At 71.8% G+C, this 229,908-nt stretch carries 210 protein-coding genes, 6 tRNA genes, 1 other RNA gene and 2 pseudogenes (2 of these 219 cut by a window edge); 88 read left to right on the top strand and 131 right to left on the bottom strand.

Annotated elements, in window-relative coordinates; translation table 11 throughout:
* A protein-coding gene (locus WHN02_RS10585; RefSeq protein ID WP_350896016.1) for an IclR family transcriptional regulator crosses the window boundary here: on the top strand, window positions 1-466 show its 3' portion. It extends 221 nt beyond the left edge of the window; the window shows 466 of its 687 coding nt (coding positions 222-687); the start codon falls outside the window, past its left edge; the stop codon is at window positions 464-466.
* A 201-nt stretch (window positions 467-667) separates the two neighbouring features.
* Here the strand turns inward: WHN02_RS10585 and WHN02_RS10580 are convergent.
* The 3 genes from WHN02_RS10580 to WHN02_RS10570 all read right to left on the bottom strand — a co-directional run bounded on the left by WHN02_RS10580 (window position 668) and on the right by WHN02_RS10570 (window position 1,862).
* A tRNA-Glu gene (locus WHN02_RS10580) sits at window positions 668-740 on the bottom strand.
* 139 nt (window positions 741-879) lie between these two features.
* Window positions 880-951 (bottom strand) — tRNA-Gln (locus tag WHN02_RS10575).
* Between the two features lie 107 nt (window positions 952-1,058).
* A complete protein-coding gene (locus WHN02_RS10570) occupies window positions 1,059-1,862 on the bottom strand; it encodes a fumarylacetoacetate hydrolase family protein (protein ID WP_434743171.1) in 804 nt (267 codons plus the stop codon).
* A gap of 157 nt (window positions 1,863-2,019) precedes the next feature.
* Between WHN02_RS10570 and WHN02_RS10565 the strand changes: the two genes are divergently transcribed.
* Together WHN02_RS10565 and WHN02_RS10560 are read left to right on the top strand one after the other, a co-directional pair.
* Window positions 2,020-3,510 carry a hypothetical protein gene (locus WHN02_RS10565; RefSeq protein WP_434743170.1) on the top strand — a complete coding sequence of 497 codons (1,491 nt, stop codon included), beginning with the start codon at window positions 2,020-2,022 and terminating at the stop codon, window positions 3,508-3,510.
* A 36-nt stretch (window positions 3,511-3,546) separates the two neighbouring features.
* On the top strand, window positions 3,547-4,419 hold the full coding sequence (locus WHN02_RS10560) for a 3-methyladenine DNA glycosylase (protein ID WP_434743169.1): 873 nt from the start codon (window positions 3,547-3,549) through the stop codon (window positions 4,417-4,419).
* Between the two features lie 105 nt (window positions 4,420-4,524).
* Here WHN02_RS10560 and WHN02_RS10555 read toward each other — a convergent pair whose 3' ends face one another.
* The 7 genes from WHN02_RS10555 to WHN02_RS10525 form a co-directional block, all read right to left on the bottom strand.
* Entirely contained in the window at window positions 4,525-5,643 is a 1,119-nt protein-coding gene (locus WHN02_RS10555; RefSeq protein WP_434743168.1) for a cellulose binding domain-containing protein, read from the bottom strand.
* A 147-nt stretch (window positions 5,644-5,790) separates the two neighbouring features.
* Window positions 5,791-6,216 (bottom strand): alternative ribosome rescue aminoacyl-tRNA hydrolase ArfB, encoded by a 426-nt coding sequence (gene arfB, locus WHN02_RS10550; protein WP_434743167.1) that lies wholly within the window; start codon window positions 6,214-6,216, stop codon window positions 5,791-5,793.
* Window positions 6,217-6,225: 9 nt separating this feature from the next.
* Complete coding sequence (locus WHN02_RS10545) at window positions 6,226-6,543, bottom strand: hypothetical protein (RefSeq protein ID WP_434743166.1); 318 nt, start codon at window positions 6,541-6,543, stop codon at window positions 6,226-6,228.
* 109 nt (window positions 6,544-6,652) lie between these two features.
* Window positions 6,653-7,510 carry a S1C family serine protease gene (locus WHN02_RS10540; protein ID WP_434743165.1) on the bottom strand — a complete coding sequence of 286 codons (858 nt, stop codon included), beginning with the start codon at window positions 7,508-7,510 and terminating at the stop codon, window positions 6,653-6,655.
* Between the two features lie 73 nt (window positions 7,511-7,583).
* Window positions 7,584-8,543, bottom strand: coding sequence for a VWA domain-containing protein (locus tag WHN02_RS10535; RefSeq protein WP_434743164.1), 960 nt, complete (start codon window positions 8,541-8,543; stop codon window positions 7,584-7,586).
* A complete protein-coding gene (locus WHN02_RS10530; protein ID WP_434743163.1) occupies window positions 8,540-9,739 on the bottom strand; it encodes a DUF58 domain-containing protein in 1,200 nt (399 codons plus the stop codon). The genes WHN02_RS10535 and WHN02_RS10530 overlap by 4 nt, the downstream gene beginning before the upstream one ends.
* The gene (locus WHN02_RS10525) at window positions 9,736-10,815 is read right to left on the bottom strand and encodes an AAA family ATPase (protein ID WP_434743162.1); all 1,080 of its coding nucleotides are present in this window, start codon (window positions 10,813-10,815) and stop codon (window positions 9,736-9,738) included. Before WHN02_RS10525 ends, WHN02_RS10530 begins: the two co-directional genes overlap by 4 nt.
* A 62-nt stretch (window positions 10,816-10,877) precedes the next feature.
* On the opposite strand from WHN02_RS10525, the gene WHN02_RS10520 reads away from it, so the two are divergent.
* Entirely contained in the window at window positions 10,878-11,009 is a 132-nt protein-coding gene (locus tag WHN02_RS10520; RefSeq protein ID WP_434743161.1) for a hypothetical protein, read from the top strand.
* Here WHN02_RS10520 and WHN02_RS10515 read toward each other — a convergent pair.
* Both WHN02_RS10515 and cimA read right to left on the bottom strand, forming a co-directional pair.
* Window positions 10,999-11,532, bottom strand: a complete 534-nt coding sequence (locus WHN02_RS10515) for a hypothetical protein (protein WP_434743160.1) — start codon at window positions 11,530-11,532, stop codon at window positions 10,999-11,001. The genes WHN02_RS10520 and WHN02_RS10515 overlap by 11 nt on opposite strands.
* A gap of 484 nt (window positions 11,533-12,016) precedes the next feature.
* Entirely contained in the window at window positions 12,017-13,600 is a 1,584-nt protein-coding gene (gene cimA, locus WHN02_RS10510; protein ID WP_434743159.1) for a citramalate synthase, read from the bottom strand.
* 346 nt (window positions 13,601-13,946) lie between these two features.
* On the opposite strand from cimA, the gene WHN02_RS10505 reads away from it, so the two are divergent.
* The 3 genes from WHN02_RS10505 to WHN02_RS10495 all read left to right on the top strand — a co-directional run bounded on the left by WHN02_RS10505 (window position 13,947) and on the right by WHN02_RS10495 (window position 15,824).
* The gene (locus WHN02_RS10505) at window positions 13,947-14,507 is read left to right on the top strand and encodes a peroxiredoxin (RefSeq protein WP_350896027.1); all 561 of its coding nucleotides are present in this window, start codon (window positions 13,947-13,949) and stop codon (window positions 14,505-14,507) included.
* Window position 14,508: 1 nt separating this feature from the next.
* Window positions 14,509-15,039, top strand: a complete 531-nt coding sequence (locus WHN02_RS10500) for a carboxymuconolactone decarboxylase family protein (protein ID WP_434743158.1) — start codon at window positions 14,509-14,511, stop codon at window positions 15,037-15,039.
* Between the two features lie 200 nt (window positions 15,040-15,239).
* The gene (locus WHN02_RS10495; protein ID WP_434743157.1) at window positions 15,240-15,824 is read left to right on the top strand and encodes a PRC-barrel domain-containing protein; all 585 of its coding nucleotides are present in this window, start codon (window positions 15,240-15,242) and stop codon (window positions 15,822-15,824) included.
* 131 nt (window positions 15,825-15,955) lie between these two features.
* On the opposite strand, the gene WHN02_RS10490 is transcribed toward WHN02_RS10495, so the two are convergent.
* Together WHN02_RS10490 and WHN02_RS10485 are read right to left on the bottom strand one after the other, a co-directional pair.
* The gene (locus tag WHN02_RS10490) at window positions 15,956-17,053 is read right to left on the bottom strand and encodes a branched-chain amino acid aminotransferase (RefSeq protein ID WP_434743156.1); all 1,098 of its coding nucleotides are present in this window, start codon (window positions 17,051-17,053) and stop codon (window positions 15,956-15,958) included.
* 264 nt (window positions 17,054-17,317) lie between these two features.
* On the bottom strand, window positions 17,318-18,349 hold the full coding sequence (locus WHN02_RS10485; protein ID WP_434743155.1) for a 3-isopropylmalate dehydrogenase: 1,032 nt from the start codon (window positions 18,347-18,349) through the stop codon (window positions 17,318-17,320).
* 214 nt (window positions 18,350-18,563) lie between these two features.
* Here WHN02_RS10485 and WHN02_RS10480 point away from each other — a divergent pair, with 214 nt between their 5' ends.
* Together WHN02_RS10480 and WHN02_RS10475 are read left to right on the top strand one after the other, a co-directional pair.
* The gene (locus WHN02_RS10480) at window positions 18,564-19,403 is read left to right on the top strand and encodes an FAD:protein FMN transferase (RefSeq protein ID WP_434743154.1); all 840 of its coding nucleotides are present in this window, start codon (window positions 18,564-18,566) and stop codon (window positions 19,401-19,403) included.
* A 332-nt stretch (window positions 19,404-19,735) separates the two neighbouring features.
* Entirely contained in the window at window positions 19,736-20,092 is a 357-nt protein-coding gene (locus WHN02_RS10475; RefSeq protein ID WP_350895279.1) for a hypothetical protein, read from the top strand.
* Window positions 20,093-20,208: 116 nt separating this feature from the next.
* Here the strand turns inward: WHN02_RS10475 and serA are convergent, their stop codons facing one another.
* The 5 genes from serA to WHN02_RS10450 form a co-directional block, all read right to left on the bottom strand.
* A complete protein-coding gene (gene serA, locus WHN02_RS10470) occupies window positions 20,209-21,807 on the bottom strand; it encodes a phosphoglycerate dehydrogenase (protein WP_434743153.1) in 1,599 nt (532 codons plus the stop codon).
* A 335-nt stretch (window positions 21,808-22,142) separates the two neighbouring features.
* A complete protein-coding gene (ilvC, locus tag WHN02_RS10465) occupies window positions 22,143-23,156 on the bottom strand; it encodes a ketol-acid reductoisomerase (RefSeq protein WP_350895277.1) in 1,014 nt (337 codons plus the stop codon).
* A gap of 146 nt (window positions 23,157-23,302) precedes the next feature.
* A complete protein-coding gene (gene ilvN, locus WHN02_RS10460; RefSeq protein WP_434743152.1) occupies window positions 23,303-23,818 on the bottom strand; it encodes an acetolactate synthase small subunit in 516 nt (171 codons plus the stop codon).
* A 61-nt stretch (window positions 23,819-23,879) separates the two neighbouring features.
* A complete protein-coding gene (locus tag WHN02_RS10455; RefSeq protein ID WP_434743151.1) occupies window positions 23,880-25,763 on the bottom strand; it encodes an acetolactate synthase large subunit in 1,884 nt (627 codons plus the stop codon).
* Window positions 25,764-25,951: 188 nt separating this feature from the next.
* Window positions 25,952-28,345, bottom strand: coding sequence for a putative bifunctional diguanylate cyclase/phosphodiesterase (locus WHN02_RS10450; RefSeq protein WP_434743150.1), 2,394 nt, complete (start codon window positions 28,343-28,345; stop codon window positions 25,952-25,954).
* Between the two features lie 110 nt (window positions 28,346-28,455).
* Here WHN02_RS10450 and ilvD point away from each other — a divergent pair, with 110 nt between their 5' ends.
* The 3 genes from ilvD to WHN02_RS10435 all read left to right on the top strand — a co-directional run bounded on the left by ilvD (window position 28,456) and on the right by WHN02_RS10435 (window position 32,477).
* Window positions 28,456-30,303 (top strand): dihydroxy-acid dehydratase, encoded by a 1,848-nt coding sequence (gene ilvD, locus WHN02_RS10445; RefSeq protein WP_434743149.1) that lies wholly within the window; start codon window positions 28,456-28,458, stop codon window positions 30,301-30,303.
* 247 nt (window positions 30,304-30,550) lie between these two features.
* Entirely contained in the window at window positions 30,551-31,885 is a 1,335-nt protein-coding gene (locus tag WHN02_RS10440) for an AAA family ATPase (RefSeq protein WP_434743148.1), read from the top strand.
* Window positions 31,866-32,477, top strand: coding sequence for an RloB family protein (locus WHN02_RS10435; RefSeq protein WP_434743147.1), 612 nt, complete (start codon window positions 31,866-31,868; stop codon window positions 32,475-32,477). The genes WHN02_RS10440 and WHN02_RS10435 overlap by 20 nt, the downstream gene beginning before the upstream one ends.
* A 212-nt stretch (window positions 32,478-32,689) precedes the next feature.
* On the opposite strand, the gene WHN02_RS10430 is transcribed toward WHN02_RS10435, so the two are convergent.
* Window positions 32,690-34,699: an FAD-dependent oxidoreductase gene (locus tag WHN02_RS10430; RefSeq protein WP_434743146.1), complete on the bottom strand. Its 2,010-nt coding sequence runs from the start codon at window positions 34,697-34,699 to the stop codon at window positions 32,690-32,692.
* 180 nt (window positions 34,700-34,879) lie between these two features.
* On the opposite strand from WHN02_RS10430, the gene WHN02_RS10425 reads away from it, so the two are divergent.
* A complete protein-coding gene (locus WHN02_RS10425; protein ID WP_434743901.1) occupies window positions 34,880-35,554 on the top strand; it encodes a formylglycine-generating enzyme family protein in 675 nt (224 codons plus the stop codon).
* Here WHN02_RS10425 and WHN02_RS10420 read toward each other — a convergent pair.
* Genes WHN02_RS10420 through WHN02_RS10405 form a run of 4 tightly spaced genes read right to left on the bottom strand, consistent with a single transcriptional unit; the run spans window position 35,547 to window position 41,153 of the window.
* The gene (locus WHN02_RS10420; protein WP_434743145.1) at window positions 35,547-38,045 is read right to left on the bottom strand and encodes a glycosyl hydrolase 2 galactose-binding domain-containing protein; all 2,499 of its coding nucleotides are present in this window, start codon (window positions 38,043-38,045) and stop codon (window positions 35,547-35,549) included. The two genes, WHN02_RS10425 and WHN02_RS10420, sit on opposite strands and share 8 nt — an antisense overlap.
* Entirely contained in the window at window positions 38,042-38,941 is a 900-nt protein-coding gene (locus WHN02_RS10415; RefSeq protein WP_434743144.1) for a carbohydrate ABC transporter permease, read from the bottom strand. The genes WHN02_RS10420 and WHN02_RS10415 overlap by 4 nt, the downstream gene beginning before the upstream one ends.
* Entirely contained in the window at window positions 38,938-39,867 is a 930-nt protein-coding gene (locus WHN02_RS10410; RefSeq protein WP_434743143.1) for a carbohydrate ABC transporter permease, read from the bottom strand. The genes WHN02_RS10415 and WHN02_RS10410 overlap by 4 nt, the downstream gene beginning before the upstream one ends.
* Window positions 39,864-41,153 carry an ABC transporter substrate-binding protein gene (locus WHN02_RS10405; protein WP_434743142.1) on the bottom strand — a complete coding sequence of 430 codons (1,290 nt, stop codon included), beginning with the start codon at window positions 41,151-41,153 and terminating at the stop codon, window positions 39,864-39,866. The genes WHN02_RS10410 and WHN02_RS10405 overlap by 4 nt, the downstream gene beginning before the upstream one ends.
* Before the next feature lie 203 nt (window positions 41,154-41,356).
* Between WHN02_RS10405 and WHN02_RS10400 the strand changes: the two genes are divergently transcribed.
* Window positions 41,357-42,376: a LacI family DNA-binding transcriptional regulator gene (locus WHN02_RS10400; protein WP_434743141.1), complete on the top strand. Its 1,020-nt coding sequence runs from the start codon at window positions 41,357-41,359 to the stop codon at window positions 42,374-42,376.
* Between the two features lie 6 nt (window positions 42,377-42,382).
* On the opposite strand, the gene WHN02_RS10395 is transcribed toward WHN02_RS10400, so the two are convergent.
* Window positions 42,383-45,076: a putative bifunctional diguanylate cyclase/phosphodiesterase gene (locus WHN02_RS10395; protein WP_434743140.1), complete on the bottom strand. Its 2,694-nt coding sequence runs from the start codon at window positions 45,074-45,076 to the stop codon at window positions 42,383-42,385.
* A gap of 191 nt (window positions 45,077-45,267) precedes the next feature.
* Between WHN02_RS10395 and WHN02_RS10390 the strand changes: the two genes are divergently transcribed.
* Complete coding sequence (locus WHN02_RS10390; RefSeq protein WP_434743139.1) at window positions 45,268-45,708, top strand: PH domain-containing protein; 441 nt, start codon at window positions 45,268-45,270, stop codon at window positions 45,706-45,708.
* On the opposite strand, the gene WHN02_RS10385 is transcribed toward WHN02_RS10390, so the two are convergent.
* Entirely contained in the window at window positions 45,702-46,628 is a 927-nt protein-coding gene (locus WHN02_RS10385; protein WP_434743138.1) for a 2-hydroxyacid dehydrogenase, read from the bottom strand. The genes WHN02_RS10390 and WHN02_RS10385 overlap by 7 nt on opposite strands.
* A 70-nt stretch (window positions 46,629-46,698) precedes the next feature.
* Between WHN02_RS10385 and WHN02_RS10380 the strand changes: the two genes are divergently transcribed.
* Together WHN02_RS10380 and WHN02_RS10375 are read left to right on the top strand one after the other, a co-directional pair.
* Window positions 46,699-47,868, top strand: coding sequence for a PQQ-dependent sugar dehydrogenase (locus WHN02_RS10380; RefSeq protein ID WP_434743900.1), 1,170 nt, complete (start codon window positions 46,699-46,701; stop codon window positions 47,866-47,868).
* Between the two features lie 152 nt (window positions 47,869-48,020).
* Window positions 48,021-49,709, top strand: coding sequence for a metallophosphoesterase (locus WHN02_RS10375; RefSeq protein WP_434743137.1), 1,689 nt, complete (start codon window positions 48,021-48,023; stop codon window positions 49,707-49,709).
* A gap of 204 nt (window positions 49,710-49,913) precedes the next feature.
* On the opposite strand, the gene gatB is transcribed toward WHN02_RS10375, so the two are convergent.
* Window positions 49,914-51,410: an Asp-tRNA(Asn)/Glu-tRNA(Gln) amidotransferase subunit GatB gene (gatB, locus tag WHN02_RS10370; protein WP_434743136.1), complete on the bottom strand. Its 1,497-nt coding sequence runs from the start codon at window positions 51,408-51,410 to the stop codon at window positions 49,914-49,916.
* 159 nt (window positions 51,411-51,569) lie between these two features.
* Between gatB and WHN02_RS10365 the strand changes: the two genes are divergently transcribed.
* Window positions 51,570-51,776: a hypothetical protein gene (locus WHN02_RS10365; protein ID WP_434743135.1), complete on the top strand. Its 207-nt coding sequence runs from the start codon at window positions 51,570-51,572 to the stop codon at window positions 51,774-51,776.
* Window positions 51,777-51,973: 197 nt separating this feature from the next.
* On the opposite strand, the gene WHN02_RS10360 is transcribed toward WHN02_RS10365, so the two are convergent.
* The 9 genes from WHN02_RS10360 to ligA all read right to left on the bottom strand — a co-directional run bounded on the left by WHN02_RS10360 (window position 51,974) and on the right by ligA (window position 63,303).
* Entirely contained in the window at window positions 51,974-52,570 is a 597-nt protein-coding gene (locus tag WHN02_RS10360) for a hypothetical protein (protein WP_434743134.1), read from the bottom strand.
* Complete coding sequence (locus WHN02_RS10355; RefSeq protein ID WP_434743133.1) at window positions 52,567-53,826, bottom strand: DUF7224 domain-containing protein; 1,260 nt, start codon at window positions 53,824-53,826, stop codon at window positions 52,567-52,569. The genes WHN02_RS10360 and WHN02_RS10355 overlap by 4 nt, the downstream gene beginning before the upstream one ends.
* 3 nt (window positions 53,827-53,829) lie before the next feature.
* Window positions 53,830-54,573 carry an ABC transporter ATP-binding protein gene (locus WHN02_RS10350; RefSeq protein WP_434743132.1) on the bottom strand — a complete coding sequence of 248 codons (744 nt, stop codon included), beginning with the start codon at window positions 54,571-54,573 and terminating at the stop codon, window positions 53,830-53,832.
* A 799-nt stretch (window positions 54,574-55,372) separates the two neighbouring features.
* The gene (locus tag WHN02_RS10345; protein WP_434743131.1) at window positions 55,373-55,558 is read right to left on the bottom strand and encodes a DUF397 domain-containing protein; all 186 of its coding nucleotides are present in this window, start codon (window positions 55,556-55,558) and stop codon (window positions 55,373-55,375) included.
* Window positions 55,549-56,346 carry a helix-turn-helix domain-containing protein gene (locus WHN02_RS10340; RefSeq protein WP_434743130.1) on the bottom strand — a complete coding sequence of 266 codons (798 nt, stop codon included), beginning with the start codon at window positions 56,344-56,346 and terminating at the stop codon, window positions 55,549-55,551. The genes WHN02_RS10345 and WHN02_RS10340 overlap by 10 nt, the downstream gene beginning before the upstream one ends.
* 323 nt (window positions 56,347-56,669) lie before the next feature.
* The gene (gene gatA / locus WHN02_RS10335) at window positions 56,670-58,145 is read right to left on the bottom strand and encodes an Asp-tRNA(Asn)/Glu-tRNA(Gln) amidotransferase subunit GatA (RefSeq protein WP_434743129.1); all 1,476 of its coding nucleotides are present in this window, start codon (window positions 58,143-58,145) and stop codon (window positions 56,670-56,672) included.
* The gene (gene gatC / locus WHN02_RS10330; protein WP_350895257.1) at window positions 58,142-58,447 is read right to left on the bottom strand and encodes an Asp-tRNA(Asn)/Glu-tRNA(Gln) amidotransferase subunit GatC; all 306 of its coding nucleotides are present in this window, start codon (window positions 58,445-58,447) and stop codon (window positions 58,142-58,144) included. Before gatC ends, gatA begins: the two co-directional genes overlap by 4 nt.
* Window positions 58,448-58,646: 199 nt before the next feature.
* Window positions 58,647-61,016, bottom strand: coding sequence for a putative bifunctional diguanylate cyclase/phosphodiesterase (locus WHN02_RS10325; RefSeq protein ID WP_434743128.1), 2,370 nt, complete (start codon window positions 61,014-61,016; stop codon window positions 58,647-58,649).
* A gap of 151 nt (window positions 61,017-61,167) precedes the next feature.
* On the bottom strand, window positions 61,168-63,303 hold the full coding sequence (gene ligA, locus WHN02_RS10320) for an NAD-dependent DNA ligase LigA (RefSeq protein WP_434743899.1): 2,136 nt from the start codon (window positions 63,301-63,303) through the stop codon (window positions 61,168-61,170).
* 179 nt (window positions 63,304-63,482) lie between these two features.
* On the opposite strand from ligA, the gene WHN02_RS10315 reads away from it, so the two are divergent.
* Window positions 63,483-64,022: a type II toxin-antitoxin system PemK/MazF family toxin gene (locus tag WHN02_RS10315; protein ID WP_434743127.1), complete on the top strand. Its 540-nt coding sequence runs from the start codon at window positions 63,483-63,485 to the stop codon at window positions 64,020-64,022.
* Between the two features lie 143 nt (window positions 64,023-64,165).
* Here WHN02_RS10315 and WHN02_RS10310 read toward each other — a convergent pair whose 3' ends face one another.
* From WHN02_RS10310 to WHN02_RS10290, 5 genes are all read right to left on the bottom strand, one after another.
* Entirely contained in the window at window positions 64,166-65,167 is a 1,002-nt protein-coding gene (locus WHN02_RS10310) for an ADP-ribosylglycohydrolase family protein (protein WP_434743126.1), read from the bottom strand.
* 43 nt (window positions 65,168-65,210) lie between these two features.
* Window positions 65,211-65,576, bottom strand: a complete 366-nt coding sequence (locus tag WHN02_RS10305) for a VOC family protein (RefSeq protein WP_434743125.1) — start codon at window positions 65,574-65,576, stop codon at window positions 65,211-65,213.
* Window positions 65,577-65,626: 50 nt separating this feature from the next.
* On the bottom strand, window positions 65,627-66,631 hold the full coding sequence (locus WHN02_RS10300; protein WP_434743124.1) for a methionine synthase: 1,005 nt from the start codon (window positions 66,629-66,631) through the stop codon (window positions 65,627-65,629).
* A 78-nt stretch (window positions 66,632-66,709) separates the two neighbouring features.
* Complete coding sequence (mnmA, locus tag WHN02_RS10295) at window positions 66,710-67,783, bottom strand: tRNA 2-thiouridine(34) synthase MnmA (RefSeq protein WP_434743123.1); 1,074 nt, start codon at window positions 67,781-67,783, stop codon at window positions 66,710-66,712.
* Between the two features lie 47 nt (window positions 67,784-67,830).
* Window positions 67,831-68,997: a cysteine desulfurase family protein gene (locus WHN02_RS10290; RefSeq protein WP_434743122.1), complete on the bottom strand. Its 1,167-nt coding sequence runs from the start codon at window positions 68,995-68,997 to the stop codon at window positions 67,831-67,833.
* Window positions 68,998-69,107: 110 nt separating this feature from the next.
* Between WHN02_RS10290 and WHN02_RS10285 the strand changes: the two genes are divergently transcribed.
* Together WHN02_RS10285 and WHN02_RS10280 are read left to right on the top strand one after the other, a co-directional pair.
* Window positions 69,108-69,710: an RNA polymerase sigma factor gene (locus tag WHN02_RS10285; protein WP_434743121.1), complete on the top strand. Its 603-nt coding sequence runs from the start codon at window positions 69,108-69,110 to the stop codon at window positions 69,708-69,710.
* Entirely contained in the window at window positions 69,664-70,443 is a 780-nt protein-coding gene (locus tag WHN02_RS10280; protein WP_434743120.1) for an anti-sigma factor, read from the top strand. Before WHN02_RS10285 ends, WHN02_RS10280 begins: the two co-directional genes overlap by 47 nt.
* A gap of 51 nt (window positions 70,444-70,494) precedes the next feature.
* On the opposite strand, the gene WHN02_RS10275 is transcribed toward WHN02_RS10280, so the two are convergent.
* The 4 genes from WHN02_RS10275 to WHN02_RS10260 all read right to left on the bottom strand — a co-directional run bounded on the left by WHN02_RS10275 (window position 70,495) and on the right by WHN02_RS10260 (window position 73,704).
* Window positions 70,495-71,454 carry an electron transfer flavoprotein subunit alpha/FixB family protein gene (locus WHN02_RS10275; protein ID WP_434743119.1) on the bottom strand — a complete coding sequence of 320 codons (960 nt, stop codon included), beginning with the start codon at window positions 71,452-71,454 and terminating at the stop codon, window positions 70,495-70,497.
* A gap of 11 nt (window positions 71,455-71,465) precedes the next feature.
* Window positions 71,466-72,245 (bottom strand): electron transfer flavoprotein subunit beta/FixA family protein, encoded by a 780-nt coding sequence (locus WHN02_RS10270; protein WP_434743898.1) that lies wholly within the window; start codon window positions 72,243-72,245, stop codon window positions 71,466-71,468.
* Between the two features lie 236 nt (window positions 72,246-72,481).
* Window positions 72,482-72,904, bottom strand: a complete 423-nt coding sequence (locus tag WHN02_RS10265) for a hypothetical protein (RefSeq protein ID WP_434743118.1) — start codon at window positions 72,902-72,904, stop codon at window positions 72,482-72,484.
* 2 nt (window positions 72,905-72,906) lie between these two features.
* Window positions 72,907-73,704 carry a GNAT family N-acetyltransferase gene (locus WHN02_RS10260; protein WP_434743117.1) on the bottom strand — a complete coding sequence of 266 codons (798 nt, stop codon included), beginning with the start codon at window positions 73,702-73,704 and terminating at the stop codon, window positions 72,907-72,909.
* Window positions 73,705-73,746: 42 nt separating this feature from the next.
* Between WHN02_RS10260 and WHN02_RS10255 the strand changes: the two genes are divergently transcribed.
* The 3 genes and pseudogenes from WHN02_RS10255 to WHN02_RS10245 form a co-directional block, all read left to right on the top strand.
* A complete protein-coding gene (locus tag WHN02_RS10255; protein ID WP_350895245.1) occupies window positions 73,747-74,139 on the top strand; it encodes a YidH family protein in 393 nt (130 codons plus the stop codon).
* The gene (locus WHN02_RS10250; protein WP_434743116.1) at window positions 74,136-74,453 is read left to right on the top strand and encodes a DUF202 domain-containing protein; all 318 of its coding nucleotides are present in this window, start codon (window positions 74,136-74,138) and stop codon (window positions 74,451-74,453) included. Before WHN02_RS10255 ends, WHN02_RS10250 begins: the two co-directional genes overlap by 4 nt.
* Before the next feature lie 30 nt (window positions 74,454-74,483).
* Window positions 74,484-74,813, top strand: a pseudogene (locus WHN02_RS10245) (PLD nuclease N-terminal domain-containing protein); the annotation flags it as partial.
* A gap of 192 nt (window positions 74,814-75,005) precedes the next feature.
* On the opposite strand, the gene WHN02_RS10240 reads toward WHN02_RS10245, so the two are convergent.
* The 4 genes from WHN02_RS10240 to WHN02_RS10225 all read right to left on the bottom strand — a co-directional run bounded on the left by WHN02_RS10240 (window position 75,006) and on the right by WHN02_RS10225 (window position 79,474).
* Window positions 75,006-75,827: an ABC transporter permease gene (locus WHN02_RS10240; RefSeq protein WP_434743115.1), complete on the bottom strand. Its 822-nt coding sequence runs from the start codon at window positions 75,825-75,827 to the stop codon at window positions 75,006-75,008.
* Window positions 75,824-76,798: an ATP-binding cassette domain-containing protein gene (locus tag WHN02_RS10235; RefSeq protein ID WP_434743114.1), complete on the bottom strand. Its 975-nt coding sequence runs from the start codon at window positions 76,796-76,798 to the stop codon at window positions 75,824-75,826. Before WHN02_RS10235 ends, WHN02_RS10240 begins: the two co-directional genes overlap by 4 nt.
* A 183-nt stretch (window positions 76,799-76,981) precedes the next feature.
* On the bottom strand, window positions 76,982-78,604 hold the full coding sequence (locus WHN02_RS10230; RefSeq protein ID WP_434743113.1) for an acetolactate synthase: 1,623 nt from the start codon (window positions 78,602-78,604) through the stop codon (window positions 76,982-76,984).
* Between the two features lie 96 nt (window positions 78,605-78,700).
* Complete coding sequence (locus WHN02_RS10225) at window positions 78,701-79,474, bottom strand: enoyl-CoA hydratase-related protein (RefSeq protein ID WP_434743112.1); 774 nt, start codon at window positions 79,472-79,474, stop codon at window positions 78,701-78,703.
* Between the two features lie 98 nt (window positions 79,475-79,572).
* On the opposite strand from WHN02_RS10225, the gene WHN02_RS10220 reads away from it, so the two are divergent.
* From WHN02_RS10220 to WHN02_RS10210, 3 genes are all read left to right on the top strand, one after another.
* The gene (locus WHN02_RS10220; protein ID WP_434743111.1) at window positions 79,573-80,043 is read left to right on the top strand and encodes a DUF6232 family protein; all 471 of its coding nucleotides are present in this window, start codon (window positions 79,573-79,575) and stop codon (window positions 80,041-80,043) included.
* Between the two features lie 126 nt (window positions 80,044-80,169).
* Entirely contained in the window at window positions 80,170-80,652 is a 483-nt protein-coding gene (locus WHN02_RS10215) for a DUF6232 family protein (protein WP_434743110.1), read from the top strand.
* Window positions 80,653-80,680: 28 nt separating this feature from the next.
* A complete protein-coding gene (locus WHN02_RS10210; RefSeq protein WP_434743109.1) occupies window positions 80,681-81,532 on the top strand; it encodes a hypothetical protein in 852 nt (283 codons plus the stop codon).
* A gap of 99 nt (window positions 81,533-81,631) precedes the next feature.
* Here the strand turns inward: WHN02_RS10210 and WHN02_RS10205 are convergent, their stop codons facing one another.
* Both WHN02_RS10205 and WHN02_RS10200 read right to left on the bottom strand, forming a co-directional pair.
* Window positions 81,632-82,039, bottom strand: a complete 408-nt coding sequence (locus WHN02_RS10205; RefSeq protein ID WP_350895236.1) for a YccF domain-containing protein — start codon at window positions 82,037-82,039, stop codon at window positions 81,632-81,634.
* 138 nt (window positions 82,040-82,177) lie between these two features.
* Window positions 82,178-83,020 (bottom strand): ABC transporter ATP-binding protein, encoded by an 843-nt coding sequence (locus WHN02_RS10200; protein WP_434743108.1) that lies wholly within the window; start codon window positions 83,018-83,020, stop codon window positions 82,178-82,180.
* Window positions 83,021-83,163: 143 nt separating this feature from the next.
* On the opposite strand from WHN02_RS10200, the gene WHN02_RS10195 reads away from it, so the two are divergent.
* Both WHN02_RS10195 and WHN02_RS10190 read left to right on the top strand, forming a co-directional pair.
* On the top strand, window positions 83,164-84,174 hold the full coding sequence (locus tag WHN02_RS10195; protein WP_434743897.1) for an ATP-binding cassette domain-containing protein: 1,011 nt from the start codon (window positions 83,164-83,166) through the stop codon (window positions 84,172-84,174).
* Window positions 84,171-85,178, top strand: coding sequence for an ABC transporter permease subunit (locus WHN02_RS10190; protein ID WP_434743107.1), 1,008 nt, complete (start codon window positions 84,171-84,173; stop codon window positions 85,176-85,178). Before WHN02_RS10195 ends, WHN02_RS10190 begins: the two co-directional genes overlap by 4 nt.
* A 68-nt stretch (window positions 85,179-85,246) precedes the next feature.
* Here WHN02_RS10190 and WHN02_RS10185 read toward each other — a convergent pair whose 3' ends face one another.
* Window positions 85,247-86,422: an ROK family transcriptional regulator gene (locus WHN02_RS10185; protein WP_434743106.1), complete on the bottom strand. Its 1,176-nt coding sequence runs from the start codon at window positions 86,420-86,422 to the stop codon at window positions 85,247-85,249.
* Between the two features lie 144 nt (window positions 86,423-86,566).
* Here WHN02_RS10185 and WHN02_RS10180 point away from each other — a divergent pair, with 144 nt between their 5' ends.
* From WHN02_RS10180 to WHN02_RS10160, 5 genes are all read left to right on the top strand, one after another.
* Window positions 86,567-88,051 carry a glycoside hydrolase family 3 N-terminal domain-containing protein gene (locus WHN02_RS10180; protein ID WP_434743105.1) on the top strand — a complete coding sequence of 495 codons (1,485 nt, stop codon included), beginning with the start codon at window positions 86,567-86,569 and terminating at the stop codon, window positions 88,049-88,051.
* A 340-nt stretch (window positions 88,052-88,391) separates the two neighbouring features.
* Window positions 88,392-88,583, top strand: a complete 192-nt coding sequence (locus WHN02_RS10175) for a hypothetical protein (RefSeq protein ID WP_434743104.1) — start codon at window positions 88,392-88,394, stop codon at window positions 88,581-88,583.
* 99 nt (window positions 88,584-88,682) lie between these two features.
* Window positions 88,683-89,201, top strand: coding sequence for a hypothetical protein (locus WHN02_RS10170; RefSeq protein ID WP_434743103.1), 519 nt, complete (start codon window positions 88,683-88,685; stop codon window positions 89,199-89,201).
* Window positions 89,202-89,444: 243 nt separating this feature from the next.
* Entirely contained in the window at window positions 89,445-91,058 is a 1,614-nt protein-coding gene (locus tag WHN02_RS10165) for an RICIN domain-containing protein (protein ID WP_434743102.1), read from the top strand.
* Between the two features lie 109 nt (window positions 91,059-91,167).
* Window positions 91,168-91,998 (top strand): DUF72 domain-containing protein, encoded by an 831-nt coding sequence (locus WHN02_RS10160; RefSeq protein WP_434743896.1) that lies wholly within the window; start codon window positions 91,168-91,170, stop codon window positions 91,996-91,998.
* Between the two features lie 69 nt (window positions 91,999-92,067).
* Here WHN02_RS10160 and WHN02_RS10155 read toward each other — a convergent pair whose 3' ends face one another.
* Entirely contained in the window at window positions 92,068-92,961 is an 894-nt protein-coding gene (locus tag WHN02_RS10155) for a hypothetical protein (RefSeq protein WP_434743101.1), read from the bottom strand.
* A 261-nt stretch (window positions 92,962-93,222) separates the two neighbouring features.
* Here WHN02_RS10155 and WHN02_RS10150 point away from each other — a divergent pair, with 261 nt between their 5' ends.
* A complete protein-coding gene (locus WHN02_RS10150; RefSeq protein WP_434743100.1) occupies window positions 93,223-95,376 on the top strand; it encodes a HelD family protein in 2,154 nt (717 codons plus the stop codon).
* On the opposite strand, the gene WHN02_RS10145 is transcribed toward WHN02_RS10150, so the two are convergent.
* The 4 genes and pseudogenes from WHN02_RS10145 to WHN02_RS10130 all read right to left on the bottom strand — a co-directional run bounded on the left by WHN02_RS10145 (window position 95,348) and on the right by WHN02_RS10130 (window position 97,757).
* Complete coding sequence (locus tag WHN02_RS10145) at window positions 95,348-95,758, bottom strand: Rho termination factor N-terminal domain-containing protein (RefSeq protein ID WP_434743099.1); 411 nt, start codon at window positions 95,756-95,758, stop codon at window positions 95,348-95,350. The two genes, WHN02_RS10150 and WHN02_RS10145, sit on opposite strands and share 29 nt — an antisense overlap.
* 260 nt (window positions 95,759-96,018) lie before the next feature.
* Window positions 96,019-96,654 (bottom strand): annotated as a pseudogene (locus tag WHN02_RS10140) (ParA family protein); the annotation flags it as partial.
* Window positions 96,655-96,823: 169 nt separating this feature from the next.
* The gene (locus WHN02_RS10135; protein ID WP_434743098.1) at window positions 96,824-97,486 is read right to left on the bottom strand and encodes a pentapeptide repeat-containing protein; all 663 of its coding nucleotides are present in this window, start codon (window positions 97,484-97,486) and stop codon (window positions 96,824-96,826) included.
* A 195-nt stretch (window positions 97,487-97,681) separates the two neighbouring features.
* Window positions 97,682-97,757, bottom strand: a tRNA-Lys gene (locus WHN02_RS10130).
* A 185-nt stretch (window positions 97,758-97,942) separates the two neighbouring features.
* On the opposite strand from WHN02_RS10130, the gene WHN02_RS10125 reads away from it, so the two are divergent.
* On the top strand, window positions 97,943-99,211 hold the full coding sequence (locus WHN02_RS10125; RefSeq protein WP_434743097.1) for an Ig-like domain-containing protein: 1,269 nt from the start codon (window positions 97,943-97,945) through the stop codon (window positions 99,209-99,211).
* Between the two features lie 314 nt (window positions 99,212-99,525).
* Window positions 99,526-100,788 (top strand): Ig-like domain-containing protein, encoded by a 1,263-nt coding sequence (locus WHN02_RS10120; protein WP_434743096.1) that lies wholly within the window; start codon window positions 99,526-99,528, stop codon window positions 100,786-100,788.
* Window positions 100,789-101,030: 242 nt separating this feature from the next.
* Here WHN02_RS10120 and WHN02_RS10115 read toward each other — a convergent pair.
* Both WHN02_RS10115 and orn read right to left on the bottom strand, forming a co-directional pair.
* A tRNA-His gene (locus WHN02_RS10115) sits at window positions 101,031-101,103 on the bottom strand.
* A 155-nt stretch (window positions 101,104-101,258) separates the two neighbouring features.
* Entirely contained in the window at window positions 101,259-101,855 is a 597-nt protein-coding gene (gene orn, locus WHN02_RS10110; RefSeq protein ID WP_434743095.1) for an oligoribonuclease, read from the bottom strand.
* Window positions 101,856-101,922: 67 nt separating this feature from the next.
* Here orn and WHN02_RS10105 point away from each other — a divergent pair, with 67 nt between their 5' ends.
* On the top strand, window positions 101,923-103,215 hold the full coding sequence (locus tag WHN02_RS10105) for a glycosyltransferase family 87 protein (protein ID WP_434743094.1): 1,293 nt from the start codon (window positions 101,923-101,925) through the stop codon (window positions 103,213-103,215).
* 264 nt (window positions 103,216-103,479) lie between these two features.
* On the opposite strand, the gene WHN02_RS10100 is transcribed toward WHN02_RS10105, so the two are convergent.
* The 3 genes from WHN02_RS10100 to WHN02_RS10090 all read right to left on the bottom strand — a co-directional run bounded on the left by WHN02_RS10100 (window position 103,480) and on the right by WHN02_RS10090 (window position 107,061).
* The gene (locus WHN02_RS10100) at window positions 103,480-104,445 is read right to left on the bottom strand and encodes a hypothetical protein (protein WP_434743093.1); all 966 of its coding nucleotides are present in this window, start codon (window positions 104,443-104,445) and stop codon (window positions 103,480-103,482) included.
* A 137-nt stretch (window positions 104,446-104,582) separates the two neighbouring features.
* The gene (locus WHN02_RS10095) at window positions 104,583-105,335 is read right to left on the bottom strand and encodes a YcnI family copper-binding membrane protein (RefSeq protein ID WP_434743092.1); all 753 of its coding nucleotides are present in this window, start codon (window positions 105,333-105,335) and stop codon (window positions 104,583-104,585) included.
* 34 nt (window positions 105,336-105,369) lie between these two features.
* Window positions 105,370-107,061, bottom strand: coding sequence for a copper resistance CopC/CopD family protein (locus WHN02_RS10090; protein WP_434743091.1), 1,692 nt, complete (start codon window positions 107,059-107,061; stop codon window positions 105,370-105,372).
* Window positions 107,062-107,262: 201 nt separating this feature from the next.
* Here WHN02_RS10090 and WHN02_RS10085 point away from each other — a divergent pair, with 201 nt between their 5' ends.
* From WHN02_RS10085 to WHN02_RS10070, 4 genes are read left to right on the top strand one after another with little or no spacing between them, the layout of a single operon-like run.
* Complete coding sequence (locus WHN02_RS10085) at window positions 107,263-107,874, top strand: sigma-70 family RNA polymerase sigma factor (RefSeq protein WP_434743090.1); 612 nt, start codon at window positions 107,263-107,265, stop codon at window positions 107,872-107,874.
* Between the two features lie 34 nt (window positions 107,875-107,908).
* Window positions 107,909-108,433: a MauE/DoxX family redox-associated membrane protein gene (locus tag WHN02_RS10080; protein ID WP_434743089.1), complete on the top strand. Its 525-nt coding sequence runs from the start codon at window positions 107,909-107,911 to the stop codon at window positions 108,431-108,433.
* Window positions 108,426-109,142: a DsbA family protein gene (locus tag WHN02_RS10075; RefSeq protein WP_434743088.1), complete on the top strand. Its 717-nt coding sequence runs from the start codon at window positions 108,426-108,428 to the stop codon at window positions 109,140-109,142. The genes WHN02_RS10080 and WHN02_RS10075 overlap by 8 nt, the downstream gene beginning before the upstream one ends.
* Window positions 109,139-110,368 (top strand): hypothetical protein, encoded by a 1,230-nt coding sequence (locus tag WHN02_RS10070; protein ID WP_434743087.1) that lies wholly within the window; start codon window positions 109,139-109,141, stop codon window positions 110,366-110,368. The genes WHN02_RS10075 and WHN02_RS10070 overlap by 4 nt, the downstream gene beginning before the upstream one ends.
* Here WHN02_RS10070 and WHN02_RS10065 read toward each other — a convergent pair.
* From WHN02_RS10065 to WHN02_RS10050, 4 genes are read right to left on the bottom strand one after another with little or no spacing between them, the layout of a single operon-like run.
* Window positions 110,352-111,101, bottom strand: coding sequence for an energy-coupling factor ABC transporter ATP-binding protein (locus WHN02_RS10065; RefSeq protein WP_434743086.1), 750 nt, complete (start codon window positions 111,099-111,101; stop codon window positions 110,352-110,354). The two genes, WHN02_RS10070 and WHN02_RS10065, sit on opposite strands and share 17 nt — an antisense overlap.
* Complete coding sequence (cbiQ, locus tag WHN02_RS10060; RefSeq protein WP_434743085.1) at window positions 111,098-111,868, bottom strand: cobalt ECF transporter T component CbiQ; 771 nt, start codon at window positions 111,866-111,868, stop codon at window positions 111,098-111,100. The genes WHN02_RS10065 and cbiQ overlap by 4 nt, the downstream gene beginning before the upstream one ends.
* Before the next feature lie 3 nt (window positions 111,869-111,871).
* A complete protein-coding gene (locus WHN02_RS10055; RefSeq protein WP_434743084.1) occupies window positions 111,872-112,237 on the bottom strand; it encodes a PDGLE domain-containing protein in 366 nt (121 codons plus the stop codon).
* Window positions 112,234-112,956 (bottom strand): energy-coupling factor ABC transporter permease, encoded by a 723-nt coding sequence (locus tag WHN02_RS10050; RefSeq protein WP_434743083.1) that lies wholly within the window; start codon window positions 112,954-112,956, stop codon window positions 112,234-112,236. The genes WHN02_RS10055 and WHN02_RS10050 overlap by 4 nt, the downstream gene beginning before the upstream one ends.
* A 220-nt stretch (window positions 112,957-113,176) precedes the next feature.
* On the opposite strand from WHN02_RS10050, the gene bcp reads away from it, so the two are divergent.
* From bcp to WHN02_RS10035, 3 genes are all read left to right on the top strand, one after another.
* Window positions 113,177-113,647: a thioredoxin-dependent thiol peroxidase gene (gene bcp / locus WHN02_RS10045; RefSeq protein WP_434743082.1), complete on the top strand. Its 471-nt coding sequence runs from the start codon at window positions 113,177-113,179 to the stop codon at window positions 113,645-113,647.
* 72 nt (window positions 113,648-113,719) lie between these two features.
* Window positions 113,720-113,797, top strand: a tRNA-Leu gene (locus WHN02_RS10040).
* A gap of 87 nt (window positions 113,798-113,884) precedes the next feature.
* Window positions 113,885-114,406 carry a GNAT family N-acetyltransferase gene (locus tag WHN02_RS10035; protein ID WP_434743081.1) on the top strand — a complete coding sequence of 174 codons (522 nt, stop codon included), beginning with the start codon at window positions 113,885-113,887 and terminating at the stop codon, window positions 114,404-114,406.
* Window positions 114,407-114,475: 69 nt separating this feature from the next.
* Here the strand turns inward: WHN02_RS10035 and WHN02_RS10030 are convergent, their stop codons facing one another.
* Window positions 114,476-115,543: an expansin EXLX1 family cellulose-binding protein gene (locus WHN02_RS10030; protein WP_434743080.1), complete on the bottom strand. Its 1,068-nt coding sequence runs from the start codon at window positions 115,541-115,543 to the stop codon at window positions 114,476-114,478.
* 99 nt (window positions 115,544-115,642) lie between these two features.
* Complete coding sequence (locus WHN02_RS10025) at window positions 115,643-116,476, bottom strand: class I SAM-dependent methyltransferase (protein WP_434743079.1); 834 nt, start codon at window positions 116,474-116,476, stop codon at window positions 115,643-115,645.
* 114 nt (window positions 116,477-116,590) lie between these two features.
* On the opposite strand from WHN02_RS10025, the gene WHN02_RS10020 reads away from it, so the two are divergent.
* Window positions 116,591-117,643 (top strand): LCP family protein, encoded by a 1,053-nt coding sequence (locus WHN02_RS10020; protein WP_434743078.1) that lies wholly within the window; start codon window positions 116,591-116,593, stop codon window positions 117,641-117,643.
* Window positions 117,644-117,843: 200 nt separating this feature from the next.
* The gene (locus WHN02_RS10015; protein ID WP_434743895.1) at window positions 117,844-119,145 is read left to right on the top strand and encodes a sugar transferase; all 1,302 of its coding nucleotides are present in this window, start codon (window positions 117,844-117,846) and stop codon (window positions 119,143-119,145) included.
* A gap of 99 nt (window positions 119,146-119,244) precedes the next feature.
* Here the strand turns inward: WHN02_RS10015 and WHN02_RS10010 are convergent, their stop codons facing one another.
* The 4 genes from WHN02_RS10010 to WHN02_RS09995 are packed head-to-tail and all read right to left on the bottom strand — an operon-like array spanning window position 119,245 to window position 125,050.
* Window positions 119,245-120,501 carry a DUF1501 domain-containing protein gene (locus tag WHN02_RS10010; protein WP_434743077.1) on the bottom strand — a complete coding sequence of 419 codons (1,257 nt, stop codon included), beginning with the start codon at window positions 120,499-120,501 and terminating at the stop codon, window positions 119,245-119,247.
* 2 nt (window positions 120,502-120,503) lie between these two features.
* Window positions 120,504-121,772, bottom strand: coding sequence for a DUF1800 domain-containing protein (locus WHN02_RS10005; protein ID WP_434743076.1), 1,269 nt, complete (start codon window positions 121,770-121,772; stop codon window positions 120,504-120,506).
* A gap of 27 nt (window positions 121,773-121,799) precedes the next feature.
* On the bottom strand, window positions 121,800-123,047 hold the full coding sequence (locus tag WHN02_RS10000; RefSeq protein ID WP_434743075.1) for a hypothetical protein: 1,248 nt from the start codon (window positions 123,045-123,047) through the stop codon (window positions 121,800-121,802).
* Entirely contained in the window at window positions 123,044-125,050 is a 2,007-nt protein-coding gene (locus WHN02_RS09995) for a glycosyltransferase (protein WP_434743074.1), read from the bottom strand. The genes WHN02_RS10000 and WHN02_RS09995 overlap by 4 nt, the downstream gene beginning before the upstream one ends.
* A 69-nt stretch (window positions 125,051-125,119) precedes the next feature.
* Between WHN02_RS09995 and WHN02_RS09990 the strand changes: the two genes are divergently transcribed.
* Window positions 125,120-125,650, top strand: a complete 531-nt coding sequence (locus tag WHN02_RS09990; RefSeq protein ID WP_434743073.1) for a hypothetical protein — start codon at window positions 125,120-125,122, stop codon at window positions 125,648-125,650.
* 159 nt (window positions 125,651-125,809) lie between these two features.
* On the opposite strand, the gene WHN02_RS09985 is transcribed toward WHN02_RS09990, so the two are convergent.
* The 3 genes from WHN02_RS09985 to WHN02_RS09975 are packed head-to-tail and all read right to left on the bottom strand — an operon-like array spanning window position 125,810 to window position 131,575.
* Window positions 125,810-126,982: a glycosyltransferase gene (locus tag WHN02_RS09985; protein ID WP_434743072.1), complete on the bottom strand. Its 1,173-nt coding sequence runs from the start codon at window positions 126,980-126,982 to the stop codon at window positions 125,810-125,812.
* Window positions 126,979-130,398 carry an SGNH hydrolase domain-containing protein gene (locus tag WHN02_RS09980; protein WP_434743071.1) on the bottom strand — a complete coding sequence of 1,140 codons (3,420 nt, stop codon included), beginning with the start codon at window positions 130,396-130,398 and terminating at the stop codon, window positions 126,979-126,981. Before WHN02_RS09980 ends, WHN02_RS09985 begins: the two co-directional genes overlap by 4 nt.
* 34 nt (window positions 130,399-130,432) lie before the next feature.
* Window positions 130,433-131,575, bottom strand: a complete 1,143-nt coding sequence (locus tag WHN02_RS09975) for a hypothetical protein (RefSeq protein WP_434743070.1) — start codon at window positions 131,573-131,575, stop codon at window positions 130,433-130,435.
* A 148-nt stretch (window positions 131,576-131,723) separates the two neighbouring features.
* Here WHN02_RS09975 and WHN02_RS09970 point away from each other — a divergent pair, with 148 nt between their 5' ends.
* The 7 genes from WHN02_RS09970 to WHN02_RS09940 all read left to right on the top strand — a co-directional run bounded on the left by WHN02_RS09970 (window position 131,724) and on the right by WHN02_RS09940 (window position 140,631).
* On the top strand, window positions 131,724-132,575 hold the full coding sequence (locus WHN02_RS09970; protein ID WP_434743069.1) for a MurR/RpiR family transcriptional regulator: 852 nt from the start codon (window positions 131,724-131,726) through the stop codon (window positions 132,573-132,575).
* A gap of 12 nt (window positions 132,576-132,587) precedes the next feature.
* Entirely contained in the window at window positions 132,588-134,234 is a 1,647-nt protein-coding gene (gene hutU / locus WHN02_RS09965; protein ID WP_434743068.1) for a urocanate hydratase, read from the top strand.
* Window positions 134,235-134,248: 14 nt separating this feature from the next.
* Complete coding sequence (locus tag WHN02_RS09960; RefSeq protein ID WP_434743067.1) at window positions 134,249-135,469, top strand: allantoate amidohydrolase; 1,221 nt, start codon at window positions 134,249-134,251, stop codon at window positions 135,467-135,469.
* Between the two features lie 34 nt (window positions 135,470-135,503).
* Window positions 135,504-136,889, top strand: coding sequence for a formimidoylglutamate deiminase (locus tag WHN02_RS09955; protein ID WP_434743066.1), 1,386 nt, complete (start codon window positions 135,504-135,506; stop codon window positions 136,887-136,889).
* On the top strand, window positions 136,886-138,070 hold the full coding sequence (gene hutI / locus WHN02_RS09950) for an imidazolonepropionase (protein WP_434743065.1): 1,185 nt from the start codon (window positions 136,886-136,888) through the stop codon (window positions 138,068-138,070). Before WHN02_RS09955 ends, hutI begins: the two co-directional genes overlap by 4 nt.
* Window positions 138,067-139,602 (top strand): histidine ammonia-lyase, encoded by a 1,536-nt coding sequence (gene hutH / locus WHN02_RS09945; RefSeq protein WP_434743064.1) that lies wholly within the window; start codon window positions 138,067-138,069, stop codon window positions 139,600-139,602. Before hutI ends, hutH begins: the two co-directional genes overlap by 4 nt.
* 225 nt (window positions 139,603-139,827) lie before the next feature.
* Window positions 139,828-140,631, top strand: coding sequence for a hypothetical protein (locus WHN02_RS09940; RefSeq protein ID WP_434743063.1), 804 nt, complete (start codon window positions 139,828-139,830; stop codon window positions 140,629-140,631).
* 47 nt (window positions 140,632-140,678) lie between these two features.
* On the opposite strand, the gene rdgB is transcribed toward WHN02_RS09940, so the two are convergent.
* From rdgB to WHN02_RS09910, 6 genes are all read right to left on the bottom strand, one after another.
* Window positions 140,679-141,296 (bottom strand): RdgB/HAM1 family non-canonical purine NTP pyrophosphatase, encoded by a 618-nt coding sequence (rdgB, locus tag WHN02_RS09935; RefSeq protein ID WP_434743062.1) that lies wholly within the window; start codon window positions 141,294-141,296, stop codon window positions 140,679-140,681.
* Between the two features lie 104 nt (window positions 141,297-141,400).
* Complete coding sequence (gene rph / locus WHN02_RS09930) at window positions 141,401-142,129, bottom strand: ribonuclease PH (RefSeq protein WP_434743061.1); 729 nt, start codon at window positions 142,127-142,129, stop codon at window positions 141,401-141,403.
* A 121-nt stretch (window positions 142,130-142,250) separates the two neighbouring features.
* Window positions 142,251-142,997 (bottom strand): MBL fold metallo-hydrolase, encoded by a 747-nt coding sequence (locus WHN02_RS09925; RefSeq protein ID WP_434743060.1) that lies wholly within the window; start codon window positions 142,995-142,997, stop codon window positions 142,251-142,253.
* 255 nt (window positions 142,998-143,252) lie between these two features.
* Window positions 143,253-144,218, bottom strand: coding sequence for a PLP-dependent cysteine synthase family protein (locus WHN02_RS09920; RefSeq protein WP_350895321.1), 966 nt, complete (start codon window positions 144,216-144,218; stop codon window positions 143,253-143,255).
* A 9-nt stretch (window positions 144,219-144,227) separates the two neighbouring features.
* Window positions 144,228-144,590 carry a MoaD family protein gene (locus WHN02_RS09915; RefSeq protein ID WP_350895322.1) on the bottom strand — a complete coding sequence of 121 codons (363 nt, stop codon included), beginning with the start codon at window positions 144,588-144,590 and terminating at the stop codon, window positions 144,228-144,230.
* A 65-nt stretch (window positions 144,591-144,655) separates the two neighbouring features.
* A complete protein-coding gene (locus WHN02_RS09910) occupies window positions 144,656-145,144 on the bottom strand; it encodes a Mov34/MPN/PAD-1 family protein (protein WP_434743059.1) in 489 nt (162 codons plus the stop codon).
* Between the two features lie 165 nt (window positions 145,145-145,309).
* Here WHN02_RS09910 and WHN02_RS09905 point away from each other — a divergent pair, with 165 nt between their 5' ends.
* Complete coding sequence (locus WHN02_RS09905; RefSeq protein WP_434743058.1) at window positions 145,310-146,170, top strand: aldo/keto reductase; 861 nt, start codon at window positions 145,310-145,312, stop codon at window positions 146,168-146,170.
* 147 nt (window positions 146,171-146,317) lie between these two features.
* On the opposite strand, the gene WHN02_RS09900 is transcribed toward WHN02_RS09905, so the two are convergent.
* Together WHN02_RS09900 and clpS are read right to left on the bottom strand one after the other, a co-directional pair.
* Window positions 146,318-146,815: a DUF2017 domain-containing protein gene (locus tag WHN02_RS09900; protein ID WP_434743894.1), complete on the bottom strand. Its 498-nt coding sequence runs from the start codon at window positions 146,813-146,815 to the stop codon at window positions 146,318-146,320.
* Between the two features lie 2 nt (window positions 146,816-146,817).
* On the bottom strand, window positions 146,818-147,108 hold the full coding sequence (clpS, locus tag WHN02_RS09895; protein ID WP_434743057.1) for an ATP-dependent Clp protease adapter ClpS: 291 nt from the start codon (window positions 147,106-147,108) through the stop codon (window positions 146,818-146,820).
* A 126-nt stretch (window positions 147,109-147,234) separates the two neighbouring features.
* Between clpS and WHN02_RS09890 the strand changes: the two genes are divergently transcribed.
* The 4 genes from WHN02_RS09890 (at window position 147,235) to WHN02_RS09875 (ending at window position 152,134) form a co-directional block, all read left to right on the top strand.
* Window positions 147,235-148,521, top strand: a complete 1,287-nt coding sequence (locus tag WHN02_RS09890) for a nicotinate phosphoribosyltransferase (protein WP_434743056.1) — start codon at window positions 147,235-147,237, stop codon at window positions 148,519-148,521.
* Between the two features lie 85 nt (window positions 148,522-148,606).
* Entirely contained in the window at window positions 148,607-149,188 is a 582-nt protein-coding gene (locus WHN02_RS09885; RefSeq protein WP_434743055.1) for a nicotinamidase, read from the top strand.
* 64 nt (window positions 149,189-149,252) lie between these two features.
* The gene (locus WHN02_RS09880) at window positions 149,253-150,479 is read left to right on the top strand and encodes an MFS transporter (RefSeq protein ID WP_434743054.1); all 1,227 of its coding nucleotides are present in this window, start codon (window positions 149,253-149,255) and stop codon (window positions 150,477-150,479) included.
* Window positions 150,480-150,604: 125 nt separating this feature from the next.
* A complete protein-coding gene (locus WHN02_RS09875; protein WP_434743053.1) occupies window positions 150,605-152,134 on the top strand; it encodes a hypothetical protein in 1,530 nt (509 codons plus the stop codon).
* Between the two features lie 174 nt (window positions 152,135-152,308).
* Here the strand turns inward: WHN02_RS09875 and ctaD are convergent, their stop codons facing one another.
* The 7 genes from ctaD to WHN02_RS09840 all read right to left on the bottom strand — a co-directional run bounded on the left by ctaD (window position 152,309) and on the right by WHN02_RS09840 (window position 160,621).
* Window positions 152,309-154,066, bottom strand: a complete 1,758-nt coding sequence (gene ctaD / locus WHN02_RS09870) for an aa3-type cytochrome oxidase subunit I (protein ID WP_350895330.1) — start codon at window positions 154,064-154,066, stop codon at window positions 152,309-152,311.
* Between the two features lie 141 nt (window positions 154,067-154,207).
* Window positions 154,208-155,320, bottom strand: a complete 1,113-nt coding sequence (locus WHN02_RS09865) for an FAD-dependent monooxygenase (RefSeq protein ID WP_434743052.1) — start codon at window positions 155,318-155,320, stop codon at window positions 154,208-154,210.
* Between the two features lie 112 nt (window positions 155,321-155,432).
* On the bottom strand, window positions 155,433-156,218 hold the full coding sequence (locus WHN02_RS09860; protein WP_434743051.1) for an aldo/keto reductase: 786 nt from the start codon (window positions 156,216-156,218) through the stop codon (window positions 155,433-155,435).
* A gap of 431 nt (window positions 156,219-156,649) precedes the next feature.
* The gene (locus WHN02_RS09855) at window positions 156,650-158,431 is read right to left on the bottom strand and encodes a glycoside hydrolase family 15 protein (protein WP_434743050.1); all 1,782 of its coding nucleotides are present in this window, start codon (window positions 158,429-158,431) and stop codon (window positions 156,650-156,652) included.
* Between the two features lie 39 nt (window positions 158,432-158,470).
* A complete protein-coding gene (locus WHN02_RS09850) occupies window positions 158,471-158,863 on the bottom strand; it encodes a cupin domain-containing protein (protein ID WP_350895335.1) in 393 nt (130 codons plus the stop codon).
* 197 nt (window positions 158,864-159,060) lie between these two features.
* Window positions 159,061-159,987, bottom strand: a complete 927-nt coding sequence (locus WHN02_RS09845) for a hypothetical protein (protein ID WP_434743049.1) — start codon at window positions 159,985-159,987, stop codon at window positions 159,061-159,063.
* A 100-nt stretch (window positions 159,988-160,087) separates the two neighbouring features.
* The gene (locus tag WHN02_RS09840) at window positions 160,088-160,621 is read right to left on the bottom strand and encodes a septum formation initiator (protein WP_434743048.1); all 534 of its coding nucleotides are present in this window, start codon (window positions 160,619-160,621) and stop codon (window positions 160,088-160,090) included.
* A gap of 103 nt (window positions 160,622-160,724) precedes the next feature.
* Here WHN02_RS09840 and WHN02_RS09835 point away from each other — a divergent pair, with 103 nt between their 5' ends.
* From WHN02_RS09835 to WHN02_RS09825, 3 genes are all read left to right on the top strand, one after another.
* Window positions 160,725-161,420, top strand: coding sequence for a response regulator transcription factor (locus tag WHN02_RS09835; protein WP_434743047.1), 696 nt, complete (start codon window positions 160,725-160,727; stop codon window positions 161,418-161,420).
* Window positions 161,417-162,721 carry a sensor histidine kinase gene (locus WHN02_RS09830; RefSeq protein WP_434743046.1) on the top strand — a complete coding sequence of 435 codons (1,305 nt, stop codon included), beginning with the start codon at window positions 161,417-161,419 and terminating at the stop codon, window positions 162,719-162,721. Before WHN02_RS09835 ends, WHN02_RS09830 begins: the two co-directional genes overlap by 4 nt.
* A gap of 120 nt (window positions 162,722-162,841) precedes the next feature.
* A complete protein-coding gene (locus WHN02_RS09825) occupies window positions 162,842-163,381 on the top strand; it encodes a PepSY domain-containing protein (protein ID WP_434743045.1) in 540 nt (179 codons plus the stop codon).
* A gap of 101 nt (window positions 163,382-163,482) precedes the next feature.
* Here WHN02_RS09825 and WHN02_RS09820 read toward each other — a convergent pair whose 3' ends face one another.
* Together WHN02_RS09820 and WHN02_RS09815 are read right to left on the bottom strand one after the other, a co-directional pair.
* On the bottom strand, window positions 163,483-164,367 hold the full coding sequence (locus tag WHN02_RS09820) for a sulfotransferase domain-containing protein (RefSeq protein ID WP_434743044.1): 885 nt from the start codon (window positions 164,365-164,367) through the stop codon (window positions 163,483-163,485).
* 118 nt (window positions 164,368-164,485) lie between these two features.
* Window positions 164,486-164,773, bottom strand: a complete 288-nt coding sequence (locus WHN02_RS09815) for an adhesin (RefSeq protein ID WP_434743043.1) — start codon at window positions 164,771-164,773, stop codon at window positions 164,486-164,488.
* 163 nt (window positions 164,774-164,936) lie between these two features.
* Here WHN02_RS09815 and WHN02_RS09810 point away from each other — a divergent pair, with 163 nt between their 5' ends.
* Window positions 164,937-165,656: an MIP/aquaporin family protein gene (locus WHN02_RS09810; RefSeq protein ID WP_350895342.1), complete on the top strand. Its 720-nt coding sequence runs from the start codon at window positions 164,937-164,939 to the stop codon at window positions 165,654-165,656.
* Here the strand turns inward: WHN02_RS09810 and WHN02_RS09805 are convergent.
* From WHN02_RS09805 to WHN02_RS09795, 3 genes are all read right to left on the bottom strand, one after another.
* A complete protein-coding gene (locus WHN02_RS09805; protein WP_434743042.1) occupies window positions 165,611-165,991 on the bottom strand; it encodes a hypothetical protein in 381 nt (126 codons plus the stop codon). The genes WHN02_RS09810 and WHN02_RS09805 overlap by 46 nt on opposite strands.
* 103 nt (window positions 165,992-166,094) lie before the next feature.
* Complete coding sequence (locus WHN02_RS09800) at window positions 166,095-167,051, bottom strand: hypothetical protein (protein ID WP_434743041.1); 957 nt, start codon at window positions 167,049-167,051, stop codon at window positions 166,095-166,097.
* 181 nt (window positions 167,052-167,232) lie between these two features.
* A complete protein-coding gene (locus WHN02_RS09795; RefSeq protein WP_434743040.1) occupies window positions 167,233-167,682 on the bottom strand; it encodes a pyridoxamine 5'-phosphate oxidase family protein in 450 nt (149 codons plus the stop codon).
* A gap of 101 nt (window positions 167,683-167,783) precedes the next feature.
* On the opposite strand from WHN02_RS09795, the gene WHN02_RS09790 reads away from it, so the two are divergent.
* The 3 genes from WHN02_RS09790 (at window position 167,784) to WHN02_RS09780 (ending at window position 171,300) form a co-directional block, all read left to right on the top strand.
* Entirely contained in the window at window positions 167,784-169,016 is a 1,233-nt protein-coding gene (locus WHN02_RS09790) for a serine hydrolase domain-containing protein (RefSeq protein ID WP_434743039.1), read from the top strand.
* 88 nt (window positions 169,017-169,104) lie between these two features.
* On the top strand, window positions 169,105-169,749 hold the full coding sequence (locus tag WHN02_RS09785; protein WP_434743038.1) for an NAD(P)-dependent oxidoreductase: 645 nt from the start codon (window positions 169,105-169,107) through the stop codon (window positions 169,747-169,749).
* A gap of 126 nt (window positions 169,750-169,875) precedes the next feature.
* Window positions 169,876-171,300 carry a M20/M25/M40 family metallo-hydrolase gene (locus WHN02_RS09780; protein WP_434743037.1) on the top strand — a complete coding sequence of 475 codons (1,425 nt, stop codon included), beginning with the start codon at window positions 169,876-169,878 and terminating at the stop codon, window positions 171,298-171,300.
* 122 nt (window positions 171,301-171,422) lie between these two features.
* Here WHN02_RS09780 and WHN02_RS09775 read toward each other — a convergent pair whose 3' ends face one another.
* From WHN02_RS09775 to WHN02_RS09755, 5 genes are all read right to left on the bottom strand, one after another.
* On the bottom strand, window positions 171,423-171,887 hold the full coding sequence (locus WHN02_RS09775) for a PPOX class F420-dependent oxidoreductase (protein WP_350895348.1): 465 nt from the start codon (window positions 171,885-171,887) through the stop codon (window positions 171,423-171,425).
* 88 nt (window positions 171,888-171,975) lie between these two features.
* A complete protein-coding gene (locus WHN02_RS09770; protein ID WP_434743036.1) occupies window positions 171,976-172,626 on the bottom strand; it encodes a DUF6642 family protein in 651 nt (216 codons plus the stop codon).
* A gap of 224 nt (window positions 172,627-172,850) precedes the next feature.
* Window positions 172,851-173,411 carry a hypothetical protein gene (locus WHN02_RS09765; protein WP_434743035.1) on the bottom strand — a complete coding sequence of 187 codons (561 nt, stop codon included), beginning with the start codon at window positions 173,409-173,411 and terminating at the stop codon, window positions 172,851-172,853.
* A 257-nt stretch (window positions 173,412-173,668) separates the two neighbouring features.
* A complete protein-coding gene (locus WHN02_RS09760; RefSeq protein ID WP_434743893.1) occupies window positions 173,669-174,415 on the bottom strand; it encodes a response regulator in 747 nt (248 codons plus the stop codon).
* Entirely contained in the window at window positions 174,394-175,644 is a 1,251-nt protein-coding gene (locus tag WHN02_RS09755; protein WP_434743034.1) for a sensor histidine kinase, read from the bottom strand. The genes WHN02_RS09760 and WHN02_RS09755 overlap by 22 nt, the downstream gene beginning before the upstream one ends.
* 131 nt (window positions 175,645-175,775) lie before the next feature.
* Here WHN02_RS09755 and WHN02_RS09750 point away from each other — a divergent pair, with 131 nt between their 5' ends.
* The 3 genes from WHN02_RS09750 to WHN02_RS09740 all read left to right on the top strand — a co-directional run bounded on the left by WHN02_RS09750 (window position 175,776) and on the right by WHN02_RS09740 (window position 178,583).
* The gene (locus tag WHN02_RS09750) at window positions 175,776-176,675 is read left to right on the top strand and encodes an ABC transporter ATP-binding protein (protein ID WP_434743033.1); all 900 of its coding nucleotides are present in this window, start codon (window positions 175,776-175,778) and stop codon (window positions 176,673-176,675) included.
* Window positions 176,672-177,439: an ABC transporter permease gene (locus WHN02_RS09745; RefSeq protein WP_434743032.1), complete on the top strand. Its 768-nt coding sequence runs from the start codon at window positions 176,672-176,674 to the stop codon at window positions 177,437-177,439. The genes WHN02_RS09750 and WHN02_RS09745 overlap by 4 nt, the downstream gene beginning before the upstream one ends.
* A gap of 448 nt (window positions 177,440-177,887) precedes the next feature.
* The gene (locus WHN02_RS09740; RefSeq protein WP_434743031.1) at window positions 177,888-178,583 is read left to right on the top strand and encodes an SMI1/KNR4 family protein; all 696 of its coding nucleotides are present in this window, start codon (window positions 177,888-177,890) and stop codon (window positions 178,581-178,583) included.
* Here the strand turns inward: WHN02_RS09740 and WHN02_RS09735 are convergent.
* From WHN02_RS09735 to WHN02_RS09715, 5 genes are all read right to left on the bottom strand, one after another.
* Window positions 178,567-178,971, bottom strand: coding sequence for a hypothetical protein (locus WHN02_RS09735; RefSeq protein ID WP_434743030.1), 405 nt, complete (start codon window positions 178,969-178,971; stop codon window positions 178,567-178,569). The genes WHN02_RS09740 and WHN02_RS09735 overlap by 17 nt on opposite strands.
* Window positions 178,968-179,228 carry a hypothetical protein gene (locus WHN02_RS09730; RefSeq protein ID WP_434743029.1) on the bottom strand — a complete coding sequence of 87 codons (261 nt, stop codon included), beginning with the start codon at window positions 179,226-179,228 and terminating at the stop codon, window positions 178,968-178,970. The genes WHN02_RS09735 and WHN02_RS09730 overlap by 4 nt, the downstream gene beginning before the upstream one ends.
* 11 nt (window positions 179,229-179,239) lie before the next feature.
* Window positions 179,240-179,971, bottom strand: a complete 732-nt coding sequence (locus WHN02_RS09725; protein ID WP_434743028.1) for a hypothetical protein — start codon at window positions 179,969-179,971, stop codon at window positions 179,240-179,242.
* A 237-nt stretch (window positions 179,972-180,208) separates the two neighbouring features.
* Window positions 180,209-181,525 (bottom strand): AAA family ATPase, encoded by a 1,317-nt coding sequence (locus tag WHN02_RS09720; protein WP_434743027.1) that lies wholly within the window; start codon window positions 181,523-181,525, stop codon window positions 180,209-180,211.
* A gap of 96 nt (window positions 181,526-181,621) precedes the next feature.
* Window positions 181,622-182,401 (bottom strand): SDR family NAD(P)-dependent oxidoreductase, encoded by a 780-nt coding sequence (locus WHN02_RS09715; RefSeq protein ID WP_434743026.1) that lies wholly within the window; start codon window positions 182,399-182,401, stop codon window positions 181,622-181,624.
* Between the two features lie 255 nt (window positions 182,402-182,656).
* Between WHN02_RS09715 and WHN02_RS09710 the strand changes: the two genes are divergently transcribed.
* Window positions 182,657-183,352, top strand: coding sequence for a hypothetical protein (locus WHN02_RS09710; RefSeq protein WP_434743025.1), 696 nt, complete (start codon window positions 182,657-182,659; stop codon window positions 183,350-183,352).
* 100 nt (window positions 183,353-183,452) lie between these two features.
* On the opposite strand, the gene WHN02_RS09705 is transcribed toward WHN02_RS09710, so the two are convergent.
* The 3 genes from WHN02_RS09705 to WHN02_RS09695 form a co-directional block, all read right to left on the bottom strand.
* Window positions 183,453-183,935, bottom strand: a complete 483-nt coding sequence (locus tag WHN02_RS09705) for a hypothetical protein (RefSeq protein WP_434743024.1) — start codon at window positions 183,933-183,935, stop codon at window positions 183,453-183,455.
* A gap of 125 nt (window positions 183,936-184,060) precedes the next feature.
* Window positions 184,061-185,284: a beta-1,3-glucanase family protein gene (locus WHN02_RS09700; protein WP_434743023.1), complete on the bottom strand. Its 1,224-nt coding sequence runs from the start codon at window positions 185,282-185,284 to the stop codon at window positions 184,061-184,063.
* A 338-nt stretch (window positions 185,285-185,622) separates the two neighbouring features.
* Entirely contained in the window at window positions 185,623-185,919 is a 297-nt protein-coding gene (locus WHN02_RS09695; protein WP_434743022.1) for an FAD-binding oxidoreductase, read from the bottom strand.
* A gap of 472 nt (window positions 185,920-186,391) precedes the next feature.
* Here WHN02_RS09695 and WHN02_RS09690 point away from each other — a divergent pair, with 472 nt between their 5' ends.
* From WHN02_RS09690 to WHN02_RS09680, 3 genes are all read left to right on the top strand, one after another.
* The gene (locus tag WHN02_RS09690; RefSeq protein WP_434743021.1) at window positions 186,392-187,882 is read left to right on the top strand and encodes a helix-turn-helix domain-containing protein; all 1,491 of its coding nucleotides are present in this window, start codon (window positions 186,392-186,394) and stop codon (window positions 187,880-187,882) included.
* Window positions 187,879-188,424 carry a GNAT family N-acetyltransferase gene (locus WHN02_RS09685; RefSeq protein ID WP_434743020.1) on the top strand — a complete coding sequence of 182 codons (546 nt, stop codon included), beginning with the start codon at window positions 187,879-187,881 and terminating at the stop codon, window positions 188,422-188,424. The genes WHN02_RS09690 and WHN02_RS09685 overlap by 4 nt, the downstream gene beginning before the upstream one ends.
* Window positions 188,425-188,499: 75 nt before the next feature.
* Window positions 188,500-188,967 carry a macro domain-containing protein gene (locus tag WHN02_RS09680; RefSeq protein WP_434743019.1) on the top strand — a complete coding sequence of 156 codons (468 nt, stop codon included), beginning with the start codon at window positions 188,500-188,502 and terminating at the stop codon, window positions 188,965-188,967.
* 187 nt (window positions 188,968-189,154) lie between these two features.
* On the opposite strand, the gene WHN02_RS09675 is transcribed toward WHN02_RS09680, so the two are convergent.
* Together WHN02_RS09675 and WHN02_RS09670 are read right to left on the bottom strand one after the other, a co-directional pair.
* Window positions 189,155-190,327, bottom strand: a complete 1,173-nt coding sequence (locus WHN02_RS09675) for an IS701 family transposase (RefSeq protein ID WP_434743892.1) — start codon at window positions 190,325-190,327, stop codon at window positions 189,155-189,157.
* 205 nt (window positions 190,328-190,532) lie between these two features.
* Window positions 190,533-192,245, bottom strand: a complete 1,713-nt coding sequence (locus tag WHN02_RS09670; protein ID WP_434743018.1) for an AIPR family protein — start codon at window positions 192,243-192,245, stop codon at window positions 190,533-190,535.
* A 714-nt stretch (window positions 192,246-192,959) separates the two neighbouring features.
* On the opposite strand from WHN02_RS09670, the gene WHN02_RS09665 reads away from it, so the two are divergent.
* The 5 genes from WHN02_RS09665 to WHN02_RS09645 all read left to right on the top strand — a co-directional run bounded on the left by WHN02_RS09665 (window position 192,960) and on the right by WHN02_RS09645 (window position 200,243).
* Window positions 192,960-196,049: a DUF3427 domain-containing protein gene (locus tag WHN02_RS09665; protein WP_434743017.1), complete on the top strand. Its 3,090-nt coding sequence runs from the start codon at window positions 192,960-192,962 to the stop codon at window positions 196,047-196,049.
* Between the two features lie 538 nt (window positions 196,050-196,587).
* Window positions 196,588-197,910 carry a quaternary amine ABC transporter ATP-binding protein gene (locus tag WHN02_RS09660; RefSeq protein ID WP_434743016.1) on the top strand — a complete coding sequence of 441 codons (1,323 nt, stop codon included), beginning with the start codon at window positions 196,588-196,590 and terminating at the stop codon, window positions 197,908-197,910.
* A complete protein-coding gene (locus WHN02_RS09655; RefSeq protein ID WP_434743015.1) occupies window positions 197,907-198,800 on the top strand; it encodes an ABC transporter permease in 894 nt (297 codons plus the stop codon). Before WHN02_RS09660 ends, WHN02_RS09655 begins: the two co-directional genes overlap by 4 nt.
* Window positions 198,801-198,888: 88 nt before the next feature.
* Complete coding sequence (locus tag WHN02_RS09650) at window positions 198,889-199,770, top strand: glycine betaine ABC transporter substrate-binding protein (RefSeq protein WP_434743891.1); 882 nt, start codon at window positions 198,889-198,891, stop codon at window positions 199,768-199,770.
* A 104-nt stretch (window positions 199,771-199,874) separates the two neighbouring features.
* Window positions 199,875-200,243, top strand: coding sequence for a VOC family protein (locus tag WHN02_RS09645; protein ID WP_434743014.1), 369 nt, complete (start codon window positions 199,875-199,877; stop codon window positions 200,241-200,243).
* Window positions 200,244-200,263: 20 nt separating this feature from the next.
* Here the strand turns inward: WHN02_RS09645 and yidD are convergent, their stop codons facing one another.
* Window positions 200,264-200,617 carry a membrane protein insertion efficiency factor YidD gene (gene yidD / locus WHN02_RS09640; protein ID WP_434743013.1) on the bottom strand — a complete coding sequence of 118 codons (354 nt, stop codon included), beginning with the start codon at window positions 200,615-200,617 and terminating at the stop codon, window positions 200,264-200,266.
* A gap of 79 nt (window positions 200,618-200,696) precedes the next feature.
* Window positions 200,697-201,926, bottom strand: coding sequence for a multidrug effflux MFS transporter (locus WHN02_RS09635; protein WP_434743890.1), 1,230 nt, complete (start codon window positions 201,924-201,926; stop codon window positions 200,697-200,699).
* 79 nt (window positions 201,927-202,005) lie between these two features.
* On the opposite strand from WHN02_RS09635, the gene WHN02_RS09630 reads away from it, so the two are divergent.
* Entirely contained in the window at window positions 202,006-202,470 is a 465-nt protein-coding gene (locus tag WHN02_RS09630; RefSeq protein WP_434743012.1) for a MarR family transcriptional regulator, read from the top strand.
* A gap of 10 nt (window positions 202,471-202,480) precedes the next feature.
* Here WHN02_RS09630 and WHN02_RS09625 read toward each other — a convergent pair whose 3' ends face one another.
* Window positions 202,481-203,617 (bottom strand): hypothetical protein, encoded by a 1,137-nt coding sequence (locus WHN02_RS09625; protein WP_434743011.1) that lies wholly within the window; start codon window positions 203,615-203,617, stop codon window positions 202,481-202,483.
* 278 nt (window positions 203,618-203,895) lie between these two features.
* On the opposite strand from WHN02_RS09625, the gene WHN02_RS09620 reads away from it, so the two are divergent.
* Entirely contained in the window at window positions 203,896-205,497 is a 1,602-nt protein-coding gene (locus WHN02_RS09620) for a gluconokinase (RefSeq protein WP_434743010.1), read from the top strand.
* On the opposite strand, the gene WHN02_RS09615 is transcribed toward WHN02_RS09620, so the two are convergent.
* The 6 genes from WHN02_RS09615 to WHN02_RS09590 all read right to left on the bottom strand — a co-directional run bounded on the left by WHN02_RS09615 (window position 205,430) and on the right by WHN02_RS09590 (window position 212,863).
* Window positions 205,430-206,950 carry a hypothetical protein gene (locus WHN02_RS09615; RefSeq protein WP_434743009.1) on the bottom strand — a complete coding sequence of 507 codons (1,521 nt, stop codon included), beginning with the start codon at window positions 206,948-206,950 and terminating at the stop codon, window positions 205,430-205,432. The genes WHN02_RS09620 and WHN02_RS09615 overlap by 68 nt on opposite strands.
* Window positions 206,947-208,050: a hypothetical protein gene (locus WHN02_RS09610; protein ID WP_434743008.1), complete on the bottom strand. Its 1,104-nt coding sequence runs from the start codon at window positions 208,048-208,050 to the stop codon at window positions 206,947-206,949. The genes WHN02_RS09615 and WHN02_RS09610 overlap by 4 nt, the downstream gene beginning before the upstream one ends.
* Before the next feature lie 58 nt (window positions 208,051-208,108).
* A complete protein-coding gene (locus WHN02_RS09605; protein ID WP_434743007.1) occupies window positions 208,109-209,512 on the bottom strand; it encodes an MFS transporter in 1,404 nt (467 codons plus the stop codon).
* A 273-nt stretch (window positions 209,513-209,785) separates the two neighbouring features.
* Window positions 209,786-210,106 carry a hypothetical protein gene (locus WHN02_RS09600; protein WP_434743006.1) on the bottom strand — a complete coding sequence of 107 codons (321 nt, stop codon included), beginning with the start codon at window positions 210,104-210,106 and terminating at the stop codon, window positions 209,786-209,788.
* A 19-nt stretch (window positions 210,107-210,125) separates the two neighbouring features.
* On the bottom strand, window positions 210,126-211,469 hold the full coding sequence (locus WHN02_RS09595) for a class I SAM-dependent methyltransferase (RefSeq protein WP_434743005.1): 1,344 nt from the start codon (window positions 211,467-211,469) through the stop codon (window positions 210,126-210,128).
* Window positions 211,466-212,863 carry an FAD-binding oxidoreductase gene (locus WHN02_RS09590; RefSeq protein ID WP_434743004.1) on the bottom strand — a complete coding sequence of 466 codons (1,398 nt, stop codon included), beginning with the start codon at window positions 212,861-212,863 and terminating at the stop codon, window positions 211,466-211,468. The genes WHN02_RS09595 and WHN02_RS09590 overlap by 4 nt, the downstream gene beginning before the upstream one ends.
* 148 nt (window positions 212,864-213,011) lie before the next feature.
* Here WHN02_RS09590 and WHN02_RS09585 point away from each other — a divergent pair, with 148 nt between their 5' ends.
* From WHN02_RS09585 to WHN02_RS09575, 3 genes are all read left to right on the top strand, one after another.
* Entirely contained in the window at window positions 213,012-213,749 is a 738-nt protein-coding gene (locus tag WHN02_RS09585; protein WP_434743889.1) for a carbon-nitrogen hydrolase family protein, read from the top strand.
* Window positions 213,750-213,753: 4 nt separating this feature from the next.
* Window positions 213,754-214,038 carry a DUF427 domain-containing protein gene (locus WHN02_RS09580; protein WP_434743003.1) on the top strand — a complete coding sequence of 95 codons (285 nt, stop codon included), beginning with the start codon at window positions 213,754-213,756 and terminating at the stop codon, window positions 214,036-214,038.
* A 65-nt stretch (window positions 214,039-214,103) separates the two neighbouring features.
* On the top strand, window positions 214,104-214,826 hold the full coding sequence (locus WHN02_RS09575; protein WP_434743002.1) for an RICIN domain-containing protein: 723 nt from the start codon (window positions 214,104-214,106) through the stop codon (window positions 214,824-214,826).
* 66 nt (window positions 214,827-214,892) lie between these two features.
* Here the strand turns inward: WHN02_RS09575 and WHN02_RS09570 are convergent, their stop codons facing one another.
* The 3 genes from WHN02_RS09570 to WHN02_RS09560 form a co-directional block, all read right to left on the bottom strand.
* On the bottom strand, window positions 214,893-215,414 hold the full coding sequence (locus WHN02_RS09570) for a hypothetical protein (protein WP_434743001.1): 522 nt from the start codon (window positions 215,412-215,414) through the stop codon (window positions 214,893-214,895).
* Between the two features lie 143 nt (window positions 215,415-215,557).
* Window positions 215,558-216,526, bottom strand: coding sequence for an aldo/keto reductase (locus tag WHN02_RS09565; protein WP_434743000.1), 969 nt, complete (start codon window positions 216,524-216,526; stop codon window positions 215,558-215,560).
* Between the two features lie 102 nt (window positions 216,527-216,628).
* Window positions 216,629-217,450, bottom strand: coding sequence for an RNA methyltransferase (locus WHN02_RS09560; RefSeq protein ID WP_434742999.1), 822 nt, complete (start codon window positions 217,448-217,450; stop codon window positions 216,629-216,631).
* 201 nt (window positions 217,451-217,651) lie between these two features.
* On the opposite strand from WHN02_RS09560, the gene WHN02_RS09555 reads away from it, so the two are divergent.
* Entirely contained in the window at window positions 217,652-218,863 is a 1,212-nt protein-coding gene (locus tag WHN02_RS09555; RefSeq protein ID WP_434742998.1) for a hypothetical protein, read from the top strand.
* Window positions 218,860-219,435, top strand: coding sequence for a hemerythrin domain-containing protein (locus tag WHN02_RS09550; RefSeq protein ID WP_434742997.1), 576 nt, complete (start codon window positions 218,860-218,862; stop codon window positions 219,433-219,435). The genes WHN02_RS09555 and WHN02_RS09550 overlap by 4 nt, the downstream gene beginning before the upstream one ends.
* A gap of 136 nt (window positions 219,436-219,571) precedes the next feature.
* On the opposite strand, the gene WHN02_RS09545 is transcribed toward WHN02_RS09550, so the two are convergent.
* Window positions 219,572-219,644, bottom strand: a tRNA-Ala gene (locus WHN02_RS09545).
* Window positions 219,645-219,762: 118 nt separating this feature from the next.
* Window positions 219,763-220,353 (bottom strand): YqgE/AlgH family protein, encoded by a 591-nt coding sequence (locus WHN02_RS09540; protein WP_434742996.1) that lies wholly within the window; start codon window positions 220,351-220,353, stop codon window positions 219,763-219,765.
* 354 nt (window positions 220,354-220,707) lie between these two features.
* Between WHN02_RS09540 and mdlC the strand changes: the two genes are divergently transcribed.
* Window positions 220,708-222,303, top strand: coding sequence for a benzoylformate decarboxylase (gene mdlC, locus WHN02_RS09535; protein WP_434743888.1), 1,596 nt, complete (start codon window positions 220,708-220,710; stop codon window positions 222,301-222,303).
* A 227-nt stretch (window positions 222,304-222,530) separates the two neighbouring features.
* Here the strand turns inward: mdlC and ssrA are convergent.
* The 7 genes from ssrA to pruA form a co-directional block, all read right to left on the bottom strand.
* Window positions 222,531-222,905, bottom strand: a transfer-messenger RNA (tmRNA) gene (gene ssrA / locus WHN02_RS09530).
* Window positions 222,906-223,030: 125 nt separating this feature from the next.
* Window positions 223,031-223,510: an SsrA-binding protein SmpB gene (smpB, locus tag WHN02_RS09525; RefSeq protein ID WP_350895932.1), complete on the bottom strand. Its 480-nt coding sequence runs from the start codon at window positions 223,508-223,510 to the stop codon at window positions 223,031-223,033.
* 148 nt (window positions 223,511-223,658) lie between these two features.
* Window positions 223,659-224,534, bottom strand: a complete 876-nt coding sequence (gene ftsX / locus WHN02_RS09520; RefSeq protein ID WP_434742995.1) for a permease-like cell division protein FtsX — start codon at window positions 224,532-224,534, stop codon at window positions 223,659-223,661.
* Window positions 224,535-224,604: 70 nt separating this feature from the next.
* On the bottom strand, window positions 224,605-225,285 hold the full coding sequence (gene ftsE, locus WHN02_RS09515; RefSeq protein ID WP_350895930.1) for a cell division ATP-binding protein FtsE: 681 nt from the start codon (window positions 225,283-225,285) through the stop codon (window positions 224,605-224,607).
* 118 nt (window positions 225,286-225,403) lie between these two features.
* Entirely contained in the window at window positions 225,404-226,525 is a 1,122-nt protein-coding gene (gene prfB / locus WHN02_RS09510; RefSeq protein WP_434742994.1) for a peptide chain release factor 2, read from the bottom strand.
* 158 nt (window positions 226,526-226,683) lie between these two features.
* Entirely contained in the window at window positions 226,684-227,202 is a 519-nt protein-coding gene (locus WHN02_RS09505) for a PadR family transcriptional regulator (RefSeq protein ID WP_350895928.1), read from the bottom strand.
* Between the two features lie 237 nt (window positions 227,203-227,439).
* The gene (pruA, locus tag WHN02_RS09500) at window positions 227,440-229,068 is read right to left on the bottom strand and encodes an L-glutamate gamma-semialdehyde dehydrogenase (RefSeq protein ID WP_434742993.1); all 1,629 of its coding nucleotides are present in this window, start codon (window positions 229,066-229,068) and stop codon (window positions 227,440-227,442) included.
* A 291-nt stretch (window positions 229,069-229,359) separates the two neighbouring features.
* Between pruA and WHN02_RS09495 the strand changes: the two genes are divergently transcribed.
* On the top strand, window positions 229,360-229,908 hold the 5' end (the start) of the coding sequence (locus tag WHN02_RS09495) for a hypothetical protein (RefSeq protein WP_434742992.1). It continues 624 nt past the right edge of the window; the window shows 549 of its 1,173 coding nt (coding positions 1-549); the start codon lies at window positions 229,360-229,362; its stop codon lies off the right edge, out of view.

Genomic DNA, 229,908 nt, shown 5'->3' with positions numbered 1-229,908 from the left:
CCTGCTGACCGCAGCCGAGCCGCTACTGGCCGCACTCCGGGACGCCACCGGCGAAAGCGCCCAGCTCTATCTGCGCCGCGCCGACGAACGCATCTGCGTGGCCGCCGCCGAACGGGCCAGCGGCCTGCGGGACACGGTGCCGGTCGGCTCGGTGCTGCCGATGACCGCCGGCTCGGCCGCGCAGATCCTGCTCGCCTGGGAGCCACCCGAGGCGGTGATGCCGCTGCTCCCCCGCGCCAAGTTCACCGGCCGCACCCTCGCCGAGGTACGCCGCCGGGGCTGGGCGCAGAGCATCGCCGAACGGGAGCCCGGTGTGGCCAGCGTCTCCGCCCCCATCCGGGACCGGACCGGCCGCGTGATCGCCTCGATCAGCATCTCCGGCCCGATCGAACGCCTCGGCCGCCGCCCCGGCGAACGCCACGCCATGGCAGTCGTCCGCGCCGGCCAACGCCTCTCCGGCCTCTAACCCCCTGCCCCCTGCCCCCTGCCCTCACCCTCCGCTCCCCCGCAGTGCCCCGTTGATCAAGGGGTTTGCGTCACCGTTGGAGATCATCCAGACGCAAACCCCTTGATCAACGGGGCGATCCCGGGCCGGGAGGGGGATCGGTGGGGTGGGGTGGGAAACAGGAGAAGGCCCGCCTCGCTGAAGCGAGACGGGCCTGTGCTGTAGCCCCGACCGGATTCGAACCGGCGCTACCGCCTTGAGAGGGCGGCGTCCTGGGCCGCTAGACGACGGGGCCAGAACTTTCTTCTTTCTCACCGCCCTTCCGGGCGGCTCCGCTGTACTCTATCAGAGATCTTTTTCCGCCTCCCTCGCGGGGGCCGGAGTGGGAACTCCGTCAGAAGCCAGCGACCGACGTTCGCTGGGAACGTCGGTTGCTGGGGTACCAGGACTCGAACCTAGACTAACTGAACCAGAATCAGTTGGGCTGCCAATTACCCCATACCCCATCGGCACCATCTGGCACCGGGGAGAAACTTTACCCTCCCCGGGCCGAGTGGCCAAATCCGACCCCCCAAACCGCCCTTGAGCTGCGGTTTCGCCCGTCGGGCCACTGTCAGACCGGGACCACCGGATTCGTCAGGTCACCGATGCCCTCGATCCGTACGGTGACCGTATCCCCGTCCGTGAGGGGACTAACCCCCGCCGGGGTGCCGGTCAGCACCACGTCTCCGGGAAGCAGCGTCATCACGTGTGAGATGTAGGACACCAGCGCCGGGACGTCGAAGACCATGTCCCGGGTCCGGCCGAGCTGACGTACCTCCATGGTCTCGTCGGAGTCGCGCCCCACCTCGCACCGGATCTCCAGGTCCCGGACGTCAAGCCCGGTGGTGATCCACGGACCGATCGGGCAGAACGAGTCGAAGCCCTTGGCCCGGGTCCACTGGCTGTCGGTGTTCTGCAGGTCCCGCGCCGTGACGTCGTTGGCACAGGTATAGCCGAAGATGGCCTTCTCCGCCGCAGCCCGGTCCGCCCGCCGGGCCCCGGGCGCCCCGATCACCACTGCCAGTTCCGCCTCGTGCTCGACCTGCTTGGAGAAGATCGGCAGGCGGATCGCGTCCCGGGGGCCGATCACCGAGGTGGAGGGCTTGAGGAACAGCAGCGGCTCGGTCGGCACCTCGTTGCCCAACTCGCTCGCGTGTTCGGCGTAGTTGCGCCCCACGCAGACCACCTTGCTGGGCAGGATCGGCGAGAGCAGCCGGACGTCCGACAGCGCCCAGCGGGCCCCGGTGAAAGTCAACTCACCGAACGGGTGCCCCTGGATCTCGGCGACGGTCAGCCCCTGGGGGCCGGCCTCCGGCTCGCCCTCGACGGCTCCGAACGACATTCCCTTGGCATGAGCAAAACGAGCGATACGCACCCCGCCAATCTAGCCGCCCGACCAGGAGAAGGTGCTGCCCGCGCACCACTGCGGCGCGGCAGCGTACGTCACGGGCCGGTCGGCGGGGCGGAATTCGGCGCTTCGTACCCGCACGACGTCACCGCGCCCCTACCGTCGGCGGCGGAGGTTCGTTGGTATGCCTGCATCGAGACGACACCACAAGGCCATCGCGGTGCTCGCGCACTGCCTCGGCGCCCTCGCCGCTCTTCCGGCTCTGGCCCCGCAGCCGGGGGCGCCGCCGCCGACCACACCACCGGCACCGGCCCCGTCGCCGGTGACGACCACGCCGACACCGGCGGCGGTCGCACCGACACCGGCAGGGGTCACACCGACACCGGCGGCGGCCGCACCGGCGCTCGGGGCCCGTCACGCCCGGCCGGTGGCGGCGGCCACCGTCGGGCCGAGCGTCACGTCCACCACCATGCCGTCGGCCCCACCGGCGGTACCGACCCCGGACCGGGCGCCGCTACGGGCGTCGACCCCGACCGTCACGGTGGCCGTGACCTCGGCCGGCACCCCGGCACCGGGCTACCGGATCCAGGTACGCAACGCCGGTGACCGGCCGGTCGACACCACTGTCCGGCAGGAACTGCCCGCCGGGGCGTCGGTCAGCAACGTCACCGGCGGTGGCCGGTCGAGTCACGCGGCCGGGCGGCCCGACGAGGTGACCTGGCAGCTCAAGCTACCGCCGAAGGGCACCACCACGGTGCAGACCACGCTGCACACCGACAACCCGAACCGGCCCCTTGCCGCACCCGCCTGCGCGTACCGCGACGACGGGCGACGACCGTACGACTGCTCCACGGCGATCTGGAGCAACGTCGCGCAGACTGCCGACGAACCGGCCGGGGGCGGCTGGCTGCGCCTGCCGATCCTCCTCGGGGCGCTGGCGCTGCTGCTCGTCCTGGGCGGGTTCGGCCTGTGGTGGTGGCAGCGTCGTCGCCGGACCCGGGCGTACGCGGCCGCCTCGGCGGGGCCACCGACCGACCCGCAACGGCCCGCGTCGACGGGGGGTGCCCCGGAGTACGCCGCCATGGGGCGTCGGTCCGGCGCACCCGGGACCGTCTACCCGAAGCCGGGGGCTCCACGGGCACCACAGCGCCGCCGCACCCCACCGGTCTGGCTCCTGGTGAGCGCCGCCGTCCTCGTCCTGGTGGGCGTGGTGGGGGTGGCGGGGTGGACCGGGACCCGTCAGGTCACCGCCATGAACGCCGGCCAGCAGCCGACGAGTGGGGCCTGGGTGGGGCGAGGCGTGTCCGGCCCGGTCGGCGTGCCGCTGCGGGAGACGGCGTTCGAGTTCACCGTCTACCGGGTCGACTGCGGCGCCGCCGACACCGACGGTCGCCGGTGCGACGCCACGGTGGGGGTACGCAACGTCACCCCGGACCAGCAGGCCTGGCACGGTCAGCTCCAGCGGGCGTACCTGCCGGCCGGGCGCTGGGTGGGCGTCGACGAGTCGGCCACCCGGGCGATGAACCAGGGGCGGGACGTCTTCGCCGACCCGGTGGCCGCCGGGACCCGGCTGGTCCTGCCGCTGGTGTTCACCGTCGCCGACGGGGAGACGCCCGAGGAGCTGGAACTGCGCAGCGGGGTCTTCTCCGCCGGGGTACGGGTGGACGTTCCCTGAGCGGGACGGGCGGGGTGGCGGTCGTACCCTTCTCTGGTGACCGCCGCCCCCGACTCCCTCGTCGTGCTCGCCCCGACCGACTGGCGGGCGCGGCGGCAGGCCCACGAGGAGCGGGTGGACGCCTGGCTCGCGCCGCACCTGGCCCGACGACACCGGGGTGAGAAGCATCCCGTCGAGGACTTCCTCTTCACCTACTACTCGCACCGTCCGGCCCAGCTGCGCCGGTGGCATCCCGGTGCCGGGGTGGTCCTGGCCGACGCGGACCCGGACGAGTTCGGGCGCGACTACCGCGCCACCGCCGCCGGGGTCACCCTCGACACCCCGGGGGTACGCGACCGGCGGGCCGAGTCGGTCGAGTGGATCGGCACCCTGCTCGCCGCCACCGCCGGGCGCCCGGCCCACCTGGGCTGCTTCGGGATGCACGAGTGGGCGATGGTCTACCGGCAGACCCAGGAGGAGGTACGCCACAACGCGTGGCCGTTGCGGTTGTCCCCGGAGCGGACCGCCGCCGTGGTCGAGGAGCGGGGGGTCCGGTGCTCCCACTTCGACGCGTACCGGTTCTTCACCGCCCCGGCCCGCCCGTTGAACGTGCTCACCCCCCGTCGGGACACCCAGCACGCCAACGAACAGCCGGGTTGTCTGCACGCCAACATGGATCTGTACAAGTGGGCGTACAAGTTGTCGCCGCTGGTGCCGAGCGAACTGGTCGCCGACGCCTTCGCCCTGGCCCGGGAGATCCGGACGCTGGACATGCGGGCCAGCCCGTACGACCTGGCCGCCCTGGGACATCCCCCGGTCCTGGTGGAGACCGCCGAGGGTAGGGCCGAGTACGCGGCCGCCCAGCGGGCCTTCGCCGACCGGGCCGCCGCCCTGCGGCACCGCCTCCTCTGCGCCCTCGCCACGGGGTGAGGAGGAACCCCTGTCGACGGCGGGGGTGGAGAAGGGCTCGGTTCCCCCACTCACCCACCGCGGCAGGTGGAGCAGCGGTGGGTGAGGTGGGAAGGGGAGGTCCGGTCAGCCGGGCGTGCAGGTGAGGGTGGGGGTGCCCGGGGTACCGCTGCCGAGGAACCCGAAGCTCGTCTCGGCCCCGGGGTTCAGCGCGCCGTTCCAGCCGACGTTACGGGCGGTGGACGTGCCGCCGGAGCCGGTCAGCTCGGCGTTCCAGACCTGGGTGATCCGGGTCCCGGCGGGCTGGGTGATCGTGACGGTCCAGGAGGTGGTCCGGGTGGTCCCGGTGTTACGGACCGTCACCTCGCCCTGGAAGCCGCCCTGCCACTGCCCCACCACCCGGTGGGTCGCCGCGCAGGTGGCGCCGTTCGTCGGCGGGGTGGTCGGGGGGCGGGTCGGGGTGGCGGTCGGCGTCGGGGTGACGGTGGGGGTGGGGGCGACGCCGGAGAGGGCCGCCACCAGGGCCGGATACCAGCGGTCGGCGATCTTCTGGTCGCCTGCGGCGTTGGGGTGCACCCCGTCGTAGGTGTCGGCGGCGGTGCTGAACCCGGTCCACTGGTCGACCACGACGATCGGCGAGGCGGCGGTGCTCTTGCCGGCCGCCCAGGCGTCCACGGCGCTGTTGAGGGCCACCACCCGCTGACCACACTCGCCGCAGGTGGGTGGCGCCATCGGGATGATCTTGGCGACGATCACCTTCATCGCCGGGTTCGCGGCCCGCATCTGGTCCACCAGCCTGCCGTACGCGGCGAGGATGGTCGCCGGTGCGATGTTGCTCCAGACGTCGTTGGTGCCGAAGTGCATCAGGACGATGTCGGGGTCTGTGGCGGCGAGCCAACCCGGCAACAGGTTCTGGTTGGCCACAGTGGTCGCCAGGTAACCGCCGTGTCCCTCGTTGTCGCCGTCGTACGGCTGTCCGCAGCCCTGCGGGCCGAGGGTGCCGACGAAGTCGACGTCGGTGTGTCCGGTGGACTGCAACCGGTTCCACAGGATCGCCCGCCAGCAGCCGGGTGAACCGGTGATCGAGTCACCCAGCGGCATGACCCGTACCGGGGCGGTCGCTGCGACCGGAAGCACCTCCGGAGCGGGGGCGGGGGTGCCGACGGCGACCAGGGCGGCGGCGAGGGCGAGCGGCACCGCCGTCAGCGCGGTGAGCAGGGTCCGGGTGAAGGATGGTCGGAGCATGGTGGGGCAACTCCCGTCACGGGGGTACGACGATGCGGATCGACGCCGGGGCCGGAGGCCGGCGGCGGCCACCCAGTGCCCTTGCTCCCGACGGAATTCAACCAGGAACAGTGAGCCATATCAATGCATCGGGTCCCCGCAGGACGGTCAGTCGTCGTCGGCCCGACGGTCCCGCTTCCGTTGTGACCGACGCTTCTTGTCGGCCAGCCGGCGCTCCTTGGCGCCCCGGGAGGGGCGGGTGGGCCGACGGGGCGGCGGTGGCGGGGCGACCGCCTCCCGCAGCAGCGCGGCCATCCGGTCCCGGGCCGCCGCCCGGTTGGCCAGCTGCGCCCGGTGTTCGCTGGCCACGACGGTCAGCACCCCGTCGACGAGCCGACCCGCGAGCCGGTTCAGCGCCCGGGCCCGCAGCGACTCGGGCAGGCTCGGCGAACCGGCCAGGTCGAAGCTCAACTCGACCCGTGAGTCGGTGGTGTTCACCCCCTGGCCACCGGGGCCGGACGAACGGGAGAACCGCTCCCGCAGCTCGGCACCGGGCACCGAGAACCGGTCGGTGACCCGCAGTCCGTCGTCCATGCCCCGAGGCTAACGGTCCCCGGGTTCGTCCTGGGTCTTCGGGCTGGAGGTCGAGGCCGGGGTCGGCTGTGGTGCAGCCGGGTCGGAGTCGGCCTCCGGGGCGACGGCGGCGTACGCGACGGCGCCGACGAGCAGCAGGGCGACGACCCCGACCTTCGTGGTGACCGCGCGGATCAGCAACCAGGCGGCGCGACGGGTGACGGGCACCGCCCGGCGGGCTGTCTGGTAGTCCGCCCAGCCTCGCCTCGCCCGGGTGTACGCGGCTCCTGCGGCGGCCCCGACGAGCAGGCCGAGCAGCAACAACGCGGCGAGCAGAGATCCTTCCATCCGGCTGAGTATGCCGATCGACGGCGTCGACGCCAGGGGTCGATCCGGATACGGCCGGAAAAGGAGATTTCGCAGAATCCTCCGTGGTGGATCATGCACTCTCCGCAGCTCAGCCACCCTTTCCGATGATCGTGTCGGCGCTCTGTTGAACCTGTTCGATGGGGATGGCGAAACCGATCCCGATCGACCCGTTGCCGTCGATGGTGGCGATCGCCGTGTTCACCCCGACGACCTCACCCCGGGCGTTGACGAGGGGTCCCCCCGAGTTGCCGGGGTTGATGGAGGCGTCGGTCTGCACCGCCGTGTGCCGGTTCGACCCGAGGCGTACCTGCCGGTCCAGGGCGCTGACGATGCCGGCGGTGACGGTACCGGCGAGTCCGAGCGGCGAACCGACGGCGAGCACCGGCTCTCCGACCCGGGTCGCGCCCGGCTTGGCCAGTGGCAGCGGGGTCAGCCCGGCGTCCGGCGGCACCCGCAGCACCGCCAGGTCGCTGCCGGGCTCCCGACCGACCACCTCGGCCGGGTACCGCCGACCGTTCGGCGTCTCGACCGTCACTCCCCCGCCGACGCCCCTGGCGAGGATGTGGTCGTTGGTGACGATGTGCTGCTCGCCGTCGATGGCGAACCCGGATCCGGTGGCGGACCGGCCTCCCGCCCCGGCCACCAGCACCGACACCACCCCGGGGACGGTCTTCCCGGCGGCGGTCACCAGTTCCGCCGGGACCGCCGCCGCCGTCGCGGCCGCCTCCGGGTCGCCGGCCTGGCCGGCGACCCAGCCACCGGCCGCCGCCCCGGAGAGGGTGGAGAGGGCCACCACGGTCAGCCCGGCCAGCAACCGGCCCGGTCGCCGCCGTCCCGGGTCCAGACCCGTTCCCGGTACGCCCCACCCGCCGTGCCCGTCCGGGCCGAGGTCCGGGGAGACGAACCACGGGCCACGGGGCTCACCCAGTCCGGTCTGTGTTGCCATACGTCGCTCCTCGAAGGTCGGGGCGGGCGGGTCAGGGGCAGGTCGCTGAAGCGGTCCCCGGGGCGGGCGCGGGTCAGGGCAGGCGGGAGAACCACCGGAGGGAACCGGCCGCCGCCGCCATGGCGAAGACCAGACCGAATCCGATGAACCGGGCCGAGATGTCCTGCCGCTGGGTGCGGTAGCCGACCGAGGTGCCGATGTCCTCGTAGACAGCGCGCAGTTCCTCGGTGGTGGTGGCCTCGTGGAAACCCCCGCCGGTGGCCTCGGCGACCGCCCGCAGCGTCTGCCCGTCCACTGGCACCTGGATCGGGCGGCCGCCCCGGTCGACGAACCCGGACGGGGTGCCGAACGAGATGGCGTGCACCGGCACCTCGACCGCCACCGCCTCCGCCGCCGACTCCATCGGGTCCATCCCGGAGGTGTTGGCCCCGTCGGAGAGCAGGATGATCCGGGCCGGTGGGGGTTTCGTCGCCGCCTCGTGGTCCAGGGCCCGGATCGTGCCGAGCGACGCGCTGATCGCCTCCCCGATCGCTGTGCCCTGAACCCCGGTGATGCCTTCGGCGAGCCGGTCGATGCCGTCGTGCAGCGCCTCCCGGTCGGTGTCCGGCGGCACCATCACCGCCGCACTCCCGGCGAACGCCACCAGACCGACGTTGAACTCCTGCGGCAGTCCGTCGACGAACCGGCGGGCAGCCGACTTGGCCGCGTCGAGCCGGTCCGGGTCGACGTCGGTGGCGAGCATCGAGGTGGAGACGTCCACGGCGACCACCACTGTGGCCCGTTCCCGGGGCACCCGGACCTCGGCGGCGGGCCGGGCGAACCCGGTCACCAGCAGCGCCAACATGGTCAGGAACAACCCCGCCGGTACGTGTCGCCGCCAGGCCGGACGCTCCGGTGCCACCCGGTCCAGCAGCCGCAGGTTCGTGAAGCGGACGGCGTACCGGCTCTGTCGACGCTGCACCAGCAGATAGCCGACGGCGAGCGCGGCGACCCCGAGCAGCAGCCAGAGCCGTACCGGTGACTGCCAGATCATGCGGCACCTCGCCGGGTCGAGGCGGGGACGGCGGCCAGTCGGCGCTGGGTGTGGACGTGCCGGACGACGTCGAGGGTCCAGTCCCGGTCGGTCCGCAGTGGCAGGTGGGTCGCCGCGCACCGGCGGATCGCCTGACGCACCTGGTCGCGCTGGGCGGCGGCGGCGAGCGCGTACCGGCGGCGCAGTCCGGGGTCGGAGGTGCAGACCTCCCGGCGGCGACCGGTCTCCGGGTCGACCAGGGTGATCAGGCCGACGTCCGGCAGTTCCAGTTCCCGGGGGTCGGTGATCTCGACGGCGAGGACCTGGTGTCGGATGGCGAGCCGGCGCAGCACCGGCTCCCAGGGTGCGGGACGGTCCGGGTCGTCGGGGAGGCCGTCGAGGAAGTCGGAGACGACGACGACGAGGCCCCGCCGGGTGGCGACCCGGTGTGCGGCGGCCACCGCGTCGACGAGGGTGGGTGGGTTCGGGGTCGCCGGGACCCCGGACCGGCGGGGGTCGCCGGACCGTCCGGTGACCCCGGCGTCGGGTCCACCCGTCCGGGGCGCGGTCAGCAGGGTCCGGAGCAGACCGAGCAGGTGGGTACGCCCGGACCGGGCCGGGAACCGGCGGACGGCCGTGGCGTCGAGGACGTGGGCGCCGAGGCGGTTGCCCGCCCCGGCGGTGAGGAACCCGACGGCGGCCACCGCTGCGACGGAGAGTTCCCGTTTGTCCAGCTCGGCGGTGCCGAACTCCATGCTGGGGCTGGCGTCCACCACCAGCCAGGTGGTCAGCTCCCGGTCGGCGTCGACCTCCCGGACGTGCGCGACGGCGGTGCGGGCGGTCACCGCCCAGTCCATCCGCCGCACCTCGTCCTCACCGGGGCGGTACTCCCGGCTCCCGGCGGCCTCGCTGCCGGGACCGCGCAGCAGGCCCCGGTACTGCCCGTGCAGCAGGCCGTCGAGGCGACGGGTGACAGTGAGTTCCAGCCGCCGCAGCCGTCGGTGCCCGGTGAGATCGTTCAGGTCCGGGTCCGACGACCCGGACCACCGCCCGCCACCGGTGGGTCGCCCGTCCCCGGATGCCCCAGTGGCGACCGCCACCGACCCGGCCCGGGTCGGGGCGGCCGGGGAGGGGGCGGCCGAGGAGGAGGCGGGTGGGGCCATCCCGAGCCAATGGGCGGCGGGCCGGACGGCGGCGAACAGGTCACGCGGGCTCATGCCACGGTCCGGTCGATGCCGGCGGGCACGTCGACGCCGAAGGCCACCGGCCGTTCGTCGCGGCCGGGGGCGATCCTCGGCGGGGGCACCACCTCCAGGAGTCGCCGGACCACCGACCCGGCGTCCACCCCGTCGGCGACCGCGTCGAACGAGAGCACCAGCCGGTGGGCCAGGACGTCCACCGCCAACTCCCGGACGTCCTCGGGCAGCACGTACTCCCGGCCCCGCAGCAGCGCCCGGGCGCGGGCCGCGGCGACCAGGCCGAGGGTGGCCCGGGGGCTGGCCCCGTACGCCAGCATCGGGGCGATCTCCGGCACCCCGAACCGGGCCGGGTCGCGGGTGGCGAGGACGAGCCGGACGACGTACTCGGCCAGGGCGTGGTGGACGAAGACCCGACCGGCCCGGCGTTGCAGTTCGCGCAGCCGGAGTGGGTCGAGGCATTGCCGGGGTCGGGGCCGGTCGCTGCTCATCCGGTAGAGGATGGCCAGTTCGTCGGCGTCGCCGGGGTAGTCGACGACGATCCGCATCAGGAACCGGTCCCGTTGGGCCTCCGGCAGCTGGTAGACCCCCTCGGACTCGATGGGGTTCTGGGTGGCCAGCACCAGGAACGGTTCCGGTACGGGGTAGGTCCGGCCACCGATCGACACCTGCCGTTCGGCCATCGCCTCCAGCAGTGCGGACTGCACCTTGGCCGGAGCCCGGTTGATCTCGTCGGCGAGGAGCAGGTTCGCCATCACCGGACCGAGTTCGACGTCGAAGTCCTCGGTCGAGGCCCGGTAGATGCGGGTACCGACGATGTCGGAGGGGACCAGGTCGGGGGTGAACTGGATGCGGGAGAACCGGCCGCCGACGACTGTGGCGAGGGTCTGGGCGGCCAACGTCTTGGCCACTCCGGGTACGCCCTCCAGCAGGCAGTGTCCGTCGGCGACCAGTGCGGTGAGGAGGCGGTCGACGAGCCGGTCCTGCCCGACGATCACCCGTTTGACCTCGAAGAGGGTCTGTTCCAGCTCGGAGCCGCTCGCATCGGGATCGACCGTGGTGGGCAGGCTGGCCAGGGTGTCCGAGATGTCCGTCACGGTGCTTGCTTCCCGAGCGGGTGCCCCGACAAACGTCGGACTTGGTGGGCCAAGCACCACCGATGACCCCTCAACCGGGCAATCCCGACACCTTCCCCGACCCCCGCCGGTCGGGACGGATCACCTTCGACACCGACGGTGCCGGCCACCCCGTCGGGGCGACCGGCACCGGTTCGGCACGGATCAGCGGGTGAAGACCGCCAGGTGGAACGGCCGGTCACTGGGGACCCCGGCCAGGTCGTACGTCTGCACGAAGACCGCGTTGGGCGTGGACAGCCGCGGTGCCACCGAGATCTCCCCGGCCGGCGGGATGCAGCAGTCGTCGTCGTCACCGACGGTCGCCACGTAGGCCCCCCTGCTCAGGTTGCGGTTGAACAGCACCTGGTACTGCCCGGGACCCCACTTGGTGGCGGACACCGCGTCGTTGCCCCGGACGAAGACCCCGGCGGCGGTCACCACCGCGTAGGAGGTCGAGCCGGGAACGGCGGCGGTGCCCACCCCGCCCGCCAGGGCGGCCTTGGCCGCCTTGGCCTCCTGCGCCGTGACCACGGGCTGCCCACCGGGGGCGGCCAACCGGGGGCCGGGCTGGGGAGAGTCGAGGGGGGACTTGGCGACGGTGGTGGGCTGGGCGGCAGCGGCGATGCCGCCACCGGCCAGGGTCAGCGCCAGCACGCTGAACGCCACCGCCGCCGACCTGCGCGAGAAGAACTTGGCCATGACAGTTTTCTCCCTTGATTGACCGGAGGTAATACGGGCCGACTCGCCACAGACGAGCCGAAAACTGCTGTGCGCAACAAACCGGAGGGAGCTCGACGCTCCACTTCAGACGATGGTCGACCAGCTGTTCGGGACCCAGTTTCAGCGAGCCCCTTCACCCACCCTGAGCAGGTAATACTGCCAGAAACTCCGACGTCGAAACCAAGTGGAAACTAGCATCGACAAATCACTTGAGTCAACATTCGATCATGGCGTGTCGCATCCTTGTCAGGCAATTGAATAATTGCGAAACGCGAACCCTTCCATTCTCACGAAAGGATTGTCCGGCAATCGAGGGCGAATTCCCGTACGCCCGGTGCCCGGCAGCGACCACCGGGCCGCCCCGGCCGAGCCGACCCTCCGGCCGACCGACGAAGGGGGCGGTGGGGCCGCCCCCACCGCCCCCTTCGCGGATCGTCCCGGACCGGAGCCGGCAGCGGTGGGCCTACTCGGTCGTCCGGGCGAGACCGAAGGTGAGGGAGTCGACCAGGGCGTGCCAGCTCGCCTCCACCACGTTCGGGTGCACACCGACGGTGGTCCAGTCCCCGCCCGCCCCGTCGGCGGTCTCCACCAGCACCCGGGTCACCGCACCGGTGCCGACGGTGCCCTCCAGGATCCGGACCTTGTAGTCGGCCAGCTCGAACTGGCGCAGCTGCGGGTAGTGCCGGGTCAGGCCGACCCGCAGCGCCTCGTCGAGGGCGTTGACCGGGCCGTTGCCCTCGGCGGTGGCGATCACCCGCTCACCGCCCACCCGGATCTTGACGGTGGCTTCGGAGACCACCGCCCCGTCCTCGCGGTGCTCGACGAGCACCCGGTACGACTCCAGGGCGAACGGACGGGGTGGGGCGGCGTCCGGCAGCTCCGAGCGGACCAGCAGCTCGAACGAGGCGTCGGCGGCCTCGAACGACCAGCCACCCGCCTCCAGTTCCTTGACCCGCTTCGTGACCCGGGTAAGGGTCTCCGGATGGCCGGCCAGGTCCAGACCGAGTTCACGACTCTTGAGCTCGATGCTGGCCCGACCGGCCATCTCGGTGACCAGGATCCGCATGTCGTTGCCGACCACGGCCGGGTCGACGTGGTTGTAGAGCAGCGGATCCACCTTGATCGCGCTCGCGTGCAGCCCCGCCTTGTGGGCGAAGGCAGCGGCCCCGACGTAGGCCTGGTGGGTGTCGGGGGCGATGTTGGCGATCTCACTGATGGCGTGCGAGACGCGCACCATCTGTTCCAGGCAGCCCTCCGGTAGGACGGGCAGCCCGAGCTTGAGTTGGAGGTTGGCGACCAGGGCGAAGATGTCGGCGTTGCCGGGACGCTCGCCGTACCCGTTGGCGGTGCCCTGGAAGTGCTTCACCCCGGCCTCGACGGCGGCGATGGTGTTGGCCACCGCGCAGGAGGTGTCGTTCTGGCAGTGGATGCCGAGCAGTTCGGGGGCGACCCCGGTCCGCGTGGTCAGGTCGACGATGGCGGCGGTCACCTGGGAGGGGAGCATCCCCCCGTTGGTGTCGCAGAGGACGAACCGCTCGGCCCCCGCCGCCAGCGCGGTCTGCACCACCGAGGCGGTGTACTCCGGGTCGTACCGGTAGCCGTCGAAGAAGTGCTCACCGTCGACGAAGACCCGCCGCCCCTGGGCGACCAGGTGTGTCACGGTGTCCCGGATCATCGCCAGGTTCTCCTCGCCGGTGGTGCGCAGCGCCCGCTCCACGTGCCGGATGTCGGCCTTGGCGACGAGTGCCACGGCGGGGGTCTCGGCGTCGAGCAGGCCCTGGACCTGGGGGTCGTCGGCGACCGCGACACCGGCCTTGCGGGTGGCACCGAAGGCGACCAGGACGGCGTGCTTGAGGTCGAGTTCGGTACGGGCCCGGCGGAAGAACTCGGTGTCCTTGGGGACAGCACCCGGCCAGCCGCCCTCGATGAAACCGACGCCCAGTTCGTCGAGGAGGCGGGCCACCGCGAGCTTGTCGACGACCGAGTACGTGAGCCCTTCGCGCTGGGCACCGTCGCGCAACGTCGTGTCGTACACCTGGAACGTCATCGGGGGCCTTTCTGGGAGCTTCCGGGAGCAACAAAAAGACCCCCCGCGGATGCGGGAGGTCTGCGCGTCGGCGAAGGGAGGCCGGCGCGCTAGGTGGCAATAATCAGGACGGACCTGGTCACGTTCCGTACTCTGCCACCCGCGAGGCGGTTCCGGGGCGCGAAACCCACATGTCGGGACGGTGACGGTGGGTGGCGATACCCCATTCCTGCCCAGTGTCGGGTGCGACCGACCGCCGGTGATCGACTTCACAAGTAGCCCGGCCGCCACCAGCAGGAAACACCACTACGGCAGTATCTGGAACCGATCCAGTTACCGGCCTCGCGCCGTAGTCAAGGAGGACCCCGTGCTCACTGTCGGTGACCAGTTCCCCGAGTACGAACTGACCGCCTGCGTCTCGCTCGACGCGGAGAAGGCGTTCGACACGATCAACCACAAGACCCACCAGGGTCAGTGGCGCGTGGTGTTCTTCTGGCCGAAGGACTTCACCTTCATCTGTCCCACCGAGATCGCCGAGTTCGGTCGGCTCAACGGCGACTTCGCCGACCGTGACGCCCAGGTCCTCGGGGTGTCGGTGGACAACGAGTTCGTCCACTACGCCTGGCGCAAGGACCACCCGGACCTGCGCGACCTGCCGTTCCCCATGCTCAGCGACATCAAGCGGGAGCTGACCGAGGCCTGCGGGATCCTCGGCTCCGACGGCGTGGCCCAGCGGGCGACCTTCATCGTCGACCCGGACAACGAGATCCAGTTCGCCATGGTCACCGCCGGCTCGGTCGGCCGGAACGTCTCCGAGGTGCTGCGGGTGCTCGACGCCCTCCAGACCGACGAGCTGTGCCCGTGCAACTGGAACAAGGGCGGCGACACCCTGGACGCCACCCAGCTGCTCGCCGGCGCCGGAGCCTGACATGGGGCTCGACGCGGTCAAGGCGGTCCTGCCGGAGTACGCCAAGGACATCCGGCTCAACCTCGGCTCCACCATCGGCACCTCCACCCTCAAGCCGGAGCAGGCCTGGGGTACCGCCCTGGCCTGTGCGGTGGCCGGGCGCAACGCGGTGCTGCTCAAGGAGGTCGCCGAGGAGGCGTCGAACCACCTGACCCCGGAGGCGGTCGAGGCGGCCAAGGGCGCCGCCACGATCATGGCGATGAACAACGTCTACTACCGGGCCAAGCACCTCATCGGCGACGACCAGTACGCCTCGATCCCGGCCCGGCTGCGGATGCAGATCATCGCCCGGCCGGGGGTGGACAAGGGCGACTTCGAGCTGTGGTGCCTCGCCGTCTCGGCGATCACCGGCTGCGGGGTCTGCCTAGAGTCGCACGAGAAGACCCTCCGCGCCTCCGGCTTCTCCCGGGAGCAGATCCACGAGGGACTGCGTATCGCCGCCGTGGTGCACGCCGCCGCCGTGGCGCTGGACGCTCACGCCGCGCTCGCCTGAGTACGCACTCAGCTCGCAGGTCGAGGGCCGGCACTCTCCGAGAGGATTTCTCGGGGGTGCCGGCCCTCGCGCGTCACCAGGTTCGGGGTGGAAAACACCCGGCAGATCGGGCGTTTTCCCGCGGACCGCGCGGGTAGGAGTTTCGGGGACAGCACATGTTCACCCAGGCGGCCGACACGGCCGGGTCAGGAGTATCCCTCATGGAGCGCACCGGCACGCACACGCCGATGGACACCCACACCCCCGAGGCCACCGGGCAGAGCTTCGGCTCCACGCCCACGCCGGGCCACACCACGCCGGCCCACGCGACTCCAGGCCACGGAACCGGGGCGGGGCTTCCTGCCGACGGGCAGGCCACCGCACCGATCGACCCGCAGGGCGCCGTCGCCGGTGGCGCCCCGGCCGGCGGCTTCGACCCGTGGCGCTACCGGGACGAGTCCGGCGTCACCGACGCGGACCTGACCGGCTACAAGGTCGAGGCGATCGACGGCAGCATCGGCAAGATCGACAAGGCGAGCCACTCCGTGGACGACAGCTACCTCGTGGTGGACACCGGCCCGTGGATCTTCGGCAAGAAGGTCATGCTGCCCGCCGGGACCGTCGACCGGGTGGACCACGACGACCAGAAGGTCTACGTCGACCGGGACAAGGACCAGATCAAGGCGGCCCCGGAGTACGACGAGAGCAGCCACTCCGACCCGACGTACCGGGAGCAGCTCGGCGGCTACTACGGCGAGCGGCACTCCGCGACCCCGCCGAACAGCGCGGGCGGTGCGATCCTCTGACCGAACGGCGACGACGGCCGGTGAGACCACGTCTCACCGGCCGTCGTCGTCTCGTTGCTTCTTGCGGGACGGCACCGACCGGACTCGGTCCGGCCCCGCCGACCGGTGTCAGAGACCCGGTCGACCCGGTGTCAGAGGACCCGGTGGACCCAACCGTGCGGGTCGGCGGCCTTGCCGCGCTGGATGTCGACGAGCTGCTGACGCAGACCCATCGTCACCTCGCCGGGCTCGCCGCCCCCGATGGTGAACTCCCCGTCGGGGAAGCGGACCTGCCCGATCGGGGTGACCACCGCCGCCGTACCGCAGGCGAAGACCTCACGGAGGCGACCACCGGCGGCGTCGGACTGCCAGTCGGCGAAGCTCACCGGCCGCTCCTCGACCCGGTGCCCGGCCTCGGCGGCCAGGGTGAGGATCGCGTCCCGGGTGATGCCCGGCAGGATCGTGCCGGTCAGCGGGGGCGTCACCACGGTGCCGTCGTCGTAGACGAAGAAGACGTTCATCCCGCCCAGCTCGTCGACGTACCGCTGCTCCACGGCGTCGAGGAAGACCACCTGGTCGCAGCCGGCCTCGATCGCCTCGGCCTGGGCCGCCAGCGAGGCGGCGTAGTTGCCGCCGCACTTGGCCGCGCCGGTGCCGCCCGGGGCGGCCCGGGTGTAGTTCGGCGACACCCAGACCGTCACCGGCTTGACCCCGCCGGAGAAGTACGCCCCGACCGGGGAGGCGATCACGCAGTAGAGGTACTCGTTCGCCGGGCGGACACCGAGGAAGACCTCGCTGGCGAACATGAACGGCCGCAGGTAGAGGCTGCCGTCCTCACCCTCGGGGATCCACTCCCTGTCGATCTCGACGAGCCGGTGCAGGGAGTCGAGGAACACCGGGGCGGGCAGCGACGGCATGGCCAGGCGCTGGGCGGAGGTGTTGAGCCGGGCGGCGTTCGCCCCCGGGCGGAACAGCGTCACGCCGCCGTCGACGCTGCGGTACGCCTTCATCCCCTCGAAGACCTCCTGCGCGTAGTGCAGCACCGCGCTGGCCGGGTCCATCGGGATCGGTGCCCGCGCCTCGACGCGGGGGTCGTACCAGCCCTTGCCGTCGGCGTACCGGATGGTGACCATGTGGTCGGTGAAGACCCGACCGAATCCCGGGTCGGCCAGCAGGGTGGCCCGGTCCGCGACGGATACCGGCGCGGGATTCGGACGGATCTCGAAGTCGAGCTTGTCACCACCGCTCATCGGGCTGACCTCCCTGGGGTTCCGGCGTGCCGGTAGGACACGCCGACGGCATTGCTGAGAAACCTACCCCGAACGGTCGTTCAGCGAAAAGCGCAGTTCGGGGCAGACGACACCTGCGGTGCTGTCGACAATCGGTCGACGAGCCCCGCGCAGACGAGGGTACGGGGGCCGGGGACGGCACTCGGTCACGGCCCGGGGATCGGCGCACCGGCCGGGTCGAGGCGCAGACCCCGGCGCACCGGCCGGGTCACGCCTCGACGCGGGTCAGGAGGTCGCGTAACCGGCGAGCCGGTCGCCCACCTCGTCGGTGTTCAGCGGTACGCCCGCCCGCCGACCGGCCAGCTCCGTGGCGACCGCGTCGGTGACCCGCGCGGCGGCCTCCGGGTGTCCCAGCTGGTCGAGCAGGAGCGCGGCGGAGAGGACCGCCGCGACCGGGTCGGCCAGCCCCTTGCCGGCGATGTCCGGGGCCGAGCCGTGGACCGGCTCGAACATCGACGGATAGGTGCCGTCGGGGTTGATGCAGCCGCTGGCGGCGAGCCCGATCCCGCCGGTGACGGCGGCGGCGATGTCGGTGAGGATGTCACCGAAGAGGTTGTCGGTGACCACCACGTCGTACCGCTGGGGCTGGGTCACCAGGAACATCGCGGCGGCGTCCACGTGCTGGTACTCGGTGGTCACGTCCGGGTGCTCGGCGGCGACCGCCTCGAAGGCGCGCGACCACAGCGACCCGGCGTGGGTCAGGACGTTGGTCTTGTGCACCAGGGTGACCTTGCGCCGCTCCCGGCGGGAGGCCCGGGCGAACGCGTCCCGGATCACCCGCTCCACACCGTGGCGGGTGTTCAGGCTCTCCTCGGTGGCCACCTCGGCCGGGGTGCCCCGGTGCAGGGAGCCACCGGCACCGGCGTAGAGGCCCTCGGTGCCCTCCCGGACCACGACGAGGTCCACCTCGCCGGGCTTGACGTTGGCCAGCGGGCCGGTGGTGCCCGGCCAGAGCCGCGACGGGCGGAGGTTGACGTACTGGTCGAAGGCGAACCGGAGCTTGAGCAGCAGACCCCGCTCCAACACCCCCGGCGGGACCGTCGGGTCGCCGACAGCGCCGAGCAGGATGGCGTCGTGGTCGGCCAGCTCGGTCAGGACCGAGTCGGGCAGCACCTCACCGGTCCGGTGCCAGCGCGCCGCGCCCAGGTCGTACTCGGTGGCCTCGACCCCGGGAAGGACGGCGTCGATGACCTTACGGGCCTGCGCGACCACCTCGGGTCCGATCCCGTCTCCGGCCACCACCGCGATCCGTGCCACCATCGACTCCTCAACCTCGTCACCTGGGCGCAACGGTACGACGCCATCCCGCCTCCCGGTACACATCTTCCGGATCGTGGGATAGTCGGATGCACAGACCCTTTACAGGCGGCATTCATGACCCGGTCAACTTCGCTGCCTACCGTGTGACCAGGGGTGCCGGACGGGTCCCCACGACCACGACGACGCGGCGCCGCCGGTGAGGGAGCACGTGATGCGGATCGACCAGCCACCACCGACCCACCGGGTGGACCAGCCGGTCCGCCGCCCGGACCTGCGGCTCGGGCCGTCCAGGCCGGTCCCGGCGGGCTCGGGCGCCCCGGACACCGGGCGGCTCAGCGCCACCCACACCGTACGGACCAGCACCGCCGAGTACACCCTGATCCTCAACGCCCCGTACGAGTTGGGTCGGCGGGCCGTCGGCGAGGCGCTCCGCGACGCGGTGGCCGAACTGCGGGCGGTCGACCTCACGTACGGGCCGAACCAGCCCCACAGCCTCGTATCCCAGCTGCGCCGGGAGGAGATCAGCCCCGAGTCGTACCCACCCCTGGCCGACCTGGTGGACCGGTGCGCCGCGATGCGGGCGGCCACCGACGGGTGGTTCGACGCCTGGGCGGTGCCGGGCGGTTTCGACCCGGGCGGTCTGCTCGGCGGGTGGGCGGTGGAGCGGGCCGCCGCCCGGCTGCGGGCCGCCGGAATCGAGGACTACGCCGTGCTCACCGGGGCGGACCTGGTGGTACGCGGCACCGCCGAGCACGGCGGACCGTGGCGGGTCGCGGTGCACCACCCGACCGACTCCCGGCGGCCGCCCCTGGTGCTGGAGCTGACCTCGGGCGCGGTGGGGACCTCGGGGGTGACCGGACGGCAGGGACACGTGGTGGACCCGCACACCGGTGAACCGGCCGACCGGCTCGTCGCGGCCACAGTCGTCGGCCCCGACCTGGCCGTCGCGGACGCGTACGCCACGGCGCTCTACGCCGCCGGCCCCGCCGGGCTGGCCTGGTTCCGTGGGGACTCGCCCTACCGGGCGCTGTTCGCCCACCGTCGGGGCTGACCGGTCCGGGCAGGACTGTCGACGGACTCCGGCCCTCGCGGGCCGCACCCCGATCGGCCCGCACGGTCTCGGCAACGACCGTGCGGGCCGGCCAGCGACGAGTGCGCGTGGTTCGCGCAGCCGAGGGGTACGGGCCGGTCGACCGGGACGCCGAACCACGCCACCCGAAGGCGGGTCGACGTCACGAGTCCAGCCGGTAGCCGCAGGCCAACGCTAGCCAATCGACGCAACTCTACGCAAGCATCTCCACACCGGACCGTCGAGACGGGATGTGGTCGGTGCGACGCGGGGCCGTTGCGCTGTGGTGACCGACGGATGGCACGCTGTCCGCCGTGAGTTTCGATCTGAGCGTGTGGGCACTGTGGGACGGGGCGACCCCCGCCGACGTGCGGACGGCGGTACAACGGTGCCGGCAGGGACAGCATGTGGACCGTTACCCCGATCCACGGGTGGTGGCGTTCTACCGGGCGGTCACCGCCATCTACCCCGACCGCCCCGCCGGGCCGGGTACGCCGTGGGAGGTGGCCCCGCTGCACGCCGCCAGCGACCACGTGGAGATGAACCTGGTCCCGACCTGCGCGGACCAGGTGCTACTCGACATCGAGCGGCTCGCCGGGGAGCACCGGTTGATGCTCTTCGACGTCCAGGACGGTTCGGTCTACCCGCCGCCCAGCCACGTAGGCCGCTGAACCGGATGGCCGGGTGGGCAGGGGAACCCTCTCCACCACGGACGTCCCGCAGGGGTCCTTCCCCAAACGACAGTGGGGGCCTGGTCGCGTCGCGACCAGGCCCCCACTGTCGATGATCACTCGTCGCGCAGGTCCGCCGCGCTCGCCGAGGTCGCGCCGATCGAGTCGGCCGCCGAGGTCAGCAGGTCGGCGCCGAGCGCCTGGTCGACGGTGAGGGTCATCAGCGTCTCGCCGCCGGCCTCCCGACGGGCCACCTGCATGGCGGCGATGTTGACGCCGGCTTCACCGAGCAGGGAGCCGACGGTGCCGACCACACCCGGCCGGTCGACGTAGCGCAGGAAGAGCAGGATGCCCTCCGCACCGATCTCCACGTCGAAACCGTCCACCTCGGTCAGCTTGAGCACGTCCCGGGTGCCGGTGTGCGCCACGGTGCCGGAGACGCTCACCGTACGACCGTCGGGCAGCGCGCCCCGGACGGTGACCAGGTTCGGGTGCTCAAGGGTCTCGACCTGGGTGGTCAGGGTCACCTCGACGCCCCGCTCGGCGGCCAGGTGCGGCGCGTTGACGTAGGTCACCTGCTCCTCGACCACCGAGCTGAACAGCCCCTTGGTGGCGGCGAGCTTGAGCACCGAGACGTCGTGGTCGACGATCTCACCGCGTACCTCGACGGTGACGCTCGCGGCGACCACACCGGCGACGGCGGTGAAGGCCCGACCGAGCTTCTCGGCCAGCGGCAGCAGCGGCCGGACGTCCTCGGCGACGACCCCACCGGCCTGGACGTTCACCGCGTCCGGCACGAACTCGCCCTGGAGCGCGAGCTTGACGCTCCTGGCCACCGCGAGACCGGCCTTGTCCTGCGCCTCGGCGGTGGAGGCGCCCAGGTGCGGGGTGGCGACCACGTTGTCGAAGGCGAACAGCGGCGAGGAGGTGCAGGGCTCCTTGGAGTAGACGTCGACGCCGGCGCCGGCGACCCGCCCCTCGGCGATCGCGTCGGCCAGGGCCTGCTCGTCGACGAGGCCGCCCCGGGCAGCGTTGACGATCCGCACCCCGGGCTTGACGACGGCGAGTTCCTTCTCGCCGATCAGCCCGACCGTCTCAGGGGTCTTGGGCAGGTGGATCGAGATGAAGTCGCTCTCCCGCAGCAGTTCCTCCAGGCCCACCAGGCGCACCCCGAGCTGGGCGGCGCGGGCCGGCTGGATGTAGGGGTCGTACGCGATCAGCCGGGTGCCGAAGGCGGCGATCCGCTGCGCGAAGAGCACACCGATGCGGCCGAGACCGACCACGCCCACGGTCTTGCCCTGGATCTCCACGCCGGTGTACTTGGACCGCTTCCACTCCCCCGCCTTCAGCGCGGCGCTGGCGCTGGCGGTGTTGCGGGCCACGGCGAGCAGCAGCGCGACGGCCTGCTCCGCGGCGGAGACGATGTTCGAGGTGGGGGCGTTGACGACCATCACGCCCCGGGCGGTGGCCGCCGGCACCTCGACGTTGTCCAGACCGACGCCCGCCCGGGCGACCACCTTCAGCCGCGGGGCGGCGGCGATCGCCTCGGCGTCGATCTGGGTGGCGCTGCGGACGATCACCGCGTCCGCCTCGGCGAGCGCGGAGAGCAGCGCAGGACGGTCGGTGCCGTCGACGTGACGGACGTCGAAGTCGTGCGCGAGCACCTCGATGGCGGCGGGAGCGAGTTCTTCGGCGATCAGTACGACAGGAGTCATCGGTCCTCGTAGATGTCGGATGCGTGGTGTGATGTGCTACGCCGACGCTGCGATGCGCCCTGCGCCGACCGACCCATTGGCCGTGGTGCCGCTTGCGCACCTAGGCCCGATCGTAGGGCTCAAGCTGCGCGGCTCGCCCCGACGACCGGCGTGAGTGCCCTCACAGGCCCCTGCCGGACCCGATGTCACCTGCGCCGATCGCGGTCTGCGCAGGACCTGTGGAGGGCCGTTGCGTGACGCAGATCCCCTGCCTCGGCACACCCTCGGTGAGACGCGGACGGTCCGCCGACGCCCCGCGAGGGGGTGTCGGCGGACCGTTGCGGTAACGACTGTGATCAGGCCGTCTCGGTGATCGGCCGGTCCACCCAGCTCATCATGTTGCGCAGCTTCTGGCCGGTCTCCTCGATCGGGTGGACCGCGCCCTCGGCCCGCCACTTGGCGAAGTTCGGCCGGCCCGCCTCGTCCTCGGCGACCCACTCGCGGGCGAACTCGCCCGACTGGACCTCGGAGAGGATCTTGCGCATCTCCTCCTTGACCCGGGAGTCGATGACGCGCGGCCCCCGGGACAGGTCGCCGTACTCGGCGGTGTCGGAGACGCTGTAGCGCATCCGGGCGATACCGCCCTCGTACATCAGGTCGACGATCAGCTTCAGCTCGTGCAGGCACTCGAAGTAGGCGATCTCCGGGGCGTACCCGGCCTCGGTCAGCACCTCGAAGCCGGTCTGCACCAGCGCCGCCGCACCGCCGCAGAGGACCGCCTGCTCACCGAAGAGGTCGGTCTCGGTCTCCTCGGTGAAGGTGGTCTTGATCGCACCGGCGCGGGTGCCGCCGATCCCCTTGGCGTAGGAGAGCGCGAGCTGGAACGCGGTGCCGCTGGCGTCCTGCTCGACGGCGACCAGACAGGGCACGCCCTTGCCGTCGACGTACTGCCGACGGACCAGGTGACCCGGGCCCTTCGGGGCCACCATCGCGACGTCCACGTCGGCCGGGGGCTTGATCAGGTCGTACCGGATGTTGAACCCGTGACCGAAGAAGATGGCCTTGCCCGGCGCCAGGTTCGGGGCGATCGCCTCGGTGTACAGGGACCGCTGGGCGGTGTCCGGAGCCAGGATCATGATCACGTCGGCCTCGGCCGCCGCCTCCGCCGGGGTCAGTACCCGCAGACCCTGCTCCTCGGCCTTGGGCCGGCTCTTCGACCCGGCCGGCAGACCGATCACCACGTCGACCCCGGAGTCGCGCAGCGACAGCGCGTGGGCGTGGCCCTGGCTGCCGTACCCGATCACGGCGACCTTCTTGGCCTGGATCAGGCCGAGGTCGGCGTCGTCGTCGTAGAACACCTCAACGCTCATGGAACTTCCCTTTCGTACGGCGGCCCGGTCGGCCCGTCGTGGACTGTGTGGCTCAGTCGGCCGTGGAGCCGGACCGATGTCGTGGTGACGGCCCGCAGGTCGGGCCGTCCGGTGCCCGAACCAGCGGGTTCGGGCCGGGTGTGCGGTCAGGCGGCCCGCAGGGTCGGGCCGGCGGTGATCGACCGCGACCCCCGCCCGATGGCGACCAGGCCCGACTGGACCATCTCCTTGATGCCGAAGGGCTCCAGGTCGCGCAGGAGCGCGTCGAGCTTGTCCGGGGTGCCGGTCGCCTCGACGGTGAGTGTGTCGGGTGCCACGTCGACCACCCGGGCCCGGAACAGGTTCACCGTCTCCAGCACCTGCGCCCGGGCCGCACGGTCCGCCCGCACCTTGACCAGGAGCAGCTCCCGGGCGACGGAGACCTGGGCGTCCAGCTCGACGATCTTGAGCACGTTGACGAGCTTGTTGAGCTGCTTGGTGACCTGCTCCAGCGGCGAACGCTCGGCGTTGACGACGATGGTGATCCGGGAGACGTGCGGGTTCTCCGTCTCTCCGACGGCGAGGCTGCTGATGTTGAACCCCCGCCGGGAGAACAGCCCGGAGACCCGGGCCAGGACGCCCGGCTTGTTCTCCACGAGCACCGACAGTGTGTGCATGGTCATCGCAGTGCCTCTCCCGTCACGCCCTCATGGCCCTCGCTGCGCTCGGTGCAATCGGTCATGACTAGACGTCGTCCTCGTCGAAGGCGGGGCGGACGCCCCGAGCGAACATGATCTCGTCGTTGCTGGTGCCGGCGGGGACCATCGGCCACACCATGGCGTCCTTGCCGACCACGAAGTCCACCACGACGGGGGCGTCGTTGATCGCCATCGCGGCCTCGATGGTGGCGTCCACGTCCTCGGCGTTCTCGCAGCGCAGCCCGACACAGCCCAGCGCCTCGGCGAGCTTCACGAAGTCGGGGATCCGGTGCTTGTGGGTGCCCAGCTCGGTGTTGGAGTAGCGCTCCCCGTAGAACAGGGTCTGCCACTGCCGGACCATCCCGAGGTTACCGTTGTTGATCAGGGCGATCTTGACCGGGATGCCCTCCAGGGCGCAGGTGGCCAGCTCCTGGTTGGTCATCTGGAAGCAGCCGTCGCCGTCCACCCCCCAGACCACCGTGTCCGGCTTGCCGACCTTGGCGCCCATCGCCGCCGGGACCGCGTAGCCCATCGTCCCGGCACCACCGGAATTCAACCAGGTGTACGGCTTCTCGTAGGAGATGAACTGCGAGGCCCACATCTGGTGCTGGCCGACACCCGCCACGAAGATCGTGTCCGGGCCGGCGATCTCGCCCAGCCGCTTGATGACGTACTGCGGGGAGAGGGTCCCGTCGGACGGCTCCTCGTACCCCAGCGCGTAGCGCTTGCGCAGGTCGTCGAGCTGCACCCACCAGTCGGCGTGGTCGACCACCCGGTCGGCGGCCCGCTCGACGGTGACGGCCGCGATCAGCTCGTCGATCACGTGCCGGGCGTCACCCACGATCGGCACGTCGGCGTGGCGGTTCTTGCCGATCTCGGCAGGGTCGATGTCGGCGTGCACCACTGTGGCGTCCGGGGCGAACGAGTCGAGCTTCCCGGTGACCCGGTCGTCGAACCGGGCACCCAGGGCGACGATCAGGTCGGCCTTCTGGAGCCCGTAGACGGCGGCCACGGTCCCGTGCATGCCGGGCATCCCCAGGTGCTGCGGGTGCGAGTCGGGGAACGCACCCAGCGCCATCAGGGTGGTGACCACCGGGATCCCGGTCAGCTCGGCGAGCTTGCGCAGCCCCTCGGTGGCACCGGCCTTGAGGACACCGCCGCCGACGTACAGGACGGGGCGGCGGGCGTTGCTCATCAGCCGGGCCGCCTCCCGGATCTGCTTGCCGTGCGGGTGCAGGGTCGGGCGGTACCCGGGCAGGTCGAGGGTCGGCGGCCAGGTGAAGCTGGTCTGCGCCTGGAGGACGTCCTTGGGGATGTCCACCAGGACCGGGCCGGGACGGCCGGAGGCGGCCAGGTGGAACGCCTCGGCGAGGACCTGCGGGATCTCCTCGGGGGTCTGCACCAGGAAGTTGTGCTTGGTGATCGGCAGGGTGATCCCCTGGATGTCCGCCTCCTGGAAGGCGTCCGTGCCGATCGCCGGGCGCGCCACCTGCCCGGTGATCGCGACGATCGGCACCGAGTCCATGTACGCGTCGGCGATCGGGGTGACCAGGTTCGTCGCGCCCGGACCGGAGGTGGCGATGCACACACCGACCCGTCCGGTGGCCTGGGCGTAGCCGGTGGCGGCGTGACCGGCACCCTGCTCGTGCCGGACCAGGATGTGCCGCACGGTGGAGTCGTAGAGCGGGTCGTACGCCGGCAGGATGGCCCCACCCGGGATGCCGAAGACGACGTCGACGCCGAGCGCCTCCAGGGACCGCACCAGCGAACCGGCGCCGGAGAGCACGGCCGGCTCGGGGGTCGCGACGGCGGCGGCCTGGACTGCGGCGCCACGGGTGGTGGAGGTGTGGTCGACGTCGCTCGCCGGCTCGGTGGCCGCACGGGCCCGGCGGGCGGAGTTCGCGAGGGTCTCGGGCGTGGGTCTCGTCATGGCGGTTCTGGCCTTCGGCTGGAGTGGAGGCACTGGTCTTGGTAGTGCAGCACGGGCGGGGCCCGTTTCGATTGACGTTTCGACGGCAACAAAAAAGCCCTCGTGCAGATGCACGGGGCCAGCGCACTCTCAGGTAGGGAGAGTGCGCTCAGATAAGTACTCGCAGCGACCGGTTAGACGACATGGGGCTAAGCCTGACGCATCTCACGCGATGAGTCAACTGATCCCACATGTTGGTTAACGGATCCCGGCGTGCCGCCCTCCGACGCGCCGCCCGAGGGACGTACGGGCTGTTCAGGGTCGGTATCACCGGGCCGCTGCGGGGGCGGACCGGCCGACGACGGGCGGGCCCCCGGGCTCGTCGCCGCGTCCAACATCGCCTCCAGGTGCTCGGCCGGGACGCCCCAGCCGAACAGCGCGCCCTGACCGAACCGGCACCCGGCGGCGACCACAGCGGCCAACTCCGTGCGATTGGTCACCCCCTCGGCGATCACCTCCAACCCGAGCTGGTGACCGAGGCGCATCACGATGTCCACCATCGGGGCGAAGGCCGGCCCGTCCCGGTCCACCGGACGCACCGGCTCGTGCTCCGCCACCAGACTGTGATCGATCTTGAGGATGTCGATCGGGAGCCGACGCAGCTGGCCCAACGACGAGTACCCCGCGCCGAAGTCGTCCAGGGCGATCCGTACGCCGGTCCGGCGCAGGGCGGTCAGCCGTCGGATCAGCTCGTCCAGATCGGTGGCGACAGCGTGTTCGGTGACCTCCAGGACCAGCCGCTGCGGCGGCACCCGGTGGGCGCGCAGCGCCTCGGCGACCTGCCTGACGTACTCCGGGGCGTGCAGTTCCCGGGGCGAGACGTTCACCGACACCCAGACGTCGTGACCGTCGGCCAGCCAGCGGGACAGCTGCCCACACGCCTGGTCCAGCACCCAGGCCCCCAGGCTGGCGATCATCCCGGACTCCTCGGCCAGCGGGATGAACTCGTCCGGCCCGACCCTGCCCAACTCCGGATGACGCCACCGCAGCAGCGCCTCGGCACCGACCGGGCGTACCGACGGCAGCGAGGCCACCGGCTGGAACGCCAGACTCAGCTCGCCCCGTCCGATCGCCCCCCGCAGCTCGTGCTCGACAGTGGTCCGCCGACGCAGCAGCTGGTCGTAGGCGACGTCGTAGCGTTCGATCCGGTTCTTGCCGCGCTGCTTGGCGTAGCGCAGGGCCAGGTCGGCGTGGCGCAGCATCAACTGCATGTCGGTCGGAGCGGTCGCCTCGGGCCCCTGGTCGCCCTGGCCGGCCACGCCGATGCTGACCGACAGGAAGACCGGACCGCCCGGCTGCTCGTACGGCTCACCGAGCACGTCCAGCAGCCGCTGGGCGATCGGGGCGGCGACCTCCGGCCCGCCGTGGATCAGCACCGCGAACTCGTCCCCGCCGAGCCGGGCCGTCACGTCCTCGGGGCGTACGTTGGCCCGTAGTCGCCGACCCACCTCGGCCAGCACCGCGTCACCCACGTCGTGCCCGCGCATGTCGTTGACGATCTTGAACCCGTCCAGGTCCAGGCTGATCAACACGTGCGGGGTCCCGGCCCGGGCGCACGAGGACAACTCCCCCAGCAACCCCCGCCGGTTGGCCAGCCCGGTGAGCGCGTCGGTGTGCGCCAACTCCCGGAAGTGCTGCTCCCGCTCGGCCAGCAGCCCGGCGTACCCGCGCAGGTCGTGCAGGGTGAGGTACTGCCGGGCCACCAGCGCGAACCCCTCCACGCTGCCGGCCACGATGCCGAGGGCGTCGAACCGCCCGTCCTGGAGGAGGTGGTACATCGCCGAGGTCGCCATGGCGACCATCGGGACCACCGCGTACCCGCTGTCCCGACCGATCCGGTCGACGTCCACCTGGCCGGGCACCTCAGGCCGGGTCGCCACCACTGCCACCACCAGCAGCCCCACGGCGAGCAGGACGCCCCCCAGCAGCGCCGGCAGGCCACCGCCCTGGGCGACCCCGGCGCAGATGCCGAGCCCGCCGACGGTGACCCCGGTGACCCCGGCTGCGAAGACCGCCAACCGGGACCGTGGTGTCGCCCGGAGGACCACGATCAGGCCCAGCCCCACCGTCAGTGCCGTGCTGACGGTGGCCAGGAGGATCGCCGGACCAACGGCCGGGGTGGCCGCCCCCAGCAGCCGGGTCGGCTCGGAGAAGAGCACCCACCCGACGAACCAGACGGCGGTGGCGACGATCAGACCGTCCAACGCCAGCCGACCGGCGGCGGCGTCGAAGGTCCTGGCCCCGGGCAGCCGGAGCAGCCACAGACAGAAGATCAGGCCGCTGGACACGGTGCCGGCGGCCACCAGCCACACCAGGACGCCACGCCCACCCGGGACCGAACCGGAGTGGTCGAGATCACCGACCCCGACGGTCGACCCCACCGCCAGGCCGGCCGTCGCCGTCACCGCGGCCAGCACCAACAGGAGCTGACCGACCCGGCAGCGACCGGAGCGGGGTCGGACGGCGACGATCAGCAGGACGGTGGCGGTGGCGGCGACGAGCCCGCTCAACGCCGCGACGGCGACGCCAGAGGGGAAAGGCACGCGCACAACTCTGCCCGATGCGTCCCCGTGGCGGGGTACCGGGTGTGCATCTGTTGGGACACAGCGCACACACCTGGGGCGTACGCCGTCGACGGTGACAGACTGGAGTCATGCCTGAGCTGCGGTCGAGGACCTCCACGCACGGTCGGACGATGGCGGGCGCCCGAGCCCTCTGGCGGGCCACCGGGATGACCGACGACGACTTCGGCAAGCCGATCGTCGCCATCGCCAACAGTTTCACCCAGTTCGTCCCCGGCCACGTCCATCTCAAGGACATGGGCGGCCTGGTCGCCGACGCGGTGGCCGAGGCCGGCGGGGTGGGCCGGGAGTTCAACACGATCGCCGTCGACGACGGCATCGCGATGGGACACGGCGGGATGCTCTACTCCCTGCCCAGTCGGGAGCTGATCGCCGACGCCGTGGAGTACATGGTCAACGCCCACTGCGCCGACGCCCTGGTCTGCATCTCGAACTGCGACAAGATCACCCCGGGGATGCTGCTGGCCGCGCTGCGGCTGAACATCCCCACCGTCTTCGTCTCCGGCGGCCCGATGGAGGCCGGCAAGACGGTGGCGATCGAGGGGATCGTGCACTCGAAGATCGACCTGATCGACGCGATGATCGCCTCCTCGAACGAGGCCGTCACCGACGACCAGCTCGGCGAGATCGAGCGCTCCGCCTGCCCCACCTGCGGCTCCTGCTCCGGGATGTTCACCGCCAACTCGATGAACTGCCTCACCGAGGCGATCGGGCTGGCCCTCCCGGGCAACGGGTCGACACTGGCCACCCACGCCGCCCGCAAGTCGCTGTTCGTCGAGGCCGGCCGGACCGTCGTGGAAATCGCCAAGCGGTGGTACGACGCCGACGACGCCACCGTGCTGCCCCGTACGATCGCCGACCGGTCGGCCTTCGAGAACGCCGTAGCCCTCGACGTGGCGATGGGCGGGTCGACGAACACGATCCTGCACCTGCTCGCCGCCGCCCGCGAGGCGGAACTGGACTTCGACGTCGCCGACATCGACGCCGTCTCCCGCCGGGTCCCCTGCCTGGCCAAGGTCGCCCCCAACTCGCCGAACTACCACATGGAGGACGTCCACCGGGCCGGTGGCATCCCCGCCATCCTCGGCGAGCTCAACCGGGCCGGGCTGCTCCACCGGGACGTGCACTCGGTGCACTCCCCCACCCTCCAGGGCTGGCTGGACGACTGGGACGTGCGCGGCGGCAAGGCCACCGAGGAGGCGAAGGAGCTGTTCCACGCCGCCCCCGGCGGGGTCCGCACCACCGAGCCCTTCTCCACCACCAACCGCTGGTCGTCGCTGGACACCGACGCCGCCGACGGCTGCATCCGCTCCGCCGAGCACGCGTACACCGCCGACGGTGGGCTGGCCATCCTGCACGGCAACCTCGCCCCCGAGGGGTGCGTCGTCAAGACCGCCGGGGTGCCCGAGGAGTGCCTGACCTTCCGGGGCCCGGCCAAGGTGTACGAGTCGCAGGACGACGCGGTCACCGCCATCCTCGCCAAGGAGATCGTCGCCGGGGACGTCGTGGTCATCAGGTACGAGGGCCCCAAGGGCGGCCCCGGGATGCAGGAGATGCTCTACCCCACCTCCTTCCTGAAGGGCCGGGGGCTGGGCCGCTCCTGCGCCCTGCTCACCGACGGCCGGTTCTCCGGCGGCACCTCCGGACTCTCCATCGGACACGCCTCCCCCGAGGCCGCCTCCGGTGGACTGATCGCCCTGGTCGAGCCCGGGGACGAGATCGTCATCGACATCCCGAACCGGTCCATCGAGCTGAACGTCCCGGCCGACGTGCTGGAGGCCCGCCGGATCGCCCAGGAGAAGCGCGACAAGCCGTACACCCCGATCGACCGGGTCCGTCCGGTCACCGCAGCCCTGCGGGCGTACGCCTCGATGGCCACCTCCGCCAGCGACGGCGCCTACCGCCGCGTCCCCGAGTGAGCTGAAAGGAGGGGCCCCTTCTTAACGCCTACGGTTAAGAAGGGGCCCCTCCTTTCAGCGATCACCTTCCGGCCGCCGACGCGATGCATGCCCTCCGCACGACCACCCATCCACCTCAGTGCCCTTCCGGCTCCGCAGCCTGCGGGCACGAGGATCGCGAAGCACCGGCAGGATGACTGCTCCGGGCCCTCCTGCGTGGTTTACTCGCAGGGAACGGCCGGAGAGCCTGAGATCAGAGGGCACAGTCATGCTGTTGAGTTTCCGCTTCGCCAACCACCGTTCGTTCCGGGACGAGCAGCAACTCAACCTGACCCCCGCCTACCGCGACGACGAGGACGCCCGGGCGGTCCGGGTGGTGGGCGTCTTCGGGGCCAACGCCTCCGGCAAGTCCAACTGCCTGCACGCCCTGTCCTTCATGCGTCGCTTCGTGATCTTTTCCGACCGTGAGGTCGAGCCGGGTCTCGGGGTGCCTCGCGAGCCTTACCGGATGACCCCCGACTCTCTCGACGCTTCCTCTCACTACGTCGTCGACATCGAGTTGGGGGGCGTCAGGCACACCTACGGTTTCACCCTCGACAACGACGGCGTACTGAACGAGTGGCTCTACCACTATCCACTCAGACGAAAGCGTCGGGTCTTCGAACGCACCGGCGATTCCTACGCGTGGGGCGAGGAGTCCAGCCAACGGGTCATGCTGGAACGGATCGCCGAGGTCACCGCCCCGACGGCACTCTTCCTCAGCACCGTCTCCCGCTTCGACAACCGCCCCGCCGGCCCTGACGAAGCCAGCCCGGAGCCCCTACGGGACACGTACCGGTGGTTTCAGAAGATGTCCAGTCGTCATCAACCACACTCCGTCAATCGAATCCCCCTGAACGGATCCGGCTGGCCGGAGAGCGGGGCAAGTAGAAGCACCTTGATCGAACTGCTACGGGCAGCCGATGTCGGGATCGTCGATGTCGTCGAGGTGACGACTACGGTGACCGAAGAAGCAGCCTTTTCGTTCGCACCGAGCAAACCCAACAGGGACGGGAAGGTGGGAATGCCAAGAAACGCGCGTAACAGGGGAAGCGCCCGAGGGAAGCGGTTGAAGTTCGCCCATCAGGGGCCGGTGGGTGAGGTGCTGTTCGAGCTGGCGGAGGAGTCGACCGGTACCCAACAGCTCCTCGGACTTGCCATCGAAGCCGCGACGGTGCTCGACGGCGGGGGCACGATGTGTGTGGACGAGATCGACGCGAGCCTGCACCCGTTGCTCACCGCGAAACTCATCGGGCTTTTTCAGTCCTCCGTCTCGAACCCCCGGCACAGTCAGCTGATCTTCACCAGCCACGACGCTGCCCTTCTGGGCACAATCGACACCGAGGAGATCCTCCACCGGGACGAGATCTGGTTCGCCGAGAAGGACTCCGAGGGTGCCTCCACCCTTTACCCGCTGACGGACTTCAAGCCCCGCAAGGAGGGCGAGAACCGCCAGCGCCGGTACCTGAACGGTAACTACGGTGCGGTACCGGACCTGTCGGCGTACCTGTTCGAGCAGGCGATCGCGGCGCGAGGACAGGCGGATGACGAAGCGACGGAGTGAGCGGCAGACCACGAGCCGGACGAAGAGCGGCACCATCCGCGAGACCGACCTCCAGCGCAGAGTCGGATTCCGCGAGCAGCGGCGGACGATCCTCGCCGTCACCAACGGTGAATCCACCGAGCGCGCCTACCTCGAAGGGCTCGGGCGGGAACCGTGGGTGCGCCACCGCCTCGTGGTCGTGGTCGAGAAGGGCTCTCCGCTCGGCACCGTGCGGGACGCAGCCCGTCGACGCGACGACAACGACTTCGACCAGACGTACGTCGTCTGCGACGTCGACCAGTTCCTTACGGGCGAGGCTACGAAGGAGGCACAGCGCCTCCGGGTGGGCCTGCTTTGGTCGAACCCCTGCTTCGAGGTGTGGCTGATCCTGCACCACGAGAACTGCACCCGGTATCTGGAGAACGCCAAGAAGGCACGCGACCACCTCCGCAGGCTTGTCGAGGGCTGGGACAAGACCAAGCTCGCCTTCGTCGGCTTTCGGGACGGGGTCGACACCGCCACCGCGCACGCCCGAGCGCTCGGTGAACCACCTGACGCCAACCCCTCGACGGCGGTCTGGCGACTGGTCGAGGAGCTGCGCGACCCCCGGTGACCGCGGCACGGCCGGCCTGGCTTCGGCGTCAGGGCCGGGACATGCCTGGGTGCGGTCCCATGGACGGGGCAGCTCCACAGGAGGCAGTTCGGGTATCACCCGCCCCGCCACGGCCACGGCCACGGCCACGGCCACCGCGTCCCGCAGGCGCGGGACGCTCACGGGCCGCAGAGCGGACCTCGACCGCCGCCCGTTCGCCACCACTGCGGTGGTCAGGCGGGGTCGAAGCGGACTCCGTCGGCGACGACGTACCCGGTGGTGCCGTCGGTGCGGATCAGCACGCTGCCGGCCGTGCCGGCGGTGAAGGGGTAGGTGCCCAGGGCGACCCACTGGCTGCCGGAGGAGCGCTGGTCGACGGTACGAGTGGTGACCCCGTCTGCGTGGGCGATGTCGACGGGGACGTTCGCCGCCCGGTTGGCGTTGGCGGTCCAGCGCAGGTAGACCGTCCAGGTGCCGGAGTTGGGCAGGGTGGGGGTGAACCGCATCCAGGTCTCCCCCTTGCCGGTGTTGTCGTCGTGCTCGTAGTTCGCCCCGAGGTAGCCCCCGATGGCGGTGCTGGCCAGCCAGGTGCCGCCCCGGGTGACCCCGAGTCCGGCGTTGTCCAGGGTGACTGCCCCCTCGCCGCCGGGGGGCCAGGTCAGGATCTGCCCGTCCTGACGCAGCCGGGTCTGGAGGGCCGCCGGGTCCACCTGCTGGACCGACTGCCCGGACTCGATGGCCAGGACGGCGGCCGTGGCGGCGGACTGGGCCAGGATCATGAAGACCGGTTCCAACCGGATGCTGCCGTAGGCGATGTGGCTGGCCGAGAGGCAGACCGGCACCAGCAGGTTGGCGCACTGGGACTCGGTGGGGACGATCGACCGGTACGCCACCGGGTAGGGGCCGGGGACTCCGACCTGGACGTCCCCCTCGTTGCGGACCACCCCGTTCACCACGACCCGTTGGCAGTTGTGCGAGTCCATCGTGTAGCTGGCCAGTCCCACCGGGTCGGACACCTGCCCGGAGCCCCGACAGTCCCGTTCGGTCATCACGTACCCGGAGATCATTCGGCGGGCCTCCCGGACGTACACCTGGGGGGACCAGCCACCGGTGGCGGTGAACTCGTCGGGGGCCAGGCCCCAGGCGGCGGTCGCGGTCCGGATGCTCGCCGGTAGCCGGGGGTCGGTGGCCAGGAACCACATCAACCCCTGCTGGTACCGCAGGTGTTCGGCGACGATGGTCTCCCGCTGGGCCCATCCGGCGGTGGGATACCCGTGGTTGGCCGCGATGAAGTCGGTGGAGAAGGCCCCGTGGTTGTTGGAGTCGGTCTTGCCGCCCCCGACGTTGTGGGTGGTGAAGAAGGGTCCGGCGAAACCGGCCTGGACGTAGCGGTGCAGCAGCTCGTAGTCGGCCGGGTCGTACCCCGCCGGTGGGGTGAAGGGGATCCGGTCGGCCGCCCTGGTCAGGCACATCCGGAAGTTGTACGCCTGGATCAGGTCGTCCCCGGTGCCGTTGGGGGCGACCGGGGTACCGGAGATCCCGGGCAGCAGGCCGCTGACCGCGCTGCCGGGGGTGCGGTACGGGTCGACGGGCAGCGTGAACTGGTGCCCGGTACGGAGTTGGGTGCCGTTGACTGTCTCCCCGTACACCGAGTTGGCCTCCCGGCCGACGGTGTGGCTCACCCCGGCCAGCGCCAGCAGGTCCCCCTCGTAGGAGGCGTCGAGGAACATCGGGCCGGTGAAGTGCTGCCCATTCGACCCGGTCAGCCCGGTGATCCGGTTACCGGACCGGTCCACGCCGGAGAGCCGGACCCCCAGGTACACCGGGATGGCGTACTCGGTGAGGAGGTCGTCGAAGACCTCGGCGGCGACGTGCGGTTCGAAGCTGAGCCGCAGCGGGGTGGCGGGGGTGACCGGTCCCGGAACGTACTTGACCTGCACCCGGCGGTAGAACTCTGCGGCCAGACCCCCGATGGAGGCGCTGGTCCCGCTGTCGGTGGCCCCCAACCCGCCGGTGGTGAGCCCTCCGACGTGCTGACCGGGGTCGAGGATCACCGCGGTCCGGCCCATCCGGCGCATCTGTACGGCGGCGACGATCCCGGCGGAGGTGGCCCCGTAGACGACCAGGTCGGCGCTGACCGTGGTGGCGGCCAGGGCGGGGAGGCTCCACCCGGAGGTGCCCGCTACCAGGAAGGTCGCGCCACCGAGGCGCAGCAGGTGACGACGGGTGAGGGCAGGCGACATCGGGGGTGCCTCCCGGGCGACAGGGGTGCGGCCCGGGAGGGGCTCCGAGCCCACCATCGACCCTTGTGGATAGCCACGGATGTGTCAAGACCGCCTGTCCACGCCGACCGCGCCCGCCGTGGCGGCCCCCGGGGCTCTTCGACCTATCGTGTCCCGGTGCAGACCAACGGGGGACGACAGATGATCACCGTACCGGCGGGGACTGTGACGTTGTCGGATCGGCGTACGCAGACGAGCTGGTCGGTCGAGGTCGCGGCGTTCGCCCTCGCCGCAGTGCCCACCACCCAGGCCCAGTACGCGGCGGTGACCGGCACCCACCCGAGTGGGGCGCAGGGTGAGCACCTGCCTGTGGAGGGTGTGTCGTGGCCGGACGCCGTCCACTACTGCAACCTGCTCTCCGAGATCGAGGGGCTGACGCCGGCGTACCGGATCGAGGGCGGGACCGACGACGACGGCTCGGGAGTGGCGTGGGATCCGGCGGCCGACGGGTACCGGCTGCCGACGGAGGCCGAATGGGAGCACGCCTGCCGGGCCGGCACCACCGGACCCCGGTACGGGCCTCTCGACGAGATCGCCTGGTACCGGGGGAACTCCGGCGAGCGCAGCCACGAGGTGGGTGGCCTCCGCCCCAACTCGTGGGGCCTGTTCGACCTGCTCGGCAACGTCTGGGAGTGGTGCTGGGACGTCTACGACGCCGAGGTGTACGGCACGTACCGGGTGCTGCGTGGCGGCGGTTGGTTCGACGAGCACTGGAGCTGCCGCGCCTCGGTGCGGCGGCGCAGTCATCCGACGCTCCGGATCGACGACCTCGGCTTCCGGGTGGCCCGGTCGGTCCCCCTTCCTCACGTCAGTTGACGGTGTTGAAAGTGGGGCGGATGGTGAGGGCGGCGCCGTCCAGGGGGACCGGAGCGTGCACCGTGAACGTCGCCGTCTCACCGGGCAGGAGGGTCACCAGGGCCTCGTCGACCTCGGCGTCCGGGTGGAGACGGTCCGGGTAGAGGGTCAAGTCACGCAGGACGGTCCGGGCGGTGACCCGGACCCGTACGCCGCCGTGGACGCGTTCGACGGTGCTGTCGAAGTCCGCCGTCGGCCAGGTCACGTCCCGGTCCTCGGCGAAGAACCACAGTGCCCGGTCGACGCCCTCCCCCGCCTCGGCGACGAGGAGTTCCGCGGTGGCCCTGTCGGGTCGGGTCAGCTCCGCCGGGAGCGGCACCGTCACCACCGAGTACGCCGGCACGTCCACCTCGGTCGTCGTCTTCGCCCGGATCTCGCCGTCCAGGGTGACCCGGGTGACCGTCGCGGCACCCCGCCACGGCTGCCCGGTGTCGTTGACAGCCACCACTGCCGGCGCACCGTCACGGGGCTGGACCGTCAACAGCCGGTCGGCGTACGCGCGGCGCAGGGCGTACCACAGGGGTTTGCGGCGGCCGTCGCCGTCGATCGCCGACCAGGAGGTCACCGGCCAGCAGTCGTTGAGCTGCCAGACGATGGTGCCCATGCAGACGCCCCGGTGTGAGCGGAAGTGCTCCACCCCCAGTTGGATGGCGCGGGCCTGGTTGAGCTGGGTGAGGTAGTGCCACCTGTCGAAGTCGGTCGGGGCGGGCAGGTGGGCGTCGAGCCCGCGCTGGAGTTTCCGGTCCCCGTCGGCCGCCTTCTGGTGGTGGGCCATGCCGGGCGAGTCGGGGGCGAGCGGCTGGTCGGTGAGGGCGCGGCGCAGCGTCGCGTACGCCGGGGGTGCCTGGTAGCCGAACTCGGCGAGGAACCGGGGGACGTACTCCCGGTATCTGGTGTAGTCGTCGGTGTTCCAGACGTCCCAGATGTGCATGGTGCCGTGGGCCGGGTCGTTGGGGTGCAGGTCCTCCCGCCCGGACCAGGGGCTCCCCGGCCAGTAGGGGCGGGTCGGATCCAGTTCCCCGACGATCCGGGGCAGCAGGTCCAGGTAGTACCCCAGGCCCCAGGTCCGCCCGGCGAGCTGCTCCTGCCAGCCCCAGTCGTGCCAGCCCCAGATGTTCTCGTTGTTGCCGGTCCAGAGCACCAGTGACGGATGCGTCGACAGCCGGGTGACCTGCTCGGCCGCCTCGGCGGCGACCTCCGTGGCGAAGGGTTCCTCCTCCGGGTAGGCGGCGCAGGCGAAGAGGAAGTCCTGCTGCACCAGGAGGCCGAGGGAGTCGGCGAGGTCGTAGAAGTCCTCGGATTCGTACCTGCCGCCGCCCCAGACCCGCAGGAGGTTGATGTTCGCCCCGATCGCCTGGTCGAACCGGTGGGCGAGCCGGTCCGGGGTGACCCGGTCGGCGAACGCGTCGGCGGGGATCCAGTTCACCCCCCTGACGAAGATCGGCAGGTCGTTGACGACGAGGGTGAACGGGGTCCCGTGGGCGTCGGGGGTGGTGTCCAGGGTGACGGTCCGGAACCCGACCCGGCGGGACCACTCGTCGAGGACCGTCCCGGCCGGGTCGTGGAGGGTGACAGTCAACGGGTACCGGTGCGGCTCGCCGTACCCCCGGGGCCACCACCGCCTGACGTCGGGGACCGTCACGGCCACTACCGCGGTGTCCTGCCCGGCGGGGACGGTGACCTCGGCGGTGACGTCGGCGATCGTCGCCCGGACGGTCAGCGGGACGTCGGCGGCGCGTTCGACGGCGACGTGCAGTTCCACCCGCCCGACGTCGGCACCGGCACCCCGGGCACCCTCGACACCCGCATCCCCGTCCCCGTCACCGGCACCGGCACCGGTGACGGTCACCAGGGGCCGGACCGTCGCCAGCCGGGCCGTGGACCAGCGGTGCAGCCCGATGGGCTGCCAGATGCCGGCGGTGACCACAGTCGGTCCCCAGTCCCAGCCGAAGTTGCAGGCCGTCTTCCTGATGAAGTTGAACGGCTCCGGGTACGCGTTCGGCAGGTCACCGAGACGGTCCCGGTGCCCCTCGGCGTACCGGTAGGCGGAGTCGAGGCGTACCGCGACGGTGTTCTCGCCCGGTCGCAGCACCGAACCGACGTCGAACCGGTAGCTCCGGTGCTGGTTCTCGGCCCGGCCGACCTCGACGTCGTTGACGGTCACGGTGGCCACCGTGTCGAGCCCGGCGCAGACCAGGTCGACCCGGTCGTCGTCACCCGGTCGCCAGTCGACGGTGGTGGTGTACGTCCAGTCGGTGCGCCCGATCCAACCCAGCCGGACCTCGTTGTCGTCGAGGTACGGGTCGTCGATCAGCCCGGCGGCGAGCAGGTCGGTGTGCACGCACCCGGGGACGCCGGCCGGGAGGCTCCGGTCGACGATCTCGGCGGGGACCGGTTCGGTGCCGGGTACGGCCCGCACCGTCCACCCGTCGTGCAGGTTCTGCTGGATCATGACTTGACGGCACCTTCCATGATTCCGCGGACGATCTGCCGGCCCCCGACCACCAACATGATCAGCAGGGGGATGGTGGCCACGAACGCCCCGGCGAGCACCCGACGGTAGACCACGTAGTTCCCGGCGGCGAGGTCGGAGACGGCGACCATCGAGGTCGGGAAGTCGGTCCCACCCAACGTGATCAACGGCCACTGGTAGTCGTTCCAGGTGGCCACGAAGGTCAGCAGGCCGAGCACTGCCAACGCCGGGCGGAGTGTCGGCAGGACGATGCTCGCATAGACCCGCAGGGTGGAGGCCCCGTCCATCCGGGCGGACTCGATCAGCTCGTCGGGGACCGAGCCGACGATGACCTGTCGCATGTAGAACACGCCGAACGCGCTGACCAGGCCGGGGACGATGACCGCGAGCAGGGTCCCGTTCCAGCCCAGCTCCCCCATCACGATGTAGAGGGCGACCACGCCGAGCTGGCTGGGCACGGTGAGGGTGAGGATCACGAAGAGCATCAGGACCCGGCTGCCCCGGAACCGCAGCTTGGCGAAGGCGAAGCCGGCCAGTGAGCAGAAGAACAGCACCGAGGCGGTCACGACGGTGGAGACGACGAAGCTGTTGACCAGGCCGGCGGCGAAGAAGACGTCCTGGGAGGAGAAGACCTCCTCAATGTTGGTGAGGAACCGGCTGCCGGGCACCACCGTCGGCGGGACCTGGGCGAGCGCCTCGTCGGTGCTGGTGGCGATGACGAACATCCAGTACAGCGGGAACGCGGCGAAGATCATCGAGGTGGCCAGGAGCAGGTACGTGCCGATGCCGGCCGGGGTGTCCTGGGGAGCCCGCCCCACTGCGGCGTACCGCCCCCGACGGGTCCGCTCCGGGGCGTCGGTGTTCGGGGCGGTCATCGTCGACCTCCGGAGAGTCGGCCGGTCAGCCAGGCGTTGAAGCCCGCCACCACCAGGACGATCAGGAACAGGGCCCAGGACATCGCCCCCGCGTAGCCCAGGTTGAGGTCCTTCCAACCGACCTTGTAGATGAGCTGGGCGACGGTCTGCCACTCCCCGTTCGCGCCACCGGTGGCGGCCTGGGAGTTCAGCTCGAACAGCATCGGCTCGGTGAAGAGCTGGAACCCGCCGATGGTGGAGAGGACCACGGTGAACAGGACCACCGGTTGGATCATCGGTACGGTGATGCGCCACAGCTGCCGCCAGGCCCCCGCGCCGTCGAGCGCGGAGGCCTCGTACACGTCGCGGGGGATGGACTGCATGGCCGCCAGGTAGAGCAGGGCGTTGTAGCCGATCCACTTCCAGTTGACCATGGTGGCGATGGCCGTCCAGGAGGCGAGTTTGGTGGCCCGCCAGTCGATCGGGGCGGCCGGGTCGCCGAGGCCGAGGGTCTGCAACGCCCAGTTGGCCAACCCGAAGTCGCGGGAGAAGAAGACCCCGAAGACCAGGGTGGAGGCGACCAGCGGGGTGACGTACGGGACCAGGAAACCCACCCGCCACCAGGTCTGCGCCCGCAGTCTGCGGTTGAGCAGCGAGGCGAGGACCAGCGCCAGGAACAGCTGCGGCACTGTGGAGAGCAGGAAGATCCCGAGGGTGTTGTAGAGCGCGTTCCAGAAGTCCGAGTCGGTGAAGAGCCGGGCGAAGTTGTCGGATCCGGCCCAGCCGGTCAGCGTCGGGTCGTCGAGCCGGTAGTGCCGCAGCGCCACCACCCCGTTGTAGAGCAGCGGGAACATGCCGAAGACCAGGAAGATCAGGAAGAACGGGGCGACCAGCAGGTACGGCACGTACCTCAGGTCGAACCGGTGGAGGCGGTCCCGCCAGCTCATCCGTTGGCGGCCTTCTCGGCTGCCTTGACCGCCTCGGCCCAGGCGGCGTCGCCCTTGAGGGTGTCGTTCTGCACCCGGCGGATCACGTCTTCGACCGCCACCGACGTCGGGCCGTTGCGTCGGCCCAGGTACTGCGGGGTGAGGCCCTGGGCCATCTTCGGGAAGATCTGCCCGACGGGGGCGTCGCTGAAGAACGGGTTCTTGAACTCGGTGATCGCCGGGTCGGTGTAGAGCGCCGGCTGGGAGGGGAGGTTGCCGACCTCCTTGAAGATCTCGATCTGCTGCTCCGGCTGGATCAGCCATTCCAGCAGCTTGTACGCCTCGTCGACGTGCTTGCTCTGCTTGGGGATGGTCAGGAACGAGCCACCCCAGTTGCCGCCGCCCCCGGGCACCGCGGCGATGTCCCACTTGCCCTCGGTGTCGGGCGCGGTCTCCTTGATGTGGCCGAGCATCCAGGCGGGGCAGGCGAGCACGGCGAAGGCCCCACTGGCGAAGCCCCGGTTCCAGTCGGTCTGGAAGCTGGTCAGGTTGGCCGAGATGTCGGCCTGGAGGGCCTTGATGGTGTAGTCGAAGGCGACCTTCGGGCCGCCGTCCATCCGGAGTCGGTCCTGCTCGTCGTAGAAGCCCGCCTGCTGCTGGCCGAGGATCGGGTTGAACAGGTTGGTGCCGGAGTCGATGAACTTCTTGCCGGACTTCGCGGTGTAGCCCTTGCCGACCTCGATGAACTCGTCCCAGGTGGGCCAGAGGGCGGAGACCTGGTCCCGGTCGGTGGGGAGCCCGGCGGCGGCGAACAGGTCGGTGCGGTAGCACATGGCCAGCCCACCGACGTCGGTGCCGAGGCCGATCTGGGTCTTGCCGTCGGCCGACAGCGACTGCTTCCACTTCCAGGGCAGGTAACGGCTCTCGTACGAGGAGGCGCCCTTGTCGAGGAGGTTGACGAACTTGTCCGCCTGGCTGCGGAACTGGACGACGAAGCCCTGGTCGACAGCGGCGATGTCGGCCGCCCCGGAGCCGGCCACCAGCTTCTTCTGCAGGTCCTCGTGCTGGGCGTTGAACTCGCCGGAGTTGAGCACGATCCGCACGTTCGGGTTGGCGGCCTCGTACCTGCCCTTGAGCTGGTCCAGACCGAAGTCACCCCAGAAGTTGACCCTCAGGGTGACCCGACCGTCGGCACCGTCACCGGTGCTGCTGCCGCTGCACCCGGCGACCAGGGTGAGGCTGACCGCACCCACAGCGACCGCGCGGGTCCAGCGAATCCAGGACGACTTCGTACTTCCTCGGCGCATGCGGAACGCTCCCGATATCGATGAACGTTGACTGAACCGGATAAGTCAGGCCACCGTACGGGCACCCCTGTGGAGTGTCAACGCCGCCGGAGATCACCCACCGGACCGGCCCACCGACAGCACCACCCCATGGGTGATCATCAAAGGGTCCGGGTGAAGTAGCGTGAGTGGTCGAGCACCGAAGCACGGGAGGAGGCCCCTGGGTGAAGCGGCCGACGATCGCCGACGTCGCCCGGCGGGCCGGGGTGTCCAAGGGCGCCGTCTCGTACGCCCTCAACGGCCAGCCCGGTGTCTCCGAGGCGACCCGTCGACGGATCATGGACATCGCCGCCGAGATCGGGTTCAGCCCCAGCAGCGCCGCACGGGCCCTCTCCGGGGCCACCGCCAACGCCGTCGGCCTGGCCCTGTGCCGCCCGGCCCGGACCCTCGGCATCGAACCGTTCTTCATGGAGCTGATCAGCGGGGTGGAGGCCGAACTCTCCGCCCGGTCGTACGCGCTGACCCTCCAGGTGGTGGCCGACCCGGACGCCGAGATCGCCGTGTACCGACGGTGGTGGGCCGAGCGGCGGGTCGACGGGGTCCTCGTCTGCGACCTGCGCATCGACGACCGCCGGGTGCCCGCCCTGCGGGACCTGCAACTTCCGGCGGTGGTGATCGGCGGACCCGCCCGGACCGGGGGCCTGGCCCACGTCTGGTCCGACGACGCGGCGGCCCTCGTCGAGGCGGTGGAGTACCTGGTGGCCCTCGGGCACCGACGGATCGCCAGGGTCGCCGGGCTGGCGTCGCTGCTGCACACCCGGGTCCGCACCGAGGCCTTCGACGAGGTGTGTCGCCGGTCGGACCTGACCGCCCCGGTGACCGTCTGGGCCGACTACACAGGCGAGGAGGGGGCGCGGGCGACCCGTCGGCTGTTGAGCGCCGCCGACCGCCCCACCGCGGTGATCTACGACAACGACGTGATGGCGATCGCCGGACTGTCGGTGGCCCAGGAGATGGGGTTGTCGGTCCCGGCCGACCTGTCGATCGTGGCCTGGGACGACTCGCCGCTGTGTCGACTGGTCCACCCGCCGTTGACGGCGCTCGGCAGGGACATCCCGGCGTACGGCGCGCACGCCGCCCGGGCACTGCTCGCCGTGGTCGCCGGCGGACCGGCCACCGGGGCTCAGGACGAGACGGCCCACCTGACCCCCCGGGGCAGCACCGCCCCGCCCCGGACCTTCTGAACCGGTTCAGCTGTCGGCGGCGTCGGACCCTCCGGAACGTTCCTCGAAGTACGCCTCCACCCGTTCGGCGGTGGCGGGTCGGGCCAACGCGTAGCCCTGCCCGTAGCGGCACCCCGAACGCCGCGCGTCGCCCACCTGTTCCATCGACTCCAACCCCTCGGCGACCACTGTCAGGCCGAGGCGGTCACCCAGGCCGACCAGGACGTCGAGCAGGGTCTGGTCGGCCCCGTCCGGATCCGGGCTGATCTTCAACAGGTCGAGGGGGAGCCGACGCAGGTGGCTCAGCGAGGCGTGCTCGGTCCGGAAGTCGTCCAACGCGGTCTGCACCCCGATCGCCCGTAGCTCCCCCAGGCGGGCGGCCACGGGGCCCTCGTCGCCGGGCAGCTGCGGCTCGGAGATCTCCACGAGCAGCCGGTCGGCGGGCAGGCCGTACTCGGCCAGGACCGCGCAGAGGTGCCTGACGAACTCCGGGGCCAGCAACTCCTCGGAGGTGACGTTGACCGCCACCCAGAGCGTGGCCCCCGTCGCCGTCCAGTCGGCGAGCTGTCGGCAGGCCCGGGTCAGCACCCAACGACCCAGCTCACCCATCAGCCCCCGGGTCTGCGCCACCGGCAGCAGTTCCCCGGGCAGCACCGTACCCAGCTCGGGGCTGCGCCAGCGCAGCAGCGCCTCCACCCCCACCGGCGACCGGTCGATGAGGGCGAGGACGGGTTGGTAGACCAGGTCCAGTTCGCCCCGGGCCGCCGCCCCGGGCAACCCCCGCTCCAGCTCCAGCCGTCGCAGGAGTTGCTGTTCGAGTTCCTCGTCGTACCACTCGATGCGGTCCCGACCGAGTTGCGCGGCCCGACGGCGGGCCAGGTCGGCCTGGCGCAGGACGTCGTCGGGATCCCCGCCGTCGATCTCGGCGAGCCCGATGCTGTGCTGCAACCGGACCTCGGGACCGGCGTCGCCCTGGTCTGCCGGATCCGGATCCAGCCGGTACGGCTCGCTCAGGGCCGTCAACATCCGGGTGGCCAGGGCGTACGCGGGCACCGGCCCGACCGGGGTGAGGACCGCGAACTCGTCACCGGTCAGTCGGGCGACCAGGTCCTGGGGACCTGCGGCGGTACGCAGCCGACGGGCTGCCTCGATCAACACCCCGTCACCGGCCGCCCGCCCCTGGCCGTCGTTGACTCCGCTGAGACCGTGCAGTTCCACGATGAGCAGCGCCCCGACGGGCTGTGGCCCGGTCGGCCACGACGTCCCGGGCGGCCGGGGGCGGATCGGCCGGGCCTCGGGTTCCCCTGTCGCCTCGGCCCACTCGGTGGGCAGGTGTCCCTGGTGCAGCTCGGCGACGGCCCCCAACAACGCGCACCGGTTCGCCACCCCGGTCAGCTGGTCGGTGACGGCGAGCTGCAGGACCCGCTGCTCCAGTCGACGGCAGTCCCCGACGTCGCGTACGTGCAGGACCAGCGCACCCAGTTCGGGCACGCTGCGCTGGTCGCTGACAGTCGACTCGGTCTCCCGCCAGCCGCCCCGACCGTCGGTGAGGCGGGCCATCAGCAGACCCCCGTCGTTCTCGCCCTCGACCGAGGCGAGCCGGGCGGCCACCCGCGCCACGTCGTCGGGGTGGACCAGGTCGCGCAGCAGCCGCCCGACGACGGCGGTGTCGGCGAGGCCGAACAGGCGCGGACCGGCCGGGGACTGCCAGATCACCCGCTGTTCGGCGTCGAGGAGCAGGACGAGGTCCCGTCCGCCGGCCACCAGGGCGTGAACCCGGGCGTGTCCCTCGGTCCGGTCGGCGCCCCGCCGACGCTGGTCGGCGGTGCGGATCAACTCCCGGACCACGAGCGGGGGTACCACGGCCAGCCCGAAGAAGTAGACGGTCGGTTCGATCGCCTCGACGGTGCCGAAGTAGTGGCCTCCGACGGTGAGGACCACCACTGCCGGGACGACGGCGCGGACCCGCGTACGGGCCGGTGCGAGGGTGCCCGCCGAGCCGGAGCCTGCCGCCTGCCGGACCCCGACCGCTGTCACCACCGCCCCGACCAGCAGCGCGACCATCGCCACCACCGGCGACCGGTCGGCCTCCGGCGCGGCCAGGGTGGCCACCAGGACGACCTGCCCGAGCAGGGTCAGCAGCGCCCCGCCCCGACAGGTGGCGGCGAAGCGCGGGTACCGGCCGGTCAACACGGTCAGGGCCGACACGGCGAGCAGACCGGCGACGATCGCCGCGGGCAACCGGACCGGCTGCGGCACCCCGTCGGGTAGCAGCACCCAGACCGTGAAGCAGAGCCCGACCGAGGCCACCGACGGTTCGGCCAGGGTTCGGAACCGGTCCGACCACTGTGGGCGGGTCCGGCCGGGCAGCAGGTGCAGCCCCGCCCCGAACAGACCGGCGGAGACCGCCAGGCCGACCGTCGCGGCGACGGCCCGGTGCTGCACCGGGACGAGGGCGGGCAGGACTGCTGTCGTACCGGCTGCCAGGACGGCGGCGTCGAGCAGCACCGCCGGGCGGTACACCCCTGTCGGTCGGCCGAGGCGCAGGACGGCCGAGGCAGCGGCCAGGATCCCGCCGAGCGCGACCGCCACCGGCACGGGGATCAGGGCGGCGGTCCCGGCGACGACGACGAGGAGCCCGCCGGCGAGTACGACGAGATCGGCCGAGGGTCGGGAGGTCGGGAGGGTACGCAGCACGCGGGTGGGGAGCAGCACAGGCACTGTCGCCTTCGTGGAGGGGGCACGGGGCGGGGCGGTGTCGGACCGCCACTGATCGGCCGAACGAGCCGAGCCGTCGTGGGTTACGCCCCGAGCGCGACGGATGTCGTGATGCACGTCACTGCCGACGGGGGATGCCGGGGGAACCGCCGCCCGAGTCCGGCCGGATCGGGGCCGGGTGGGACCATCGGGGGGTGAGTCGTGTCGACACTGTCCACTTCCGGCACAGCCAGGCGATCGTGGTCGCCGCAGGCGTGGCGACGATCGGGGCGCTGCCACTGGCCTGCGCCCACTGGTACCTGTCCCCGGTGCTGCTGGTGCCGCTCGCCGTGGTGCTGTGGGGATGGCGGACCGGCACCCACGCCGACGCCCGGGAGCTGCGCCTACAGGGGCTCGTCGGGCGGCGCAGGATCGCCTGGGACCGGGTGGTCGAACTCTTCCCCGACCAACGCGGCCGGGGCGCCGTACGCCTCGACGACGGCACCGTGTTCGCGCTGCCCGCCGTCCGCGGCGTGGACCTGCCCAGGCTGGTGGCGGTCACCGAGCCGACCACCGCCGAGGAGGAGACTCCGGCAGACGAGCGCGGCGACCCCGCCCCCGACGAGGGGGCCGCCGGGAAGCCCCCCGCTCAGTAGCCCCCGACCACCTCGTTGACCAACGGCTCCCCGGCGGAGAAGCGCCGTACCTGAGCCCCCACCAGCCGGTACGCCCGAGGCAGCAGCCCGCGTACCGAACCGGCCACGTGCGGCGTCAACAGGACGTTGGGCAGTTCCCAGAGCGGATGGTCGGCGGGCAGCGGCTCCGGGTCGGTGACGTCCAGCGCCGCCGAGATCCGCCCGGTGGTCAGCTCGGCCACCAGGGCGTCGGTCCGGGCCACCGGCCCCCGGGCGGCGTTGACCACCAGCGCCCCGTCCGGCAGCGCGGCGAGGAACGCCTCGTCGACCAGGCCCCGGGTCTGCGGGGTCAACGGCACGATCACCACCACCACGTCGGCGGAGGGCAGCAGGGCAGGCAGCTCGTCCACACCGTGGACCCCCTGGTCGGGGCGGGCCGTCCGGGCGACCAGGGTGAACGTGACCTCGAAGGGGGCCAGCCGGGCCTGGACCGCCGCGCCGATCGACCCGGCACCCACGATCAGGACCCGTTTGCCGGCCAACTCGTCGGTCGGGGTGACCTCGTCGTACGCCCACTGTCGGCGGGCCTGCGCACGGGCCAGGGCCGGGAAGGCGCGCAGCTGGGACAGGATGGCGGCGACCACCCACTCGGCGGTGCCGGAGTCGTGGACCCCCCGGGCGTCGCAGAGGGTCACCCCGTCGGGGACCCGCCCCACCCAGGCGTCGGCACCGGCCGAGAGCAACTGCACCGCCGCCAGGTCGGGCAGGCGCGCCAGCACCGCCGAGGCCGCCTCGCCGCTGAGGAAGGGCGGCACCCAGAACCGGACCCCCGTCGGGTCGGACGGGAGCCGTCGGGGATCGTCGAACACCTCGACGGTGATCCCCTCCGGCAGGTCACCGAGGAGGTCACGGCCGGCGGGGTGGGGAATCCAGACCTTCACGTCAGCCGACGATAGTCCGCCCTGCCGGGTCCCGCCGGGCGGATGCCCGGCGACTAGGCTGGGGCGGATGATGGCCCGTACCCCGTCGTACCCCCGCACCGGTCGGCTCCGCGCGGCGGCCGCGACCTCCTGCGCGGCGTTGGTGCTCGCGGGTTGCAGCTTCGGCGAGCCGGAGCCGGACCCGGCCGGTCAGCCGCCCAACCTGCCCACCCCGTCGGCGAGTGCCGACCCGGGTGGGGGCGAGACGCAGGTGGTGGCGACCGTCCTGGCCAAGGGGCTGCGGGTGCCGTGGGCGATCGCCTTCCTGCCCGACGGCGGCGCACTGGTCACCGAGCGCGACAGCGGACGCATCCTCCAGGTCGGCCCGGAGTCGGGGCCGGAGGGGCTGACCGTGTCGGTGGTGCAGACCGTCGCGGACGTGGCCCCGGGGGGCGAGGGAGGGCTGCACGGCATCGCCGTCTCCCCCGACTACCAGCGGGACCGGACGATCTTCGTGTACTACACCACCGAACGGGACAACCGGATCGCCCGGATGGAACTCGGGGGCCGACCCGCCCCGATCCTGACCGGCATCCCCAAGGCCAACGTCCACAACGGCGGTGGCCTCGGCTTCGGCCCGGACGGTCACCTCTACGCCAGCACCGGGGACGCCGGTGACCGGGCGCTGTCGCAGGACCGCGACAGCCTCGGCGGGAAGATCCTGCGGATCACCCGGGACGGCAAGCCGGCACCGGGCAACCCCCGGGCCGACTCGCCGGTCTGGTCCCTGGGGCACCGCAACGTGCAGGGCTTCGGTTGGGACGCCGGGAAGCGGATGTTCGCCGTGGAGTTCGGTCAGAACACCTGGGACGAGATCAACCAGATCACCAGGAACGGCAACTACGGCTGGCCCGCGGTCGAGGGACGCTCCGACGACGACCGGTACGCCGACCCGATCGTGCAGTGGCCCACCGGGGAGGCGTCCTGCTCCGGTCTCGCCGTCACCGAACAGCTGCTCGCCACGGCCTGCCTGCGCGGGGAACGGGTCTGGCTGGTGGAGACGACCGAGGCGGGAACGGTCCTCGGCCAGCCCCGTGAGGTGCTCACCGGCCGGTACGGGCGGCTCCGGGCGGCCGTCGCCGCCCCGGACGGCTCGATCTGGGTGAGCACCTCGAACCACGACGGGCGGGGCGAACCGGCCCCCGAGGACGACCGGATCCTGCGACTGGTCCTCGCCGACGGTGGGGCCGGACGCAGTTGACGACCCGGTACGTCCGGTGGGGCGCAGGGGACGACCGAGGCGCCGAGGTACCGGGCGGGCCAGGGATACCACCGGGACCGGTGAGACGGATTCGTCGGAACCGGTGACGCCGGTTTGCCAAGATCTTTCAACGGGCAGGTCAGAATCTCATCATGGACGGCCAGGGGAACGACCAGGACAGGACCCGGGACACCGATGCCCGGAACACGACGGGCTTCCGTCGGTGGATACCACGATCAGGCCGGACCGATCGGCCGGACGGGCTGACATCGGACCGACGCCGTCGGCTGCGCCGGCTGGGCGTGGCCCTGGCCGTGGTCGCCGTGGCCCTCACCGGAGTGTTCCTCGGCACCCTGGCCGGCGGGCAGGTCAGGACCGACATCGGCCCGTTCCGGGCCGAGCTGAGCCTGACCCCGTCGACCGCCGGTGGCACCAGCGTCGACATCCCCCCGCTCGGCTCCCTGCTGCTGGACAGCCACAGCGGCCCCACCCACCTCACCGTCGAGCTGGGGGCGCTGGACCAGACCCGGACCCAGGCACTCATCGACGACCCGGCGAGCATCGCCCGGGCCAGCCAGTCCGCCGTCGACGACGTCCGCGACGGCGTCGTCCGGCTCGGCCTGCGGACCGTGGCCGCTGTCGTCCTGGTCACGTTGATCCTGGCCTTCCTGATCTTCCGGGACACCCGGCGGACCGCCGCGGCGGGGGCGCTGGCGTTGGCCGTCGCCGCCGGCAGCCTCGGCACCGCCGCGCTCACCCTCCGACCGCAGTCGATCGAGGAGCCACGGTACGAGGGGCTGCTCGTCAACGCTCCGGCGATCGTCGGTGACGCCCGCAAGATCGCCAACGACTACACCAAGTACGCCGAGCAGCTCAAGCGGCTCGTCGGCAACGTCAGCCAGCTCTACACCACCGTCTCCGCCCTTCCCGTGTACGAGCCGGAGCCCGGCACCACCCGTGTCCTGCACGTCTCGGACATGCACCTCAACCCGACCGGCTGGCAGCTCATCCGGACCGTCGTCGAGCAGTTCAGCGTCGACGTGGTGATCGACACCGGGGACATCACCGACTGGGGCAGCGAGCCGGAGGCCAACTACGTCGGCTCCATCGCCCTGTTGGAGAAGCCGTACGTCTACATCCGGGGCAACCACGACTCGGGGCGTACGTCGGCGGCGGTGGCCCGGCAGCCCAACGCCATCGTCCTGGACAACTCCGCCACCACCGTGGCCGGACTGACCATCGCCGGGATCGGGGACCCCCGGTTCACCCCCGACAAGAGCACCGCCCCGGCCGCCGGTGGCCTGACTGGCTCCGGCGCCAACGAGCTGATCGACAACGGCGAGCAGCTCGCCCAGACGGTCCGCAACTCCCCCCGCCCCGTGGACATCGCCCTGATCCACGACCCGGCGGCAGCCGGCCCCCTGTCGGGCACCTGTCCCCTGGTGCTGGCCGGTCACACCCACAACCGTCAGGTGTCGATGCTGCCGGAGGTGCCCGGCGAGCAGCCCACCACGCTGATGGTCCAGGGATCCACCGGCGGGGCCGGGCTGCGCGGGCTGGAAGGCGAGGAACCCACCCCGCTGAGCATGTCGGTCCTCTACTTCGACGACGAGAAGAAGTTGCAGGCGTACGACGACATCACCGTCGGCGGCACCGGCCAGGCGCAGGTCAACCTGGAACGACGCGTCGTCCAGCCCACCGACCCGGGGGCCAACCTGCCGGTCACCCCCACGCCCACCCGCAGCCCCGAACCGGCCACCCCGACGGCGACGCCCACCGCGACCCCGCCGACCCCCACCACCCCCACGCCCAGCGTCCCCACCCCCACCCCCACCAGCTGACTCCTGGTGTGACCCCGAGATCTTGGAAGCGGGTGGCCCCATAGGGGCCGAAGCTTCCAAGGTCCGGTGGGGACCGAAAGGTGCCACTGTCGGGGAGAGCAGACGTGGCTCGGCCCCCGGTCCAGTGGACCGGGGCCGAGTACCGACTACCGAGGGCCGACTATCCGGGGCCGACTGCCGACTGCGGTAGAGACGTCGTTTGGGTCAGCTCGCGCCGAGGCGGGACAGGATCAGCTCGCGTACGGTCTTGGCGTCGGCCTGCCCCCGGGTGGTCTTCATGACCGCCCCGACCAGGGCTCCGGCCGCTGCGACCTTCCCGCTGCGGATCTTGTCGGCGACGTCCGGGTTGGCGGCGATCGCCTCGTCCACGGCTGCGGTGAGGGCACCGGTGTCGGAGACGACCTCCAGACCCCGGTTGGTCATGATCTGGGTCGGCGTACCCTCGCCGGCCACCACGCCCTCCAGGACCGTCCGGGCCAGCTTGTCGTTGAGCTTCCCCGCGTCGACCAGGCCCTGGAGCTCGGCGACCTGCCCCGGGGTGGCCCCGACGTCGGCCAGCTCGACACCCGCCTCGTTGGCCCGCCGCGACAGTTCACCGAGCCACCACTTGCGGGCGGCGGCCGGGGTGGCCCCGGCGGCGATGGTGGCCTCGATCAGCTCGACCGCACCGGCGTTCAACACCGACTGCATGTCCTGGTCCGACAGGCCCCAGTCCTGCTGCAACCGGCGGCGGTGCAGTCGGGGAAGCTCAGGCAGGGCGGCCTTCAGCTCGGCCACCCAGGCGGTGTCCGGGGCGAGCGGAACCAGGTCCGGCTCGGGGAAGTACCGGTAGTCGGTGGCGGTCTCCTTCGACCGGCCCGAGGTGGTCTCCCCGGTGTCCTCGTGGAAGTGCCGGGTCTCCTGGGTGATCCGGCCGCCCGCGTCGAGCACCGACGCCTGGCGGAGCATCTCGGAGCGGACCGCCCGCTCCACCGAACGCAGCGAGTTGACGTTCTTGGTCTCGGTCCGGGTGCCCCACTCCTGACCGGGCAGGTTGAGGGAGGTGTTGACGTCGCAGCGCAGCGACCCCTCCTCCATCCGTACGTCGGAGACGCCGAGCGAGCGCAGGACGTCACGCAGCTCGGTGACGTACGCGCGGGCGACCTCCGGGGCCAGCTCGGCGGTGCCGGGGATCGGCTTGGTGACGATCTCCACGAGCGGGATGCCGGCCCGGTTGTAGTCGACGAGCGACTCGGTCGCCCCGTGGATCCGCCCGGTGGCCCCGCCGACGTGCAGCGTCTTGCCGGTGTCCTCCTCCAGGTGCACCCGCTCGATGCCGATGCGGACCGTCTCGCCGTTCACCTCGACGTCCAGGTAACCGTCGACGCAGAGCGGCTCGTCGTACTGGCTGATCTGGAAGTTCTTCGGCATGTCCGGGTAGAAGTAGTTCTTCCGGGCGAACCGGCACCACTGGGCGATGGAGCAGTTCAGGGCGAGCCCGATCCGGATCGTCGCCTCGATCGCCGCTTTGTTGGCCACCGGCAGCGAGCCGGGCAGCCCCAGGCAGACCGGGCAGACCCGGGTGTTGGGCTCCCCCCCGAAGTCGGTCGGGCAACCACAGAACATCTTCGTGTTCGTGCCCAGCTCGACGTGGGTCTCCAGGCCGATCACCGGCTCGTAGCGCGCGACGACGTCGTCGTACGCGGGCAGTGTCGTGGTCATGGCGACGCTCCAGGCGCGATCCGGACAGAACCGTTCCAGCCTAATGGGGTTGCCACCCCACCCCACCGCCGGGTTTCCCGACCACGCCGACTCGTCGGAGTGACCGCTCTCAGGCCGGGGTACGAATCGACGCATGGCGATTCCCGGGAGGCCGCCGGAGTGGCCCGACAGCACTGGCTCGTCTGGCTGCAACTCGCCATGGTGGCTCTCCGAGTCGGCCTGGTCCACCTCAGCACGAGAGGTTCCACCCAGATCATCGGGGCGGCTGTCGCCGTGGCCCTGCTCGTCCCGGCCGGGGTGCAGCGGCGCGCCGTCGTCCGTGCCCGCCGATACCTGACCGACCGGCCCCAGCCGGACCCCCGTTGATCCGCAGGATCGTGGCGGTCACCGCATCGCTCATGATCGTTGGCTGTTCACCGACACGACACGCCGGGAATGGTGTCCCTCAACAGCTAACGATCATGAGTGCAGCCCTGCTGCCGCGATCAGGTGATCCACCTGCTCCCGCGTCAGGCCTCCCACCCCACCCCACCGCCGGATTTCACCGCCACAGTCGAACCCGGTCACCGGCGACGGACGGGGCGGTCGGCCTGCCATCGAGCCACCACCGCCCCGACCACCAGCAGCAGCGCCGCCTGGGCGAACGCCGGCCCGTCCCGGGCCGGGGCGATCGGCCAGGCCCACCACCGCACCAGACCACCGTCGCCGGTGCCGAAGAGAGCGCTGACGATCACGGCGACGATCGGCACCACCGCCGCCAGGCGTGCGCCGACGAACGGGGTGACGACCAGGGCCAGGCCGAGGCACCCGACGAGATTACGTAGGTAGCCGGGGCCGAGGTCCCACCAACCCAGCAGTGAGCTGATCCCCACTGCGGCAGCGGTGCACAGCACCATGGCCACGACGACCGACAGGTCCCGGAGCCAGATCGCCCGGACCGCCGTGGCGTCCAGGTCTACGCTGCTACGGTCCAGGCCGTACCAGAAAAGGACAGTCGGCACGAGCGGCAGCAGCAACGCGAAGACGACCGGGACGACAAGCGAACCGACCAGGCTGGGCAGCGGCAGCACCGCACCGCCGATCAGCACCCCGGCGACCAGGCTGGCGACGCAGGCCAGGCTCACCACGGTCAGTGCCCTCGCCCGCCACCACCAGATCATCCGGCACCGGCCCGGAACGCCGCCGGGTCGAGACGCGGCCGGGTGGTGCAGTCGGCCAGCGGGGGAAGATTCGCCCGGTACCAGGCCAGCTGCTGCCCGTCGTCGAGCCGACGGACCCGGATGCCCAGGTCGACGAGTTCCGGCGGAGCACCCAGCTCCGCTGCGGGTACGCCCGCCACCAGCGCCATCCAGACCGCCAGCGCGGCCCGGCTGTCCGCACCCGGCCACTCGCCCCGGAGGGCACAGTCCGGGACGGTGTCCGGCACCAGGCTGGAAACCAGGCTGAGCACGGCGTCCCGGCCCACCGCGCCCGGCGGCAGCGCGACGAAGACGGCGTCGGGCCGGGTGACGTCGGCGGCGGTCACGACAGTCGGCAGCGGCAGGCCCACCGCGACGAGCCGGTCGTACGCCGAGGAGAGCGCGGGATGCACCACCGGCCGGACCCTCTCCTGCTCCGGCCAGAGACAGAGCACCGGATCGGCGTCGGTGCAGCGGGGCGCACCGGGGCGGGGAGCTCCCGAGGAGGCCCCCAGCGGCAGAGCCGCCGTGACCGCGAGCCCCAGCAGCGCCGCGAAGGTCGCTGCTCCGGCGATCCGGGTCCGACGGGTGTCGAGGAGAGCGATCAGGGTGCCGACGACGAGCCCCACCGCGAAAAGGCCGGTGGCGAGCATGGCCCGGACCGCCGGGGCCTGGTCGATCGCGCAGCAGCCCTCGAAGGAGAGTCCGTTGAGGTGCCGGATCCAGAGCGGTTCGATCGCCCCCGGGTAGGCCAGCCAGACGTACGAGCCGGCGAGTCCGGCCGGCAGTGCGAGGGCCGGCGGCAACCACCGCCCCAGGCCGTACCCCACCACCGTGTGCCCGACCAAGACCAGCACGTAGACGAGGATCAGCCACGGGTACGGGTGGCCGGGGGCGCCCTGGGCGGCGGGTGCCGTGGCGGCCAGGGCCGCTGTGATGCCCACCAGCCCCAGCGCCACCGTCGGGGCGAGGGCCACCAGAACCACCTGCCAGACCGGTCGGGCGACGGCGAGTGTCTCGATCCGTCCGCCCCGATGCCGGGACCCCTCCCACGCCGCACTCACCGCGCAGATCGGCACCACGATGAAGAGCATCAGGTTCGCCTTGGCGACCGCCGCCGCCCAGTAGCCGGGCGTGGCCGTGTCGACGACCTGCGCCCCCTGTAGCACCACCAAGGCCACCAGCGGCACGAGAAGGTACGGCTCGGCGCGTCCGCGCCACGAGTAGAGGGTCCGCACGGTTCAGCCCTCGACCCCGACGAGCCGGACGTACGCCTCTTCGGCCTGCCGCGACCGTTCCGTGCCGGGCGGGGCCAGCGCCAGGAACGACGAGACGCTGCCCCGGTGCCGCAGGGCACCCCGGTCCAGCACTGCCACGTGCTGATAGACGTCGCTGATGTCCTCGGTCTGGTGGGTCGACACCAGCACGTCGACCCCGTCGACCAGGCTGTTGAGCACCTCCCGCAGGCCCCGCCGCTGCTGGGGGTCCAACCCGGCAGCGGGTTCGTCGAGCACGATGAGCCGGGCGTCGTGCACAAGCGTCTGGGCGATCCCGACGCGCCGCAACTGTCCACCGGAGAGCGCCCTGCTTGGCCGCTCCGCCAGGTCGATCAGGGCCACCCGACGCAGGGCGTCGGCGGCGTTGTCCCAGGCCGTACGACGGTCGAGACCCTTCAGCCAGCCCGCGTACGCGACCTGCTCGCGCACCTTCAGTCCAGGAACCGCCGCGACGTTCTGCGGCAGCCACCCGACGGCGCGGCGGTAGCGGGACCGGGTACGTCGCACGTGACTGGCGAGGTCACCGACGCGGACGGTGCCGGAGTCGGGGCGCAGCAGCCCCACGACGAGCGACAACAATGTGGATTTCCCTGCGCCGTTGGGCCCCAACAGCACGGTCGCCCCGGACCCGAATTCCAGCTCCAGGTCCCGAAAGACAGTGACGTCCCGCCGGTACCGAAACGAAACCCGGTCAATCAGTACGGTCACACGCTTACCTTAGATCATTCATCCCACCGGTCAAAGGCAGACCGGCGGGCCACATCGTGCGATGGACCCGCCGGTCCGATTTCCCGCCAGGGAGGCGACCCTGAATATCAGGCCACTTCAGCCGAACGCAGGAATCAGTAGTACGTGGTGGTAGAACTTACATTCACGCGCCACCCGGAAGCCGAATCGTTGATTCTCTTGATGGTCCAGTGATAGCTGCCCACATCGGTCATCCGACCCCAGTTGAACGTGCCGCACGACGAGGTTCGTTCGCCGTACGTCACATCCGGCAACGGCCACGTCCTGTTGCGGGCGAGGTCAAGCGTGGTGTTGCGGTAGGTTCCCGTAACGGTTGAGCACCCCGACCACACCGTGCGAGTCGCCGTCGCATCGCTGTTGTTGTCGGTCCAACTGCGGGAGGTAAACCCGGTTAGTGCATTGCTAACGCTACTCGACCAGGAACCTTCAGCGTGGGCCGGAGAGATCGTGGACAGGACAAGACAGAGACTGCTCACACCAATCAGGGCAGCCCTTTTCACTCTTTCCATTACCCCTCGTTCACTTCGACTGCAAGTACGCCGGCCGACACCTTGATCCTTCACCATCGGTCACCGCACGTCAACCTTGAGCAGCATAGGGATCTGTCATTTCGATGGGGCCAAGGGTGCAAGCATTCATTGCGTTGTCGCCGACCGTGTGACGGCGAACGCCACCTAATCGCTGGTCAGGTCGGGTGACCTTGGAGAGTTTCGGCCCCCGGAGGGGCCACCTACCTCCAAGGTCTATCGAGGTGCGTCGGTCAGCTCTTGAGACTGGTGGCGAAGGTCGACCAGGCGTACGCGGTGAACCTCAGAACAGGCCCGGACGGATCCTTACTGTCCCGCACCGCCACCACACCAGGAAGATTGTCAGCGACCTCGACACAGTTGCCGCCGTTCTGGCCGCTTCTGGTGGACGTACGCCACCGGGCGTTGGTCAGCTCCATGACTGCGCCACTTCCTTGATCAGGTCGAGGGAAAGCCGCTGAGGAAGTGCACTGCGAGCACACGTCTCCCACACTTTTTCGAGGGTAGCAAGCTCGGATCGAGCACCGACCGTCTCGGACCGCACCTGACTGTCGACATGCCCGGCCAACATCCCGTCGGGCAGGTTGGCCAGGATGAACCCGGCCAACAGCCCCGGATAGAGGCCCGCCTCCTCGGGCACGACGTGGAGCCTGACGTTCGGCAGCCCGGCTGCCGCGACCAGATGCTCCAACTGCCCCCGCATCAGGTCCCGGTCGTCGTCGACGGTCCGCCTCAACACCGCAGCGTCGAGGATGACCACCAACGTCGGGGCATCCTCCCGGTTGAGTAGGGCCTGTCTGTCGATCCTGGACTTGACACGGTGCTTGACCTGCTCAGGGGTGAGTAGACCCCCGGCCCGCAACGTTGCGAGGGCGTAGCCCTCCGTCTGGAGCAGACCGGGGATGTACACCGGTTCGTACCAGCGGAGGGAGACTGCCTGTTCCTCGACGGTGATCCATTCGCGGAGCCAGACCGGGGTCTGGTCCAGGGGCGGGAGCCGGTCGAGGAGTCGGGTGAAGAGGCCGCCGGTCTCCATGGTCCGGTCGATGGCGCGGACGTACTCGGCTGTCGGCGGGCGGGTGCCGCTCTCGACGGCACTGACGTGCGTTCCGCTGTAACTGATCATCCGGCCGAACTCTTCCTGATTGAGTCCCCGGGACGACCGGCACCGGCGCAGTTCGTCGATGAGTACCGCTGTGGCGTTCATGCCCCACCTCTCGTCCCGAGCCTTCCGGGCTCACCTCGACCCGACTTCACTCACCATTCGGGCCTCTTGGTGACGTTCCGTCACCAAGAGAAAACAGCGAGCATACACCGTCGGACGTCGATGCGAGTCATGCCCTGCCGTGCTCGGGACGCCGGGACCGGGGCGGTCGGCTACAGCACCCCGACGGGCGGTCGGCTACAGCACCCCCGACTCGGCCGTCGACGTCGACAAGCAGCACTCCGACGCGGGCGGACGGCTCGGCCGTCGACGGCCGAGAAGGGGGCGGGATGCCCGACGCATCCCGCCCCCTTCTTCTCTCGCGTCTACAGTGCCGGTGGGGTGAGGGTGCCGACGACCGACTCCAGGGCGGCGGCGACCCGGTACATCCGGTCGTCGGCCATGGTCGGGGCCATCACCTGGAGGCCGACCGGCAGGCCCTCGGAAAGCCCGCACGGCACCGAGATACCGGGCCCGCCGTACAGGTTGGCCGGGATCGTGTAGAGGTCGGCCAGATACATCTGGTACGGGTCGGTGGTCCGCGCACCGAGGGGGAACGCCACCGACGGGGTGGTCGGCGAGATCAGCGCGTCGACCTGCTCGAAGGCGGCGGTGAAGTCCCGGGTGATCAGCGTACGGACCTTCTGGGCCTGACCGTAGTAGGCGTCGTAGTAGCCCGAGGAGAGCGCGTACGTACCGATGATGATCCGTCGCTTGACCTCGGGGCCGAATCCGGCCTCCCGGGTCAGCGACATGACCTCCTCCAGCGACCGGTTGCCGTCGTCGCCGACCCGCAGGCCGAACCGGACCCCGTCGAACCGGGCGAGGTTGGAGGAGCACTCGCTCGGGGCGATGAGGTAGTACGCGGGCAGCGCGTAGGTGAAGTGCGGGCAGGACACCTCGACGATCTCGGCACCCAGTTTGGCCAGGGCGTCCACCGATTCGCGGAACGCCGCCAGGACACCCGGCTCGGCCCCGTCCCCGGAGAACTCGGTGACCACGCCGAGCTTCACCCCGGTCAGGTCGCCCGTCGCACCGAGCTTCGCGGCCGCCACCACGTCCGGCACGGGGGCCGGGATGCTGGTGGAGTCACGCGGGTCGTGACCGGCGATGACCTGGTGCAGGAGGGCGGCGTCGAGCACCGTACGGGCGCAGGGGCCGGGGGTGTCGAGGGAGGAGGAGAACGCCACCAGGCCGTACCGGGAGGTGCCACCGTAGGTGGGCTTCGCGCCGACGGTGCCGGTGACCGCGCCGGGCTGCCGGATCGAGCCGCCGGTGTCCGAACCGATCGAGAGCGGGGCCTCGTACGCGGCCAGCGCCGCCGCGCTGCCACCACCCGAGCCGCCGGGGATCCGGCCGGTGTCCCACGGGTTGCGGGTCGGCCCGTAGGCGGAGTACTCGGTGGAGGACCCCATCGCGAACTCGTCCATGTTGGTCTTGCCGAGCATGACGGTGCCCGCCTCGGCGAGCCGCTGGACGATCGTCGCGTCGTACGGCGGGCGCCAGCCTTTCAGGATCTTCGACCCGACGGTGGTCGGAATCCCCTTGGTGGTCAGGACGTCCTTGACGGCGACCGGGACACCCGCGAGCGGGCCGAGGGGCTCACCGGCGGCCCGGCGGTCGTCGACCGTACGGGCGGCGGCCAGCGCACCCTCGGTGTCGACGTGGAGGAAGGCGTTGACCTGCCCGTCGACGGCGGAGATCCGGTCCAGGTGCGCCTGGGTCACCTCGACGGCGCTGGTCTGCCCCTCGGCCACCAGGGCGGCCAGTTCGACGGCGGTGAGCCGGGTCAGGTCACTCATGAAGCCACATCCTCGTCCAGGATCCGGGGTACCCGGAAACGCTGCTGCTCGGCGTCGGGCGCACCCGCCAACGCCTCGGCCGGCGTCAGGCCCGGGGTGACGACGTCGTCGCGCAGGACGTTCGTCAGCGGTACGGAGTGGGAGGTCGGCGGGATGTCCGCCGCGGCGACCTCGCCGACCTGCGCGACCGCCTGGAGGATCACGTCGAGCTGACCGGCGAGGGTGTCCAGCTCCTCCTCCGTCACGGCGAGCCGCGACAGTCGCGCCAGGTGCGCGACCTCCTCGCGGGAGATGGCGGCCATCGGTGCCCCCTTCGTGGCTGTCCTGCTACGTCCGCTGTCTGTACCGCGCGGTCGGTGGGGATGACGTGCGGTGACCGGAGCGAGTCTATTGTCCGGCCGGTACGTCCCGCCGTCGGCTCCCCCTCTCCGCCGACCGACCGTCCGCCCCGGGTCGACCTCGGCCGACGACGCCCCGCGCCCCTCGGCGGCCCCGGAGGGGTCAGCGGGCGTGCCGGCGGGGGACCTCGGCGTCGGTCCCGACGGTGGGGCGCAGCGGGCGGTAGCGGGCCAGCCAGGTGGTGAGCTCCTCGGCGGGCATCGGCCGGGCGTGGAACCACCCCTGGGCGACGTCGCACCCGGCGGCGTGCAGCAGCCGCCAGGTCCGCTCGTCCTCGACCCCCTCGGCCACCACCCGCAGGCCCAACGCCCCGGCCAGGTCGATCATCGACCTGACTATCGACGCGTCGTCGGCGTCGTCGGCCATGCCGAGGACGAAGGAGCGGTCCACCTTCACCTCGGACAGCGGCAGTCGCCGCAGGTGTTGCAGGGAGGAGTACCCGGTGCCGAAGTCGTCGAGGGAGATGGCCACCCCGGTCCGGTGCAGCCGGGTGATGGTGTCCAGGACCCGACGCGGGTCGGCCATCAGGGCGCCTTCGGTGATCTCCACCTGGAGCCGGTCGGGCCGGATGCCGTACCGGGTCAGCCGGTCGGCGACCTGGTCGGCGATCTCGCCGCTGTGCAGGTCCCGGACGCTGACGTTGAGGGCGGCCCGCAGGTCGGTCCCGGCGGCGGACCACTTGGCGAGCTGTTCCAGTACGTCGTCGACGACCCGGCGGGTGAGCAGCCGCATCACTGCGGTCTGTTCGGCCACCCGGATCAGCTCCTCGGGGTTGACCATGCCCCGTCGGGGGTGCCGCCAGCGCAGCAGCGCCTCGACGCCGACCACCTCTCCGGAGTCGATGGCGACCTGCGGCTGGTAGTACATGGTGATCTCCCCGACGTCGGGGTCACCGGGTCCGGCGGTCGGGGCGGCCACCTGCGGGGTGACGGTGCCCTCCGGTGCCGCCGGGGCGTCGGTCGTCTCACCGGCCGCCCGCCGACGGACCGGGTCGGCGCCGGTGAGGATCCGGTTCAGCAGTTCGTCGGAGTCGTCGAGCGGGGGTCGGGGTCGACGGCGGCGCAGCCGCCACCACGGTCCGCCCTCCGGCCGCGCCGGGTCGGGGTCGGCTGCCAGCCTGGTGGGCAGGGCGGCCCCGTCGCCGCCCCGCACGGTCCGCCCGGACGGCGGCCCCGCCTCCAGTACGCGTCGAAGGTCGGCCAGGAGGGCGAGCCGCTCGGCGGAGTTGTGGTCGGACTCGGGGGCGTACACGGCGATGGTGTCGTCGCGGTGCTTCGCGTCGTACATGGCGACGTCGGCGTGGCGCATCAGGGTGGCGTAGTCCTCGCCGTGCTCGGGGAAGAGCGCGATGCCTATCGACCCGCCGACGTCGAGCAGGAGCCCGTCCATCGACACCGGCTCGGCCAGCGCGGTGACCACCCGTTCGGCCAGTTCACGGGCCTGGTCGACGCCGTCGAGTCCGGTGGCGACGATGGCGAACTCGTCCCCGCCGAGCCGGGCCACCAGGTCCCGTCCGTCGAGGACCCCGACCAGTCGGGCGGTCACCTCGACGAGCAGCCGGTCCCCCACGGCGTGGCCGAGGGCGTCGTTGACGTTCTTGAACCGGTCCAGGTCGATCAGGAGCAGGGCCAGGTGGGCGTCCGGCTCGTCGCGGGCGACCCGCTCGGCGTGTACGTGGACCTGCTCGGCCACCTCGGCGAGGAGGGCCTTGCGGTTGGGCAGCCCGGTCAGCGGGTCGAGCGCGGCGACGTGTTCCTGTTCGGTGGAGAGCCGGGCCATCCGGTAGACGGCGAAGAGCGGGACCAGCACCAGGGGGACCAGGGCGGCGCTGGCCCTGGCGGCGGTGACCAGGACCGGGGCGAGCAGCAGCAGGGAACCGGTGGCGAGCAGTTCGAACGGGAGCCCCTGCCTGGCCCGGGACCACCACCGCCCGCCGAACCGCAGCCGCAGTGCCGTGCTGACCAGGCCGTAGTTGACGGCGAACCAGACTCCGGTCGCCGCGGCGACTGCCACCACGTCGGTCCAGCCCAGTGGTCCACCGGCGAAGAAGGCACCCGGCCCGGCCCGCAGGACCAGGTGGGCGGCGGCCAGGGCGCAGGCGTACTGGGCGATGTTGAAGCAGGTGCGCCAGGGCGCGTGCCCCATTCGTGCCCCGCAGACGAGCACCGCCACGGCCTGCACCGCCACCGCCGGACCCAGCCCCCAGCCGAGCAGGATGGCGAAGGTGAAGCAGGTCGAGGGGAAGACCGCGAAGGTCCGCCGACGGCCGAGGGGCACGAACGGCCGGGCGTCGCAGACCACCGCCAGCGCCGCCATGATCCAGAACGCGGTGGGCAGGTCGGGCAGGCGGGCGGGCAGGTCGACGAGGGCTCCGACGGTGGCCACCGTGGCCAGCAGGCCGGTGCCGGCGAGGAGGCCGACGAACGGCGCCGCTGCCCAGGGCAGGGAGTTGCGCGGGTCGACGGCCTCCATCGCACCTCCCGGGCAGCACCTACGGACCGGACGAGTAACCGCCCTGTCACTATGAAACGCCCTGGCTGTGGTACTTACCGAGACGACATACACGAATCGGTCGGAGTCGTAATTAAGTTGGTATACGCGACGCCCGGGTGGGTGTCGGATCTCACCCCTCGATCCGGGCCACCTCCCGGGCCGCATCGGGACCGGCGTCGAGCAGGACCTGGAAACCCGCCTCGTCGAGGATCGGGACCTTGAGGGTGGCCGCCTTGTCGGCCTTGGAGCCGGGGTTGTCGCCGACCACCACGAAACCGGTCTTCTTGGACACCGAACCGGTCACCTTGCCCCCGCGCGTCTGGATCGCCTCGGCCGCCTGGTCCCGGCTGAACCCGGTCAGGGTGCCGGTGACCACCACCGTCAGCCCCTCCAACGGTCGGGGTCCCTCGTCGCCGCCCTCCTCGACCATCCGTACGCCCGCCTCGGCCCACTTGCGGACCACCTCGCGGTGCCAGTCGACGGCGAACCACTCCCTGATGCTCACCGCGATGGTCGGGCCGACGCCGTCCACGGAGGAGAGTTCGGCCTCACCGGCCTGCTCGATCGCCCCCATCGACCGGAAGTGCCTGGCCAGGGCCTGTGCGGCGGTCGGCCCGACGTGTCTGATGGAGAGTGCGACGAGCACCCGCCACAGGTCGCGTTCCCTGGCGACGGCGAGGTTGTCCAGCAGCTTGGTGGCGTTGCTGCCCAGACTGCCGTCCTTGTTGACGAAGAACTCCGAGCGGGCCAGCTGCCCGGCGTCGAGGGTGAACAGGTCCCCCTCGTCGGTGATGACCTGCGCGTCCAGCAGGGCGGACGCCCCCTTGTAGCCGAGCACCTCGATGTCGAAGGCACCCCGCCCGGCGAGGTGGAAGACCCGCTCACGCAGCTGGGCGGGGCAGGACCGGCTGTTGGGGCAGCGGATGTCGACGTCCGCCTCCTTGGCCGGGGCCAGCGGGGTCCCACACGCCGGACAGGTGGTCGGCATGACGAACGGTCGGGCGTCGGCCGGACGCAGCTCCACCACCGGGCCGAGCACCTCGGGGATCACGTCCCCGGCCTTGCGCAGGACCACTGTGTCACCGATCAGGACGCCCTTGCGTTCCACCTCGCGGGCGTTGTGCAGGGTCGCCAGCGCCACCGTGGACCCCGCCACCCGGACCGGCTCCAGGACGGCGAAGGGGGTGACCCGGCCGGTCCGGCCGACGTTGACGTCGATGTCGAGGAGCTTGGTGTTGACCTCCTCCGGGGGGTACTTGAAGGCGATCGCCCAGCGTGGTGCCCGACTGGTGGAGCCGAGCCGACCCTGGATGGAGACCGGGTCGACCTTCACCACCACCCCGTCGATCTCGTGCTCGACGTCGTGCCGGTGTTGGGCGTAGTGGGCGATGTACTCGGCCACCCCGGTCAGGTCGGGGACCACCCGGGACCGGTCGCTGACGGGCAGTCCCCAGGCCCGCAGCGCCGCGTACGACTCGGACTGGGTCCGGGGTTGGAAGCCGCGCCGGGCGCCGATGCCGTGCACCACCAGGCGCAGCGGCCGGGACGCGGTGACCCGGGGGTCCTTCTGGCGCAGGCTGCCGGCGGCGGCGTTACGGGGGTTGGCGAACGGCGCCTTGCCCTGCTCGACCAGGGTGGCGTTCAGGTCGGCGAAGGCGGCCACCGGGAAGTAGATCTCCCCCCGGACCTCGACGAACTCCGGCACCTCCGCGAACTCGGCCGACGCGGTGAGCCGGGCCGGTACGTCGCGGATGCTGCGGACGTTGGCTGTCACGTCCTCACCTGTGCGTCCGTCCCCCCGGGTCGCCGCCCGGACCAGCCGACCCCCCTCGTAGGTCAGGTTGATCGCCAGGCCGTCGACCTTCAGCTCGCACAGGTAGGGGACCGTCCCGCCGGCGTCCCGCTCGACCCGCTCGGCCCAGGCCGCCAGCTCCTCGTCGGCGAAGGCGTTGTCCAGCGACATCATCCGCTCGGCGTGGGTGACCGGGGTGAAGTCGGTGGAGAAGGTGCCCCCGACCCGCTGCGTCGGCGAGTCCGGGGTCCGCAGCGCGGGGAACTGCTCCTCCAGCGCCTCCAGCTCGCGCAGCTGCCTGTCGAAGTCGGCGTCGGAGACGGTCGGCGCGTCGAGCACGTAGTAGCGGTACTGGTGCTCGGTGAGCTCCTGGCTCAACGTCGCGTGCCGGTCCCGGGCCAGGGGCGTCGGCTCCGCGCCGGCAGCCGCCTCCTGTGCCGCACTGACCTGCCCGCCGATGGCCTCCTCCGGCACCCCCTCACCCTCGGACACCGAAACAACCTCGGACCCACCGCCGTCTTCGGACACCGCCGAACCTCCCGTGACTCTGCTACCCCCGCACCGTATCGGGACGGTGGGACAATAGTCCGCCACCTGCTCTGCTCCTCCTGGAGCAGGCCACCCGTCGAGGGTGAACGAACCCGGAGGTACCGATGCGTGACTGGCTGCTCTGGGCGGCGTTGATCCTGCTCGCCGTCGCCGGTGGGTGGGCGTGGGACGCCTGGCGGCACGCCTCCGGCCGGCGGTCCCGTCCCGGGCGCGGCGCATCGGGTCGCGCCGCGCGACCGAAGACCAGGGGGCGGCAGGACTCCCGCCCGGGTAAGGCACCCCGTCCCCGGGGCACCGACCGGTCCGGCACCGGCACCGTACGGCCGGGGGAGATCTGGTGGGCCGACGTCCCCTACGCCGACGGCACCGGTTCGAAGGTCCGCCCCTGCCTGGTGCTGGGCACGACCCGGGACCGGGCCGACGTACTCAAGATCACGAGTCAGGACAAGAGCCACCGCGACGACCACGTGCCGATCCCCACCCGGGACTGGCATCCGCAGGCCGACCGGGACAGCTACCTCGACCTCGGGGAACCGATCCGGGTCGAGCTGACCGCCTTCCGGGACCGCGCCGGTCGCTGCGACCCGACGCTCTGGCAGGAGGTCAGGGCCCTGCCCCACCTCTCCCCGCAGACCCGGGGCTGACCCGGACACGCCGGACGGGACGTCACCCGGGTACGCCGGACGGGACGTCACCCGGGCACGCGAACGGGACGTCACCCGACTGCACCGAGGCGACAGACGGTGTGACCGGCGGAGCCGCCGCGTAGGGGCCGGTGGCCCGGCGGTCAGTCCCAGGTGTCGCCGAGGGTGGCGAGTTGGTCGGCGTACTCGATGCGGGTGGCCCACCCGGTCGGCCAGGCGGCCGTTCCACCGGCCGCCCCGAGGAACGCACCGGCCAGGGCGGCGATCGAATCCGAGTCCCCGGCGGTGGTGGCTCCCCGGGCCAACGCCGTCACCGGGTCGTCGGCGTGCCGGATCGCGCAGTACAGCGCGGTGGCCAGCGCCTCCTCGGCGATCCACCCCTCCCCGGTGTGCCGGCACGGGTCACCGCCGTCGTCCGGCCGGGCCAACGCGTCGACCAACCGGTGCAGGGCCCCCAGGCACTCGTCCCAACCCCGGGCGACGAACTCCTGCGGGGAGTCCACGCCGGGGCGCTGCCACAGGTCGCCGAGCCAGTCGCCGTGGTACGTGCGCCGCTGCCCCTGCGCCCGCCCCACCAGGACCTCGGGCAGCTCCGCAAGGGTGACGCCGTCGCGCAGCACCCGGACCGCGTACGCGGTCAGTTCACTGGCGGCCAGCCCGGTCGGGTGCCCATGGGTGAGCCCGGCCTGGAACTGGGCCAACCCGGCCAGGGTGTCCGGGTCGACGTCGAGCAACCCGACCGGGGTGACCCGCATGTTCGCCCCACAGCCCTTGGAGTTCGCCTGCGTCGCCTCCTGCCACCGCACCCCCCGGGCCAGCTCGGCGCAGGCCCGCAGACAGGTCATGCCCGGGGCCCGGTCGTTGTCCGGGCTGACCGACCAGTCCACGAAGCGCTGCCGCAGCAGCGGCTCGACGGCCTCCGGGGTGGACTCGGGCGCGTCCCGCAGTGCCCAGGCCACCGCCAGGGCCATCTGGGTGTCGTCGGTGACCAGCGCCGGATCCCCGGTCAGCTCGCGCGGACCCGCCGGACCGTACCGGTGGTGGATCTCGGCGACGGTCAGGAACTCGGTCGGCAGGCCGAGGGCGTCGCCGTAGGCGAGGCCGAAGAGCGAGCCGGTGGCGCGGCGGGGCGGGGAGGCGGTCACGAAGGCATCATGCCCGCCCCCCGCAACCCATCCGGACTGCTGGTCAGTCCCAGCAGAGGCAGAACGGGTGACCGGCCGGGTCGGCGTAGACCCGGAAGTCGTCCCCCTCGCCGGGCAGCCGCCGAGCGCCCAACGCCAGCACGGCCCGCTCCGCGCTCTCGATGTCGTCGACAGTGAGGTCGAGGTGGAACTGCTGTGGCCGCTGCGGGTCGGGCCAGTCCGGGGCGATCAGGTCGGGGGCCTGTTGGAAGGCCATCCGGGGCTGGTGTCCGCGTGGGCCGCCGATGACCACCCAGTCGCCCTCGGACTCCTCCTCGACCAGGGGGAGGCCGAGCAACGCGGCGTAGAACCCGGCCAGGGCGCGCGGGTCGGGACAGTCGATCACCACGGAGCGCATTCGTCCAATCATGCTCCGTATCCTGCCCACCCGGTACGACAGGAAACCCGGCGAGGCCTCGGTCAGGCGTCGGCGAGGCGGCGTCCGGCGTCCCGACAGGCGGCGAGCACACCCCTGACGTACCCGTGCGGGGCACCGGCCAGGCCACACGCCGGGGTCACCACCACCTGAGAGGCGAGGCGGGCGGCCGGGAACCCGAGGCGGGTCCAGATCCGGCGTACCCGGTCGGCCACCTCGGCGGAGGTCGGCGCGCGACCGGCCGACGGGGTGGCGGTGTCGACAGCCCCGGCCCACCACCCCAACCCGGCGTCGATCGCCTCACCCAGCGGATCCAGGTCGGTGACGAGTCCCAGGTCGAGCGCGACACCGACGGCTCCGGCCGCGCGGACCACCGACAACGGCACCTCCGGCGCGCAACAGTGGACCACGGTCGGCACCCCGGCCGCCTCGATCACCGTCCGCAGCGCCACCGTCGCGTCCGCCTCCTCGACCGGCCGGTACGCCCCCAGCCCGCTCTCGGTGGGCACCCGCCCGGCGAGCACGGCAGGCAGCGAGGGCTCGTCCAACTGCAGCAGCACCGAGGCGCGGGGCAGCCGTCGGGTGACCGCCTCGACGTGCCCCCGTAGCCCCTCGGCCAACGAACCGGTGAGGTCACGCACCGCCCCCGGGTCGCGCAGCAGCCGCCCGCCGATCGGCAACTCCACGGAGGCGGCCATCGTGAACGGGCCGGCGGCCTGGAGTTTGACCGGCCCGGCGTACTCCTCGGCCTGCTCGGCGAGCTGGTCGAGGTCACGTTCCATCAGGTCCCGAGCCCGACGCAGGTCCCGCCCCGGCCGGGGGGCCACCCGCCACCTGGCCGCGTACAGCTCCACCGGCAGCTCGACCAGCAGGCCCCCGGTCCGGCCGATCACGTCCGCGCCCGGACCACGGGCGGGCAGCTCGGGCAGGTGTGGCAGGGCGGGCAGCTCACCGAGGACGATCCGCTGCGCCTCGGCGATGTCGGTGCCGGGCAACGAACCGATGCCGGTCGCCGCACCGGGCGGCCAGGGCCAGGACTGATCAGTCACCGTCGCAGGGTATCCGCTCCCCCACCCCGTACGCGCCGGCCGGCACGCCTCGTACGCGGGGACGCCCGACCGGGCGGGTCAGCCGGTGATGGTGGCCGAACCGAGCACCACGTCACCGGCCGGGTCGGGCCGGTACGCCACGATGGCCTGGCCTGCGGCGACCCCCCGGAGGGGACGACGCAGCTCGGCACGCAGCCCCCCGTCGGTCACCTCCACGGTGGCCGGGACGACGTCGCCGTGCGCCCGCAACTGCACCTCGCACTCGACGGGGGCCACCGGCCGGGCGCCTCCGGTCCACACCGGGCGGTCGGCGCGGACGGTGGAGACCTCCAGCGCCTCGGCCGGCCCGACGGTGACGGTGTTGGTCGTCGGGGTGATGGACAGCACGTACCGGGGGCGACCGTCAGGGGCCGGACGGTCCAGGTGCAGCCCCTTGCGCTGCCCCACCGTGTACGCGTACGCCCCCTGGTGGCTGCCGACCACCGCGCCGGTGAGGGCGTCGACGACGTCCCCCGGGGCGGCACCCAGCCGGTCGGCGAGGAAGCCCCTGGTGTCGCCGTCGGCGATGAAGCAGATGTCGTGCGAGTCGGGCTTGTCGGCGACGGCCAGCCCCCGTCGGGCGGCCTCGGCCCGGACCTCGGCCTTGGTGGAGTCGCCGAGCGGGAAGATCGATCGGTCGAGCTGCTCGCGGGTGAGTACCGCCAGCACGTACGACTGGTCCTTGGGCAGGTCGACGCTGCGGCGCAGCAGGCCGTCGGCACCGAGCCGGGCGTGGTGGCCGGTGACCACCGCGTCGAACCCCAGGGCCACCGCCCGGTCCAGCACCGCCGCGAACTTGATCTTCTCGTTGCACCGCAGGCACGGGTTCGGAGTGCGCCCCGCCGCGTACTCGGCGACGAAGTCGTCGACCACGTCGGCGTGGAACCGGTCGGCCATGTCCCAGACGTAGAACGGCACGCCGAGCACGTCGGCGGCGCGTCGGGCGTCCCGGGAGTCCTCCAGGGTGCAACAACCCCGCGCCCCGGTCCGGTACGTCTGGGGGTTACGCGCCAACGCCAGGTGCACCCCTGTCACGTCGTGCCCGTCCTCGACCGCGCGCGCCGCCGCCACGGCGGAGTCCACCCCACCCGACATCGCCGCCAACACCCTCACCGGCCCGCTCCCTTCCTCGGCGTCAACCCTAACCACCCCGCCTGCGGTCAGCGGAGGGCGGCAGCCCGTCGGGCTCGCTCCACCGCCCCGGGAAGGGCCCCGATGAGGGCGTCGACGTCGGCGGCGGTGCTGGTGTGACCGAGGGAGAAGCGCAGCGACGAACGCGCCCGGTCGTCGGCGGCCCCCATCGCGAGGAGCACGTGCGAGGGCTGGGCCACCCCGGCCGAGCAGGCCGAACCGGTCGAGCAGAAGATCCCCTGGGCGTCCAGGAGCAGCAGCAGCGCGTCCCCCTCGCAGCCCGGGAAGGAGAAGTGCGCGTTGCCGGGGAGCCGTTCGTCCGGGTCCCCGTTGTAGATCACCTCGGGTACGGCGTCACGGACCCGACGGACCAGGTCGTCGCGGAGGGCGGCGACCCGGACGGCGTACTCCTGCTGGGCCTTGACCGCTGTCTCGACAGCCACCGCGAACGCCACGATCCCCGCCGTGTCCAGGGTCCCGGACCGGATGTCGCGCTCCTGACCCCCGCCGTGCAGCAGCGGCGTCGCCACCACGTCACGGGCCAGCAGCAACGCACCGACCCCGGTCGGCCCGCCGAGCTTGTGCCCGGTCACCGTCAGCGCGGCCACCCCACTCGCCGCGAAGTCGACGGGGACCTGCCCCACCGCCTGCACCGCGTCGGTGTGCAGCGGAACCCCGTGCTCGGCAGCGACCTCGGCCAACTCCGCCACCGGCTGCACCGTCCCGACCTCGTTGTTGGCCCACATCGCGGTGACCAGCGTGACCCGGTCGGCGTGGGCGGCGAGGTCGGCGGCCAACCGCCGGGGGTCGAGCCGTCCGGTGGCGTCGGCGGGCAGCAGGCTCACCTCGGCACCCTCGTGCTGGACCAGCCAGTCGACCGCGTCCAGCACCGCGTGGTGCTCGACGGCGCTGCAGACCAGCCGGTTCCGCCCGGGGGTCGCGGCCCGCCGGGCCCAGAAGACGCCCTTGACGGCGAGGTTGTCGCTCTCGGTGCCACCTCCCGTGAAGATCACCTCGGAGGGGCGGGCGCCCAGGACGGCCGCCACCCGCTCCCGGGACTCCTCCACCGAGCGACGGGCACGACGACCGGCGGCGTGCAACGAGGAGGCGTTGCCGACCTCACGGGCGGTGACGACGTACGCCTCCAGTGCCGCATCGAGCATCGGAGTCGTAGCCGCGTGATCCAGGTATGCCATCGCCGCTCAGCTTAGCCAGCGGTGAATCCCGCCACCGGCCCCAGCCCGGCCGATTCACCAGGTCCGGGACGGCTACAGTCTGCATTACCCCACGAAAGGCGACCCGCCCGGTGACAGCGGTACGGCAGAGATCCGAGCCACCCGAGGACGACCTGGCGGACCGGTTCCGTGCCGGTGACGAGTCGGCGCTGCGGGAGGCGTACGACAGGTTCGGCCGGGCCGTCCTCCACCTGGCCACCAGCACGCTGGCCAACCGCAGCGACGCCGAGGACGCCACCCAGGCCACCTTCGTCGCCGCCTGGCTCGGGCGGGACACCTTCGATCCGTCCCGTGGTTCCCTGCTCGGCTGGCTGCTCGGCATCGGCCGACGCAAGGTGGTCGACAGGTTGCGCGCCACGGCCCGGGAGAACCGGGTGGCCGAGACCGTACGACAGCTGCCGGAGCCGGTGACGGGCGGACCGGACCCGGAGACCGTCGTCGACCGGCTGGTGGTCGCCGACGAGCTGGCCCGCCTTCCGCAGGACCAGCGGCGGATGCTCGAACTGGCCTTCTACGACGACCTGACACACCAGCAGATAGCCGCGGTGACCGGAGTGCCGCTGGGCACTGTCAAGAGTCACATCCGGCGGGGCATGGCGAGCTTGAAACGCAGATGGGAGGTGGACGGTGCAGCACCTGGACCACGGCCGGCTGGTCTTCCTGGCGCTCGGTGAGAGCGAGGCGGACACCGACGAGGCCACCCACCTCGACACCTGCGCGCCCTGTCGGGGGGAGGTGGAGTCGCTGCGACACGTCGCGGGGCTGGGCACCTCGACCCGGTCACTACGGGAACTGCCCGCCCCACCGGAGGCCCTCTGGCAGGGCATCCTCGCCGACGTCCGGGAGGCCGAGGCGACACCCGCCGGGGCCGGGTCGGTCCGGCGGCGGCCCCCGGCCGAGGCGGACGCCCCGACCGGAACCGGTTCGGCGCTCCCCCCGGCCCCGGGTGCCCACTCCCGGTGGCGACGGTGGGTGACGACCGGGGTGACGGCGGCGGCCGCCGCACTCCTCGGTGTGGTCGGAACCCTCGTGGTGGTCCGCTCCGGGGAGGGTACGACCGATCCCGCCGGGGAGCAGGTGGTGCTGGCGACTGCCCCGCTGGCCGCGTACGGGCCGACTCCGCCGCAGGCGCGGGGGGAGGCACGGGTGTTCGACGACGGTCGGCTGCACCTGCACGTGGCGAACCTGCCCGAGGTGCCGGGGTACTACGAGGTCTGGTTGATCAACCCGACGAACGGCAGGATGTTCTCCGTCGGGGTGCTCGGTGCGGGGTCGGACGTGCTGCTCCCGCTGCCGCCCACCGTCGACCTGACCGAGTACTCGGTGGTGGACATCTCGGCCGAACGGTTCGACGACGATCCCGGCCACTCCGGCGACAGTCTGCTGCGCGGGGTCCTCGCCGAGTGAGACGGCCGGTGGGGGACCAGGTCCCCCACCGGCCGGACGTCGACCCTCGGGTCACTTGCGCTTGCGGATCTCCTCGGCGATCTGCGGGACGACCTTGAACAGGTCACCGACCACACCGAAGTCGGCCAGTTCGAAGATCGGCGCTTCGGCGTCCTTGTTCACCGCGACGATGGTCTTCGAAGTCTGCATACCGGCCCGGTGCTGGATCGCACCGGAGATGCCCAACGCGACGTAGAGCTGCGGGGAGACCGTCTTGCCGGTCTGTCCCACCTGGAACTGGTGCGGGTAGTACCCGGAGTCGACGGCCGCCCGGGACGCCCCGACGGCACCGCCGAGCAGGTCGGCGAGCTCCTCCACCAGCTTGAAGTTGTCGGCGTTGCCGACCCCCCGGCCGCCGGCGACCACCACGGAGGCCTCGGTCAGCTCCGGGCGTGAGCCCTTCTGCTCGGCGACCCGCTCGACCACCCTGGCCAGCTTGTCCGCGTCGGCGAGGGTGACGGTCAGCGGCTCGACGGCGGGGGTGGCCGGGGCCGGGGCGGGGGTGACCGAGTTCGGTCGGACGGTGACCAGCGGCAGGCCGCGGGTGACCTTCGAGGTGACGATGGTGGACCCGGCGAAGGCGACCTGGGTGGCGGTGCCGTCGGCGGCCAGGCCGACCACGTCGGTCAGGATGCCGTTGTCCAGCTTGACCGCGAGGCGGGCCGCGATCTCCTTGCCCTCCTGGGCACCGGCGAGCAGGACGGCGGCCGGCTGCACCCGGCGGACCAGCTCGGCGAGCACAGTGGCCTTCGGCGCCACCAGGTGACCGTCGATCTCCTCGCTCTCGGCGGCGTAGATCTTCTCCGCGCCGTACTCGCCGAGCTTGGCGGAGAGCGCCTCGGCCGCCCCGGGGCCGCCCAGCACCACGGCGCTGGGGGTGCCCACCGTACGGGCGAGGGTGAGCATCTCCAGGGTGACCTTCTTGACGCCGAACTCCCGGGTGGCTTCGACGACGACGAGAACCTCAGACATGTCCTGACCCCTCACACGAACTTCTCGGTGGCGAGGAACTCGACCAGCTGCGTACCGCCGGCGCCCTCGTCGGTGACCTTCGCACCGCCGGAGCGCGGCGGACGCGTGCTGTGCTCCAGGACGGTGCTGGTCGCGCCGTCGAACCCGACCTCGTTCGCGGCGATCCCCAGGTCGGCCAGGGCGAGCGTCTGCACCGGCTTCTTCTTGGCGGCCATGATGCCCTTGAAGGACGGGTACCGGGGCTCGTTGATGGTGTCCCAGACGGAGACCACGGCGGGCGTGGCGGCGGTGACCACCTCGTAGCCCTCCTCGGTCTGCCGTTCGACGGTCAGGGTGCCGCCGTCGACGGTGAGCTTGCGGGCGCCGGTCAGGGCGGCGACCCCGAGTCGCTCGGCGAGCATGTGCGGGATGACCTGGACCCGACCGTCGGTCGACTCCGCGCCGCAGAGCACCAGGTCGACGCCGAGCCGGCCGAGGGCTGCGGCAAGCACCTTCGAGGTGGCGACGGCGCAGGACCCGTGCAGGGCGTCGTCGACGACGTGCACGGCCTTGTCCGGTCCCATGGAGAGCGCCTTGCGGATCGACTCGGTCGCCCGGTCCGGCCCCATGGTCAGGATGGTGACCTCGCCGCCGTGCGCCTCCTTGATCTTCAGCGCCTCCTCGATGGCGTACTCGTCCATCTCGTTGATGACGTTGTTCGCCGAACCGCGGTCTACGGTGTTGTCGTCACTGCGCAGGTTGCGGTCCGCGCCCGAGTCGGGCACCTGCTTGACGAGTACGACGATGTTCATCGCGTGTCGACGACCCTCCTGTTTGGTGGTGCGATTCTCACCCGGTGGGGCGATGTCTCGCCCGGTCACGGGCGCAGCCTTGCGCGTTTGTGGCCAGCCGGTCAACCAGGGACGGCAGTGCGGTTACCCACGCCGGCAATGTTACCTGCCAGTAGCTTACGGGTCCGGGCGAGCGGGAGTGACTCAGGTCACCCCCGCTGCGACGGAGCAGGTCAGTCCCCGGGAGCGGTGGGGATTCAGTCCTCCACCGGGGGCGCGGGTCGGTCCCCGAGGGCGGCCCGGATCCGCTCGATCACCGCGGTCTCCGCCGGGGAGACGCCCCCGTGCGCCCGGGCCACCTCGTCGGCGGCGGTCAACACCACCGACCGGTACGTCGACACGTCCGGCGGGGACTTACGGCGCAGGATCTCCACCGCCTCCCCGAGCGCCGGGAGCACCATCGACTCGACCTCCGACGACGAGTCACGGGGCAGTTTCGGCTGCGGACCGGTGGTCAACGCCTCCTTGACCACCCCGCTGGCCCCCGCCATCACCCCGGAGGCGGCGAAGCTCTCCCGGATCATGGCGAAGATCCCGGGATCGGCGTTCGACACCAGGAACACCGCGCCGAAGGCCCCGGTCTTGAGGGTGAACCGCTCCTCGTCCGTCAACCGTTCCATGATCACGGAGTGTAGACGTAGGGCGTGGTGGAGGTGACCTGGACGAACCCCGAACGTTGCAGGATCGGCCGGCTGTCCGGGGAGGCGTCCACCTGCAACAGGGTCCGGCCACGCTGGTCGGCCAGCCGGGCCCGGTAGTCGACCAGCGCCCGGTAGATGCCCCGTCGCCGCCGGTCGGCCAGGACCGAACCGCCCCACAGCGAGGCGAAACCGCTGTTCGGCGCGTACCGCACCCAGCCCGCCCCGACCACCTCGTCACCCGCCTCGGCCACCACGACGGTGATCGACTGCGGGTCGGCGGCGATCTCCCGGTCCAGGGCGGCGGCGAGGTGGGACCTGTCGGAACCCCAGACCGCCGTCTCCATCGCCGCGATCCGCTCCAGGTCGTCCCGGCCCGTCACCTCGCGAAGGCGTACGCCGTCGGGCGGCACCGGCAGCGCGGACGCCAACGGTGCGACCGGGCCGACCATGACGGCCTCGGTCTCCTCCGCCACGAAACCCGCAGCCCGGAGCCGGTCGGGGAGGTCGGCCGGCTCGTCGTGGGCGTTGAGCTTCCACTCCACCGACTCGTCGCGCCCCCGGAAGAAGTCCACCTGCCGGGCGATCAGGGCGTCCAGCTCCGCCCCGGCCAGGCCGTCGAGGGTGCGGTAGGTCAGGAAACCCCTGTCGTCCAGCCCGGTGATCCGGACCAGGGGACCGTCGCGTTCCACCACCACACCGGCCGGAACGGGGTCGGGGACCTCCGGCCGGACCTGGTTGTCGTACGCGGCCCGCAGTGTCATCGCGTCGAGATCGCTCATCGATTCAGGCTACGACGGGACACAAGCGCATAATCACCGCTCGTGTGGCAGAACATCCGACGCTGGTTCGACCCCCGTGAACTGCGGGAGGTCGGACGTACCCCCGACTATCGCTTCTCCCTGGCCAACGAACGGACCTTCCTGGCCTGGCTCCGGACCGGGCTGGCCCTGATCGGCGGTGGGCTGGCCGTCGCGCAGTTCCTCCCCCCGCTGCCCCTGCGCCACCTGCGCGAGGTCATCGCCATCGTGCTCCTGCTGCTCGGCGGTGGGGTGGCGGTCCGGGCGGTGGACCACTGGGCCCGTACCGAGCGGGCCATCCGGCTGGACGAGGAGTTGCCCACCTCCCGCTTCCCCGCCGTCCTCGCCCTCATCGTCGGTGTCGGCGCCCTGCTGCTGGTGGTGGCGGTCCTCGCCGGGGCGGTCGGTCGGCGATGACGACGGCCGGAGGCGAACGGGACCCGGGACTGCAACCGGAACGGACCCGGCTGGCCTGGCGGCGGACCGCCCTGGCCACGACCCTGGTGGCGGTCCTGGCGATCCGGCTGGCGCTGGCCGGCGACGACGCCGCCGGGGCGGTGGTCGGACTGGTGGTGGTCGGGCTCTGGGCGGCGGCCGTCTCGATCTGCTGGCGACGGGGCACCGGCACCGGTCCGACAGCCACCGGCGGACCGGCGTTCACGCTGGCCGCCCTCGCCGCCGTGGGGCTCGCCCTGACGGGCGTGGTGCTCCTGCTACCCGAGCTGTGGTGACTTCCGGCGACAGTGCGTCATGATTGGGCCATGGTCCGGCTCTTCATCCTCCTCATCTTCGTCCAGGTCGTCTGCGCGGCCCTCGCGCTGATCAGCTGCCTGTCGGCGGAGAAGGGCAGCGTCCGGGCCATGCCCCGGGCCGTCTGGGTGACGGTCATCCTCCTCGTCCCGCTGATCGGTTGGCTCGCCTGGTTCTTCGCCGGACGGCCGCTGCCGCAGAGACGTCCCGGCGGTCCGGCGGCCCGGCCCGGGCGGGGTCCGGTCGCCCCCGACGACGACCCGGACTTCCTGCGCACCCTCGCCGAGCAGTCCCGCAAACAGGACAACGACCTCTTCCGCCGCTGGGAGGACGACCTGCGCGGCGCGGCCGAACCACCGGCGAAGCCGGACCCGGACACCGAAACGACAGGCAGGAACGACCCGCCCGGCGACGACGACCGGGGCCGGGAGGGTTCGCGCAGCCGCGACGGTGAGCCACCCCGGGGCGAGGACTCCCCCGAGCCCCGGTAGGCCGGTCGGCCTACCGGGACCCGACCGTCGCGGCGTCGTGGATCACCCTCGACGTCGCAGCGCCCGTACCGACAGCGGGGCGAAGATCGCGGCGAGGACGGCGGCCCAGATCAGGGACTGCACCACCGGGCCGGCGACCGGCCCGGCGACCAGCAGCCCACGCAGGGCGTCGGCGAGGACGGTGACCGGATTCACCTCCACCCACGCCTGCAACCAACCCGGCATCGTCTCGGTCGGCACGAACGCGTTGCTGGTGAAGGTCAGCGGGAAGATCACCATGAAGCCGAAGATCTGCACCTTGTCCGGCTCGCTCACCAGCACGCCGACCAGGACCGAGATCCAGGCCGCGGCCAGGGAGAAGGCCAGCAACAGGGCGAACGCCCCGAGGAGCCCGACGATCCCGTTGTCGCCCAACCGGAACCCCAGCACCATCCCGACCCCGAGCAGGAGCGTCACCGACCAGGCCTGCTTGACGGTGTCGGCGAGGATCCGACCGGCCAGCGGCGCCCACCGGGCGATCGGGAGCGACCGCAGCCTGTCGAAGACCCCCTTGGTCAGGTCGTGGTTGAGCCCGAAACCGGTGGTCATGGTGGCGAAGAAGGCGTTCTGCACGATGATGCCGGGCAGCGCGAACAGCAGGTAGTCCCCGGGTGAGCCGGCGATCGCCCCGCCGAAGACGAAGGTGAACAGCAGCACGAACATCACCGGCTGGATGCTCAGGTCGAGCAGCTCCATCGGGTTGTGCTTGATCTGGACCAGACTCCGCCAGGCCAGGGTCATCGTGTGTTGCAGCCCGGCGACGGTGCTCGGTCGACGCGACGGCGTCAACGGCGGGGAGGCGGCGGCGGTGGCGGTGGCGGTCATGCGGCGGTCTCCTCCGGAGCGGTGTCGGACAGGGTGTCCTGCTCGGCCCGCTGACCGGTCAGGGAGAGGAAGACCTCGTCGAGGCTGGAGCCGCGCAGGGACAGCTCGGCGACGGCCACCCCGGCCTCGTCCAGCCGACGCACCACGGCGGCGAGCACCCCCGGGTCGTTGACCGGGACCCGTACGGTCTGCTGGGTGACGTCCGGGGCGCTGCCGGCGGCCGCCCCCGCGACGGCCACGACGGTCGGCAGGTCGGCCGGGTCGACCGGCCGGACCGAGAGACTCTGCCCACCCGTCTTGGCCTTCAGCTCCTCCGGGGTGCCCTGGGCGATGACCCGGCCGTGGTCCACCACTGCGATCTCGCCGGCCAACTGGTCGGCCTCCTCCAGGTACTGGGTGGTGAGGAGGACGGTGACCCCGTCGGCGACGAGCGACCGGACGATGTCCCACAGCTCGTTGCGGCTGCGCGGGTCCAGCCCGGTGGTGGGCTCGTCGAGGAAGAGCACCTGCGGCCTGCCCACCAGACTGGCCGCCAGGTCGAGGCGGCGGCGCATCCCACCCGAGTACGTCTTGGCAGCCCGACCGGCGGCGTCGGTCAGGTGGAAGTCGGCGAGCAACTGCCGGGCCCGGTCACGCGCCTGCGCCCGACCCATGCCGAGCAGCCGACCGATCAACAGCAGGTTCTCACTGCCGGTCAGGGTCTCGTCGACCGAGGCGTACTGCCCGGTCAGGCCGATGAGCCCGCGCACCCGGTGGGCGTCGCGGCGTACGTCGAAGCCGGCCACCGTGGCGTGCCCCTCGTCGGCTTCGAGCAGGGTGGCGAGGACCCGGACCGAGGTGGTCTTGCCCGCACCGTTCGGGCCGAGCAGCCCGAAGACCGTGCCGGTCGGGACCAGCAGGTCGACACCGGCGAGGGCGGTCGTCGACCCGAACCGGCGCACCAACCCTTCTGCCCGAATTGCGTACTCCATCACGTCTCCCGTCGTCCGTTGACCGCCACACCCTGCCCTACCGGTGTGACAAGCCGCCGAGGCCCGGCTGACCCTACGGCGACGGGAGCCTACTTTCACCTGATAATCCCTGGTCAAGTCCCTGACGACGACCGCCGCCGCCCCACGACGGGGACGGCGGCGGACCGGGGGACGACGGGCGGGTCAGGCCAGGTTCGACGAGCGGGGGTACGCGTCGGCCGGGTCGGTCAGCACGTTCACCAGGTACGGCACTCCGGCGGCGAAGGCCCGCTCCAGCGCCGGCCCCAGGTCGGCGGCCTTGGCGACGGTCTCCCCGGCCCCGCCGAGCGCCTCGACCACCCTGTCGTAGCGCAGTTCGGGTTGCAGGTCGGCGGCGACGTCGTAGCCGTACATGGCCTGCATCGGGTGCTTCTCCAGGCCCCAGATGCCGTTGTTGCCCACCACGATCACCACGGGCAGCCGCTGCCGGACCAGCGACTCCACGTCCATCAGCGAGAAGCCCGCCGCGCCGTCACCCATCAGGACGCAGACCTGCCGGTCCGGGTGGCTCACCCGGGCACCCATCGCGTAGCCCATCCCGGTGCCCAGGCACCCGTACGGCCCGGGGTCGAGCCAGGTGCCGGGCTGCGCCGGTTCCAGGTACTTGCCCGCGTACGAGACGAAGTCCCCGCCGTCGCCGATGGTGATCGCGTCCGGGGCGAGGACCCGGCGCAGCTCGCCGTAGACCCGGGCGGGCCGGATCGGGTCGGTGTCGGCGGCCATCGCCTCGGCGTCGCGGGCCTTCGCCGCCTCCTCGGCGGTACGCAGCTGCGCGATCCAGTCGGCGTGGTCGACCCGATCGCCGGGGTGGTCGGCGAAGGCGGTCAGGACGAGCCGGAGGTCCCCGGCCGGGGCGGCGGCCGGCTGGACGTGCTGGGCGCGTTGGCCGGGTGAGTCGACGACGTGCACCACAGCGGCGTCGCCGAAGTCACCGAACCCGAGCCGGAAGTCCAGTGGGGTGCCGACCACCACCACCAGGTCCGCGCCGCCCAGGGCGGCCCGGCGGGCCTTGGCGAAGGCGAGCGGGTGCCCCGGGGGCAACGCCCCCCGGCCCATGCCGTTGGTGAAGACCGGCACCTGCAACGCCTCGGCGGCGGCGCGCAGCGCCTCCACCGCATCACCGGTCCAGACGTCGGACCCGGCCACGATGACCGGACGGTGCGCCCCGGCGATCAGCCCGGCAGCCCGGGCGACCTCGTCCGGGTCGGCCTCGACCGGGGCGACGGCGGCGGCGTCGGGGGCGTCGACGTCGGCCACCGAGAAGACGACCTCCAGGGGGAGGTCCAGGAAGACCGGCCCCCGGTGCGGGGTGAGGGCGGCGGTCACCGCGGCCCCGACCGCCCGGGGGATGTCGTCGGTGGCGAGCACCGTCTCGGCGTGCTTGGTCACCGGGGCGACCAGCGGTACGTGGTCGATCTCCTGGAGACTGCCGGAGCCCCAACGGAACGCCGGAGCCCGCCCGCCGAGCACCACCACCGGAGAGGCGTTGAAGTACGCGCTGGTCAGCCCACTGATCCCGTTGGTGACCCCGGGGCCGGCGGTGAGGACGGCCAGGCCGGGACGACGTTGCAGCTTGGCCACCGCCTCGGCGGCGAAGACGGCGGACTGCTCGTGCCGGACGTCGTAGATCGGGAAGCCGGTGGTGTGCGCGGCGTCGTAGAGCGGGAAGACGTGCCCACCGGAGAGGGTGAACATCTCACGGACGCCGTACGCCCGCAGCGCCGCGAGCGCCAGCTGACCACCGTGACCTTCGATCCGCTCCGCCATGTGCGCCCCTCCGATGTCGGCTCGACCGGACCACCACGTTACTGGCCGGTAGGCAGAATGTGAACCACCCTCGGCGGCCTCGGGGAACGCGTCCGGTCAGCGACCGGTGAAGTCGGGGCGGCGCTTCTCGACGAAGGCGGCCATCCCCTCCCGACGGTCGTCGGTGGCGAAGAGCCCCGCGAAGAGCTGGCTCTCCCAGGCCAGCCCGGAGGCCAGGTCCATCTCCAGTCCACCGTCGACGGCGAGCTTCGCCGCCCGCAGGGCCTGGGCCGGCCCGGTCAGGAACGGCGTGACCAGTTCGACGGCCGCCGCGTAGACCTCGGCGGACGGGACCACCCGGTCGACCAGGCCGATCCGCAGGGCCTCCTGCGCGTCCACCATCCGACCGGTCATGACCAGGTCCTTGGCGCGGGCCGGGCCGACCAACCGGGCCAGCCGTTGGGTGCCCCCTGCCCCCGGGATCACCCCCAGCTTGATCTCCGGCTGACCGAGCTTGGCGTCCTCGGCCACCACCCGCCAGTCGCAGGCCAGGGCCAGCTCACACCCGCCGCCGAGGGCGTACCCGGTGATCGCGGCGACCACCGGCTTGCCGATCCGGGCGAACGCACCGAGCGCCCCGGACAGCTCCGCCGCCCGCTCCGACATGTCCACGTAGGACATGTCGGCCATCTCCTTGATGTCGGCACCGGCGGCGAAGACCTTCTCCCCGCCGTACACGATGACCGCACGGACCTGCGGGTCGGCGGCGGCGGCCGTGGCCGCGGCGCGCAACTCCTCCTGGACCTGGGTGTTGAGGGCGTTCATCGGTGGCCGGTCCAACCGGATGGTGCCGATGCCGTCCCGGGTCTCCAACCGCACGAACTCGCTCACGCCGCCTCCACTTCCTCGTCGAAGTCGCGTGCCAACCATAAGGCTCCCGCCGCCGGTACAGATAGCCTGGTGGGAGCCCAGCCAGCGGAGCAGCCTCGATGACGATTCACTACGACGACCCGTCGGTGCAGGTGACTGCGACGACCATCTGGGTCGACGGGAACACCTATCAGTTGTCCGAAGTCGATGAAGTGTGGCACCGACAGGGCAGCCGGTCCTGGCGGGTCCTCGCCGGACGGGGCGCGCTCGGCGCGGCGTTGGCCGCCCCGATCGTCGCCGCGGTCCTCGGGGTGATCCTGGCGCTCTGGCTCGACGCGTCGGTGACCGTCACCGTCGCCATCGTCGGCGTCGCCACCCTGGCCGGGCTGGGTGTCGGCCCGCTCGCCGACACCCTCTTCGAGTACTTCGACAGGTCGTACGCCCGGGGCAGCCGACAGCGGGAGTTGTGGATCCGCTGGCGGGGTGCCCCGGTCCAGCTCCTGAGCACCGGCGACTCCCTCCGGTTCGGCCAGATCTACCGGGCCCTGCAACGCGCCATGGAGAACCTGCACTCCCAGCGACGCCGCTGACCGGTCGCCCGCTGGGCAGGGCCGAGGTGCGCGACATCGGGGCCGAGGTGTGCGATGTCGAGGCCGAGGTGTGCGGCCGATCCCCGACGGGACGGCCGGAGTCGGCCGGAGCGGTTAGACTTAGTGATGGCCCTCTATTACCGGGACGACACGGTGCAGGTGACATCCGAGTCGATCCGGTCGGGTGGTGTCACAGTCGCGATCGACGAGGTGACCTACGTCTGGCACGCGCGGGGCCGCAAGACCCTCGCCGTCCGGGGTCGGGTCATCGGCCGCAACGTTCTGGTGCTGCTGCTCTCCCTCCCCCCGCTGGTGGCCCTGGTCTGCGTGATCTCACTGCTCTGGTCGGCCCAGGACCGGGGGAACTGGACGACAGCGCTGATCGTGCTGGCCGCGATGGCCGTCGGGGCACTGGCCCTGACACCCTTCCTGGAGCTGCCGCTGAGCTGGCTCGACAGGTCGTACGAACGCGGCAACCAGGTGCACGAACTCTGGGTGCAGTACCGGGGGAAGGAGTTGATGCTGCTCCGCACCCCCGACGCGCTGCGGTTCGGGCAGATCTACCGGGCGGTGCAGCGCGCCAGCGAACAGCGGGGCGAGTTCGGATGACCTGGCGTCCCGACGCACACTTGGTCCCATGGTGATCCCCCTTCCCCGGCCGGCCGCGATGGTCGACCTCACCCGGTCCGCCCTCGATCAGGCGCTCGGCTCGGCCGCCTCACTCGCCGCCGTGCCCGCCCGCGCGTTCGCGGTGCTCGACAGCGTCGACACCCTGATCACCCGGATCAACGGGGTGGTCGACCGGATCGAGGAGACCCTCGACCGGACCGACCGGGTGGTGGCCGAGGCCGAGACGGCGGTCCGCGACGTGGCGGTGATCAGCGTCGCCGCCACCACGGCGATCGAGAACGCCACCGAGGTCGCCACCGCCGCCGCCCGGGTGGTCGCCGAGGCGCAGCGGGTCTCCACCACCGCCGCAGAAGTGGTCGCCGAGGCGCAGCGGGTCTCCACCACCGCCGCAGTGGTGGTGGAGAAGGCCGAGCAGGCCGCGTCCTCCGCCGCCGCGGTCGTCGCCGAGGCGGGGCAGGTGGCGGGCGGGGCGGCCGCTGTCGTCGCCCGGGCCGGAGCGGTGACCGACCAGGCGGCCGGCACGATCGCCGCCGCGCAGGGCGCGACGGTGACCGCCACCGAACTCCTCGACGCGTACGAACCGACACTGCGTCGGGGCGCTCCGATGGCGAACCGGTTCGTCGAGGAACTCAGCCAGGAGGAGGTCACCGCAGCGATCCGGCTCGTCGACGAGTTGCCCAAGCTCAAGGAGCACCTCACCGCCGACATCCTGCCCATCCTGGCCACCCTGGACCGGGTCGGCCCGGACGTGCACGACCTCCTCGACGTCACCCGCGACCTCAAGCTCGCGGTGGCCGGCATCCCCGGGCTGGGGATGTTCCGCCGACGCGGGGCACGCCTCGCCGACGAGCAGAGCTGACCGCCGGAGCCGGGGCGTCCGCGCCGAAGCAGGGCGGTACTCAGCCCCGGCCGGCCGCGCCGGAAGCAGCTGATACGCGGCCGGCCGGTGCCGGGTCGGTCAGGCGGGGACGTAACCCGGGCGGTGCAGTTCGTCGATCTCGACGACCTCCCGGCCGAGCGGCCAGAACGCGGCCGGGACCAGCTTGAAGTTCGCGATGCCGAACGGAATCCCGATGATGGTGAAGCAGAGGGTCACCCCGGCGATGATGTGGCTCAGCGCCAGCCACCAGCCGGCCAGCACCACCCAGAGCACGTTGCCCAGCCCCGAACCGACCCCGATGCCCGGCTTCGGCACCAGCGTCCGACCGAACGGCCAGAGCGAGTAGACAGCCAGCCGCAACGAGGCGACCCCGAAGGGAATCGTCACCACGAGCAGGAAACAGATCACGGCGGCGATGCCGTAACCCACCGCCAGCACCAGACCACCACCGAAGATCAACCAGAGTACGTTGAGCAGCAACCTCATGCACCCATGGTGCCTGGGCGACTCAACCGTCCGACCCGTACGGGCCTCGGCATCGACCGGGATGCCCGTGCGCCGGAAGACCGGCCCCTGCCCGTCGTACGACGGGCAGGGGCCTCCCGGCCGAAGCCGGAGCGCGGATCAGACGGCGCGGGCGGTCCACCTGTCGCCGCGCCGCTCCACGGTCAGCGGCAGGCCGAAGGTCTCCGACAGGTTGTCACCGGTCAGGGTCTGCTCCAGCAGTCCCTGGGCGACCACTCCCCCGTCGCGCAGCAGCAGGGCGTGGGTGAACCCGGGTGGGATCTCCTCCACGTGGTGGGTCACCAGGACCAGGGCCGGGGCGTCCGGGTCCTGGGCCAGCTCGGCCAGGCGGGCGACCAGGTCCTCGCGGCCCCCGAGGTCGAGACCGGCGGCCGGCTCGTCGAGCAGGAGCAGCTCCGGGTCGGTCATCAGCGCCCGGGCGATCTGCACCCGCTTGCGCTCCCCCTCGGAGAGGGTGCCGTAGGCCCGGTCGGCCAGCCCACTCACCCCGAACTGGTCCAGGAGTGCCCGGGCGCGCGACTCGTCGTACCTGTCGTAGTCCTCCCGCCACCGGCCCACCACCGACCACGCGGCGGTGACGACCACGTCGGCGACCCGCTCCTCGGCCGGGATCCGTTCGGCCAGCGCGGCCGTGGAGAGCCCGATCCGGGTACGCAGTTCGTTGACGTCGGTACGGCCGATCCGCTCACCGAGGACGTGCGCGGTCCCGGCGGTCGGATGCAGCTGCCCGGCGGCCAACTTCAGCAGGGTGGTCTTCCCGGCCCCGTTGGGTCCCAGGACCACCCACCGTTCGTCCAGCTCGACCCGCCAGTCCACGTCGTGCAACAGCGGGGAACCGGATCGGCGGACCCCGACGGTCTGGAGGCTGACCACCAGGTCGGCGTCCACGGACGACGATGCGGACGCGGCACCACCGGCGCCGGAGATCAGGTCAGTGTGCACCCGCCCATCCAATCACGCACCGCCGGGCTGCCCCCCAGGGGCGGTGGTTCGGCTCTAGGCTGAGGCGCCGTGTCGTTGGTCACCCCATCAGAAGGACGGTCCATGTCGTATCCGTGCGCCCCGTCGAGCCCCCGGCCCACCGGGTGAGCCCGGTCATCGAGATCGCCGGGCTGCGCAAGACGTTCCGGAGCCTGCGCCACGGCCCCCGGGTCGCCGTGGACGGCTTCGACCTGCACGTCGAGGCGGGTCAGGTGCACGGGTTCCTCGGCCCCAACGGTTCGGGGAAGACCACGACGCTACGGGCCCTGCTCGGGCTGGTCCGCGCGGACGCCGGTGAGATGACGGTGCTCGGCGTACGCAGTCCGCACCACCTGCCCAAGGTGACCGGGCGGTTGGGGGCGATCGTGGAGACCCCGCAGTTCTTCGGCAACTTCACCGGACACCGGACGCTACGGCTGCTGGCCGTCGCCGGTGGGGTCCCGGTCAGCCGGGTGGACCGGGTGCTGGATCTGGTGGGGCTGCGCGACCGTGGCCACGACCGGGTCCGGGGCTACTCGCTCGGGATGCGGCAACGCCTCGCGGTCGCCTCGGCGTTGCTGAAGGACCCGGAGCTGCTGATCCTGGACGAACCGGCGAACGGGCTGGACCCGGCGGGCATCCGGGAGATGCGCGACCTCACCCGGTCGCTGGCCGAGTCCGGGGTGACGGTGCTGTTGTCCAGCCACATCCTCGCCGAGGTCCAGCTCATCTGCGACCACGTCACGATCGTCTCGGCCGGGCGTCGGGTGGCGACCGGTCGGGTCGACGACGTCCTGGCCGGGTTCGACAGGCACGAGGTCCGGGTCGGGGTCGCCGAGCCCGCCGACGCCGCCGAGTTGCTGCGCGCCGCCGGGCTCCCGGTCCGGGAGGAGGACGACCACCTGGTGGTCGGCGGGACCGAGGACCCGGAACTCATCGCCCGGACCCTCGGCGAGCAGGGGGTGTGGGTGCGGGAGTTGACCCCGCTCCGTCCCGACCTGGAGAGCGCCTTCCTGGAACTGACAGGCACGTCCGCCACCCCGGCACTGCCCCGGCAGGTGGACGACGCCACGGCCCGCGACACCGTCATCGACCTCGGTGCGCCCGAGGCCGACACCGCAAGGATGGACACGTGAACCTCGTCCGGGCCGAGTTGGAACGGCTGGGTTCCCGCCGTTTCGTGCAGCTCATGCTGGTGTTGCTACTACTGGCCCTCGGGATCACCACGGCCACCACCCTCGCCGGTTCGCACCGGCCGTCGGTCACCGAGGTGCAGAACGCCCGGGCTGCGGCGGCCCAGGAGATCCGTGGGATGGAGCTGGAGTACGAGCGGTGCGTGGCGCAGCTGCAGGGGCAGCGGCCGGCCGACGACTTCGGCACCGACAAGTACCCCACGACCTGCTCGCCGTACGACCCCGGGCAGTTCGACAGGCTTCCGATCGCCACCGACTACCTCGACGGGGTCTTCGTCTTCGCCCACGAGGCCGAGCCCCTGCTCTACTTCCTCATCGCCTATCTGGTGCTCTTCGGGTTCCTGGTCGGGGCCTCGTTCATCGGGGCCGACCTCAACTCCGGTGGGGTGGTGAACCTCCTGCTGTGGCGGCCCCGCCGACTGACTGTCCTCGCCACCAAACTCGGTACGCTGCTCGGCGCGCTCCTGCTGCTGTCCGTCGTCGCCTCGGCGGTCTACCTCGGGGCGTTCTGGACGATCGGGCAGTTGGCCGGTCTGCCGGGCACCGTCGACGGGGAGTTCTGGCGGTCCCTGGGCCTCCTGTACGGCCGGGGTGTGGTGCTGGCCCTGATCGCCGGTGCGACCGGTTTCGCCCTCGCCACGCTGGGCCGACACACCTCCGCCGCCCTGGGCACCGTGGCGGCGTACGCGGTGGTGTGGGAGCTGGGTGCCCGGCTGGTGATGGAGATCGTCGGCGTCGAGCGGGTGGACCAGCTGATGCTCACCAGCCACGTCGGGGCGTGGCTCAACGGCCGGGTCGAGTTCTGGGACGGGGCGGACTGCGGTCCCCACGGCTGCGTCGGGTCGTACGAGATCACCTCGGGGCCGGCGCTGGTGGTGCTGCTCGGGGTCGCCGGGGTGCTCTGCGCCGCCGCCTTCGCCCTGTTCCGCCGCCGCGACCTGATCTGAGACCGACAGCCGCCGCGACCCGATCTGAGACCGACGGCTGCCGACCGGGCCGGGATGGGGTGGGGTGGTCAGCCGACGGTCGAGCCGAAGACCTCGTCGCGGACGGCGTCCAACGCGGTCCAGAGCGCCCCGTGCAGGATCGGCTCCTCCGCCAGCCCCGTCGTCACCACCCGGGGCTTGACCAGGGTGATCGCCGCCACCTCGTGCTGGACCCGGTCGGCCAGGGCCGTGCCACCGGCCTGCCCCACCTCACCGGCGAGCACCACCAGCGGCGGGTCGAGCACCACGCAGGTGCCGGCCACCCCGAGTGCGAGTCGACGGGCCAGTTCGTCGAGGAACGGCTCACCGGCGGTGCCGGCGGCGACCCCGGCGCGTACCGCCTCGGCGGCGGTGGGAGCGTCGAAACCGTGCTCGGCCGCCACCGCCCGTACCGCGTCGGCCGCCGCCAGCTGCTGGAACGCCGGCTTCGCGCGGCGGGAGACGTCCCGGGGGATCGGCACGCCGGGCACCGGCAGGTAGCCGATCTCCCCCGCCGCCCCGGTGCTGCCGTGGTGCAGCCGACCACCGAGCATGATCGCCAGTCCGACACCGGCCCCGACCCAGATCAGGGCGAAGTCAGACACCCCCCGCCCCGCCCCCGCCCGGGCCTCGGCGACGGCGGCGAGGTTGACGTCGTTGGCGAACACGACCGGGATCTGGAGATCCTCCCGGAGTGCGGCGAGCAGCCCCCGGTGCCATCTGGGGAGGTCGAACGCGAAGGTGATGTCCCCGGTACCCGGATCGACGAGGCCGGGCGTACCCAGCACCACCCGTCGTACGCTCGACAGCTCCGCGCCGGCGCTGCGGGCGGCCTGGACCACCGCGGTGTGCACCACGCCCACCGGGTCGTCGGTGTCGCCGGTGAACTGTTCCACCCGGCCGAGGACCGTCCCGGTGATGTCGGCGCAGGCGGCCACCACCCGGTCCGCGCCGACGTTCACCCCGACCACGTGTGCGCTGCCCGGACGGACCGCGTAGAGCTGCGCGTTCGGACCCCGCCCCCCGGCCCGCTCGCCGACCCGGGTCACCAGCCCCCGCTCCTCCAGCCGCTCCACCAGTTGGGAGGCGGTGACCTTGGACAGGCCGGTCAGCTCACCGAGCCGGGCCCGGGTGAGGGGACCCTGTTCGAGGAGCAGTTCCAGCGCCGCTCGGTCGTTGAGCGCCCGCAGCAGGCGGGGCGTGCCGGGTAGCCGGGTCGCACTCATGCCACGTCCTCTGGTCGTCGTGGAGTCGTACGCTCCTGCGGATGGGTGCCTTAGCGTAGCGGCCGAACCGGCGGGAAAGAGGCCGGGCGAGACGGTCCCGGGGCGGGCCGGCAGCACGACACGGCGGGTGGCAGGAGGCGGCGGGTGGGTTCGGATCCGGGACTGCGCCGGTTGGTGCTCGGCACGCTGTTGGCCGCCTACCGGGGGCCGCAGCCGCCGCCCTGGGCGGTCGACCTGGTCGCCGAGGGTCTGGCCGGACACACCCTGTTCGGTACGAACGTGCACACGCTGCCACAGGTGGCGGAGAGCACCGCCGCCCTGCGGGCCGCCCGCTCGGACGTCCTGGTGGCGATCGACGAGGAGGGTGGGGACGTCACCCGGTTGGCGCACGCCACCGGCAGTCCCTACCCCGGCAACGCCGCACTGGGGGTGGTCGACGACGTGGCGTCGACCCGGCTGGTGCACGAGTCGATCGGGGCGGAGCTGGCCCAGGTGGGGGTCACGGTGAACCTGGCCCCCACAGTCGACGTGAACACCGCCGACGACAACCCGGTGATCGGGGTCCGGTCCTTCGGGTCCGACCCCGCCCGGGTGGCCGCCCACGCCGCCGCCGCGGTGGCCGGACTGCAGGCCGCCGGGGTGTCCGCCTGCGCCAAGCACTTCCCCGGCCACGGCGCCACGGTCACCGACTCGCACCTGCAGCTGCCCACCGTCGACGTACCGGTGGAGGTGCTGCGGGAGCGCGACCTCCCGCCCTTCGCGGCGGCGGTCACCGCCGGGGCCAGGGCGGTGATGACCGCGCACATCCGGGTGCCGGCGCTCACCGGGGAGATGCCCGCGACGTTCAGCCGGGCCGTCCTGGTCGACCTGCTACGCGGTGAGTACGGCTTCACCGGGGCACTGGTCACCGACGCCCTGGAGATGAAGGGTGCGGCGGCGGTCGCCGGTGGGGTGGGACCGGCCGCCGTGCGGGCCCTCGCGGCGGGGGCGGACCTGCTCTGCCTCGGTGCCCGGGTGGACGCCGCCCTGGTCGAGGAGGTCGTCGCCGAGATCGTCGCCGGGCTCGGCGACGGCCGGCTGGACCGGACCCGGGTCGAGGAGGCGGCCGGTCGCGCCGCCGGGCTGGCCGCCGCCACCGCCGGGAGACCGCCCGCCGGGTCCACCCCCGACCACCACCTCGGGTACGCCGCCGCCCGCCGGGCGGTCCGGGTGGAGGGGCACCTCGACGGCCTGGACCGTCCCCTCGTGGTGCAGGTGCACGCGACGTCGACCCGAGCGGTGGGACGGGTCCCGTGGGGGCTCGGCCCGCACCTGACCGACGTCGAGCAGACCCGGGTGGTGGTCGCCGAGACCTCGGCGGAGGGTCTGCGTCAGCTCGCCGGGCAACGGCCGATCATCCTGGTGGGTCGCAACCTGCACCGGATCCCCGGCGCCTGCGACCTGGTCGGTTCCCTGGCCGCCGTCCATCCGGTGGTAGTGGTGGAGCTGGGCTGGCCGGGGCGGTGGCGGCCGACGGGGGCACGTGCCTTCGTCGCGACGTACGGCGCGAGTCACGCCAACTGTCGGGCGGCGGCCGAGGTGCTCGGGCTGACCCGCGGCGAATCGGTTTCTGCACGCTGCGTTACCTGACCGGTTCTCGCGGTGCCCCGAGAAGTCGCAGGTCAAGTCCGTTACTGGACAGATCGAAAGGAGGTTCGACCCCTTGCCCGCCCACGCTTCGATACGTAGCGTTACGGCTATCGGCTCCGCCATCCGCCGCCCACGGCAGGGCCGGGGAGGACAGTGCTGCGGGGCGTGGATCCGGCCCGGGATCCACGGCCCCGCGCCTGTTCGCCACCCCGTCGTCGCCTTCTCGAACACGACATGCCTCGATGCGTTCCGACCCGACGTCGGGCGGACGGCTATGACATCGACCATTATTCATATTGATTTCTATACATGGAAAAGTTCCTCTGAAAAGGTGGTGAGCATGCGGGATGAGTCGAGCAAGCAGCACTGGCCGGGCGGCGCGGCAGCCTCCGAGGCCCCGGGGTCGACCCAGGGGTTCCCGGTGCAGCCGCCGTACCACGGCCTCCGGAGCGACACCGCCGCGCTCGACTGGGAAGAGCTGAACGCCCTGCCGACGGGCTGGTCGACCCGGCGCGGACTGGGCACCTGCTGACAATCGGGGCCACCGGGCGGGTCCAGCGCCGGTTTTCGCACACCTGTCGGGTAGCTTCTCCTGGTCCGATCCACCGGCACGACAGGAGAAGCTCCGCGCATGGGCAAGAAGACGATCCACGTCTCCGACTTCAGCGGCACGGTCCTCCAGGCCGACGACGAGATGGTTCGCGTCGTGGTACTGGAGCACCCTGACCTGGTCGCCGGGCCCGTACGGTTGGACGCCACCCCGGCCGAGGTGGAGCAGATCGACGACGCCGCGCTCGACGTCGCGGTGGTCGAGATCCACGACGGGCTCGACGGGGGCGAGCCCCGCCGGGTGGTGCTCAACGCCAGCGAGTTCGACTCCATGGCGACCGACGTCCCGATGGCCCAGCTGCTCAGGACCGCCGAGCGGGTCAAGCCGCCGAAGGCCCGCAAGAGCGCCGAGAAGATCGACTACGGCACGATCGAGCACGCCGGCAAGCCACACCGGGGCCGGGTCACCGAGGAGGAGGCCCGGTTGGTCCGGGAGCAGCTCGACGAGGTCAACAAGCGCCTCGCCGACGCCGGCCTGCGCCAGATCGACCCGACGGACCCGGACCACGCCACCCGGTACGCCTTCACCCAACCCGCCTGACCCGACACGCCCTGATCGACCCACCCTCGGCGAGCCACGGCCCCCGACCATCCGGTCGGGGGCCGTTTCCGCGCCCCCGAGGGAGCGGGCGGGCGACGAGGGCTGATCAGCGGGAATTCGTTGACGATCATCGATAGAGATAGTTAGATTTCTCAACTAACAGGGAAAGCGCTTGCCACCACCACCGCTGCTCCACCGACAGGCGCCTCCACCCCGCGCACCTCCGTCCCGAGGAGTCGACAGATGCGTCGCGAGCACCATCCGAGCACCCGACCCGCACGGCGGATCGGCCTGACGGCCGTCGCCACCCTCACCCTCGCCGCCGCCACCGCAGCGGTCGTCGCCCCGGCCACCGCCCTGGCGGCCACCGTCGACCCCAACACCAGCTACGTGCTGGTCAACCGGCACAGCGGCAAGGCGATGGACCTGTACGACTGGGCCACCGCCGACGGTGCCCCGGTCAACCAGTTCACCCGCAACGACCTGGCCGTGCAGCAGTGGCGCTTCGTCGACGTGGGCAGCGGCTACCACCAGATCCGGTCGGTGCACAGCGGCAAGGTGTTGGAACTGCCGAACACCACCGACGGGACCCCACTGGTGCAGAACACCGCCGTCGGCGGCAACACCAGGCAGCACTTCCGGCTCGCCGACTCCGAGGGGGGTCACGTCCGGCTGATCAACAGGCACTCCGACAAGGCCGTCGAGGTGTGGGAATGGTCCACCGCCGACGGCGGCACCATCGCCCAGTACCAGGACCTCGACGGATGGAACCAGCAGTGGCGGTTGACCCCGCTGGGCACCGGCAGCGCCTGCGGGGGCGGCTCCTTCAACGCCGAGGCCGTACTCAACGGGAGCACCTGGACCGCCCGCAACGGTGGCAGCACCGTCTACACCGGGACCGACATGCGGGCCGCGGTGCAGGCGGCGATCGGCAGCCTCAGCGCCGGCCGGACCAGCAAGCAGCGGGTGGTGGTCCGGGGCTCCGGGTCGATCAGCGCGAACTCCCGGATCTCCCTGCCCAGCTACACCACCATCGACGTGTGCGGCACCATCAACGTCACCGGAACCGGCTCGGGTGACCAGGCCCCCATCTACTCCCGGGGCACCACCCAGGTCGAGGTGCAGAACCTCACTGTCACCGGCAGCCCCCTGTACGGCATCTTCATGCGCAACGTCACCGAGGTGACCCTCGGACAGATCGACATGCGGCTCTCCCGGGGCCTCGGCGTCCGGATCGACAACCGGGGCGACACCAGCCAGTGGTCCCGCAACATCAGGATCAACAACGTGTACGTCTCCGGAGCGAGCTCGCACGCCGTGGAGACGTACGGGGTGGACGGGCTGACCGTCGGCACCGTCACCGCCCGCAACGTCGGGGAGTCCGGTCTGCTGCTCAACCAGACCATCAACGCCACGGTCACCACCGTCGACGCCGAGAACGCCGGGGCGGGCACCGGGTACGCCGCCTTCCGGATGGCCAACCGCAACGGGCGGGTCGGCTCCAGCTACCCGACCAACATCAGGGTCGGCACGGTGAAGGCACGCGGTGGGGGCCGGGGCATCTTCTGCGTCTCCGAGTCCGGTGGCGCGACCATCGACCGGGTCGACATCGCCAACACCGGCAACAACGCCGTCCTCATCGAGAACTGCTACGGGGTGAACATCGCCGCCAACGGGGGCACCATCAGCGGGGGCGGGGAGGTCCGACTGGCGGCCCGCAGCGAGTTCCCCGGCAACCGGGACATCACCCTGCGGAACTTCACCCTGACCAACAGTCGGATCACCGAGAACCCCTGCACCACCAACCTGACCATCAGCAACGTCACCCTGAACAACTCGACGATCAACCGCTGCTGAGCCTCGATCCGGCCCGTCCGGCCGCCGCCGACCCGGGTCGGCGGCGGCCGTGGCGTACCCTCCTTCGGACGCGGGAGGTGCGACGATGCGGCTGTCGGTGGGGTGTGCGATGTGGACGCACAAGCAGTGGCAGGGCCGACTGACGACCCACCCCCTGCCGGCCCACGAACGGCTACGGCACTACGCGAGCTGGTGTGACGCGGTCGAGGGGAACACCACCTTCTACGCCACCCCGACCCGGGAGACCGTCGCCACCTGGGCGGAGCAGACCGACCCGGGCTTCCGGTTCGTGGTCAAACTCCCCAAACCCGTCACCCACGAACGTCGGCTCACCGACGTCGACGAGCCGATGCGCGCCTTCCTGGACGCGATGGAACCGCTCGGCCCCCGGGTCCACGCCCTCTGGATCCAGCTACCGGCCTCCTTCGGCCCCACCGACCTGCCGACCCTCGCCCGGTTCCTGCGCCGTCTCCCCGAGGCCCACCGGTCCGCCGTCGAGGTCCGGCACCCCGACTTCTTCACCGACCGCCAGGCGGCGACGCTGCTCGAAGGGGTCCTCGGTGACGTCGACGCCGAGTGGGTCCCCTTCGACACCACCGAGTTCTTCCGTACCCCGCCGAGCAGTGACGCCGAGCGGGACGCCTGGCTGAAGAAGCCGCGCACGCCGCTGCGTACCACCGCCCTGACCGACCGACCGATAGTCCGTTACCTCGGTCGGGACGCCGAGGACCGTACCGTCGAGGGTTGGCAACGGTGGGTCGGAACCGTGACCGACTGGCTCCGCGAAGGGCGCTCGCCGACGGTGTTCGTCCACACCCCGGACAACGCCGACGCCCCGGTCCTCGCCCGCCGCTTCCACGACGAGGTACGCGCCCGGGTCCCCGACCTCGCCCCACTCCCCACGCCGATCCCGGTCGAACGACCACTGACCCTGTTCTGACGCCCGTTCGGGCACCGACCACGGTCCGTCGCCCGGCGGCGGGTCCGCCTCCGCCGGGCGACGCGACGATCAGAGATAGACCACCCGACTGCGGCGGTCGGCGGTGACCGCGTCCAGGCCGGGCGCGTCGAGATCCACGTAGAGCTGGAGCAGTTGGACCACCGGGTCGAGGTTCACCCCCGCCGGGAGCGGAAGGTGGATGGTGTCGTTGTTCGGCCGGTTCGGTGAGCCGGAGGAGTCCCACACCGCGCGGACCACGTTGCCGTCCGGGCCGGTCGCCTCGACCTGGGCCCGCAGCGTCTTCGGGGTGCCGGTGGAATCGATGACCGCGGTGAACGATCCGGTCGCGGGGTCCTTTACGACCGAGAACTTGACGCCACCGACCACCTGCACCACCGCCCCGATGGTCAGGCCGCGCACCGCGAAACTCAGGGTCCGGGCCAGCCCCCCGGTCGAGGCGAGGGAGGCCGGGTTGGGGGCCACGAAGACCTGACCGTCGGTGAACTGCTCAATGTCGGCCTGGCACTTGTACGCGCCGCCCTTCGGCAGCGGCTGGTACACCCCCGTGTTCGACGCGGGCGCCGACTGGGTCAGGGTGTAGGAGAGCCCCACGTCCCCACCGGAGACGTTGTGCGCGTAGAGGGACGGTTCACCGTCGATGTTGATCACCTCGAACTGCACACCACCGGTCTGGTACGGGTCGGACGTCTCCCCCCGCAGCGCCAGCACCAGCATCGGCAGGACGTTCGCCGCCACGCTCGCCACCTGCACCAGGGAGCCCAGCCAGTCGTCGAGCCCGGTCAGTCCGGCCCGCCCCGGCTTCACCGGCGCGGGGTCGGGAGCGGCCGCCGCACTGCCCGGTGCGACCAACCCGACAGTCGCGGCGGCACCGCCGAGCACTGCCGCGCCCCGCATCACGTCCCGGCGGCTCACCGACCGACGACGGTGCTGTTCATCCTGCATCTCCGACCTCCGCATCCGGCTGTGATGTGCCGTGAGGTCGGTGTCGCACCCCACCGCCACACCCTGGGCGCAGGTGATGCTACTCCCCGTAAACATCGAAATCCATCTCTGAAAGGGGGGTGTGCCCGTCCGTCGACCCGGGCACGGCCGGTGAACGGCGGTGTCACCGGGCTCGCCGCCCTCCTCGGCCTCCCCGACAGCCGGTACGGTGAACCGACCGAGGCCGGGCGGTCGGACGGTCCGGGGTGAGGGAGGGGCCACGTGGCGTCCAGGGAAGCCGACATCGCCGAGGAGCAGGCGTACTTCGACGCGGCGGCGAAGCACCGCGACCGGCGCCGCGACGACCTGCGGAGGCTGCCGTCGGCAGCCGCGCACACCGGCGCCGCCGCCCACCTGCGCCGGTACGCCGACGCGGCCACGAAGGCGCTCGGCGCGGCGGACGAGGCGGTGGCTTTCGGCCGGATCGATGCCGAGTCGGGCGAGATCCGGTACGTCGGGCGGCACCTGATCCGGGACGCCCACGGCGAGGTGCTGGTGGTCAACTGGCACGCGCCGGCCGCCGCCGGCTGGTTCGAGGCCACCGTGGACAACCCTGCGGGAGTACGCCGCAAGCGCGCCTTCACCTGCACCGGAAACACCATCGAGGAGCTCACCGACACGATCCTGGCCGAGATCGCCGAGGCGGTGGACGCGCACCTGCTGGCCGAGCTGACCCGCAGGCGTACCGGCACCATGCGGGACATCGTGGCCACCATCCAGGCGGCCCAGTTCGCGCTGATCCGCGCCCCACGCGACCAGGTGCTGGTGATCGAGGGCGGCCCCGGCACCGGCAAGAGCGCGGTGGCCCTGCACCGGGTCTCCTGGCTGCTGTTCCAGCACCGTACCGAGATGTCGGCCCCGGACGTGCTGGTGGTCGGGCCGAACCCCACCTTCGTGCGCTACATCGGGCAGGTACTGCCCGCCCTCGGCGACGAGGGGGTGGAGCTGTGCGACGTCGGCCGGCTCGCCCCGCAGGTGCCGCTCGGGCGCACCGAGCCGGACGCGGTCACCCGGATCAAGGGCGAGGCGCGGATGGCCGACCTGCTGGCCCGCGCGCTGGACGCTCGGATCGGCACCCCCGACCCGGCCGAACGGCTGCTGGTCGGCGGCCGGTTCGTCACGATTCCCGGGGCCGAGGTCGCCGAGGCGCTCGCCGGGGCGCGGGCCGCCGCCCTGCCGTACTCCGGTCGGCGACGGCTGCTTCGTGACCGGCTCTCCGCCCTGGTGGCCGCCCGCACCGGCGTCGACCCGGGCGGGGCGGACTCGGTCGGCAACCTGGCCGAACGGCTCTGGCCACAGCAGACCCCGACCGGTCTGCTGCGCGACCTGCTCGGCTCCACCGCCCGGCTGCAGGCCGCCGCCGGGGACGCGTTCACCCCGGCGGAGGTGACGGCGCTGCACCGGCGCGGCGCGGACCGGCTGTCCCGGGAGACCTGGTCACCCACGGACCTGCCGCTGCTGGACGAGCTGACCCACCTGATCGACGGGCCGGGGCGGCGGTACGCCCACGTGGTGGTCGACGAGGCGCAGGACCTGTCCCCGATGCAGCTGCGGGCGGTGGCCCGACGCAGCGCCACCGGGTCGCTGACGGTCGTCGGCGACCTCGCACAGTCCACCGGCAGCTGGGCGCGCGACTCGTGGGACGAGGTCCTCGCCCACCTGCCGACCCGACACCCGGCCAGGATCACCCCGCTGCAGTACGGCTACCGCGTACCCCGCCAGGCGTACGCGACGGCGGCACCCCTGCTGGAGGTGGCCGCACCGGGGGTGGCCCCGCTGGAGGTGGTCCGGGACGGGCCGGCGGAGACCGGCGTACACCGGGTCGGCCTGGCCGAGCTGGCCGGTCGGGCGGTCACGGTGGCGCGGGAGCACGCCGACGCCGGCCGCTTCGTCGGCGTGGTCTGCCCGCCCCGGCAACGGCGGCCGGTCGAGACGGCGCTGGCCGCCAACGGCATCACCTGGAGTAGCGCCGACCGCGGTGAGCTGGGCGGCGCGGTCAACCTGATCAGCCCGCAGGAGGCCAAGGGCCTGGAGTTCGACGCGGTGGTGGTGGTCGAACCGGTGGAGATCGTGGCCAGCGACGAACGTGGTCACCGCCTGCTCTACGTGGCGCTGACCCGCACCACCGGGCACCTCGACATCGTCTGCACCGGGGACCCGGTGCCGCTGGCCGCGCCGACCCGCCCCCGGCCGCCGGTCGGCGGTGGGCCAGACCCGACGTTCACCCGGCGGGAGGTGCACCGGCTGGCCCAGCACCTCACCGGCCAGTTGCGCAGCGCCGCGCCACCTGAGTTCTGGGCCGAGGTGCTGGACGAGGTGCGGGCGAGCCTGTCGCCGGGCGGGTCCGTCAGCTCCGGGCCTGCGGCGGGCGACTGATCGCCGCCGAGTCGAGCCGGCGGCCCACCGTCCACTGCAGGATCTCGTGCTCGACGTCGGCCTTCTTGGCCTTGCTGGACACCGCGATGCCCAGCTCCTTGGCCAGCGCCCGCAGTTTCGGCACGCTGAGCTTCAGGTCGGCGAGGTAACGCGCGCCGGCCGCCCGGTCGCCGATCGTCACGAGGTCGGCGCGTACCCGCTCGGTGTCCACCCCGGCCGAGGCCGGTGCGGCGGTCGACCGGCGGGCGGGCCGGGCCTTGTCGACCACGGAGAGTTTCGCCGTGCCGTCGGCGAGCGCGGCGAGCTGGTCGGCGGGGAGCGTGCGGACGAACTCGGCCACCCGCAGCAGGACGGCGTGCGCGAGGTCGGCGGGGTCGGTCACCGGTCGTTCTCCTTCTACGGGCGGGTGCGAGCCAGGAACTCGCTGGCCAGCTGTTCGAGTTCGTACTGCACCCTGTCGTTGGCGTTCGGCACCAGCACGGCGGGTAGTCGCCGTTCACCCGCCGTGCCGAACAGGGTCTTGTTCTCCCGGATGGTCTGCCGGAAGCTCGGAACCTCAAGGCTGTCGGCGTGCGCCAGGTAGTTACGGGACGCGTTGATCGGCCCGTTCCCGGCGTACTGGATCATAGTGAACACCACACCCAGGTACTGCGGGTCGATCATCGGCCCGGGGGCGGCCACCCGGTTGAAGTCGCGAACCAGCTCGGACACCTTGCTCCGCAGGTAGTCGATGCCGAGCGTGGACAGGTAGTCGGGCCGCGCCGGGGTCAGAATGTGATCGCTGGCCACGATTCCGGTCCGGGTGACCATGGTGAAGTTCGGCGCGCAGTCGATCAGAACGTCGTCGTACCCGGTGAACTCCTCGGTGCCGAGCCCGTCGGCGAGCGACCGGTGCAACGGCAGGAAGTGCGGGCTGCCGTGCTGGAAACGCGATCCGCCGAGCGCCGCGGCGATGTCCAGGTCCACGTCGACCAGGCCCAGATGGGAGGCGACCAGGTCGAGCCGGCCGCCGTCGGGCAGCAGCGCGTTCGCCGGTTCCGGAGTCAGCACGTACGGGTGCAGCGGATCTGTGGGCCCGTCGGCCAGCACCGACCCGTACCACTGCAGGATCGTCTTCTCGTACGCGAGGTTGCGCTCCCAGTCCTCCGCCGAGTAGAACGAGAAGGTGAGGCTGGCTTGCGGATCCAGGTCGATCAGCAGGACCCGACGGCCCCGGGCGGCGAGCGCGGCACCGAGATTCGCGGTGATCGTGGTCTTACCGACCCCACCCTTGTAGTTGATCACGGACGTGATGCTCATGCCACTCCCCGCATCGAACCATGATCGCAGCAACCACCACCCTCCGCGAGCCTCGATCCGATGCCCGCAACAACGGTGGCTACTGGCCGCCTACGAGAAAACCCGATTGGCCGTGGACACCTGTCGCCGTGTGGCACGTCCGTCAAGGCTACTGTCCCCGGATGGTGAGGCCTAGTTCCTCGACGGTCAGGCGGCTGAGATCAACGAGTTGGTCCTCGCTGAGGGTGACGCCGCGCAGGTCGTCGAGAGCGGCCTTGAGGCCCCCGAGCGTGTTGCCGCGCAGATCGGCGCCGGTGAGCCGGCAGGACTTCACCTCCAGGCCGTCCAGGCGGCACGACCTGAACGCGATACCGGGCAGGCGACAGGAGGACCAGGCGGCGTCGGTGAGAATGCACTCGACGAACCCCACCGCCCCGGCGGCCGCGACCCGGGTGAAAGTGGCGTAGTCGAATCGGCAGCCCTCGAAGAGCACTTCCTTGAGGCGGACGTCGGCGAACCGGGTACCGGTGAACCGGCAACCGGTGATCGCGCTGCGTTCGATCGTCACACCCGACAGCAGCGCCCCGGACAGGTCGGTGCGGACGACCTCGCAGCCGAACAGGGTGCCCGCCTTCCAGGTGCTCTCGCCGAGATCCGTACCGACGATCCGACTCCCCCACACCCGGACGTCGTCGAGGACGGCACTCCGCCAGGAGGCACCCTCGACGAGGACGTCGTCGAGTTCGTCGTCCACGTCGGTGGTGAGGTCGAGGTCCTCGGGATCGAGGTCCGGAAGCAGGATCGTCACGTCACCGACCGCGCTGGTCCGCATGCTCCCTCTCCCCTGGCCACGAGAGGCACCGGTGCAGGTACGCCGGTACCGATACAGGTCCGCCGGCATCACACCACGTCCACAGCGGCCGATCCAGTCCATCTGCTCCCCGGCCGCCGGGGGCATTCGGGGCGTACCCGGAAATGAAGAAAGGCTCTGCTCCGGAGTGAACCCCCAGATCAGAGCCTTTATTGCTGGTGCGCCGCCAGGGACTCGAACCCCGAACCCGCGGATTAAGAGTCCGCTGCTCTGCCAGTTGAGCTAGCGGCGCTCGGTGGCAACGGGGAGAACCTTAGCACGGCCTTTCGGAGGGGTCCCAATCCGATACCCCCTCCCCCCTTCGGTCGAGCTTAACGGACATAGGCGGTCAAATCTTCGACTCTGTCGGATCCAGGGGCCACGGTCTCGACGGCGTACGGCACGATGTGCGCCAGGAACGTGAGAACTGAGGTGGGAATGCACAGTTTCACGCGGGCCGGGTCGGTGGTGGCCGCGCTGGCCCTGACGGCGTCGGTCGCACTGGTGGGCTGCGGCAGCGGCGGGAACCAGGCTGATTTCGTGGCTGGGGCGACTCCGACGCCGGGTAGTTCGGTGGGGGGCGTCTCGGCGGGGCCGGGTGACTCGTCGGCGCTGCCGGACCTGGAGGTCACTCCGAAGGACGGGGCGAAGAACCGGCCGGTCAGTACGGAGATCGGGGCGAAGTTGCCCGACGGTGGCAAGGTCACCGAGGTCGTCCTGACCACGGCCGACGGTGACGAGGTCGAGGGGTCGGTGCGGACCGACGGGTCGACGTGGGTGCCGAGCAAGCCCCTGAAGTATGGCAAGAAGTACACCGCGAAGGTCGTCGGCACCGCGGCGGACGGGCGGACCCAGCAGGGCGAGACCTCGTTCACCACGATGGCCAAGCCCAAGTCGACGATCACCTCGGGGCTCTACCTGTTCGACGACAAGTCGTACGGGGTGGCCATGCCGGTGGTCGCCGAGTTCCATCCGGGGATCCCGGAGAAGGACCGGGCGGCGGTGCAGAAGCGGATGTTCGTCCAGACCGACCCGCCGCAGCCGGGTGCCTGGCACTGGGTGTCCAACGGCACGCAGGCGTACTACCGGGCTCCGGAGTACTGGAAGCCCGGGACGACGCTGGCGGTCCGGATCGCCCTGGAGGGCATTCCGCTGAGCAACGGCCGGCACGGCAACGTCGACCGCACGGCGACGGCGAAGATCGGCCGGTCCTTCGAGATGAAGGTCGACAACGCCACCAAGCAGATGACCGTGTACGAGGCCGGCAAGGTGATCAAGACCATGCCGGTGAGCCTGGGCAAGAAGAGCACCCCGTCGTCGAGCGGCACGATGGTGGTGATGGAGAAGAAGGCGGCCACCGTCTTCGACACCATGGAGGAACTCGGCCCGGAGGAGGGGTACGTCACCGACATCGAGTTCGCCCAGCGGATCACCTGGGGCGGGGAGTACATCCACGCCGCCCCGTGGTCGGTCCAGCACCAGGGTCAGCGCAACGTCTCGCACGGCTGCGTGAACGTGTCGACCGAGAACGCGAAGTGGTTGTTCGACCAGAGCCGGGTCGGTGACCCGATCACGATCAAGGGCACCGAGCGCAAGCTGGCCGCCGGTAACGGTTGGACGGCCTGGAACCTCGACTGGGCGGAGTTCGTCAAGGGCAGTGCCCTGCCGGTGCCCCAGGGTGGTGCGGAGGCGGCCCTCGCCCTCTGACATCCCGACCCACTGACCCCCGTCGGGCGCGCGAGCGCGCGACGGGGGTCAGCGCACGTCGGGGTCGGACTGCGACGGGTCGGCGTACGGAGGGAACAGCGCGACGAAGGTCAGCGGTCGTCGAGGGTCGGGCTGCGGCAGGGCCGCGTACGACAGGGGTCGACACGTCCGTCGGTCTCGATCGCAAAAGGTGGATCTTGCCGCCAATCGGTGATAATTGCCGGGATGTGCCGGACGGTCGTCGGAAACCGGACCTGGATCCGGTACGTCGGACAGACGACGGGCAGTCGCCGAACCACGACAGTGAGGGAATCATGCGAGTCAGCCAGAACGAGTCGATCCGGTCCGCCGGCCACCGACGCGGTGGGCGACGCCGCGTGTCCGCCACGGCGGTGCTGGCCGCGGTCCTGGCGTTCACAGTCGCCTGCACCTCCGGTGGCGGCGGTGGCACCACGAACGACGACGCCCCGGGCCTGTCGGGTGGGGTCGAGGACCCGCCGAAGGCGTCGGCGGTGATCACCGCGCCGGTGGCGGACGCGAAGGACGTGCCGGCCTCCACCGCCGTCACCTTCACCACCGACCAGGCGACGGAGACGACCGTCGAGCTCACCGACGCCGCCGGCGAGGCCGTCGAGGGCAAGCTCGACGAGGAGGGTACGACCTGGTTGCCGACCGGTGCACTGGAGTACGGCGAGACGTACACCGTGACGGTGACCGCGACCGGTGACGACGGCCGGCCGTCGGAGACCACCAGCACCTTCACCACGATGGCCAAGCCCTCCAAGCAGGTCCGGGTGACGAGCTTCCTCGGCGACGACCAGGTGGTGGGGGTGGGGATGCCGTTGATCGTCAGGTTCGGTCGGGAGGTCCCGGAGAAGTACCGGGCCGACGTGCAGCGGCGGATGACCGTCACCTCCGAGCCGGCGCAGGAGGGGGTCTGGCGGTGGTCCAGCCCGACCGAGGTCCGGTACCGGCCGAAGGAGTTCTGGCAGGCGGGCAGCACGGTGTCGTACCGGGTGCAGACCGGTGGGCTGCCGATGGGCGCGGGCTGGTTCGGCCGCAACGACCTCTCCGTGGACATCAAGGTCGGCCGTGAGCTGCTGATGTCGGTGGACAACAAGGCGAAGAAGATGACTGTGACCAGGGACGGGAAGGTGGTCAAGACCATCCCGGTGAGCCTGGGCAAGAAGAGCACCCCGTCGTCGAGCGGGACGATGCTGGTGATGGAGAAGCTGCGTAAGACGGTCTTCGACACCTTCGACGAGCTGGGTCCGGAGGACGGGTACCGGACGAAGATCGACTACGCCCAGCGGCTCACCTACGGCGGCGAGTTCATCCACGCCGCGCCCTGGTCGGAGGGGCAGCAGGGGCGGACCAACGTCTCGCACGGCTGCGTGAACGTGTCGATGGCCAACGGTGCCTGGCTGTTCGAGAACACCCGGGTCGGTGACCCGATCACCGTCAAGGGCACCGAGCGTCGGCTCCAGGTGGGCAACGGGTGGACGGACTGGGCGATGGACTGGGACGAGTACGTCAAGGGCAGCGCCCTGCCGTACGAGCCGGCCGCCGATAACTGACCCGCAGCCGCCGTTGCCCCCACCGTGCCCCCGGCACACCCCACGGCGCCCGGCGCCACCCCATCCGCTTCGCAGGGTTGATCAAGGGATTTGCGTCAGATTCCGCGCTGATCATGACGCAAATCCCTTGGTCGACAGGGATGGCGGGCACGTCGGGCTGGCCTCTACGGCAGCCCTGGAACGCGTCAGGCCCCCTCCCGGAGGAGGGGGCCTGACCTGCGGTGGAGTCGATCCACCAAGCGGGTGACTGATGGGAATTGAACCCACGACAACCGGGACCACAACCCGGTGCTCTGCCAACTGAGCTACAGCCACCATGTCCGCCCATCGGAGCGGAGCGCACTAATAATAGCCACACCCGACGGCTCGGCGTCCACCGGGTTCCCGCCTCGCCGACGACGGGTTCGGAGCAGTGCCGGGCCGGGTGCAGTCGAGGACGGTGACGGGTTCGGAGCAGGGCAACGACGGGTTCAGAGGGTGGCGGCGATCGACCGGGCGGTCTCCACGTCCGGGCCGGGCAGCGGCACGAAGACGGTACGTCGGTAGTACTCCAGCTCGCGGATGCTCTCCCGGATGTCGGCGAGCGCCCGGTGGGCCAGCCCCTTCTTGGGCTGGCCGAAGTACACCCGGGGGTACCAGCGACGACACAGCTCCTTGATGGAGGAGACGTCGATCATGCGGTAGTGCAGGTGGGCGTCGAGGCGGGTCATGTCCCGGGCGATGAACCCCCGGTCCGTGGCGATCGAGTTGCCGCACAGCGGCGCGCTGCGCGGGTCCTTGACGTACTGGGTGACGTAGTCGAGCACCATGTCCTCGGCCTCGGCGAGGGTGACCGTCGACCGCCGGACCTCCTCGGTCAGGCCGGACTTGCCGTGCATCGTCTGGACGATCTCCGGCATCGCCGCCAGCGCCTCGTCGTCGGCGTGGATCACCACGTCGACGCCCTCGCCGAGGACGTGGAGGTCGGGGTCCGTGACGAGCGCCGCCACCTCGATCAGCTTGTCCCGACCGAGGTCGAGCCCGGTCATCTCACAGTCGATCCAGACGAGGAGGTCAGCCACCGCCACAGACTAGCCGCAGCCTGCCGGCCCGCGCCTACACACCTTGTTCGTCGTGGCCCGCTAGGGTTTGCCCGTGCCAGCCGAACCCGCCGCTCCCCCTGCCGTCAGGAACGAGGACAGTGGCAGCCGCAGGCTCCGTCGGATCGTCACGGTGCTCGCCCTGGCGGCCGTGGTGCCCGCCCTCTACCTGCCGGGACGGGTGCACGACTTCTTCGACCTGAAGATCTACATGCGGGCGATGGAGTGGTGGGCCTCCGGCCGCCCGTTGTACGACTACGTCCAGCCCGACCGGGTCCAGGGTGAGTTGTACTTCACGTACCCCCCGTTCACCGCGCTGCTGTTGCGGCCCTTCGCGTTGCTTCCGCTCGGCGTGACCCAGGCGATCTTCACGGTGGCCACCGTCGTCGGGGTGGTGGTGACCACCCGGTGGCTGCTCCTGCCGCTGGTCGAGCGGCACGGTCTGCCCCGGGTGTTCACCGTGACGGTGGGGGTCCTGCTGGTCCTCTCCGTGGAGAGCACCCGGGAGACCATCACCTTCGGTCAGATCAACATGCTGCTCGTCGTGCTGATCCTGGCCGACCTGCTCTTCGCCGTACCCCGGGGGTCTCGGTGGGCCGGGGTGGGCGTGGGGCTGGCGACGGCGCTCAAGCTCTTCCCGGGGCTGTTCATCGTCTACCTGCTGGCGGCCCGCAGGTGGCGGGCGGCGGCGGTGGCCAGCGGTGCCGCCGCGGTGGCGACCCTGCTCGCGGCGGCGGTCGCGCCGGGGGACTCGTGGCGGTTCTGGACCCACGAGCTGTGGTCGACCGAGCGGGTCGGGCGCACCGACTACACGGGCAACCAGTCGTTGTTCGGGCTGCTCAGCCGGTTCACCGCCCCGGATCGCCCGAGTCAGGTCCTCTGGCTGGCGCTGGTGGCGGTGGTGGCCGGGTTCGGGTTGTGGCGGGCGGTCCGGGCGGCCCGCTCCGGTGACCACCTGACCGGCCTGACCCTGACCGGGCTGGTCGCCGCGCTGGTCTCCCCGATCACCTGGACGCACCACATCTACTGGTTCGTTCCGGCGGTGGTGGTGCTGGTGGGGGCGGTGCTCGACGCGGACCGGGAGACGGCGGCGGGGCGTCGACGACGTCGGTGGCATCTCGCGCTGACCGTCGGTACCTGGCTGTTGATCACGTACGGCGTGGTGACGTTCCAGGACTGGGGGGTCTCTCCGGTACGGACCGACTCACCCGTCGACTTCCTGGTCCGGAACATGTACGTCCTGCTCAGCGTGGTCCTGGTGGCGGCTCTGCCGATCCGAGGGACACCTCGGACGGCGTCTCGGGGGACACCTCGAACGGCGCACGAATCGGACAAAAGTCCCGAGTAACCCTCTTTTCCGCTAATCTGACGCAAGAGCACACAAGTGAACCGTCCTCTCACCGGACGGGACGCTCCCGGACGGCACCGATCCCCCGGTGCAGATGGCCCTCCGTGTCGGCAGCACGGAGGGCCATCGTCGTGCCGGCGGCCGCCCGGACGGACCGGCCCACAGGCCGGGCACCAGGACCGACCAGGAGCCAGGGCCACCGGGGACCAGGGCCGACCGGAGACCAGGCCCGGGGGTCGGGGTCGGCCGGGGACCAGGGCCGGGTCAGCGGTCGGGCGGGGCGGCGGGGCGCAGCCGGCTCGGCACCGTGAGGGGTCGGGGGGTGGCCTGCGGCCCGGTCGGCGGCCAGGTCAGCGCGGTCGGTCCGGAGCTCGTCGGTCGGGGTCGGGGTGGCCCACCGAGGTCGCCGCCCGGAGACCCCGGTTCGGAGCCGAGGTTCGGGCGGGCGCCGACCCCGACCGGTTCCCGCTCGCCGGGTCGGGTCGGCCGCGTCCCGAGACCGCTGAGCGAGGTGACCCCGAGGCGACCGGCGAGCACCGGCACCTGGTCGGGCTCGACGACGAACACCACCTCCCGGGGCCGGGCGCGGCGCAGCAGCACCGCCAGGCCCGCAGCGGCGAGCAGGGTCCCGCCCGCGAGCAGCCCTGCGGTCAGGACGGGCAGCCAGCCGAGGGTCCACCGACCTCGCAGGTCCAGGGCCAGGCCCGGCCGTCCGTCGGTCCGCATCACCACCAGACCGAGCCGCTGTCCGGTCAGGTCCTGCGGCCGCCATTGCAGGGTGCCGACGCCCTGACGGACCCAGGGGACCTGCCGGGGGGAGACCACCGGCCCGGTGGCGCGCGGCGACGCGGCGGCGGGGTCGAGGCGTACCGGAAGGGGTCCTCGGGACAGGCCGACCCGCTGCACCGTGGCGTGCGGGAACCCGGCCGCCCACCGACGGATCTCCTCGGTCGGGGCGAGGCCCACGAAGGCGGGGGTGCCGCCGGTGTCGGCGTCCAGGCGGATCCGGCCGCCGCCGGTCCGGGCGAAGGGTAGGTCGGCGTCGACCAGTTCGGTCAGGTCCTCGACGACGACGGCGTGCCCGGTGGTGCGGACCGGCTCGAAGCGGGTGGTGAAGGCCGTGCCGTCGTCGGCGTGCCGGGCGACGAGACCCAGCAGGCCCCCGGCGGTGACCGTCAGCACCCCGACGAGCAGCAACAGCAACCCGGCGATCGACCGCGCGAACCGCATCCGTCTTCCCCTCCTCGGCCTGGTACCCGGCCGACCTTACCCAGGCAAAGGAGACATTCAGCGGATATCGCCGCGAAGCATCGGGGAAACGGCGTCGGCCCGCCGGGAACACCCGACGGGCCGACGATCGCTGTCGGTCAGCTCTTCGGCTCGGTCGGGGCCGCCGCGACCGCCGGGGTCTCCCGACGGGTACGGACGAACGCCAGCCCGCCCAGCACCAGCCCGGCCAGCCCGGCGACCAGTCCGGCCACCCCGAGCCCGGTCGACGCCCCGGAACCCTCCGCCCGGTCGTCCCCGGCGTCCTCCCCCGCCGCGGCGGCCGGCTCCGTCGCCCCGTCCGCACCGGCTGCGGTCAGGGTGAGCACCGGGGCCGGATCCTGCGGCTCCTCCCCACCGGCCACCGGGGGCTCGATCCAGCGCTGGACGTTGCCGTCGGAGTAGGTCTGCAACGCCCGGAACACCATCGTGTCGACCTCAGGCAGAGGACCCATCGAGACCGGGAACTCCTGGAACTCGCCCGGCTTGACCCCACCGCCCTCGGCCGCCGTCCAGGTCAGCTTGGACACCGCCTCGGTGAGTTCGGCACCGTGCACCTCGATCGGCGGGCTGACCGGTCGCCGCTCCACCGTCACCGTCCACCCCGGGACCGGCAACGTCGACACCGACCCGACCGGCGCGTCCTCCGGCAGGGTCACCTCCAGCTTCACCGTGGAGGCGGTGTCGCTCTCGTTCGGCACCCGGAACGCCACCCGGCTGTAGGCGCCCTGCTCGGCCTCGCCCGGACTGACCGTGACGTGCGCGGCGGCGGGTGCCCCGACACCCAGGACGAGGGCGGCGGCGGCACCGAGCGTGAGCGCGACGGAGGTGGCGGTACGCCGGGGACGGATCATCAGTGGAACCTTCCTTCGGGACGGGCCTGCGGCCCTATCTGATCGGCACGGTGGCGGTCACCGTGGCCTGGTCGATGTCGGAGACACGGACTGTGAACCGGAACTCCCAGTCTCCGGCGGCGGGGAGGTTGACCTCGCTGGTCGCGTGGTTGTCGGTCAACGGGAGCAGCGGGAACTCGATCGGCTCGATCCCGGCCGACGGCAGCGCCGCCGTCACCCGCCACTGCTCGACCGGCTGCGGCCGGTTGTCCGGGGTGTACGCGTACAGGTGCAGGGTGTTGTTGCCCCGCTGGACCGGGGAGAGTTCGACCTGCAACGAGTAGATCGGGCTGGTCAACGTGGTGTTGAAGAAGTTCTGGGTGCCCCCGGCCCCACCCACCCCCTCGACCACCGCGCTGCGGGCCGGCGGGGTCTGCACCAGGGTGGCCGACACGCCGAGGACCACCACCGTCACCGCCAACTCGGCGATGACCAGTCGGCGTACCCGGGTCGGGCGCTGCGCCGCCGTCCGCTGGCGTACGAGGTGACGGGAGACCGCCGCCACCGCGATCACCAGGGCGAACAGGGCGATCTTGGCGAGCACCAGCCGCCCGTACGTGGTGTTCAGCAGCCCGTCGAGGGTGGCCACCTCGACCAGCGCCTGCACCGTACCGGCGAGCAGCAGGGCCGCCACCGACAGCGCCGCCCACCGCGACCAGATGGGCAGGATCGCGTCCAGTTCCCGCTCCTGCGCCCGGGGCAGCAGGAACACGGCGAGCATCACCAGTCCGCCCAGCCAGATCGCCATGCTGCCCAGGTGCACCGCGTCGACGAGGACCGAGACGGCCGGGGCGGGCGAGGCCACCGCGTGTCCGGCGAGCGGCCAGGTGAACAGCGCCGCGCCGCCGAGGACGGTCAGGATGATCAGGTCGGTTCGGCCGACCACACCGGCGAGGACCGGGCGGAGCAGGAACGCGGCGGCGGCGAGCAGGCCCAGCCGGACCAGGTGGGCGGTGCCGAAGCCGCTGCCCACCACGCTGCCCAGCCCTTCACCCGTCACCTCGAACAACCCACCCCCGGCGGTGTACGGCACCTGGAGCCAGATCGCTGCCACGGTGGCAAAGGCCACCAGGCCCATGCCGATCCAGGCCAGCCGGATCGGCCCCCGCCGGTCCAGCCGGGTCGGCCAGAGCGCGGCGAGCACCAGCACCGCCCCGACCACCAGCAGCAGACCGACGTAGCCGATGAACTTGGCCACCTTGACCGCGACCTCGACGGTCGGGTCGGCCCGGCTGTCCGACCCGGTGTCGGTGGGCGGGGTCGACGGGGCGCCGACCGAGTAGGTGAACGCACCGGAGATCGGGTGGCTGTCGGCGGAGATCACCCGGTAGCTCACCAGATAGGTGCCCTGTCCGGCGTCCCCGGCCACCCCGATGGTGACCACACCGCCGTCGAAGCGGGGCTCGCCCCGGTCGGCTCGGGAGCCGTCGGGGGCGATCACCCGGATCCGGTCGGTGATCTTGCGTACCGGTTCGCTGAAGGTGAGCACCACCTCGGCCGGTGCGTTCGGGACCACTGCCGAGGCGGCGGGGCTGGTGCTCTGCAGCACCGCGTGGGCGCTGGCGGGGGTGGCCGGCGTGATCAGCAGCGCGAGGACGGCGACCAGCAGGCCGGTGGCGGCGGCCCAACGGACGATCCGTCGACGGGGCGCGCTGACCGGGGGGCGGCGGCGGGGGACGGCAGTCATGTCGGCAATGCTCGCCGACGAGACCGGCTGCTGGCGAGTCCCAGCCTCCCGGGAATCGCCGCCACCGGCTCGGCCGTACCCGTCTGACGTCTCACGCAGGGGTGGTCGGCCCGTGGGGCGGAAAAGTTCCCGACGTGGCCCAGGTTATGTGAGGACGAAGGTCCCTGTTCCCGCCGTCGCGGACGCGTACGCTGGTCAGTCGTGATCCCCGTACCGCGCGAACCCGGTGACACCGGTGCCGCCCGCCCCGCCGTCTGGCCCGCCGGAGCCGTGGCCGACACCGACCGGGAGGCGGCCACCCGGTGGGCGCTGGCCGCCCGCGACGGCGACCCGGCGGCGGTGTCCGCCTTCGTCCGCGCCACCCAGGCCGAGGTCTGGCGGTTCACCGCCGCCCTGGTCGACCCGGACAGCGCCGACGACCTCACCCAGGAGACCTACCTGCGGGTGCTGCGGGCGCTGCCCGACTTCCAGGGGCGGTCCAGCGCGCGGACCTGGCTGCTCGGGATCGCCCGGCGGACCTGCGCGGACCACCTGCGCACCGTGGTCCGGCGGCGGCGGCTCGACGACAGGCTCGCCGCCCACGCCCACACCGACGAGCTGCACCCCGACCCCGCCGGTCAGTTCGGTGCCGCCGACCTGGTCGGGCGGCTGGCGGCGGACCGCCGCAGCGCGTTCGTGCTGACCCAGTTGCTCGGCCTCTCCTACGCGGAGGCGGCGGTGGTGGAGGGGGTGCCGGTGGGCACCATCCGGTCCCGGGTGGCGCGGGCCCGCAGTGAGCTGGTCGAGGCGGTCGGCGACGCCCTCGCCGGTTGAGGCACCGGAACTTCCCGCAGGGACAGGACGACCTATGACCATGACCGCAGCGGTGACGCGGACCGGACGGTGGACCGTCCTACGCCCCTGGCTCGGCCTCGCCGCCCGGCTGGGACTGGCAGCGGTCTGGCTGGTCGCCGGGGCCACCAAGGTCGGCGACCTGGCCGCCTCCGGGCGGGCCGTGAACGCCTACCAGATCCTGCCGTACGACCTGGCGGTGGTGGTCGGGGCGGCGCTGCCCTTCGTCGAACTGGCCCTGGGCGTCCTGCTGCTGGTCGGGCTGGCCACCCGGTTGAGCGCCGGGGTCTCCGTGGCATTGCTGCTGGTCTTCGTCGCCGGGATCGCCTCGGCGTGGAGCCGGGGGCTGGCGATCGACTGCGGTTGTTTCGGCACCGGCGGGGAACTGGCCGCCGGGCAGTCCCCCAGCTACCTCCCGGAGATCCTCCGGGACCTGGTGTTCCTGGCGCTGGCCGGGTTCCTGCTTCGTTGGCCGGCCACCCCCGTCTCGGTCGACGGGGCGCTGGCCGGTGATCCCACAGTGGAGGACGACGATGAGTAGTCGCAAGGGCCGCCGGGACGCGGCACGGGTGGTCCGGGAGCAGATGGCCCGGGAGCGGCGACGCAAGCGGACCCTCTGGACCTCGGTGGCCGCCGTCGCCTTCCTGGTCGTCGCCGGGCTGATCGGGTGGAGCGTCTGGTCCGGCCAGCGCGCCGGGGACGTCACGGTGCCGACCGGGGCCAACGAGGCGGGCACCGGGATCGTCGCCGGGTCCGGCCCGGTCACCGTCGACGTCTACGAGGACTTCCTCTGCCCGGCGTGCAAGCAGTTCGAGGAGGTCACCGGCCCGACCCTCGACCAGCTGATCGCCGAGGGCACGGTCCGGGTGGTCTACCACCCGGTGGCGTACCTCAACCGCTACTCCACCACCCAGTACTCCACCCGGTCGTCGGCCGCCGCCGGGTGCGCGGCGGAGAACGGCCGTTACCGGCAGTACGCGAAGAAGCTCTTCGAGGCGCAGCCCGCCGAGGGGGGTGCCGGGCTCAGCGACGACCAGCTCACCGACCTCGCCGTCGAGGCGGGGCTGGACCGGGACGGTTTCGCCGCCTGTCAACGGGACGAGGCCTTCAAGCCGTGGACCGAGCGGCTGACCGACGAGGCCAGCCGCAGCGGGATCACCGGCACCCCGACCGTCCTTGTCGACGGCGAGGAACTCGCCGACCGCAGCCCCGACGGGTTGCGCGCCGCCGTCGAGGCAGCCGGCCGATGAGGCGTTCCGGCAGGCTGGTGCTGGTCCTGGCCGGGGTGCTCGCCACGCTGGTGGGGACCGCCGTCCCGGCTGCCGCACACGGGGCGGACGCCCCCGCCGGGACCGACTACCGGACCGAGGTCACCGGGGTCTTCCCCGACCTGCCGGGGGTGCGCGTACGACCCATCGAGGCGGGGGCCCGGCTGGAGTTGACCAACGTCGGCGACCGGGACGTCGAGGTGATCGGCTACTTCGGGGAGCCGTACCTGCGGGTGGGTCCGGAGGGTGCGTTCGAGAACCTCCGCTCCCCGGCGACGTACCTGAACCGGACCATCGCCGGGGGTGCCCTGCTGCCGCCCGAGGCCGACCCGGCCGCCGCCCCCACCTGGCGCAGGATCGACGACTCTCCCACCGTCCAGTGGCACGACCGGCGGGCGCTGTGGCGGGAGGAGGGGCCGCCCGCCCAGGTCCGGGCCGCCCCGGACCGGGAGCACCGGGTACGGGACTGGGCGGTCCCGATCCGCCACGACGACGGCATGGGCGGGTCCGAGGAGGGCGAGATCCGGGGCACCCTGGACTGGGTGCCCCCACCGGACCCGTACCCGTGGTGGGTGGGGGCCACCCTCGGCCTGCTCGCCGTGGGGGCGCTGGGGCTGGTCCCGGCCGGTACCCGCAACGGGGCGCGAGCCCTGGCCGGGATCGGTGGACTGCTGGCCCTCGGTGGCCTCGCCGCCGGGGTGACGATCGTCGGGCGGGAGGTCGACGCCGGGGCCACCGGCCCGACCGGGGTGCTCGTCGGGCTACTCAGCGGGCAGATCTGGGCGCTGCTGACCGGGCTCGGAGCGTTGGTCGCCGGTTGGTACGCCGTCCGTCGCCGACCGGGGGCGGACTTCGTGCTGGCGCTGGCCGGGACCTGCCTGGCCCTGTTCGCCGGGATCGGCAGCGCGACGGTACTCACCCGCTCGATAGTGCCGTCACCGTGGCCGGGGGAGGTCGTCCGGGCGATGACGGTGCTGGTCCTGGTCGCCGGGGCGGGTGCCGCCGCCGCCGGGATCCTGCGGCTGCGAGCCGCCGCCGCCCTGGCCCCGTCCGACCGACCGGCCGACGGCCCGCCGGACGATCCGACGCCGGAGCCCGACGACGACGCAACGAACGGGTCGTCGCCGGGCGGCGCGACGGCGAAGCCGGACGGCGGCGGGACGGGCCGGGATCCCGGTGGGCGTCCGGTGGTCAGGGCCGGGGGCTGAAGCCGTAGGGCAACTCCAGGCGGTGCCGGGCGAGCACCTCCCCGTCGGCGAGCAACAGGGGGGTGGGTCCGTCGGCCACGATCCGGCCGTCGTCCAGGATCACCGACCGTTCGCACAGCTCCAGCGCGTACGGCAGGTCGTGGGTGACCATCAGGACTGTCACCGGCAGGCCGCGCAGGATCTCCGCCAGCTCCCGCCGGGACGCCGGGTCGAGGTTCGACGAGGGCTCGTCGAGGACCAGGACCTGCGGGTGCATGGCCAACACGGTGGCCACCGCCACCCGGCGACGCTGCCCGAACGACAGGTGGTGGGGGGCGCGGTCGCGGTGCCCGGCCATGCCGACGGCGGCCAACGCCTCGTCGACCCGGGCCACCAACGCCGCACCCCGCAGCCCGAGGTTGGCCGGGCCGAACGCCACGTCCTCGGCGACTGTCGACAGGAAGAGCTGGTCGTCGGGGTCCTGGAAGACGATGCCCACCCGACGGCGGATCTCGGCGAGCACGGCCCGGTCCGGCCCCACCGTCAGCCCACCGACCCGCACCGTCCCCTCCACGCCGGTGAGGATGCCGTTGAGGTGCAGGACCAGCGTGGTCTTCCCCGCTCCGTTGGGCCCGAGCAGCGCCACCCGGGCACCGTGCGCCACCGTCAGGTCCACCCCTCGCAGGGCCACGTGCCCGTCCGGGTACGCGAACCGGAGCCCCCTGACGTCCAGGGCGGGTGCCGTGGTGCTCACGTCAGGGCGACGGCGGCAGCGGCGACGGTGAGCGCCGCCGCCGGTACCGTCGCCCCGGCCAGCCACTGCCCGGTGGTGGCCGCCGCCGAGTCCGTCCGGCTCGGGGGCATCCGCCCGGTGTAGCCGCGCGAACGCATCGCCAGGTACACCCGTTCACCCCGCTCGAAGGCGCGCAGGAACAGCGTGCCGACCCCGGCGGCGAGCCCTCGCACCTGCCACAGGAAGCGGGGGTCGTCGCCCCGGGAGATCCGCGCCACCCGCATCCGCTGGGCCTCCCCGACGAGCACCGGCAGGTAACGCAGCATGAAGGTGGCGATCTGGGTGACCACCTGCGGGCAGCGCAGCCGGTCCAGGCCGAGGATCAGGTCCCGGGTGGTGGTGGTAGCGGCCAGCAACAGCGAGGCGAGCACCCCCAGGGTCGCCTTGGCCAGGATGTTCCACGCCCCGTACAGCCCCTCCTCGGACAGCCGCAGACCGAACAGGTCCACCCGGTCGCCGGTGCCGAGGAACGGCAGCGTGAAGGCGAACAGGACGAACGGCACCTCGATCGACGCCCGCCCGAGCAGCCACCCCGGCGGCACCCGGGAGAGGGCGGCGACCACCGCCACCAGCAGGACGTACCCGCCGAAGGCCCAGAACCGGGCGCGGGGGGTGGCGACCACGACGAGGGTGAAGGCGACCATCGCGGTGATCTTGACTTCGGGTGGGAGCCGGTGCACGGGTGAGGTGCCGTCCCGGTACAGCAGGTGTGCGGACCCGGCCCCCACCGGTCAGTCCCCGACCGCGGTGTCCGGCGACCCCACCGGTTCACGGCGGCGCAGCAGCCAGAACCCGCCACCGCCGACGGCGAAGGTGAGGACCACCCCGAGGATCCCGGACAGGCCGGTGGAGAGCAGACCGTCGTCCAGCCCGGCGATGCCGTAGTCGGCCAACGGGCCGCCGATCTCGTGGTCCCGTTCCTGCTGCGCCGGGCAACTGCCGCCCACGAGGGTGTCGTCGGCGTCGAAGGTGCAGCCCTCGCGCAACGACGAGTCCAGACCGTCCGGGTGCGACGACGCGAAGCTGCTCACCACTCCGGCCAGCAGGAACGCCACCAGGAGACCGGCACCGAGGAACCCCCACAGCCGCCGGTTCACCGGGCACCCCCGGTCACCGGGGCGGCCGAGGAGGGGCGGCGGGTCGGCGGTAGTCGGCGCAGCGCGTACACCAGATCGGGTCTGACCTTGGCGACGGTGACCACCGTGGTCGCCGTGATCAGTCCCTCGCCGACGCCGATCAGCAGGTGCACCCCGGTCATCGTGGCGGCCAGGCCCCCGAGGTTCCCGCCCAGGTCGGTGGTCCCGCCCAGCCAGTACTGGACGACGAAGCCGAGCGCCGCCACGACCACGCTGAGCAGCCCGGCGACGAAGCCGGTCACCGCCAACCCGGCGGGGGTACGCGGGAGCACCCGCAGCAGGAGGGCGATCAGCAGGTACGCCGCGGCGGTGCCGATCAGGGCGATGTTCGTGACGTTGAGCCCCAGCATCGCGACCCCGCCGTCACCGAAGACGAGCGCCTGCACGACGAGCACCACAGTGACGCAGAGCGCCCCCACCCAGGGGCCGACGAGGAGGGCGGCGAGCGCCCCGCCCATCAGGTGACCGCTGACCCCGGCGGTGAGGATCGGGAAGTTGAGCATCTGGACGGCGAAGATGAACGCGGCCACCAGACCGGCCATCGGGGCCAGCCGGTCGTCCAGGTCACGTCGTCCGCGAAGGACGCAGAACACCAGGACGACCAGGGCGAACGCGGCGAACGCGGCGGCCACCGGGCCGTCGATGATCCCGTTGGAGATGTGCATCGCGAGGGTGTCCACCCGGGCCTCCCAGGGGCGACAACTGATCGATGAACGCAACTGTCGGCCAGAGTATTCACCACCGACCCCACTGTTGCCAATACCTGGCAACAAGGGCGGTTGCCGACCGTCCCCCGGTTCCGGTCCCCCGGGTCCGGCGCCGGGGCGCGTCGGCTCCGGGTCCGGCGCGGCGGCGCGTCGCCGCAGGCGGCACCGGCCGGGGCGGCGGTAGGGTCGGGCCATGACCGACCGCCTCTCCCCCGGTGACCCCGCGCCCGAGTTCAGCCTCCCCACCGACACCGGGGAGACCCTCGCCCTGTCCGACCTGCGGGGCCGCCGGGTCATCCTGTACGCCTACCCGGCCGCCATGACCCCCGGCTGCACCAAGCAGGCCTGCGACTTCCGCGACACCCTCGACTCCCTGCGGTCCGCCGGGTACGAGGTGGTCGGCATCTCCCCCGACAAGCCGGCCAAGCTGGCCAAGTTCCGGGAGCACGACGCGATCACCTTCCCCCTCGTCTCCGACCAGGACAAGCAGGTGCTCAGCGCGTACGGGGCGTACGGCGAGAAGCAGATGTACGGCCGTACCGTGACGGGTGTGATCCGTTCCACCTTCGTCATCGACCCGGACGGCAAGATCGAGCGTGCCCTCTACAACGTGAAGGCCACCGGCCACGTCGCCAAGCTCCGCCGTGACCTCGGACTCGACTGACTCCCCCGGCACCGGTGCCTGGCGGGCGGTGGCCGCTTCGGCGGTGGTCTACGATTCGACAGCGGTGGTGACGGGGCCGTAGCCCAATTGGCAGGAGGCATACGGTTTAGGTCCGTACCAGTGCGGGTTCGAGTCCCGCCGGCCCTACCACGGCGGTCTCGGCCGAATCGACGGCGTCGATGTCGGGCGCGTCACGATCACGGGCGGGTGCGACCCGCCAGCGGCCAGGATGTCCGCGTGACACTGCACTTCGTCCTGGACCCGGACCTCACCCCCCACCTGCGCGACCAGCTCGTGGCGCTCTGGTTGGAGGTGACCAACGCCGGTGGCGCTGTCGGGTTCGTCCCCCCGGTGACCGAGGCCGAGGTCCGGTCCATGGCCGATCCGACGTTCGACGGGATCACCGACGGCCCCGACCGGCTCCTGGTCGGGTACGCCGACGGTCGACCGGTCGCCGCCCTGGTCTTCGCCGACAACCGGTTCCACCTCAAGCCGCACTGGTGCACCCTGAAACGGGTCATGGTCCACCCACACGCCCAGGGCAACGGGTACGGGGCCGCCCTCATGCGGGAGGCCGAACGGCTCGGCCGGAAGCTGGGCTGGGAGGCGCTGCACCTGACCGTCCGCGACGGGGGCGGTCTGGACGCCTTCTACCGGCGACTCGGCTACCGGGAGGTGGGCCGGCTGCCCGGTGCGCTGCGGGTCGGAACCGGCGACGACCGCGACGAACTCCACATGTGGCTCGCCCTGACCCGGTGACCGAGGTCGGGAAGCGGCCGGTGCAGAGGGGAGCGATCCTCTACACCGTGGTCCTCGTCCGCACGTCGGTCACCGGGTGCAGGCGACGGGGTGGGGCTGGCCGCCGCCCGCCGCCCCGGCCGCCGGTGGGTCGGCCGGGGGTGGGGTGGGCGTGTCGGTCGGGGAGGCCGACGGGGAGGCCGAACCGCTGGGCGACGGGGAGGCCGAGGGGCTGACGCTCGGGCTCGGCGAGGCGGAGCGGGACGGGGTCGCCGACGGCGACGCCGAACGGGCCGCCCGGGGGGCGGTGCCCGACCCGCCGCCGTACATCCGGACGTCGGTGGTCTGGACCTGACCGGGGGCCATCCGGATGCCGGTGGCGACGGCCCGGTTGCCGTTGGTGTCGGTCACCCGGATCGAGTACGGCCCCGCTCCGGCCCCGGACCCGATCTCCCAGTAGTTGTAGCTCTGCCGGGAGGCGGTACGCCACGCACCCGAGGTGCCCGGCCGGACCTCCACCGAGCGGAGCGGGTTGCCGTGCGACCCGACGAGCACCGAGAACCAGTACTGCGAGGCGCCCTCCTTGATCCGGAAGGTCAGGGGGCCGGGGAGCGCCGGGTCGACGAGCGCCCGGTAGCTGACCGGGACGATCCCCTGGACCGGGTCGGCGATCTCCCGGAACGCCTCGGCGGAGAGGTCGATGTGCCCGGGGGCGCACTCCGGGCACTGGTCCACCACCAGCACCCGGACCGAACCCTTGGGGCCGGTCACGTCGAGGTATCCCCCGCAGGCGGCGGCCGAGGCGTACTCGGAGGGGCCGAGGGCGACGTACCGCTTGTTCGACGGTGGGGACGGGTACGAGCAGTTGCCGATGCCCCCGGCGAGGTCGTAGAAGGTCGCCTTGCCCTGGTTGAGCCGTCCGGCCACCGGAGGGGCGGCCAGCGCCCCCGGGCCGGCGGCGAGCACCGGGGCCGCGACCGGGGGTGGGGCGGCGCAGACCGGCGCGGCGTCACGCAGCACGAGGGTCAGCCCCAGTACGGAGGCGACCCCGGCCACGCCGACCGCCAGCAGCCACCGGGGCGGTATCGCCGAGGGGGCTCTGCGCCGACCGGGGCCGGACGGGCGGTCGAGGTTCTCGGGCAGGTCAGGGTCGGTCACGGAACCCGATGCTGCCCGACCCGACACCATCGGGACAAGCCGGCTAAGCGAAAACTAAGACGGGCGGCCGCTACGGCCTCCACCTGCGGCTCGGCGGGGTCACCAGGCGACGCCGATGCCGTCGCCCGGATACCAGTGCCGGGCCGGGGTCTCCCGGTACGCGAGGAACCGGCGGCCGGTCCGCTCGGCGTGCTCGGCCAGGACGTTGGTCGCGGTGACGTTGTCGGTCAGCAGGACCGCCCCGGGGGCGAGTCTCGCCTCGACCGCGTCGAACTCCCGCTTCTCGTGGGCTCGACTGTGGTCGCTGTCGTGCAGGAAGAGGTCGACCGGTCGGTCCAGGGCGTCGATCGAGGCGATCGAGTCGCCGATCACCAGGTCGACCACCTCGGACCAGGGCTCGGTGCGGGCCAGGTAGCCGGCCTCCGGATTGATGTCCAGGCTGGTGACCCGACCGGGTCGCCCGTCGGCGGCGTTGCGCAGCAGGGCGGCGGCCAGGACACAGCTGCCCAGCCCCTTGTCGACGCCGGTCTCCACCACGTGCGCCGGACCGGTGGCGCGGACGATCGCGTACCACCCGATGCGGCGGGCGTAGCGGACCTGCCGGTCGGCCAGGCCCCGGCGGGCCGCCCCGGCGGTCGCCTCCTCGATGTGGGTACGCAGCCGGTCGTCGGACTCGATCTCCTGGAAGTACGCCCGGACCTGCTTGACCGGTACGTCGCACACCACGCTGACGAACCAGGCCAGGTGGTGCCGGCTCAGCTTGGTCAACTCGTACGTGTAGTTGTGATGCTCCCGGGAGGTGACCAGCCAACGGGCCGAGGTCTTGAGCACCTTGGCGTCGTGCCGGGCCACCCTGACCAGCCGTTTGGGGAAGGCCGCGATCGGCGCGAGCCGGGTGCGGGCGATGTTCCGCCGGAGCTTCTCTGCGTCCACAGGAGCGTTCTACCATCCCTCGGGAAACAACGGGTGCCCTCTTCACCGGATCGACGGGTGTGTGGTCGGCGACTGGGGACACCCTGGACGGTCGACGGTCAGTAGCATGCCGACATGTCCATGGGTCGACAGGTTCCGGAGTCCGCACCGAGCACACCGGTCGGGGCCGACCCGGGCGGCACCGCCCGACCTCGCCGTGGGCGTCGTCTCCTGCTGACCGGACTGCTGGTCCTGGCGCTGGTCGGCGGCGGTGGCGTCCTGGCCGCCGCGCTCTACGTCAGGTCCGTCGACTCGGCGATCGACAGGGTGGACGCCTTCGACGAGGTCCCGGCGGAGTCTCGACCGCAGGTCGTGGCGACCGACGCGTTGAACATCATGATCCTCGGCAGTGACTCCCGTGACCCGGAGGACAGCTCCGGGTCGCGGACCGACACGATCATCCTCGCCCACCTGCCCCGGGACCGGTCGAGCGCACAGCTGATCTCGATCCCCCGCGACACCTGGACGGCGGTGCCCCGGTCGAAGCAGGGGCGGGGCGGCCGGGACGCCAAGATCAATGCGGCGTACGCGTGGGGCGGCGTCCCGCTGATGGTGCAGACGGTGGAGAAGTTCACCGGTGTCCGCATCGACCACGTGACGATGGTGGACTTCGCCGGGTTCAAGGACATCGTGGACGCGCTCGGCGGCATCGAGATCCACGTGGAGAAGGCATTCACCTCCACCCACTCGCTCAACGCCGACGGTCGACGGGAGTTCGTGGCGGGCCGGCAGACGATGGACGGCTCCGCAGCCCTCGACTACGCCCGCGAGCGGTACGCCTTCCCCGACGGCGACTTCGCCCGGATCCGCCACCAGCAGCAGGTGATCAAGGCGATCCTGGACAAGGCCGCCTCCGGCGGGACGCTGAGCAGCCCCACCCGGTTGAACGCGTTCGTCAGGGCCACCGCCGAGGCGGCGGCGGTCGACAGGTCGATGTCAGTGCTCGACTTCGCGATGGAGCTGCGACACCTGCGCAGCGGCAACCTGGAGTTCTTCACCTGTCCGGTGACGGGCACCGGCAGGGTGGGCAGCGAGAGCGTGGTCTTCGCCGACGAGGAGAAGGCCGGCCGCCTCTTCGACGCGGTCCGCCGCGACGACGTACCCGAGATCCTCGCCGCCGGTAGGTAGTCGACCTCCACCGAGTAGGGATGACCATGTCGCGCCGGACCGAACCGAGCATCCCCGGTCCGCCGAGGCCGGTCGAGGGGTCTGCGGTGTCCGGCGTGCCGGATCCCGACCCCGTCGACCGGCCGGGCCTGGAGACCACAGCAGTCCTGCCGTACGCCGGTTCCCGGGCGTCGACGAGGACCCGGGCGCTGCGCGCCTGGATGCTGACCCTTCCGGTCGACGTCGTCGCCCTGCTCATCCCCCTGCTGGTCAGCCAGACGTACTGGCGGGGCACGCTCGCCTACGCCGCACTCGTGGTGACGGTCTTCGCCACCGGGGGACTGTACCGGGCCCGCCGCCACCTCGGGATCCTCGACGAACTGCCGACCCTCTGCGGACGGCTGCTCTCCTGCGGGGCGGCGGTGGCCATCATCGCGGCCGTACGCCACGAGTCGGTCCCGTACGTCAGCGGGTTCATGCGCGACGTGGCGCTCTGCGGGGTGCTGGTGGTCGTCGGCCGGGCCGGGACCCGCAAACTGATCCTCGTCGCCCGGCGGCGACGCTGGATGGAGCACAACGCCATCGTCGTCGGCGCCGGCCCGGTCGGCCAGGAACTCGCCCGGCTGCTGCGCCGACACCCCCGTTACGGGCTGCGGTTCGTCGGATTCGTCGACACCGCACCGCAGCGACCCGGGCCGGTCCCCCTCATCGGGACCCTCGACGACCTCGAACGGCTCATCCCGGCGCTCGACTGCGACGTCATGGTCATCGCCGACCCGGACTGTTCGGAGGCGGCCCTGATGGAGGTCCTGCTCCGGCCGTTCAGCGCGGGGTGCAACCTCTGGGCGGTGCCCCGCCTGTGGGGTTCGCGGTCCCAGGCCGGGTACCCCGACCACGTCGGGGCCATCCCGATCACGGAGATCGGGGACACCACCTTCACCGGCCCCCGGTGGGCCATCAAACGCGCCTCCGACCTGGTCCTCGCCACTGTCGCGGCGGCCCTGCTGAGCCCGGTGCTCCTGCTCGGCGCGGTGGCGACCTTCCTGGAGGGTGGGCGGGGCGTCTTCTTCCGCCAGGAACGCATCGGCCGGTACGGCCGCCCCTTCCAGGTGGTCAAGTTCCGCACCATGCGTCCGGTCGACGAGTACGAGTCGCAGACCAACTGGTCGATCGCGCACGACCGCCGGATCGGCCCGGTCGGGCGGTTCATGCGGCGTACGTCCCTCGACGAGTTGCCGCAGCTGTGGAACATCCTGCGCGGGGAGATGAGCGTGGTCGGCCCCCGCCCGGAACGGCCGCACTTCGTGGCCAAGTTCTCCGCCACCTACCCGACGTACGCGATGCGTCACCGGGTCCCCGTCGGGCTGACCGGGCTCGCGCAGGTCAGCGGCCTACGGGGGGACACCCCGATCTCCGACCGGGCCCGGTTCGACAACTACTACATCGAGAACTGGTCCCTCTGGCTGGACGTCAAGGTGCTGCTGCGTACCGTCGCCGAGGTCCTGCGGGGCGGCGGTCGCTGAACGGTCCCGGTCGCGTCGGGGCGCACCGGGGCGGCGGGGGACGACGCGGCTGCGGTCGCTGAACCGGTGTGGGGGTCGGACGGTCTCGGCTGCGGGCGCTCAGGTGGGGCGCAGCAGGGGCAGCGGTCTCGCCCGGTACCCGCCGCCGAGGTGCTGGTCGGGGTCGGCGTCGAGCACCTGCGCCAGCACGGTGCCGAAGACGTCCCGGAAGTCGGTGGTCGCCTTCAGGTCACCGTCGTCGAGGTCGGTCAGGCTCGGCTGCTCGCCGTAGCAGCCACCCGCCACCTGCGACCCCAGCACCAGGACCGTTCCCGCCGTACCGTGGTCGGTGCCCTGGGAGGCGTTGGCGCGGACCCGCCGACCGAACTCGCTGTAGACCACCACCGTCACCCGACGCCCCGCCTCGGTGCCCGCCATCCGCGCCACGAACGACGACAACGCCCGGTCGAGCCGGGTCAGCAGCGCCTCGTGCCCGGGCAGCGCCATGGCGTGGGTGTCGAAGCCGTCCAGGCTGACCGAGTAGACCCGCGTCGGCACCCGGGCCTCCACACACCTGGCCACCAGCGCCAACTGGTTCTCCAGGACGCTGCGGGTGCCCGGTCCGGTGGTGAGGACCTGCGGCCCACCGACGCTCGGGACCGGGTCGGGGTGTTCCTCGGCACCGCGTACCAACCTGTCGACGTCGAGCAGGTCGCGGTAGGCGGCGGCGGCCCGCGCCTGCATCTTCGACTCCCCGGGCTCGATCCGCCCCAGCCCGGCGACCGCGTCCGCCGTGAGCCCCGGCGGCAGATCCAGGCCCCCGACGCCCACGCAGGCCCCGGACCGGGTCGCCCCGGCCAGGACGGGCGGCAACACCGGCTCGAAACTGACGGCGGCCTCCGGGGCGGCCCTGGTGGTGTCGAGCCACCGGCCCACCCAGCCGGTGGTGACCGGCGCGACAGGTGACGCGGTCTGCCAGATGTCCATCGACGTGAAGTGGCTCCGGTCGGGATTCGGGTAGCCGACCCCGAGGACCACGGCGAGCCTGCTGTCGTCCCAGATCCGGCGCAGCCCCCGCAGGACCGGGTTCAACCCCACGGCGTCGTCGAGGTGCAGCACCCGCTCGGGGTCGTAGGCCAGCTCCGGCCGGGCCGCGTGGTAGGCCGGGTCGGCGTACGGGATCACCGTGTTCAGCCCGTCGTTGCCGCCGTAGAGGGTCACCAGCACGAGGGTGTTCGTCGGTGCGGTGTCGGTCGGGACCGTCGCACCGCGCGCCAGCAGGTCGAGCAGCCCCGTTGCGCCGGTACCGGCGGCGAGGGCGGCACCCCCGGCCACCCCGGAGCCGACCAGGAACCTCCGGCGGGTCACCGCGTCCATCCTCAGGTCACCAGGTATTCCGGGCTGACCAGCCCCAGGACCATCAACTGCCGACGGTCCCGGCTGCCCTTCAACACCTCGTACGTCCGGTCGGTCCACCCGTCGACGCAGAGCTGGTACGCCAACCCCTCCGGGGTGAGCCCGTCGGTCAGCGCCCACCCGGCGATCCGCGCCGCCAGTCGCAACCGGACCCGGGCCGCGGCGGACGTCAACCAGGCCGCCCCGGCGGGCCAGCCGCCCACGTTGGGCGGGGCCAACGGCAGTTGCCCGAGGGCGTCCAGGTCACTGCGCAGCGCCGCCCGGTCCTGCGGCGACAGGACCGAGGGCCGCACCCCCACCTGCCGCAGCGCCCCGACACACCACTCGACCGGTGACTTGACCATCGACCCGGCGGTGGCCCGGAACGCCTCGTCGGCGAGGAGCACCCGGAGCATCGCCATCGGCGCGGGGAACGCCTGCGCCATCCGCTCCCGCAACCCCGGTGGGATCGGCTGCTCCGACGAGGCGTACCGGAACCACAGCCGGGACGCCACGAACCGGGGGCAGGCCGGGTGCCTGACCATCAGCTCCACCAGGCTCTGCGCGTCGAGGGGCGCGGTGTGGCCGAGGACCGTCTTACGGCCCGGGTCGTGGGCCGTCGCGTCGAAGACCGAGGCGCCCCTGGTCAGGCTGAACCGCCAGCCGGTCAGGGCCCGTCCGGCCTCCCTGACGTCGCGTTCGGAGTAGTTGCCGTGCCCGAGGACGAACAGTTCGCACAGCTCACGGGCGAAATTCTCGTTCGGGGCCTGCCGGGTGTTGAGGTGACCGTCGAGGTAGTTGTTCAACGCCGGGTCCACCACCATGGCCCGACTCATCGCCACGAAGTCCGGGGCCCCGCGCAGCGTCCGGTGCTGGGCGAGCATGAGCTGCGGGCTGCGGACCTTGCGCACCGAGGTCGCCCAGTGCCCGTGCCAGAAGAAGACCAGCTTCTCGACCGCCTGGTGACCGGCGACGGTCATCCGGTCCAACCACCACTCGGTGAGCTGCCCGGTCTGCACCGTCCGCAGGTCCTCCAGCCGGACCTTCTCCTCGAAGGTGAGGTCGCGGCGTCCCGCGTACACGTCAGGGCCGAGGTCCGGGACGGGGGCGGTGTCAGCGCCGAGGTCGGGACCGGGCGGCGCGGTCAACGCCGACAGGGCGGCGTCGGGGCCGCCACGGCGGGCGGCGGTCAGCTCGATCGCCGTCGGACCGAACCCCGCCCGCCGCAGCAGCAGGCCGAGGCTGTCGCTCATCCTGACAACATAGACGACCGTCGGTCGTCAGGACACCTCGCCTCCGGCGCCCACCCGTTCCGCGACCGGCCGCGCCGGTCGGGGCAGCGCGACCACCACCAGGGCGTAGCCGACCAGCCCCACGGTGGCGGCGACCAGGTAGCCGACCGCCCCGAACCACACGGTCAGCAGCGGCGCGGCCACCACGGTCACCCCGAGCATCAGGTAGCGGGCCCGCAGCAGGGTGCCGAAGTCACCGTCGACGAACCGGCTCAGGGTGGCCCCGTAGGAGAACCCGAGGGCTGCCTTCTCCAGCCCGGCCGCGAGCAGCACCCCGCCGACGGGCAGGAAGGCCAACGCGGGCACCAGGTCCCGGGCGAGCACCACAGCCACCCCGAGGACTGCCGCGCCGACCGCCACCGTCGACCAGGCGAGCGCGCCGTCCCGCAGGTCCCGTCCCCGGGTCGTCGGGGTCCCGGCGGTCCGCTGGTAGACCAGGACCCGCCGGAGGATGATCGAGACGAGGGCCAACGGGCCGAACAGCTGCTGCACCACGCGGATCACCCCGAGCGTGTACGCGTCGGCGACCAGGGCGGTGACCTGGAGGGCGAGCAGCGGGGTGAGGCCGACGAGCAGGGCGTCGAGCGAGGCCGCCCCCATCGCGTCGCGCCTGTCGCGTACCCAGCGCAGCAGCCCGCCGAAGTCCGGCCGCCGCAGCGCCCGACCGGCGGCGAGCAGCGCGAACGCGGCGTTGACGAGGGTCCACGACAGGCAGACCAGCAGTGGTTCCCCGACGGCGGCGAACGCCACCAGCAGCACCGACTGGACGACGAGCCACCCCACCGTCTCGACCAGGACGGCCCGGGAGGCCCCGCCCGCCACCCCGGCGGACCGGCCGATGTCCAGGGCCATCGCGAACGGGATCCCCACCGCGTACGCCACCGCCAGGTCGACCGATCCCCCGGGTACGGCCAGCGACGACAGGACCGCCACGACGGTGCCGACGGCTCCGCCGACCACCGCCGTCGCGACCGACCGTCGACAGTCCGCCGGTGCGGCGGTCCGGGTGGCGCTCGCCGCCCGCAGCAGCGTCGCCTCGGCCAGCGAGCGTTGCAGGACCCCGCAGGTCAGTTGGAAGACCAGCATCGCCGGGGCGAGCGCCCCGACCGCGCCGAGGCCACCGGCGTACCCCAGGGCGAGGCTGAGCACCAGGCTGGTGGCCATCAACGCGACCTGCCCGGCGGTCAGGGCGAGCCGGGCCGGACCACGTCCACCCGCCGACGTCGTCGCCGTCACGATCGACCTCCGGGCTCGGTCCGCCGCGCCCCGACGGTGACCGTCGGCTCCGCCCCGTCGGCTTCGGGTGGGGGTTCCGCCGCCGCCTCGGGCGCGTCGGGTTCGGGTGGGGGCTCGGAGGGTCCCGGGTGGGTCGGCGCGGTGGTCCTGTCGAGCGCCCGGCGGACGGCGGCGGCCACCTGCTGGTCCAGGGTGGCCGCCGGGGGCGAGGACGTCGGGGCCTCCCGACCGGGTCGACCCCCGGCCAGGAGGTCGGCGAGGGCGACCGCCGCCGCCTCCGGGTCGTCGAAGTCCGCGAACCCGTACGTCCCACCGGAGACGGCAGCCGCCTCGGGCAGGCCACCCAGCGGCGCGACCAGCATCGGCAGGCCCGACCGACCCACCTCGACGGCCACTCGACCGAACGGCTCCAGCCACCGGGACGGGATCAGCACCACGTCGACTGCGGCGCAGAACGCGTCGACGTCGAGGTGTCCCGGCATCTTCAGCTCGACACCCGCGTCGTCGGCCGACTCCGCGAGCGTCCGGGCGTAGTCGGCGGGTCCCGCACCGGCGACGAGGACAGTGACCTCGGTGCTGGTGTTCCGGGCGTACGCGGCGGCCGTCCGGATGGCCGACTCGATGCCCTTCACCGGGCTGACCCGGCCGAGGTAGCCGACGACGAGACCGGTGTCCGTGGTGCGGGGCGGTGGGGCCGCTACCGGTTCGGCCGGGCCGACCAGGGGGTGGCCGACGAGGCTGGCCTCCGGGGTGGTCAACCCGACGCCGACCAGGTCGTCGCGGACGAACCCGGAGACGCAGACGGCGACGGCGTCGTCGGGGGTGACCCGACGCAGCATCAGCGCCTTGACGACGCAGTCGCCGCAGACCGTCGCGCAGATCCGCCCGTCCCGCATCCGGGAGCGCCGCCAGCAGGTGTCGCTCAGGTCGTGGAAGACCCGGACGTACGGCAGGCCGCGCCGCCCGACCCAGCGCGGCAGCCAGGGACCGGTACGGGAGATGTTGCCGGCGACGACCACGTCGGGGCGCACCGCCCGCAGTCGACGGGTCAGCCCGGACGCCACCCAGGGCAGCGTCCAGCCGGTGAGGAACTCCAGCCCTCGACGGACCCGGGTGTCGTCGTGCACCCGACGGGCGAAGGGGCGGCGGACGGCGTGCACGGTGAGCGGGCCGTCGGCGTACGTGCTCGGCGCGGCGGCCGGGACGACGACAGTCACCTCGGCGAACCGGGCCAGTTCCCGGGCCGCCGACCGGGCCGACCGTTCCGCCCCACCCACCTCCTGCGGCCACCACCAGTCGGCCAGGATCACCACCCTCGGCCTCGGGTCGGCCCCGCCCCGGTCCACGGCGGCACCGACCTCCTCCGGTGGCCGGGTGAGCCGCCACCGTGGGCCGTGCCACCCCGCGACGGCCAGGACGAGGACCGCGAAGGCCGCCCCGACGAACGGGATCTGCGCGCCGAGCGGGCCGCGCAACAGGCCGATGTGGAAGGCTGCGAAGACGATCGCGACGGCGGTGCCGAGTCCGGCCGGGGACCCGGCCGCCGCCCGGTCGAGTCGCCGGGCGAGCATGCCGTAGCAGAAGAAGAGGACCACCACCCCGACGAGGCTGAACTCCACGTACGTCTCCGCCCAGAACGGCAGGGCGAGGTTCTGGAACTCGTAGCCCCGGCCGGCGGCGACGGCGTTCCCGGCGGGGATCGCCTTCTCCTCCCACCAGGACCTCGGCACCCAGAACAGCAGCGCCGACAGGAGGTGGTGCCCCCAGGTGTGGCCCTCGACGCGGGCGTGGAAGACGGCGTTGACGGTCTGCTGGAACCCGTCGAAGTCCCAGGTGTAGTAGGCGTCCAGGCCGAGGCGGAGGTCGGCCCGGGACCGCTCGTTGCGGAACAGGTTCGCCAGCGGGTACAGCACGGCGAGCCCGACCAGCATCCCCACCGAGAACAGCACCCGCCGGGCCGGACGGTCGAACCTGACGACGGCGAGACCGGCGGCGAGGAGCACACCGAAGGCGGCGAACCGGTTCGCCGACAGCGGTTGTTGTAGACCAGGTTCAGCAGCGCCGCCGTACCGGTGGTCAGCGCCAGCGCCACCGCGCCCCGACGACCCGCGTGGCTGCGGTTGCGCCAGCACAGCAGGCAGAGCACCAGGGCGACAGCGCCGACCGCCGCCGGAAGGGTGCTCAGCAGTCCGAGCAGGGCCAGGTCCTGCTGGCTGCGGAGCCCCGCCTCGGCGATGGCCCGTTGCAGGTCGTCGCGGCTGCCGAAGCGGACCGCCAGGCCGCCGGTCATCGGCAGGCAGACCACCGCGAGGGCGGCGGCGGCACCGGTCACCACCACCGCCTTCTCGACGGTGATCCGGGTACGCGGGGAGGACGACCGCCGGGCCGCGGGCAGCGGACGGGTGTTGCCGACCCAGTACGCCACCACCGCGAACAGGAGCACCACCTGCGCGGTGACCCAGTACCGGTCGAGGGGGAGGTCGGGCCAGGGCAGCCGCCGGTCCCGGATCTGGAGCAGCGGCGCGAGGCCGACCCAGACCGTCACGAACGCCCAGAACGTCACCGACACCGGGGCGAAGGTCGCCGACCGGGTGGTTCGGTAGAGCGCCACCAGGCACACCCCGACCACGACGAGACCGACGGCACCGGCCACCGTGGGTCGGGGCAGGACCGTCGCCACCCCGAGGGCGGCGAGCAGGGCACCCCCCAGGACCGCCGCGACGACCGACGGTACGCCCCGACGCGTCACTGTCGTCCGCAGGTCAGCGCGTCGCATCGCGTACCCAGTCGGCCACGTTCGACCGGAACACCTCGGGGGAGAAACGCTCGGCGTACGCCCGCAGTGGAGCCCGGTCCAGCCCGTCGACCCGGCGCACCGCGTCCGCGTACGCCCCGGGGTCGGTGGAGTCGACAAGGAACCCGGTGTGGCCGTCGCGGACCGTCTCCCGGACCCCACCCCGGTCCAGCCCCACCACCGGGGTCCCGCAGGCCATCGCCTCGACGGGGATGATGCCGAAGTCCTCGTGGGTCGGGAAGAGCAGGGCGTGGGCGCCCCAGTACAGCTCGCGGAGCCGTTCCCGCGACGGCCGTCGTTCGAACAGGACGGGTACCCCCGCTCGGGACGCCGCCCGACGCAGCGTCTCCTCCTGCGGCCCGGAACCGGCGATCACCAGCGGCCGACGGGCGGCGGCGGCGATCTCGATCATCAGGTCGAACCGCTTGTACGGAATCCACCGCCCCACGCCCAGCAGGTGCTTGCGGTCCTGTCCGCGCTGCTCGGGCGGGGCGGCGGCGAAGTAGTCGACGTCGACCGGGGGGTGGACGATCCGGGCGTCGCGCCCCCAGAACCGCCGGATCCGGTCCCGGACCTCGGCCGAGTTCGCGGCGTAGCTGTGCACGTGTCGGCTCAGCCGCACGTCGACGCCGCGCAGCACCCGTCGGGGAAGAGCGAGCAGACCCCCGGAGCCGCGACCGTCGAAGTCCGGACTCCACAGGTAGCGGGCCGGTGAGTGGACGTAGCTCAGGTACCGGGTCTGCGGCGAGGACGGCAGCCTGACGGTGTGGGCGAAGGCGTGGCTGGAGGAGATCACCACGTCGAACCGTTCCCTGGTCAGGGTCCGCCAGGCCAACGGCATGGCGGGCAACGCCAACGCCTTGGACCGTCGCAACGGCGTCCGGGCCAGCCACGACTCGGTGAGGTCGAGCCCCCGTCGGGCGTCCCGGTCACGCCACAGGACGAACCCCTTGGCCTGGGGAAACACCTCCTGGATGGCGAGGAAGACGTTCTCGGAACCGCCCGTCGCACCGAACCACTCGTGGACCAGGGCGACCGAGGTCCGCCCCGGCAGCACGGGAGGTGGTCCGTCGTCGGCAGAGACCTCGGTGATGGCCGTGTCCTTCCTGGTCGGGGCGGATCCGTCGGGCCGCCCGCTCATCCGACGACCGCCTGTAGTCGCTCGTCGAGGCGACCGGCGAGGGTGCGCGCGTACGTCGCCGTCAGGTGGTTGGTGTCGCGGTAGACGAGGACCCCGCCGATCACCGGCGCGCACCGGGACGCCGGGCAGATCGCGTCGTTGAGGTCCACCAGGTGTACGCCCGCCAGGCCCTCCGCCGCCGTCTCCTGGATCGGCCCGACACCGGCCAGGGCCTCCACCCTGGGTACGGCACACCTGGTCAACTCCTCCCGGTGGGCCGAGACGCAGTCGGCCATGTCCCGCCGGGGGGCGGGGGTGTCACGCAGCACCACCACCGGTGCCACCTCGGCGAGTCCCCGCCAGGTCCGGCGCAGCGCCGTGGCCAGGGCGGTCTCGTTCTCCGTACCGGTCAACAGCCGACCGTCCCGATGGACCTGGTAGTTGTAGCTGCTGGTGACCACCAGGTCGGGGCGGTCGGCGGCGAGCCGCTCCCGCAGTGCCCGGTTCCACTGCCCGCAGCTGCGGTTCGGGCGGGCCTCGTCCCCACCTGCCACCTCGACGTCGACGACCGGGCACTGGGACTTGGTGTGGGTCACCAGCCGCCAGTCGCGTTGCGCCGCGATCTCCTGGAGGGCGGGCACCCACTGGGCGGCGTGCGAGTCCCCGACGACTGCCACGGTGAACGGGGCGTTCGCCCGACCGTAGGTGCATCCGAGCACCCGGCTGCCGGTCTGACTGGCGTGGCACCCGTCGGCGTAGACCGAGGCGACGTCGTCGCGGGCCACCGAGGGGTCGGGCACCACCGACGCGGACCGGTCGACGGGTTCGCCGGTCTGCCCGGTGGCGAGCACCGCGGCACCCTGCACGTCGCGGGCCGCAGTGCTGGCGGTGGGCGGTCCGACGGCGACGTGGTGCAGGACCAGCCCTACGCAGACCGGCAGGACGGTGCAGCCCACCCCGACCGCGACGGTCCGACCGGGTCGGGCCGACAGGCGGGTCGAGTGCCAGGCGGGACGCTCCACGAACCTGCTGGTCAGGTACGCCAGGAACACCGCCAGCGCCATCGCCGCGGTCACCGCCCGGCCGTCGGGCTCGTCCATCCGTACGGTCAGCACCACCAGGAGCGGCCAGTGCCACAGGTAGAGGGTGTACGAGATCCGGCCGAGGAACTGCATCACCGCCACCCGGAGCACCACCACCGGGCCGTACCGCAGGTCCGGACCGGCCACCAGGACCAGGACGGTGCCGAGGGTGGCGGGCAGGGCCAGCAGCCCGGGGAACGGGTCGGTGGTGTCCAGCAGCAGCGCCGAGGCGACGATCGCCCCGGCACCGACCCAGCCGACGACCGATCCCACCACGGGGGACAGCCGCCGCAGCGGGACCAGCGCCAGCAGCGCCCCGACCGCCAGCTCCCAGAGTCGGGTGGTGGTCACGAAGTAGGCCCGGCCGGGGTCCTGCGCGACGAGCAGCACCGACCAGACGAACGAGGTGACCAGCACCGTGGCCACCGCGACGAGGGCCAGGGTCCGCCACCGGGCGGGTGCGGCACTCCCCCGCCGGGCCAGCCAGGCGACGCCGACCAGCAGCACCGGCCAGAGCAGGTAGAACTGCTCCTCGACCGCGAGCGACCAGTAGTGCTGCACGATGCTCGGGGCCCGTTCGGCGGCCAGGTAGTCGACCGACTGTTCGGCCAGCCGCCAGTTGACCGCGTACAGGGCGCTGCTCACCACGTCGAGGGCGGTGTCCCGCCACCGGATCCCGGGCAGGAAGAGGTAGGCCAGCACCAGGGAGGCGACGAGCACCAACCCGGCGCTGGGCAGCAGCCGCCGTACCCGCCGCGCCCAGAACCGGCCGAGGGACAACCGTCCCCTCGTCGCGATCTCCGCCGCCATCCCGGCGGTGATCAGGTAGCCGGAGATGACGAAGAAGACGTCCACCCCGACGAACCCACCCGGGACGAACGGGACCCCCGCGTGCCAGAGCACCACGAGCACCACGGCGAGGGCCCGAAGCCCCTGGATGTCGGCCCGGAACCCCCGCCCGGCCCCGACCCCGACCGCAGCCCCGCCCTCCGGCCGTGCCTCGGGTTCGGGTTCGGGGATGGGCTTGGGTCCGGTGTCGGGCTTGGGTTCAGGGTCGGGGTCGGGTTCGGGCTCCGGGGTGGGTTCGGGCTCGGGGATTGGCTGCGACTCGGGGTCGGGGTGGGTCGGGCGGGGGCGCAGTCGCCGTCGGAGGAGCCCGGCCGCAGCGATCACCGCCGCACCGGCGGCGGCGGAGAGCAGGTAGAACAGCCAGTCCCCGGCGTCGCCCCGGACGTCCCCGTCCCGGTCGAGCCGGGTGGCGGCCCGGTCCCGGTACGTGTGGGCACCCTCGTGGTCGGGAGCCAGGCGGAGGATCTCCTCGAACCCCGCGAGGGCCGTGGAGTACCGGCCGGCGAAGTAGTCGCCGAGCGCCACGCGGTACCGGGAGTCCACCGGACCCAACCGGTTCGTCACCTCGGCGGACTCCAACAGCCGGTACAGGTTGGCGGTGCTGATCAGGTCCCGGACGGGCTCACCCGGGACGGTGGTGTCGGTGTCCAGGAGCGCCACCAGCCGACCGTCGGCGTCCACCACCGGGCCGCCCCTGGAGTCGGGGCCGACCTGCCCGTCCACCCCGGTACGGTTCGTCCCGGTCAACCCGACGACCTGGACCGTACGGGTCCGGACGGCGTACGTGACGGGGAGGTCGGTCGAGTCGGTGATGCCGTACCCGAGGATGTCCAGGGTGGAGCCGGTCGCCGGCACGCCGACGGGGCCGATCTCGACGGCCGGGAGGCCACCCTGTAGCAGCTTCGCCAGGGCGGCGTTCCCGTCCACGGCGGGCAGGGCCGCGACGACGGCGGCGCGGACCGCCGTGTCGGGGTCGGCCGGTGAGGTCGCCGTGCCGGTCTGGGCCAGCAGGGTGACGGTGGGGCGGCTGCGCCGACGGTCACCGGTGAAGGTGACCGAGTCCCGGTGCTCGGCGACGAAGTCGTCCAACTCCGCCGCCGGTAGGCGGCCGTCCTGCACGAGGGTCCGGCCGAGCCGGTACAGGGCGTTGACCTGGAGGACCTCGGCGCTCGGCCGGACGCAGACGGTGTTCGTCACGACGTACCCGTCGGGGTCGACCACCACCCCGGTGCAGCGGCGGGTGACGACCACCTCGTCGGGCCGCAGGAGGGTCCCGTCCTCGGTGTCGCGCAGGCGTCCGGTGTAGGTCGCCTCCAGGTAGACGGTCGCCGGTGCCACGACGGCGGTCGCCGGTTCGTTGCGGGCGTACGACGGGACCGGGACGGGGGTCGCCGGTTCGTCTCCGGCGTACGCCGGTGCCCCGACGGCGGGCAGGGCGACGAGACAGCCGGCCACGAGGAGACCGGCCAGTGACGTCGACCGACGCGCCAGGACGGCGGAGGGCATGTCGATCTCCAGGCGGCAGGGGGTCGAGCGGGGGTCAGAAGATCAGGGCGTCACGGAGGTGGTTGGCGACCCGACGCAGTCGGCCGGCACCGTCGATCGGGGCCGTCATGCGGAGCACCACCTGACGGTCGACCCGACCGGTGTCGCCGCCGCGCACGTAGGCCACGACGACGAGACCGTACCGCCGTTCGCCGTCGAGATCGAGCCGGCTCGAATCCGCGTACGAGACGAACTGTCCACCCCGGATCCACTGGAGACCCCAGGCCTCCTCGGCCTGCCGCATGGCTGTCTGCCGCTGCTCGTCGCAGGGCAGGACACAGTCCCGCACCACCAGCTCACCGCCGAGTTCACCCTGTCCACCGGAGACGCCGCAGGTGTACTTGACGTACCCCTCGGCCTTCCCGGCAGGGGTGCAGGTCCACTCCGGTGGGACCTTGAGCGCGAAGCCCAGATCGGCGAGGTCGACCACCGTACGGACCGGGTCCTGGGGGGTGAACCTCGGCCAGTCCCGGGGCCACTGCCCGGCGGCCGGTGGCTCGATGCCCGGCGCCTGCGGTGGCGCGGACGGGGGCGGGGGCAGCGCCTCGACGGTGGTGGTGGGGGCGGCCTGCGGGGTGTCGGGGGTGTCCGGGTCGAGCCAGACGAAGGCCGCTCCGGTTCCCGCCAGCACCACCAGCACCAACGCCGCCGCCCCCACCCACAGGCCGGTACGCCGGGGGCGCGGCGGGGACGGCTGGATCCGGCGGGTCGGGGCGCTGAACGGGTCGTGCGGCACCCCACTGACCGGCTGGTACGGCGGCCCGGACGCCTGCCCACCCGAGGGCGACACCGGGTACGGCGGACCGGACGCCTGTGGGGTCGGCTCCTCGCGGCGGATCTCGTGGCCGAGGGCGACGAACAGGTGCTCGGCGCCGGGGCCGCCGTCGGCGGTGTACGCCACCCACGGGGTCCGGCCGGACACGTCGGCGGCCAGATAGGACCGTCCACCACCACCGGGTGCGGCGAGGGCGTCGGCCATCCCGACGAACGCCTGCCGCCAGGCCGGATCCTGTGCCACCTCGGGGTCGAGCACCGCCACCGTCACCAGTCGGTCCTGCCCGTCGGTGGCCCACCAGACCTCGCCGACCCGGCACCCGCCCATCACCTCGGTGAACCTGTACGGCGCATCCGGCTGCATGTCCCCACCCCTCTGCTCACCCGCAGAGGGATGGTACCGAGAAGCCCGTCACTGCCCGGCCCTCCCGTCGATGCGACGACATCCCCCGGGCGGGTCTCCTGCCGGAGGACCGTTGCGGAATGAAATATTTCATGCATAGAGTCTCGACATGAATGAAAGGGCCGTCAGCGGATCGACCGAGCGGCTGCTCGGCCTCTTCGAGGGGGTCCGGCTCACCCCCACCCAGCGGCGGATCGCGCACTGCCTCGTCCAGCACTCCCCCACCGTGGCGTACCTGTCGGCCGCCGAGGTCGCCGAGCTGGCCGGGGTCAGCCAACCCTCGGTGACCCGGTTCGCCACCGCCCTCGGCCACGACGGCTACCCGGCGTTGCGTCGTCGCCTCCGGGAACTGACAGTCGGCGCGCCCGACGGCCCCACCGAGGTCGGCAACGAGCTGCAACAGGCGGTCCGTACCGAGATGGACAACCTCGGTCGGCTCGCCGGACAGCTCGCCGACCGCAGCCGCATCGCCGAGGCCGGGAGTCTGCTCGCCGCCAGTCGCCCGCTCCCCGTGCTGGGGCTGCGCGCCGCCGCCCCGCTGGCGGCGTACTTCGCCTACTTCGCCGCGAAGGTCCACCCGGACGTCCGGGTGCTCGACACGGCGGGCAGCCTCCTCACCGACCGGGTCGAACAGGCCGCCGGGGCGGGGGCGGGGGCCCTGGTCGCGTTCGTCCTGCCCCGCTACCCCCGGGAGACCCTCGAAGCCCTGCGGGAGGCCCGGGAGGCGGGGCTGCGGATCGTGGCGATCACCGACTCGCCGGTCAGCCCCGCCACCGAACACGCCGACCTGGTTCTGCCCGCCGCCGTCGGCACCGGTCTCGTCTTCGACCTGCACACCGCCCCGATGACCATGGCCATGGTGCTGTTGCAGGCGCTCTGCGACGCCGCACCCGTCGACACCCAGCGTCGGCTGGAGGCCTTCGAGGTCTCCGCCGCCCGCCGCCAGGTCTTCGTCAGCTGAGAGGAGCCCGACATGCCCGAGCCCGTCCGCGCCGCGCGCGGCACCGAACGTACCGCCCGGGGTTGGCCGCAGGAGGCCGCGCTGCGGATGCTGATGAACAACCTCGACCCGGAGGTCGCCGAACGCCCCGACGACCTGGTCGTCTACGGCGGCACCGGGAAGGCCGCCCGGGACTGGCCGTCCTTCCACGCCCTGGTCCGGACGCTGACCGAGCTGCGCGACGACGAGACGATGCTGGTCCAGTCCGGACGACCGGTGGGGGTGCTGCGCACCCACGAGTGGGCACCCCGGGTCCTGCTGGCCAACTCCAACCTGGTCGGCGACTGGGCCACCTGGCCGGAGTTCCGCCGCCTGGAGGCTCTCGGCCTGACCATGTACGGGCAGATGACCGCCGGGTCGTGGATCTACATCGGCACCCAGGGCATCCTCCAGGGCACCTACGAGACCTTCGCGGCGGTGGCCGAGAAGCGGTTCGGCGGCTCCCTGGCCGGAACCCTCACCCTGACCGCCGGATGCGGTGGGATGGGCGGGGCACAGCCCCTGGCGGTCACCATGAACGGTGGGGCCTGCCTCGTCGTCGACGTGGACCCCGGTCGTCTCCACCGCCGGGTACGCGACAGGTACCTCGACGAGGTCGCCGACAGCCTGGACGAGGCGGTCGACCTGGCACTCGCGGCGAAACGGGACCGGCGGGCGTACTCCGTCGGGGTGGTGGGCAACGCCGCCACGGTCTTCCCCGAGCTGCTGCGTCGGGGCGTCGCCGTGGACGTGGTCACCGACCAGACCAGTGCCCACGATCCGCTGTCGTACCTGCCGGAGGGGGTCGACCCCGCCGACGCCCGGGAGTACGCGTCGGCGTCACCCGCCGAGTTCACCGACCGGGCCCGTGCCTCGATGGCCCGACACGTGGAGGCGATGGTCGGGTTCGGCGACGCCGGGGCCGAGGTGTTCGACTACGGCAACTCGATCCGCGGGGAGGCACAGCTCGGCGGGTACGACCGCGCCTTCGACTTCCCCGGGTTCGTCCCGGCGTACATCAGGCCGTTGTTCTGTGAGGGTCGGGGTCCGTTCCGGTGGGCGGCGCTCTCCGGCGACCCGGCCGACATCGCCGCCACCGATCGGGCCGTCCTGGAGTTGTTCGGGGAGAACGAGTCCCTGGCCCGGTGGATCCGGCTGGCCGGTGAGCGGGTCTCGTTCCAGGGGCTGCCCTCCCGGATCTGCTGGCTGGGCTACGGGGAACGGGACCGGGCGGGGGTGCGCTTCAACGAGATGGTCGCCTCGGGTGAGCTTCGCGCGCCGGTGGTGATCGGTCGGGACCACCTGGACTGCGGCAGCGTGGCCAGCCCGTACCGGGAGACCGAGGCGATGGCCGACGGGTCGGACGCGATAGCCGACTGGCCGCTGCTCAACGCGCTGGTGAACACGGCCAGCGGGGCGTCGTGGGTCTCCATCCACCACGGCGGCGGGGTGGGCATCGGCCGGTCGTTGCACTCCGGGCAGGTCTGCGTCGCCGACGGCACCGCCCTGGCCGGGCAGAAGATCGAGCGGGTGTTGACGAACGACCCGGCGACGGGCGTCCTGCGCCACGTCGACGCCGGTTACCCCGCCGCCCGTGAGGTGGCCGACCGCACCCGCCTCCCCATCCCCACCGACAGGTAAGGAAGGGCCTCCCCTTGTCGACGGATCCTGTACTGAGAGGACCCCTTCCGGACCGGTTCCGGGCGCTGTGGGACGAGATCGCGCCGATCGGGCGGGACGCCACCACCGGCGGCTACCTGCGGTACGCGTTCACCGAACCCGAGGTGGCGCTCCGCGACTGGTTCCGGAGGCAGGCCGAGCGGCGGGACATGCCGGTCACCGACGACGGCAACGGCAACCTCTTCGCCAGGTGGGGTCCGGCGGACGCCGGTGACGCCGTCCTGACCGGAAGCCACTTCGACTCGGTCCCGCACGGCGGGGCGTACGACGGGCCGCTCGGCATCGTCAGCGCGTTCCTCGCCGTGGACGAGCTGCGCGACGCCGGGGTCACCCCACCGCGCCCCCTGGTGGTGGCCGCGTTCGCCGAGGAGGAGGGGGCGCGTTTCGGCGTACCCTGTCTGGGGTCGCGGCTGCTCACCGGGACGATGGACCCGCAGCGGGCGACCGGGCTGCGCGACGCCGACGGGGTGAGCCTCGCCGAGGCGCTGGGCGACCGGCCGGTGGGCGCCCGCCCCGACCTGCTGGCCGGCTTCTCGTCCTTCGTGGAGCTGCACGTCGAGCAGGGTCGGGCCCTCGTCGACCGGGACGCGCCCGTCGCGGTGGCCACCGCGATCTGGCCGCACGGCAGGTGGCGGCTGGACTTCCACGGCGAGGGCAACCACGCCGGTACGACCCTGATGACCGACCGACGTGACCCGATGCTCACCTGCGCGTTCACCGTCCTCGCGGCGAACAAGGAGGCCCGGACCCGGGGTGCCCACGCCACGGTGGGTCGGGTGCGGGTGGCCCCCAACGCGACGAACGCGATCCCGACGACGGTGACCGGGTGGCTGGACGCCCGCGCCGCCGACCAGGAGACCCTCGCCGGGCTGGTCGAGGCGGTCCGGGCCAAGGCCGGTGAGCGGGCCCGCCGCGACGGCACCCGGGTCACCTGCACGGAGGAGTCGGTCACCCCCCTCGTCGCCTTCGACGACGGGCTCGGCGCCCGGCTGGCCACGCTGCTCGACGCCCCGGTGCTGCCCACCGGGGCCGGTCACGACGCGGGGGTGCTGGCCGGGCGGCTGCCGACGGCGATGCTGTTCGTCCGCAATCCGACCGGCGTGTCGCACTCCCCCGCCGAGGCGGCGACCGACGCGGACTGCGCCGCCGGGGTCACCGCCCTGGCCCGGGTGTTGACGGAGTTGACCAGCCGATGACCCGGACCACCCCGCCCGACAGGAGCCGCCGCCGATGACAGTCACCAGATGGCTGGCCGAGTACGCCTGGTTGCCCGGCCGCGACGAGCCCACCCCCGACGTGCTGATCGAGGCCGACGAGGGCCTCTTCACGGCGGTCACCCCGTTGTTGGGCGGGGGACCCGTCGCCGGGGTCGAGGTGCACCCCGACGCGGTACGCCTGCCCGGGGTGACCCTGCCCGGCCTGGCCAACGCCCACTCGCACGCCTTCCACAGGGCGCTGCGGGGGCGTACCCACGGCGGGCGGGGGGACTTCTGGACGTGGCGGGAGCAGATGTACGCGGTCGCCGAACGGCTGGACCCGGAGAGTTACCTGGCCCTGGCCCGGGCGACGTACGCAGAGATGGCGCTGGCCGGGATCACCGCCGTCGGCGAGTTCCACTACCTGCACCACGGGCCGGGCGGCGCCCGGTACGACGACCCGAACGCGATGGGTGCGGCCCTGGTCGAGGCCGCCACCCAGGCCGGGATCCGGCTGACCCTGCTGGACACCTGCTACCTGAGCGCCACCGTCGACGGTGCGCCGTTGACCGGGCCGCAGCTGCGGTTCGGCGACGGCGACGCGCAACGGTGGGCCGAGCGGGTGTCCGCGTTCACCCCGTCACCGCCTCCCGGGTCGCAGGCGGAGGGGGCGGACCCCCGGGTCCGGGTCGGTGCGGCGGTGCACTCGGTCCGGGCGGTCCCCGCCGACCAGCTCGCCACGGTGGCCGAGTGGGCGGCCCGGCACACCGCCCCGCTGCACGTCCACCTCTCCGAGCAGCCCGCCGAGAACGACGCCTGTCGGGCGGTGCACGGGCGGACTCCGGCCCGGTTGCTCGCCGACCACGGGGTCCTCGGACCGCACACCACAGCAGTGCACGCCACCCATCCGACGAGCGCCGACCTGAACCTGTTGGCCGGCACCGACAGCGGGGTCTGCCTCTGCCCCACCACCGAACGGGACCTGGCCGACGGGATCGGCCCGGCCCACCGGATGGCGGACCTCGGGATCCCGCTCAGCCTGGGCAGCGACAGCCACGCCGTCGTCGACCCGTTCGAGGAGGCCCGCGCGGTGGAGCTGGACGAGCGGCTGCGCACCAGACGGCGCGGCCACTTCACGCCGGCGGCCCTACTGGAGGCGGCCGGGGTCACCGGCCACACCGCGCTGGGCTGGGGCGACGCCGGTCGGATCGCCGTCGGCGCGCGCGCCGACCTGGTGACGGTCCGGCGGGACGGCGCCCGGACCGCCGGTGTCCCACCGGTGGGGGTGTTCTTCGCTGCCACCGCGGCCGACGTCACGCAGGTGGTGGTCGACGGGCGACAGGTGGTCGCCGACGGCAGGCACCTGCTCGTCGACGTCCCGGTCGAGCTGCGGGCCGCGATCGAGCAGGTCACCCGATGAGCACCCTGCTCGTCGACGACATCGGTGAGCTGGTCACCAACGACGGGACCGACGGCCCGCTGGGGATCCGCCGGGACGCCGCCCTCCTGGTCGAGGGGGGACGGGTGGCCTGGGTCGGGTCGGTCGCCGACGCCCCAGCCGCCGACCGGCGGATCGACGCCGGTGGGGCCGCCGTCCTGCCCGGGTTCGTGGACAGCCACGCCCACCTGGTCTTCGCCGGGGACCGGGCGGCCGAGTTCGCGGCGCGGATGGCCGGGCAGGCGTACACCGGGGGTGGCATCCGGACCACCGTCGGCGCGACCCGGGCCGCCTCCGACGCGCAGCTGCGCGCCACCGTCGCCCGGCTGCGGGACGAGGCGCTGCGGCAGGGCACCACCACGATCGAGATCAAGAGTGGGTACGGGCTCACCGTCGCCGACGAGGCCCGATCCCTGCGGATCGCCGCGGAGTCCACGACGGAGACCACCTTCCTCGGTGCCCACGTGGTCCCCGCCGAGTACGCCGACCGCCCCGACGACTACGTCGAGCTGGTCTGCGGGCCGATGGTGCGGGCCGCCGCCCCGTACGCCAAGTGGATCGACGTGTTCTGTGAACGGGGTGCCTTCGACGCCGACCAGGCCCGGGCGGTCCTCACCAGCGGGCAGGCCCTCGGCCTGGGCGTACGCGTGCACGCCAACCAGCTCGGCCCGGGGCCGGGGGTGCGGTTGGGGGTGGCGGCGGGGGCGGCCAGCGTCGACCACTGCACCCACCTCGACGACGCCGACGTCGACGCGCTGGCGGGCACCGCCCGGCCGGACGGGTCCGGCACCACCACCGTCGCCACCCTCCTGCCCGGGGCGGAGTTCTCCACCCGGTCGCCGTACCCGGACGCCCGGCGGCTGCTCGACGCGGGTGTGACAGTGGCGCTGGCCACCGACTGCAACCCGGGATCGTCGTACACCTCGTCGATGGCGTTCTGCATCGCCCTGGCCGTACGCGAGATGGGGATGACCCCGGCCGAGGCGGTCTGGGCGGCGACTGCCGGCGGGGCGCAGGCCCTGCGCCGGGACGACGTCGGTCGGCTGCGGGTCGGCTCCCGGGCCGACCTGGTGATCCTCGACGCCCCCTCCCACCTGCACCTGGCGTACCGGCCGGGTGTTCCACTGATCCGCAAGGTCCTGCACGACGGAGTACCCCGATGACAGTGATCGTCCAGCCCACCGGGGTCACCCCCGACGACGTCCTCGCCGTGGCCCGCGCCGACGCCCCGGTGGCGATCGACCCCGCCGCCGTGGCCGCCATGGCGACCAGCCGGGCCATAGTGGACGGAATCGAGGCAGCCGGCCGTCCGGTGTACGGGGTCTCCACCGGCTTCGGGGCGCTGGCGAACACGTTCGTCGCCCCGGAGCGCCGGGCCGAGTTGCAACACGCCCTGATCCGCTCGCACGCCGCAGGCATCGGCGCACCGATGCCCCGGGAGGTGGTCCGGGCGATGATGCTGCTGCGCGTACGCTCCCTGGCGCTGGGCCGGTCCGGGGTCCGCCCGGTGGTCGCCGAGGGCCTGGTCGACCTGCTCAACCACTCGATCACCCCGTGGGTCCCGGAGCACGGATCGCTCGGCGCCTCCGGCGACCTGGCCCCGCTGGCCCACTGCGCGCTGGCCCTGCTCGGCGAGGGTTGGGTCCTCGGGCCCACCGGTGAGCGGGTGCCCGCCGCCGACGCCCTGCACGCCGCCGGACTGGTCCCGGTCGAGCTGGCCGCCAAGGAGGGGCTGGCCCTGATCAACGGCACCGACGGGATGCTCGGCATGCTGCTGCTCGCCGGGCACGACGCCGGGCACCTGTTCACGATGGCCGACGTGACCGCCGCCCTGGCGATCGAGGCGATGCTCGGTTCCGAACGGCCGTTCCTGCCCGAGCTGCACAGCATCCGCCCGCACCCGGGGCAGGCCGTCTCGGCGGCCAACATCCACCGACTTCTCCAGGGCTCCCGGGTGATGGACTCGCACCGCGACGACCTGGCCCACGCCGTCCAGGACGCGTACTCGATGCGGTGTGCCCCGCAGGTCGCCGGGGCGGCCCGGGACACCCTCGACTTCGTCCGGACCATTGCGGGGCGGGAGCTGCTCTCCGTGGTGGACAACCCGGTGGTCCTTCCCGACGGGCGGGTCGAGTCGACTGGCAACTTCCACGGCGCCCCGCTCGGGTTCGCCGCCGACTACCTGGCCATCGCCGCCGCCGAGGTCGGGGCGATAGCCGAACGCCGGGTGGACCGGCTGCTCGACGTGGCCCGCAACCGGGACCTCCCGGCGTTCCTCTCCCCCGACCCCGGGGTCAACTCCGGGCTGATGATCGCCCAGTACACCGCCGCCGGGATCGTCGCGGAGAACCGACGGCTGGCCGCCCCGGCCTCGGTCGACTCGCTGCCCACCAGCGGCATGCAGGAGGACCACGTGTCGATGGGGTGGGCGGCGACCAAGAAGCTCCGCACCGTCCTGGACAACCTGACCAGCCTGCTCGCGGTGGAGTTGCTCGCCGCCGTACGCGGATTGCAGCTGCGCGCCCCGCTGGTCCCGTCACCGGCCGGTCGGGCGGCGCTGGCCGCGCTCGGCGAGGTGTTGGGCGACCCCGGCCCGGACGTCTTCCTCGCCCCGGTCCTGGAGACCGCCCGACAGGTGGTGCGCGGCCCCGACCTGCTGCACTCGATCGAGCGGGAGGTCGGCCCCCTCGCCTGAACGACTGCCGGTTCCCGACCGGGGGACCGGTGGCGGCAACTGCCGTGTCGACTGGCCCATCGACCCGGTCCGGCTCAGTGCTGCGGGAGTACGCCGCCGCAGGTGGGACCGGGGACGAAGGGTTGGAACAACAGGTTGCTCTTGATTCACGAATCAGTGAACCGGCGGCGGGTCGGTGACGTTAATGAGGGTTCAGTCACTCGCCGACCGTGAGGAGCGTCTCTCGTGCAGCCCACCGACCCCGCGCCGCAGGACCCGAACGCCGAGCTACCGGTCCTCGACGACCAGGAGGTCCTGGACCGCCTCAAGGCGCGGGTTGACTACTCGTTCTTGCGCCCCGTCGACGACGGCTACGAGTTCGTGATCGTCTTCGAGGACGGACAGTCCACGACGATCGACGCCTCCGGGTGGCAGATCCCAGCGATGGCGATCTACGACATCGACGTCGAGGCGAACTGGCCCGACGCCGACCCGGAGCTGACAGCCGCCCTGTACGCCGCCCGGGAGAACCTGTTCCACACACAGCTGATGCAGGTGCACACAGTCCGCTGTGAACCCTGGAACGCCTCGTACTCCGTACGCCGCACCGAGTCCCTGGGGCAGATCGAGGCTGCCCTCAGCTACTTCTACGAGACCCTGGCCACCGTCAAACGCAACGACCGCCGCAACAAGGACCTGGAACTGGAGGAGCTGACCGAGGAGCGGGAGCAGGAACTCCTCGCCGAACGAGAGGAGGAGTTGGAGGAACGGCTGGAGGAGGAGCGGGAGGAGGAGCTTCGCGAGGAACGGGAAGAGGAACTCCGCGAGGAACGCGAGGAACAGCTCCGCGAGGAGCGACGACGCCGCAAGCGCGACGGCGGGTCGGGATTCGAGATCGAGGCGATGCTGGAGTCGATCCAGATGGTGGCGACCGTGGCAGCGATCAGCGCGCCCGGCGACCACGACCCCTCGCAGAGCAACTCGGCGACGAGCAGCCTCGGCAACGGGTACGAGACTACCCTGGAGGCCGGGCAGAACCGGTCCCGTTAGGGGCCGGGGGTCCGTTGCGGGGCAGGACCGGCCCTGCCCCGCAACTCTCACGCCACCGGCGGAAGCACCTTCGCCACCAGCTTCGCCAACTCGCGCAGCGCCTTACCCCGGTGGCTGATCGCGTCCTTCTCCTGCGGGGTCAGCTCGGCGTTGGTCCGGTCCTGTCCGTCACCGAGGAAGATCGGGTCGTACCCGAACCCGCCCTCGCCCCGGGGAGCCCGCAGCAGCCGACCCGGCTGGCGGCCGTCGACCAGGTGCTCCTTGCCGCCGGGCAGCACCAGGGCGACGGTGCAGACGAACGACGCCCCGCGCTGCTCGTCGGGCAGGTCGGCGATCTGGTCCAGGACCAGCTGGAGGTTGGCCTGGTCGTCACCGTGCCGCCCCGCCCACCGGGCGCTGAACACCCCCGGCATCCCGCTGAGCGCGTCCACCGCCAGACCGGAGTCGTCGGCGATCGTCGGCAGACCGGTCCGCCGGCACCCCTCCCGCGCCTTGATCAGGGCGTTCTCACCGAAGGTCAGGCCGCTCTCCGGCAGTTCCGGGTAGTCCTCGACGTCGTCGAGCCCGAGCAGGGCGATCCGGTGCGCGCCGAGCGCGCCGTCGAGGATCCGCTGCAACTCGATGAGCTTCTTGCGGTTCCGCGTCGCCAACAGGATCTTGTTCACTCGGCCACCTTCGTTCGCGACTGCGGGGCTCGCAGGCTCACTCCTCGCGCTCACTCGACCACCTTCGTTCGCGACTGCGGGGCTCGCAGGCTCACTCCTCGCGCTCACAGAGAGAGCGCCTTTCGTTGGGCCTCGGCCAGGTCGACGCATCCGGCGACGGCCAGGTCGAGCAGGGCGTCGAGCTGCTCGCGGGCGAACACCCCGGCCTCGCCGGTCCCCTGCACCTCGACGAACTCCCCGGTGCCGGTGCAGACCACGTTCATGTCCACCTCGGCCGTCACGTCCTCGGCGTAGTCGAGGTCCAACCGGGCCTCGCCGGCGACCACGCCGACGCTGACCGCGGCCACCGACCGGTGCATCACCTTCTCCACCTTGCCGGTCAGGGCCTTGCGCCCGGCCAGCCAGGTCACCGCGTCGTGGAGCGCCACGTACGAGCCGGTGATCGCCGCCGTCCGGGTGCCCCCGTCGGCCTGGAGCACGTCGCAGTCGAGCACGATCGAGTTCTCGCCGAGAGCCTTGAGGTCGATCGCCGCCCGCAGGCTCCGTCCGATCAGGCGGGAGATCTCGTGGGTACGCCCACCGACCTTGCCCCGTACGCTCTCCCGGTCCGACCGGGTCGTGGTGGCCCGGGGCAGCATCGCGTACTCGGCGGTCACCCATCCGAGACCGGAGCCCTTGCGCCAGCGGGGCACCCCCTCGGTGACGCTGGCGGTGCAGAGCACCCGGGTCCCGCCGAACTCCACGAGCACGGAGCCCTCCGGGTGGGAGCTCCAGCCCCGGGTCAGCGTCACAGGTCGGAGTCGGTCGGGCGTCCGCCCGTCAGGTCGCGCCATCCCTGCACCCTATGCGGTCGGTTGATCGACCCGTGCCCGGGTGTCACCGGTTCACACCCGGCGTCGCCCGCCGACCCTCCACCCGCCCCGACCGGCCTGACTCCCGCCGTCGTCGGGAAGGTCAGATGTCGTACGAGGCCCCGGCCCGGACGACCTCCAGCGGCCCGGTGTACGCCCCGACCGCCGACTCGACGGTGTGCGCCTCGCTCCCCCAGGCCGCCACCAGGTGGGTGAGCAGGAGTCGACCCACCCCCGCCTTGGTGGCCGCCTCGCCGGCCTCCCGGCCGGTCAGGTGCAGACCCGGCGGGTTGTCCACCCCGTCGAGGTAGCTGGCCTCGCAGAGGAAGACGTCGGCGTCCTGAGCCAGTCGCAGCAACGCGTCGCACGGGGCGGTGTCGGAGGAGTAGCAGAGCACCCGGCCCTCGTGCTCCAGCCGCACCCCGTACGTCTCGATGGGGTGGTTGACCCGGTCGACTGTGACAGTGAACGGGCCGATCGGGAAGGTGCCCGGTTGCAGGCCGTAGAACTGGTAGACGTCGTCGACGGCGCTCTCGTCCTGCCCGTACGCGGCGTTGAGCCGGTCCGGGGCGCCCGGCGGCGCGTACACCGGCAGGGCCGGATAGGGGCCGTCCGGGGCGTACCGGCGGACCACCACGTACGACGCGGCGTCGAGGATGTGGTCGCCGTGCAGGTGGGTCAGGACGATGGCGTCCAGGGCGTGCAGCCCCACGTACCGCTGGAGGGTGGAGAGCGAGCCGGAGCCGAAGTCGAGCAGGAGTCGGAAACCCTCAGCCTCGACCAGATAGGCGGAGCAGGGGGATTCGGGGCCGGGGAAGCTCCCCGCACAACCCAGTACCGTCAGGCGCATCCGGTCGTCCCACGATCACGCGCCGTAGTCACCACACCGGCCTCGGGGCCACCGATGATCTTCATCGACGCGTACGTCACGCTGCGCAGCCTACGCCGACGTTTGCGGAGCAAGAATCACTTTGTGGAAGTTGTCGCCAAGGCGACACCCAGCCCGACGAGACTCGTCGGTCAGGTCACCCTGACCGTCCACCACGATCACACACAGCGATCGGCCCGGCCCGGCGACTCGCCGGACCGGGCCACCACCGAACGCTCAGGCCCAGAGCTGGCCTTCGAGTGCCTCCTCGGCGTCGGCGAGGGTGCCGCCGTACGCCCCGGTGGACAGGTACTTCCAGCCGCCGTCGCAGACCACGAAGGCCACGTCGGCGGCGCGGCCGTCCCGGACCGCCTCGTGCGCCACGGCCAACGCCGCGTGCAGGATCGCCCCGGTCGAGAAGCCCGCGAAGATCCCCTCCACCTCGACCAACTGCCGGGTACGCAGCACCGCGTCCCGGGTGCCGACGGAGAAACGGCGGGACAGCACCGTCGCGTCGTACAGCTCGGGGACGTACCCCTCGTCGATGTTGCGCAGGCCGTAGACCAGCTCACCGTAGCGGGGCTCAGCCGCGACGACCTGGATCCCCTCGACCTTCTCCCGCAGATACCGCCCCGTCCCCATGAGCGTGCCGGTGGTGCCCAGACCGGCCACGAAATGGGTGATCGTCGGCAGGTCCCGCAGCAGCTCCGGGCCGGTGGTCTCGTAGTGCGCCCGCGCGTTGGCCTCGTTGCCGTACTGGTAGAGCATCACCCAGTCGGGGTGCTCCTCGGCGATCTGCTTGGCCACCGCCACCGCCTGGTTGGAGCCACCCGCCGCCGGCGAGAAGATGATCTCCGCGCCGTACATCCGGAGCAGCTGGACCCGCTCGGCGGAGACGTTCTCCGGCATCACGCAGACCACCCGGTAGCCCCGCAGCTTCGCCACCATGGCCAGCGAGATGCCGGTGTTGCCGCTGGTCGGCTCCAGGATGGTGTCACCGGGGCGGAGCCGACCGGCGGCCTCGGCCGCGCGGACCATGTACAGGGCCGCCCGGTCCTTGATGCTGCCGGTCGGGTTCCGGTCCTCCAGCTTCGCCCAGAGCCGGACCGGCGGCGCCCCGTCGGCCACCGTCGGCCGGAGCCGGGGAAGACCGATCAGGGGCGTACCGCCACAGGCGTCGAGCAGGCTCTCGTACCTGGCCATGGCGGGCCGTCAGCGGGTGGCGGAGAGCCGACGGGCGTCCGTGCCCGCCACCGACGCCGCGTACGAGGCGATCGCCGCCGCCGCCGCGAACCCGAACGCACCACCGGCCACGGCGGGCAGGATGGTGACGCTGTCGCCGTCGGCGAGCTTGGCGTCGAGGGCGCCGAGGAAGCGGACGTCCTCGTCGTTGACGTAGACGTTGACGAACCGGTGCAGCGCACCGGTCTCGGTGACCAGCCGCCCCTTGATCCCGCCGTGCCGCGAGTCCAGGTCGGTCAGCAGGTCGGCGAGGGTCTCACCGGATCCCTCGACGACCTTCGCGCCGCCGGTGTAGCTGCGCAGGATGGTGGGGATGCGAACTTCGATGGCCATGACTGGGTGACTCCTCGATCGGATTGACTTCGGTGACGGGAACGGGTCGGGCTGGTGCTGGAGGGTCAGCGGCCCGAACACTCGTAGTCGACCGTCGCCGGGGTCTGCCCGAACAAGTACGACTGGACGGCGTGCGGGTCGACCGCGGCGTCCAGGATCCGGACCTCCTCCTCGGTGACCACGCCGTCGACGATCCGGAACGAGCGGATCTCCTCGGTGTCCGGTTCCCGGGTGGAGACGAGAAGGTAGTGCGCGTCGGGCTCACCGGCGAAGGAGATGTCGGTGCGGGACGGGTACGCCTCGGTGGCGGTGTGCGAGTGGTAGATGACCACCGGCTCCTCGTCCCGGTCGTCCATCTCGCGCCAGACCCGCAGATGCTCCATCGAGTCGAACTCGTAGAAGGTCATCGAGCGGGCCGCGTTGTCCATCGGGATGTGCCGGGTGGGGGTGTCGGCGCCCACGGGGCCGGCGACCACGCCGCACGCCTCGTCGGGGTGGTCACGACGCGCGTGGGCGACGATCGCGTCGACGATCGACCGGTCGATGCTCAGCACGTGGCCCAGCGTAACCCCTGCCGGAGCCAAGGCCGAAGTGGCTGCCGTCACCTTCCCATCCGCCGGGCGGAAAACTTCGTGTCCAGACCCGGGGGCGTTCGTTTCCCACCCCGGGTCGGGCGGGTACGCAGACCCGGAGAGCCAGCCGAGACGTGAGGAGATCACATGCAGCAACGCCGCATCGGCGGGGTGCAGGTCGGAGCGGTCGGACTCGGCGGAATGCCGATGTCGATCGCCGGTCGGCCCGACACCGACCGATCCGTCCGGACCATCCACGCCGCGCTCGACGCCGGGGTGACGTTCATCGACACCGCCGACGCGTACTCGCTCGGCTCGCAGGACTTCGGGCACAACGAGTCGCTCATCGCCCAGGCCCTGGCCGACCACGGCGGGGACACCTCGGGCGTCCTCGTCGCCACCAAGGGCGGACACACCCGTCCCAGCGAGTCGGAGTGGGGGCTCAACGGCTCCCCCGAGTACCTCCGGGCGGCCTGCGACGCCTCCCTGGCCCGGCTCGGCGTCGACGCGATCGGGCTGTACCAGTTCCACCGCCCGGACCCCCGGGTCCCGTACGCGGAGTCGATCGGGGCGCTGCGCGACCTCGCCGACGCCGGCAAGATCCGGATGGCGGGCATCTCCAACGCCGACCCGGACCAGATCCGCCAGGCCCACGACATCCTCGGTGACCGGCTGACCGCCGTCCAGAACCAGTTCTCCCCGGAGTTCCGCAGCAGCGAGAAGGAGCTGCGACTCTGCGCCGAGCTGGGCCTGGCCTTCCTGCCCTGGTCACCGCTGGGCGGCATCGGCCGCGCCGGGGACCTGGGCGGCCGGTTCCGGCCCTTCTCCGAGATCGCGCAGGCACGCGGGGTCAGCCCACAGCAGGTCTGCCTGGCCTGGCAACTCGCCCTGTCCCCGGTCGTCGTGCCGATTCCGGGGGCCAGCCGCCCGGAGACGATCAAGGACTCGGCCGCCGCCGGTGACCTGACCCTCGACGAGCGGGAACTCGCCGCCCTCAACGCGGCCTGACCGGCGCGTCCACCCATCCGGACCCGACCGGCACACCACCGGACGGTCCTCCACCACCCGGACCCGACCGGCGCACCAGCGGCCGACCGGCACGTCACGGCCGCACTTCACCTCCCCGCGCCGGTCGGTCCGGGGAGGTCCCGCCCTCTACCCCTCGACGAGGGCGTTGAGCAGGGACTCCTGGAGGTATCCGAGATAGGCGTAGACGGAGAGTTGGAACACTCGCGAGGAGGTCGGGTCGGCGGCGATCGCGTCGTCGAGCTCGGTGCCCAGGTCGGTGCCGTCCTTGACCTCCAGCCGTACCCCCATCGCCAGCCGGGCGTCGTTGAGCGCCCGCAGCCAGGCCTCGGCCGCCTCGGCGTCGAGGCGTACCTCGCCACCGGACTCGTCGGGGAGCGCCGCCAGGATCGCCCCGGCCTGGTCGATCTTGGCCGTCTTGAGGTCGCCCTCGGTGTAGCGGCGGAACTCCTCGGTGCCCTCGGTGTCCTCCGGGTAGACCTCGGGGAAGAGTCGGCCGACCACCGGATCGGAGTAGTCGAAGCCGTCGGTGAGCAGCCCGACCACCTCGGAGGCGACCTTGTGCAGCACCCGTACCTCGTCGACGGCGAAGGTCGCCACGTACCGGTCGCCCCGGCGGCGGAACATGCTCACGACCGCTCCACCGTCGCCCACAGGCCGTACGCGTGCAGCTGGGACGCGTCGTGCTCCATCCGTTCCCGGGCCCCGCTGGAGACCACCGCCCGCCCCTTGTGGTGCACGTCGAGCATCAGCTGCTCGGCCCGCTCCCGGCTGTAGCCGAAGAGCTTCTGGAACACCCATGTCACGTACGTCATCAGGTTGACCGGGTCGTCCCACACGACCGTCACCCAGGGCCGGTCGGTCTCCGGCAACGCGTCGGTGGCCGGCGTCTCGACCGGGGCAACCTGTGGAACCGCCATGCCACCATCGTGCCACCGGATCGGGCGAACCGATGAACCGGAACCCCGGGTGATCCGGCGAATGCCGAATGCGACCGGCGACCGGGCCCTCCACCACGACGTGCGGACGAACTCTAGGCTGGGGACGTGAGCACCTTTCGCCCTGCGCTGCTGACCGACCACTACGAGCTGACGATGGTCAGCGCCGCGCTGCGCGACGGCACGGCAGACCGACAGTGCGTCTTCGAGGTGTTCAGCCGTCGACTCCCCAACGGTCGGCGCTACGGGGTGGTGGCGGGCACCGGTCGGCTGATCGAGATGATCCGCGACTTCCGCTTCTCCGAGGCCGAGGTCGACTTCCTGCGCCGTACCGCGGTGGTGGACGAGGCCGCCGCCGCCTGGCTGGCCGACTACCGCTTCACCGGCGACATCGAGGGGTACGCCGAGGGCGAGCTGTTCTTCCCGGGCTCCCCGATCCTCACCGTCTCCGGCGGGTTCGCCGAGTGCGTGGTGCTGGAGACCCTGATCCTGTCGGTGCTCAACCACGACTGCGCGGTGGCCGCCGCGGCGGCCCGGATGGTGACCGCCGCCCGGGGTCGGGCGCTCATCGAGATGGGCTCCCGGCGGGCCCACGAGGAGGCCGCGGTGGCCGCCGCCCGCGCCGCCTACCTGGCCGGGTTCCGGTTCACCTCCAACCTCGCCGCCGGCGAGCGGTACGGCATCCCCACCGCCGGCACCGCCGCGCACGCCTTCACCCTGCTGCACGACGACGAGCGGACCGCCTTCGCCTCCCAGGTCGCCACGTTGGGGCGGGACACCACCCTGCTCGTCGACACCTACGACATCAGTCAGGGCATCCGCAACGCGATCGAGGTGGCCGGTCCGCAGCTGCGGGCGGTCCGGATCGACTCCGGGGACCTGGCGGTGATCGCCCAGCAGTCCCGGCAACTGCTCGACTCCCTCGGTGCCACCGAAACCAAGATCATCGTCTCCGGGGACCTCGACGAGTACGCGATCGCCGCGCTGGCCGCCGAGCCCGTCGACATGTACGGCGCCGGCACCTCCGTGGTCACCGGCTCCGGTGCCCCCACCGCCAGCCTCGTCTACAAGCTGGTCGAGGTCACGGGGCGGCCGGTGGTGAAACGCTCCGAGCACAAGGCCACCATCGGCGGCCGGAAGGTGGCGGTACGACGTCACAAGCCGACCGGCACCGCCGTCGAGGAGATCGTGGTCACGCAGGGCGTACCCGACCAACGGCCCCACGACCGACTGTTGCAGCGGACGTACGTCGCCGACGGCGAACCCGTCGACCTGCCGTCGCTTGACGAATCCCGGGAACACCTGCGGCAGTGCCTCATCTCGATCCCCTGGGAGGGGTTGAAGCTCTCCGCCGGGGATCCGGCGATCCCGGTCACCGTCGTACCCGGGGGCTGAGGCGGCGCACCCGGTCGAAACTGAGACAGCCCGCAGTCGTACCCCGGGGCTGAGGTCGGCCCCGCAGAGCGAGAGGAGAACCCCGGTGGGCAGTGCACTGATCATCGTGGACGTGCAGAACGACTTCTGCGAGGGCGGCTCCCTGGCCGTCAGCGGCGGGGCCGGAGTGGCGGCCGCCGTCTCCCGGCTGCTCGCCGCCGAGCCGGACCGGTGGGACCACGTGGTGGCGACCAAGGACTACCACGTCGATCCGGGCGCCCACTTCGGCGACCCGCCGGACTTCGTCGACTCGTGGCCCCGGCACTGCGTGGTGGGGACCACCGGATCGGAGTTCCACCCGGAACTGGAGACCGGCCGAATCGAGAAGATCTTCCACAAGGGCGAGCACGCCGCCGCGTACTCGGGGTTCGAGGGACACGCCACCGACGGCGAGGGGCTGGCCGACTGGCTGCGCCGACACGACGTGGACCGGGTCGACGTGGTCGGGATCGCCACCGACCACTGCATCCGGGCCACCGCCCTGGACGCCGCCCGGGAGGGGTTCGCCACCACCGTCCTGCTCGACCTGACCGCCGCCGTGGCCCCCGCCACCACCGACGTGGCGCTGCGGGCGATGGAGGGGGCCGGGGTGACGCTCCGGGGCACCCCTGTGATCCAGAGCGCATAACCGGAAAGTGATTGGTGGATGTCGTATCCGGGGTCGAAGATGACGCCCGGAGGTACGCATCACCATGAATCTGAAGCCCTACCGGGAGGCGCTGTCGCTGCCCGGTCTCCGGTCGCTGCTGCTGGTCTCGGTGCTCGCCCGGCTGCCGATCGCGTCCGCCGGTGTCACGGTGACGTTCTACGTCGTCCTCGACCTCGGTCGGGGGTACGGCGCGGCGGGTCTGGTGGGCGCGGCCCTCACGGTGGGGGCCGCGCTGGGCAATCCCCTGCTGGGGCGGCTGATCGACAGGTACGGACTCCGTCCGGTGGTGGCCCTGACCACCGTCGCCGAGGCGGTCTTCTGGACGTCGGCGGCGGCCCTGTCGTACACCCTGCTCCTACCGGCCGCGTTCCTCGCCGGTCTGCTGGCGCTGCCTGTCTACTCGGTGATCCGTCAGTCGATCGCCGCCCTCGTCCCGCCGGAGCGCCGCCGGCCGGCGTACGCGCTCGACACCATGTCGATGGAGCTCTCCTTCATGGTGGGTCCCGCCCTGGCGGTGGCGGTGGCCACCACCATCTCGGCCCGGGCCACCCTCTGGGCGGTCGGCGTCGGGATCGTCGTCTCCGGGGTCGTCCTCTGGCTGCTCGACCCGCCGGTCCGTAGCGCCGGGGAGGCGGCGCTACCGCCGCGCCGGCTGCCCTACCGGGAGTGGCTCAACCCCCGCCTGCTCGCCGTCCTGGCGATCAGCGCCGCCGCCACGGTGGTCCTGGCGGGCACCGACGTCGCGGTGGTCGCCGTCCTCCGGGAGAACGGGGCTGTCGGGTGGACCGGTGTGGTGCTCGCCGGGTGGGCGGTCGCCTCCCTCGTCGGCGGCTTCACCTACGGATCGCTCAACCGGTCGGTGTCCCCACTGCTGCTGCTCGTCGGCCTGAGCGCCTGCACCGTCCCGGTGGGGCTCGGCGGCGGGGCGTGGTGGCTGCTCTGCCTGGCGCTGATCCCGGCGGGGATGCTCTGCGCACCCACCCTCGCGGCCACCGCCGACCTGGTCAGCACCCTCGCCCCGGCGGACGTACGCGGGATGGTGATGGGGTTGCACGGCTCGGCCGTCACCGTCGGGATGGCGGTGGGTGCGCCGCTGGCCGGGGCCGTCATCGACCGTACCGCCCCGCTGTGGGGCTTCGTGGTCACCGGCGTCCTGGGGCTCCTGGTCGCGCTCGCCGTCCTCCCGGTGGAGCTGCGCCGTCGCCGGTCCGACCGGCCCCCGCCGACGCCGACGGTCCCCGGGCTCGTCCCGGTCGACGTCGGTCACTGACCCGCCCGCCCCCTGCCCCGACCCGCCGGGTCCGACGGCGGGCGCCCCCTGAACCACAGCGGTTGCGACGGCGGGCGACACTGCGCCGACCTGCCGGGGTTGCCGACGGCGGGCAGGATGGCCCCATGAGTGGTCGGCGGGTGGTGGCGGTGTTCCTGGCGGCGGGAATGGGTGGGCTGGTCGCCTGCTCGGGGCCGGTCGACGAGGGTGGGCCGGTCCGGGTGGGCGAGCTGCCCCCGGGCGTGACCGGCCTGGGTCCGGCCGTCCTCCTCGGTGACGTGCCCGACGACCGCCGCTCCGACCTCCAGGGGTTGTACCCGGTCGACCGCTTCGGCGACGACCTGAGCGGGGTGTCTCCGGCCCGCCGACACGTCCGGGTGGGGGTCGGGGACCCCCTGGCCCCGACTGTGGCGCGAGGGCTCGCCGAGGACCCCCGGGACGCCTTCGTCGCCGACGGGCGGCTACACGACACGGAGTTGCCCGAGCACAGCTCGGCCGACACCGTCACAGCGGTCGGCACCGACCTGGCGGTCACCGGCAGCCGGTGCCTGGTGGTCCGCAGGGACGGGCAGATCCGCCGACCCGCCACGGAGGCCCGGTGCACCGCCGCGCCGACCGGGGGGATCCTGTGGTCGAACACCCCGGACCGACGGTGGGGCGGCGTCGACCTGGCGACGGGGGTGCCGAGCGCCGGGGTCGAGTTGTCCGACGCCCCGTTCGGGGTGACCCCGGACGGGCGGTACCTCTTCGTCTCCGGGGCCGGCACCGACCGGGTGACGGTCGTGGACACCACCTCCGGCGCGACGACCCCCACGCAGGCCCGGACCGCCCGGGGTACGCCGGAGGGTGCGGTCGGCCCCGGCGGCTACGCGTACGTGCGTCTGGTCGAGCGGGAGCGCCGGGTGACCCGGTTGGGGGTGGACGGGACGGTCCGGGATCTGCTCGGCCCGGTCGGCAGTGTCACGTTCACCCCCGACGGCACCCGGGCTCTGGTCTCCGTGCCGCGTGAGGGTTACCGGCTGGTGCTGCTGGACCTGGCCACCGGTGCGGTACGCCCGGTGACCGGGCCGGACGCACCCCGGGGGCAGGTGGTGGCCGTGGCCGACGACGCCCACGCGGTGGTCGCCGAGTCGGTCGGCGGCGACCGGAACGAGACCCGCCCGGTCCGGGTGTGGACTGTCGACCTGGATGAGGGCAGGCTCACCGCGGCACCCGGATCGGTCACCGCGAACTCCGTCCGGGTCGTCGACCGGACGATCACCTTCCAGCCCGGGGGCGAGTCGGTGAGCCTGGACGCCCGGGGGCGGGCGGTGACCGCCCCGCAGGGAGTCCGCCCGCCCATGGGACTGCCCGACGGGCGGCTGCTCTACCGGTTCGACGACGGCGACGGCGGCACCCGTGAGGACCGGCTGCTGGTGGGCGGGGTGGACGCCGAGCGGGTCGAGGTGTCCACCGGGGCCACCGACGACCAGGTGGTGTCCCACCTCCTGCCCACCCCCGACGGCGCGCACCTGCTGGTGTCGTTGCGACCGGCGGGAAGCCTGCGGGCCCGGGGGGCGGGCAGTCAGATCGTCCTGGTCCGGCTGGACGGCACCGGTGAACCGGTCCCGCTGTACCAGGGTGCGGTGCTGGTCAGTCTGGGCCTGACCGACTGAGTCCGGGGGCGGCCGGCGGACCTACCGGGCGACGCCCTGGTGCCCACCCAGGCCGGGACGCGCCCGCCCCACCAGGCCGAGCCGCAGCGGATGCGACGGCGCCGCACCCACGTGGGGTACGACGGCGACGGCGCCGCACCCTCGTGGGGTGCGGCGCCGTCGGGGCTCGTCGCGTCAGTTCCGGTCGAGGGTCGCGGTGTCCTCCTGGTAGCTGGCGCCACCGTTGGACTCGCTGGTCAGCGGCTTCGAGCCGCCCTCGGGGGGACCGGCCAGGGACTGGCCACCGGCGGCCAGCTCCGGGAACTTGTAGTCGAACGCCGGACGCTCGGACCGGATCCGGGGCATCTTGTCGAAGTTGCGCAGCGGCGGCGGGGAGCTGGTCGCCCACTCCAGCGAGTTGCCGTGGCCCCACGGGTCCTCGACCTCGACCACCGGGCCGGCCTTGTACGACTTCCAGCAGTTGTAGATGAACGGCAGCGTGGAGATACCGGTGATGAACGCGCCGATCGTGGAGATCATGTTCAGCGTCGTCCAGCCGTCGATGTCCTGGTAGTCGACGTACCGCCGGGGCATGCCCTCGTTGCCGAGCCAGTGCTGCACCAGGAAGGTGGTGTGGAAACCGATCATGGTGAGCCAGAAGTGCACCTTGCCGAGGCGCTCGTCGAGCATCCGGCCGAACATCTTCGGGAACCAGAAGTAGATCCCGCCGAAGACGGCGAACACGATCGTGCCGAAGAGCACGTAGTGGAAGTGCGCCACCACGAAGTAGTTGTCGTGCAGGTGGAAGTCGAGCGGCGGGCTGGCCAGCAGCACACCGCTGAGGCCGCCGAAGAGGAACGTCACCAGGAAGCCGACGGCGAACAGCATCGGGGTCTCGAAGCTGATCTGACCCCGCCACATGGTGCCGATCCAGTTGAAGAACTTCATCCCCGTCGGTACGGCGATCAGGAAGCTCAGGAAGCTGAAGAACGGCAGCAACACCTGGCCGGTGGCGAACATGTGGTGCGCCCAGACGCTCATCGACAGGGCGGCGATGGCGATGGTCGCGGCGACCAGACCCTTGTAACCGAAGATCGGCTTACGGGAGAAGACCGGGATGATCTCGCTGATGATGCCGAAGAACGGCAGCGCGATGATGTACACCTCGGGGTGGCCGAAGAACCAGAACAGGTGCTGCCAGAGCATCGGGCCGCCGGTCTCCGGGGCGTAGATGTGGGCACCGAGGATGCGGTCGGCGGCGAGCGCGAAGAGCGCGGCGGCCAGCAGCGGGAAGACCAGGATCGCCAGGAGGCTGGTGACCAGCATGTTCCAGGTGAAGATCGGCATCCGGAACATGGTCATGCCCGGTGCCCGCAGGGTCAGGATCGTGGTGATCAGGTTGACCGCGCCGAGGATGGTGCCCAGACCGGAGATGGCCAGACCCACGATCCACATGTTGGCGCCGACGCCCGGGGAGTGCTCGACGCTGCTCAGCGGCGTGTAGGCGGTCCAGCCGAAGTCGGCGGCCCCACCCGGGGTGAGGAAGCCCGCCACCGCGATCGTGCCGCCGAACAGGTAGAGCCAGTAGGCGAAGCTGTTCAGCCGGGGGAAGGAGACGTCGGGAGCACCGATCTGCAACGGCACGACGTAGTTGGCGAAGGCGAACACGATCGGCGTCGCGAAGAACAGCAGCATGATCGTGCCGTGCATGGTGAACAGCTGGTTGTACTGCTCCGGGGAGAGGAACTGCATCCCGGGCAAGGCCAGCTCGGCCCGCATGATCAGGGCCATCAGGCCACCGATCATGAAGAACACGAACGCGGTGATCATGTACATGATCCCGATCTGCTTCGCGTCCGTGGTGCGCAGCAACCGCGCGAGGGCCGACCCCTTGACCGGCTCTCGGACCGGCCAGGGCCGGGTCACGACCGGCTTGGGTGCGACGGTGGTCACGAATGGCCTCCGGTTCTCGGTTGTCCCGCTCGGCTGCGCACTGTTGATCTGCGAGCCGTCATCCGCAAGGAGGATAGTCCCCGGCAGGTCGGAACGCGGTTCGGGGGTGCGGCGGGGTGACACCCCATGCCGTCCGGTCGATCACAGCGGGTCGACGAGGAGCCGGTAGTGCTCCCCGAAGATCCGTCCGCCCCGTCCGCGCAGGAGGGGATCACGCAGCGCCGGCGGGACGTCACGGGTCCGGTTGCGGTCCCGGGTCCGGTCCCGCACCCATCGGGTACGCGGCCGACGGCGACCCTCGTACGCGGTGAGCGCCGCCTCGACGGTGTCCGACCCGGCCAGCGAGTCGGCGAGCACCACGGCGTCCTCCAACGCCATCGCCGCCCCCTGGGCCAGGGTCGGGGCGGTGGCGTGGGCGGCGTCCCCCACCAGCAGGACCCGCCCCCGTGACCAGCGACCGAGTTCGACCTCGTCGGTGCGTTCGGCGTGGATCTCCACGTCGGTCAGGGCGTCCAGGACCTGCGGCACCGGGCCGCCGTACCCGGCGAACAGCTCACGGAGTCGGGCGCGGGGGTCGGCGGGCAGCTCGGTGCCGGCCTCGTCGGCGTAGACGTGGAGCCGACCGGCCCCGATCGGGACGACCAGGAAACCGGAGCGCTGACCGAGCAGGGCGGTCCACTCGGTGACCCGGGGGCCGCCCCGCAGCACGGCCCGGTAGACGACCTGACCGGCCGGGCGGGCCGGCCCACCGAGGGCCGCCAGGGTACGCACCGACGACCGGGGTCCGTCGGCCCCGATCAGCAGGTCGTACTCGTCGGTGGTGCCGTCGCCGAAGGTGACCCCGACCCGGTCGGGGAGGACGTCGACACCGGTGACCTCGGCACCGTGCCGGACCGCCCCGCCGGCCCCGGTGAGCAGCACCCGGTGCAGTTCGAGTCGGGGCAGGGCGCGGCACTCGCCGACGCCGTTCCAGAGGGAACCGAGGTCGACCTCGCAGAGCTGGTCACCTGTGACGTCCAGGAACCGCTGTCTGTGGATCAGCTGCCCGAGGGGGCGTACGGGGCCGTCGAGGTCGAGTCGACGCAGCGCCCGAGCGGCGTTTCCGGGCAGGTAGAGACCGGTGTCGACGAGGTCGGCCGGGGGGCGCTTCTCGGTGACGTCGGGCCGGATGCCGGCCATTCGCAGTGCCCGGGCCACGGCGAGCCCGGCGACGCCCGCGCCGACGATGAGGACACGCAGGGGGGAACCACCCATCGCGGTGTACGCCTCCGAGGGGGTGCGGGACGCGTTGAAGGCAAGACACTACTCCGTGCGATCGTCGCACGCCAGAGGCGGTCGACCGGTGGGCCGTCCCGGCAGGTCGTGGTCACGTCCCGAGCGCGTCGATGTCGCGCATCTCCTCGGCGGTCAGGGAGATGGCGAAGATGTCGGCGTTGACCCTGATCCGATCCGGGGTGACCGACTTGGGGATCACCACGATCTCGTGGTCGACGTGCCACCGGAGCACCACCTGGGCCGGCGAGACGTCGTGTGCGGCGGCGATCCGGGTCAGCACGGGGTCGGCCAGGTCGGTGCTCTTGAAGGGGCTGTAACCCTCCAGCACGATGCCCCGGTCCCGGTGTTCCCGGTGCCGCTGCCTGTCGTACAGCGAGGGGCTCCACTTGATCTGGTTGACCGCCGGGGCCTCCCCGGTCGCCTCGATCAACTCGTCGAGTCGGGGGGTGTCGTAGTTGCTCACCCCGACCGCCCTGGTCAGGCCCGCGTCCCGGGCGGCGAGCAGCTCGCGCCAGACCGGGACGCTGTCCGACCCGGCGGAGGGCGGCCAGTGGATCAGCCAGAGGTCGACCTGGTCGAGGCCGAGCGCCCGCAGGCTCTGCTCGATGGTCTCCCGTTCCCGGCCGACCCGGTCCGGTGGCAGTTTGGTGGTGACGAAGACGTCCTCCCGGCGCAGCCCGCTCTCCCGGACGGCCCGACCGACCTCCGCCTCGTTGCCGTACATGGTGGCGGTGTCGATGTGCCGGTAGCCGGCGTCGAGTGCGGCCAGGACCGCCTCGTACCCCTGCTCCCCGGTGGCCTGCCAGGTCCCGAACCCGAGCAGCGGCATCCGTACGTCGTCGGAGAGGGCGACAGTGGGCTGGTCAAGGCGGGTCATGACCGGTGTTCTACCCCTGATCACGGCGGCGAATCCTGCCCGCCCGACCGGCCGACGGTGACGGGCGACGCACCGGGGTCCGGCGTCGACGCGTGGGTCGTCGACACCGGACCCCGGCCGGACGTGCCCGCAGCCGGATCCGGTTCCGGCCGCGGGCACGGGCTCGGTGGCGTGGCGGTCCCCGGCCACCCGTACCGATGGAGTGACCGGTACGGGTGAGGACGGGTTGCCGAGGACCGGGTTCCGAGCCGGAGCCCACGCTTCGGATCGGGATGTCACGGGTCGGACCACCCGGGGAAAGGGCTTTCCGGTTGCGCTCAGGCTAGGTCTGCCCAGCCAGCACCGTCAATGAGTTCAGTTTGCAGAAATGTTGCAGAGTTCACATTGTGTACGCGCCGGAAGCGCCGGAAGCGCCGGGAGCGCCGGGACCCTCAGTCGGTGGACGGCTCGGTCAACCGCCAGGCCGCGCTGATCAACCCGATGTGCGACAGCGCCTGCGGGGTGTTGCCCAGCTGCGCCCCGGTGGTCGGGTCGATCTGCTCACTGAACAACCCGACGTCGTTGACGTGGGTCGACACCCGCTCGAACAACTCCCGCGCCCGATCCGGTTCACCCGCCAGCACCAGACACTCCACCAGCCAGAACGAGCACATCACGAACCCCGCCGGGTCGGACGACCAGCGCCGTACCAGCCCGTCACCGACGCCCAGAGTCCGCTCGACGGCCGCGATGGTGGACCGCATCCGGGGATCCGTGGCGGGCAGGAACCGGACCAGCGGCAGGACCAGGGCCGAGGCGTCCAACTCCGCCGACCCGAACACGGCGGTGTACGCGCCGGCCTCCTCGTTCCACCCGTCCCGCAGCACCGTGGCCCGGATCTCCTCGGCGATCGCCCCCCACCGGCCCGGATCGGCCCGCTCCCCCAACCGGGGGGCCAACGCCACCGCCCGGTCCAACGCCACCCAGCAGAACACCTTCGACGACAGGTGGTGCCGGTCGGCGTCCCGCGCCTCCCAGATCCCCCGGTCGGGCAAATGCCAGGTGGACGCGACCTGCTCGGCGAGGTCGACCACCATCTCCCGCAGCTCGGGGGCGAAGGTCTCACCGAGGTACTCGTGCAGCCGCCACACCGCCAGGATCACCTCGCCCGGCACGTCGAGCTGCCGCTGCCGCCACGCCCCGTTGCCCACCCGTACCGGACGGCTGTCGGCGTAGCCGCGCAGGTGTTCGAGGTCGTGCTCGGCGAGGTACCGCTCCCCCTCCAGACCGAACAGGACCGGCACCGGGGCCGCCCCGATCCGCCCGATCGAGCGGGCCGCCCAGGCGAACAGCCGGTCCGCCTCCTCCGGGCAGGCCGCCACCCAGAGCGCCCGCATGGTCATCGCGAAGTCACGCAACCACGAGTACCGGTAGTCGTAGTTGCGGTCACCACCGATCCGCTCCGGGAGCGAGGTGGTCGCCGCCGCGACGACAGCGCCACTGCGGGCGTACGTCAACCCGGTCAGCACCGTCGCGCTGTGCCGGACCAGATCCGCGTACTCCCCGTCGTACCGGTGGGTCTCCCGGAACGCCTCCCAGGCCGCCACCGTGTCGGCGAGCGCCGCCACCGGTTCCAGTCGGGCCGGGGGATGCCCGTACGCGGGCGCGTACGCCAGGTCGAAGGCGACGGTCTCCCCGGCCGAGACGGTGAAGTCGTGGCGTACCCGGTCGTGGTCGGCGCGCAGTGTCACCCCGCCGCCGCGCAACAGGAGGGTGACCCGACCGGCGGCGGCCAGGACCGAACCGTCCAACACCTCGTGCAGGTACGGCGTGAGCTGCCCGTACTCCGGGCGGGGCGCGTAGTCCGACCGCATCGGGACCCGCCCGGTCAGCCCTTCGACCACCCGCAGCAGCACGGCCGGGGAGTCCCGACCCAGCTCGTGTCCCCGGGCACCGGGCTCGGCGGCGAGGGCGTCGGTGACCGCGACGCTCCCCTGCGCGGTGTGGTGCACGGTACGCAGGACCAGGGTTCCCGAGTGGTAGTTCCGCTCGACCCGTCCGGGCCGGGTCGGCGCGATCCGCCAGTGCCCGGCCCGGGTGTCCAGGAGCCGACCGAAGACCGAGGGTCCGTCGAACCGGGTCGGGCACCACCAGTCGACGGAGCCGTCCCGGCCGACCAACGCCCCCGACCGGCAGTCGGACAGGAACGCGTAGTCGGAGACGGGAGGCTGCATCCGCCCCGGATACCCCGCCCGGCGCCGGGTTCACCCACGTCAGGAGGTCGGGGGCTCGTCCTCGCCCGCCGCCTCGGCCCGGTCGGCCTCCTCCTTGGTCCGGTGCACCGCCTGGTCGGCGTGCTCCGGCGGCCCGTACACCGTGTAGAGGACCAGCGGGTTCGGCCCGGTGTTGACGAAGTTGTGCTTCGTCCCGGCGGGCACCACCACCAGGTCGCCCTGGGCGACCTCCTTCGTCTCGCCGGCGACCCGGGCCTCACCGGTGCCGCTGACGAAGGTCAGGATCTGGTCGATGCCCTCGTGGACCTCCTCACCGATCTCTCCGTTCGGCGGGATCGTCATGATGACGAGCTGGGTCTGCTGCCCGGTCCAGAGCACCCGCCGGAAGTCCGGGCTCTTCTCGGCGACGGTGGCGATAGTGAAATGTTCCATGTCCGCCTCATACCCGGTCCCGGCCCGGTCCACGCCGGGCTTCGCAGATGGTGGAAGGTCTCGCCGATCGGGGGTTTGGAGACCTCGGGAAGGGGGATCGAAGGGCTGTCCGGAGCACTGGTGCCGGACGAGCCAGGTCCCCGCCTGCGTACCGCCGTTGGGCTGCGAGGGTGGGAGACGGCCAGAGCGCGGCGACGTCACGACCTCCGTCGGACGGCGCCGTGCGCTCGTGTCCGGGATCCGGCCCCCCGACCGAGGCCGACCAGCAGGACCGCGACCGCCACCACCTGCGCCGCCAGCACCAGGGCCGGCAGCACCGCGAGCGAGGTGTGTTCGGGCAACGGCACCAGCGCCGGCCCGTGAACGGGCAGCACCAGCTCGGGCGCTCCGACGCCGCCCCCGGGGTACGCGCCCGTCCGGGGACCCGACCCCGCCCCGGACCACGAATCGGTGATCCACTGCACCGGCCAGGGGGCCGCCGCCAGAGCCACGGCGAGCAGCGCCGCACCGACCCCGACCACCCGGGCCCGACACCGCACCACGAGCACCAGACCCAGCACGAGCAGCACCACGGCGAGCAGCACCACCGGCGCGGCGGTGCCGACGAACCCGGCCGGGGTCCACCTGTCCTCCGCCACCCACCGGTGCCGCAGGTCGTAGGCGAGGTACGCCACGAATCCGGCACCACAGACGGCGGCGACGACCCGGTCCCCCGGGGTCGGAGACCGGCCGGCCGGCACCGGCAGCCGCCACACCAGCACCCCCAGGGCGAGGCACCCGCCCAGCGCCGGGACCAGTTCCCACCAGCGGGACGTCCAGCCCGACGCCAGCCCCGACGTTCCGCTGTAGCCCGTCCAGCCGTAGCCGCCCGCCTCGGCGAGGAGTCGTCGGGTGTGGTCGACCACCGCCGGGACGCCCATGGCCACCGGCACCGCCACCATCGCCGACCGGACCGGACCGGGAGCCGACCACCCCGCCACCACCGCGTACGCCAGGAGGGCGGCCCAGACGAGCACCGGGGCGGAGGGCAGCAGCGGGGACGTGACGGCGGCACCGACGAGGTGCACGCAGGTCAGGACGGCGGCCGCGACGAGGAGGCCGACCGACCAGTGGGGACGACGCACCCGGGGATCGTGCCACAGTGGACCGACATCCTCCGGCCCTCGGCACGACTGCGGTGGGGACGGGAGACCCGCCCCCACCGGAGTCGGCCGGGGATTCCGGTCAGTCGTCGTCGGGAACGGCCACCGGGACGCCGCCCTGGCACTCCACCTTCAGCTCGTACTCGCCGCCCGGCCCTTCGAAGGTCACGTCCACGTCGTCGTCCGGCCCCCGGTCGACGTCGGTGGTCCGGTAACCCTGGGCGGGCGTCCAGCTGACCAGCCGGGCCTCGGCGCCCTGGCACTCGGCCACGACGGATCCCCCCGGCACGGCGAAGACCCGCCGGGGGGCGCTCGGCGTGGTGGCCGTCGGGGCGGGGGCTGTCGCCGACGGCGACGCCTCGGGTCCGCCGGTGGCGGGTTCGGGGCCTCCCGGGGTGGTGGACGGGCCTCCCGGCGTGGCCGGGCTCCCCGAGGTGGTCGGGGCGGCCGGGGGCGGGCTGGCCAACGCCCGTTCGATCTCCTCCTGGCTGAGGACCCCACCGGGGGTGCCGGTGATGCCCTCACCGACCAGCCGGATCGCCCCGAGCCCGATGCCGGTGGCGAGAACGGCGGTGACCAGCCACCCGACGGTGGCGAGGAGTGTGCGTCGACCCATGCCCCCGACTATCCCCGAACGGACGTTGGGCCGGGCTCAGCGGGGGGATAAAGGATGGTTAAGGACGCAGGCCCCTGGTGACCGGCCCGCTAGCCTGCCTGGTGTGCCCCGCCTGCTGCTCGTCGAGGACGACCTCACCATCCGTACCCCTCTGGTTCGCGCGTTGCGGGAACGGGGCCACGCCGTGGCCGCGACCTCCACCGCGATGGAGGGGCTGCGATCCGCGCTGGACGACCGCCCGGACCTGGTCGTCCTCGACCTGGGTCTGCCCGACCTGGACGGCCGGGAGCTGTTGCGGATGCTCCGGGCGGTCAGCGCGGTACCGGTGATCGTGGCGACCGCCCGCGACGACGAGACGGAGATCGTCCGGGCGCTCGACGCGGGCGCCGACGACTACGTGGTGAAGCCGTTCACCGCCGCGCAGCTCGACGCCCGGATCCGCGCGGTGCTGCGGCGCGGGCCGTCCGCCGCCGAGGCCGACGACCCCACGATCTCCGTCGGGGGGCTGCGGGTCGACCCCCGGTCCCGGCAGGTGACCCTCGACGGTACGCCGGTGGAGCTGACCCCCCGCGAGTTCGACCTGCTGCACCACCTCGCCGGACGTCCCGGTCAGGTGGTCACCAAACGGGAACTGCTGACCGAGGTCTGGCAGATCCCGTACGGCGGGGCGGACAAGACAGTCGACGTGCACCTGTCCTGGCTGCGCCGCAAGCTCGGCGAGAGCGCCCAACGCCCCCGGTACCTGCACACCGTACGCGGGGTCGGGGTGCGCCTGGCCGATCCCGGGGTCCAGTCGTGAGGGGCCGCCTGGCGTTGCTGGCCGCCGCCGTCGGGGTGCTCGTCCTGACCGCCTTCCTGGTGCCACTGGCCCTGCTGATCCGGGACGTCACCGCCGACCGGGCCACCGTCCGGGCCACCGCCGACGCGCAGAGCCTGGTGCCGGTGGTCGGTACGGCCGACACCGAGACCGTCCGGCTGACCGTCGAACAACTGGTGGTCGACTCGCGACGGTCGGTGAGCATCTTCCTGCCCGACGGGACCGTCCTCGGGGCGGCGGCCCCCCGTACCCCCGCCGTGGACCTCGCCGCCCAGGGGCAGAGCCTCACCGCGGAGTTCGACGGGGGACGGGAGGTGGTCATCGCGGTCCAGGGTCGCCAGGACGGGACCGGGGTGATCCGGACCGTGGTGCCGGCCGCCGAGCTGACCCGTGGAGTCGACCGGGCCTGGCTGGTCCTGGCCCTGCTCGGTCTGCTGTTGGTGCTGATCGGGTTGGCCGTCGCCGACCGGCTGGCCCGCAGCCTGGTCAGGGCGATCACCGACCTCTCCACCGTCTCGCACCGGTTGGCCAACGCCGAACTCGACGCCCGTGTCGTGCCCGCCGGGCCACCCGAACTACGCGAGGTGGCGGGGGCGCTCAACCATCTCGCCGGACGGATCCAGGTGCTGCTGCGGGAGGAACGCGAACAGGTGGCCGACCTGTCGCACCGGCTGCGTACGCCGCTGACCGCACTCAGGTTGGAGGCCGAGTCGCTGCGTGATCCGGGGGACGCCTCCCGGGTCACCGCCGCCGTCGACGGGTTGGAGCGGGCGGTCACCGGGGTGATCCGGCAGGCCCGGTGGCGTACCCCGACCGCCGAGGTGGCCGCCTCGGACGCGGCGGCGATCGTCGGCGAGCGGGTGGAGTTCTGGTCGGTCCTCGCCGAGGACACCGGCCGTGCCGTCACCCTCGACCTGGCCGAGGGACCGCTTCCGGTGGGGCTGCCCGCCGACGAGGTGGAGGCGGCGGTCGACGCCCTGCTCGGCAACGTCTTCGCGCACACCCCCGACGAGACCCCGTTCGCCGTCAGTCTCGCCCCGCACGGCGGACAGGTGTTGCTCACCGTCGCCGACGAGGGACCCGGCATCCCCGCCGACACCGTCGGACGGGGTGCCAGCCACGGCAACTCCACCGGGCTCGGCCTGGACATCGCCCGGCGGGCCGCCCAGGCCAGTGGCGGGGCCATGGAGATCCGCAACGGTCCGACCGGCGGCGCCCGGATCCTGCTCCGGCTCGGCCCACCGCGCTCCCCCGACACCCCGAATCCGCCGGTGGCGGCCTGACCGCGACCCCGGTCCGACGGTCTTAACCCGGCCTTAGCATTCGGACAGCGCGCCGCTATCCGCCCAGGACGGATCCTCGATTGCAGCAACCGAGGAAGGGAAGTGAGAACCATGAAGCGGATGTCTCTGGCGCTGGCGGCGATCGGCGGTGTGGCGGTCCTGTCGGTCACCGGGGTGGCGCTGGGCAGCGTCGCCGCCGACAAGACCTCGAACACCAGCGCGAACACCGCGTTGGTGGCGGCGACCGAAACCCCGGCCACCACCGAGCCGACCGTCGCTCCGGGTACCGAGACCCCCGCCCCGGGCCTGACGGCCACCAGCCGGGCGGCCACCCCGACGTCGACCGAGTCGGTCGCGCCCGGGTCCAGCAGCGCACCGACCGAGGACAAGATCAGTCGGGAGCGGGCCGGGGAGATCGCCCTCGCCAAGGCCGGTGGCGGCCGGATCACCGACATCGACCGGGAGCGCGAGGACGGCCGTCCGGTGTGGAGTGTCGAGATCGTCAACGGCACCACCGAGCACGAGATCGACGTGGACCGGGAGAACGGCTCGGTGGTCAAGGCCGAGAAGGAGCCGGTCGACGACGACGATGACGACGACGACCGGGACGACGACGATGACGACGATGACGACGACGATGACGACCGGGACGACGACTGACCCCCGGTGAGCCTCACCCGGTGACGCCGCAGGCGTCGAGGCGTTCGAAGGGCCCCGCCACGATCGTGGCGGGGCCCTTCGTCGCGCTCGGCGTACGCAGGTCAGCGGTGCAGCCAGGCCACCAGGTCCGGTGGAGCGAGGGCGGCCACCCGGTGCCGGTACCGGGTCAGGTCGGCGGGGTCGAGCAGGTCTCGGCCCTGGCCCCAGGTGCCCGACCGGAAGAAGGCCGCCCGGTCCCGCAGCACACCGACCGGGTCGGGGGCGAGCTGGTCGGCGCGCTCCCTCATCCGGGTGAAGGTCGCGGCCTCCACCAGGGCGGGCCACTCCCCCTCGGCCACGTCGAAGCCCAGCCGGTCGGCCAACCGACGCATCTCACCGGCCAGGTCGGACAGCAGGTCGCTGTAGTGCACCAGGACGACGTTGGGCCGGCTCCGCCGAGCCCAGGCGTCGGTCAGGTGCAACAGGACCCCGGGCAGTGAGTCCAGTTCCTCCCGGGGGTCGACCTCGTGGTCGATCCAGGACCGCAGCCAGTCGGCCGCCGAGGGCCGGACCTGCGGGCCGATGGGCTCGGGTTGCCCGGTCAGCTCCCGCAACCGGTTCTGATCCAGGTTGGCCGACTGGTGGTAGAGGGAGACGGCCATGTCGAGGGGATGCCGGGCGACCACCACGTACGTCGCCCGAGGGTCCAGCGGCACCCCGTCCAGGGGCGTGTGGGTCTTGACGAACCTGCGGTGGGACTGGGCGGCGAGCCGGGCCAGGACCTCGTCCCGGGGCTCGGCCAGCCAGTCCAGCCAGGGCGAGAGCCGGTGCAGGGGCGCCGGTGGCTCCACGGAACGGAACACCAGCAGGGCACAGATCATCTGCATCCAGGTGGTGCCGCTCTTGGACCGGGTGCTGACGACGATGTCGCCGTCGCGGAACGGGAACCCGATCCAGCGGGCGCTGTCCTCGTCCGGCGATCGATAACGGTACGGTTCGACACCCACCGGCCGACCATAGTCGACAGGTCGCGGGGACGACGTACCCGTGCTTCGGCGGCCGGGCGAGAAGGGGCCGGGTGAGAAGGGGCCCGGGCGGGAAGGGGCGGTGTCGGACGGGCGGCGGCTACCGGACGTCGCGTTCGGTGAACCCGAACTGGATGACCCCCTCGTCGTCGACCTCGGCGTCGACGGAGGAGTCGTTGAGCAGTTCGGCGGCGTCCGAGTCGAGGAAGATCCGGGCGCCGGAGTTGTCCACCACCTGGTCGCCCTGGACCGGCTCCGGCACCAGTTCGATGGTCAGGGAGCCCGCCTCGGAGTCGGCGGCGATGCGTACCCCGCCCTCGTCGAGGACGTCCTGCTGAGCGGCGAGGTCCCGGATGACCAGCACGGCGTTGTCGGTCATGGTGAGCATGACGGAACTCCTCGTGGATCCTTCGGCTCGACGACGAGCGCGGTTACGTTGCCCTACCCGACCGACACTACCCGGCCGACCACGACATCTCGCACGAGTGACACGGTTTCACGATTCTTCGGTTTTGTCCGGCCGGCACCGTGGGCGTTCCTAGGCTGACCTCATGGACGATGCCAGGCGGTACACGGCCGAATTCGTCGGCACACTCCTACTGATCTTCTTCGGCGTGGGCAGCGCCGTGGCAGCCCGCGTGCAGGGCGGTGTGGTGGTGGTGGCCCTCGCCTTCGGGTTCGTCCTGATCGCGCTGGTCTACACCTTCGGGCCGCTCTCCGGCAGCCACCTGAACCCGGCGGTCACCCTCGGCGTCCTGATCGCCGGCAAGATCTCCCCGATCGGGGCGGTCGCCTACTGGATCGCCCAGTTCGCCGGGGCCACCGTCGGCGCGTTCTTCCTCTGGGCGTTGACCCGGTGGGGCGGGGTGGCCGACCAGACCGGGGCGTTGGGCACCAACGGGTACGGGGCGAACATCAGCCGGGGCGGGGCGATGTTCCTGGAGACCATCCTGACCTTCCTGTTCGTCCTGGTGGTCCTGGTGGTGACGAGTCGTTCCGAGCACGCCGGCCTCGCCGGGGTGGCGATCGGGGTGGCCCTCAGCGCGGCCCTGCTCGTCGGCCTGACCCTCGACGGGACCTCGGTGAACCCGGCCCGGTCCTTCGGACCGGCGATCTTCGAGGGCGGGGCGGCGCTGCGACAACTCTGGCTCTTCATCGTCTTCCCCATGCTCGGGGGTGCGCTCGCCGCACTCGTCGCCCCCCTGGTGCTGGAACGCCGGTCGCGCTACTGGGGCGGCGCGGACAAGGCCTCCAGACCGGCCCAACCCTGACCCGGTCGGCCCCGGGCGGCCCGGCTCCGACCGTCGGGCAACGCCGAGGCGACCGGCACCTGGGCGGTGGGGTCGCCCCGCTCGATCAGCTCGTCGACGACGGCGGGCGAGACACCCCGCAGCGCCAGGACCCGGCGTCCCCACCGGTGCAGCCGGCACGGGAACGGGTTGGCGTCGTTGCGGCAGACGGTGCCTCCCGACCACCGTTGCGGCGCGTGCACCACCACCGCCCGGACCGCGAACTGGACGTCCTCGCCGGTGACGTACGGCGGCAGCGGGATCTCCCGTAGCACCTCACCGAAGGGTTGGGCGGTACGGAGCGCTCTGCTGCTCATCGGGACGTCCTCCACAGTGGATGTCGGTTCGGACCATCCACGAAGCTATGCCCGTCGACGGGGGTCACGACGGACAAACTGTCCCGGGGGCGGTCCCGACGGGTCAGCGCAGCGCGACGGCCTGGAGGCTGACGCTGCCGCAGTCCGGATCGAAGGACCGCACCGTGGTCCAGGACAGGCTCAACCGGTCCCCGGAGGCAGCCCGGAACCGCACGTCGAAGGCGGTGGTGTGCTCGGTGTGCGGATCCTCCAACTCCACGGCGGCCGGCGGCCCGCCCTGCCCGAGTCGGGCCGTCAACCGCCCCTGCGCCATCCACACCCCGACGTAGATCCGCACGGTCCGGATCTCCCCGTCCCCGGCGACGGTGAGCAGGAACCCGTTGCCCACCCCGCAGGTGTGGACGCCGTGCGGCGTACCGGCCTGGTGGGCCACCTCGGCCCCGTCGCGCCAGCCGAAGAGCTCCGGGTTGGTGTCGTGTCCCGACCGGGCACCACGTCCCCCGTCGACCGCGACCGCGCCGGAGCCGTCCCGTTTGCGTACCGTCGAGTCCGCCCCACGGAGGCCGAGGTGCACCCAGTCGCGGGGGCCGTCCGCCGTCAGGTCCACGGTCGCGGGCAGGTCGACCCGGGTGACGGTGAGCACCTGGCGTTCCGAGGGCGGCGGGGACGGACGCGGGTCCAGGACGGGGGTGGTCGGCGGCGGGGTGGGGTCGGGACGGACGCGGGGGTTGAGCCCGGGTGAGGCCACGGCGGGTGTCCCCATGGGCGGGCGTTCCACAGTGACCGGACGCTGCACCCCGGCCGGTCCGTCCGGGAGGACCGCGTGCTGCACCCCGGACTCCCGGCCCGCTCCCCGACCGAGGTAGGTGACCAGGCCGACCAGGCAGACCACCACCGTCAGGCCCTCCACCGCCCGTCGACGCCGCCGACTGCGGGCCCGCCGCCGGACGGCACTGCGACTGCGCTCACCGACACCGCCCTGCGTGACGGCCCCACCGGTGCGGGGAGGTCCCGGCTCGCCGTGGTGCCGACCCGTCTGGTCGCCGTCGATCGCCGCCACCTGACCTCCACTCCCCCACCACCCGCGCGTCGCCGTCGTCCGACCCCGGCTCCGGTGCAGCGGTACGGGCACCGGACGGACGTCGACGAACGTTCACACCGGACCGACTCCGGTGCCGGATGGAAACCGAGCGATATTGTCACCGGTTCGTCACCGGTCCGTCGACGGGGGTCGGCAGGTGTCACCGCCTCAGACGTCGCACCAGGCCCCGGCCCGGATGCCAGCTCTCGATCAGCAGATGGTCCGGTGGGTCACCGACCCGGGTCAGCACCACGGCGGTCAACTCGACCCGGAACCGGTGCGACCCGTCCTCCCCCGGGGACTCCTCGTGCGCGACCCCGGAGATCTTGGCGTCCCCGGGCCACCCGGAGGGGTCCTGCTCCGAGGCGTCCTCCGTCGGGCAGTGCAACGCCACCCGGGGGTCACGACGGAGGTCCTGCGCCTTGACCGACCCCGCCATGCAGCCCAACCGCACCTGCCCGGCGGAGAACCCGAACTCGGTTCCACTGATCCGGGGAGACCCGTCCCGACGCACCGTCGCCATCGTCCCGTGCTTGCGTACCGCGAAGCGGGACCGCACCCGCTCGGCGAACTCCGGCTCCGACTCCACCAACTCCGACCACCACGTCATGCCCCCACCCTGCCGCCCATACCTGCCACCCGACGTCACCTTTTTCACTGTCGACCTGTGACACTTCCGGGCTGTCCGTACCGGCTAGTAGGTTCGGTCGGGTGAGCGTCTCGCGTACCACCGACCCGGATCTGATCGGCCTCGACCCCCGCCGCCTGGCCCGCATCGACGACCACTTCGGCAGGTACGTCGACGACGGTCGGCTCGCCGGATGGCAGATCGTCGTCACCCGTCGGGGCGAGATCGCCCACTCCAGCACCTACGGGGTCCGCGACGTCGAGACCGGGGCACCAGTCGTCGAGGACACCCTCTGGCGGATCTACTCGATGACGAAACCGGTCACCTCGGTCGCGGCGATGCTGCTCTGGGAGGAGGGCCGGTTCGAGCTGACCGACGAGGTCAGCCGCTGGCTGCCGGAGTTCGCCGACATGCGGGTCTACTCCAAGGGGTCGGTGCTCAAGCCGTACACGGTGCCGGCGACCGAGCCGATCCGGATCTGGCACCTGCTCACCCACACCGCCGGCCTGACGTACGGGTTCATGCAGACCTCCGTGGTCGACGGGCTGTACCGCGCGGCCGGCTACGAGCTGGGGCCCCCGCCCGGGGTGGACCTGGCCGGGGCCACCACCGTCTTCGGCGAGTTCCCGCTGCTGTTCCAACCCGGCACGGCCTGGGGTTACTCGGTCGCCACGGATGTCCTGGGCCGACTGGTGGAGGTGGTCTCCGGGCAGCGCCTCGACGCCTTCTTCGCCGAGCGGATCCTGCGCCCGTTGGGCATGACCGACACCCGGTGGCACGTCGGGGAGGAGGAGGCCGATCGGCTCTCCGCCCTCCACGTGCCGGACCCGCGCACCGGGCGGGCGGTGCGCCACGACCGGCTCGGTGCCCTGGTCCGGGAGGAGCCGACCCTCCTCTCCGGTGGGGCCGGTCTGATCTCCACCGCCGCCGACTACCACCGGTTCACCCAGATGCTGCTGCGCGGCGGGGAACTGGACGGGGTACGCCTGCTCGGCCCCCGTACGGTGCGGTTCATGACCCGCAACCACCTGCCCGGCGGGCGGGACCTGGAGGACCTCTCGGTGGGTGGGTTCGCCGAGAGCACCTTCGCCGGGGTCGGTTTCGGACTCGGGTTCGCGGTGATCATCGACCCGGTCCCCAGTCGGGTGCCGAGCAGCGTCGGAGAGTACTACTGGGGTGGGATGGCCAGCACCGCCTTCTGGGTCGACCCGGTCGAGGAGGTCACGGCGTTGCTCTTCGCCCAGCTCGTCCCCTCCAGCACCTGGCCGTTGCGTCCGCAGCTGCGGCAACTCGTCTACTCCGCCCTGGTGGACTGAGGCCACCGGCACCGGGCCGTCCGATCGACTCAGCCACAGATCGCCCGTTCCGGACCCGGCCGGTCGGGACGCTCCCTAGCCTGGGGTGATGAGCAACCTCGTCGTGTTCGGCGCCGGCGGGACCGCCGGGTCACGGATCACCGCGGAGGCGGTCCGTCGGGGGCACCGGGTGACCGCTGCGGTACGCCGTCCCGAAGCCGTCGCCCCGTACCTCCTGGGCGGAGTCCACGTGGTCACCGGGGACGCCACCAGCGAGCGCAGCGTGCGGGAGCTCGCCGCCGAGGCGGACGTGATGGTGGTGGCCGTCGGCGGCGGGGAGCGCTGGCTCTGGCTCGACGCCGCCCGCAACCTCGTGCACACCCTCAGCCCGATGCCGCACCCGCCCCGGGTCATCCACATGGGTGGTGGGTCCACCCTGTTGACTCCGAACGGCAACCGGTTCCTCGACGAGCCGGACTTTCCCGACGAGTACCGCGAATCGGCGCAGGGTCAGGCCGAGGCCCTGGACTTCTACAGGTCCTCCAGCAACGGTGTGACCTGGACGTACGTCTCCCCGCCGCCGCTGGAGTTCCATCCGGGCGAGCGGCGGGGGCACTACCGTACGGGCACCGACCACCCGGTGGTCGACGACGCCGGCCGATCGGTGCTCAGTTACGAGGATCTGGCCGTGGCGATCGTCGACGAAATCGAGAAGCCGTGCTTCAGTAACCAGAGGTTCACCGCCGCCTACTGACCTGACCTGCGGAAAAAGGGTACGCACCGATCTTGAGAAGGTCGCTGGGGACATATATGTTCGGTCGCATGTGACCCAGCGCACCGCAAGACGGTGCTGGGTCCACCCCCGAACCAGGAGGACCCCTTGACCACACAGGACGGTCAGCTCACCCCTGCCCCCACCTCGTCGCTGAACCGCCGTCGGATGCTCGCGGTAGCGCTCGGTGGTGCCGCCACCGTCGCCCTGCCCGCCCCCGCCTGGGCCGCCGACGACCTGCGCCCCGGTGCGGTCCGGGCACCCCAGCTCACCCCCGAGGACCGCAAGATCGTCCGGCAGGCCTCCGCCAAGCGGGCGCTCAACGACCTCTTCACCCTGAGCGAGAAGATCGGTCCCCGCATCGGGGGTACGGCATCGGAGCGGCGGGCCGCCGACTTCATCGCCCGCACCCTCGACCGGATGGGCTACGACACCGTGTTGCAGCCGTTCCCGGTCGCCGACAAGTTCCTCGCCGACCTCAGCTCCCCCACCCGGCTGCCCTGGGACCTCTGCTGGCAGGCGGGCGCGTCGGCGCACGGCGCCCTCGACACCAAGGTCCGGGGTCAGGTCATCGACGTCGGCTCCGGTGCCGCGGAGAACTACCCGGCCAACGCGGCCGGTCGGATCGTCCTCATCGACTACGTCGCCGCACAGCGGGAGCAGCTCGTGGCCACCGCCTTGGCCAAGGGTGCGGCGGCTGTGATCTTCCTGCCGGCCGACGCCGTCGCGCCCCGGCGGGCCTCGGCGTTCACCCCCACCCTGCCCGGTTCGGCAGCCAACCCGGTGCCGATCCCGGTGGTCGGGGTGGCCCAGGCCCAGAAGCACCGTCTCCGTGAGCTGGTCGCCGCCCAGCGCCTGGTCCTGGTGATCAAGACCTCGGCGCACCGCAACCTGATCTCGAACAACGTGATCGGCGAGCGACTGGGCACCTCCGGGCCGAACGGACCGGTGGTGATGGTCTGCGCCCACTACGACACGGTGATCGGGGCACCCGGCGCCAACGACGACGGCTCCGGCACCGTACTGGCCCTGGAGCTGGCCCGGGTCCTGAAGAACACCCCGACGAACGCCACGATCCGATTCGCCCTGTGGGGTTCGGAGGAGCAGGGCCTGATCGGCTCCCGCTACTACGTCAGGCAGCTGCCGCAGGCCGAGCGGGACCGGTTCCTGGCCGTCTACAACAACGACATGGTGGCCACCAGCTGGGACCCGGCGACCCGGTACTGGCTGCTCTCCTTCACCGGTCAGTCGAACCGGGCCACCGACGAGGTCGCCGCCGCGGCGGTCCGGCTCGGGTACGAGCCGCAGCTCTCCCCGGTCACCCAGCGGGGCGCGAGCGACCACCAGTCGTTCCAGGAGGCCGGCATCGCCAGCGCGAACTTCTCCTGGCGGGGTGAGGAGTCCCCGGCGCTGCTGGAGCCGCCGTACCACAGCCCGGAGGACACCATCGAGAAGAACATCAGCCTGGAGCGGCTCCAGGTGTCGCTGGAGCTGATCGGCGCGGCGACGCACCGCACGGCCGTCGACGGCTGACCCGCGAAGCCCGGCCGACGGGGTGGGGACGGGAGAACCGTCCCCACCCCGTCGCGCTCGGTCCGGTCGGTCGAGGCGGCTCGGGCGGCCGGTCGGCGAGCCGGGCGAGACGGCTCGGACGGTCAGTCGGCGAGCCGGGCGGGGAAGCCGCCGGTGGCCACCGGCCCCCAGTCGGTGACGGTCACCCGGATCAGGGACTTGCCCTGCTGGGTCATGGCAGCCCGGTACTCGTCCCAGTCGGGGTGCTCACCGGCGATGGACCGGAAGTACTCCACGAGGGGTTCCAGGGCGTCGGGCAGGTCGAGCACCTCGGCGACGCCGTCGACCTGCACCCACGGTCCGTCCCAGTCGTCGGAGAGCACGCACGCCGACACCCGGGGGTCGCGCCGGATGTTGCGGACCTTGGCCCGCTCCGGGTACGTCGAGATCACCAACCGGCCCTCGGTGTCGACGCCGGCCGAGACCGGGGAGGACTGGGGGCGGCCGTCGGCTCGGGTGGTCATCAGGACGACCCGGTGCCGGGGTCGGAGGAACTCGGTCAGCTCGTCCCGGTCGATCCGGTCGTTTCTCGCGATGCGGCGTGCCATCGCTCATTTCTACCAGCGGGCCGACCCCGCGTCGGACGGAACGCACGCCGGGACGAGCACCCGTCGGACGGATCGCGTCCCGGCCGGGTCAGGTCGGCGGGCGGTGCGGTCGAACGGTCCGGGTCGGGACCGGCTGGGCGGGCACCCGGGGTCGGGCCGGTGGCCGCCAGGCCCGGCCGTTGGCGTAGATCACCCGGAAACCGAGGTACGACGCCAGCGGCGCCCAGTGCGCCGAACCCATCCGCAGTTCGGCGGCGTTGTGCCGTTGGCCGTTGGCCAGGACGTCGAGCAGCACCGTCTCGAACGCAGCGGACTCGACCCAGTCCACCTCCCTGGTGAAGCCGCAGATCAGCGCCGCCCCGGTGGTCTCCAGGAAACCCCGGAGGGTGGCGTCGGAGGCGCGCAGCACCGAACAGCTGCCGAAGTAGAGTCGCCGCCCCTCACAGCGCCCGGCCATCCGCTCGGCCACGTCGGCCAGTTCCACCGAGTCCCAGTCGGTGAGGCAGAGCCGGCTCGGCTCGCCGTGCATGGCGAAGAAGCCGACCCGGTAGTCGGCGTACTGCTTGAGCAGCCAGCGGTCCAGGAAGTAGAACAGCTCGTCGCGGGTCGCCGCGTCCTTGTGGATGAAACGGATCTTGCCGAGCCGTTCCAGGAGTTCCAGGGTGGGCAGGACCGAACCCCGCTCGTTGAGGTCACGGTGCCACTGCCCCTCGACGCAGAACACGCCTCCCCGCGCCACGCGGCCACCTCCTGCGAACGCCTGCCCGAGGGCTGACGTTACCGGGCCGTCCGGCGGCGGCGACATCACCCGCACCCCGCCTGTCAGGCGACTTTCGGCAGGTCACCCCGCTCGGTTCGCCAGACGGGTGCGGTGCGGGTCGCGCCGACACCGGCCAGGCGGGGGAAGGGGGGTCCCCCACCCGACCGGCGTCGACACCGTCCCCGGGAGCCGAGTCGCTGCGCTCAGCTCGCCTGGGACCAACGCGGCGCGGTGGCGGGGGGCGCCACCGGCCGGCTGGGCAGGCCGGGCCGGGTCGCGATCCGCCCAGGGGGCGTGGCGGGACGGCCGGCCTGGCCGCGTACGGGGTAGGGAACGTTGCGCCCGGTCCGGGGCGGCACGGCAGGCGTACGCCCCGGCACCGCACCGGTCCGGGAGACCGGCGCACCGGTGCGGGCCGGGACCGTGCCCGCCCGGGGCGGCATCGTCCCGGGTCGTCCCGGACCCATTCCCGGTCGGCCCGGGACGGCACCCGGCCGCCCCGGAACCGTCCCGGGCCGGACCGACGGGCGGTCCAGGACGAACGGGAACGGTACGTGCACCCGGGGGTTCCCGTGCTTGATCAGCGCCTCGATCTGGCGCTCGTTGAGCCCGTGTGTCTCCAGCACCCGCCGGCTCCAGCGGTGCGACCGGCAGGGGAACGACGCTCCGTCGTTCCGGCAGATCGGCCCGGACGGCCACTCCTCGGCGCCGTGCACCACCAGCAGCCAGACCGCAGCCTGGACGTCATTGGGGGTCAGTGGCACCGGAAGCGGCACCTCGCCCAGCACCTTATCGATGGGATCCGTCGACTGCTGACCAACTCGCACGGTGACCCTCCCGCAGCTCCCAGCGGTGCGGCTGACTCGCCGCATCCTCGTGCACTGGTACGGCCCGCAGGCGGCCGCGGTTCAAGAAAACATTCAACTCTGCGTGACATTCCGCAGGGTTGGACCGGCGGACACCGCCAGCGACGACCCGTCTCCGCCATCAACCGCTCTGATCAGGGCAAATGCCCCGTAGATCAGACCAACTCAGCGTCGTGCACCAGGAGCGCCACCTGTACCCGGTTGTTCAGGTCGAGCTTGGTCAGCAGTCGGGACACGTACGCCTTGACCGTGGCCACGCTCATGAACAGCTGCGCCGCGATCTCCGCGTTGGTCCGACCGTGCCCCAGGGCCACCGCCACCTCCCGCTCCCGTTCGGTGAGCCCGGCCAACAGGCGCAGCGCCCGATCCCGCCGGACGTCCGGGCCGGCCACGTCGCTGACTGTGACGTGCTGGATCAGCGTCCGGGTGACGGTCGGGGAGAGGGTCGCCTCGCCCGCCGCCACCCGGCGTACCGCCTGGACGATCTCGACCGGCGGGGTGTCCTTGAGCAGGAATCCGCCCGCACCGGCCCGGAGCGCCCGCAGCACCTGGTCGTCGGCGTCGAAGGTGGTCAGCACCAGCACCTCCGGCGGATCCGGGGCGGCTCGCAGCAGCTCGGTCGCGGCGAGCCCGTCGACCCGGGGCATCCGGATGTCCATCAGCACCACGTCCGGCCGGTACGCGGCCACCGCCGCACCGACCTCGTCGCCGTCGGCGGCCTCCCCGACCACCCGCAGGTCCGGCACACCGCCCAGGATCATCGCGAGTCCGGCCCGGACCAGCGGGTCGTCGTCGACGACGAGCACCCGGATCGGCTCGTCCGCCGAGCTGTCGCCCGCTGCCGGGGGCGTCCCGGGGTCCGGCCTGCCGAGGGGTGCGCTCATGCCGGCCAGGGTAGCCAGACGGCCAGCCGGAAGTCCCCGGTGTCGTCGCGGCCGTACTCCAACCGCCCACCGGCGACGGTGACCCGCTCGCCGACGCCGACCAGTCCGGTGCCGGTGCCGGGGATCTCCGTGCCGGTGCCGCCGCCCACCGGCCACCGGTTGGTGATCCGCACCGTCAGACCGTCCCCGGGTGCCCCGGTCACCTCGACCACGACCGCCGCCCCCGGGGCGTGCTTACGGGCGTTGGTAAGCCCTTCCTGGACGATCCGGTACCCGGTCCGACCGAGTCCGGTGGGGACCGCCTCCGGTGCTGTCACCTCGCCTGTCAGGTCGACCCGCATCCCGGCCGCCCGGGACTCCCGCACCAGGGCCGGTACGTCGGCCAGGGCCGGCTGCGGCGGCTCCGGTTCCCCCGCCGACTCCGCTACGGTGTCGGCGCGGAGCACCCCGATCACCGCCCGCAGGTCCTCCAGGGCGGCGTGCGCGCTGCCCCGGATCACCCCGGCGGCCCGCGCGATCTCCTGCGGGGCGGCGTCCGGGCGGAACTCCAACGCCCCGGCGTGCAGGCTGAGCAGGGAGATCCGGTGGGCGAGGACGTCGTGCATCTCCCTGGCGATCCGGGTCCGTTCCAGCTGTCGGGCCTGGGCGACCCGGAGCTGCTGCTCGGCCTCGGCCCGTTCGGCACGCTCCCGCAGCGACACGATCAACTGCCGGCGGGCCCGGACGAACATCCCCCAGGCCACCGTCGCGGCGAGCACCGCCCCGACGAACACCGTCGCCGTCGACACCGACAGGTCCGGGTCCGGCCGGATCAGCAGGGACAGCGGAGTCACCACCAGGTGGGCGGCGAAGATCGCCCCCACCACCGGGAACGGCCGGTGCACCGCCACCGTGAACAGGACGACGAGCATCGCCCCGAAAGCGGTGACCGAGAAGAGCGCGACCGGCAGCATGACCAGGGCCAGCCCCACCGGCCACCGGCGACGCAGCCAGAGCGCCCCGCAGGCCGCCAGGCCGACCCAGAAGTCCACCCCCACCAGCCAGTCCGGGCCGGCGTTCAACGCGAACGCCGGATCGCCCTGGACCGCGTCGTCGTGCGTCAACGCCACGCACATCAGGGCGAACAGGAAGCAGACGACGTCCACGCCCCAGTCCCGGGGGGTCCGCCGCCGGGTGCCCGGCCCGGTCGGCCCGGTCACCGCACCCGGCAGCAACCACTGATGATCCGGTACGCCGCCGCTGGTCACCCGTCGATGCTAGGTGCCGCCGGGGCGCTGCGGGCAGCTACCGAAGTCGAGACCTGACGTCGACGAAGGTGTATCCGGAGGTCGACCGTCGGCCCCTGCGGGGACCCCGGTGACGCGGGCAGGCTGACCACATGATTCAGGTCGACGGGTTGACCAGACGGTACGGCCACCACACAGCGGTCGAGGACGTCTCGTTCCGGTGCGAGCCGGGGACGGTGACCGGGTTCCTCGGACCCAACGGTGCCGGCAAGTCCACCACCATGCGGATGATCTGCGGGCTGACCCCGCCGACCGCCGGGCGCGCCACGATCGGCGGCCGGGCGTACCGGGACCTGCCCAACCCGGGGCGGGAGGTCGGGGTGCTGCTCGACGCCGCAGCCCAGCACGCGGGCCGGACCGGGCGGGGGGTACTCGTCGTCGCCGCCCGGACGATGGGAGTCGACGTCCGACACGTGGACGCCGCCCTCGCCCGGGTCGGACTGAACCAGGTGGCGGCGCGGCGGCGGGTCCGGGCGTACTCGTTGGGGATGCGTCAGCGCCTCGGCCTGGCGTACGCGCTGCTCGGTGACCCTCGAACCCTGATCCTCGACGAACCGGCCAACGGCCTCGACCCGGAGGGGATCTTCTGGATGCGCGGCCTGTTGCGTGACTTCGCCGACCGGGGCGGGACGGTGCTGCTCTCCTCGCACCTGCTGCGCGAGGTGGAGGCGGTGGCCGACCGGCTCGTGGTGATCGGCGGCGGGCGGGTCGTCGCCGACGGCGACCGGGACGAACTGCTCGCCGGGGCGGGCACCCTGGTCCGGGCCCACGACCCGGCCGCCCTGCGGACGGCGCTGACGGCCGCCGGACTCCACCCGACCAGCGACACCGACGGGGTGTTGCTGGTCGCCGCCGAGGCGGGAGCGGTGGGACAGGTCGCCGCCGACGCCGGGGTGGCCCTCACCGAACTGCGTCCGGCCGACAGCGGTGGCCTGGAGCAGCTCTTCCTCAGTCTGACCGCCGGCGCATCGGTGCAGGAGGCCGTCCGATGACCATCACCACCGAACGTCCCGCCGACCTCCACCGGCCGCCCCTGCTCCGCCTCACCCGCGTGGAACTGCGCAAACTCGTCGACACCCGGGCCGGGGCCTGGCTGTTGGCAACGATCGGCCTGCTGAACGTCGCCCTGGTCGCCGCGATGCTGGTCTGGGCGCCGGCCGCCGAACGGACCGTCGAGGCCCTGTTCTACGTCACCCTGCTGCCGATCGGGATCCTGCTGCCGGTGCTCGGGATCCTCTCCATCACCGGCGAGTGGTCGCAACGGACCGCCCTGGGCACCTTCACCCTGGTGCCGCGTCGGGAACGGGTGATCGTCGCCAAGCTCGCCGCAGTGGTCCTCACCGCCCTCGCCTCGGTGCTGGTCAGCGTCGCCGTGGCCGTGCTCGGCGGCCTGGTCGCCGCCGCCACCGGCACCCCCGACGTGTGGGGGCTTCCTTCACTGCTGCTCTGGCACGCGGTGGTGCTCCAGGTGACCGGGGTGCTGATGGGCGCCGGATTCGGTCTGCTCCTGCTGAACACCCCGCTGGCCATCGTGACGTACCTGTTCCTGCCGATCCTCTGGTCCACCCTGGGGGCGACCATTCCCGGCCTGCGCGGACCCGCCGAGTGGCTGGACACGACGGTGACGATGGATCCGCTCTTCGGCACCGACGTGGACGCCGGCCAGTGGGGCCGGATCGGGGTGTCGCTACTGGTCTGGATGATCCTGCCGCTCGCTGCCGGCACGCTCCGGACCCTGCGCCAGGAGGTGTCCTGAGAGTGGACGTCGACGGGTACGGCGCGCCGACCCGCGTCGGCGGCGGGATCGGCGGAGTGGTGTTCATGTGGACGGCCTTCCCGGTGCTCGGTGCCCTCGCCGGTTGGGGGCTGGGGCCGCAGCCGGGCACGTCGCCGAGTGGTCGTGGTTTCCACCCGACCTGCCAGCTGACCACGGCCCTTCGAGGGGCCGGGCCCGGCGGTGGAGCTGATCCCGCATCATCTGCACCACCGGGCCCGGCCGACCGACCGTGAGGTTGCCGCCCCGACGGCCGGGAGCGCGCCCCACAGTGACGACGGGTCTGCCGGTGCCGGACCAGCCGTACGGGTGGGGGCACACCCACCCTACGAGAGAACGGCGGCTCGCGTTGCCCCGTTCGGGGAGGTCAGGGCGCTCTGCGGGTCGGCCGGGAGGGCTCGTGTCGGTGCCCGCCGGTACGGTGCCGCTCGTGATCGAACACGACTGGTCGGACGTCCCGGACAGACTCGCCAGGTTGGCCGCCGGGCCACCGGTGGAGGTCTTCGGCGCCGACGCGCACGGCTGGACTGTCGAGCCACCGCTCGGCGTGGCGGAGCTGGCCGAACTGGAGGGACAGTCGGCGGTGACCCTGCCGGCGGAGTACCGGTCGTTCCTGCTCCAGGTCGGCGCTGGTGGTGCCGGCCCGGCGTACGGACTCTTCCCGGTCCGGCGGGTCGACGGACGGTGGCGGTGGGAGGGGGACGGGGCCGATCTGACCACGCCGGACTCGCTCGGTCGACCTTTCCCGTACACCGAGGCGTTCAACCAGGCCGACGGCGTACCCGAGATGCCCGAGGAGGCGGACTTCGCCACCGCCGAGGAGTTCGAGACCGCGGAGCTTGCCTGGTGGGAACGGCACGACGCGACCATGTACGACCCGGCGCACTTCCTGGGCCTGCTCTACCTGTGCCACCGGGGGTGCGCGCTGCGCGACGCCCTGGTGGTCACCGGCCCGGCCCGAGGCACGATGTGGGCCGACGACACCGCCGAGGAGGGCGGGTTCGTGCCCCTGCTCGACGCCGACGGCGGGCCGCTCGGTTTCGCCGGCTGGTACCGCCGGTGGCTCGACGACGCCGAGGCGGGGCGGAATCGGCCACCGGATGCCCAGGTCACCGAGCGTCGGTGACCACGTGGGAGCAGGCGGCGCAGGCCGGGGCGCCCTGCTCGGCGTACCACCGGCAGGACCGGCGGATCGCGCACTTGGGCAGGTCCACGTCGGCCGGTCCACCCGTCTCCCGGTAGGAGTCGGCCAGGCGTTCACCGAGTCCGCAGTGGACGCCGGTCCAGAACCCGCAGGACGAGGTGACGCAAGGGCCGGCGAGCCGGAAGCGGGACTCCACCGGCCCCGGTTCCCCTGTCCGCGTACCGAGGGCGACCTCCGCCGGCACCTGCGGGGTGACGTAGGCGACCCGCCCCGCCGGAGTGATCATGCCGAGGAAGACGGTGGCGTTCGCCGCCGGCGTACTCGGGCACATCCGCTCCGGCGGGACCGGCCGGTGGACGGATTCGGTCACCGTTGGATCCAGAACCCGATGTCGTTGATCTTCTGACCCAGCTCCGCTCCGAGCGGCCCGTCGATCACCCACAGCCCGTACCACTCCGGGCGGAGCTTGGGGTTCGTGTGCCCGACGGTGACCGGGGCGCTCAACTTGGCACCGGCCACGGTGAGCGCGTTGAGGCCGGCCTTCTGGATCTCGTTGGAGATGTGGGTCTGCTGCTCGGGGGTGAGGTCGACCCCGTCGACCACGAACCGGAACTCACTGCGGGCCATCTGGCTCTCCTCTACTGGTAGGACTCGGTACCCAGGCCGATCCGGAGGGTCGACCGGGTGAAGGCCGCCCACCCCGACCGGGCGGTGACGTCGGTGGGACCGCCGGTACGGGCGAGGACACGACCGGCCTCGCCTTGCCAGTCGGCCGACCGTCCGGCGGTGCCCCACAGGTCACGGCAGACCTCCGCGACGAAGGCGGTCTGCTCGGTCGCCCCGGTGAACCCGGGAGACCCGTCGACGACCCGCAGGCCGCCCCCGACGGACCGGCGGACCGTCGGGAAGTGGTGGTGGAGGCTCGCCTCGGTGGCCCGGTGGACGGCGTCGGGGCGGGCCGCCGTGAAGGCCTCGACGGGCGTCTCGCCCCGTCGGACCTCGACGGCGAGGAGGGTGAACGCGTCTCCGGCGAGGGTCGTCGTGCCCCGGACGGCGACCGGGGCGCTCCACGACGGCGGCGAGTTCGCCGACCAGAAGGCCAACCATGCGGTGAGCCTCTCGTGCAGGTCCGCCCGGAGGCGGAGCCCGGCCGGGTCGCCGTCGGCGGCGACCAGACGGGCGGTGGCGATCCGGTCCCGGACCACCGGGGCGGGACCGGATCGGATCGCTCCGGGTCCGGTCGGGACGGTGTCGGGGGCGGCGTGCGCCGCCGGTGCGAGGACTGTCGTGCCGACGGCGGCGAGCGCCGAGGTGGCCGCCGCACCGGCGAGGAGCCTGCGGCGGGGGAAGGGTGGGGACTGGTCGGTCATGGTCCGCCTTTCGGTGACGGCCTTTGCGGCGGACTCTATCGACCGATATAGATCATCAGGGTGGTCTCACTATCGGGACCGCGACAGCAATGCCGGGACTTGGTGGCGGCGCAATCGGCGTCGACGTGCATTGCCGTCGGCCGCACAAATCAGTCGCATGGGACGAAGTGGGTCAGACGCGCGGGACAGCGCGGGACGGTCAGACGCAGGACGGTGCGGGACGGAGGCGCGGGACGGTCAGGCGCGGGGGCGGTGCAACAGGTGCAGGAGCTGCTGGTGGGCCTCCCAGCCGTCCGGGAACCGCACCGGCACGTCGAGGTGGACCGGCTCGGTCGACGGGTGGGCGTCGAGCAGCTCCCCGATCCCGGCCCGCGCGACCACCACGCAGGCGTGCCGATGCCGGGAGGTCAGCACACAGAGGCGCCCCGACTCCAGGTGGAAGGCGGTCGCGTCCCGCCGACCCGACAGGGGGTGCAGGACGATGGTCACGTCGTACTCCCGGCCCTGGAGCCGGTTCGCGGTGTCCACGGTGATCCCCGCTCCGGCCACGCCGAGGTGGGCGCGGATCGCCGCGACCTGGTCCCGGTGCGCGGCTCCGACGGCGATCCGGTCGGCGGAGACGGGAGCACCCTGCGGAGCGTGTTCGCTGATCGCCACCGCGCCCCGACGCAGCACCCGCAGCGCCAGCTCCGCGCAGGCCGAGGCCGCCTCAGCGTCGGTACGCAGGGTGTGCCGGGCCGGCAGCTCGTAGAGCGCCCAGCCCGAGGCTGCGGCCACCTCCACCGCCGCGTCGACGGGGTCTCCCACCCCGGGCTCGGTGAGCGTCAGCACCCGGTCGGCCGGGCCGGTGCCCGCACGGAACCCGGTGAACGGGTAGAACGCCGCCGCGACCACGGGTGCCGCAGAGGCGGGCAGCCGCCACGACACCGGCAGCCGGTGCACCGGCAGGTCCGGGTTGTGCCGCAGCAGCACCGCCACCGCCGACTGCATCGGGTCCCAGGTCAGCCCGGTCCACCGGCTCGTCTCCACAGTCGAGAAGGGATCGAGTTGGCCGGGGTCCCCGACGAACAACGCCCGCTCGAACCGCCGGGCCACCCTCAGGAGCGCGTCGGAGCGCATCTGGTACGCCTCGTCGACGATCGCCCACGGCCAGGAGCCCTCGGTGACCAGTGCCCACTTGGCGGCCGTACCGATGATGACGGCCGGGTTGTCGAGGTCGGTGACCTTCGAGGCGATCCGGACGTGGTCGTGGGCGGTGACCCGCTCCGGTGGCCGGTAGTCGTTCGCCGAGAGCCGCCCGACAGGCAGCTCCGGTGCCTTGCCGGCGAGCCTGTCGATCAGGTCGTCGACCTGCTCGTTGGTCTGGGCGATGACGATGAGGGGCTCACCTGCGGTGGCCAGTTCGACCGCGGCCCGGACCACCAGCGTCGACTTCCCGGCACCGGGCGGCGAGTCGACCACGACGCCCCGGTGGCGGCCGGAGCGGAGGTCGGCCAGGACCGCCCCGACGACCTGCTCCGCCTCGACGGCGGGCGGCACCCGTTGCCCCAGCACGCCCCACCTCCCCACCGGCTGACCAGCACCCTACCGGCCCTCGGTCGCCGGGGCCGACGCGTGGTCGGCCCCGGCGTGAGTGTCTGCCTGGTCGCTTCAGCTCCTCGACCCTCGCCAGGCGAAGGCACCGCCGTCGATCAGCCAGGTGACCCCGTTGACGAACGACGCCTGCTCGCTGGCGAGGAAGCACACCAGGTGGGCGACGTCCTCCGGGGTGCCGATCCTCGGCACCAGGTGGGTCGCCGACATGGTCCGCAGGGTCGCCTCCCGGTCCTCGGCCGCCTCCAGGTAGCGCTCGACCATGTCGGTCTGGACCGAGGCGGCACAGAAGCTGTTCGCCCTGATCCCGTGCGGGGCCAACTCCACGGCGAGATTCTTGGTGAGCAGGTTGAGCCCGCCCTTGCTCGGCCCGTAGGCGAGGCTGGCGGGGAACCCGACGAGGCCGCCCGTCGATCCGGAGTTGATGATCGACGGGTTCCGCCGGCTGCGCTTGAGGTACGGCAACGCGTACTTGGCGCACAGCCAGGGACCGCGCAGATTGATCGCCAGCACCCGGTCCCAGACCTCCGGGTCCATGTCCTCGATCGAGACGTCGGTGGTGAGTGCGCTCTCGTGCACTCCAGCGTTGTTGTGCAGCACGTCGATGCCGCCGAAGTGGTCACCGACGGTGACCATCATCTGCTGCACCTGCTCCCTGTCGGTCACGTCGCAGGAAACGAAGAGCGCCTCTCCACCGGTGGCCTCGATCGAGGCGACCACGGTCTTGCCCGCGTCGGCGTCGGTGCCCGACACGGCCACCCGTGCGCCGTAGCCGGCTGCGGCCCGCGCGACGCCGGCCCCGATCCCCCGCGTGCCACCGGTGATCAAAAAGGTCATACCCGAGAAGTCATACATAGTGCACCTTCCAGTCACGACGGAGCTGATGGAGGAATTACAGCAGCTCAAGATCACATCTGAGACAATTTCACGGAGTCGGCGGGTTACCGGTTCGTCCGTCCCGGCCGTAGCGACCCCGTCAACCGCGCAGAGCAGTCCGACGTGGGGTGCAGTGGCATCGACACCCGGCTCGGTTAGCATTGCCGGGTTCTCGGGTGACTGTGGAGACGAGGCGACATGGGGTGGCTCCAGCGAGTGCTGGGTAGGGACCAGGTCCAGCACGATCCGGGCCGTCAGGAGGCCCTCCTGACCGAGGTGCGCCAGCGGTTCGGCTTTCACGTCCAGGCTCCGGTCGCCGACCAGGCCGACACGATCAGGCGTCTCCTCGACGGCGACGACGGTCTCGTCGTGGCCGCCCGGATCGTCCACGAGTCCGCCGACCAGGCCAACGAACTCGTCCTCGGCCAGGCCGCCGACCTGCACCGGCGGACCGGGTACCGGCTCCTGGTCGACAGGCGCAACTACCGTCCGCTGTGGCGGGAGGCGGCGGCCGAGCTGCGGTGGCCGTTGTTCGCCCTACCGGGCGGCCTGCACCCGTACCTCCAGGTGGCGGCGGCGACCACGGTCCTCGGTGAGCACGCGTCCCGGCTCGACCGGGTGATCGACCCGCTGCCCCTGCTGGCCCGCCTGTTCGAGCTGTTCGACCTCACCACCACCGGCTGGGAGTACGCCCGGGTCCGGGTCGACCCGGACGGGGCGACCCTCGCCGTGCGGCTGGTCACGACCGCCCGGAAGGTCATCGACACGATCGACGACCCGCCGCCGCTGCCCCCGTCGGTCCGGGAGCTGATGCGCCGCAACCACACGGTCCACGTCCACGATCCGGCGAACGGTCGGGTGGTCGGCGGCCTGAACCCGGGCGCGGAACTGCGGACGATCCTGCTGACCTGAGACGTCCCGACCTCCGGCGGTCCAGACCGGCCCGGCACCCGTCCGCAGTGACGGAGGCCGCCGGGCTGCAGCCCGGCGGCCTCCGTCACCGTTGGTTCCGTCAGCGGCCCAGCGAACTCGACTGCCACTGCATCGGCCCGGCGGCGTTCGCGGGCCTCACGCTGGAGCCGACCGGCCCCGGTGCGCCCTGCGCCGACGACATTCCCGCGTACTGCGACACGTCACCGGTCGCGGCAGCTTCATTCGCGACGGCCTTGGCAAACTCCTGCTGCGCCCGTTCTGCGCAGTAGTCATTGATGTACGCGTTGAGTTCCTCGTACCTCTGGCCGTATTGCTGCCGGATCCCTGGCTGTTGGTGGACCATGACCTGCCGCAGCGAAGGCCCGCCCTTCTTCTTGGGTTTGTCAAGGGCAGCCACGTGACTCGTCATCCCATGGACGACCCGGGAAGTATCCGGCTTCTCGGCTATCCGCCTCTGGACATGTTTCGGCAGTTGCGTGAAACTGGCCAGATTCTCGGGAGTCAGGAACTTCTTGAGGTCCGTCACCGATTTCGGTTCTGGTGACTTCGGCTTTCCGCCCACCGGGTGCTCCTCGTCTCGACAACTGTTCGTCGCAACTACGGCACCAGCCCACCCCCGGTTCGACCACCGAGCCTTCATCCCGGATTCTGGACGGTGCGGCGAGAGAGTCCCCGCAGTGGTGGTGGTCAGTTCCCGAACGGGGTCAGGATGACGGCGGCGGAGCGGGGGTCGCCGCTGTGCACGAGGGACTCGAATCCGCCGACGTCGTCGTAGGGGAACCCGTACGCCCGGCCGTCGACCATGTTGGCGTGGATGAGACGGGAGTAGTGGTTCGGGGCGCTGTTGCGGTAGAAGTTGGCGGCGGTCAGGTTCGGCTCGACGTCGTACCGGCCGAGGGTTCCGCGCACCAGCGCCGTACACAGGGTGCGTTTGATCTCGGGTTCGATGAAGGGCGGGACGTTCGGGGCGTTGAAGACCCCGTCGCACCCCCAGACGTTGCTGGTGGTGGGCTTGGCGACAGTGGCGACCCGGGCACCCGCCGAATCGGTGAAGACCATGTTCGTGCCGACCGTCCGACCGAAGAACCGACGGTTCGGCTCGGCGCTGCGCGGCACGACCGTGAGGGTGCGACCGGTGTACGCCTGCCACGCCGAGGTGATGTACGCGTCGAGGTACCGGGGGTCCATCAGCCCCGCCTCGGCGGCCTTGCCGGGGGCGAGGACCCGCAGCACCGTACCGTCGGAGCGGGTGACCACCGACCGGGCGAACGCCGGCTGTGCCCGGAGACCGTTGATCACGTTGGCCCGGCCGTTGGCGACCAGCTCACCGGTCTTCCTGGTGCCCTGGGCGTCGGTGACCGCTACCGCGTGCGGGACGGCGAAGTGGTCGACCTGGGTGCTGTTCAGCCAGATACCGGCGTCGTTGTAGGTGAACTCCGACCAGTCGAAGAGGATGTCCCGGTTCGGGTCGGCCCCCGCCCACGGGGCGGGCTGGACCAGGCCGTCCGGGGTGAGCCGGAAGTCGAGCTTGCGGCCGAACGAGAAGTACATCCGCCCGGAGATGAAACGGGGAACCCGCACTGTGACGCTTCCGCCCCGGGGCGGGCCGGGGATCGCCACGTCGGGGGCGGGTGTCGGGGGCAGGCCCCCGGCTGGCCAGCGGGTGAACGTCCCGGCGGCGTTGACGTAGCCGAGCCCCCCGCCGGGGCGGATGTCGGTGCCCAGGATGTACAGGTGGACGGCCTCGCTGCGGCCCGAGTTGTTGGTGACGGTGACGGGTAGCAGGGCGGGACCGACGGCTGCGGCCGGGCTCGGGGTCACGGCGAGCGTGACGGGGAGAGCCAGCACCAGCGTCGCCAGTCCACGCAGGACGCCACCGAACCTCCCGCTGAACAACTTTCTGTTACGCATGGTGACTCCTTCGGTTGGGGACCATGCTCCACGCGACCCCGCGTCGACCCTCGAAAGGTCAGCACGGCAGGACGGACACCGAGCCGTATCGGCTGGTGGCAACCCCGTCGATGACGAGAGAGCGCTCTCACAGCTTCACGTTCATCGATGCAGCCTGTCAACAGTTGGACACAATCAACAGTTAATAATCTTTCCTGTTGAGCGAACTGACCACGATGTGTGACCGCTGCCGGCCTACAGCGAAGCGGCTGGGCGGAGGCTGTCCCACGTCCTGTGGAACTGCCCCGCCGGTAGGACCACCCCGACACGGACCACTAGCGACCCATGTCAGCTGACACCTACATCGAAGAGACCCGGTCGGGAAGGTGGATCCGGTCGGTGGGTACGCCCGCGGCGAGCAGGCGCAGCCCGGTGTCGGTCGGCGGGCCGACGTGGAGCAGTTCGCCGGGGCGTACCTCGTAGACGAGGGCATGGGAGACGGTCCCGGCGGGGACGGCACGGACGTGCAGCTCGATGGTGCCGTCGGGGCGCGGGGCGTTCGCCGGGGAGTACCACCGCCCGTGACCGGGACGGCGTCCGGTACGCACCGGGACGGCCTGACCGGGACGATGATCCACCGGCCGGTCGGGGCGCACCGTGCTGCTCCTCGGTCAGCCCCAGCCCACTCCACGGATCGTCCACAGTCCCGCCGTCGACGGCCGCCGCGAGACACGCCGCCAGGTGCTCACGCAGCCGCCGCAGATCAACCCCGACGAGGTACGGCGACAGCTCCGCATCCCCCACCACCAACCGCAACCACCGCCGCGCCGTCGCCTCCGACGTCATACCCACCCCTCCAGGTGTAAGGAAGGCACCTCAACGCCCCCGGGCCATGCGACACAGCGTGCCGGGACGCGACGGGCCGCATCATGACGGCGATCGACTGACCACGATCAACGGCGGGTATCGAGGCGATCACCTGGCGTGGAGCGTTGGACGGGCGAGACGCCTCAGCCCGGACGGGCCGATATGCATGGCACGCATACCGAACCCTCACGATGAGGGGTTGAATGGTTACCCTCGATGAGGCTCCATGGATGCCCGGCAGCAACGGAACGGCGAGGTGCTGTGACCCCCCTGACCTGTCCCCGATGTGGCGGGCGGCTCGCCCGCGACAACGACAGTGGACGCTGCACCCCCTGCGCCACCGCCGAACGGGACCGGCTCAGTCGGCCGCCCGTCGTACCGGCCGCCTTCTGGGAGCATCCCCCGCTCCGCCAGGCCCTCACCGACCGGAACCTCGGGCGAGCGATCCGGGCCTTCCGCAACCACCCGTACCACGGGCGGAACCCGTTGCCGCAGAGCGCCGCCGCCGGGTGGCTCGGCATCACCCAGGCCCAGCTCAGCCGGATCGAGACCGGCCCACCCGTCGTCCACCTGGACCGGCTCGTCCACTGGGCGCGACTGCTCCGGATCCCACCCCGGCACCTGTGGTTCAGCCTCCCCGACCAGCCCCTGCACGGCGGGTCGCCGGACGTACCCGAGAAGGAAGCCGGACCGGCGACCCCGCCGGGACCGGCCGATGCCGCCGCCACGGCATCCGACAAAGGAGGTGGCACCACGGACCGCCGACAGTTCCACGCCCTCGCCGCGCTCGCGGGAATCGCCGCGACCGGCTCCCTCGACCTCCTCGCGCCACCCACCGACGCGCCCCGGTCCATCGGCCTTGAGCAGGTACGCTACGCCAGCTCGCTGGTCGACGAACTCCGTCGGGCCGACGCGGCGGTCGGCGCGACCCAGCTCTGCGACATCGCCATCCGAGTCCACGCCCACCTCTCCACGTGGGCCGCGAAAGCCAGGTACAGCCGGGAGGTCGGCGAAGCCCTCCACACCGCCCTCGCCGACCTGGCCATCGAAACCGCCTGGCTCACCATCGACGCCGACCGACGCCCGGAGGGTACGCCGTACCTCAACGAGGCGATCACCCGAGCGCGGATCGCCGACGACGCGCAGACCGAGGCGTTCGCCTTGGACGGGTTGGCCCGGCTTCTACGCGATGACCGTCCCGTCGAGTCCCTGGACTGCGCCGAGGCCGCGCTCCGGGTCTGCGCCGGATGGGCCACGCCCCGGCTGACCACGCTCCTGCACCTACGCCGGGCACGTGCCTACTCGGTGTTGCAGGATGCCAGTGGCGTGATCCGGGAGATGACCAAAGCCCGCAGAGAGTACGAGCGTGGCACCCACGACGACGACGCGTCGTTCCTCGAATTCGTCAACGACCAGGAGATGAACGGTGTCCAGGGAATGTGCCATCTGACCCTGGGCCATCTCGACCGCGCCAGGAAGGCGTTCACCGCCATCGTGGACAACCCCTCCCCTACTCATCGCCGTAACCGGATCTACTACTCGGTTCAGCTTGCCGAAGCGGCCTGTAGGCAGGGCAACCTCGACGAGGCGGCGCACGTGGCGATGGGTGTGCTGCCCGACGTCGGCCAGGTCAGTTCGGGACGGGTCAGCAAACACCTCGACCAGGTCCGGGCTGCCCTGGCCCAGCCGCAGCGGTCGACGGCGGCGACCCGCGAGTTCGTCGAGGCGTACGACCAGGCGGTGAACAGGTGATCGACGGCCTGGACCTACGCCACCACACCGCCCACCAGGCGACCGACCTCGTGGACCAGTTCGTCGCCCTCTACCTACATGTGTACGCGGACGACGACGGGTTCCACACCGAAGACCGGTACCGCCGCCAACTCGCCGGTCACATGCAGCGGGACGGGTGGGACCTGGTCACCGCGACTGTCGACGGGGAGTCGGTCGGGTACATCTACGGCTTCCCGTTGCCGGCCGGGACAGGCTGGTGGACCGGAATCCACGAGCCTGTCCCGGTCGGGTTCACCGACGAGGACGGGAAGCGGACCTTCGCTATCAGCGAGCTGATGGTCGCCCCGGCCTGGCGACGCCGAGGAATCGCCAGGACCCTGCACGACGAGCTGCTCCGTGGTCGCCACGAGGAGCGGGCAACCCTCCTTGCCGATCCGGAGAACGCACCGGCCCAGGCCGCGTACCGAAGCTGGGGCTGGAGCAGAGTCACCAGCCTCCGCCCCGGCTGGGACCACGCCCCGACCTTCGACGTTCTGATCCTTCGTGCCTCGGCTGAGTGAAGAAGCCCGCAGTCGGCCAGATGGCGATGTCAGACACGTCTGGTACTACGTCCACGCCTGGAAGGAGGTGCGCCGATGATCGTCATCAGCAACGGAGATCTACTTACTGCTGACGCCGAAGCCCTGGTCAACGCGGTCAACACCGTGGGCGTGATGGGCAAGGGAATCGCCCTCCAGTTCAAGGACGCCCACCCGGCAAACTACGAGTCCTATCGGACAGCATGCGCCGCCAAGAGGGTCAGACTGGGCGAGATGCACGTCTTCGACTCCGCCACTCCCGGCCCTCGCCGATACGTGATCAACTTCCCCACGAAGGGACACTGGCGGGCGAACTCACAGGCCACGGACATTCAGGCCGGGCTCACCGACCTGGTCCGGGTGGTACGCGAGCGACGAATCGCGTCCGTGGCCGTACCAGCGCTCGGCTGCGGCAACGGCCTGCTGGAGTGGGACCGGGTCCGCCCGATGATCGAGCATGCGTTCGCCGACCTACCCGACATCCGAGTGCTGCTGTTCCCGCCACCACAACACCCTCAACATTGAGCCATCAAACTGCGTTAACCCTGGGCACGACTCGGACGTCCTGTTTCCCGCCCACCGCCCTAGTACTCCAGCCGCACCTGGTGAAGTCGGAGTCTTCGCTGGTAGTGGGCTGTTCGGGCGCGGTACTGGTGTCGGCGTCGCCATCGTGACCATCGATGGATGTGGTCGAAGGGTCGGGTGGTGGTGATCACGTGTGCCAGCAGACGTCGGACCTCGCCGAGGGTGAGCGGAATGAGGCCGTCATCGGATTCGGCGCCCCCTTCTTGGCCTGCGCGGCGGTGACGGCGAGGTAGGCGTGGACGCACAGAACGAGAGTTATGTGCCGGTACCAAGCGTCGTACCGACGCACCTGGTAGTGATCCAGACCGACCTCGGTCTTCGCGGTCTGGAAGCACTCCTCGATCGCCCACCGGGTCCCGGCGATGCGGATCAGCTGCTCGTCTTCGGTGTCCGCGGGGCCGAAGCACAGGTAGTAGGCCAAGTCCGTGGGGTCGGTGATGCTGCGGCGGGTCAGCAGCCAGTGGCCGTATCCGTCAATCGTGCCGGGTAGGGAGGCCACGGCCCAGTCGTAGAGTCGCGGCCCTTTGGCGCCGTCGCCGCAACTGCGCCGCTTCCACGCCAGGGCCGGCGCGTTCGCGGCGAGGACATCAGGACGGGAGCTGCCCACGTTGGTCGGGATCCGCTGGTTGCAGGGCACGGCGAGGACGTAACCGAGGCGCTGTTGCTGCAGCCAGGTCCGGAACTTCGAGTCCTGCCCGTATGCCTCGTCAGCGGTCACCCATCTCGCCGGCAGGCCCGCGGTGACGGCACGTTCGAGCATCCGCAGCCCCAGCGCGGGCTTCGTAGCGAACCCGACGCTGGCGGGAATGCCGGCTTCGGTGCGGCGGGCGGCGGCGTCGCACCAGCCACGGGGCAGATACAACTCCCGGTCGATCAACGTGCGCCCTTGCGGGCCGGCGTAGGCCAGGAACACCCCGAGCTGGCAGTTCTCCGTCCGGCCGGCCGTGCCCGAGTACTGACGCTGCACCCCGGCCGACTTGATCCCCTTCTTCAGGAACCCGGTCTCGTCGACGATCAGCACCCCGTCGTCGTGACCGAGGTGCTCGGACACGTAGGCAAACAGGTCATCACGAACAGCGTCCGGGTCCCACGCGGACCTGTTGAGCAACCGCTGCATCCGGTCCGGCGTCGTGTCGCCAGCGGCCTCGGCCAGGGTCCAGCCGTTCTTGGTCGCCAACGGCGACAGCAGCCCGACCAGGTATGTCAGCGCCTGCCGGCGCGGCTCCGCCCGCCCGAACCGGTGCGCGAACCGCGCCAGCAGATCATCCAGACCCGCCCGCCAACCCACGATCTCATCGATCAACACAAGCCCGGGAGCCTGCCCGTCCCGTGATCGACCACAACAGACAGACAGTGCGATCCCCTGGATCACTGCACGAATAGCATCGACAGGCGCAGCTGCACGGCCAGCGCCGCTCACGCGTCGATTGCGCCCATGACCTGGCGAAACTCCAGATCAGGCAAGTGCGGCTGGAGTACTAGCCCCCGAATACTCTAGAACCTGATCATCGATCCGGAAGATTCAAAGACCTAAGGCTAGCCTTCCCGCGCTCCAGAATACGCTTCGTGACCTCAGGATCCTTAGCCAGAAGATCAAGCAGGTAAACGCCTGTCCTTCGACTACTTTTATCATACTCCTCTTGAATTACCGTGAACATTTCGCGCGCGACCGAAGTGCGCACCTCAACCCCTTCCACTCGAGCGAGATCCCGCATACTCGGCTGGTGCTTCCGAGTTAAAGCGATTGCAATGAGCATAGTCAGTTGATATTGAAAGTCCTCGACAGATATTTTCTTCCTATAAGCTGACAAGAATTCCCGCGAAGCCTGGTGGATCTTAATGCAAGAGTGATAAGCCGCCAACGGGTAGTCCGGATGGAAGACCGCATCATAAACATTGTTGTCGAATATTACCCCTGCACTTCTTCGCGCATCATGTGGAGCCTGGCCTGATGCGCTGAGGACAGACTGACCCATCGCATCAATAGAAACAATACGGTCGACAGGAAAGTGTCTGTTGAAGTAATGCCGACGCCTACGCTCGTAGAAGAGATTCTTGTTAAGGAGATACTCTTCGATTCGGCGCTGAACTAGATCGGTTGCCCGTAGTACGCTAGGACCAAAAGCCGTCTGACTATTCGTCGCTCTAATGATCCGATCCCGGATCGCATCATCCGGCGCCTCGATAACCTTCACCAATACGCTTCTCGCGTCCTTAACTCCACCCGACACCTTTTTTCTTTTGTAGATCTCGGTTGAAGTCTGCAAGCCGTTTACAATCTGCGGTGACTCCATCTCAAGCATTTTGCTCGCGGGCTGCACACGTGAGGCAACAATAGTGACTCCATTGTTCAGCCACCAGAAATCAATGTCACTCTCCGCCTGCCCTAGAGTCTCTTGAATGCTGCGATTAACGACGGTCTCACCTTCATAGTCGCGCACGTTCGCCTCGAACAAGCCTGCATCTAAGTCCCCAGCTGGAAGAGTGATGAATTTCTCATACTCATCCAGCTGAACTACCCCTATGTACCCTCCGGCAGTGTCTGTTGATATAGGATTCTCGGCAAGTTGAAGGCGACGAACTGTTGGCGGCCTGTCGCGCACCATTGAACAGATTTCCCCCGCCCCCAAAAACTGGACGGAAGGCTCGCATCCTCCGAAGATTCCCCGGAGGACACCCTCCAACTCCTCGCCCTTTCTCTGAATCTGGGGATGAACATGTGTAGCCTTCAGAGAGGCAAAGGCGACAAAAATGCGAAGCCGCGGAAGGTCGAGATCCTTGTAAGCCTCGAGGAACCGCCTAGTCGCCTCAATCAACTTTGGGTTCACGAACTGAGACAACGCAGATTCATTTCGGCCAAAGTCAAGCATTTTAGGCAGATTGACGATCAACTTGTCAATCGCTGGCTCCGTAAACCCTGACGTGTTTTTAACCTGCACTAGAATGAGATCCAGTGTCGCCCTACGTCCTAGACGATTTACCGACTCATCGCCTCGTATGCAAAGAGAGTCCACGAAGACATAGATTCCATCTATGCCGCAATCCTTTTCCCCGTCGACCAGGCCCGACAGCACGTCTTCATGGTTAGGGCTGTAGTCTTTTAGATACTGGCGAGAAACAAAGAACGTGTGAAAATCATCGACAGGGAACTTGCCCGCCGTCTTTTTTCGCTCGCGATCAATCGTCGCTTCCAGCAAGACCACGTCGTTCGCGCTCAATTCTCTCCCGCCCTACCTATAACGCCACTAAAGTTCTCACGGATTGTCACTACGCCGAGTCCAAGCCCAATCTATTCGACGAGCGGATCGGTCTTTGCGTGACTGCCTTGGAGGCTACTCGCATGCATCACCTCGCGGGAGCCAACATCAGGCGTTGACGGATCTATTAGGTGAAAGTTGGTGGTTGATGCTTCGCTGGCCAGGCCTTACCTACGAGGTCACGTCCCCTTCGCGCATCGATACACATCGAAACCTGTTCGGGTGTCAACAATCCGACACGAGCAAGCTGCCCGCAGCAAGAATGGGGGTGAAGTTCGGACGAAAGGGTCATAGGTCGCAAAACCGAACCGCGCACAGGTGGCGCGCCGTAAGAACCATAGAGATTCCCGGCTCTCACAAGCCTTAAAAGGACTCGGCTCAGCACGGTCTCGTCGACTAGTCTCTGGTAAGAAGAATCGAAGCAAACGTCGACTCAGCTCGAACCGACGATTACATTTCAGGGAAATATCGGTGGACCGAGGAGCGTGTAAAAGATTCCAACTTATCGACAGCAGGCAATCTGCCACCTAACTAGCTGAAATCATCTCAGGAACAGGACCCGGCCTCCCAGATCGATGGGCAGGGTCACGAACGAACACACGTCAATCTCGACGACCGTGGGCCTGTGAATTTTCGGACTTACGCGAGCAGTGGTTCGCTGGGTAGCCTCCTTCGGTGGCGGATCTTGGGCAGGGCATTCATGAGCATCTGATCACCGGTCAGCTCGCCGAACAGCTAGAGCGCGTCGATCCCGCTCTGGTGCGGCTCGACCGGCTCGATCCGGCCGACGCGCCCGAAATCCTCGCCCGGCACCTCGCCGACCTGGCCCGTCGCGCCCTGAAAGCCGTACCCGGTGGGGACGACCGGGTGGCCCGGCAGGTGGCGGTGGCCAACCGGATCGCCGAGCGGATCGCCGACCTCGAACCGGCCGCCGTCGACGCCGACGACCAGGTCACCGATGCCCGGAACCTGTTGCACGCCATCGCCGCCCCACCGGTGCCGCCAGCCGCGCCGACCTTCCCAGCTCGCCCGAGCACTCCGCTGTCGACCGGCGCGCTCCTGGTCAACGGTCGGCATCAGCCTCGGATCGGGCACGAGATCAACCACGAGCTGGCCTCGGCCGACAGCGTCGACCTGCTCTGCGCGTTCATCAAGTGGGCCGGCGTACGCACCGTCGAGCCGGCGCTGAGGGAGCTACTCGCCCGGGGTGGTCGGCTGCGGGTCATCACCACCACCTACCTGGGGGCGACCGACCAGCGGGCGCTGGACCGGCTCGCCGCACTCGGGGCCGAGATCAAGGTGTCGTACGAGACCAGGACCACCCGCCTACACGCGAAGGCCTGGCTGTTCCGGCGGGGCAACGGTCTGACCACCGCGTACGTCGGGTCGAGCAATCTGTCCCGGGCGGCGTTGCTCGACGGGTTGGAGTGGAACGTCCGGATCTCGAACGTCGAGCAGCCGCACGTCATCGACACGTTCACCGCCACCTTCGAGGACTACTGGCACGATCCGGCCTTCGAGGAGTACGACGCCACCACCGACGCGGAGCGGCTCCGGGTCGCGCTGCGTGGGGAGCGGGCAGACGAGGCGCCGACCGAGATCGCCAACCTGGATGTCCGGCCGTACCCGTACCAGGCGGAGATCCTGGCCGACCTGGACGCGGAGCGGCAGGTCCACGGACGCCACCGGAACCTGGTGGTGATGGCCACCGGAACCGGCAAGACGATCGTGGCGGCACTGGACTACCGGCGGCTGCACCGGGCCGGGACGGTCGACTCGGTGCTCTTCGTGGCGCACCAGGAGCAGATCCTGCGGCAGAGCCGGTCGACGTTCCGGCAGGTGATGGCCGACGGGAGCTTCGGGGAGCTGCTGGTCGGCGGCGCACGGCCGCAGGAGGCCCGGCACCTGTTCGCCTCGATCCAGTCGCTGCACCGGCGGGAGATCGACCCCGGGGCGTACGACATGGTGATCGTGGACGAGTTCCACCACGCGGAGGCCCCGACGTACGCCAGGTTGTTGGAGCGGCTGACGCCGCGCGTACTCCTGGGGTTGACAGCGACCCCGGACCGGTCGGACGGCGGGGACGTCCGGCGGTGGTTCGACGGTCGGACGGCGGTGGAGCTACACCTGTGGGACGCCCTGGAACGGCAGCTCCTGGCCCCGTTCCAGTACTTCGGGTTGCACGACGACACCGACCTGTCCCACCTGCGGTGGAAACGCGGTCAGGGGTACGACCGGACGGAGCTGGAGAACCTCTACACCGCCGACCACGCGCGTGCCGGGATCATCCTGCGGGCGGTACGGGACACCGTCGACCCGGGGCGGATGCGGGCGCTCGGGTTCTGCGTGAGCATCGGACACGCCGAGTTCATGGCGGACTGGTTCACCCAGCGAGGCGTACCGTCGGCGGCGGTGACCTCCGGTGTGGACCGGGCCGCGCAACACGGGCTGCTGCGGGACTTCAAGGCCGGGAAGCTCCGGGTCCTCTTCACCGTCGACCTGTTCAACGAGGGTGTCGACCTCCCGATGGTGGACACGATCCTGATGCTGCGGCCCACCGAGAGCGCCACGATCTTCCTTCAGCAGCTCGGCCGGGGGCTGCGCCTCGACGACGACAAGCCCTGCCTGACGGTGCTCGACTTCATCGGCGGCCAGCACGCGAACTTCCGGTTCGACAGGCGGTGGCGGGCGCTGACCGGGGTGAGTCGTCGGGCCGTCCGGGACGCCGTCGAGCAGGACTTCCCGTCGCTGCCGAGCGGGTGTCACATCCAGCTCGACCGGGTGGCAAAGGAGGTGGTCCTCGCCAACCTGAAGTCGGCGATGCCCACCTCCCGCGCCGGGCTGGTCGCGGAGGTGCGACAGCTCGGGGACGTCACCCTCGGGGAGTTCCTCACCGAGACCGGTCTTGAGGTGGAGGACGTGTACCGGTCGGCGGCGCTGGGCGGGTGGACCGGGCTGCGCCGGGCCGCCGGGTTGGCGGTGCCGCCCGCCGGGCCGGACGACGTCGCACTCGGTCGGGCCATCGGGCGGATGCTCCACCTCGACGACGTCGACCGCCTCGACCTGCTGGCCCGGGTCGCCGCCGGGGAGCAGCCGAGCAAGGTCGCCGCCGGGAACACGCCGGGTGCCGGTCGGCTCTGGGACCTCCTGCACTTCGACCTGTGGGGGCCGAACACACCGCTGACCTCGCGGGACGAGCGGGTGGCCCGGCTCTGGGCGGAACCGGCCCGATGCGTGGAGCTGCGCCAGGTCGCCGAGGTCCTCCGGGACCGGATCCACCGGGTCACCACGCCCCTGGGGCCGCTGCGGGTGCACGCCCGGTACAGCCGGAACGAGGCGTGTGCGGCGTTCGGGATGTCGAACCCGGGGTCCCTGCGGGAGGGGGTGAAGTGGCTTCCCGACGCCCGGGCCGACCTGTTCTTCGTCACCCTGGTCAAGGCGGAACACCACTACTCCCCCACCACCATGTACGCCGACCGGGCGATCACCGAGACGCTGTTCCAGTGGGAGTCGCAGAGCACCACGTCGACCGGGTCGGCGACCGGGCAGCGGTACGTCCACCACGTCGACCGGGGGTCGACCGTGCACCTGTTCGTCCGGGAGTCCCGGGTGCCGGACCGGGACCTGGGCGCGCCGCCCTACCTGTACGCGGGGCCGATGACGTACCTGTCGCACACCGGGGACCGGCCGATGCGGATCGTCTGGGAACTGGCTCACCCGCTCCCCGCCGACCTGTACGCCGCCGCCCGTACCGTCGCGGCGTAGCTGCGGGGTGGAACCGGCGCCTACCGGAGCGGGGGGACACCACGCCCATATCGTCACTCCGCGATGTCCTGGCAATTTCGTGCCGCATCTCCGCAGCCGGGTTTCTGCGGCCGAAACGCGATACCGAGGACATCGGGAACGGAAGTGACAGTGGAAATATGACGGATGCATGACGATTCCCTATAGAGATCATCACCTTCCGTCGACGACAGTGGCGACGGTCCGGCAATGCTCGCCGGGCCGCGTCGGAAGCGACACGATCCGCGCAGGCGGACAGGAAAGTACCTGTTCACAGAGGGTGTTCGACAACCCGTCAGTCCTGGAGCGTACGTCCCGAATCGATACCGATGCGCCATCGATTCTGTGTCGAGCACCACGTTTGACCCTGGACCGACTGGATTTACCGCGATAGCGTCGGTAGCTTCACCAACCGGCCCAGATGAATCACTGAATAAACCGATGTCGATACCGCATGGACGAGACGTGAAGATGGGTGCCCTGGCGTGATCCGCCACCGGCCTCCGTCGGAGAGAGGACCGTGTCTGCGCTCGCAGTGAAGTCGCTCTACAAGGTGTTCGGTAGCCGGGCCGACGAGGCGGTCGAGCGCCTGGCCGACGGGCGGCCCCGCGCCGAGGCTCTGGCCGGACTCTCGGCCACCGCCGCCGTGATCGACGCGACGTTCGAGGTTCGACCCGGCGAGATCTTCGTCGTCATGGGCCTGTCCGGCTCCGGAAAGTCGACCCTGATCCGGATGCTCAACGGTCTGGTGCGCCCCACCCAGGGCAGCGTCGAGGTCGACGGGGTCGAGCTGACCACACTCAAGCCGGCAGCGCTGCGCAAGCTGCGTCGGGACAAGATCAGCATGGTGTTCCAGCACTTCGCGCTCATGCCGCACCGCACCGTGCTTGAGAACGCCGGGTACGCACTTGAGGTCGCCCGGCTGCCGAAGGCCCAACGGCGCGAGCGGGCTATGCAGGCACTTCGCATGGTGGGCCTGGAGGAGTGGGCGGACAAACTGCCGCACAACCTCTCCGGCGGCATGCGGCAGCGGGTCGGGCTGGCCCGCGCGCTCGCGGCCGACACCGACATCCTGCTGATGGACGAGGCGTTCTCCGCGTTGGACCCGCTGATCCGGCGGGAGATCCAGGACCAGCTCCTGGAGCTGCAGGCCGAGCTGGGCAAGACGATCATCTTCATCACCCACGATCTCAACGAGGCCATGCGGCTCGGTCACCGGATCGCAGTGATGCGGGACGGCCGGATCGTCCAGATCGGCACGGCGGAGGAGATCCTCACCGACCCGGCGAACGGGTACGTGGCACAGTTCGTCGCCGACGTCGACCGGACCCGGATCCTCACCGCCTCCTCGGTCATGGAGAAGGCGCAGAGCGTCCTGGACATCAGCGCCGGCCCCCGGGTCGCCACCAAGGCGCTGCGGGAGAACCAGACCTCGGTGGTGTACGTGACCGGCCCGCAGAAGAAGTTCCTCGGCACCGTCACCGAGGACGAGGTCTCGGCGGCGCTCCGCGAGGGTCGCTCGAACCTCGAAGGGTACGTGTCGACGGAGCGGGTCCGAAGCGTCGACGCGGACACCTCCCTGGCCGACCTCTTCGGCGACTCGGCGGCGAGCCAGCACCCGGTGGCCGTCCTCGACGACCGTGGTCGGCTGGCCGGCGTGATCCCCCGGATCACCCTCCTGACCGCTCTGGCCGCCGCCACACCCGAGCCGACCGACGTGCTCGACGAGCCCACCGCCGCGACCGAGCCCACCCCCGACGCGACCGACACCGACGGATCCGCGACCGACCTGCCCCAGGACGACGTGCAACTCGTGGGGACCACCAAGGGAGAGCACCAGTGAGTGTGAACCAGTCACCGCTGGACAGCTGGCTGCCCCGGATCCCGCTCGGCACCTGGACCGAATCCGCAGTCGACTGGGCCACGGGCAACCTGGGCACGCTGTTCGACACGGTGGCCACAGTGGTCGAAGCCCTGGTACGACCCCTCAACGACCTGCTCACCGGCGTACCCGCGGTGGTGATCATCGCGGTGTTCGCCGGTCTCGGCCTGTGGCTGCGGGGGTGGAAGTTCGCCCTCGGCACCACTGTCGCCCTCGGCCTGGTGGCCGGCATGCCGTACTGGGCCGAGACCATGAGCACCCTCGCACAGGTGCTCGTGGCAAGCACCCTCGCGCTGATGCTGGCGGTCCCCCTCGGCATCTTCATCGCCGAGAACCGACGCGCCGCCGCCGTGGCCCGGCCGGTACTGGACCTGATGCAGACCATGCCGGCCTTCGTGTACCTCATCCCGGCGATCTTCTTCTTCGGCATCGGGACGGTGCCGGGGGTGCTGGCCACCCTGGTGTTCAGCATGCCCCCCGGCGTACGCCTGACCGAGCTGGGACTGCGCCAGGTCGACAAGGAGATCGTCCAGGCCGCCGAGTCGTTCGGTGCGCCCCCGTGGATGGTGCTCCTGCGGACCAAGCTGCCGCTGGCGCTGCCCACCATCATGACCGGGGTCAACCAGGTCATCATGCTGGCGCTGTCGATGGTGGTGATCGCCGGCATGGTCGGCGCCGGCGGCCTCGGCGACGTGATCATGTTCGCCCTGTCCCAGATCCAGGTGGGCAGCGGCTTCGAGGGTGGAATCGCCGTGGTGACCCTCGCGGTGGTGCTCGACCGACTCACCGACTCCGCGGGCGACAGGTTCCCCTCCGCGCGGGCGCAACGCCTCGCGCGGGAGGCCCACTGACCGTCGCCCTCCCGCCGGCGTCCCTTCTTCCGCGTACGCGGCTGCGCCGGCACACCGATACAGAGGAAGGACAACTGTGTTCAGAAACATGAAGCGAGTCCTCGCCGTGGCGATGGCCGCCACCCTGGCGCTGGGTGCCGCCGCCTGCGGCAGCGACTCGGAGGCCGGTGGCTCCGGCGACGACGCCAACAAGAAGATCACCATCGGGTACATGGCCTGGGACGAGGCGATCGCCGTGTCGTACCTGTGGCAGAACATCCTGACCGAGAAGGGCTACGAGGTCGAGCTGAAGAACCTGGAGGCCGGTCTGGTCTACGGGGGTCTCGCCAACGGTGACATCGACCTGTTCCTGGACAGCTGGCAGCCGCTGACCCACGCCTCCTACATGGAGCGGTACGGCGACAAGCTGGAGAAGCTCGGCAGCTGGTACGACGGCGCGAGCCTCAGCATCGCGGTGCCCTCCTACGTGCAGGACGTCAACTCGCTGGAGGACCTGGCCGACAAGGCGGGCACCTTCAACGGGGAGATCGTCGGGATCGAGCCGGGCGCCGGGCTGACCAAGGCCACCCAGGAGGAGGTCATCCCGCAGTACGGCCTCGACGGCAAGATGCGGCTGAAGACGTCCTCCACCCCCGCCATGCTGGCGGCGCTGGACGGGGCGATCAAGGCCGAGCGGCCGATCGTGGTGACCCTGTGGCACCCGCACTGGGCGTACGCGAAGTACGACCTGAAGGACCTCACCGACCCGAAGGGCACCCTGGGTCAGGCCGAGCAGATCCACAACCTGGGCCGGCTCGGCTTCGGCGACGACTTCCCCGAGGTCACCGCGATGCTCAACAAGTTCAAGCTGGACAGCGACCAGCTCGCCACCCTGGAAGACCTGATGTTCAACACCCACAAGGGTGACGAGGAGAAGGCCGTCGAGGAGTGGCTGAAGGCCAACCCGGACTACCTGCAGACGCTCTCCTAGAGCCCTGGGTCACGGAGAGGGGCACCACCGATCCCGGTGGTGCCCCTCTCCGTCGTACCCCCGGTCTAGTTTGGGTCGACACCGACATCCACGGGGGTAGCGACATGATCGATCATCTCGGCATCCCGGTCCGGGACGTCCCGACCAGCCGGGCCTTCTACGACACCGTCCTCGCTCCGCTCGGAGCCCGACGGATGCTCGAGTACGGCGACGTCCTCGGTTACGGCGTCCACAAGCCCGACTTCTGGATCAGCCCGGCGACCTCGTCCGACCCGATCCCGGAGTTGCACGTCGCGTTCTCCGCGTCGACCCGGGCCGCCGTCCAGGCGTTCCACGACGCGGCGGTGGCGGCCGGTGCCGAGGTGCTGCACGCCCCACGGTTCTGGCCGGAATACCACCCCACCTACTTCGGGGCCTTCGTCAGGGACCCGGACGGCCACAACGTGGAGGCGGTCTGCCACCACGAGGACTAGGCCGCCGCCAGGCGGGGCGGTCAGCGGAGCGGGTCGCGGGTGCCGGCGGGCACGTCGGGCGTGCAGCGCCGCAACCTGTCGGCGGCCATCCGACCACCCACTGCCAGACCGTACCGTTGCACTGCGACGAGGCCGTACCCGCTGCACGTGGGGGTGTAGCGGCACCGGCCGGGCCAGCGGTGCGAGAGCCGGCGTCGGTAGGCGAGGATGGCCGCCCGACCCGCCTGGTCGGCCATCGGTGCCGGGACGATCCGGGCGGCGGCAGCACCGAGGGTCAGCAGGAGTGCGAAGGGTCCGCAGTCACACCCCTCGCAGCTCCAGGTGCTACAGCCGTCCCGTTTCCTGCTGCGTCGGGTGCCTGCGCGGTTGATCACGGTGCCATGGTGCGCCGACCCCGCAAGTCGGTCACCCGGCGACTCCGCGCTTCGGCCGGGTGGCGACCCCGCGCGTCTGTCACCCGGCGGCCGGGCGGCGGGAACGGGCCAGGGTCAGGACGACCGTGAGGGAGAGTCCGGCGGCGACGCACATGACCACCGCCATCGGTAGGGCGGTGCCCTCCCCACCGAGCCCGACCAGGGGTGCGGCGACCGCCCCGATCACCGACTGGATCGCGCCGAGCAGGGCGGCGGCGGTCCCGGCGTGGGCGGCGTGCCGGTCCAGGGCCAGGGCGGTCCCGTTGGGCATCACCATCCCCAGCGAGCTGACGAAGAAGAAGAGCGCCACCAGGACCAGGGCGACGAGGCCGGTGAGCACCCCGGTGAGGGTGGTCAGGGCGGCGACGCCGCTGACCACGAGGGTGCCGACGAGCAGGGTACGCGGGCTGAACCGGTCGAGGAGTCGGACGTTGGCCTGTCCCATCGCGACCAGTCCGAGGGCGTTGACGCCGAAGATGACCGCGAAGACGGTCGTCGACAGGCCGAAGACGTCCTGCACGACGAAGGACGACCCGGAGATGTAGGCGAAGAGGCTGGCGAAGGCGAGTCCCTGGGTGAGGGCGTACCCGATGTAGACCCGGTCGGTGAGCAGGGACCCGACGGTGCGGCCGAGGGCGGTCAGGCCGCCGGTGCTGCGCCGGGTGGCGGGGAGGGTCTCCGGCAGCCACCGGGCGACGGCCAGGGTGAGCAGCGCGCCGATCACGGCGAGGGTGACGAAGACGGTACGCCAGGAGCCGACCTTCAGCACCAGGCTGCCGATGGCGGGGGCGGCCACCGGGGCGATCCCGAAGACCAGGATGAGCCGGGAGAAGTACTTGGCGGCGTCCCGCCCGCTGTAGAGGTCGCGGACGACGGCCCGGGCGACGACGACACCGATCCCGCCGGCGAAGCCCTGCCCGAACCGGAGGGCGGCGAGTGCGCCGGCGGAGGGGGCGAAGGCGCAGACCAGGGAGAGCAGGGCGTACCCGGCGAGGCCGACGAGGGCGGGGGTGCGTCGGCCCCACCGGTCGCTGAGGGGTCCGGTGACGAGTTGACCGACGGCCATCCCGACCATGCAGGTGGTCAGGGAGATCTGGATCTGCGCGGCCCCGGCTTCGAGGTCGCGGGTCATCTCCGGGAAGGCCGGGAGGTACATGTCCAGGGAGAGGGGGCCGACGGCGGTCATCAGGCCGAGCAGGACGACGAGGCCGGCGCCGGACCGACCGGTGGGTGGGGTGACCCGGGGGGCGGCTGGCGCGATGGTGGACATGCTGGTCCCTCCGGGTACGGTGCTGGTCCCGGACACGATAGCTCTGTAGTCAGAGTTGTTGCGATGTGAGATGAGTGACGTGACGACTGACGACGAGACTGTGGAACAGCTCGGCAGCGCCCTCGGCGACCTGCAACGGGTGCTGCGTCGGGCCGCCACCCAGCGCTCCGGCAACACCGCCCTCCCGGACGCCCAGGTGGAGGTGCTCCGCCTGGTCCAGCGGCGGCCCGGGATCGGGGTGAAGGAGGTGGCCGAGGGGTTGGGGATCGCCCCGAACACCGTCAGCACCCTGATCGGGGAGTTGACCTCGGCCGGACTCCTGCGCCGGGACCGGGACCCGGCCGACCGTCGGCTCGCCCGGCTGACCCTCACCGACCAGGCCGTCGGGCGGATGGCGGCGTACCGACGGCACCGCGGTGACCTGCTCGCGGCCGGGCTGGCGGGGCTGGCCGAGCCGGACCGGCGGGAACTCCTCGCCGCCGCCCCGGCCCTGCGCCGCCTGGCCGACCTGGTGCTGGCGCACCGCCCCGGTCCACCGGCCTGACCCGTCGACCTCAGAGCCGGACGGTGCGGCGGACCCCCTGGTGGTGGGCGCAGGCGTCGGGCCGACCACCGTCGAGGGTGACAGCGCCGTCGCGGCACTGCACCAGGTAGCCCTTCCCCTCCCAGAAGTCCTGACCGCAGGTGAACCACGAGCAGAGCAGCTCGTCGGGTTCCTCGATCCGTTCCCCCTGGCCGCAGTAGTCGTACCCGAAGGGGTTGCGGGGTGCGCCGCAGAAGCGGTCCCGCGGCGACGGGCTCGACCCGGTGATCCGGCGGGGCTTGGGCGAGCGGGGTCGCACGGACGTCGCCGCCCGCTCCGGCGCGGCGACGGCGGCCACCTCGGCCTCCGGGGTGGCCGCGACAGCCACCTGGTCACCGCCGGTCCCCGGCGGGTCGGAGCCGATCAGGACGGCGGGGACCAGCATCGCCCCGGCGGCGGCCACCGCGACGGTACGTCGCCCACCCGGGACCCTGGCCGTGAACCGGGCCTGGGCGGGGGTGGCGATCTCCGGCCGGAACGGCCGCACCTGGGCGTGCTCGGCGATCAGCTCGTCGAGCTGGGCGAGGACCGTCGGTCGCTGCTCGATCGCCTCGGCGAAGGCCAGGGTGAGGGTGAACCGGAACCCGGCGGCGGTGGCCAACGGCAGGAGCAGCCCGGAGGCGCGTCGCCGGTCGAGCACCTGGAGGAGGGTGACCGAGGCGACCGGGTCGTGGGCGAGTCCGGTCATCCGCCCGTACGCCCAGTCGCGCCGCCCCCGGCCGCCGAGCAGCACCAGTCGGCGGCTGGTGATCACGGCGAGCCCGGTGTCGAGCACCCGGGTCCCCTCCCGGCGGCATGGACGCAGCGCGGCCCCGGCGACCGGAACCGTCAACTCGGGGGCGGGGAGGACGACGGTGTGCCGCATCTCGACCAGCCGCGCTGCGGGTCCGGCCCAGTGCACGATCTCGTCACTCGCCACCGCCAGGGGGAGACCGGCCCGGCCGGGGACCCCGGCACCGAACCCGGCCGCCGCGACCCGCATCCGGCGCAGCTCCTCGTCGCGCCGCCGCCACTCCTGCTCGGCTGCCCGGTACGCCCGACGCAGCCGCTCGTTCTGCCGGTACGCCCACTGATAACGCCAGGTACCCGTCGAATCAGACATCGCCACGCCGACTCCTTAGCCGCGCAACCCGGGGTGTCAGCCTGATCAACGAGGCGACTCGCCCGGAGCTACCGGGCATCCACCCTTCAATTGCATGAATGGGTGGCAAACCTGACTCTTCGGTGGATGGTCCGCGACACCGGAGCATCCCGGAGACTGGGGCCGCGACACCGGCAACCCGCCCGACCTGCCCACATGGTGCAGGCGGCGACGAATCGGTAACGTCACCGCACGACGGGTGCTGACCGACGCCCCGGCACCGACGTCGAGAGTGGGAGCACGTGGTGGACCCCGGAAACGCCCGGCAGCTGGGGACCGACCACCACCGGCCGGTGGTGGTCGGCGTCGACATCGGCACCACCAGCACCAAGGCCGTCGCCTACGACACCCGGGGACGCCCCCTCGGCACACACTCGGTGGGATACCCGCTCGACGCCCCGTTCCCCGGTCGGGCCGAACAGGATCCCGACCTGATCCACGCCGCAGTGCTGGAGACCGTCCGTACCGTGGTGTCCGGGTTGGACCGCCCCGTCGCCGGCCTGTCGTTCAGCTCGGCGCTGCACAGCCTGATCGGGCTCGACGCCGACGGCGAGCCGCTCACTCCGGTGGTCACCTGGGCCGACTCCCGGGCCGGACGGCAGGCCGAACGGCTGCGGGCCGCGGTAACCGGGCTGGCCCTGCACCAGCGGACCGGGACCCCGCTCCACCCGATGGCACCACTGCCCAAACTGGTCTGGTACGCCGAACAGAAGCCGGACCTGCACGCCCGGGTCGCCCACTGGGTGGGCATCAAGGACCTGATCCTGCTCCGCCTCTGCGGTGAACTGGTCACCGACCACTCGTTGGCCTCCGGGACCGGTCTGCTCGACATCCACCGCCTGGCCTGGGACTCCCAGGCCCTGGACATCGCCGGGATCACCGGGGGACACCTGCCCCGCCTGGTCCCCACCACCACGGTGCTGCCCGGCCTCACCCCCGAGGCGGCCCGGGCCACCGGCCTGCCCGTCGACACCCCCGTGGTGGTCGGAGCCGGGGACGGCCCCCTGGCCAACCTGGGCCTCGGGGCGGTCCGGCCCGGCGTCCTCGCCTGCTCCATCGGCACCAGCGGGGCGCTCCGGGTGATGGTCGAACGGCCCGCCGTCGACCCGCTCGGCGGGGTGTTCTGCTACGCCCTGACCGAGGACCGGTGGGTCGTCGGGGGCGCTGTCAACAACGGCGGGATCGTCCTCGGGTGGGCCGGGGACGCCCTCGCCCCCGAGCTGAACGGCGTCGCCGCCGGGGACCCCGACGGCCGCCCCACCGAGGAGGAACTGCTCGCGCTGGCCGCCCGCGCCCCGGTCGGATCCGGCGGGCTGATCATGCTGCCGTACCTGCTCAGCGAGCGGGCCCCGCACTGGAGTTCGCTGCCGCGCGGGGCGTACGTCGGACTCACCCACGGCCACCGGCGGGAGCATCTGGTCCGAGCCGCCCTGGAGGGGGTGTGCCAGCAGCTCGCCCTGGTGCTGCGTTCGGTCCAGGCCGCCGGCAACGAGATCCGTGAGGTACGGGCCAGTGGCGGGTTCGCCCGCAGCCCCCTGTGGCGGCAGATGCTCGCCGACGTACTCGGGATGCCGGTCCGGTTCCCGGCCGGACACGAGGGCTCCGGTTTCGGCGCGGCCCTGCTCGGCATGCAGGCCCTGAAGCTGATCGAGTCGATCGACGTGGCCGCCGACCTGGTCGAGATCGCCGAGACGGTCCACCCGGTCCCGGCCGCCGCAGCCACCTACGCGTCCCTGCTCCCCCTGCACGAGGAGCTGTACGACGCGCTGCTGCCCACCTTCACCGCGTTGCGCCGACTCGCCCCGGATCTTCCACCGGAACCCCAGCCGTCGGAGCCGCCGATGTGACAGGCGGACCACCGTGGGTCCACGGGGTCTCCTCCGGTGCGGGGAACGCCGCAGCGGGCAGGAAGGTGTCGGTCAGGGTGGTGTAGCAGAGCCGCTCCCCCACCTCGGGCACGGTCCCCGGGGCGGCCGTCCGGCCCCGTCCCATCCCACCGGAGAGTTCCAGGACCACCTCGGTCCCGGAGTCGGTCCGGGTCAGGTAGACCACCCGGGCCTTCTGCCCCGGGCGGGTCGGGGAGTACAGGACTGCCCCCACCGGCACCGCCACCGACTCCTCGGTGACCACCTGGATCCGGGGGCGCAGCACCGGGCGCTTGCCGGTGTCGTCGATCCGGTGCGGGTCGGCGAGGGTCACCTCCCCGACGAACGCCTCCCCGGTCAGCCGGTACTCGGCCATCACCAGCGGGTCGTCGTAGGCGCGCTGGACGGCGTACGACGTCAGGGCCCGTTCCAGGCGGTGCAGGCGAGCGGCGGCGGCGACAGCACCGTCCCGGCTGGGCTGCGGCCCACCCCCGGCGTCGACGTGCTCGCAGTAGCCGGTGAAGGAGTCCCGGTCCCCGGTGAACCGGCCTGCCACCCGCGCCCCGGCGGGCAGGGTGCGCAGCAGCGACAGCCCCCGCCACACCAGGTCCCAGGTCGGCGCGAGCTGACCGCGGAGCAGCCCGGTGAGGTGGGCGTACGCCGCCTCGCGAGCCCGGGGGTCGCCCTCGGTGGCGTCGTACGCGGCCATCGCCGGGGCGAGGACCTTGTTGTCGAACTCCGGGTCGGTGGTCGGTCCCGCCGGGGGCCACCGGTCCGGGTCCTCGGCGAGGGCCGACGCAGTGGGTCCGTCCTGACCGGGCGGCGGGTCGATCCAGCCGAGCAGGGCGGGCAGGTGCAGGTCCTCCACCACCGACTGTCCGGTGGCCCAGTGCAGACTCAGCGCCTCGGTCAACGCCACCGTGGTGGCGGAACCGGGATGCTCGGCGCGCTCGGCGAAGAACGTCAGCCACTGCCCGAGCAGCGGCACCGACGGGGGCACCGGATGGTCGCCGTCGACCCGCCGGAACCGGATCGCCCGGCCCAGCAGCCGCAGGAACGTCACCCCCGCCGGGTTGGGGACCACCACCTGCGGGGCGTCGACGTACCGGTGCCGGACGTCGCGACCCCGGTCGACGGGGACGGCCTCGGTCGCGCCCCGGTGCTCGTCGAGGAAGGGCAGCACGATCTCGGCCAGCTCGGACGCGAACCGTAGGCGCTGGTCCCGGTTACGGGGCTGGGCGACCGTCAACAGCCGCGCCTCGTCGGGTGCGGCACCGACCAGGGCGGCGAGCGGGGCGTTCGCCTCCCCGGCCATCGTCAACGGCACCACCACCAGGGGACGCTCCGCCAGGTGCAGGTGCCGTACGGTCGCCACCGGCTGGGCCCGTCCGGCGGCGAGGGCCTGCGCTCGGGCGAGCGCCCGCAGCGTACTCATGCGGGGCCTGCGGCGAGGGCGTCGGCGCGCAACCGGGCGGCGGACCGCAGCAGCGCGGCGGCCTCGGCCTGCTCCGGTCCCCCGGTCTGCTCCCCGGCGGCCAGGGCGAGGACCTCCCCGACGGTGGCCACCCCGCCGAGCGCCTCCCGGACCGGACGGCCGAGCGCACCGGTCTGTCCCCGGGTCTCGTCCCGACAGAAGTACGCCAGCTCGCAGCTGGCCAGGCACTCCGGGGCGTACCGGGCGTCGACCCGGCGCAGGGCGGCGGTGACCACCGCCGGGTCGGCCTCCGGGTCGGCGGTGAAGTCCACCGGCACCCCGGCCAGCACCGTGTCGATGCGGTCCATCCGGTCCAACTGCCGGCGCAGCACCAGCAGCTGCTTGCGGACGTCGACCAGGCTGGCGACCGGTTGGTTGCCGAAGTCACGCGGGCAGACCAGGACCACGTCGGTGCTGACCAGTTCGGCGTCGTGCCCGGCGGCGGTCAGGAGGTCGCGCAGGGCCAGCACGTAGACGGCGGACTGGATGGCGGCGGCGGCCACCTTCCCCGGGTCGGCCTGCCCGTCGACCACCGGGAACGACTTGATCTCGACGACGTGCCAGCGACCGGCGAGGCGCGCGGCGACCAGGTCGGGTTCCAGGTGGACCCGCTGCCCGGCCACCACCAGACCGAGCAGCGGATGGTCGAACAGTGCGGCGGCGTCGGTCTGCGGACGGGCCGCCGCGAGGAGACTGTCGGCGGACCGTTCGTGCCTGTCGGTCCGGCGGTCCGCGTCGTCGCCCAGGTCGGTCCAGGTGGCCCGCTCCGGGACGGGCACCCCCAGCCGGTCGGCGACCAGCCCCAGCAGCACCGTCCCGCCGTCGGCCTTGAGCTGCGCCTCGAAGGCGTTGCCCCGGGTGATGGCGAACCGGCTCTGCCCGAACCGGGCGGGGAAACCCACCCGCTGGGCCAGTACGGTCTTGTCCACCCCGGCGCCGTCCAGGACGGCCCGGCGGGTGCAACCGGGGTTGCCGGTCAGCGCGGCGATCGTACGGGCGTTGTGCCGCCGGGGTGCGACGCCACCCCGGATCTCGGCAAGTCGCTGCTCGGTGCTCCGCATGATCCGCCACGATAGCCGTCGCTGCCCCACCCGGCCCGGATCGGTGCGGCGACGACGGTCAGATTCCGGCGGACACCGGCGGCTTCGGCGCGGGGTGGGACGGTTCCCGGTGACGGACCAGGACGGCGACGACGACCGCGGCGACCACCGTCACCCCCGCCATCGTCCAGAGGACGGCCCGGAGGCCGCCGGTGAACCCGGGGTCGGTGAGCCGACCACCGGTGGTGCCGGCCAGGACCGAGCCGACCACCGCGATGCCTACCGTCTCGGAGACCATCCGGGCGGTGGTGACCAGGCCGGAACCGGTGGCCGCGCGGGTCGGTCCGACGCTGCCGACCCCCAGCCGGTCGAGCAACCCCATCGACAGGCCGATCCCGACCCCCATGGTGAGCAGCGGCAGAGCCAGTCCGAGGGTGGTGCTGTCCGGCCCGATCACGGTGGACCCGGCCGCCCCGACGCAGACCGCCACGACGGCGGCGACGATCACCGCCCGGTCGGGGAACCACCGCAGGAGCGCCGCCCCGGCCAACGGCAGGACCAGGGCCGGGGCGGTGATCAGGAAGGTCGTCGCCCCCGCCGCGCCGGGTGCCATCCCGACCACCCCGGTCAGGTACGACGGGAGGTAGACCACCATCGGCACCACGACGACCGCGACGGCGGCTGCCGCGGTCAGGATGCCCACGAACCTGGGCTGGGCCAGCAGGGTCAGGTCGATCATCGGATCGGGTCGCCGCCGTTGCACGGTGACGAAGAGGGCCAACAGGACCGGCGACCCGACGAAGGCACCGACGACGAGTGGGTGGGTCCAGCCGAAGGCCGGCCCCTGGACGAAGGCGAAGATCCCCAGCGCCAGGGCGGCGGCGAAGGTGCCGGTCCCGATCCAGTCGAACCGTCCCTTCCTCGGGTGTCGTACGTCGGGCAGCAGTGGCGTCGCCCCGAGCAGGACCAGACCGAGCGCCCCGAGCACGACGAAGACCGACCGCCAGCCGAACCCCTCGACCAGCAGCCCGGCGAGCCAGGGACCGCAGGACATCCCCACCCCCAGGGCGATGCCGAAGAGCCCGAACACCCGGGTCCGGGCCGGCCCGGGGAACGAGTGGGCGAGGAGCCCGACGCTGCTGGCGGCGGCGAGGGCGCCTCCCACCCCGCCGACGACCCGCAGCAGGTCGAGCTGGACGATGTCGTCGGCGAACCCGCCGGCCACCCCCGCCCCGCCCCAGATCGCGAGGCCCACGGCGAAACACCGGCGGACCCCGAGTCGGTCGGCCAGCGCCCCGGCGGCGAGGACGCTGCTCGCGAAGGCGGTGTGGTAGGCGGTCGCCACCCACTGCACCGAGGCGAGGTCGGCGGAGAGGTCGGGGCCGATCTCCGGGAGGGCGACCGACACACCGGTCACCGACATCGGCAGGAGAGCCGCTGACACCAGGACGACGACCAGCACCAATGCCGGTTGGATGCGCAACACGACTCCTCGTGACCTATGTGGATCAAGCCCACCCTACGGTCGCGAGGCCGCCCGGGGAAGGCGGCTACCGCTCCGGGGAGCGGTTCCAGGGGGAACGCGGAAGCCGGCCGCCGGCCCGGGGTCGGCGGGTCCGCCGACGAGACCGTCGGCCCGGGGTACAGGGCGGACGGGGCACCGAGTGCACCGGTGCCGGCTCGGGCGGACACGGCCGGCCGATCAGCCAGCACAGGAACCGGGTCATCGCCCGCATGTACCCGCCCGGGGCGGTGCTTACTCGTCGCGGCGGGTGTCGAGTTCGACGGCGAGTCGACGGAGGAACTCCCGGAACCGGTCCTCTCCGTGCGGGGTGTCGATCTCGTCGGTCAGCGGACCGTCGTACCGCCCGGCCCGGGCGATCGCGTCGGCGTACACGGTGGGGCCGGCACCGAGGTGACGCCGCTGCCGCATCGCCTCGGCCATCCGGGCGGCGGCCTCGTCGTCGAGGTCCGGGGTGAACATCACCGCGTACAGGATCTGGTTGACCACACCCTTCCAGTCACCGTCCGCCGCGCCCGGCACGCCTTCCGACCCGACCGAAGATCCCGTCGTCATGGCCGGGACCCTACCCGGGTCAGGGGGTCCAGTCGGGGCGCAGCGGGTGGCGGCTCCGTCCGTCCGGACCGGTCCGGGTGGCCAGCACCTGGTGCAACTGGATGCCGTTGCGTTCGAAGGCCAACCGGGAACCGGCCATGTAGAGACCCCACACCCGCGCGGTGCCCGCCCCCACCTCGCCGACGCAGTCCTCCCAGTTCGCCACCAGGTTGCGACCCCAGGCGGCCAGGGTCAGCGCGTAGTGGCGGCGCAGGTTCTCCTCGTGCTGCACCTCCAACCCGACGTCGTGGATCTCGCCGATCAGCCGCCCCGGACCGGCCAGCTCCCCGTCCGGGAAGACGTACCGGTCGATGAAGGCGCCCGACCGGTGCGGCGCCCGGTTGTCGGCCCGGGTGATGCAGTGGTTGAGCAGCCGCCCGTCGGGACGGAGCCGGTCGCGCAGCGCCACGAAGTAGCCGGGGTAGTTACGCACCCCGACGTGCTCGGTCAACCCGATCGACGAGACCGCGTCGAACCGCTCCCGGGGGGCGTCCCGGTAGTCCAGGTGGCGTACCTCGGCGAGCCCGGTCAGCCCCTCCCGTTCGATGGCCTCCCGCGCCCACTGCGCCTGGGCCGCCGACAGGGTCACCCCCAACGCCCGGACGCCGTACTCCCGGGCGGCGTGCCTGACCATCCCGCCCCACCCGCACCCGACGTCCAGCAGCCGCATCCCCGACCGCAGCCCGAGCTTCTGCGCGACCAGGTCGTACTTGGCCGTCTGGGCCTGCTCCAGGGTGTCCTGCCCGGAGCGGAACACCGCGCAGGTGTACGTCATCGACGGGCCGAGCACCCGTTCGTAGAAGGCGTTGGAGACGTCGTAGTGGTGGGAGATGGCGGTGCTGTCCCGGGACCGGGAGTGACGGAGACCGCCCATCAACCGCCGCCACCGGGGCAGCGCCTCCTGCGGAGGCGGCGTCGGGGGCAGCAGCCGTTCCCACCCGAGTCGACGGACCAGCTCCACCATCTCGGTCACCGTCGGGGTGCGTACCCGGAGTTCGTCCTTGAGCAGCCGCAACGCCTCGTACGGATCCCCCGGGTGGACCCCGTCCAGCACGAGGTCACCGCTGACGTACGCCCGGGCCAGCCCCAGGTCCCCGGGGGCGGTGATCAGGTACGACAGTCCCCGTTCGGACCGGACCGTCAGGGTGATGCCGCTGTCGGCGGGGCCGACCCCGGTGCCGTCGTACCCGGTGATGCGGATCGGCGGCACCCCTTCGGTGAGTGCCCGGACGACGTCGGCGACGGTCGCCCGGGGGCGACGGGTGACTGGTGACGGCTCGGGCGGGATGCTCGCCGTGCCCGGTTCTCGATCGGTCAGGCTCATCGTCGTGCCACCGCCTTCTCGTACAGTCCAGTGAGCCGATGCTGCGGGTCGTACCGGTCCCGGACGGCGCGCCAGGCCGCGCCGCCGTAGAGCCTGTCGAAGGACTCCCGGTCGTAGTAGGCGTCGGAGTAGAGCGACTTGTGGCCCCCCGCCTGCGCCACCGCCTCCTCGACCGCCCTGTTGACGGCACCGTCGGCGGCCCCCGGCGCGATCGGCACGCTCCCCCAGAAGCCGACGTTCACGTAGCCGCGTCCCGGCCGCAGCGGATACAGCGGCCAGGCGCGGGCGGACCCCGGCCCCGACGGTTCCCGCAGCCGCAGCGGGCAGAGCCACACCGGACTCATCCCGACGGTGCGGGCGAACCAGCGGAGGAACTCCGCCGTGTTCTCCAGCGGGACCTCCACGTCCTGGACCACCCGTTCCCGCTGCTGTCGGCCGCGTATCCGGTCCAGCCGGGCGAACACCCGGTGCCGGTGTTCCAGCCTGACCAACCGGTGGTAGACGTCGCTGCGCCGCCACCGGGTCGGCCAGAGGCGACGCAGCACCGGATGCTGCACCCCGAAGGCGGCCGAGCACCAGAACCAGTCGGTGTCCCACCGCCACAGGTAGTCGTGGGTGCGCAGGGTGTCGTGGGTCCGCTCGCGCAGCGACCGATAGTAGATCGCCTGGCCGGTGTAGTCGCTCACCGACCGGACCCGGTCGGTGAAGGTCCCCAGGACGAGGTACGCCTCCCCCGGGCTGAACATCACCCCGTCGATCGCGTCGACCTCCACCCCCTCCCACGACCGGGTACCGGTGATCTCGCCGATCGCCTCGACCAGCTCCGTCAACCCGGTGAACCGGACGTTGCGCAGGGCCACGAACCGGCGGACCGGCTGGAGGTCGATGCGCAGCCGGGTGGCGTAGCCGAGGCTGCCCAGGGAGTTGGGGAAGGCGGCGAAGAGGTCGGCGTGGTCCCCCTCGGGGCGGGCGGTGACGATCTCACCCGACCCGGTCAGGACGTCCATCTCGCGTACGGACTCGTGCGGCAGGCCGTGTCGGAAGGAGGTGGACTCGATCCCCAGCCCGGTCACCGCCCCGCCGAGGGTGATGGTGCGCAGTTGCGGCACCACCAGCGGCATCAACCCGTACGACAGGGTGGCCTCGACCAGGTTCTCGTACGTGCACATGCCCTGGACGTCGGCGGTGCGGGCCACCGGGTCGACGGCCAGGACGCCGCCCAGCCCGGTGACGTCGAGCCCCGGCGTCAGGGGCGTGGCGCGGGGGCGGAACAGGTTGGAGGTCCGCTTGGCCAACCTGACGGTCTGCCCGGGGGGAACCGAGTCGTAGGAGCGTCGGAGCCGGTCCACACCGCGGTCGTGGTCCATCGACCAGTCGGCACGTACCGCACACATGCGATCACTTTAAGCTCACACCGGCCGGGTCAGGGACGATTTCCCACCCGGTCGGGCGCGTCGCGGCCGACCCCCGGGCGGATAGCGTGACCTGGTGTCCTCCTCCACGCGCCACCTCCCCGGAACCGGGGCGGGCGGTCCACCGGCGCTGGTGGTGGCGGTGGCCCAGCCTTACTGCGTCCCGTACGACGTGTCGGCGAACGCGCTGGCCCATGCCGAGGCGGTCCGGGCGGCCGAAGCCCGGCTGGTCGTCTTCCCGGAGCTGTCGCTGACCGGGTACCACGTCGACGCCCCGGTGGTGGACCCCACCGACCGGGGGCTGGCCGTGATCGTGGACGCCTGCGCCGCCACCGGCTCGGTGGCGTTGGTCGGCGCCCCGGTGCCCGGTCCCGGCGGACCGTCGATCGGGGTGCTCGCCGTCGACGCGACAGGCGCCCGGGTGGCGTACCGGAAGATGCACCTGGGGACCGCCGAGACCGGTCGGTTCGTTCCCGGAGCGCGACCGGCGGTGCTGGTGGTCGACGGCGTCCGGCTGGGGCTGGCGGTCTGTCGGGACACCGGCGTCGCCGCGCACGCCGCAGCCACCGCCGCGCTCGGCATGGACGCCTACGTCGCCGGGGTACTGCACACAGCCGACGAGGCGGCCCTGCACGGCGAGCGGGCCCGCCGGGTCGCCGCCGACCACCGGGTCCCGGTCGTCACCGCCAGCTTCGCCGGGGGCACCGGAGAGGGGTACGACCGGGCCGCCGGGCGCTCCGGGATCTGGGCGGCCGACGGGACCCCTGTCGTCGAGGCCGGACCGGAGCCCGGTGCCGTGGTCCGGGCGAACCTGCTCGACGCGACGGTGGACGTCGATGGCGACGGGCGGCCGGGACGCCTAGGCTGACGGCATGCCGAGAGCCGTCTGGAACGACCTGGTGATCGCGGAGAGCGACGACACGGTGGTGGTCGAGGGCAACCACTACTTCCCCCGAGCGACGCTCCGGGAGGACGTCCTACGGGACTCCGACACCCACACGTACTGCCCGTGGAAGGGCACCGCCTCGTACCTCACCCTGGAGCACGCCGGGGTGAGCAGCACCGACGCGGTCTGGTTCTATCCCGAGCCGTTGCCGGACGCGGCGATGGTCCGGGACCGGGTGGCGTTCTGGAAGGACGTCACGGTCATCGACTGATCACCGCCGATGACCAGGCCGGGGGTGGTCGACCGACGGATCGGGGCCTCGGTGAGGATGCCTCCATGCCCCTGCACGACGAACGACCCGACGCCGTCGGTACCGTCTACGGCACCCACCGGGCGCGCCGCCCCGTTCTGCCCCGTGATCCGCTGCTGCGGTTCGCCCTGGCGACCGGGCTGGCCGGTGTCCTGGTGGGAGCGTTCTTCGCCACCGGCGTGTTCGGTGGGGACGCCGAGACGCCGGTCTCGGCCCAGGCCGCCACGTCGCCCGCCGCCCCGACCCCGCCCGAGTCGCACACCCCCGACCCGACCCCGACCACTGTCGAGCCGACCCCCTCCCCCACGCCCAGCCCGACCCCGACTCCGGCGGGCGTGTCCGGCCCGACGGTCTTCCGGAGCGTCGCCGCCGGACGGTGTGTCGGCACCGACGGCGGCCACGAGAAGGCCCGCGCCGAACTGGCCGACTGCACCGGCGCACCGGAACAGCAGTGGGTCGCCGCCCCGGCCGGCCCGGACGCGGTCACCCTGACCAACGCCGCGTACGGCCAGTGTCTCGACGTCGAGGGCGGCAGCGGCGACGACGGGGCGAAGGTCCAGCAGTTCGGCTGCCACGGCGAGGGCAACCAGCAGTGGCGGGTGCATCCGGCCGGGGAGGCGGCGGTCCTGCTGGTCAGCGTCGCCTCCGGCAAGTGCGCCCAGCCCGAGGGCGGCGGCAGCGATCCCGGCACCGACCTCGTCCAACTGCCCTGCACCGGGGGCGTCGAACAGCAGTGGGCGACCGGGTGAGGCGACAGTCGACGGTGCGGTGCCGGCGGAAACGTCGGACCCGCCTGGCGGAGGCCGGTCGACCGGTCAGCCGGGATGAGCGGGACCGTCGGCCGGCACCGGCCTGGTGACCGGTCGCCGCACCGGTGCCGCCCGCAGCGCCCGCAGCTGTTCGAGGTGGGCCGGCAGGTGTACCCGCTGGTGCAGGTCGAGGGTCCGCTCCCAGGGCAGGACCTCGTCCACGACCAGGGCGAAACCCTCCCGAAGATGGGTCTCGACCGGGGTCTGTTCGGCCGGACCGAGCCGTTCCACCAGGTCGCAGAGCTTCCCGCTGGTGGACCGGAACAGCTCGGTCAGCCCGGACAGCCCGCCGTACTCGGAGACCATCGCGTCCAACTGGGGTCGGTGGATGCTCTCCAGGTCGTAGTAGGCGAAGGTGGAACCGGCCAGCACCGCCTCGGTCGCCTCGATCATCAACTCGTCGTTGGCGGCCAGGTGCGCGACGATCTGCTCGGCGGTCAGGTCACCGTCGGCCGGCAACCCGAACCCGCCGGCGTCGATCTCGTCGAGCACCTCCGCGTACACCTGCCGCAGGGGGCCGCTCTCCATGCCTCCCAGTCAACCCCGACCGGCACCTCCCGCCCGGCCGCTCGGCCACCTCTTTCACCCGTTCGGGAGACCGCCGGGACCGGCCCGGCCGCCCGGTCGCCGACCCCGGTCAGGGTCCGAACCGGGCCGGTCGTCGACGCCGGTCACCGTCCGAACCGGGCCCGGAGCAGCTTCGGTACGGCGGCCAGCCCGGTGACCGGCCGGAACGCCCGGGCTGCGGTGGACAGGGCGGCGTACTCGGTGTCGGTGAGGTCGATGTCGGCGGCGGCGACGTTGCGCTCCACCTGCTCGACGCTCGACGCACCGGGGATGGCCACCACGTTCGGGTGCCGCAGCAGGTAGGCCAGGGCGATCTGACTCGGGGTGGCGTGGTGGGCGTCGGCCACCTCACGGAGGGCGGCGATCAGCGGTGCACCCCGCTCCAGGTTCTCCGGCAGGAAGTACGGGTTGGCCCGGCGGACCGCCCCGGAGGGCGGGTTGTCCGCGTCGTACCGGCCGGAGAGGAAGCCCTGCGCCAACGGGCTGTACGCCATCACGATCCGCCCGGCCTGCTGCGCGTACGGGAGCAGGTCCTCCTCGGGGCCCCGGTCGATCATGCTGTACCGCACCTGGTTGCTGAGCACCCGCCGGCCGAGTGCCGCCTCGGCGAACCGCCAACGGCGCAGGCTGTAGTTGCTGACCCCCACCTCGCCGACCAGCCCGAGGTCCTGGAGGGTCCGCATCCCGTTCATCGTGGTGGTGTCGGCGATCACCGGGTTCGCCTGGTGCACCTGGTACAGGTCGATGTGCCGGACGCCGAGCCGGGTGGCCGAGGCGACCGCCCGCTGCTGCACCACCGGGGCGACCGGGAAGACCGGGAGGATCTTGGTGGCCACCACCACCCTGTCCCGCTCGTCGCCGAGGGCGGCGCCGAGGATCCGTTCGCTGCGGCCGAAGCCGTACAACTCGGCGGTGTCGAAGAGGGTGACCCCCAGGTCGAGGGCGCGCCGGACGATGTCCGCGGCGCGACGTTCGTAGTCGGAGCCGTACCCCCACTCACGGGAGCCGAACTGCCAGGTGCCGAGGCCGATCCGGGAGACGGGCCGGGGAGTGTCGAGCTGCACGTACCGCATGCCTGGGAAGCTACCCCGCCCGACGCGTTCCAACCCGACGGCGAGAACCCTCCGTCGGACTGTCACCTTCTGCCGCCGGTGTGACGGGGGTCCCCCGCCCGGTCACCGCCGCGAGCGTTGCCGCGCCGCCTCGTAGAGGGCGACGGTGGCGGCGGTGGCGGCGTTCAGGGAGCTGGCCGCGCCGGTGATCGGGATGCGGACGGTCCGGTCGCAGGACTCCCGCCAGGCGGCACTGATCCCGTGGGTCTCGTTGCCGACGACGAGGACGGTGGGGCCGGTCAGGTCGTGCGCGGCGATGTCGACGTCACCGTTCTCGTCGGTGCCGACCACCGTGACCGGGACCCCCGACTCCCGGGCCGCACCCACCCGGTCCAGCACCTCCCGATGGCTGGGCACCCGGACCACTGGTACGGCGAACAGCGATCCGGTGCTGGCCCGGACCGCCTTCGGGTCGTACGGGTCGGCGGCGTGCCCGGTGACGATCACCCCGGCCGCGCCGAAGGCGTCCGCCGAGCGGACCATGGTGCCGATGTTGCCCGGGGTGGTCGGCCTGTCGAAGACCAGCACCAGTTCGTCGGCGCGCAGCGGGATCCGGTCCAGCCGGTCGGCGGGAAGTTCGACCACGGCGAGCAGCTCCGGTGCCTCCTCGTCCTTGCCGCCGAGTTCCCGTAGCAGCTCACCGGCCATCGCCACCCGGGTGGCGTCGACCCGGTCGAGGAGGTCCCGAGCCCACCGGGACCCGGTCGCCCCGTCGGGGTGCACGAGCGTCCGGATCCGCCACCCGTGCTCGACGGCGAGCGAGATCGGGCGTACCCCCTGGACGAGGAACTCACCGGCCCGCTGCCGCTTGGTGCGGTTGGTCAGCAACGCCTGCCACTGCTGGAACGTGGCGTTGCGGGTGGTGATCCTCAACGTTCTGGTCACGGTGCCGGGGAGCCTCTCGTCGAGGGGGGCCGTCAGGCCGTCGTCGCGGACGGCTCCGCGGTCGGGGACGACCCTACCCACCCTCCGGACGGGCGACGAGCCCGACCGGACCGGCCGGGAAAAGTCCTCCCCGGCTTTCCGGTTTACGGCGACTGCGGAGGGTACTGGCCGAGTCACCGACAACGATAAAAGGGGTAACCGATGACATTCAATCCACTCGCCGAGAAAGGCATCCCCCTCGACCAACAGCTGCGAAACTGGCGCGAACTGGACGTCGAGCCGCTCGACCCGGACGCGGACCCGTACACCAGGTGTCGGGTGATCGTCATGAACGGGATCGAGATCGAGTCGATCATGTTCAGCCACCACATGGCCCGGACCTGCCCCGACCCGGAGGTGAAGCGGCAGCTCGCGTACACCCGCTACATCGAGGCCCAGCAGCAGAAGGTGGTCAACTGGCTCCTGCCGCCGATCGCCAGCACCCTTGAGACCACCATCGCGTACGAGCAGGTGGCGGTCGACCTGACCGCCTGGATCGCCCGGATGGAGCCGGACCCCTACCTGAAGCAGGCGTACGAGTTCGGGGTCCTTGAGGACTTCGACCACCTGTACCGCTACGCCAACCTCTTCGAGATGATCGAACGGCGCAAGGCGAAGAAGGTGGTCGACGACCTCACCGAGGTGATGCCCGGACGGCCGACCACACTGCACCACAGGCATCCGTACGACAACGTCCGGGACCCGTACGACCGCGACACCGTCGACCCGTTGTCCAAACTGCACGCGCTCACCGTCATGTCGGCCGAACAGCAGACGATGAACTTCTACATGAACGTCGGTCCCCAGTACATGGAGCCGATCGCCCGCCGGCTCTACGTCGAGATCGGCATGATCGAGCAGGAGCACGTCACCCACTACGAGTCGCTCGTCGACCCCGGGGAGACCTGGTGGGAGCGGCTGGTCAACCACGAGTACAACGAGGTCTACCTCTACCACTCGTTCATGACCCAGGAGCCGGACCCGAAGGTGAAGGCGATCTGGGAGCTGCACCTCAACATGGAGCTGGCCCAGTTGCAGGCCGCCTGTGACCTGATGCGCCGCTTCGACGGACGCGAGCCCGAGGAGGTCCTGGCCCCGCAGCTTCCGGTGCCGGTGACCTTCGAGCCCAACAAGGAGTACCTCCGGCACCTCCTCGGCACCCAGATCGACCTGACCACCCTGGGGGCCGGCTACGTCCGGGAGGCCCACGAGCGGTTCGAGAGGCTGCAGGAGCAGATCCACGGCGGCGAGAAGCCGGCGAGCGAGCAGGTGATCGACATGCACCGGGAGCGCTTCGGCGGCGAGTACCGGATCGAGACCGAGGGGCCGCATCCGGTGGAGTCGCTGCGTCGGCCCGAGGACGGCGACCGGTGACGGCGCAGCCGGGCGTCGACCCGACCGACGGGGCCGACGTGATCGACCTGCTGCTCGCCCAGCACGCCCGGATCGAGGAGCTGTTCCGGATGGTCGCGGCGAGCGAGGGCGAGTCGAGGCAGCATGCCTGGGACGAGCTGACCCGGCTACTCGCGGTGCACGAGACCGCGGAGGAGGAGATCGTGCACCCACTCGCCCGTGGCAGCATCGACGGCGGAGCCGACGTGGTCGACGCCCGGCTCGACGAGGAGCGAGAGGCCAAGGAGCTGCTCAAGGGCCTGGTCGACGACGGCCCGCAGACGCCCGACTTCGACGCCCGGTTCGCGGCGCTGCGGACGGCGGTGCTGGAGCACGCGACCCGGGAGGAGCGCTACGAGTTCGTGCAGCTGCGGGCGGCGCACCCGCCTCAGCGGCTGGTGAACCTGGCCCGGGCGGTCCGAATGGCCGAGGCGGTGGCCCCGACCAGGCCACACCCCGGCGTGGAGTCCGCGACAGCGAACCTGATGCTCGGTCCCCCCGTCGCGATCGTCGACCGGGTACGCGACGCGATCCGGACCGCGATGCGAGACTGATCGCAGACTGCGCAGCGCAGCGCGGAACCGATCGCAGCCAGCGTGATGCGGGGCTGATCGTAGACAGATACGGATACGAAAAGGGTTCAGGACCCGGTCGATCAGATCGACCGGGTCCTGAACCCTTTTGCTCGGGTGGAGCCGAGGGGACTCGAACCCCTGACCCCCACACTGCCAGTGTGGTGCGCTACCAGCTGCGCCACGGCCCCCCACTGCTGTCCCGGTCGCCCGGGCACTGGCGAAACTATACACATCTCGGCCGTCCCGGTCACATCGCGGGGGTGCCCCGCCGGGCCGGGTCCGTCGGTTCGACGCCACGTCCGGCGGTCAGTTCAACGCCACGTCCGGCGGGAAGTGGGCGACGGCGGCCAACATGCCGCCCTGACGGCGCAGGACCATCGGCCAGAGGTCGTCCGGACGGTCGACGAAGGCGTCCCCCGGCAGGGCGTCCAGGACGAACCAGGACCCCTCCTCGATCTCCTGCTCCAACTGGCCGGCGCCCCAACCGGAGTAGCCGGCGAAGACCCTGATGCCGGCGACCTCCTCGCGCAGCCGTTCCGGTCCGACCGACAGGTCGACGGTCCCGACCGCCCCCGAGACCTGGTGGAAACCGCGCAGCCGGCGTACCGGGCTGTGCAGGCGGGCCAGACAGATCGCCGAGTCGGGTTGGACCGGGCCGCCCTCGAAGAGGACCGCCGGGTGCCGGGCCAGGTCGTTCCAGTCGCCGAGCACCTCGGCGACCGGCACCTCGGTCGCCCGGTTGAGCACCACGCCGAGCGCCCCTCCGGGCTCGTGGGCCACCAGGAGCACCACCGTACGGTCGAAGTTCGGATCCTTCAGCGCGGGAGTCGCGACCAGCAACCGTCCGGTCATGGACTCCGTCACATGACCGCCAATCGCCGGGCCCTCCCTGTGCATGTCAACCATCCGACAACCGAGTCGCCGGCGGATCCTGGCACCCGCAACCGCGCCCGGACGCCGGGGAGCACTGACGCACCCCGCTCACGTGCGGCGCGTCGTACCGTCGCGCCCTGCGCGCTGTCACCGCCATGCCTGGCACCATAGCCTGCGCCCCGGTTGCTGGTTAAGGCCTCTGACCGAGGGTGATCGACTTTGCCGGTGGCGTCGTCCCCCGGCGTCGACCCTCCGACCGCCGTCGAGCTGCCCCTTCCCCTGCCCCACCCCGGGTACCGCTGGCCGAAATCGCCTTCTCATCACGATTGTCCGGTTACATTCGGGGTGAGCGGCTCGCACACGGGAGGCGGGGTGACGATGGCCACGGTCCGCGACACCACGTACGACCTGCTGCGCAGTTTGGGCCTGACCACTGTCTTCGGGAACCCGGGATCCACCGAGGAGCCCTTCCTCCAGGACTTCCCCGCCGACTTCCACTATGTCCTCGCGCTCCAGGAGGCCTCGGCGGTGGCGATGGCCGACGGGTACGCCCAGGCCACCCGCCGCCCCGCCCACGTCAACCTGCACACCGCCCCGGGGACCGGCAACGGGATGGGCAACCTCGTCACCGCCTGGCACAACCGCACCCCGTTGATCGTCACCGCCGGGCAGCAGAGCCGGGAGATGCTCCTGCTGGAACCCCGACTGGCCAGCCCCCGCGCCACCGAACTGGCCCAGCCGTACGTCAAGTGGAGCCACGAACCGGTCCGCGCCCAGGACATCCCGGCCGCCCTGATGAGGGCGTACGCCACCGCCGTCCAACCACCGACCGGGCCGGTCTTCCTCTCCCTGCCGATGGACGACTGGCAACAGCCGTCCGACCCGCCCCCGCAGCTGCGCACCGTCGCCACCCGGTACGCCCCGGACCCCCGCCGGTTACGCGAGTTCGCCGAGATCGTGGCGGCCAGCCGGACCCCCGCCCTGGTGTTCGGTGCCGCTGTGGACCGCTCCCGGGCCTGGCCGGCGGCGGTGGACCTGGCCGAGAAGCTGCACGCCCCGGTCTGGTCCGCCCCCGCCCCCGAACGGGCCAGCTTCCCCGAGGACCACCCCTACTTCCGGGGGGTGCTGCCGTACGCCATCGCCCCGCTCGCCGAGGCGCTGCGCGGCCACGACACCGTCCTGGTGGTGGGGGCGCCGGTGTTCCGGTACTACCCCCACCTGCCCGGCACCCACCTGCCCGACGGTGCCCGCCTCCTGCACGTCACCGACGACCCGGAGGAGGCCGCCCGGGCCCCCGTCGGGGAGAGCCTGCTCGGCGACCCCGGCCTGACCCTCGACGCCCTGGTGGACCTGCTGCCGGTGACCGACCGGCCGGAACCGGCCACCCGCACCGCACCCGACCCGCCCCGGGCCGGTCTGCCGCTCACCGCCGACGCCCTCTTCGCCACGCTGGCCCGGCACTGGCCGGCCGACGGGGTCCTCGTGCAGGAGTCACCGTCCAACCTGGCGGCCCTGCGCCGTCGGCTGTGGATCCGACGTCCGGCGTCCTACTTCACCATGGCCAGCGGGGGCCTCGGGTTCGGGCTGCCTGCGGCGGTGGGCATCGCCCTGGCCGAACGGGACACCGGCCGACGGCGACCGGTCGTGGCGGTGATCGGCGACGGGTCCTTCCACTACTCGGTGCAGGCCCTCTGGACCGCCGCCCGGCTCCGGCTGCCGCTGATCGTCGTGGTCCCGGTCAACCAGCAGTACGCCATCCTCAAGGCGTTCGCCGCCCTCAAGGACACCCCGGGCGTCCCCGGGCTGGACCTGCCCGGGGTGGACCTCACCGCGCTGGCCCGAGGCTACGGCTGCGCCGCGGTGGTGGCCGACACCCCGGAGACCCTCGGCGACACCCTGGCCACCGCCCTCCTCGCCGACCGCCCCACAGTCATCCCCGTCCCCATCGACCCCGAAATCCCCACCCTCCTCTAACCCCACCCCACCCCGCCTAGCCCTCCCCGCCCGGCCCCGTTGATCGCCTCGCCCTCCCTCCCGGCCCTCCCCGCCTCGCCCTCCCGCCCGGCCCTGTTGATCAAGGGATTTGGGTCAGGCCTGGGCCGGATTCTGACGCAAACCCCTTGATCAACACGGAGAACCGGGGGGGGGTGGGGTGGGAAAGGGAAGCGCCCCGGTCTGGGAGGACCGGGGCGCTTCGCTGGTGGTGGAGGTGCCGGGAATCGAACCCGGGTCCTTCGCCGGTTTGACAGGACTTCTCCGAGCGCAGCTCGCTGTGCCTCTACTCGGCCCCTCCGATCACGCGAGCGAGTCGGTGTGACGGGCCCAGTCGCTGATTGATCTCGCCGCACGGACCCCGCGACCGGGTCCGGTTGGCCAGCCTTCTAGCTGATGCCGGCTAACTGGGTCGAAGGCGCTCCCAGGCCGACAGACTCACTACTCGCCTCAGGCGGCGAGAGCGAAGTCAGCGCGATTTTGCTTGGCGCTTATAGTTTCCGACGAACGATTCTCGAGACGACGTCGGCTTCCTCGGCTCGCTTCCCCTGCCGCAACGTACGAAGTCGAAACCAGTCACCCCCTCGACGGCTGCCCTTCGTGGCAGCACCCCCATGTTAACGCCTCCCGCAACCGGATTCATCCCGAGGCCGGCCGACCGGCGACCCTGGAGAACGACGAAACCCCGATAGCGGGCGAAACGCCCGAACTACTCGTGCATTCCCTTGCTGCGCCGACCGGCGACCCGGGCGATCTCCCGGTCCGCGTCCCGCTTGGCGAGGTCCTGCCGCTTGTCGTACGTCTTCTTGCCCTTGGCCAGGCCGATCTCGACCTTGGCCCAGCCGTCGGAGAAGTACACCTGCAACGGCACCATGGTCAACCCGCTCTCCCGGGTCTTGCCGATCAGACGGTCGATCTCCAGCCGCTTGAGCAGCAGCTTGCGGGTACGCCGGGGCTCGTGGTTGGTCCAGGTGCCCTGGGTGTACTCCGGGATGTGCATCCCGTGCAGGTACAGCTCGCCGCTGCGCTCCTGGGCGAAAGCGTCCACGAGCGAGGCCCGCCCGGCGCGCAGCGACTTGACCTCGGTGCCGGTCAACGCCATCCCCGCCTCGTACGTGTCGAGGATCGAGTAGTCGTGCCGGGCCTTCTTGTTGGAGGCGACGACCTTGCGCCCCTTCTCCCGTGGCATTCGGTTGCCACCCCCTTCCCGCCTCGCCGCGAGGCACCGGGCCGCACGGCGGAGATCATGCTACCGGAACGTCGAAGGCCCTCCCGCACCGTTTTGTTCCCGGCACGGGAGGGCCTCGCAGAGACCGTGGGGGATGCCCCGCAGGTGACTAGACCCGCAGGTAGAACCGGAGCGTGACCCAGGCCGTGACCGCGCTGACCAGGGCACCGATGCCCGCCATCAGCGGGAAGGTCAGGAAGATCTCGCCCCAACTCACCGGCGAGAAGAGCCCCTGGAGGCTGGAGAGCGCCCCGTCGAAGAGGAACGTCTTCAACCCGACCAGCGCACCGAGGCCGAGCACCGCGCCGATCAGACCGGCGACGACCGCCTCCAGGACGAACGGCGCCTGGATGAACCAGTTCGAGGCACCGACCAGCTTCATGACCGCGACCTCACGCCGCTTGCTGTACGCCGCCACCTGGATGGTGTTGGCGACCAGCATGAGGGCGGCGATCGCCATCGCGATGGCGGCCACCAGGGCGACGTTCTGCCCGGCGGTGAAGAGGTTGAAGATCTTGTCCAGCACCCGGCTCTGGTCGACGATCTGGTCGACGCCCTCGACGGACGAGTACTGGTCGTTGATCTGCCGGTACTGCTCAGGGTCGACCAGCCGCAGCCGGAACGACTCCGGAAGCTGGTCCGGCTTCACGGCGTTGACCAGGTCAGGGGCGTCCTGGTACATCTCCTTGAACCGCTCGTACGCCTCGTTCTTGTCGACGTAGATGACCTCCCGGACGAGCGCGTCGGACCTCAGCTGGCCCTCCAGGGCGGTCCGCTGCTCCTCGGTCGCCTCCGGCGTGAGGAAGATCGAGACCTCGACGTTCTCGAAGTAGAGGTCCTTCATGTCGGCGACCTTGTTGTAGACCAGGCCGCTGACGCCGAGCATGGTCAGGGACACGGCCATCGTGATGATCATCGCAATGGTCATCGTCACGTTGCGCCACAGTCCGACCAGTACCTCGGACAGGACGTATTTCACGCGCATCGGGGGTTCCTCCGGGTCTCCGGCATGAGGTGTTCGTCGTCAGGGTGTTCGGCGGGGGTACCGGGCCGGCTCACCCGTAGACGCCGCGGGCCTGGTCGCGCACGATCCGGCCACTCTCGATCTCGATCACTCGCCGGCGCATCTGGTTCACGATGTTGGAGTCGTGCGTGACCATCACGACGGTCGTGCCGGTGCGGTTGATCCGGTCCAGCAGACGCATGATCTCGATGGACGTGTCCGGGTCGAGGTTACCGGTCGGCTCGTCGGCCAGGAGGATCAGCGGACGGTTCACGAACGCCCGCGCGACCGCGACACGCTGCTGCTCACCACCGGAGAGCTCGTGCGGGTAGCGGTGCTCCTTGCCGCCGAGACCCACCAGCTCCAGCACCTCCGGTACGACCCGACGCGCGACCGCCTTGGTCTTGCCGATGACCTCCAGGGCGAAGGCCACGTTCTCGTACGCGGTGCGGTTGGGCAGCAGCCGGAAGTCCTGGAAGACACAGCCGATGGACCGCCGGAAGTGGGGACGCTTCCAGGACCGCAGCGACGTGACGTCCTTGTTGTTCACCACGACCCGCCCCTTGTTCGGGGTGACCTCGTGCAACAGCATCTTGATGATGGTGGACTTGCCGGAGCCGGAGGGCCCGATGAAGAAGACGAACTCGCCCTTCTCGATCGAGACGGACACGTTGTCGAGCGAAGGCCGGGACGCCTTCGGGTACGTCTTCGTCACTTGCTCAAGCTGAATCACGGGTGGTGAGTCTACGCCGTGTAATCGCAACGCCAAGTCCCACGCCCGGGTGATGCGTGGCGCGTCATCCAAATGCCCGGTCAGGGGGAGATCGACCGAGCACAGCGCCCGCGAACGGTCACGCGCTGTTGTCGGCGAGCTGCTGCTGCTTACGCCAACGGATGCCGGCTTCGATGAAGGCGTCCAGGTCACCGTCGAAGACCGAACTCGGGTTCCCCGTCTCCTGCTCGGTGCGCAGGTCCTTCACCATCTGGTACGGGTGCAGGACGTACGAACGCATCTGGTCGCCCCAGGATCCGGCCGCGTCGGTCTTCAGACCCTCCAGCTTGGCCTGTTCCTCCTGGCGCTTACGCTCCAACAGCCGGGCCTGCAGGACCCGCAGGGCGCTGGCCTTGTTCTGCAGCTGGGACTTCTCGTTCTGGCAGGTGACGACGATCCCGGTGGGAATGTGGGTGAGCCGGACCGCGGAGTCGGTGGTGTTCACCGACTGGCCACCCGGACCCGAGGAGCGGTACACGTCGACCCGCATCTCGTTCTCGGGGATGTCGACCTGGTCGGTCTGCTCCACCACCGGCAGCACCTCGACCCCGGCGAAGCTGGTCTGCCGCCGCCCCTGGTTGTCGAAGGGGCTGATCCGGACCAACCGGTGGGTCCCCGACTCGACACTGAGGGTCCCGTAGGCGTACGGCACCTTGACGGTGAAGGTGGCCGACTTCAGGCCCGCCTCCTCCGCGTACGAGGTCTCGTAGACCTCGGTCGGGTAGCCGTGCCGCTCGGCCCACCGCAGGTACATCCGCAGCAGCATCTCGGCGAAGTCGGCGGCGTCGACCCCGCCTGCCCCGGCCCGGATGGCGACCAGCGCCTCCCGCGAGTCGTACTCGCCGGAGAGCAGGGTCCGGACCTCCATCTCCTCGATGGCCTTGGTCAACCCACCGATCTCGGTCTCGACCTCGGTGAGCGCACCGGTGTCGTCCTCGTCCTCGGCGAGCTCCAGCAGCACGTGGGCGTCGTCGAGCCGCGAACGCAGACTGCCCAGCTTGCTGATCTCCCCGTTGACGTACGACAACTGGGAGGTCACCTTCTGGGCGCGGGCCTGGTCGTCCCACAGGTCGGGGGCGGAGGCCTCCTGCTCCAGGCGGGCCTTGTCCTTGCGCAGGCGGTCGAGGTCGAGCACCGCCTCGATGTTGCGCAGGGTCGCGTCGAGGTCCTTGAGCTGTTCGGCGTAATCGGCAGCGGTCACGACAAACAAGCGTACTGCTCGGAGGAGGAGTGAGCATGCGAGCCCCGCACACCGGGCCGAATCAGCCCAGCTCGGAGGAGGAGTGAGCGTGCCAGCCCGCACACCGGGCCGAATCAGCCCAGCTCTCCGGGCAGCTCGGCGCGCCGGGGTCGGGCGGGTCAGCTGCCGACCGGGGCGCTCTTGAGCCAGGAGAGGGCGGCCTTGTGGTAGGCCACCGCGAACTCCAGGGCGCTGGCGTCGTACGCCTCGCCCTCCTTCTTGGCGTTCTTGACCTGCTCACGGACCGCCGCCAAGGCCTCGGTGTGGTACTCGTTGGCCGTGGCGTAGAGGTTGCGGAGCTGGTTCGCCGAGTGCAGGTCCCCGAAGGCGATCCGCAGCGCCACCGGGTTACGGATCGTGTCCTTGCCCGGGTTCTCGGCCAGCCACCGGGAGAACGTCCGTTTCCCGGAGGCGGTGATCGCGTACGGCTGGCTCATCCGGGGGCCGGGCTTGCCCAGGCGAACGAAACCCCGCTCGGCCAGCACCGGCAACTCGCGGTAGACCTGACTACGTGTCATCGACCAGTATGGCGCCAGTCGGCGCTCAGCGGCGGCCATCAGTTGGCCGCCTGTCATGGGTCCCTCGTGAAGCAGCCCGAGCAGAGCTGCCGCCGTGGGGTTGACTCCGGATTCCGCCATGCCCATTACGCTGCCACTTTGCGGTCGCGGCGTCCAGGATTTCACCATTTCGGCACCCGTGTAGGACTTCCTATGTGCACTGTCGGCCGACGACAGTCCGACATGCCGGTACGACCTGTCATCTCCTGTCACCCTCGGTGACCAGATCCCGGGTGCGGCGGTTCCCGGCCGGGACGGCCGCCACAGCGCTCCCCGACGTCACCGGACCGGGTGACGTCGGGGGCACCATGCGCTGTTTCAGCCCATGTGCGGGTATTTGTGATCGGTGGGGGGAACGAAGGTCTCCTTGATGGTCCGGGGCGACATCCACCGGACCAGGTTGTGCCAGGAACCGGCCTTGTCGTTGGTGCCGCTGGCCCGGGCACCGCCGAACGGCTGCTGCCCCACCACCGCACCGGTCGGCTTGTCGTTGACGTAGAAGTTGCCGGCGGCGTACCGCATCCGCTCGGCGACCGCGTCGACGACCCGCCGGTCGGTGGCGAAGATCGACCCGGTGAGTGCGTACGGGGCGATCGCCTCGGCCTGGGTGACGATGTCGTCGAAGCGGGCGTCGTCGAAGACGTGCACACCGAGGATCGGACCGAAGTACTCGGTGGTGAAGGTCTCGTGTGCCGGGTCGGTGCACTCGAAGAGCGTGGGCCTGACGAACCACCCCACCGAGTCGTCGGCGGTGCCCCCGGCCAGGACGGTGCAGGAGTCGTCACCGTTGATCAGATCGAGGGCGGCGGTGTGCCGGGCGTACGCCTTGGCGTCGATCACCGCCCCGCCGAAGTTGCGGAAGTCGGTCACGTCGCCGTAGGTCAGCGCCTCGGCGGTGGCCGCGAGCCGGTCACCCAACCCGCCCTCCCACAACGACCGGGGGACGTACGCCCGGGACGCCGCCGAGCACTTCTGGCCCTGGTACTCGTACGCGCCCCGGATCAGGGCGGTGTGCAGGGCCTCGGGGTCCGCGCTGGGGTGCGCGACGACGAAGTCCTTGCCGCCGGTCTCGCCGACCAGGCGGGGGTAACCCCGGTACCCGGCGATGTTCTGCCCGACGGTGCGCCACAGGTGCTGGAAGACGGTGGTGGAGCCGGTGAAGTGGATGCCGGCCAGGTCCGGGTCGGCGAGCACCACGTCGGACACCTCCTCCCCCCGTCCGGTGACCAGGTTGATCACGCCGGGTGGGAGTCCGGCCGCCTCGAACAGCCGCATGGTGAAGTGGGCGGCGAACTGTTGGGTGGGCGAGGGCTTCCAGACCACTGTGTTGCCGACAAGGGCCGGGGCCGACGGCAGGTTGCCGGCGATGGCGGTGAAGTTGAACGGGGTGACCGCGTAGACGAAGCCCTCCAGGGGCCGGTGGTCGAAACGGTTCCACACCCCCGGGGAGGACCGTGGCTGCTCGGCCAGCAGGTGCCGGGCGAAGTGCACGTTGAACCGGAGGAAGTCGATCAGCTCGCAGGCGGCGTCGATCTCGGCCTGCACCACGGTCTTGGACTGCCCGAGCATGGTGGCCGCGTTGAGGGTGTCCCGCCACGGCCCGGCGAGCAGGTCGGCGGCGCGCAGGAAGACCGCCGCCCGCTCCTCGAAGGGCAACGCCCGCCAGCCGGGGGCGGCGTCCTTGGCCGCCTGGACGGCGAGCCGGGCGTCGTCGTGGGTGGCGTGCGCGGTGACGCCCAACACATGGGCACGCTGGTGTGGCGCGACGACGTCGATCCGCTCCCCGCCGGCCATCCGGGACGTACCCGCGATGGTCATCGGCAGGTCGATCCGGTCACCCGCCAGTTCGGTCAACCGCCGCCGGAGCTGGTCGGCGTCGGCACTGCCCGGCTCGTAGCTGCGTACCGGCTCGTTGTACGGCTCGGGTACGTCGAACACAGCGTCCATCACGGCTCCTGATGCTCTCGGCGGCGGGGGCGAACCCGGTCCCGCAGACGTTCGGCCGGGTGGCCGGACGCCGGAAGCCGTGCGCGGGGTACAGCCGGTCACGGCGGCGGAACCTGCCGCGATTCTGTCACGCGGGGCGGTCCGTCCGGCGGGTCGCGGGGGCGCACCGGACCGGCCCGGCCGGTCGGGCCGCGAGGCTGTCCGCGCCGGTGCGCGTACGCTGAACAACCGGTTGACCACCCGGCCCACGGGGTCGTACCCGGGGGCCGGAGAACCGTCGAAGGGGAGACGATGAGCAACGATCCCGGCAGCGCCACCACGGAGCAGGCGGCGGCCGCCCCGGTGGCGGCCGACGGGACCGGCCCGTCCACCGACGGCGGCCCGACACCCGGAGGCGAGGCCGCGACTCCCGACACCGAGGCCGTGGCCCCCGGGTCGACGACGGGCGGCGAGCCGGACCGGGACGGAGACACCGGGAGGGAGACCGACCCGACCGACGCGGTGGAACGCCCCGACGGCAGCCCGGTTGCGATGCTCGCGCCGGGGGCGGCGGTCTTCGCCGTCCTGGCTCTCGGCTGGCTGGCCGCGATGCTCTGGTCCACCCGGGGGGCGATCAGCTCGGCCCAGGCGGGGGTCACCGCCATCAGCCTCTCCGCCTTCGCGCTGCCCGGGGTGATCTCGGCGGCGCTGGTCGCCGGGGCCGCCGTGGCCCTGGCCGCGGTGAACCTGCTCGCGCGGCGCGGGTTCGACCAGGCCACGGTCCGTTTCGTCGCGGCGGCCGGGACCGGCCTGCTGGTCGGCGCGGGGACCGCGGTGGCCATCAACCTCACCTACGCCGAC

The organism is Micromonospora sp. SH-82 (genome assembly GCF_051132485.1).
Lineage (GTDB): Bacteria > Actinomycetota > Actinomycetes > Mycobacteriales > Micromonosporaceae > Micromonospora.
This window is presented reverse-complemented; position numbering and strand designations above follow the sequence as displayed.

Coding starts and splice junctions, on each gene's coding strand:
- WHN02_RS10155 (WP_434743101.1), bottom strand. CDS start 92,961: ATGCAGGATGAACAGCACCGTCGTCGGTCGGTGAGCCGCCGGGACGTG.
- cimA (WP_434743159.1), bottom strand. CDS start 13,600: ATGACGTTCCAGGTGTACGACACGACGTTGCGCGACGGTGCCCAGCGC.
- WHN02_RS09955 (WP_434743066.1), top strand. CDS start 135,504: ATGACAGTCACCAGATGGCTGGCCGAGTACGCCTGGTTGCCCGGCCGC.
- WHN02_RS10100 (WP_434743093.1), bottom strand. CDS start 104,445: ATGCGGTTCGCGCGGTCGATCGCCGGGTTGCTGTTGCTGCTCGTCGGG.
- WHN02_RS09825 (WP_434743045.1), top strand. CDS start 162,842: ATGTCTCTGGCGCTGGCGGCGATCGGCGGTGTGGCGGTCCTGTCGGTC.
- WHN02_RS10520 (WP_434743161.1), top strand. CDS start 10,878: ATGACCCCTCAACCGGGCAATCCCGACACCTTCCCCGACCCCCGCCGG.
- WHN02_RS10480 (WP_434743154.1), top strand. CDS start 18,564: ATGCGGATCGACCAGCCACCACCGACCCACCGGGTGGACCAGCCGGTC.
- WHN02_RS09635 (WP_434743890.1), bottom strand. CDS start 201,926: ATGTCCACCATCGCGCCAGCCGCCCCCCGGGTCACCCCACCCACCGGT.
- WHN02_RS09815 (WP_434743043.1), bottom strand. CDS start 164,773: ATGCTCACCATGACCGACAACGCCGTGCTGGTCATCCGGGACCTCGCC.
- WHN02_RS09570 (WP_434743001.1), bottom strand. CDS start 215,414: ATGGAGAGCGGCCCCCTGCGGCAGGTGTACGCGGAGGTGCTCGACGAG.
- WHN02_RS09855 (WP_434743050.1), bottom strand. CDS start 158,431: ATGCAGCCTCCCGTCTCCGACTACGCGTTCCTGTCCGACTGCCGGTCG.
- gatA (WP_434743129.1), bottom strand. CDS start 58,145: ATGAGTGACCTGACCCGGCTCACCGCCGTCGAACTGGCCGCCCTGGTG.
- WHN02_RS09840 (WP_434743048.1), bottom strand. CDS start 160,621: ATGGGTCGACGCACACTCCTCGCCACCGTCGGGTGGCTGGTCACCGCC.
- WHN02_RS10010 (WP_434743077.1), bottom strand. CDS start 120,501: ATGGACGCGGTGACCCGCCGGAGGTTCCTGGTCGGCTCCGGGGTGGCC.
- serA (WP_434743153.1), bottom strand. CDS start 21,807: ATGACTCCTGTCGTACTGATCGCCGAAGAACTCGCTCCCGCCGCCATC.
- smpB (WP_350895932.1), bottom strand. CDS start 223,510: ATGCCACGGGAGAAGGGGCGCAAGGTCGTCGCCTCCAACAAGAAGGCC.
- WHN02_RS09980 (WP_434743071.1), bottom strand. CDS start 130,398: ATGCCCTCCGCCGTCCTGGCGCGTCGGTCGACGTCACTGGCCGGTCTC.
- WHN02_RS09580 (WP_434743003.1), top strand. CDS start 213,754: ATGCCGAGAGCCGTCTGGAACGACCTGGTGATCGCGGAGAGCGACGAC.
- WHN02_RS10490 (WP_434743156.1), bottom strand. CDS start 17,053: ATGAGCGGTGGTGACAAGCTCGACTTCGAGATCCGTCCGAATCCCGCG.
- WHN02_RS10380 (WP_434743900.1), top strand. CDS start 46,699: ATGGCCCGTACCCCGTCGTACCCCCGCACCGGTCGGCTCCGCGCGGCG.
- WHN02_RS10205 (WP_350895236.1), bottom strand. CDS start 82,039: ATGAGGTTGCTGCTCAACGTACTCTGGTTGATCTTCGGTGGTGGTCTG.
- WHN02_RS10125 (WP_434743097.1), top strand. CDS start 97,943: ATGCACAGTTTCACGCGGGCCGGGTCGGTGGTGGCCGCGCTGGCCCTG.
- WHN02_RS10175 (WP_434743104.1), top strand. CDS start 88,392: ATGCGGGATGAGTCGAGCAAGCAGCACTGGCCGGGCGGCGCGGCAGCC.
- WHN02_RS10495 (WP_434743157.1), top strand. CDS start 15,240: ATGGAGCGCACCGGCACGCACACGCCGATGGACACCCACACCCCCGAG.
- WHN02_RS10015 (WP_434743895.1), top strand. CDS start 117,844: ATGCTGACCCTTCCGGTCGACGTCGTCGCCCTGCTCATCCCCCTGCTG.
- WHN02_RS10325 (WP_434743128.1), bottom strand. CDS start 61,016: ATGGAGGCCGTCGACCCGCGCAACTCCCTGCCCTGGGCAGCGGCGCCG.
- WHN02_RS10435 (WP_434743147.1), top strand. CDS start 31,866: ATGACGAAGCGACGGAGTGAGCGGCAGACCACGAGCCGGACGAAGAGC.
- gatB (WP_434743136.1), bottom strand. CDS start 51,410: ATGACCACGACACTGCCCGCGTACGACGACGTCGTCGCGCGCTACGAG.
- ftsX (WP_434742995.1), bottom strand. CDS start 224,534: ATGCGCGTGAAATACGTCCTGTCCGAGGTACTGGTCGGACTGTGGCGC.
- ilvC (WP_350895277.1), bottom strand. CDS start 23,156: ATGAGCGTTGAGGTGTTCTACGACGACGACGCCGACCTCGGCCTGATC.
- WHN02_RS10410 (WP_434743143.1), bottom strand. CDS start 39,867: ATGAGCTGGCGGGACCGCCTCCACCGGTTCGACCTGAGGTACGTGCCG.
- WHN02_RS10440 (WP_434743148.1), top strand. CDS start 30,551: ATGCTGTTGAGTTTCCGCTTCGCCAACCACCGTTCGTTCCGGGACGAG.
- WHN02_RS09975 (WP_434743070.1), bottom strand. CDS start 131,575: ATGCAGCCGGATGCGCCGTACAGGTTCACCGAGGTGATGGGCGGGTGC.
- WHN02_RS10080 (WP_434743089.1), top strand. CDS start 107,909: ATGACCATGACCGCAGCGGTGACGCGGACCGGACGGTGGACCGTCCTA.
- ilvN (WP_434743152.1), bottom strand. CDS start 23,818: ATGACCATGCACACACTGTCGGTGCTCGTGGAGAACAAGCCGGGCGTC.
- WHN02_RS09725 (WP_434743028.1), bottom strand. CDS start 179,971: ATGACCGACCAGTCCCCACCCTTCCCCCGCCGCAGGCTCCTCGCCGGT.
- hutH (WP_434743064.1), top strand. CDS start 138,067: ATGACAGTGATCGTCCAGCCCACCGGGGTCACCCCCGACGACGTCCTC.
- WHN02_RS10095 (WP_434743092.1), bottom strand. CDS start 105,335: ATGATCCGTCCCCGGCGTACCGCCACCTCCGTCGCGCTCACGCTCGGT.
- WHN02_RS10240 (WP_434743115.1), bottom strand. CDS start 75,827: ATGACCGCCACCGCCACCGCCGCCGCCTCCCCGCCGTTGACGCCGTCG.
- WHN02_RS09915 (WP_350895322.1), bottom strand. CDS start 144,590: ATGGCCATCGAAGTTCGCATCCCCACCATCCTGCGCAGCTACACCGGC.
- WHN02_RS10215 (WP_434743110.1), top strand. CDS start 80,170: ATGGCCCTCTATTACCGGGACGACACGGTGCAGGTGACATCCGAGTCG.
- WHN02_RS10340 (WP_434743130.1), bottom strand. CDS start 56,346: ATGAACGCCACAGCGGTACTCATCGACGAACTGCGCCGGTGCCGGTCG.
- WHN02_RS09805 (WP_434743042.1), bottom strand. CDS start 165,991: ATGAGCAGCAGAGCGCTCCGTACCGCCCAACCCTTCGGTGAGGTGCTA.
- WHN02_RS09860 (WP_434743051.1), bottom strand. CDS start 156,218: ATGACCCGCCTTGACCAGCCCACTGTCGCCCTCTCCGACGACGTACGG.
- WHN02_RS10415 (WP_434743144.1), bottom strand. CDS start 38,941: ATGACCGCCCCGAACACCGACGCCCCGGAGCGGACCCGTCGGGGGCGG.
- WHN02_RS10230 (WP_434743113.1), bottom strand. CDS start 78,604: ATGGCGGAGCGGATCGAAGGTCACGGTGGTCAGCTGGCGCTCGCGGCG.
- WHN02_RS10090 (WP_434743091.1), bottom strand. CDS start 107,061: ATGACTGCCGTCCCCCGCCGCCGCCCCCCGGTCAGCGCGCCCCGTCGA.
- ilvD (WP_434743149.1), top strand. CDS start 28,456: ATGCCTGAGCTGCGGTCGAGGACCTCCACGCACGGTCGGACGATGGCG.
- WHN02_RS09610 (WP_434743008.1), bottom strand. CDS start 208,050: ATGCGGAGCACCGAGCAGCGACTTGCCGAGATCCGGGGTGGCGTCGCA.
- hutI (WP_434743065.1), top strand. CDS start 136,886: ATGAGCACCCTGCTCGTCGACGACATCGGTGAGCTGGTCACCAACGAC.
- pruA (WP_434742993.1), bottom strand. CDS start 229,068: ATGGACGCTGTGTTCGACGTACCCGAGCCGTACAACGAGCCGGTACGC.
- WHN02_RS09900 (WP_434743894.1), bottom strand. CDS start 146,815: ATGTTCCGCCGCCGGGGCGACCGGTACGTGGCGACCTTCGCCGTCGAC.
- WHN02_RS09555 (WP_434742998.1), top strand. CDS start 217,652: ATGACATTCAATCCACTCGCCGAGAAAGGCATCCCCCTCGACCAACAG.
- WHN02_RS10500 (WP_434743158.1), top strand. CDS start 14,509: ATGGGGCTCGACGCGGTCAAGGCGGTCCTGCCGGAGTACGCCAAGGAC.
- WHN02_RS10535 (WP_434743164.1), bottom strand. CDS start 8,543: ATGATCTGGCAGTCACCGGTACGGCTCTGGCTGCTGCTCGGGGTCGCC.
- WHN02_RS09985 (WP_434743072.1), bottom strand. CDS start 126,982: ATGAGCGGGCGGCCCGACGGATCCGCCCCGACCAGGAAGGACACGGCC.
- WHN02_RS09565 (WP_434743000.1), bottom strand. CDS start 216,526: ATGCGGTACGTGCAGCTCGACACTCCCCGGCCCGTCTCCCGGATCGGC.
- hutU (WP_434743068.1), top strand. CDS start 132,588: ATGCCCGAGCCCGTCCGCGCCGCGCGCGGCACCGAACGTACCGCCCGG.
- WHN02_RS09875 (WP_434743053.1), top strand. CDS start 150,605: ATGAGTGGTCGGCGGGTGGTGGCGGTGTTCCTGGCGGCGGGAATGGGT.
- WHN02_RS10075 (WP_434743088.1), top strand. CDS start 108,426: ATGAGTAGTCGCAAGGGCCGCCGGGACGCGGCACGGGTGGTCCGGGAG.
- WHN02_RS09880 (WP_434743054.1), top strand. CDS start 149,253: ATGAATCTGAAGCCCTACCGGGAGGCGCTGTCGCTGCCCGGTCTCCGG.
- WHN02_RS09600 (WP_434743006.1), bottom strand. CDS start 210,106: ATGACGACGGGATCTTCGGTCGGGTCGGAAGGCGTGCCGGGCGCGGCG.
- WHN02_RS09905 (WP_434743058.1), top strand. CDS start 145,310: ATGCAGCAACGCCGCATCGGCGGGGTGCAGGTCGGAGCGGTCGGACTC.
- WHN02_RS10555 (WP_434743168.1), bottom strand. CDS start 5,643: ATGCTCCGACCATCCTTCACCCGGACCCTGCTCACCGCGCTGACGGCG.
- WHN02_RS09540 (WP_434742996.1), bottom strand. CDS start 220,353: ATGCACAGGGAGGGCCCGGCGATTGGCGGTCATGTGACGGAGTCCATG.
- WHN02_RS10120 (WP_434743096.1), top strand. CDS start 99,526: ATGCGAGTCAGCCAGAACGAGTCGATCCGGTCCGCCGGCCACCGACGC.
- WHN02_RS09810 (WP_350895342.1), top strand. CDS start 164,937: ATGGACGATGCCAGGCGGTACACGGCCGAATTCGTCGGCACACTCCTA.
- WHN02_RS09865 (WP_434743052.1), bottom strand. CDS start 155,320: ATGGGTGGTTCCCCCCTGCGTGTCCTCATCGTCGGCGCGGGCGTCGCC.
- clpS (WP_434743057.1), bottom strand. CDS start 147,108: ATGGCGGTTCCACAGGTTGCCCCGGTCGAGACGCCGGCCACCGACGCG.
- arfB (WP_434743167.1), bottom strand. CDS start 6,216: ATGGACGACGGACTGCGGGTCACCGACCGGTTCTCGGTGCCCGGTGCC.
- WHN02_RS10160 (WP_434743896.1), top strand. CDS start 91,168: ATGTGGACGCACAAGCAGTGGCAGGGCCGACTGACGACCCACCCCCTG.
- WHN02_RS10515 (WP_434743160.1), bottom strand. CDS start 11,532: ATGGCCAAGTTCTTCTCGCGCAGGTCGGCGGCGGTGGCGTTCAGCGTG.
- gatC (WP_350895257.1), bottom strand. CDS start 58,447: ATGGCCGCCATCTCCCGCGAGGAGGTCGCGCACCTGGCGCGACTGTCG.
- WHN02_RS10185 (WP_434743106.1), bottom strand. CDS start 86,422: ATGAGTGCGACCCGGCTACCCGGCACGCCCCGCCTGCTGCGGGCGCTC.
- WHN02_RS10545 (WP_434743166.1), bottom strand. CDS start 6,543: ATGGAAGGATCTCTGCTCGCCGCGTTGTTGCTGCTCGGCCTGCTCGTC.
- WHN02_RS09775 (WP_350895348.1), bottom strand. CDS start 171,887: ATGGCACGCCGCATCGCGAGAAACGACCGGATCGACCGGGACGAGCTG.
- WHN02_RS10265 (WP_434743118.1), bottom strand. CDS start 72,904: ATGGAACGGTTGACGGACGAGGAGCGGTTCACCCTCAAGACCGGGGCC.
- WHN02_RS09750 (WP_434743033.1), top strand. CDS start 175,776: ATGATTCAGGTCGACGGGTTGACCAGACGGTACGGCCACCACACAGCG.
- WHN02_RS09645 (WP_434743014.1), top strand. CDS start 199,875: ATGATCGATCATCTCGGCATCCCGGTCCGGGACGTCCCGACCAGCCGG.
- WHN02_RS10260 (WP_434743117.1), bottom strand. CDS start 73,704: ATGAGCGATCTCGACGCGATGACACTGCGGGCCGCGTACGACAACCAG.
- WHN02_RS10405 (WP_434743142.1), bottom strand. CDS start 41,153: ATGCGCCGAGGAAGTACGAAGTCGTCCTGGATTCGCTGGACCCGCGCG.
- WHN02_RS09595 (WP_434743005.1), bottom strand. CDS start 211,469: ATGAGCCTGACCGATCGAGAACCGGGCACGGCGAGCATCCCGCCCGAG.
- WHN02_RS09785 (WP_434743038.1), top strand. CDS start 169,105: ATGAGCAACCTCGTCGTGTTCGGCGCCGGCGGGACCGCCGGGTCACGG.
- WHN02_RS10275 (WP_434743119.1), bottom strand. CDS start 71,454: ATGTCTGAGGTTCTCGTCGTCGTCGAAGCCACCCGGGAGTTCGGCGTC.
- WHN02_RS10235 (WP_434743114.1), bottom strand. CDS start 76,798: ATGGAGTACGCAATTCGGGCAGAAGGGTTGGTGCGCCGGTTCGGGTCG.
- WHN02_RS10165 (WP_434743102.1), top strand. CDS start 89,445: ATGCGTCGCGAGCACCATCCGAGCACCCGACCCGCACGGCGGATCGGC.
- WHN02_RS10425 (WP_434743901.1), top strand. CDS start 34,880: ATGATCACCGTACCGGCGGGGACTGTGACGTTGTCGGATCGGCGTACG.
- WHN02_RS09730 (WP_434743029.1), bottom strand. CDS start 179,228: ATGGCCCGCAGTGAGTTCCGGTTCGTGGTCGACGGGGTCGACCTCACC.
- WHN02_RS10005 (WP_434743076.1), bottom strand. CDS start 121,772: ATGAGCGACAGCCTCGGCCTGCTGCTGCGGCGGGCGGGGTTCGGTCCG.
- WHN02_RS09925 (WP_434743060.1), bottom strand. CDS start 142,997: ATGCGCCTGACGGTACTGGGTTGTGCGGGGAGCTTCCCCGGCCCCGAA.
- WHN02_RS09795 (WP_434743040.1), bottom strand. CDS start 167,682: ATGACGTGGTGGTCGGAGTTGGTGGAGTCGGAGCCGGAGTTCGCCGAG.
- WHN02_RS10290 (WP_434743122.1), bottom strand. CDS start 68,997: ATGGCATACCTGGATCACGCGGCTACGACTCCGATGCTCGATGCGGCA.
- WHN02_RS10210 (WP_434743109.1), top strand. CDS start 80,681: ATGGTGATCCCCCTTCCCCGGCCGGCCGCGATGGTCGACCTCACCCGG.
- WHN02_RS10530 (WP_434743163.1), bottom strand. CDS start 9,739: ATGAGCCCGCGTGACCTGTTCGCCGCCGTCCGGCCCGCCGCCCATTGG.
- WHN02_RS10345 (WP_434743131.1), bottom strand. CDS start 55,558: ATGGAGCTGACCAACGCCCGGTGGCGTACGTCCACCAGAAGCGGCCAG.
- WHN02_RS10250 (WP_434743116.1), top strand. CDS start 74,136: ATGACGACGGCCGGAGGCGAACGGGACCCGGGACTGCAACCGGAACGG.
- WHN02_RS10270 (WP_434743898.1), bottom strand. CDS start 72,245: ATGAACATCGTCGTACTCGTCAAGCAGGTGCCCGACTCGGGCGCGGAC.
- WHN02_RS09920 (WP_350895321.1), bottom strand. CDS start 144,218: ATGGCCAGGTACGAGAGCCTGCTCGACGCCTGTGGCGGTACGCCCCTG.
- WHN02_RS10020 (WP_434743078.1), top strand. CDS start 116,591: ATGTCCATGGGTCGACAGGTTCCGGAGTCCGCACCGAGCACACCGGTC.
- WHN02_RS09650 (WP_434743891.1), top strand. CDS start 198,889: ATGAAGCGAGTCCTCGCCGTGGCGATGGCCGCCACCCTGGCGCTGGGT.
- WHN02_RS10360 (WP_434743134.1), bottom strand. CDS start 52,570: ATGATCTGGTGGTGGCGGGCGAGGGCACTGACCGTGGTGAGCCTGGCC.
- rph (WP_434743061.1), bottom strand. CDS start 142,129: ATGGCGCGACCTGACGGGCGGACGCCCGACCGACTCCGACCTGTGACG.
- WHN02_RS09970 (WP_434743069.1), top strand. CDS start 131,724: ATGAATGAAAGGGCCGTCAGCGGATCGACCGAGCGGCTGCTCGGCCTC.
- WHN02_RS10455 (WP_434743151.1), bottom strand. CDS start 25,763: ATGACGAGACCCACGCCCGAGACCCTCGCGAACTCCGCCCGCCGGGCC.
- WHN02_RS09850 (WP_350895335.1), bottom strand. CDS start 158,863: ATGGAACATTTCACTATCGCCACCGTCGCCGAGAAGAGCCCGGACTTC.
- WHN02_RS10375 (WP_434743137.1), top strand. CDS start 48,021: ATGGACGGCCAGGGGAACGACCAGGACAGGACCCGGGACACCGATGCC.
- WHN02_RS10430 (WP_434743146.1), bottom strand. CDS start 34,699: ATGTCGCCTGCCCTCACCCGTCGTCACCTGCTGCGCCTCGGTGGCGCG.
- WHN02_RS10170 (WP_434743103.1), top strand. CDS start 88,683: ATGGGCAAGAAGACGATCCACGTCTCCGACTTCAGCGGCACGGTCCTC.
- WHN02_RS10220 (WP_434743111.1), top strand. CDS start 79,573: ATGACGATTCACTACGACGACCCGTCGGTGCAGGTGACTGCGACGACC.
- WHN02_RS09575 (WP_434743002.1), top strand. CDS start 214,104: ATGCCCCTGCACGACGAACGACCCGACGCCGTCGGTACCGTCTACGGC.
- mdlC (WP_434743888.1), top strand. CDS start 220,708: ATGGCCACGGTCCGCGACACCACGTACGACCTGCTGCGCAGTTTGGGC.
- WHN02_RS10070 (WP_434743087.1), top strand. CDS start 109,139: ATGAGGCGTTCCGGCAGGCTGGTGCTGGTCCTGGCCGGGGTGCTCGCC.
- WHN02_RS09680 (WP_434743019.1), top strand. CDS start 188,500: ATGATCGTCATCAGCAACGGAGATCTACTTACTGCTGACGCCGAAGCC.
- WHN02_RS10540 (WP_434743165.1), bottom strand. CDS start 7,510: ATGGCAACACAGACCGGACTGGGTGAGCCCCGTGGCCCGTGGTTCGTC.
- WHN02_RS10420 (WP_434743145.1), bottom strand. CDS start 38,045: ATGATCCAGCAGAACCTGCACGACGGGTGGACGGTGCGGGCCGTACCC.
- WHN02_RS09700 (WP_434743023.1), bottom strand. CDS start 185,284: ATGCGTAACAGAAAGTTGTTCAGCGGGAGGTTCGGTGGCGTCCTGCGT.
- WHN02_RS09590 (WP_434743004.1), bottom strand. CDS start 212,863: ATGTGTGCGGTACGTGCCGACTGGTCGATGGACCACGACCGCGGTGTG.
- WHN02_RS09745 (WP_434743032.1), top strand. CDS start 176,672: ATGACCATCACCACCGAACGTCCCGCCGACCTCCACCGGCCGCCCCTG.
- WHN02_RS10565 (WP_434743170.1), top strand. CDS start 2,020: ATGCCTGCATCGAGACGACACCACAAGGCCATCGCGGTGCTCGCGCAC.
- WHN02_RS10305 (WP_434743125.1), bottom strand. CDS start 65,576: ATGATTGGACGAATGCGCTCCGTGGTGATCGACTGTCCCGACCCGCGC.
- bcp (WP_434743082.1), top strand. CDS start 113,177: ATGACCGACCGCCTCTCCCCCGGTGACCCCGCGCCCGAGTTCAGCCTC.
- WHN02_RS09615 (WP_434743009.1), bottom strand. CDS start 206,950: ATGAGTACGCTGCGGGCGCTCGCCCGAGCGCAGGCCCTCGCCGCCGGA.
- WHN02_RS09715 (WP_434743026.1), bottom strand. CDS start 182,401: ATGACCTTTTTGATCACCGGTGGCACGCGGGGGATCGGGGCCGGCGTC.
- WHN02_RS09505 (WP_350895928.1), bottom strand. CDS start 227,202: ATGGCGGAATCCGGAGTCAACCCCACGGCGGCAGCTCTGCTCGGGCTG.
- WHN02_RS10315 (WP_434743127.1), top strand. CDS start 63,483: ATGCGTGACTGGCTGCTCTGGGCGGCGTTGATCCTGCTCGCCGTCGCC.
- WHN02_RS10135 (WP_434743098.1), bottom strand. CDS start 97,486: ATGCGGACCAGCGCGGTCGGTGACGTGACGATCCTGCTTCCGGACCTC.